We start from the raw sequence: 208836 nt of genomic DNA on the forward strand, positions 1-208836 counted from the left end.
TTAAAGTCAGATGTAAAAAAATAAGATTAAAAAATAGACATTTTGATCATCTTCACAATTCAGAAAAGATCGATTTGAAGTTTAACTCCGAAAATAATTATATATTGGAGTGATATTTAAGGCACAAGAAAAATACCCTACTTGATGATCATAATAAGAGCTAATAAGTATGAACAGAATAAAGAAAATATCTTACTCCTGTCTTTCTGTAATGCTAGTGTCGGCAATATTCACATCTACTAGCTTTGCAGAGAAACTCCCCAATTTACCTGTAACATTTAAAAGTGGGGCTGGGGCAATCAGTAAAAATGTTATTTATGTTGGTTTAGGTACAGCGGGAAAGTCATGGTATAAGCTTGATCTCAATGGTGCGATAAAACAATGGGAAAAAATAGCAGATTTTCCTGGAACACAAAGAGACCAGGCTATTGCTCTGGAATTAAATAATAATATTTATGTTTTCGGGGGTGCAGGAAAAGAAAATGAAAATAGCGCAACAATCAGTGCGCTTACAGATGTTTATCGTTATTTACCACAAGAAAACAAATGGGAAAAGGTAAATACACGAGCGCCTTATGGATTAGTGGGACATGCGGGCGTTAATATTAATAACGAGCAGGCTATTATTCTTGGCGGTGTTAATCAACAAATATTTGATGGTTATTTTGTTGATCTAGATCGTACTAAAGCGAATGAATCTGAGAATAAAAAAGTCATCAGTGATTATTTTAATAAACCGGCAGAAGGTTATTTTTTTAACAGAAATATAATGGAGTATAATGCTGAAAATAATCAATGGCGATTATTTGGTGTTATGCCATTTAATGGAACAGCAGGTTCTGCATTAGCTTCTGATGGTCATAAAATCACCTTAATCAATGGTGAAATAAAACCAGGATTACGTACTAGTGAAGTACAAACAGCTATTTTAAAAAACAATCAATTACAATGGAATTTTATTACCCAGAAATTACCTGATCCTGCGCCTAATCAGCAACAAGATGGTTTAGCGGGAGCATTTGCAGGTTACAGCATGCACACCTTACTTGTTGCTGGTGGTGCTAACTTTCCGGGTGCTCAGGCAAACTATGCACAGCAACATTATTTTGCTCATCAAGGGTTAGAAAAGACATGGCATAAAGAAATTTATGGCTTTGTTAATAATCAATGGAAAGTCATTGGTGAATTACCTCTCCCTCTTGGTTATGGTGTCACTATTTCACATGATAATTCACTTTATTTAATTGGAGGTGAAACAAATAAAGGTGAGGCTGTTAATTCGGTTATTACTTTAACCATGAAAGATAAACAATTAATTATTGAATAATCTTTTTCTCTACACATTAAAATAATTCATTAAGATCTCCCTGATTAAACCAGGGGATCTACCTATTTAGGTAAATATTATGGCAAATAAAAAGAAAAAAATTTTATTGGCATGCTGTACTTTATTAATGTCATCTCAATTATACGCGACTACATTAGACTTTCGTCATGAATATGCAGATTCTACGAGAATTAATAAAGATAGAATTGCATTTATTCACTCTTTTTCAAATGGTGTTGGTTTTTATATTGATGCTAGCGTTAAATCGGGTGGTGTTGACGGTGAAAAAGATAAATTATTTAGTGATGTTGTTAATAATGCCATTGAAATGGGATTAAGTTATAACTATAAGCTAAATAATAATATTACATTACAGCCTGGTCTTATTTTTGAAACCGTAACAGATACTTCTATATATAAACCTTATTTAAAAGCACAATATAACTTCGATAATGGTTTATATATTGCAGGACGTTATCGTTTTGATTATGCCCGTAAAACAAAACAAGGTGTTGATGATGAAAAAACAAATCGTTTGGATGGTTTTATAGGTTATAAATATAACAAATTTAAAGTGGAATATGATTACACTCAAATGTATAGCGATGCCATAAAATACGATAATAAAAAACGTAATTACGAACATAATGTTGCTTTTTCTTATCAAATCAATAGTGCTTTCACACCTTATATTGAAGTTGGCAACATGGCTGTAAGTCCTTTCAGTGATGATCGTCAGACACGGTATCGAGTTGGATTACAATTTCATTTCTAATTTAAGTAAAACAGAATAAAAAACAAGAAGAGTGATGGAAACATCACTCTATTTTTATTTTATCTATTTATCAATTAGTTGCGTTACGTTGGTTATTGTTTGATCTTCTTCACAAATTACTGTTTTTTTGATTGAGAAATTAAACTCCGTAAAATACTATAATTTGGAGTTACATTTCAAAAGAAGAGAACAGTGGGTTCAAAAATGGCGCTAATTGAAAAGATGACAAAGGATATTCAACAAAAAGGCGGATTAATTGTGTCTTGTCAGCCTGTTGATAATAGTCCAATGGATAAGCCTGAAATTGTCGCTGCAATGGCTCAAGCCGCAGTGAATGCGGGCGCAGTCGCAGTGCGTATTGAAGGAATTGATAATTTAAGAGCAACACGTCCTCTTATTGATGTGCCGATTATTGGCATCGTAAAGCGCGACTTAACTGATAGCCCTGTGAGGATCACGCCATGGCTTAGTGATATTGATGACTTAGCTAATGCGGGCGCCGATATTATTGCATTTGATGGCACTGATCGTGTTCGTCCTGTACCTGTACAAACATTATTAGCTCATATTCATCATTTGGGAAAATTAGCGATGGCAGATTGCGCCACCTTTAATGAAGGTATGTATTGCCAAGAGTTAGGTACAGAGTTTATTGGTTCAACGATGTCAGGTTATACCGGTGGTGAGATACCAAAATTGCCTGATTTACAGCTAGTCACCGCATTGGCTGAAAAAGGATGTCGAGTGATTGCCGAAGGGCGTTATAACACACCAATGATAGCCGCAAGAGGAATGCAAGCCGGTGCTTGGGCTGTCACAGTCGGTTCTGCATTAACGCGTCTTGAGCATGTCTGTGATTGGTTTATTCAGGCATTAAAGTGGCAACAGGAGTTAGATAAATGAATACATTAGCAATTGATATTGGAGGGACAAAAATCTCGGCAGCTCTAATTAGTCGAGATAATCAATTAACACAACATACTCAGATCACTACGCCAGCAAGTGCATCACCTACGCAACTTTATGAAGCTTTAGTTGCTATTACTACACCGCTAAAAGGTTATGCAGATAGTGTTGCTGTTGCATCAACAGGGATTATTTGTAATGGCATTTTGACTGCATTGAACCCAGATAACTTGGGTGGATTAAAAGATTTTCCTTTAAAAGAGACGCTTGTAGCGCTGACGGGATTACCGTGTTGGTTACTCAATGATGCTCAAGCTGCTACATGGGCTGAATATGATTATCGTCGAGAAACTATCTCTGATATGGCATTTATTACTGTATCAACAGGGGTTGGTGGTGGCGTAATTCAACAAGGACAACTCTTTACAGGAAAGCGAGGTATTGCTGGTCATTTAGGTCACACGCTTGCTGATCCACATGGACCTGTTTGTGGTTGTGGGCGTTATGGCTGTGTTGAAGCAATGGCTTCAGGTTGAGCCATTGCTACGCAAGCGACAGAAGAACTTGCAGGGAAAGATGCAAAAGCGATTTTCGCTGCCTTTCATCAGGGAAATTCACAAGCAAAATCAATTATTGAACGTTCAGCAAACACCATTGCAAATTTGGTAACAGATATTAAAGCAACGACGGATGCCGATTGTGTCGTTCTTGGGGGAAGTGTCGGGTTGGCAAAGGGATATATCGAACTCGTTCAAGCTGCCCAGACAAAACAACCACTTGCATTACAAGTGCCGATATTATCGGCTCACTATCATCATGATGCTGGGCTCTGGGGCGCTGTCCTTTGGGCTAGAGAGCAATAAAAAAACTGTCGTAAAACTTACCTTTTTACCCTACATATGGCAGGACTAAAAAATGCAATTACATGATTTTGGTTTCATTAACTATGCTGTGCTGTTTGGTTATTTAGCAGCAATGTTACTCGTGGGTGTTTATTTCTCTAAACGCCAAAAAACAGCGGATGATTATTTCCGTGGAGGTGGTCGAGTTCCTGGTTGGGCTGCGGGGGTTTCTGTTTTTGCAACCACCTTAAGTTCCATTACTTTTATGTCGATTCCGGCAAAAGCCTATACTTCTGACTGGACTTTTATTATCGGGCAATATTTGGCTATTGCTATTTTGCCATTAGTTTTTTATTTTTATATTCCTTTCTTTAGAAAGTTAAAGATAACCTCGGCTTATGAATATTTAGAAGCACGTTTTGATGTACGCAGTCGTTTATTTGCCAGCCTTTCATTTATGTTATTCCACATCGGTCGCGTGGCCATTATTACTTATTTAACTGTACTCGCTTTGCGTCCATTTATGGGCATCGACCCCGTTGTCTTAATCGTACTGATTAGTTTGCTCTGTATTATTTATACTTGGATGGGTGGCATTGAAGGGGTTATTTGGACTGACGTTATTCAAGGGTTATTACTTTCAGGTGGTGCAGTTCTTATTTTTATTATGATCTGCTTTAAAGTTGACGGTGGAATTAGCGAAATTTTCACTGCAACATCCCAAGCCGATAAATTCTTTCCTACGACGCAATTCCGTTGGAGTTGGACAGATAGCACTATTCCTGTTTTGATGATCGGATTTTTATTCGCTAATATTCAGCAATTTACAGCAAGTCAGGATGTTGTACAGCGTTATATTGTGACGGATTCTATTGAAGAAACGAAGCGTACTCTGATCACGAATGCCAAGTTGGTTGCGATTATTCCTATCTTCTTCTTTGCAATTGGATCTGCCTTGTTTGTGTATTACAAACAAAACCCTAATTTATTACCTGAAGGCTTTAATACTGGCGGTATTCTACCTCTGTTTATTGTGACGGAAATGCCGGTCGGGATTGCTGGATTAATTATTGCTGCTATTTTTGCTGCTGCTCAGTCTAGTATTTCGAGTAGTTTAAACAGTATCTCTAGTTGTTTTAACTCTGATATTTATACACGTTTAAGCAAATCTGAACGCCGTGCCGAACAAAAAATGAAAGTCGCAAGGTTAGTCATTATTGTTGCTGGTGTCTTTAGTAGTTTAGCTGCAATTTGGTTAGTTTTATCCGATGAATCTGAAATTTGGGATGCCTTTAATAGTCTGATTGGTTTAATGGGTGGCCCAATGACAGGTTTGTTTATGCTGGGTATTTTTGTTAAACGCGCGAATGCAGGTAGTGCGGTTGTCGGGATCATCGTCAGTATTATTGCCGTATTAGCAGCGCGCTATGGCAGTGATCTTAATTTCTTCTTCTACGGCGTGATTGGCGCAATGTCTGTTGTTATTGCAGGAACAATTACAGCACCGCTTTTCGCATCAGCAAAACAGGTTTCATTAGATGACAATGAAACATCAGGAAACTAATAGGGAATAATTTATGTTATTTGGGCATATATCAGATTTGGCTATGATGCCAGAAATGAATCCCGCGTTGCGTGACGCGATGGAAAAAGCATTAGCACTTGATCCCGCTTCACTTGCTCCGGGAAGCTATAAAATTGATGGTGAAACTCTGTTTATGAATGTGATGACGTTTGACACTCAGCCTCGTGAGCAAAAGCGAGCTGAATTGCATCAACGTTATATTGATATTCAAATATTGCTGAGTGGTGAAGAAATTATTGATTTTGGTATACAGGGCTCAGCACAAGATGTGACGCCTTATAATGAAACCGATGATTATCAGCTAACAGATACGATAATAGGCCAACAAACTTTAGCACTGACACCCAATATGTTTGCTGTTTTTATGCCTAATGAACCTCATAAACCGGGCATTTCGGCTGAAAAAGGTGCAAATACACTGAAGAAAGTTGTTGTTAAGTTAGATGTTACAGAATTAGTTGACTAACAATTACTGTTTTATTAAGCGCTTTATTTCCGATGTATCAGTAAGTTGTATTCTGATGACATTGAGGAATAAAGCGTTTTTATTATTACATTATTGTATGAGCAAGGCTTTTTTTAACCTGTTGGAATTGGTACTCTTGTTGGCAGAATTTTTCCTCCGTGTATCTTCTGCAACCAAGGATAATCTCCATGACAGAACAGGCAACGACCCGATTAAAGCCGGGTAAAATACTTGATACGTTAGGTGCAATGAAAAATAGTCTAACGCGAGTATCACAGCGTATTGCAGACTATATCCTGTTCCATCCTACAGAGGTTACTCAACTTTCTATTGCCCAACTTTCACAAGCGACAAAAGCGGGTGAAGCGACGGTTGTGCGTTTTTGTCGTACATTGGGTTATAAAGGGTTTCAAGATTTTAAAATGGATTTGGCCATTGAAATGGCAACGTCAGACAGTGAAGAGTCACCGATCCTTGATGCAGAAGTAACTCATCAAGACGATATCCATACTATAGGTTTAAAACTTCAAGCAACGATTAATAATGTACTATCAGAAACATTGAATCTGCTCGATATGAAGCAAGTTCAAGGTGCTGTAAATGCTTTATTATCCGCAAACTATATTTTTATTTGTGGTGTTGGTTCTTCAGGAATTACAGCAGAAGATCTAAAAAATAAACTGATGCGAATTGGTCATCGTGTTGATGCGGTTACAAATAATCACTTTATGTATATGCAAGCCTCATTACTAAAACCCGGCGATGTTGCTATTGGCATTAGTCACTCGGGTAACTCTCCTGAAACCGTTCATGCCCTTAAATTGGCGAAAGAAGCAGGGGCGAGTACGATAGCATTGACTCATAATCTAGGCTCACAAATTATGGCGTATGCTGATCACCATTTAATTAATGGTAATCGACAAGGAAAATTGCAAGGTGACTCTATTGGTACAAAAACCGCACAGCTCTTTGTGTTAGATCTTCTTTATACGCTATTAGTGCAAGCTCAGCCTGATATGGTTAAAGAGCAAAAACTACGAACACTGAATGCGTTAAAACAGACTCATTCTGCGTAAACTTATCTCTACATTGTGTGATTTTTAGTGAAAATTGGCTAAAGATCACACTTTCATTTTTCTCTTCCTTTAATGCTCATTTCGTTATTGCGTTCTGAAGTATTGCTCCCTAATATAGAGTTAAGCTCCATAATATTAATAGAAAAGAAATTAACCTCCAAAGGAAGTTATCATGAACAAACTCTCTGGACTGATTGCCGCACCTCATACTCCTTTTGCAACAGATGGTAGCGTTAATTATCCTGTCATTGATGAGATAGCAAAACACCTAATTGCAAGTGGTGTGACAGGTGCTTATGTATTAGGCACAACAGGTGAAGGTATTCATTGCTCTGTCGAAGAACGCAAGAAAGTCGCTGAACGTTGGGTTAATGCAAGTCAGGGTAAACTTGATCTTATTGTCCACACGGGAGCATTAAGTATTGCGGATACACTCGAACTTTCTCGTCATGCTGAAACATTAGATATCAAAGCAACATCCGTTATTGGCCCTTGTTTTTTTAAACCAGGCAATGTTGATGATCTCGTTGAATATTGTCGTTTAGCGGCTGCAAGTGCGCCATCTAAAGGTTTTTACTATTATCACTCCACCATGTCAGGCTTAAGTATTGATATGGAGAAATTCTTACAAGTAGCGGGTAAAGCAATTCCAAATTTATCTGGTATGAAATTTAATTCTCCTGATATGTATGAATTCCAGCGTTGTTTACGCGTAGATGGCGGAAAATATGATGTGCCATTTGGTGTTGATGAATTTATTCCTGCGGGATTAGCCTGTGGTGCATTAAGTGCAGTTGGTAGCACATATAACTATGCTGCACCATTATACCTTGAAATTATTGAAAAATTTAAAGCAGGTGATCATGAAGGTGTTACCGCTTGCATGGATAAAGTGATTGCGATTATTCGTGTTTTAGTTGAGTACGGCGGTGTTGCTGCAGGAAAAGTGGCAATGCAACTGCATGGTATTGATGTTGGTGACCCTCGTCGCCCATTACGTCCAATGACGGCAGAGCAAAAAGCTGATGCTTTAGCGAAGTTTAAAGCAGCTAATTTTCTGTAATCGATTTAACTTTGATTGATAATTTTATAGATAGACCCATATTTCAACATCTCCCCCTTTGATGTGACAGTGGCTTTTAGAATAAAGCCACTTTTTTATTATGTCTAAAACTTGATTTTAAATGCCACTCAAACCAAAGTACTAACTATTGTCTTATTTTTAATTAAGGTGTCTTGATGGCATACGAATTTCTGACACAAGCAACACTCAAAAAATTGGCAACAGGTGAAACTTGGCAACGACAAATTAATGATGAAAGTATTATTGATGTCAGCTTAAATGCGGGGCAATTAATGATTTGTCAGCCTCAAATTGAGGAAAGCTTTACTCTCTTTAGTCAGAAACTAATGGTTTATTGTGAACAGCTTGCACTTAAATTTCCATTTATTGAATTTACTCAGCCGCAAGAATTTCATTCCACATTATTAACGATTTGTAATCAACAAAATGAGCAGTTTAAACTACAACGGCCTGTATTATTATCGTGGTGTCATGAGATTGCAAAAATCTTTAATCAAATAAAAAGTATTGGAATTTTATTTAATGACGTTGTCCTAACATCCAATGGTAGTTTGATATTAACGGGTATTTCAGAGGAATTAACACGCTTTAGGCAACAGATTTATCAGCAGATCCCAATTGAAAGTGAACTTCATAAAGATATTATTCATATTACGCTTGGGCGATTACGTGATAGTACGTCATCAGCAGATATGAAGAAGCTTTATGATGAGCTAGAGCAAAACCGATCATCATTAATACATTATGCGATTAACACCCCTATCGTTATCCGACATCCAAAATTTGTGGTGAGTAAAGGTTCACTCTCATCTGAAGTTCAAATGGGGTTAACGATGGAATTTAATCAGTTATGGCCATTGGGGTGTTATTAATCATTTAATGTAAAGATCCAGACGGATATTAAGATGCTTTAATGCATTAAATAATCAATTCATCTTTTTACGACTAAAGTGATATTCTTAACTAGTATATAATCCAGCAATTCTTTTTATCCTGATTATGTACTTGAATGATGAATGTAAAATATCGTGCTGATGTAGATGGTTTAAGGGCAGTCGCTGTTATTCTGGTTATTCTTTTCCATTTGGATAATCGTTTAATTCCTTCAGGGTTTATTGGCGTCGATATTTTCTTTGTAATTTCTGGTTTTTTGATCTCATTGATAATTAAAACGTCATTATCACAAGGCAATTTTTCATTTCGTGATTTTTATAATCGTCGATTATGGCGATTACAGCCACTTTATCTTGTTATATTAATTTCAGTACTCGTGATATCAGGGGGTTTTTATCTCCCTAGCGATTATTTAGATGTTACAAATAGCGAGAAGTATGCCTCAGCTTTTCTTTCTAATAAATATTTTGCAAGAGCGACAACCAGCTATGCCGCGCAAGATGCGCTCTTCTTACCGTTATTGCATACTTGGTCTTTAGCGATAGAGTGGCAATGGTATCTTTTTTTACCTTTTGCACTTTATTTTCTGCATAAAATCAATGTAAAAGAAAGTATTAATCATTTTTATTTTGTAGTATTAGTCACTATTATTTCGTTTGTCTTGGTATTTTATTATCAAAAAGATCAACCCAAAAATTATTACTATTTTAGTACGCGGATCTTTGAGTTTATGCTGGGAGCTTGTGTTGCCTACTTCCCAACAAAGATAAAACCTACTCGAAGAATAAATGATGTTATTAGCTTAATTGCGTTTGGTGTTATTTTTTGGATTGCATTTCAAAATGATATTATCGCCGGTTATCCAAACCTTAATACGTTGTATGTTTGTCTTGGTGCTACATTAATCATTTATACTGGACAGCATGGAAGTATTATTAAAAAAATACTTTCATTAAAGCCGATCGTGATTGTTGGGTTATTATCTTACTCATTGTATTTATGGCATTGGCCACTGTTTTCTATCGCTCGTTATATTGGTGTATTTAATACAGAACTACAAAAAGGATTGCTGTTAGCATTAACTTTATTGCTCTCAATGACTTCTTATTTTCTTATTGAAAAACCATTTAGAAGAAAGCGTTTAGCTTTTAAATATTCCATCACACTTTTGTTGATTGTTCCTATTTTATTGGCTCTAGGGTTAAATGCGTTGAATGAAAAATATCAAGGTGTTGGCGCTAGACTTGGACAAAATTATGTTAATTTAGAAGCTAAACTGAATCAGTTTGATTACCCAAATAGAACTAAATGTATGAATTTTGAGGCCTCTGATCCCGATAAAATGTGCCATATTGGTGAAGTGGGAGGCCAGAAAAAAGCCTTTTTATTCGGTGATTCTCATGCAAATCACTACTGGGGCTTTATGGATATTTTAGGTAAAGATGCCAAGATAGATGTCTATGCGCAAGCAACTTCATCGTGTATTACACTTCCTAATATTTATCTTTATGACTGGTCTAATCATAAAAATACCGTTTATCAACGTTGTTATGATCAAACAGCGAAATATTATCAACTTATTAAGAATAACCACTTTGATTATGTAATATTTGGGCAGGTTTGGAATAATTACGCGTCAAATCATGTCATTAATAAGATAGGAGATGTAAGAACTGTTGATGAGTCTCGTAAACGCGTTGAGAAAGCGATGCGTGAAGCACTTGATATTATTATTGCTACGGGAGCTAAACCTGTTTTTATTAAAGCAGTCAATTCTATGCCAAGTGGTTTTATGACCTGCTTTTATGAAAATGCAAAATTAAGAAAAGACTTTGCAGATAATAACTGTAACCCCAAAAACTATAAAGGTGGGGGAAATACATGGATGGATCAGTTATTTGCTAAATTAAAAAAAGACTATCCAACCTTAATTATCATTGATCCCAAAGATGTACAATGCGACAAAAATGTCTGTCTAACCGACATAGAAGGTGTGCCAGTTTATCGTGATGTAGGACATATTACAGACTATGCTTCAACAATATTTGGCATTATGTATCTAGAACGTTTTGGTAACCCGTTAAAATATCAAGAGTAATAACTCGATTTCTGTTAAGACAAAGCCCGATAAAATCATTTATTTATCGGGCTTTGTCTTATGATCATGATAATAGGTTTAGAAAATTGAGATTAGGGATTTAAATTTTAAAACTATTACATTTTATCCTAGCGCCACTTTTATTTGTTGTGCAATTCGTTCAATAACAGGTACCACAACACTATTCCCAGCTTGTTTATATAGATTAGCATTGCTCATATCTTTGGGTAATTTATAGTCAGCAGGGTAACCCTGAAAATTAAAGCACTCCCTTGGTGTCAGTTTTCTGATGGTGTTTGCTTTCTTTTGAACGTTGAGTAAGGGGACGTTATGGCCACCAGTCCCCATATTGGCTGTTAATGTAGGACAAAGGTTATTTTTATTGGCTCTTACATATTTTCTACGCCATTGGTAGAGCGTTTCGGCATCAACCACATCTTCAACAAGTTGGTCAAAGAAAGGGGTTTTAGCGGTATAAAAATAGCGTGGTTCTATTGTACTTTCATCTTCTAATAAATCTGAGATACGTTTAGTTAATGGTGTTTTTTCTGGAAAAACAAAGCGTTTATGGGCTTGCTCATCTTTGAAACACACAATATAAATACGCTCTCGGTTTTGTGGAATATTGCCATACTCAGAGGCGTTTAATACTTGATGAGAAACGTGATAGCCGTATTTATGAAGTGAATCTAAAATCACTTTAAAGGTGTTACCTTTATCATGGGAAACTAAGTTTTTCACATTTTCAAGAAAGATAACGGGAGGTTGTTTTTCTGCAAAGATCCGTTCTAATTCAAAGAATAAATTACCGCGGCCTTTCTCATCATCAAAGCCTTGGCGGTAACCTGCCACTGAAAATGCTTGGCATGGGAAACCACCCAACATAATATCAAAATCAGGAATTTCGTCTGTTTTTACATCTCTGATGTCTCGATGGTCAATGATAAAGTCAAAATTTTCTTTTAAGGTCGTAACCGCAAATTTATCCAGTTCATTAGCATAAACTGTATCAAAACCTGCTTTTTCAAAGCCTATATCAATACCACCAACACCCGCAAAAAATGACGCACACTTCATAAATAACATCCCAACTCGCTAAACTCGAAGGGGTATTCTACAGAACTCTTCAGCAAAAAGCAGCAACTGAGTATTGATTTGATTGTAATTCATTTAGGTTCTTATTCATTAATTAATCTTATTAGTTTGATTGTAATCACATTAAGTTACTTATTATTTATGTAAAAATAAATATCAAATATATTAATGCAGGAATTAAATATGGCTTTTAATAAACTAATCGAGGATAATTTAAACCGAAATATTCCATTAAATGCACGTCGTAATTTTAATCCAAATAAAATTTGTGATATTGAAAATATAAAAAAAGCATTATCATTTTCTTATGAAATGGTGTTTGGTAATGGGCATCATCGAAATCATAGAACGGGAGGAGAATATTCTCGTAATAAAATGGAGGTTTTTTGCAATACGTTTCAAGGAAAACTATCAGAGATTTTTTTATATGATACGTTAAAAAACAACAATGAAAAATTAGAATGTAGTGATTTAGATTTTGGCGTTTATGGGAAAAATATTTGGGATGATACAGATCTCATTGTTAACAATAAGTCTATTAGTATTAAATCGGCAGCTTATTTTTCTCAATTATTATTATTAGAAGTAGAAGATTGGACTGATAATGCTGAATATATCCCTAACTTACGACTAGAAAATAAACAATGTTATTCCTATGATTACTTTGTATTAATAAGAGTTAAACCAAATATCAAGACTGTATTTAGAAATGAAAGGAAATTTTACTCTAAAAATATGAGCTATGATGAAGTCAGCTCGATTGTTCTGAGGCAAGAGTGGTTTGCTGATTTTGCTGGTGCAATATCTAAAGAAGAATTAAAATTTCTTATTAAAAATAAGTATATAATCGAGAAGGGTATGCTTCTTCAAGGAAAAACTCAGATGGATGCAACTAATTATTATGCTTTATCATATGATATGCATTCTTTACAAGATTTTATAGGAAAATTAGTGTTGAAATATTAGCTTAAATATTTATTAAAAATGACTTTTTTAAAACACGTTAAGGTTGGTTATGGCAAAAAATATAGATTTATGGTCTTCATTTCCTCAAGATAAAAGGGATGAATATATTAAATTTTTAGAGATTTTCGGTGCATTATCGGGTCTTTTTAAAGATACAGAAGCCGGAAGTAGTGCAGATAAACCTTATCTATATTATCGAAATCATGAACAACTTTTTGCCCGAGTTTTTGATGTAGAAGACTTAACACGCAAGGATTCTGCATTTGATGCAATCGCTAAGATGGGAAAAAGACGGATTGGTATTGGTTTAAAGACGTGGATACACTCAAGAGATAAAACTTTTCAAAAAGTTGCAGAGTTTAATAAAGTTGCACCGACAGAGATTAGGCCTTTAATTGATAAAGGTATTGCGCTTGATGTTGTTAAAAAAGTGGCTTTACTTCGAAACAAACGAATTGAGCTTGATCAACGTACCTATAACACAACACATACGATATATCATAATATTACTAGAGACAGTAATGTGATGAATATTGTTGAATGTAATTATGACTTAATTGATTTAGATTCAATTAAAATTATATCTGTTAATGATAATAAAGGTGTTTTTAATTTTAAGGATAAAAATAAAAAATATAAGTTTTATGTGAGTAAAAGTGTCTTATTGCAAGAGTTTGATGCTTCTAAAGAAGCAATTGTGACTAAAATTCCTATTACTCAATATAAAGATCCTTTTGATTTATTGTCATATATACATGTAGCTAATTCATCGGTAAGTAAATTAGCTCCTCTAAAAGAAAAAATAGAAGATCCGAAACAAACGATTTATCTACCTATTTATTCAGACTCTTCAATGAAAGTAGAAGAAAAATCAGGTTTTAATGCATGGAATGCTGCACCTAAAACAAAAGGCTCAAATAAACCTCGGCCAGATTTTGAGGCTTATATTCCTATTCCTATCTGGATACATCATATTTTTCCCCATTTTTTTGGGTTTAATGCTTTAGATAAAGAAGAAAGAAATGCAGCTAAAGGATTTGAGTTGCAATTACCAGATGATCGAATAATCACAGCTATTGTGACACAAGATAATGGAAAAGGATTACAAACGAATCCTCAATCTATTTTAGGAAAATGGATATTACATGATGTCTTTGGTTTAGAAGCCAGACAATTGCTGACATTGGATATGTTAAATGAGTTAGGTGTAGATTCAGTGAAAGTGACAAAAGTGAATGATACTAAATTTAAAATTGATCTTGCTGATACCTATGCATTTGAGCAATGGAAATTAGGGCTAAAAACACAAATTGAAAATTGTGATGATATTAAGCAAAAACCAAAATTTAGAGATGATTTAATTGAAGAATAATCAGTAATATATCTAAATGTGTAGAGATACTTTAACCTCAAAAGTGGGATATTCACTTTTGAGGTGTTTTTTATGAGTGACCAAAACTAGTGATCTAGCGAAACAGAATGAACATGTTCAAGCTGTTTTAATGAACAATAAAATTCAGGTAAAGTAATTTTTTGCCTCACTAATAATTTCAAATTCACTTCAACGCGCTCTTTTTTAATATCACGGATCGTCAAATTTTCAATCACGTCTTTATGGTTTTTCAAATACTCAATTAAAACGGGAACGCCACTTTCATGAGTAAATAACATACGGACTTTAATTTTACCTAGGCGTTGATTTTTCATCTGAAATAGCACCACTTGTGGACTGAGTTTAATTGCCATAAAAAAGAGAAACGTCACAATCATGGCATGCCAATAAAAACCTGAGCCACAAGCAATACCAACACCCGCAGAAGCCCATACTATTGCCGCCGTCGTTAAGCCTGAAATGGCATCATCTCGTCGATGCAATATAACGCCAGCACCGAGAAAGCCGACACCACTGATAATTTGTGCCGCTAATCTCATTGGATCACTACGAATGTTGTCGGAGATATTGGCGTAATGTTCTGCGGATTGAATAGAAACAATCGTTAATAAACAACTGGCAACGGCAATAATGACACAGGTTTTAAAACCGACAGGTTTTCCCTTTGATTCACGCTCTAAGCCAATAAGGCCACCCAAAATAAAGGCAGCCAGTAGTTTAGCAATACTTGATAGTGATAAAGGGCCAATGCTGTCAACAAACTGAATTAATGCGTCCATGGTTTGCTCCTAACGTTGGCTTATTCCTTTACTTTAAGACTATGGTGTTGCAATGCCTTCCTGGGCTTTTTTATTTTCATTATCTTTCTTTTTCGTTACATCATCTTTAAAGAAGAAGATAAAGAATATGGTTACAACGGCAGCGACGATTGCTGGATATATCCAGAATGTTGACCATTGTGGTAATGACGCATCGCCTGTTTCTGTTACGGTTGAATTAAAGATTTGACCGCAAATAGTGGAAGCAAATAATAAGCCGAAACCATTAGAGACAATAAAGCGTAGGCCTTGTGCTTGAGCACGAATTTCGGGTTTGGCTTTGCGGTCAACATAGATATCACCAGCAGTAAAGAAAAAGTCCCAACATAATCCCTGTAGCATTAATCCGATAACGATAAAATAGAACTCGGTATTTACCGCCGCATAAGAGAAGAATATGGAGCGGATGATCCAGCTAACAGCACCTAAAAGTAATGTAATTTTGAAGCCAAATTTCATTAAGAAGAATGACAATACAAACATAAACAGGACTTCACAGGCTATACCTATTTGCATGATAGAGGCCGCATTATTAAAACCTAATGCTTTAATAAAGACCGGAATATAAGCGGAATACGCTGTTTTTGGGATCATTAAAATAAAGATACTAAACATTAAGATAGCGAAATAGCGGTCTTTAAATAATGAAAGCGCATCTAAACATAAAATATCACGAGCAGAGAATGGTTTGCCTTTTGCTTTAGGAGGAGTGTTCGGTAAGGTAAAGCAGTAGAAACCAAGTAAAACACCCACTGCAGAAGCGATATACCAAGTCATCGTACTCCCAGAGAAGCCCATTTCACCTAATATAAATCCGATAGCCATAAAACCAAACGTACCGAATACACGAATAATAGGGAAATATTTCACGCCATTAATATGGGAGAAACTAATGCTATTTGAAAGCGCAGTTGTAGGGTAAAACAGTAATCCAATAATGAAAATTAAGAATAGTGTCATGCCACTGTTTTGTGCTTCAATAAATTGAGGAACACAAATAATGACTGCCGCATTAATTAAATGAAGGATACCCATGACTTTTTGTGAAGCAAAGAAACGGTCAGCCACCATACCTATAAATAATGGGGAGATAATGGTTGCGACGCCTAATAAAGCGTAGGCATTACCAATAATGCTTGCCATACCATAGCTACTTAATACCAGCCCCATGGTCATATTCCACGCACCTTGCATGAAATATTGCACAAACATCATAATCAGTAAGCGAGAGGTTATTTTCATCTCCATCATCGTTCTCCTCTTAATTTGTTTCTAACGTTAATCCGTCGTAGGCAACACGGATATTATGAGGAGCACAAACAGCTTCTAATTCGTGATGAAGCAATTTGCCACTGTGTGAAATATGTGAAACAGCAATTTGTGTATCTTGATGCAAACAACCTTGTTGTTGCAGTTTTTCTTGCGCGGCAAATACGGTTTCTAGGCTCATATGATTATCGGTACGATCTTTACCATTGAGTCCATAAGTACATTCAAAAACAACGATATCAAGAGGTTTATTTTCTAACCATTTCCATGTTAATTCAGGGAACCAACCAGAATCATGACCATAAAAAATCACTTTGCCATCTTTCTCAATATGATAAACATAACAAAGTTCCCATTTCGCATGATTAGCGAGTAATGGTGTAATTTTATAGCCATTTCTTTCGACAGTAACAAAAGGAATTAAGCAGTGAAAAGCAAAACGTTCTTTACTGTAGCCAGGTAGTACTTCAATGCAGCCATTAATTGCGCGATCGTTGCCGAAAATATGAAGAGGATGGTTAATTTCAAAACCATAACCTTCCATTCGGCTAAACAGATCGCCAACATTGAAATGATCAGGATGAGTGTGAGTGAATAGAAGGCTTTCAAAATTGGTAGCATCCATTCCATCACGCATTAATTGGTAACTAAATGTAGGTGATACGTCGATTAACATAATGTCATCGACAATGGCAGAAGAGTGAGTTCTGATATCTTTCCCACCAAGTTCTCTTGCTTTCAGGCAGTGTTCACAACGGCAGAAGGGATTGGGTATGCCTTCTGAGGCCGCCGTCCCTAAAAAATGAAGTTTCATAAAAATTCCCTTATCCTATTGTTTTATTAGGATTTTATTAATTATCTGGTGTTGGCTATCTGTAAGTTATAGATTTATTTGAACGTTCCAATAATAAAATGATGAAGATTATTTGCCAATAAATGAAGATCAGATCAGTGATCTTATTCAAATTAAATTTTTTATCTTATTGATTAATATATATATTAAAGAAAATTGATATTGATAATCATTTATTTTAGATAAGTTCTAGCAGATTGTTTTATAAGCTATTTAATGATGGAACGTTCAAATTAATTAGCAGTAGTCGTGATAAATAATTCAGGTATGCTAGTGAAAGCGGAAATTGAGATGGAAAAAGGTCAATGGCAACGATTAAAGATATTGCAAAATTAGCAGGCGTTTCTCATGGGACAGTTTCTAACGTATTGAATAAACGTGGAAATGTAAGCGTTGAGAAAATTGAAGCTGTATATCAAGCCGCCAAACAAATGGGTTATCAATTAAATACCCAGGCTCAACTGTTAAGAGCCAATAAAAGTCATAAAATAGCCATACTTTTACCGCAATTAGTTTCTGAAAAATATGCCGTTTTCTTTAATGCTTTAAGGCAGTCTATTGCTCAATTTTCTGAAGTGACTTATGATCTTTTTTTAACGGATGATCTTGAAACCACTGAGCTAGAGGCATTACAGAAAATTGCAGCGGGGGGTTATAAACAAGTGATCACCGTAAGTTGCCTCAATGATGCAAATATCTATTTTGACACGTTAAAATTATCCCCTTCACACGTTGCCTTTGTTTATCGTCAGCCACTTAATACTCAACGATTCTTCACACTCGATTTTGCTCAAGCCGCTGATGCTATTTGCCTGCAAGTCATGCATACAACTGGTCAATTAGTAGGTATTTTTATAGGGAGTAGTGATTATGTGAATAATCAGATTTTTGCTAATGAATTGCAAAGTCGACTTTTAGAGTATGCACCTAATAAAAAAAGTGTGGTGCTTTGTGCATCAGATGAAGAGAGCTATAAAATTGCGTTTGATTTCTTTTCTATGGAGCAAATTCCAGACATTTTTATTGCTCAAGATAGCGAAAAGGCGCGTTATTTAACACAAGCCAGTTATTTCGGTAGCCATGATGATTGCCCACCTATTTTTGCATTAAGCGACAATATCCCTCCTGTATTAAAAGGGTTATATTACTTTCCCATGAACTACGCTCAACTTGGGTTGGAAGTGATTGATGCACTAATGCAAGAAGAGGAAACGGAGATAATCGAGAGTAAAGTCACTTATGTGCGTAATCAAAGTGATCATCTTTATACGGCGACACCTACCATTATTGCTTCTGATAAACACGATTTAAGTCTTAATTTACTGATTTTACCTAGCCCTTCTACTAGTGCATTAAAAAAATTACTACCTCATTTTTATCGCCAAACAGGGATTAAAGTTAATTTAGCGATACATCCATACGATGAAGTTTATCAAATATTAAGTCAGTTACATTTACATCCATATTATGATTTATTGCGTATTGATATGGCTTGTTTTCCTTGGTTTGCGGAAAGAATATTACAGCCATTAGATAAAATTGGTAACGGATTAACAGACTTATTAAATAATTTTTCACTGCCTACTCAGCAGAAATTTAGTTTAGTGAATAATGTTGCTTATGCCATGCCTTTTGATGCCAGTGCGCAACTCCTATTTTATCGAAAAGACTTGTTTGAAGATCCTATTCTAAAAAGAATGTATTACGAAAAAACAGGTAATGAGTTAACCGTACCGACAACATTTGAAGAGTACGACAATGTGACTCAGTTTTTTACACAATTACATGAAGAAGGACAAATAAGTCGTCCAATGGGCGCTTCAACAACATTGGGCAGTGCAGGATTAATTGCAACAGAATATCTTTTACGTTATTACGCCAAAGAGGGGCGCTTAATAGGAAGTGATAATATTCCTCAATTAGCAATGCCTTTAGCGGGTGAAGTATTAAAAGAATACCTACAACAATTGTCGATTACTGAAAATATTTATAATAAATGGTGGAGTGAGTCGGTTAGACAATTTGAGCAAGGGCATCTTGCTATGCTTGTCTCTTATATGAATTTATTTAACGATGTGGCTCATAGTAATATTTTACCTAAAACTGGATTTGCGCCCGTACCAGGTGGTATTCCACAATTAGGGGGCGGTGTATTAGCCGTTTCTCGTTATAGTCAAAAGTCACAATATGCTGAGCAATTTTATCGTTGGCTTTATTCTCCAATGGTTATGGATCATCTCATTTTATTAGGTGGAAATAGTAATCATCAAAATTTCAGTCATAACCAAGAGATTAGCCATCGTTATCCATGGATGACATTGGCTTATCAAGAAATTAATAAGGGAATACGAGAGTCATCGATACCGAATGGTAAGTTATTTAATTTACGCCAAGCAGAAATTATTATCGGGCAAGGGATCACTAACGTTGTAAATAATATTATGACGATAGACGAGACCATTGAATATATTAATCAGCGTTTGTTGATTGATACGCAAGGAGAGCGGTAGATTTTACTGATGGTCATAAAAATAGCAGGGGATGATGAAATCCCCTGTATTAACTTATTATTCACCCGCTAATGCTCTTGGGAATAATAAATTATTTTCTAAACTAATATGATTCATTAAGTCGTCAATAAATTCATTTATACCATTATAAAGCACTCGCCATGTAGTACAGGCTTCCGGCGGAGGAGTAACATCTTTGGTAATAAATTTAATCACTTCAACAATTTCACCTGCATCATCATGTTCGTGTTCCATAACACTAATGGGGGCTCCGGCTTGGTTTCCTAAGCCATTTTTTATCATAGGAAAGAGAATGCGCTCTTCTTTCATCATATGGCTTGTCAATTCATCTAATAATAGCGTCAATTGGCGTGCTAATCCTTTAGGGACAGTCGGTTTTGCTTCATGAACTCGTTCTACTTTTTCTGCTTGTAGAATAAGTTCCGGTAATTGTGCTCTATGTTTGTCATGATAACGAACAATAATAAAATCAATAATTTCACTCAATGATGCTTGTCGCCAATCTTTTTCTAATGGTTGTTCTGAAAGGGCAATTAATTTATTTTCAATTTCATTAATATTAAGCCCTGCTTTTTCTGCAGATTTGCTTAATGTTCTTTTTCCACCACAACAAAAGTCGAGGTTATATTGACGGAATATGGCACTGGCGCCAGAAATAGATAGAGCCAGTTGGCCCAATGGTTGATCACGTAAATTCATATCAGCATCTCGTATGTTATTTAAATTAAGCGGACAGTGCTCTTAATAATGCAAAAGCTTCTTTTACTTGTTCTTCTGTAACGACAAAGGCGCGTAATACATTGTTATCATCAAAGCCTTTGGCGATAACACCTGATTGTGTTGTATTAATATTCCACGTTAAGTCATTACGCGCAGTCTCACCGGCAAGATGTAGAGGCATTAACGGTGTTTTCACCCGAATAATCATTGGCGGTAAATTCAGTGGAGTATTATTTTCACCTACGAGTGATTTGGCTAAATGCATCGCACTTAATTGGATGGGTTGTAAAAACGGTAGTAAATTACCGTTGATTTGTGCGCAATCACCTAAGGCATAAATATTGCTATTACTGCTTTGCAGATATTCATTCACAACAATCCCACGATCAGTATGCAAACCCGCAAGATGAGCGAGCTCTATATTCGGCGTGAGTCCTGTTGCGGCAATAACACAATCAACAGTTAATTGATGATGTTGATTAAATGTCGCTAAAATACCGTTATCAGTTTGTGTTAATGACTGTAATGGTGATTTCAGCATTAATCGCACACCAATTTTAGTGAGGCTAGATTGCAAACGACCACTAAGATCAGACGGGATCAAGGACGATAATAATTGCCCTGAAATATCTGCAAGGATCACCTCTTTACCTGCTCGACTAAAATCCATGGCTAATTCAGTGCCAATTAAACCCGCACCTAAAATTAATACACGTTTAGCTTGGCGAATTTGTGTTTCATAAGTTTGGTATTCTTGCTGACTATTAAGCGTAAACATTAACTCATGGCCTGAAATAGCAGGACAATAAGTTTTGGCTCCAGTGGCTAATACTAATTTATCGTAATACCATTGTTCACCTTGGGCACTCTGAATACGTTTTTCATCTGTATTAATATCAACGATTTGCGTATAAGGATAGATCGCAAGTTGATACTGTTGTGCAAACTCTTGGGCTGTTTGTTTGGTTAAATCATTTGCACACTGAGCTTGGCTAATAACATGGCTTAAATCCGGTTTGTTATATTCATCAATACTGTCTGATGCAATTAAAGTAATGGGAATATCTGCATTAAATTTGCGAATATTTTTAACTAATTGGCGTGCGGCAAACCCCGCACCAATAATAACAATCCCATTATTAAGAAGGCCTGTACTCATTTTGCCTCCTTCGCAAGTGTATCAAAGACATCTTTTCCTAATGAGCATTCAGGGCATAAGAAGCTATCAGGGACTTCACTCCACGGCGTATTAGGTTGAACGTTTTGCATTGGTTCACCTACTGCCGGATCATAAATCCATTGGCATACACTGCATTGCATACGTGGGCCTAAGTCGATTGCTTCAACATCTGCGATAGCTTCAGATTGTGATGAGGTGATACAATCAGGTTGAGTCGCAGGAAGTGGTGCCAAAGCCCATTGACGTGCAATTTCACGACCATATTCACGACAAATTTCTTGTGCTTGCATATCTGGACGCCATTTGGTTTTTAGTGCCAGTGCGGTTTCAAATCCAGCGTCCATTAAACGGGTTTGAATACGGTCAACCGCACCACCATTCCATCCATAACTCCCGAAAGCAGCGGCTTTTTTATTACGAAAACGTAAACCCGTCATCTCTTCAAGCATGGCGGCGATTTTTGGCATCATGACATTATTCATTGTTGATGAACCGACAAGCACACCTTTAGAACGAAACGCACTCGTGATAATGTCATTTTTATCACTTTTGGCGACGTTATAGCTTTTTACAAACACATTAGGGTCAATTTCATTGATACCTTGTGCAATGGCATCTGCCATCATACGGGTATTGTTAGACATGGTGTCATAGAAAATAGTGATACGATCTTCTTGATAATCTGCTGCCCATTTTAGATATAATTCAACAATTTGTGTTGGATTATCACGCCATACCACGCCGTGAGACGTGGCAATCATATCGACAGGTAAATTAAAGCCTAAAATTTCGTTAATTTTGGGTGTTACAAGCCGACTAAAAGGCGTCAGAATATTGGCGTAATAGCGTTGGCATTGCTCGAATAATTCTGTTTGGTCAACTTCATCGTTAAATAAACGTTCATCACAATAGTGCTGACCAAAAGCATCGTTACTAAATAAAATCGCATCACCAGTTAAATAGGTCATCATGCTGTCAGGCCAGTGTAGCATTGGTGTTTCAACAAAAATCAGTTGCTTGCCATTACCAATATCAAGGCTATCGCCTGTTTTAACAATATTAAAATTCCATTCAGGGTGATGATGATGCCCATTGATTGAATCAATGGCGTTTGCTGTGCAGTAAATTGGAGTATTAGGAATAAAAGACATCAGCTCAGTAAGTGCGCCAGCGTGATCTTCTTCTGCATGATTAATAATAATGTAATCAATCTCTTCCAGATTAATTTGAGCTCGTAAATTTTGTACAAATTCGCGACTAAATTTATGGTCAACTGTATCAATAAGGACATTCTTTTCTTCACATATTAGGTAGCTGTTATAGCTACTTCCTAATAATGTTTTATATTCAGTGCCATGAAAATCACGAACTTCCCAGTCACGTTGTCCAACCCAATTAACATTATTTTTAACATGAATAGCCATTTTGTATTGTTCCTTCTCATTAATCTTTTCATCGGGATATGTATAGATATAATCAAGAAGCGTGCCAGTTTTTATCTTATTGTTTTAAAAGATTTTTATTTTTATGGCTATTTGTGTATTGTCAATATGACTATCTTTACCATGTCAAAATGACCATAATAACAGTCATAATGACTATGAGGTGTTTTTATGGGCTTTTCCGTTGATGTGTTGGCTACAATTGCCATTGAATTACAAAAAGATGTGGGTCACCAAGATAGATTTCAGCGACTGGTGACCACACTTCGACAAGTGTTAAATTGTGATGCCGCAGCATTGCTTCGTTATGAACCTCATCAGTTTATCCCATTAGCCATAGATGGCCTTGTGCCTGATGTATTAGGGCGCCGTTTTTTACTTGAAGGGCATCCTCGTTTGGAAACTATCGCGCGAGCAGGGGATGTGGTGCGTTTTCCTGCGGACAGTGATTTACCCGATCCTTACGATGGCCTTATCCCAGATAGAGAGCATTTAAAAGTTCATGCTTGTGTGGGGTTACCATTATTTGCGGGGCAAGATTTAATTGGCACTTTAACGCTTGATGGTATGGATCCCCATCAGTTTGATACCTTTAGTGATGAAGAATTACGTTTAATTGCTGCATTAACCGCTGGTGCATTAAATAATGCGTTATTGATTGAGCAACTCGAAAATCAAAATATGTTATTTACACCAACTAATACGTTTAAGCCTACAGTAAAAACAGAAATTATTGGTTTATCGCCTTCGATGATGCAACTGAAAAAAGAGATAGAAATTGTTGCACCCGCAGATATGAATATTTTAGTGAGTGGCGAAACGGGAACGGGTAAAGAGCTGGTGGTCAAAGCCATTCATGAAATGTCTAATCGTGCAGATAATCCGTTAGTCTATTTAAATTGCGCGGCACTTCCTGAGAGTGTGGCAGAAAGTGAATTATTTGGTCATGTGAAGGGGGCCTTTACCGGCGCAATTAGCCATCGCAGTGGTAAATTTGAAATGGCTGATAACGGGACCTTGTTTCTTGATGAAATAGGGGAACTTTCATTATCACTTCAAGCCAAGTTACTGCGTGTTTTACAATATGGGGATATTCAACGGATTGGTGATGATCGTAATTTACGCGTTAATGTGCGTGTATTGGCAGCAACCAATCGTGATTTATGGGAAGAAGTGTTAGCAGGGAATTTCCGTGCTGACCTTTTCCATCGGTTAAGTATTTTTCCTCTGCATGTCCCGCCATTGCGAGAAAGGGGGGAAGATATTTTGTTATTAGTGGGTTATTTCTGCGAGCAATATCGTCAGCGTTTTAATCTGACTCAAGTGATTATTAGCCCTGAGTTACGCCTTTATTTGTTACACTATTCTTGGCCGGGTAATGTGCGTGAATTAGAGCATACTATTCACCGAGCAATTGTATTAGCGAGGGCTGGAAATAAAACTGATAGCCTTATTTTACAAGTTAACCATTTTGCTTTGGGAACTGAAAACTCGCTTCACCCTTCCCCTCAAACGTTACCTTCTGAAGACAAAAATTTAAAAGAAGCAACGGATGAGTTTCAGCGAGACTTAATTAAACAAGCATTGCTACGTAATAACCAAAATTGGGCGGCAACTGCGCGAGAATTATCACTTGATCCGGCTAACTTACGTCGTTTAACAAAGCGTTTAGGATTAAAGTCGTCATGATTTAAAAAGGAAAATACCCTAAACGAAAAAAGGTAATTTGGGTGCGTGATCCAAATTACCTTAAATAATTATGTTAGGATGATGAGCTGTTAATTAATTTCTATTTTCTGAATGCTTTCACCGTGATGGTTACCAGTTCTGTTAATGTGCTATAAAATTGGCTATACCCACTCATTTTTAATTTATTTAAATAGTGAGGTAGCCATGGGGTTAAATGAAGGGAAAGTAATTCATTAACTGCGTCTTCTCTTTTTTCCGATGCTAATACCGCCGCTTGAAATAACATTAAACCGATATGATCAACAGGCTCTGGAAAAGACGTGTTTATTTTTAAACGTTCCCGTTTTAAAAACTCACTGAGAGCAAGGGTAGAATCCCCTTGTAATAAGCCTTCAGGATCTAAATAAACCGACCCCCAAGGCGGTGCGGGTAAGGCATGAGGGCCAATAAAAAGATTTTGCCATTGGGTTTTTAGTTGCGCAGTATCGATAGAAACAGAATTAATTAGACGTTCACAAAGGTGATTTTCAATCTTACAAGGCCACTGTGCTACAAAATCCCCTGTTTTAAAAAAATTGAGTGCAATTTTATTGGTTTCATCATCTGGTGAGAATAAATAACAAATTCCCAATAAATTAAATGCAGCCGCGTAATAAGAAAGCCTGCTCATAATTTTTAATACTTCCTTAAAACAAACCCCAATAATGAGGTTTGTTTTTTTATTATTTAAACGATTTGCTCAATGATAATTAGTGAATTGAGTAGAAAACATAGCGCAACATAAAGTCAGCGATAATTGCGACAACACAGCCAAGTGCAAAAATAGACTCAGTTGATTTACCTTGATTTTTAGGAGCTAGAAATTTCACTAAACTATAGCCACAAGCTAATACTGCAATGGTGGCTAATATCCAACAGGTAGTACGTAACGAACCAATGGAGTAATACACTTGAATAGGCGATAACGGGAATGTCACCGATTTTTGGCTATAGAGTGTGCTAGTTAAATATTGCTCATAAAAAGGTTGATACAGTAATCGACCGATTAAGCTAAATGCCATTATTCCCCATAATTGCCATTTCCAGCGCATGGGTAAAGAGTCTTGTGGTATTTCAATACCTAACTTACTGCCTATACGTTGTAATACTTTGGTCAGCAAAAAGAAAAGAGCGGCGCCAAGCGTTAACATTGCCCCGAAGAACATGACGTAAGTGTTAGGATCCATCCAGGTTAAAATAGAGGTATGGCGATAAATCGACGCCATGCAATAGATATCAAATAACCCAATCAGAATACTGATACTTAATAGAAGCATTGAGAGTTTGCGAGTGCGCCAGAGCCATAAAAAGGTTAATCCTAGGCAACCGACAAAAATGGCCGTGACGGCAACTTCACGACTTAACCAAGCAGAAAACACATTTCTAATCGCATTCGGTGCATTTAACGGTACGCCTAAGTGAGTAATTGAAGCGATAGAGCCTAAACCAGCTAACCCACAAATAACAAATAAGGCTAACAGCATAAAGCGATAGTCGCTTTCTGCATTGAGATAATGAGAAAGGCGACGCGCAAAAAGCCCTGTTGTTAGCGCAAGACCAATGGTCGCATTCATCATAAATGTGAAGATTAACAATGACCATTCATTCATTTTCTTTCTCCCTTATTATTAATTCCGTCATTATTGGCACCCTGATGTGGGTTAATAACAAGGTTTGGATGCGTTATTTCAGGGGAAGGTAAACCCGTGACATAATCTAAATCACCATAACGTTCACGTAGTTCATCAATAGGACCAAATTGGATTGCACCTAAAGGACAAGTTGCAACACAAACCGGTTGTTCACCTTTTTGCTGTAAATCAATACAAAAGTCGCATTTCGACATCTGTTTGGTTTCTGGATCCATTTGTGGCGCGCCATAAGGGCAAGACCACGCACAAGCACCGCAACCGACACATTTGTCTGTATCTACCATGACAATGCCATCACCTTCACGCTTATGCATTGCTGTTGTTGGGCAGTTTTTAACGCAAATAGGGTCGTCACAGTGGTTACAAGAGATAGACAGCGTGTAAGCAAAGACATTATTGACTAGCGCGCCTTTAGGATTGCGAGTATAACCGCCTCCAGTGATTTCATAGACCCGACGAAATTTACGTCCAACATCAAGATTGTTTTTATCTTTACACGCAACCTGACACGCCTTACAACCTGAACAGCGAGCGTTGTCGATATAAAACCCTAACTGTTTGTTGCTCACAGCGGGATAAACGATAAATTGACTCATGCTTTTGCTACCTCGACCAATAATGTTTGGTGAGCATTGCCGTGTGCCATTGCGGTGCTACGGGATGATGTTAATACGTTGGCACATCCACCTTGATCTATGCCTTTTGCATCAGGTTGCCACCAAGCTCCTGCTTGCAAGGCCACGACACCAGGCATAATTCGTTGTGTTAATTTGACGGGAACCATCGTTACCCCACGATCGTTATACACTTTGACTTTTTCGCCCTCTTTAATGTTTCTATCTTGGGCATCTAATGGGTTAATCCAGAGTTCTTGACGCTGTACTTCTTGTAACCAAGGGTTGGCAAATTGTGTTGAGTTTGCGCGATTACGCCCTTTCCATGTGATCAGTTGTAATGGGAATTTATCCGTTAGCGCATCTTCAGGCCCTTCAATGGCAGGCACATAATGAGAGAGTGCCGGAATATCGACATTATTCATGTCATATAAGCGCTTAGAGAAAATCTCAATTTTGCCCGATGGCGTTGGGAATGGATTATTCTTGATATCTTGGATATTTTTCTCAAATGCCACATTTTGGGTATGTGGACGATGTTTTAAGAGATGACGGCGTTTAACCAATAGTTCTTTAAAGGTTGGAATACCGTCTTCAGGACGCTTAACACTTGCGTCATTGACTAAATATTCAATCCAATCGCGATCAGTCTCTTTGCCTTCGCTAAATTGTTTACCCACACCTAATTTATCGGCAACTTCACGTAACCAATCGTAGTCAGTACGACGTTCAAATTCAGGCTCGATGACTTTTTCAGAAAGAATAATGTAGTCGCCATAACTCCATGTACCACCGATATTCCAGCGTTCTAAGAAACTGGTTTCAGGTAGTAAAATATCGGCATATTTTGCACTAGGTGTCAGATACAGATCACTACAGACGATAAATTCTACTTTCGATTCATCTTCAAGTACTTTCGCAGCATGAAGAATATCGGTATTTTGGTTTGTCATGTAGTTACCCGCCATTGAGAAAATCATCTTGATTTCAGTATCAAGTTTCTCGGCGTTCAGTAACCCATTTTGTGGTGTGACTAAATTTTTGTCTTCACACGCTTGCACCCAGTTGGTGATATTAATTTTCGCTTTTACTGGGTTGGTTAATAGGCTTGGTCCTGCAATGGTTTTACGCAACTCAGAGTTTAAAGCCATACCATAGCCGGCAGCCCAACCACCACGAACACCCACATTACCGGTAATAGTTGCAAGTAATGTTGCACCGCGTGCCGTCCGTTCACCACAAATATGGCGCTGAGGCCCCCAACCTTGCATCAATGTAGCTGGTTTTGTGGATGCATATTCGCGAGCCAATTGTTTAATAGTATCTGCTGGTACTTTAGTGATGGTTTCAGCCCATTCAGGGGTTTTCTTAATGCCATCTTTTTTACCCATTAAATAGGCAACTAAAGATTCATTTTCATCCACACCTTCAGGCATTTGGTGCTCATCAAAGCCAACAGTATATTTATCAATAAAAGCTTGATCATGCAGATTTTCGCTTACGATGATATACATCATCGCATCCATCATGGCGTTATCTGTTGTGGGGAGTAACGGGATCCATTGATCAGCCAAAGAAGAGGCAGTATCAGAATAACGAGGATCAACGACAATAAATTTAGTGCCGTTTTTCTTCATTTTTTGGAAAAAATGGTTTGAATGACCAAAAATCGTTTCGTTAGGGTTATGGCCCCATAAAATCACAAGAGGGGTATTTTCTAACGTATCAAGTGTGCTACCACTGGCAGCTGTACCGTAAGTATAAGGAGTGACCGCAAGGGTATTTCCATTACTAACGGAGTGATAGTTTTCCAGAAAACCCCCAGTGATATTAAATAGGCGACGTAACATATTCGCACCAGAGAAAATACCACCAGTAACCCCCGTACTTAAGCTGATAAAGCGTGATGCGGGGCCATATTGCTGGTTCATACGCTGCATATTTTGCGCAATAAGAGTGGTCGCTTCTTCCCAAGTGATACGTTCAAATTTGCCTTCACCACGTTTGCCAACGCGTTTCATTGGGTATTTTAAACGGTCTGGATGATAGACAAATTTTCGATAACCGCGACCTCGAACGCAGGCACGCATAATAGGCATTTCTTCATCTAGATCAGCATCGGGACGTGTGCTAATACGGGTGACTTTGCCATCTTTTACATGGGCTCGAATATCACATTTACCGCCACAGTCAAAGCTACTGCAAGTTGAAACAACGCGTTCATCAGCTTCAGTTGTTATTGGTTTTACGGGTATAGCATTGTCTGTGGTCGTGGCAAAAGAGTGTGAAGCGAGGAACGGGAGGGTGACTAATGCTGAGCTCGCTTGAATAAAGTGACGGCGACTAACATCGTTAAGAATGCTCTTTGTATCACTATCGTGATCGGACTGATTGCTCATAATGAACTCTACCTTAAACATAATAGGCGGATGCCGATATACCCGATACTTGATATAAAGAATGTGCATGATTTTTCTAGGCTATGAATAAAGGGAATGTCTGGTATCCGCTGCATTATTATTGAATGCATAGATAATTGCAGCATGTTCGAAATAACATCTACGAGAGGGATAGTAGTTGATTAATCTTTTGCCAACATTCTAAAACCAGACAATGACATTTGAATTTCAGCCTATTTACGAAGGGTGTTAATAGCTCGTTTTTTGATTGTTAATAAGGTTTATTAAATAGATATCAAGAAGGTTGAAATTTCACATAAGATACTTTTGTTGTTTATTTAAATATATAACTATTTTAATTATATAGCTCATTATTTGCCAATGCGTGGAGTATGGGATAACTGCTATATTAAAAAGGACGAAGATAAAAAGAGAGTGATCCAAACAGTGAGAAATGTACCGTTAAAAAGCGTTGATTCACTTGATCGAGATGTTATTGCGCTGGGTACAGACTATTTACCCAATACGCTGTTAGAAACGCACCAACATCGCCGAGCCCAATTTTTATACCCGGCTACGGGATTAATTGAAGTGAGTACAGATGAGGGGGAATGGGTTATTCCACCATCTTGTGGTGTGTGGATCCCACCAGAAACTGGGCATGAAACTCGTATGTTAGAAGTGAGTACGCGAAGCTTATATATCGAGCCTTCTGCAGCCCCTCGTGATAGCAAACAATGTGAAGTTGTCAGTGTTTCCCCTCTTTTTCGTCAACTTTTACTTGAAGCTGTAGATGTGCCTGCAGAATATGATAAAAAAGGGCGAGATGGTCTTTTAATGCAGTTAATCTTATGTGAACTAGGGAAAGCAAAACCGTTACCGTTTTTTGCGCCTATTCCACAAGATAGTAAATTAGCTAAATTATGTCGTGATTTTATTCGTCATCCTAAAATTGATTCTTTACCGCAACAGTGGGCGGATAAATTACATAAAAGTGAACGTTCTTTTAGCCGTTTTTTCCGCCAACAAACAGGAATGTCATTTTCACAATGGCGACAACAAGTCTGTTTATTGAATTCATTAACACAAATCTTATCAGGACGCGGCATTACCGACATTGCCTTTGACTTAGGTTATAACAGTGCCGGCTCATTTTCGACAATGTTTAAAAAACAGATGGGGCAATCGCCTTCTCACTTTAGTATGGATGCGTTAGATATAGATCGGTTTTAGTCTTCGATGGTTAAGAAACGTGCCTTATAGGCACGTTTCTTTCTTTTGAAGATTAAGCTCCCTTTTTTCTTATAGAATTGTGCAAGTAATAGGGTAAGAAAATCAAACTTACCGCAGTAATAATTGCGGTGGTAACTAACACCACGAAAAAGGCATTTTCAAAAGCGATATTTGCTTGGGAAATGACAAGAAATGCGGTGTCATTAGGTAATTTTTCCGCCACAATTAGCGCTTCATCTAAACTGTCATAGACAGCATTATTGATAGCTAATGCGTCAGGTAGTACGAGTTTTAAGGTATAGACCGTACTCATTAAACTGCCCATAAACGTCACACCAATCACACTCCCAAGTTCGTAAGCGACATCTTCGATAGAAGCCGCCATGCCAGCTTGTTTATCGGCAACACTTAACATAATAGATGTCGATGCTGTCGTAAAAATAATACCTAAGCCAAAGCCAATGAAAAATAAGCTACCGATTAACACGATTGGAGAGGTTGTTTGATAGATAGCGATTAACCATATATTTCCGATTAAAGTGAGCAAGAATCCGCAAATAATCAGGCGGATTTCACCTAATCGTGTTAAAAAATAGCCCGCTAGAGGAGAGGCTAATACAGAGCCAACTGGAATAGGTAAGATCACTAATGCTGCATTTAAGGGGGTAAAACCAGCAACCAGTTGTAAGCGTTGACTAAGCAACAATTCAATCCCCACAATAATCACCATTGAAAGAACAGCCATTAAAATACCGATACTAAAAAAACGGTTTTTAAATAACCTAAAATCAATCATTGGGTGAGCTTGTTTACGCTGGCGCAAAGTAAATAAGGTGAGAAAAATGGCTGCAATGACGCCCGCAATAGCGACTTCATTCCACTGTGTATAAGGTTTGCCTAGCTCTTTTAAAGCATAAATGGCACTGATCAAACCGATTAAGATAAGCACTGAACTTAAATAATCGATTTTGTGGTTACCCTGTCCTGCGAACTTAGGAATAAGCCAAAGAGAGAATGGTAATACTAAAAGAACAATCGGGACATTAATTAAGAAGACTGAGCCCCACCAAAAATGTTCAAGTAACATCCCACCAATTAAAGGCCCCAAAGCCGCACCGCCTGAAGCAACTGCAGACCAAATGCCAATCGCAATAGCACGCTCTTGCGAGTCACTAAAGACTTGTCGCACTATCGATAGGGTGGCAGGCATACTCATTGCTGCTCCCACAGCCAAAAAGCCACGAGACGCAATTAAGGTTGTCGCAGTGGGAGAAAAAGCCGCACACAAAGAGGCGAACGCGAATAATGGTAACCCACAAATAAAGAGTGTTTTATGGCCTATTCTGTCTGTGAGCATTCCTGCTGCAGGTAATAATCCAGCAACAATTAATGGATAAGCATTCATTATCCAAAGCTTTTCTGAAGCACTTGCATTTAAATCATGGGTTAAACGAGGTAATGCGGTATAAAGCACCGTTACATCAACAACAATGAGAAACAGCATGCTAGATACCAAAAGTAATACTATCCAACGCTTATAATCTTTTATCATAGAGAATCTCGGTTATTTTTATGAGTATTATTTTTACTAGCGGGTATAATATAAATCCATACGAACGTATTGAAAAGAGGTTTTTTCATGGGACGCCAAAGAACGATTGATAGAGAAAAGCTACTCGAAGCCATTTTTGATATTGTCATGGAGCAAGGTGCTGCGGCTCTGACTATTGACACTGTGGCGAAAAAAATGGGAATTTCAAAAGGTGGTGTTCAATACTGTTTTAGTAGCAAAGAAGCGATGATTGACGCAATGTTTGAACACTGGGAAGGTAGTTACGAAGCTAAATTTAACGCGATCGTTGAAAACGATAATTCGCCTGAAAATCGGGTAACCGCACATATTCGTGCCATTCATACACATGATAAGGTCGCCTTTGCTAAAGGTGCCAGTTTGATGGCCGCTTTGCTACAAACGCCAGAATATTTACAAAGTACAAAAGAGTGGTATCAGCAACGATTAGCAGGTGTAGATACGAAAACAGAAGCAGGAAAACGTGCGCGATTGGCATTTTTAGCAGCAGAAGGCACTTTTTTGTTACGCTATTTTGGGTTGATGGATATTGATGATAATGAATGGCAATCTATCTTTGAAGATATTGATTCGGCGCTGATCTCAAAAGAAAAAAGACAATAAAAAAGCATGTTGTTAATAAGAAGAACAACATGCTTTTTATTGACGATAATCGGGATAAATAGAATTAGTAATACATAGCAATTAATTTATTATCGAGCTCTTTAACGTCAACGGGGGTGTCGAAAATATCTTCGATAATGTCCGCTTTCATTATCTCTTTTGGGGAGCCATGATAATACAATTGTCCATTACGCATGGCTAAAATATAGTCAGAATAAACAGAGGCAAAATTGATATCATGAATAACAATAATAATAGTTTTTCCTAATTCATCTGCGGCTTTTCGCAGAAGTTTCATCATGATCACCGCATGTTTCATATCAAGATTATTGAGTGGTTCATCAAGCATGACATATTCTGTGTCTTGGCATAGCACCATCGCCACATAGGTGCGTTGACGTTGCCCACCAGACAATTCATCGAGATAGCGATGACGAAATTCAGTTAAATTTAAAAAAGCTAATGACTCATCAATGACTTTTTTATCATCAAGCGTTAAACGGCCTTTGCTGTAAGGATAACGGCCGAATCCGACTAATTCTTCTACGGTTAAACGACTGACGAACTGGTTTTCTTGGCGCAGTATTGAAAGGTTTTTTGCAAGCACATCGCTATCTGTTGCTGCAACGTCCATACCGTTAACACTGACCATGCCACTTTCAGGAATTAATAAACGTCCAATAACAGAAAGCAGTGTGGATTTACCCGCACCATTAGGGCCAATGATCGAAGTAATACCGCCACGTTGAATTGTTGTTGTAATATTATCGAGAACGGTTATATCTTGATAATGCTTTGATATTTTGCTGATTTCAATCATATTAAAGTCTTCTTAACACCAAATAGATAAAGAACATTCCACCGACAAACTCAATTACAACAGAAAGTGTTCCTGTCATTTTTAAACCATATTCTAAAACCAGTTGCCCGCCGATTAAGGCGATAGTGCCCAGTAAAAAGGCAACAGGCATTAAGAAACGGTGTTGGCTACTGCCACTGATATGGTAAGCAAGGTTAGCCACAATTAAACCTAAAAAGGTTAATGGACCAACTAAGGCAGTTGAAACAGCCACTAAAACAGAAATCAGTAATAAAATATAAGTGGTTTGTTTGCGGTAATTTATACCAAGGTTAATGGCATTTGCTTGACCTAATGCCATGACATCAAAGCTGTAGCGCATACGCCAAAGTAAGATGCCAACAACCACAATAATCGCTAAAGCACAAAAGATAAGATCAGGGGTTGCACGGGTGAAAGTGGCAAACATGCGCCCTTGTAAAATGGAGAACTCATTGGGATCCATCAAACGTTGTAATAGAGTCGCTGAACTGCGAAATAACGTGCCTAAGATAATTCCAATCATCAGGACTAAATTAATGTTAAAACGCACAGAGCTGAATAACCAACGATAGAGTACAACCGAAAACAGTACCAGCAATGTTGATTCTAGGAAAAACTTTGATAGGTTCAACATCCACGATACAGGCATATCACCTTCAAAGAAGACAAACACGGTTTGTAGCAAAACAAACAGAGCCTCTAATCCCATCAGCGACGGTGTCAAGATACGGTTATTCGCGATAGTTTGGAACAATATGGTGGAAACACCGGCCGCGAACGCCACTACAATCATGGTGAGAACGATATAAGCACGATGAGTCAGAATATAAGAGATATTGCCATTTAGGTTTATTGTCATAAATAACACAATGGCTAATAACGAGGCACCAAGCAATAACCCAATACGTGCCATCGGAGATAGGCGCTTTTTCTTATCTTTAACAGCGCCAGTACATGTGCTAATTATAGATGAATTAACTTTTTGCATAACGTTGTTGCTTTAATAATAAGAAAAGGAAAATGACAGCCCCTACAGCCCCTAAAATAACGCTAGCTGGGATCTCAAATGGATAACGGATAAGGCGACCAATGATGTCACATAATAAAACGATAGCGCCGCCACTTAAGCAAACCCAAGGGATGGTTTTACGAATATTATCCCCCATCACTAAGCTCACCAGATTTGGCACAATCAAGCCGAGAAAAGGTAATGCACCTACAACAGAAACAACGACGCCACTAATTAGAGCGATAATCGATAATCCGATGATCATCACTTTACGGTAATTTAGGCCCACATTAATTGAAAACTCACGTCCCATACCAGCAACAGTAAAGCTATCAGCGACCCAACACGCCATTAATGCAAGTGCACCTACAAGCCATAACAACTCATAACGGCCTTGTAATACACTTGAAAAATCGCCACTTGTCCATGCATCTAAGGATTGCAATAAATCGAAATAAACGGCTAAGAAGATAGTCAATGCACCGATAACTGCGCTAAGCATAATTCCCACTAAAGGCACAATCAGTGTTGTTTTTAACGTGATCCTTTGCAGGAGTAACATAAATAACAACGTACCAAGAAGGGCGAAAACAGTAGCCACTACCATTTTGGTAAAGATGCCCGCCGCAGGAAAGAGCAACATGACGACTAACAACCCGAGGCTTGCAGATTGAGTTGTTCCTGCAAGAGAGGGCTCGACAAAGCGATTTTGAGTTAGCAGTTGCATAATTAAGCCTGCAACACTGATGGCACCACCGGCAAGTAATAATGACAGGGTTCTTGGCACACGGCTGATAAAGAAGATATCGCGCATATCAGGATCAGTAAAAAGCGAAGCAGGAGTGATATCTCCTGCGCCGATAAATAAACTGATCATTGAGAGGATAGCAACAAGTCCTATCCCCAATGATAAATGGAACGTTTTCATTCAGTTACTTTATTTTTTTTGATCCAAAGCCTGATTAATCGTATCCATTAAGCGAGAGTAGGTTTGGATCCCGCCAGAGATATAAATAGAGCTTGCATCAAGATAGATGATTTGGTCTTTATTCCAAGCATTCACTTTTCTTACCAATGCATTATCAAGGACTTGTTGAGCGGGTTGTGAATCTTCACGACCAATCGCTGCATCACGGTCAATAACAAACATCCAATCAGGGTTAAGTTTTAACAGTAATTCAGAGTTGACGATGTTGCCGTGTGAGCCTGGGCTATCAAATACATAAGCGGGCTCAAAACCTAATACATCGTAGATAAAGCCAAAGCGAGAACCAGGACCATACGCTGAGATTTTACCACCACTGACTAATACAACCATTGCTTTACCTGCATCGGGTGTTTTGGCTTTTACAGTATCAATTTTAGTATTGAAATCAGCCAGTAATTTTTTAGCTTGTTCTTCTTTGCCAAAAATCTGACCTAATGTTGTTGTGCGTTCAGCAAGGCTTTCGACAAAACGTTTCGGATCGATATCCATTGAAATCGCAGGCGCAATTTCACTTAATTTCGCATACGCATCACGAGCACGGCTACCACTTAAAATTAAATCAGGTGCGGTTGTGCTGAGTTTTTCATAGTTTGGCTCGAATAACGCACCTTCATTGATATAGTCGTTCGGATTGGTGTATTTTTCTAAAAATTTAGGTAAATGAACATTGGTTTGTGGAAGACCAACAATAGGAGCACCTAATGCATCAATAATATCGAGGGTTTCCATATTCATCACAACCACTTTTTGTGGGTGTGCAGGGATTTCAGTTGTCCCTTGAAAATGTTCAATCGTGAGAGTTTGCTTCTCTGCTGATTGTGCTGTTGATGTGTCTTGAGCATTATCGCAACCGGCGATAACAAGTGAAGAAAGCAGTAAAAACAGTGGGCTTAATGACTTTTTAAACATTTTCTTTCCCATATTGTTGCAACACGAAATAAGACGGATCTTTACAGCAGTGGCTTAAATGTCGATCCACAAAGAAGATGATAATACCACCAAAAGCATAAAGAGTAATGATACTAATTCACATTCTCATAATAATAAAGGATTAACTTGACTAAAATGGCGAAATTTTGCGAGAGATCATTAAAGGAAAATGAAGAACAAATTTTGTGACGTGAAAGAACGCTTAAGATTATTTGCTCAATTTGTGAAGAGTGTCAAAAGAGTAGGTCAAGGAGAGACAATTATTAACCTATAAGAAATATCGTTAACTAGTATCATTGCGTATACTTCATTCAAGCAGAAACAATCCATGTTTTAATCTTACTTCGGTTTCTGTACTGACACAGTAATGAATGCACAAGAGAAAGCCTGGTTATTCTCTAGGGTAAATCGTTGCCAACTCAAGAGGGTTTTATGCAAAAGAAATATATTTACTTATTTTGTTCTGCTGGCATGTCAACATCCCTTCTCGTGACCAAAATGCGAGCACAAGCAGAAAAATATGATGTGCCTGTGGTTATTGAAGCATTTCCTGAAACATTAGCGGCACAAAAAGGACAGGATGCTGATTTGATTTTGCTAGGTCCACAAATTGGTTGGATGTTACCTGATATCCAAAAATTATTGCCTCATAAACCGGTCGAAGTGATCGATTCTTTGCTATACGGAAAAGTAGATGGTTTAGGGGTGTTAAAAGCCGCTGTCGCCTCTATTAAAAAAGCATCTGCAACAACAAATTAGTTTTATTTTTTATTTTTTTATTATTTCTATTCCAGTCAAAGAGCGAATTTTTCAGCAAGCCGAGCAATTAGCGGCATTTTAAGGGTATTTTTCTATGAGTAAGGTCATTGGTTCACTTGAAAAGGTACTCCTTCCTTTTGCGGTTAAAATTGGAAAGCAACCTCACGTTAATGCTATCAAAAATGGTTTTATCCGTTTAATGCCATTAACCCTCGCAGGAGCAATGTTTGTACTTATCAATAACGTTTTTCTTAGTTTTGGTGATGGCTCCTTCTTTTATTCTCTAGGTATCCGCCTTGATGCATCAACAATAGAAACACTCAATGGTTTTAAAGCTATCGGGGGGAACGTCTATAACGGTACATTAGGTATCATGTCGTTGATGGCGCCATTTTTTATCGGAATGGCATTAGCAGAAGAGCGAAAAGTTGACCCGATTGCGGCTGGTTTACTCTCTATTGCTGCCTTTATGACGGTAACACCTTACAACGCAGCTGGTGCTTATGCCGTTGGTGCTAACTGGTTAGGTGGCGCAAATATTATTTCAGGTATCATTATTGGTCTTGTTGTGGCGGAAATGTTCACCTTTATTGTGCGCCGTAATTGGGTTATTCGTTTACCAGATAGTGTACCGGCTTCTGTTTCACGTTCTTTCTCGGCATTAATTCCAGGTTTTATTATTTTATCGATTATGGGGATTATTTCGTGGGGATTAGCGACGTATGAGACAAACTTCCACCAAATTATTTTAGATTCAATCTCAACACCATTAGCATCGATGGGTTCTGTTGTTGGTTGGGCTTATGTCATCTTTACTTCTCTATTGTGGTTCTTTGGTATTCATGGATCACTCGCACTTGCTGCACTCGATAGTGGTATTATGACGCCATGGGCACTAGAAAACGTCTCTATTTATACTGAATATGGCTCAGTAGAAGCCGCATTGGCTGCTGGTAAGACGTTCCATCTCTGGGCGAAACCAATGTTAGATTCCTTCATCTTCTTAGGGGGAACCGGGGCAACTCTGGGGCTTATTATTGCTATCTTTATCGCATCTCGTCGCGCAGATCATCGCCAAGTAGCAAAACTGGCATTGCCAGCAGGTTTATTCCAAATTAATGAACCGATTATTTTTGGTTTGCCTGTCATTATGAATCCCGTGATGTTTATTCCGTTTATTCTTATTCAGCCAATTCTTGCTGCAATTACCGTAACGGCTTATTACTTAGGGATCATCCCTCCGGTCACAAACATTGCACCGTGGACGATGCCAACGGGATTAGGCGCATTTTTTAACACTAACGGCAGTATTGCAGCACTATTATTAGCTCTATTTAACTTAGGTGTAGCAACACTGATTTATCTTCCTTTTGTCATCATTTCAAATAAAGCTCAAACTGAAATTGAGAAAGAAGAAAGTGAAGAAGATATTGCCAATGCGTTGAAATTTTAAGTGATAGAAAACACAAGTGCAGAGTTTTCTCTGCACTTGTCAGTATCAAAGAGGAAATATGATGTTAGATATTGAAAATACCGTTGATAGCAGTGCAACCGATGATGAATTTGAAGAGATCATCATGGGGCTTATTATTAATTCAGGTCAAGCTCGCAGTGTGGCTTATGGTGCATTAAAAAAAGCCAAAGAAGGTGATTTTGATGGCGCGAGAAAGTTAATGGAGCAATCTCGTGAAGCTTTAAATGAAGCTCATAAAATACAGACACGTTTAATTGGTGATGACCAAGGTGTGGGAAAAACGAAAGTCAGTTTAGTCTTAGTTCATGCTCAAGATCATTTAATGACGTCAATGTTAGCTAGAGAGTTAGTGACAGAGTTAATTGAGTTACATGAAAAGATAAAATAAGGTGAATACTGTGGTGGAGTCATTGAGAGCACAAAGCGAAATACGTATGGTCTATGAAGATCAGCTATTTAATGGCAAAAATTTTCATGTTTTTATTTATAATAAAACAGAAAGTGTCAGCGGACTGCATCAACATGATTATTACGAATTCACCATTGTTTTAACAGGGCGTTATTATCAAGAGATTAATGGTAAAAAGATTTTATTAGAGCGTGGTGATTTTGTTTTTATTCCCATAGGCTCTCATCATCAGAGTTTTTATGAGTTTGGTGCGACACGTATTTTAAATGTTGGGATCAGTAAAGCTTTTTTTGATAAACATTATCTCTCGTTATTACCTTCTTATTTTATTGCCTCACAAGTTTATGAATTAAAAAATGAGTTTCTTTCCTATATAGAATCCGTTATTGGCTCATTAAATTTCCGCCATACGGAATTTAATGAATTTATTGAAATTGTCACCTTTAATGTGGTGAATAGATTACGACACCATCGAGAAAATAGAACACAAGATGATATTCCTTTATGGCTAAGAGATACCGTAGGCGAGATGCATGACAAACAAAAATTTGGTGAGAATGCACTTGTTAATATGGTTATGTTATCTGGGAAATCACAAGAGTATTTAACCCGAGCAACTCGGCGTTATTACGATAAAACACCCATGCAAATCATTCATGATATTCGAATAAATTTTGCCAAAAAACAGTTAGAAATAACAAACTATTCGATAACTGATATAGCCTTTGATGCAGGTTACAGTAGCCCGAGTTTATTTATTAAGACATTTAAGAAAATAACATCGCTGACACCCAATAGTTATCGGAAAAACTTATGCAGTATTAAAGAGACAAATTAATTCATTATTAAGCGTAAGAAATTAATCAATAACAAAGATTGATTTTATTTGAAATAGAGAGAAAGAAGAAAATAAGTCTATTTTCTTCAAGGACTCTTTACGGCTTAATTTCGCCATTAATACACAAATAACAGCATTATTGTGCTGTATGGGAGTATTTTATGAGTCATAAATTAAAAATCGTTACCATTGGTGGTGGAAGCAGTTATACGCCTGAATTATTAGAAGGTTTTATTAAGCGTTACCATGAACTACCGATTACAGAATTATGGTTAGTGGATGTTGAAGAAGGTAAAGAGAAGCTTGATATTATTTTTGAACTTTGCCAACGTATGGTCAAAAAAGCGGGTATTCCTTTAACTATTTATAAAACACTTAATCGCCGTGAAGCATTAAAAGATGCAGATTTTGTGACAACACAATTGCGTGTTGGTCAATTAAAAGCAAGAGAGCTTGATGAGTCTATTCCTTTAAGCCATGGCTATTTAGGTCAAGAAACTAATGGTGCGGGTGGATTATTTAAAGGCTTACGTACTATCCCCGTTATTTTCGATATTATTAAAGATGTTGAAGAAATTTGCCCTAATGCGTGGATCATCAATTTTACGAATCCAGCAGGTATGGTAACTGAAGCAGTTTATCGTCATACCAACTTTAAGAAATTTATTGGCGTTTGTAATATCCCAATTGGCATGAAGATGTTTATTACAGATGTTCTGAAGTTAACAGATAAAGATGAACTCTCCATTGATTTATTTGGTTTAAATCACATGGTGTTTATTAAAGATGTCATTGTAAATGGTCAGTCTCGTTTTCCTGAATTATTAGATGGCGTCGCTTCAGGAACATTAACTGCAGGTTCAGTGAAGAATATTTTTGATTTACCGTTTAGTGAAGGGCTAATTCGTTCTCTTAATATGTTACCGTGCTCTTATTTACTGTATTACTTCAAGCAAAAAGAGATGTTAGCCATTGAAATGGGCGAATATTACAAAGGTGGTGCCCGTGCTAAAGTGGTACAAAAAGTCGAAAAACAATTGTTTGAATTGTATAAGGATCCCGATTTAAACATTAAGCCCAAAGAGTTGGAATTGCGCGGTGGGGCTTATTATTCTGATGCAGCCTGTGAAGTGATTAACGCTATTTATAATGATAAACAAGCTGAGCATTATGTGAATATTCCACATTATGGTCATATTGATAATATTCCCGCAGATTGGTCGATTGAAGTGACTGCAATTTTAGGTCGAGATGGCGCTAAACCTCATCCTCGATTAACACATTTTGATGAAAAAGTGATGGGATTAATTCATACCATTAAAGCCTTTGAAATTGCGGCCAGTAAAGCGGCTATTAGCGGTGAATTAAATGACGCTTTATTAGCCATGAATTTAACGCCATTAGTACTTTCCGACAGAGATGCAGAAGTGCTTACACGTGAGCTGTTATTAGCGCATAAAGCACATCTACCGCATTTTGCTAAAGTAATTGCTGAGTTAGAAAAAGCCTCTCATTAATTGTCGGCAGATAAATATAAGTGATAAGGAGACAGAATGGCTGGTTTATTAATTGTGAATGCGGATGATTTTGGGCTTAGTAAAGGTCAAAACTACGGTATTGTAGAGTGTTTTCGTCATGGTGTTGTTAGCTCAACAACGGCACTTGTCAATGCTGAGGGAATTGAACACGCTGCACAATTGCGTCATGAGTTGCCTGGCTTAGGTGTTGGGCTTCACTTTACTTTGACGATGGGGAAACCACTGTCTCCTTTACCTTCTTTAACGCGTGAAGGTGTACTCGGAAAATGGGTATGGCAAATGGCAGAAGAGGGTGATTTACCGCTTAATGAAATTCGTATTGAGCTTCAAGCTCAATATCAGCGTTTTATTGAGATTTTTGGTTGTGCACCCGACCATATTGATAGTCACCACCATGTGCATATGTTTAAGCAAATCTTTCCTATTGTGGCGGAGTTTGCTAAAGAAAAGTCATTGCCAATGCGAGTTGATAGGCCACTAGCATGTCAAGAAGGCATTGATACTCAAGGTGTGATCAGTAGTGATGGTTTTGATAGTCAATTTTATGGCGATGAAATCACTCAAGCTTTATTTTTAAAGGTACTTGATGAATCAAAAGCGCGTCATGAGCACTCTATTGAAGTGATGACACATCCTGCTTTTGTGGATAATCCATTGCGTGCAAGTGGCTATTGTTTCCAGCGCTTAATGGAACTTGAAGTATTAACAGATAGTGCATTAAAACGCGCTATTTTGGAAAGAGGTTATCGGCTAGGAACATATCAAGATTTATTAATGTAGTGGGTTTTAGACAATCGGTGTCTGTGTTTATTCCCTAGTGTGGGTCTTTTTGAATTATTTTGCCTCTATTTTTATAAAGTAGAGGCATTTTTGTTTTGAATAAAATCAAAACCGATAACCAATACTGGCGATAAGTGTCTTGCTTGGATGGTTTTTTCCTTCCATTTTGAAATGACTACCCTCATAGCCTAAAGTAAGTGTAATATTTTGTGGTGATGTTAACGTGATACCCGTTCCCCAACTTACTGATTTAGATGAATGGTCTTTATTTATATTTTCTGGTGTTTGATAACTCATACCACTTACCCCAATAACGCCGTATAGTTCAACAAAAGGTGTTAATGCATAGGCAGGACCCATTGCAAGTGAGATATAACGTAATCTTCCACTATGGGATAACGATCTGTGTGCTATTGTTCCTGAAAGTCGTAGAGAGGTTTTTTTATTCGTATTGGGATTAAACTGATATTTCATATTTATCCCATTAGCTGTGGGTAAATCTTTTATTTTGATATGAGCGTAGCCAATAGAAACTAGAGTGTTACTGTTTTTTGCATAAATTGATGTGGTGAAAAATAAAGAAAAAGGTAAGCAAGCTAATAATAAAATGTTTTTCATAATATAGTTTTTAATTATAAGTAAATAGAAAGCACATACTATAAAATAATATGTGCTTAAAATTATTTAGAAACGGTAACCGATATTCGCTACGAAACCATCTAAAATAATTTTGCTGTCGGTATCTTTAAATTTAAAACGGCTATTCTCATATCCAAGAGAAATAGAAACCATTTCTGCAGGATTCACGATTAAACCCGCTCCCCAACTAAATGCATTTTTCTTTAATTTTTTTACTTCTGAACTTTCAGATTTAAATTGAATTTGGCTCATACCCGCGGTGCCATAAACACTAATAAAATCATTGAGACGTAATGTAGGACCTGCCATTACAGAGTAATAACGAGCATTCACATCTTTAAAGAAAGTATTAATAGGCTTATTTAAATCATATTCATTTTGAGCATAAGTAGCTGTTGCTAAAATACCAAATTGGGAATTGATTTCTTGACGAATAGAAAAGACACCACCGTGCATTATATTCTGACCCGCCATTTTGACCTGTGCATAACCCGCTGAAAGTGTGGTTTTATCTAATTTAAAATCATTTTGCGCATAAACAGAAGAGGTAGCTAATAAGCCACTAATAAATAAAGTTGATAATAATTTTGTTTTCATTAGTTGTATCCCATAAATAAAAAACGGAGAACGTATTATGAAGCGGGGGAATTATAATAATGAGTTTGTTTTTAATGGAATAAAAAAGAGTACATGTATTTAAATAAGGTTATTTTATTAAAGTGCCTATTTAATTATTAATAACACTATTAAATAATTAATATAAATTAGTTCTAATTAGTAATAGAAATCAATAATAAAATGAAGAAGTAGATATAAAAGAGAAAGGCTCTCTATTATCTAGAGAGCCTTTGAGGCTTTATTTAAGTCCTAGGTCACTTTGTAGACTAATGACTTGATTTTGTAAGTTCTCTAATTCAAGCTGTTTTTCCATCACTGATTTTGATGGGTTGTTTTGTGCCGCCTTCATTTGCTTATCAATTTCATTGATCTGCTTTTGAATATCATTTTGCCCTTTGGTTTTTTGGCGAATTTGATTTAACAGATTATTCATTGATTGGCTTAATGCTCGCTGACTAGCTTGTTTACTTTTTAAATCTGCATTGGTCTGTTGTTTTTCTTTCTCAATGGCAGCAAGAACGGCTTTAAACTCGGTGTTTAATGCTTGTTCATTACCTAAAATTGCTTTTTTTTGTTCAATACGATTGTCATAAATCCCTGAATAATTACAGTTAAATTTAGTAATTATACTGACATCACCCGCTGTTGGATCACAATCAGCGGGATTGGTGACACAACCGCTTAATAGTAAGGTTATGCCAGCAAGGGAAAGAGGTAAAAATTTCATTATCATCCTTTTTAACGTTAACTCAGTTTTATTGCAGTACGTTGGGTATAAAGGCTATCAAGTTCTTCTTGTAACGAGGTTACTTGTTGTTTCATCCCATTGATTTGTTTATCTAGTTGTGCTGTTTTTAGGCCATCTTGACGGCTTTGTGTTGCAATATCACGCCATTCAGCTTCACGTTTTTTCATATCGGCTAAGCGAGAGCGTAGTGTGGCGATATTGGCATCAATACCTTTCAGTTGTTTCTCAGCAGCAACTTTATTGATACGTTGTTGCTTCATATCTTGCTCAATTTTTGCAATCGTTTTTTTATCGTCAGCAATAACCGCTTTCGCTGTATTAGAGGCGCTCTGTAAGCGCTGATTTTCATTTTGAATATCAGCAATCATTGAATTGAGCATCTCTTCTTTGGTTGCATAATTTTGACGTTTATTGTCTAAATAGGCATTGGCGCCAATACCGACACCACAACCAGCGACTGCCGCAATGAGCATACATGCGCCTTTATTGCTCGAATTTGAGACTAAACAGCCTAATGCACCGATAGCCGCCCCTCCTGCACAAGCTGTAATACCTGATTTACTGAAAAATTCCATATCGCTGTTATTTTTCAAACGGGGATCAGCCCCACTGTTACTTTGACATCCTGATAAAGCAAGTACGGCACTAATGCTAAGTACCGCCATAAGTCGTTTATTCATACCACACCTATCCCAAAGTCTCTGTTATTGTTTTTTGCACGCTTCAAGCCATTCTTTCCGTGAAACTTTACCGTTAGCCCAATATCCTTGGAGTCCCTGCATATATGTTGAAAGGTACGTATTTAAATTTGATTTACCTCTGGCTTCCATCAATTGGCGTACAACGTCAATTTGCGGTTTAACTAAAGAGGCGTCATATGTGGTCGCCATATCCACTAAGGTATCTGCGTAATAGCTTACAACGAAGTCGAGTGTTTTCTTATGTTCATTGACTTGCTCTTGACGTCGTTCACAAGTGGTATCTTTAGTGCCTGCAGGACAATTTTTTTCATGTAATGCGATTAATCGGTCATAGAATTCGCCATCATCTTTTAACTTTGTACATAAAAAAGCACCTAATTGCAGTGAGGTACGGATAGCTTGATCTCGTTGCTCATCACGCAGTTGTGCATTTGCTCGTAATGTATTTTTCAATTCAGCTAACTGTTTTTTCAGTGCTTCATCTTGTACTTGGGTTGAGAGCGTATTGAGGCTATTAATGGAATTATCGCTATTGGTTTTTGAGTTATTGTGAGTGGTTTTCTCATTGCCTAATTGTTGCCACTCTTTTTCTATCTCTTTGATTTTATCGCGCGATGTCAATGTCGGTGCAACAATGGCTAACCGAAAGCCTGTGTATTTATTTTTATTTACCTCGGTATTGGTGTAGTAAGGCTCTTCTTGACGCCATGAACTGCGTATATCACTTTCTGGGGTTAAATAACTACCACCACGTACAATAAATCCACCCGCTTGTCCGTGTAAGCGATCAAGCTTGTTTAATCGAAAAGGCTCAAACATCATTTCAGCGACATTACCTAACATGTCATGTAAGCCTAATGGATTGGGTGATAACAAACCGGTGAGTTGTAATGAGCCATTAGAGGATTGGCTACCTGCTGACCAAATATAGTTTTTGGTGCCTTCCGGCATAGGAAAACGAGTATCACGAAATTCGGATGCTGAAACTTTTAGGCCACCCCGCACCGCAAATTCCCATTCAGTTTCAGTCGGTAATCGTGCAAAGCCTTTTGCGCCATCTTCAACGGGTAATGCTTCTGGATGGTGGCTTCTTAGCCATTGATTATATTGATCGGCAAATTGCATCGCTTCGTACCAGCTAATATTCACTTTCGGTAAACGTAATTTATTCGAGGGAACAGGACACGCTTTACCATTAATGGTGCTTTGCATGGCGTTATATTGCAGATCAGTGACGGGATATTTCGCCATAAGGTAATATCGGCCTTTTTCTTTACCTTTGAGTGGGAAGCTACCCGCAATATGTTCAGCTCGTGATTGCTCTAAATAACCCCATTCATCGCCTTCTTGCCCTAAAGTAACACTGTAGTCTTGTAATGGTTGGCTTAATGGCACGGCCACTTGGCGAAAGACCATCGAACCTTCGCAAGGAAATGGCAATATCACATCATCAGGTAAGGCTTTTGGATTAACAAATTTATCATCCCATTGGGCTGATGTCGTAAAACTGCTAGATAACAGCGCGAATGATAAAGTTAAAAGCGATAAATTAAATTTCACGTAAGCTCTCCGCAGGTTCAATCGAAACGGCACGTAATGCGCCAATACTGGCCACAACTAAGGCCACCAGTAAGGCACTGCACATGGCAATCAATAAATCCCAAAACGTTAACTGACAAACAAAGGCTTGTTCAGGTAAGTGTGTGCCTAATAATGTAGTAAATAAGGTGCTACCAATACCATAAAGCCCAAGGGCTAAAATAAAAGCAACGCAGGTTAATAACAGTGCTTGCAACACAATATATAAAGAAACGGCAAATTGACGAAAACCCAATAGACGTAGTACCGCCATGTCTTTACGTTTGCGGTCAATATTGGCGAGGAATGCGCCAATTAATGAGGCAATACAACCTAATAGTGAGACCCAAGCAATCACGGAAAAAATAACGTTAAGGACATAGCTGATGGCTTTTACAGAGTCTATTTGGCTTTTTTGTGTTATTACATCAATGTGTTGTTGCCGAAACCAATCATCTAATGGTGCGATGGTATCTAAATTTTTGGCATAAAGGCGAGCTTTAGCAAACTGGGTTCTTGGTTTTGCCTCAACACCTTGTGTAATACCAAAAAGAGGGGCTTGATAACCATCACGGTAATCTTCCATTGCCACTAAAACATCAAGAGAAACAAAGGCCGCAGCTCTTGAAAATTTGCTATCACTGATAATGGCACCAACAGTAAAGGTACGTTTTGCACGTTCATTGATGCCATTAAGTTTGCGGCTGATAAATAATCGGATGCTATCACCGACATTAGCCTGTAATTTTTGTGCGGCATTAGCAGAGAGTACTAAGGTGTCTGCATTTTGGGGAATAATAACGCCCTCTAATAAAGGATCGTTTTCTGCTGTCGGGATAACTTCAGCGTTATCGATAAAACGTTGTCCATCAATCACAATATCCGCTTGGGTATTTAAGCTACGTGTTAATGGGATAACAAAACGTACCTCTTCTTTTTGCGCAATCTCATGAAACCAACTTTGTGGGTAATTGCCATTGCCTAGCATACGTATTTCAAGATTACGAGGATCGTTAAGTAGTTGGTTATGAAGTTGTGTCACAATGCCGTTTTTTAATCCAAACAGCAGTAACAGTGGTGCAATAACTGAGACTAAAGAGAACACAATACATAATGCGACTTTGCGATCGTAAATTAAGTCACGCCAAGCGAGTGAGCTGAGTAAGCCAAGGCGATTAGGATTGGCGTTATTGTTTGATAAAGACACTACCGCCTCCTTCTAATTGTGCGTGATAGTGGCTAAATTCAAAACGCTCAACTAAAGACCAATCGTGGCTAACAACCAATGCGGAGATCTCTAACTGTTTCACCATCTCAACAATCAGTGTATACAGTACTTGTGCATTATGGGGATCAAGGGCTGCTGTGGGTTCATCAGCGAGTAATAATGTGGGCTCATGAGCAATAGCGCGAATAAATGCCGCACGTTGACGTTCACCAATAGAGAGTTGGCGAGGTAGGCGATTAAGTAAAGGGCGTAATTGCAAATGATCAATTGCGTGAGCAAGCCAAGAAGAATGTGGTGTTAATCCCAGCATTTTGCGAGGTAATTGAATATTTTGCATCACGGTTAAAAAAGGAAGTAACCCCCCACTTTGAAGCATAAAGCCCAATTTCTCAGCACGTAATGATGCGAGTTGTGCTTGTTCATTATTTAATACTGCTTGTGTGAGCGTTAATTCATCATCAAGTTGAAAATGGGTTAATTCATCAGGGCGTAAGATGAGTCCGATCATTTCCAATAAGGTGCTTTTTCCACAGCCACTTAATCCAGTTAGCGCGCCAATTTCACCTTTTTTAAGGGCCAATGAAGGAAGCGCAACACGAAAACCCTGTTGCGCATCACCACGCGTAATTGCCATACCTTCAATCTGGATCATTAAGGCAAGTTTTCCAGTGGAACAGGATAAACGTGATCGCGAGGATCGCTTTGTGGTGCAAGAGATATCCAACGATCAACATCTTCGTTATAACGTTGATAATATTGTAATTTTGTATTTAAACGGCGGATAAATTTCTCTTGTTCAAGACCATCCCAGCTTTTCCATGTCTCTTCATCTAAGCCTAAGACTTCACTTAAATAAGGGAGGTTTTCGACATATTCACCCAGTAAGCCCATTTCACCTAATTTGGTTGCTGAGCCTTGTTTTATTTGATTGGGATCGTTGCCCATTGTTGCTGCAATCGAGCGCAAATCAGCAAACATATTGTCAGGTGAGATCAAGCCTTCGTTAGCGGCATTAACGATTTTTTTCATGACATCACTTAAATCGCTAAGCTCACTTTTGGTGAGTAATACTTGTACTTCTGTCGTTGGGATATTTTGCTGTAATAAATCACGGTCACTTATCCATGCTTTAAAAACAGGGGGGGCTTTTGTACCCTGTTTTTCACCTAAATACGCTAAACGCATGGCATAGCCTAGATCATGTGCATCACTTAGTAAGGTATCCGTTTCTTTATTTTGGCTATAAGCAGGATCGGCATTCAATGCACTGCCTACGGTGGCTTCACCACGATAAGCAGTTTGAATTTGTGTTGTTACCGCAGTGGCTAAACTATCTACCATACGACCAAAACTATTTACATCTCCTGAGTTAATAGGGTAGTAAAGCGATTTGTGTAAGAACGGATTAAGCGTTAGTGCTTCATATTGCGCTTGTGCCGAAGCATGATTTTTTGTCCCTGATGGAGTTTTTAAATGCAGGGTATAAAGTGCAACACCACGATAAGCGGCTTCTTGACGAATTTGTTCAGCATCGAGTTTAGTTGATGACAGAGGATCATCTCCTGTTAATGCTCCCGCATCCGTAATTAAAATAACGTAACGTGCACCAAAACGAGTCCAATCAACATCATCAAGGGCTTGCATTACACCTGCATAAGCATCTTCATCAAAACGACTACTGGAGACTTTTGCTTGGCGCAATTCTTTGACTTTATTCAGGAAATCAGGACCATCTTTTACGTCATTGGGGTTTACAAACATTTTGCTATCGTATTCCAATGCGGGGACGGCTTTGATATTCGAGCGAAATGCCACTAAACCAAATTTTACCTTATCCAATATATTGTCTTTTTCGACTTGAGCATAAACCTTCTGAATCGCTTCTTTGGTTCTATCAATGTAAGGATCCATTGATATTGTTGAGTCGATAACAAATACCACTGCAGCAGAAAAACCTTGCATCATATTGTCAGCATCTTTGCTGTCAGGCGTTGCCGGTTTTGTATTGTTTGGAGTTGCATTCGCATTCTGTGCGTCTTTGCTGTCTTTGGTTTGCGAAGAGACAGAAGCCACATTGAGTACTCGCACTTTATAGCCTGCATCAGTAAAGACTTCATCTGAGCCTAATACCGGTAGCAAATAGAAATTATTTTTCTGATCAATCATATAATCTGGCTCTTTCGCTAACACAGCCGGATTCACTTTCTGATTTTTGATATCTGCTAAAAAGGGTTTGTACTGTTTTTCAGGCGTTGGGCTTTCAAGTAAGCTTTCAACCGTTTGCTTATCTTTGAAAAACAGCATTGGGTTACGACCAGCAGGGTTAGTAAATGCGAGTGTTAGCTGCATTTTCCATTCTGATGTACAACTTGCATTCATCCAACCACTGATATGACCTAAGCTATCAGGGCCAACTTGTAACCACTCGTTGGCACCTTGTTTTTGGCGTTGATAAACATAAAAACGGCTAAATGCAGGTTGCTCTTTACCTTTTGCGCCAACAGTGTCAGCCACTTGGCAACCCGGATAAGTTAATACACGTTGATAGAGAGTCTTTTTACCCTCTTGTAGTAACGGCTTTTTCTCTTCAGCACTTGCTGGCGCTGTCAGAATTAAACCGCTGAGAATAAGAGTAAGCCAATGCGCCTTTTTCATGCGACTTTCCTATTTTTTCAAAGCTTCAAGACGCGCTTTTGCGTCACTGTTTTGTGAGTCGTGATTAAGAACCGCTTCGTACCAATAAATGGCCGTTTCTTTGTCTGCACTAAAGCAGCCTTGTGCTGATGCGGTTTCAGGATCGTATTCACGAGCGTAATTCAGTGCGATATCAACATCACCTGATTGTGCTTTATAAGCATATAAACGCTGAGCAACATCGCATTGATTGTTCTGTTTCGCTTGTTCAATGGTTGCAAGAATAGTTTTGCTATCCGGTTGGCTCTGTATGCAACTTTGTACAAAGGCCAATGCTGTACCCGATTTCATATTTTCAACACTGCACACACTTGGTGTTGTGCGTTCTGGTGTTGGTTGTGGGGCAGGTTCGCCAGCAGGATTACCTCTTAGTAAAAAGAACCATGTTAAGATACCCGCTAAAATTAAGATCAAGATAATGGCTAAAATTAAGCCAATTTTTGATTTTTTCGGCGCAGGTGGTGTTGGTCGTTGTGGCGGTTCATCTACCTTGATTTCAGGGATGATCGGCTCTACTTCTTCAGGCTCAGTTTTGAGTGGTTCTGGCTCTGGCTCCGGTGCTGTTTCTTCAATAATAGGAGCCGGCGGAATTGACTGATTATCTAATGTCGCCGTTGATTTTAATGCTTCACTTTGGCCTTGTGCTTGTGAGGCTAATACGCCATCACGAATACGTAATCGCCCGATATCTTGTGTTTCGTTATCGTCTTTTAACGTAAATTGATACGCCATCTGTAAGTTGCTAACGAGGGGGTCAACGAGCGTTTTATCAAGAACAATTTGATAACCATCATCAGCCTCTTCAAGTGAAAGCTGGTGGAAAAAGGCATTACCTACCCATTCCCCTTTATCATTTAAGAAGTAGCGATCTTGGTTACGCTGAATGCTTAAATAAACAGGGGAAGCGTCACCTTCCCAATTACGAATACTTAATACCGCAAAGCCGGGACGAGCAGGTTGTACGGGTTTTAATTCTGGATTAAACACGAATTATGACTCCACAACGGATGATTTCATGGTTTGAATGATTTGGCCTAACTGTGCGTTTTGTTCAGCACTAATTTCTCTTCCTGCAGAATGCCCTGCATTCTCAGTAATAATCGCTGATAAAGCGATAAGCCAATCAATTACAAATAAAAGGGTATAGTTAACAGGGTTGGTGGGTAAGCGGACTAAACGCTCATCATCACCCCATTGCACGCTAGTGTTATCTGGTCTTTCAAAGATCTTATGACCGACATTGATTTTGCTCTCTGGCTTCTCAACGCCGTTATCTTTGAAATTAAACCAAGTAATAAAATCACCCAGAACATTATAAACGCGAGATGATTGCTGTTCGGCTAAATCATCACGACGGGCAATGGCTTCTGTGCCTGCTAGGGTTTTCAACATACGTTGTTCAACACCAAGACGATTGATAGCAGTAATAAGTTCATCAACTAACAACACCATAATTTCTTGATCAATGCCTAAATAGGTTAATAACGTATTGTTATCAGGCAGACTACGCAGATGATTTATCCATAACGCCATGACTTTTTTAGGATAAGTCACTTCATTGCCGTGGCCTTTAGGTACTTCATCTTCTTCTGATACCAGAGAAATTGGCGTATCGCTAAAAAGATCAAATGTAGGTTGTTCCATTGCTGCAAAGGCAGAAATAGGGGCTTGCGTCGTTTTTTTGTTATCTGAAAGTGTTTCAATCACTTCTTTTTCCTGCATATACAGGTCGTAGAGTGATTTACGAGAAGGCAACAGGTAATCCAGTAATGCACCTTGTAAATAAGGGCGACTTTGCATAAAACGCAAAATAGTCGCGGCATTACGGCGTTTTACCTGTAACTCCTCTTCACCGCCAGATTGATACCATTTTTCAAGATGATGACCGATTAAATCACGTTGAATTTCTTGTAATTGCTCATTGATACGTTCAAGTTTTAGTGATTTTAAGGCAACCGTTTCCAGATAATCAGCAAGGCGTTGCATTCCACCATCGTTAAGCGACAACATGGCATCCCATGCTTGGTCTGGTTCACGGATATAACGTTGGACCGTATCATCTTCAGCAAAGGTTTTTTTCATCAGATGTAGCTGAGAAACACTGTCTTCATTTAGAAATGTCTCTTTGCCATTACTAATTTGAATAAATGGTGTGGGTACGCCAGGCTTACGTACTAAAAAGGTGTTATTAAATGCTTCACCATTGACCCAATCCGATGACATCCATTCGTATTGACCAAAGCGCTCTAACATGGCCATTTTTATCATGCCACCTTTACCCCATGATTGGCGTAATAGTGCTTCATTCATGGTTAATGAGTTGGTAATACGCATATCAAACATCGTCATCGCCCAAATCAAGCCAGAAGGACGTTTAGCACGAGTTTGTGCATCTTTACCTTGCGTGTTATTGATCCACTCTGTGAGTACTGCACCGACTTCTTTTACATCAGATTGCTTGTTTGATGCGGTACATACCACCAGCACATTCATCTCTTGGTTATCGGTATAACGCTCAAACAGGTAGGCGACTTTACCCCGGAGAATAAGCTGAGCGAGTGGATTTGCGCTATCATCATTGACCTGACGACGCACATCCGCCATGGTTTCAACACCTAAACGTCCGCGATAACCCGGAAAATCCAGTAGCTCAACCTGTTCAAACAGTGTTTTGCTTGGTGCATCTAATAACGGTACGACTAATTCAACGGTGAGTGCGGTCAGTTCCGCTAAAGAAAGGGTAACAGGGGCATCAATACGATCACCATGAACAGGGCAAATGCTGATCTGGCTATCATTGGTAGTATTGAGACGCTCTAACATATCTACGTTCATAATACTGTCGTTTTGTACTAACACACCGTCTTGTTCTTTGACTAAAGAAGAAAGCGGAGCCAAAACCAGTGGGGCATTACCCAAGGTCGCGAGAGTGGTACTAAAACGCTGATAAGCGGATGTCAGTTCTGCAATATCGCCCCATAACACAGAAAATAGCTTAGCGCGTTGCGCAATACTGAGATAAGGTGCTAACTCAATCGCTTTAGGCCAATAGGTTGTTGCTAATTTTTTCTGACTTTTTTCTGCGTGACGTTGCAGGTAATCCCATAATGATACGACATCGTCGTGCGTAATACCTGCGACAGCGGTAGCACTACGTTGTGAGCTTAATGAATTGATTAAACGAGAGATTTTCTCTTCATCTAATTCAAAATCAATTTTCTCCTGATTAAAGTCATAAAGGTAAGCGTTAGCAAGGATTTTAACAATTTCAATTTCGCTAAAAAGGTGTAGCTCTACAGGAAACGCTTGTGTACCTTTCGTCGCTTTGCGACTAAAGCGAGTCACTAAACCCGTGGCCTCTTTACCACCACCAGGAGGATTGATATGGTCAATAAAATCCAGGGTTTTACCCGACATACTGGTTCTTAAACGGCCTTCTTGCCCTGCGGCAAGGGCTGAAATCAGGTATGATTTTCCCGCCTGAGAGAGACCAAAAAAGCCAACCGACATTGGGCGCTGGGTCGCTAAACTGAGATTTTTTGCCATATTACGGCTACGACGCAGACGATAGATAAGGCTATCTGCTTCCGTATTTAAACGAGGCGCATTACCTCTTACTGTATTCACCCAATCAATAGCTTTGCCTGCGCCTTGATAAATGGCATCCCATTTAGCTGTTAACTGTTTTTCATCCATCATATTCATTTACCTAGTACACTCCCGCTATCCAGCCAATAGGATGTTTCGCCAATACCACTGTCTGCTAACGTATTGAGTTTGAAGCTTAAACCACTCTTATTAACGCCACCTTTACCATTAATGAGCTCCATTTCTTCAATTCGTAATTTTTCAGATTTATTGTCATTATTATGGCTAGAAGCGCCACGCTCTTCTCCTAGTTTGATATGCAATACGCTGTCTTCTTGGCTTAATTGTTGTGCCAACTTCGGATTTTTAATGCGTAATGTATAGAGTGGTGAGGCGGGCCAACGGGCATTATCTAATTGGCGAAAACCTAAACGTATCCCGCCTCTGACTTCAAAATAGGTATCTGGATCTGGCTCAAACTTATCCTGAATATCGCGGTAATAAACGTCATTATCAGAAATGGTGTTGTTATTATCTAACATCCCTAAATAACGTACCGTTGAGTAAGTTTTAAAGTTGCCTGTCGAGAAGTAGAAGTTGAGCAAACGTGCATTTTCAGCCATTAAACACAGCATGGCACCGACTGCTGCGGTTGATTTTGGATCGTCAATACGGCCTTTTTTGTTAAATGGATACCAACCCCCCGTTTTATAGCCATGTAATGGCAATATACGAGAAGGTGGTACAGGTTGTAAGACTTTTAACAGTGCTTGAATACCGGGTAAGCGTGAAGGGCGACCAGTGAGCAGTAAAACATCACAAGAATAATAATAAAGTACTTCACACAGCGCTTTTAAACTACGGGTGATGTTAATGCGCTCACCTGAAATAAATTCAGCGTGCAGTTGCGCAAAATTAATCTGTACGGGCACATTCAAGATGGAGAAGCTATCTCCGCCACCCAGCTCTTTATTGGCGGCATCGTCAATATAACGACGCACATGCTCTGTCGGTTGAACACTCAGTAATTCACCAAAGGTGCTGTTAATGCCTTCATGTGGAACTAATGGATCGTAGTTTTCGTATTGGCTTAAAATCTTTAACCCAATCGGATTAAAAATTTGTAGGGTAAGTTGTTGGCGCAATACTTGTTGCCCAGCATCTAAACCCTCACTACCAAAAAGAGAAGACATCAATGCATCGGCATCAGAAATGCCAGCGTCAGTTAATGCTGTACGTAATGCAGGCAAAACACAAATCTGGATAATATCGAGTAAAATATCATCACCCGCAATTTTGAATCCTTCGCGGAATAATTGCGTTGGAATAATTTTGACGTTGCTTCCTGTTCCCGTATCCAGTTTATAGCGTGTGATAACGAGATCCGTGGTGCCACCACCAATATCAATGGAGGCAATTTTTAGTGTGCTATCTCCCGTTAATGCGCGGTTATCTTCACGCACTTGGCTAGCAAAAAAGGCTTCAGTGCGTTCACCAAATTTAATTTGAGTCTCGTTATAAAGATAAACTAACTGACCACAAGTGGCTTCATCCCATTTCACATGAATGTTTGGCATCGGTATACGACATTGGGCATCTTTACCATCAAAATTCAGTTTTTCATCAGTCGGATCCCAATTCATTGCTTTCCAAATTAGCCCTAATGCGTTTTCCATGCATGTTTCAAAAATAGCACGCTCGGGTTTTGGCATTGCGGGGGGGATCGTTAAAATGATATTGCGTAATTGGCGAGGCGCACTTGCGTGACTCATTTTAAGACGCTGAGCTGGGCTGTTCATTTGCGTTAATGCCTGAGCTAACACTTCGGTTAACATCATGGTCATTAATGAACTGCGCGTGTAGTTTGGCGTAAAGACAGGCATGCGCAAGTCAGGCTCTAAACGGAATAACGGTTCGCCGTGATCGTTAAGCAGATAGGTCATAGGTACAGCAGTTGCCAATGGCTCTCTGTCTGTTTGACCAAAAGAGCGACTAAAGCGCCAACCTGGAGAATACGGCGAATCATCCCATAAATAACGTTTAGGGCTTGAAATACCTGTTGAGCCTTCGGTTCCTAAGCGTTGTGCTGCCATGCGGTTAGCTTCAGGGCCAACACGACCAATAGTGGGCCACATAAAGGCATTATTACGGCCACTACTGACGGAAAAGTCTTGTTTACCAAATTCCGCTTGCGCAAATTCAACACGGCTTTCAAAAGGCTCGTTGTAGATTTGATAAGGGTGGCTTAAATCCCGCAATGTCATTTCATAAAGTTGAGTTAACCCTTTATTATCATTGATGTGATCTTCAATTAAGATCCCACATGTGCGCGAGTTGCCGACATCAAGGATAAGGTCAACTTCAATGGCGGGTTCTTGTGGTTTGGTTTCGTTGATTTTGATTTCAGGTAAGTGGAGTTTCTCGCCTAATATATTGAGCAAATTGAGATAATGTGCTTGATGTTGAAACTCTTTAAGCGCTTCCTCAAGTTCATCGTGGTATATTTTAGTAACAGCCAGTGCTCTTTCACTAAAAACTTCCTTTAACCAGCCATCAATCCATGGTGTTTCAAGGAAATTCTCAACTTCATAGCCTAAATAGGCCAGCGCAAAAGCAACACCAGAGCGCACATCTTCTTCGTTTGGTGCCAGATAAGCCGTATTAGTGCGATTGGGTTCAATGCGGGTATCAAAAGCCACTACAATACGATGCGTATGTCCATCTTCATCAGGTTCTGGCAGTTGATGGAACATCATTCTCACCCAGTTATCAGGGCCTTGAGAAAATGAACGTGGTGGATTAAAGCGGAAAAACGGTACTGGCAACCAAGTGTCATTGAGTAAATTTAATGACTCATCAAGAGAGAAACTAAATTCTGCTTCTCTTGGGGTCTGAGGTTGGTTTTTGGGCGCTGGATAAAGATAGTTATCGTCTCGCTCATTGTAGATGAGTCGCATTAACGGGCCGTTTTCGCCTTTTTTAACAAATTCACCGTACTCTTTGCGCTGGGGTAGCGTAAAACCAAAATCCAGAAACTGAATATTGCTGTCACGGATAAGGGTAATTTTATCTTTATAATCGGTCAGTGGCGCTAACATGAATTAATTATTCTCCCGCTTCATTGATAATGGGAATGGCTGACTGTTTTCATATTTTCCTTGGCAATCAGCAATATTTTGGCTTCCTGGTTGGCAAATAATATTTGGCATCAAATAGTTTGAGCCATCACTACACAGAGCCTGACCTTGGTTATTAATATTTAATCCGCCTTGATTGACCGCTGCGTTAACTGGCGCTTTACAGGTCACGCCATCACTGCGTGTCATGACGACTTGTCCTTTGCCATTATCTAATTGATAGTTCAGGCTAAGTGGTTTACCTGTTTTTTGATCTTGAATACCTGCACCTGCTTTCCATTGGCCATTAAGGAATTGGGTTGAGCCATTGGCTAATGCATTTGCAGGAATAGTCAGTGGTGTTGTGTTATCAGCAGTGGCGGGTGGCGTGACATCCGGTGGTGTATTAGGATCAACTGGAGGGGTAGCGGTATTATTCTCATTTCCTGCATTTTGAGGAGTATCTGTTTTTGGTTGCTCATTTTGTGTTGCAGGATCAACTGGAGGTACACTCAGTTGTTGCGCATCGTCGGGCGTAGCTCCTTCAGGTAAAGCACCTTGATTATTATCTATTTGAGGATCAACCATCGGTAAACCAGTATTAGGATCAACGACTGCGCCGTTCCCATCAGTGCCATTAATTACATTTCCATTTGTATCTATGGTGCCTAAGGTTCCTGTATGAACTGTACCTGTTGGTACACCAACTGTATGACCATGAGTAACCACCGTGGGGACTTTTGGTTTTTCAAGCGTAGGTTCGGATAATTTAGGCGCTTCAATATCTGGTGTTTTAATATCGACTGTTGGTAATGAGGGCGTTGAGAAACAGCCTCTTAAGAAGAAAATAGCGAGTAGAAGTAATAATAAAGGTAACAGCCACCATAAAAAACGCCACCAAGGGCGTTTCGTGTCAGTAATAATAACTTTTTCTTGTACGGGCGGAACGGCTGTTGATGTCGGTGCGATTGGTGTAACAACGGGTTTTAAACAAGCGACAGGATCAACTCTCAGTTGTTGATTCGCATTCACAAATCCCCAAAAAGTCATAATAGGCTGGCCATCAACAATAAAAATATGGCTTTCGTCAGGAAATTGGATTGTTTTGCTGAGGAGTGCGCCAAAAAGCTGACTTTCTTTATTTCCAGTCCGTTGCTGTTCTTGTTCACTAAAAGCAATTAAATCGTCTTGATTTTTTTTCAGCACAGCATAAGCGGCAGTACGTTCTTCTTCAGAAGCCGCAGACCAAGGGATAACAGAGCCGTCAATCGGTGAATACCAATCGATACGTTCGCCAGTTTCATTTGGCTGAGGAATAGCAAGGCATTGAGAAATATGCGCCTTTCCTCTTAAACGTAGTGTTTCACGTAGCTGCAATGCAGAGATATAAACAGCCTGTCCATTTTCTCCCATCGGGAGATAATTTTCTAATTTACCACTTCGTAAGAATGCTTTATTCACGACGATCATTCCGCTAGGCAAGAGTATCTATGGGTAAGTTGGCTTATCCGTAAATAGGCTTTAAGACTAAAAATAAAGATATAAAATTTATATACATTTTATATTATCAGAAATTAGGTGTCTATCTAGCGGATTATTTTGGGTTAATTAACTGATTATTATTAAAGGCTTTTTTATTTTTCTTGAGTGAAAGAGAGAATATTGAGATAACAACCATGATAATAAAATAATGACATTACAGGTTGCGCTATATTTTCTTAAATATATGGATAAAATCACCGATATATTTGTTTTTACATTAAAAAATAATGAAATAGAAGGAAAAAAAGATAAAATATAAAAGAGCAAACTATCAGATAACATTAAATGATTGTGATAATAATCACAAAATAGAGTTATTTCGAATAATAAGAGAATAAAAAAAGGAAGCAAAATACTCAACTAAGGAATAGTCTTAAATGGATAGAATAGAATGCGGATAAGTTCCAATATAAAAATGAAATACACGTAATAAGAGATAAAACTCACCCTCAATGTTGAAACAAAGAGGATGAATTAAATATTAGAAACAGTAATCAATCATTATTTACAGTTTTTCGGAATATAATCTTCAATCGCTTTTCGAGTCATTAAACTGACTTCATTAGCATTGCGCGCAGTGAAGACTTTTCCACCTGTTGCATTCGCAACACAGTTACCTGCACCCGTACCTAAAATATCAACAACATTAATAATGGCACGAGGGTGAGCACGTTTTAAGGTTCTGGCTGCTGCACATGGATCTTCGTCACAAGATTCTAAACCATCAGAGAGTAATACAATAATCGTATCGCGATTATTACTCTTAATTAAGTTACTTGCACGTTTAATGGACTCTGCTAAAGGCGTACCGCTATCAGGTTCAATGTGTTTGATATAACTGAGTAATTTTGTTCTTTCATTACCACCATAAGTAGGACTTGATTTTACGACACCACAATCTGAGGCAACGACAGTGGTGATTTTCATATCTGATGGAATATTACTAATAATTTTTGTTGCTGCATTTCTGGCTACAGTAATACGTCTTGGTTCAGCATCATAGCCAGGAAAAAGTTGTCCTGTAGACGCGATATAATCTAAATCACTGTCCGTTAAATTCATACTAAGCGCCATTGAGCCAGAAGCATCAAAGATAATAATCACTTGTGGTGCCAATTCTGGCGGGCGATCGGCGGGACACATTTGCTTGATCTTACTGGCTAAGCGATTTTCACAGGTTGCATTAGCTGTTTTTTCTGTCACACCTGCTTTTTTTAATTCCTCTTGTACACATGCTTCTAGAGGTGTGAGCTTTTTCACCGGCACAGGTTTGGGTACCGGTTTTGGCTCGGGGGTAGGTACTGGCACAGGTTCAGGCGGTGGTGCTGGAATGGGTTCAGGTACGGGCTCTGGAATAGGCGTTGGCTCAGGTGTGGGTTCTGGTTTGGGGGGGATTACGACGGCAGGTTTTTCTTCCACAACTGGGGGAATCGCTTTGGGATCAAAGCACCCTTTTAGCCAAGATGCCAATAAAATTAAAAAAAGCAAAAACAAGAAGAGTAATAGCCAACGTAACCAGCGATTACGTGTTTTGGCTGGTACATCGGCAAGTGCTGCGCCGGCAGCTGCGGCACTTGCCCCTGCGGTAACTTGTGCAATTGGTGGGGGTAATGGGGTTGTTCTTGGCCACCATGTAATAACAGGTTGTCCATTGATGACATAAACACTTTCGCTATCAGGCAGTGTTGATGCGGTATCTAAAAGATGTCGCTCTTCATCTGTAATTCTGTTTTGCGAGGCTAATAACGCCGTTTGAGTTTTAATATCGTTAAGGCGTTCATCTAAAATACGTCTTATTTCTTGTTGTTCTTGGCCTTGTAAGGAGGCCAAGGCAATAGGGTTACCTGAAACAGCAGAATACCATTCAATGACATCATTCGATTTTTTTTCAGGTGTGGCAAACAGTACACGGTACTTAGCCGGAAAATGTTGTGTCAGCAATTGAAGTAATTGCTGTTGATGGGTTAAGGCAAAATCTGCGCGGGTAATATCAGTCGTTAATCGTGAAATTCGATTCATATTTTAGAGAGCCTTGATGACGGCAATATGGGTTTAAAAAATTAAAATATCAATATTACTGACTATAACGGTTTTATTAAAAAGGTGAAATTAAAGCGTTCACTTTTTTAATATAAGACAAAATAAATTTTTATGACGCTTTGACGTCAGCTTATTGCTAAATTCGCTCAATTTATTTCTCTATTTTAACAGGCAAAATAATCTATTTGCTTATTTATCTTTTCACCCGTTAGGATGACGTATTTGTGTTAAAGGCAAAGATCGCAAATCAGTCATTCGCACTATTGAGTACGGATGAATATTGATATAGCACATAGAGCATTGCAGGGTTACAAGGTATGTTACCCGCACTACAAAATAGCCATATCATTCGCTTTTAGGGGAATTTATTCCTCTTTTTACGTTGATCCAACAGCAGGTTTCTGATGATAAATAAAATAAATAATAACCCATTACTTAATGATGTAACGCGTTACTGGAATATAAGAGCAGAAAGTTATAGCGAGTCTAATCAACAGGAATTATTAAGTGAGAAACAACAGAAATGGCGCCATTTATTATTGGGACACGTTAAAAAGGGCGAAACCTTAAGAGTTCTTGATATTGGCACAGGGCCTGGTTTCTTTGCCATTTTATTAGCGTTATCAGGACATGATGTCACGGCAATTGACGCAACCGAAGGTATGTTACTTGAAGCTAGACAGAATGCACAAACACACCAGGCAAATATTCAGTTTATTCGTGGTGATGTGCATCAGCTACCTTTGGCTAGTGAGCAGTTTGATCTTGTTGTCAGTCGTAATGTCACTTGGAATTTAAAAGCACCACAAGTGGCTTATTCAGAATGGTTTCGTGTGTTAAAGCCGGGTGGCAGTTTAATCAATTTTGATGCTAACTGGTATTTACACCTTTTTGATGACGCTTACTGGCAAGGTTTTTTGGCAGATAGGGCGCGTTCTGCCGAAAAACAAGTTGAAGATCATTATGTGAATACAGATACAAAAGAGATGGAACGAATTGCGCGTCAACTTCCATTAAGCCAAATAAAACGCCCGCAGTGGGATATCAATACGTTGTTAGATGTTGGTTTTAGTCGATATATGATAGATACCCGTATTGGCGATTTTGTGTGGAACGAAGAAGAAAAAATTAATTATGGGTCAACGCCGATGTTTATGATCCACGCACAGAAAAACAACGCATAAATCATGAAAGGAGAATAACGTGAAACCTTTATTTTCAGTGTTCCCAACCCTGTTATTAACTCTGGCATGTGCATTTCCAGTCCTCGCAGATAAAAGCAATAACATACTGGATTATGCCAGTACAAAAGATATTCGTGATATAAATCCCCATCTCTATTCTGGCGAGATGGCAGCACAAAACATGGTATTTGAATCTCTTGTATTAAATACCGAAAAAGGTGTTGCTCCTTATTTAGCACAACGTTGGGATATTTCCCCTGACGGCAAAAGTTATACTTTTTATTTACGCCATGATGTGACTTTTAGCGATGGTGAGCCCTTTAATGCTAGTGCCGTAAAACTAAATATTGATGCCATACTAGATAACTACGAACGTCATGCATGGTTAGAGTTAGTTCGCCAAATTGATAGTGTTGAAATTGTTGATGAATTTACCGTTAAATTAAATTTAAAAAATCCTTACTATCCAACATTAACTGAATTGGGTTTAACACGACCATTCCGTTTTATTTCGCCAAATTCATTTATTAATGGTAAAACAAAAACCGGGGTTGCGAACTATATCGGTACGGGACCTTGGGTATTAACTGAACATAAAAAAGACCAATACGCAGAATTTAAAGCGAACCCGAATTATTGGGGAGAAAAGCCCTTATTAAATGGGGTCATGTGGCGAGTGATCCCAGATCGACAAACTATGTTGCTTTCTCTACAAAAGGGAGATATTCAGCTTATTTTTGGTGCTGATGGCGACATGTTAGATATGGATTCATTTGAGGCCCTTATGGCGTCAGATAAATTTAAAACGGAAATGAGTGCGCCAATTGCGTCTCGTGCTATTGTTCTCAATAGTAGTCGCGAAATGACATCGAGCCAAAAGGTACGTCAAGCGTTGCAATATGCGGTTGATAAAGAGGGGATTGCACAAGGTATTTTAGCGGGCAGTGAAAAAGTCGCGAATACCTTAATGGCTCGTAGTGTACCTTATTGTGACTTTACCTCTCCAACGTATCGTTACCAGCCAATAAAAGCGATTGAGCTATTAGAAGCAGAAGGTTGGGTATTGCCAAAAGGTAAAACAATCCGCGAAAAGGGAGGCCAAAAATTACAACTATTACTCTCTTACAACGTGAATAACGCAGTAGAAAAAGAAATTGCTGAACTCATTCAAGATGATTTTAAAAAGATTGGTGTTGGTTTGACTATTTTAGGTGAAGAAAAACAAGCCTATTTAGATAGACAAAAAAATGGTGATTTCGATTTGCAATATTCGCTCTCATGGGGAACACCTTACGATCCGGCTTCTTTTGTTTCATCATTTAGAATACCTGCTCACGCGGATTATCAAGGGCAAAAAGGATTGGCAAATAAAGCTCAATTGGATGCCATGATTGGTGAGTTATTAATTACACCTAATGAAGCGCGTCGTCAGGAATTATATAAAACCTTGTTTACGTCATTAGCCGATCAAGCGGTTTATATCCCATTAACCTATTCACGTACTAAGGCTATCCATCGCAGTGAATTAGAAAATGTTGGCTTTAATCCGTCTCAATATGAAATACCGTTTGAAAAAATGCACTTTAAGCCGTAATTAAAGTGTTAATAACATTCACTCAGATAGGTGTGGCAGTTTACATAAAGGTGCCACACTGATTAAACTTTATGCTACGTTATATAATCTGGCGAATATTGGCGATATTTCCGCTGACGCTGATGATTTCATTTATTGCTTTTATTCTGTTGGAATTAGCACCGTCTGATCCCGCGGAAGTGGCATTACGTGTCAATGAAATTGTTCCCACTCCCGAAGCCATTGAAGGAATGCGCCATGAATTAGGGTTAGATAAACCTTTTTTTACGCGTTATTTTTTATGGTTAATAGCTGGGTTTCAGCTTGATTTTGGGACTTCTTTTCTCACCAGAACGCCCGTTATTCAAGAAATGTTAAGAGCGTTGCCACCAACGCTTTGGTTGGCTTCTACGGCTTTATTCTTTACGATTATATTAGCACTGCCTTTAGCATTATGGTGTGTGGCTAAACCTCAAGGTTTTACAGATAAAAGCATTCGTTTTGTTGTCTTTATTCTAACGGCTATTCCTAATTATTGGTTGGGATTACTATTGATTTGGGGTGTTGCTGTTCATTTAGATTGGCTTCCTGTCAGTGGAATGTTATCGCCTCAATCTGTTATTTTGCCTGCATTGGCACTCTCTCTAGGGTATATCGGTACTTATTTACGGCTGTTAAGAGGGACGATGTTAAATCAATGGCATCAGCCTTATGTCTTTTATGCCAAAGCGCGTGGATTACCCGATAACCTTATTTTACGTCGCCATATTTTACGTAATTCACTCTATTCCAGTTTAACGGCGTTGGGCATGAGTATTCCAAAACTCATTGCCGGTACAGTCGTGATTGAGAATATTTTTGCATGGCCAGGCATTGGACGACTTTGTATTAGCGCTATATTTGGTCGTGATTATCCAATGATACAGGCCTATATTTTGCTGATGTCACTGTTATTTCTCTTTTTTAACTTTCTGATGGACGTTATTCAAATGATGGCCGATCCACGGTTAAGGAGATAATGATGTGGCAACTGTTTTGGCAACGACTTGCAAAAGACAAAAGTGCACAATGGTGTTTATTGGTGATCACGATTGTGGTTATTGCAGGAATATTCGCGCCTTGGTTAGCACCGCATGATCCCACTTTAACTTCAATACGTTTGAAATTTAAGCCTATGAGTTTTGATTATCCGTTAGGTACGGATAATTTAGGGCGCTGTATCTTCTCAAGGTTATTATTTGGTGTAAGGACTACGGTATTTTACGCCTTATTAGCCATGAGTGTGACATTAATCATTGGTTGGCTAATGGGCATGTTAGCTGGTTTTTTTCATGGCAAAACAGACACATTAATTATGCGATTATGTGATGTTGTTTTGTCATTTCCAGCAGAAATTATGATTTTAGCGCTAGTGGGAATAATGGGGCCGGGCATTGGTAATATTTTAATTGCCGTTATTTTAGTGAAATGGGCATGGTACGCCAGAATGATCAGAGGGGTTGTTCGTCAATATTCGCACCGTAATTATATTGCTTACGCTCGCGTGATTGGTGCACCTTCTCACCATATTTTACGACGCCACTTATTACCTGTGACTTTCGCTGAAACTATCGTCTTAGCATCCACCGATATTGGCAGTGTTATTTTAATGATTTCTGCGCTCTCTTTTTTAGGATTAGGAGTACAACCACCGACCCCCGAATGGGGAAATATGCTTAGTGAAGCAAAAAATGTCATGGTATTACACCCAGAGCAAATGCTACCTGCGGGGATTGCTATCACTCTTGTTGTCACCGCTTTTAACTTTTGGGGGGATTTTTTACGTGATGTGTTTGATCCCGATAATCGTCAGTCAGTAGGAGAAAAGCATGAACAACTTACTGACGCTTGAGCATGTTTCTATTTATCATAAAGAAAGTGGAAAGACACTGATTGAGGATATTTCTTTCTCAATACAGCAAGGGCGTACATTGGCTATTGTTGGTGAAAGTGGTAGTGGGAAAAGTGTGATCAGTAAAGCCATTATGGGATTACTACCAGAGTCATTGGCGATGTCTGGGCGTATTTTCTTTGAGGGACAGAAGATAAGTGATGAGATACATTTTCAACATCGAGCTTTATTGGGAACCTCTTTAGGTGTGATTGTCCAAAATGGTATGAGTGCGTTTGATCCTTTGATGAAAATAGGAAAGCAAATGAGCCAAACTTTAATCTACCATTTTTCCTATACTAAAAAACAAGCACTGGAAGAAACCCAGTTGGCACTATCTCATGTTTTTCCTACTCAATTTCAATCTATTATGCAGGCTTTTCCTCATCAACTAAGTGGTGGGCAGTTACAGCGTGTGATGATTGCGATTGCACTCGCCTTGTCACCTAAATTATTAATTGCAGATGAACCAACAACGGCGCTTGATGCGCCTCTTCGTCGAGATATTTTAAAGCTCTTGCAATATGTGGTGACAACACGTCATTCAACACTCATGTTTATTTCTCATGATTTAGGGCTAGTTAATGAAATTGCCGATGATATCGTCGTGATGCAAGAGGGGAGAATGGTTGAATATGGTGAGAAAATAAGCGTTTTAACCTCACCAACACAAGCATATACGCGTTATTTAATTAATGCTAGAAAACAGCTTTCATTACGTTTTGCGCAATTGATTAATAAAAAAACATTTTAATATCATCATTATAAAAGAGTTGTTATGTTATTAAACGTTGAGAATATTAGTAAATTTTATATTCAAAAAAATAACACCCTATTAGGTGAGAAAGTGAAGGTTATCGACACACTCTCTTTTAATATTAATGCGAGTGAAGCTTTTGGTTTAGTGGGAGAGAGTGGCAGTGGTAAAAGCACCTTGGCACGTTTAATTTGTGGATTAGAATTACCAGATTGTGGTGCTATTTATTTGAATAATAAATCGGTGACAAAACGACTCCATCGCCAAGGTATTATTAGCATTGTTTTCCAAGATTATACAACATCGGTTAATCCTACATTAACGGTTGGCGAAATTATTGCTGAGCCAGTAAAAATACACTATCCAAGTATTCATCGTCAGGCGTTAGAAAACCTTATTTTTTCTTTTTTAGATAAAGTGGGATTACCTAAAAATTGTTATCAACGTTATATTTATGAGCTGTCAGGAGGGCAGGCGCAACGTGTATGTTTATGTCGCGCATTAGCCTCTTACCCTAAATTGATTGTATTAGATGAGGCATTGAGCTCGTTAGATATTCCTACGCAAGTGCAGATATTAGATTTATTAAAACAATTAAAAGATGAATTCCAATTATCTTATCTTTTTATTAGTCATGATATTCAAACAGTCGCTTATTTTTGCGATAAAGTGATGTTTTTTTTACAAGGAAAAAAGATGGAATTATGTGAGATAAATAAATTAGGTAATGTTACACATGACTATTCTAAAAAACTTATTCAGTCTGTTATCTAATTCATAAACAGCAATACCTTTAAGCATTGCTGTTTGCTGAATTTAATCTATTTAGAGATTATTCATTAAGTGTTCTTGTACGGCTTTTGCATCATTTGAGGCATTAAAATCAATACCAAAATCCAGTGTACCTTCTTTAAGTTCAATACTGCGAGGCGTGGCTTTAGAGCAGGTAATGTTTTGTATTTTTTCTTTTACTGTCTCTTGTGCGACTTTTGAGCTTCCACAGGTATTTATTACACCTTTTAGCCCCTCGCTACAATAACTATCAATCCCTATTGTTTTTAAATCATCAGCAGTAAATGCAGACCAATCAAAAGCCACTTTTATATTGGTATCGCAGCTTTTATTTAAATCGACAACACGAGATTGAATATTCTCTTCAAATTTTTTATATAATTCTTTTTCTGCTAATGACACTGAAAAAGCAGAAGAGGAAATAAGCAGTAGAGAGAGACTGACAGCAATATTTTTCAACATCATCAAATGCTCCAAAAATGAATGTATAAATTTAAATTAACTTATTAAAAATAAAACAATGGGAAGTTATAACAATAGGAAGATGATTATTTTTAGTGTCTGATTCTTTTTTAAATAATATTTTTAATTATTAGTGAGATATCTTTTAATAAAATCATTTTATGATAATCCTATTAATATTCTAATAAGTATTTTCACTCAATCATTCATTAAATGTTCGTTATATTTATAACGAACATAATCGATTCAGTTCTACACTTCAATTACCAATAAAGTGGAATAAATAAATTACCATTAAAATTAATAACTTATATTATTGATGTAGATCTGCATCACAAACTAATCTTATTGTGATTGTTTTTTCATCATGCTCGAATTAACTTGCTAACTCGAAGTAGCAAAAATTAGCATAGCGTTAGCAAATTATGAGGGTTCGCATGGAACAACAATATTTTATTGGCGTTGATGTTGGCTCAGCCAGTGTCCGTGCAGCGGTATTTGATAGCAATGGAAAGCGTTTAGGCTTTTCGGTTCGCCCTATTGCTCAATTCCGTCCGAAAACGGATTTCGTTGAGCAATCGTCCACCGATATTTGGCAGCAGGTTTGCACGACCGTAAAAGAGTCGGTGACGTTATCTGCTATTGATCCTATCCATGTGAAATCTATTGGTTTTGATGCCACTTGTTCTTTGGTTGCAGTGGGTAAAGACGGCAAAGGACTTTCCGTTTCACCAAGTGGAAAGGCAGAGCAAGATATCATCATGTGGATGGATCACCGAGCTGTACAAGAAACGGTAACTATCAACCTGACTAATGATCCTTCGCTACGATATGTCGGTGGTGAAGTGAGTATTGAAATGGAATTGCCCAAAATTCTGTGGTTAAAAAATCATTACCCAGAGCGTTATCAAAACGTATGGCGATTCTTTGATTTAGCTGACTTTTTAGTGTGGAAAGCAACAACAGGGGATGTGGCAAGCACCTGCACATTAACCTGTAAATGGAACTATTTAGCACATCAGGGGCAATTTAGTGAAAGTTTGTTAGCCGATGTGGGGTTGGATGAATTATTAGAAAAAGTACCTCAAACCATTCTGGCATTAGGTGAACAAGCGGGTTGTTTAAATGAGTCTGTTGCCAATGCATTTGGCCTGCACAAGGGGGTGATTGTCGCTTCAGGCATTATTGACGCGCATGCGGGTGGTTTGGCATTAACGGCATCACAACCTGAAGGGAGTTTGGCGATTATCAGTGGTACGTCTAACTGTCATATGATTGTAAGCCAATATCCCATTATGGTACCCGGTGTTTGGGGGCCTTACTTTGGCGCGATGTTACCCGATTTATGGCTAAACGAAGGCGGTCAAAGTGCTGCTGGTGCGTTAGTTGAATGGTCTATCCGCCGTCATGAGTCATGGGCTGACTTAGAACAAGAAGCAAAAGAAAAAGGCGTTAATTACTATGTCTTATTGAACGAAGCGGTGGCTGAATTAGAAGAAATTGAACAATACCCAACCGCACAGTTCCATGTTTTAGCTGATCATCATGGTAATCGTTCTCCACGCGCCAATCCTGCAGCAAAAGGCATGGTGAGTGGATTAACGCTTGAAAGTGGCCGAGTTGCATTAGCGCGCTATTATCTGGCCACACTGCAATCTATTGCTTACGGTACACGTCATATTATCGATACGCTTGAAGATGCAGGACATCAAATTAATCGCATTGTGATGTGTGGTGGCGCGACGAAAAATCCATTGTGGCTACGCGAATACGCCAATGCGACAGGTCGTGAAATTCATTTAGCACAAGAAGAGGATGCGGTGAATTTAGGGGCTGCATTATTAGGTGCGGTTGCTTGCAAAGCCTTTGATGATTTCTCAAAAGCAGCCAGCGCGATGGTACGAGAAGGTGGCATTATCACACCCGATAGCGACACATTCGCCTTCCATCAAGCTAAATACCAAGTTTACTTGCAGATGTATCAAGATCAGCAGCGTTATAACGAAATGATGTCAGATTGCTGACCACCTGTTTTTCCGATTATGAACCGAGTTTACCTTACCAGGGATATCTTATGTTGAACTTAAATCTACCGAAATTACCGACAACCATCACAGCAGGTCAGAAAGAGATCCTGATGGTCACTAACGCAGACTTACGTGAGCCTGCGAACGTAACGTGCTGGCCTGTTCAGAAAAAATTTGAAGATAAACTGGCCGCAGCATTAGAAGCTCAAGGTTACAAAATGAAGCGTGCTCATGAAATTAATGAAGCACGTGGTCATGGTTTTATCAGTAGTCAGCGTGAAGGTTGCGATATGTTTGCCGCTATCGATCCTGATGCACCGGTTATCGTGTTATTAACCGCATGGCAATATTCACACCATATTGCCTCTTCGTTAGCACACCATCGCGGTCCTATTTTACTGCTGGCTAACTTTGATGGTACATGGCCGGGTTTGGTGGGGATGTTGTGTTTAGCAGGGACGATGACCAGTTTAGGTAAAAATTATTCACGTTTATGGTCAGAAGCATTTGATGATGAATTTTTTGTAGATGGTTTAGCGACTTGGTTAAAATATGGTTATGTAAATCATAAGCTTAACTATCTTACAGATATTGCGCCAACACACAGGGTAATGGCGACAGAAGCCGGCGAAGTGGGTCGTAAAGTCGGCGAATACATAATTAAAAATAAAGAAATAATAGGTTTGTTCGATACATTCTGTATGGGAATGATTAATGGGGTCTTCCCACAACAGGCCATGATCAATATTGGTATGCCAATTGAATCCCTTTCTCAATCTGCGTTACTGGTCGAAATGGCGAAAGTACCGACAGAATTAAGAGAGGCGTGCTTACAGTGGTACGAGGATAACGGGATGACGTTTATGTTTGGTCAAGATGACAAAACTGAACTTACTCGTGAACAAGTGATGGAGCAGTGCGCCATGATGATTGCAATGGCGCGTTTCGTAAAACGTTTTGGTTTAACTGCGGTAGGTGTGCAATATCAGCAGGGCTTAAAAGATTGTTGCCCAGCGTCTGACTTTGCAGAAGGAGCTATTGGTTCGACAGCACGTTTCCCACTGCCAGATGAAAACGGTGAAATTATCTGCCCTAACACGCCAATCCCTTGTATCAACGAAGTGGACATGGGGACGGCTATTCCTCAAACGATGTTATGGCGTTTATTAACATCATTAGGATTACCGGCAGAAACCACACTGCATGACATCCGTTGGGGGAGTGAGTACGAAGGAACATTCTACTGGGATATGGAAATTTCAGGTTCGGTTCCTTTTGAACACCTCAAAGGTGGCTTAAAAGGTGCAACAGGTTATCGTCAGCCTCCGATGTTCTTCCCTAAAGGGGGATCAACTATCGCCGGTCAAGGTAAAGCAGGGCGCTTGTTATGGGCTCGTGCACACTATGAAGGCACTGATGTGATTATGCATATCGGTACGGGTGTGGCGGTAGAATTACCTGAAGCAGAATTTGAACGTCGCCGTAGAGCAACCAACTACGAATGGCCATTATTAAACTGTACGTTAGATGGCGTAACGCGTGATGACCTTATGGCGGGACATCAAAGTAATCACATTACTGTGGCTTACATTGATGAAGATAAATTGGCGTTTGTGCTTAAAGCCTTTGTTGCTCAAGCATTGACTCAAGGTATTCAAGTGAAAGTGGCAGGCGATGCCATTAATCTACTGTAAGGAATTGATGATGAGCCAGCAAAAATACGTCGGTGTTTGGCCTGTTATGCTAACCCCTTTTGATGCCAAAGGGGAGATTGATTGGGCGTCGTTAGAGCGCCTTGTAGACTGGTATATCGATTCTGGTGTACATGGACTCTTCGCCGCCTGCCAATCAAGCGAAATGTTTTATTTAAGTGATGAGGAAACTCAAGCACTTACCCGCTTTATCGTTGAAAAAGCAGATGGAAGAGTACCTGTAGTGGCTTCGGGTCATACTGCAACCGCATTAAGTCAGCAAAAAGAACAATTGCAGGCAATGGCGGGTACAGGTGTCGATGGCGTCATTATGATCAGTAATCGCTTAGCGCTTATTGGTGATTCAGATGATAAAGCGCTGGAAACACTGCAAGTCTTAACCAATGTGGTACCAAAAGAGATTGATTTGGGCATTTATGAATGCCCTCATCCTTACAAACGCTTGTTATCTGAAGAGATTGTAGAGTGGTGTGCGCAAAGTAATCGCTTTACTTTTATTAAAGACACCTGCTGTTCTCTACCCATGATAGAGCGTCGTTTGGCATTATCAAAAGGAACTCGCTTGCACCTTGCAAACGCCAATAGCCAAACGCTATTAGCTTCATTCCAAGCAGGATGTCAGGCATATAGCGGTGTTATGGCTAACTTCCATCCAGAGCTTTATGTTTGGCTTTATGAAAATTGGAAGGATAAACCGGAGCAGGCTGCAGTATTAGCTGATTATTTATCAACAGCAGCGATGACCGAAACACTGGATTATCCAGCATGCGCTAAATATCATCAGCGCCTGATTGGTAATTTCAGCACTCTAGTCTGCCGTTCCCGTAACAGCAGTCAGTTTGAAAACTCATTTTTCCCTTCTGCCGTCAATAGCATGACTGCATTAGGTGAAAATATGAAGAAGTGGCTTTCGTTAGATTAATTTAGGACACAGGAGTAGGAATATGCCTTTCGTGATGAAGGAAACCCAGTTTGTGCTTGATAATGCGCATTCACTTTTTAATCACTGCCATGCTTCAACGATTGTGCGTGTGCCTAACTCTGAGCGTTTGTTAACCGCTTTTTTTGCTGGCGATAAAGAAGGTAGCGGTAATACCGCTATCTGGCTGGCGCTAAAAGAGGGCGATCATTGGCAACACGCTCAACCTGTTGTTAAAAATCCGGGTGTTGCGCACTGGAATCCAGTTTTACATGTTGACCCATCAACAGGTAATATCTGGCTGTTTTATAAAACGGGTCCCGATGTACATAGTTGGACGACCCAATACGTTATCTCGAAGGATGGCGGAAATAGCTGGAGTTTACCGAGTGAATTGGTTTCTGGTGATGTAGCACCTAGAGGTCCTGTGAAAAATAAAGTGTTAGTGATGTCGAATGGCGAGTGGTTGGCACCAGGTTCGGTTGAGGATGACCAATTCTGGGATGCGTTTGTCGATATATCGAGTGACAACGGCCAACACTGGTTGCGAGTGGATATTCCGATTGAACATCATAAAGGTGGGCAAACGGAACATGAAATCTGGCAAGGTTTAAAGGATGATGCCTTATGGGAGACTGATCTACAACGTGTTTTTCAATGGGATGGCGTGATACAACCAACACTATGGGAATCCCAGCCTGGGCATGTGCATGCCATGATGCGGAGTACGCGCGGTACTATTTATCGTAGCGACTCAACGGATTATGGACGCAATTGGTGTCCGGCTTATGCAACAATATTACCAAATAATAATAGCGGCATTGATGTCGTCTCCTTCGCAGATGGTCAGCTGGCATTGGTGTATAACCCGAATTCAGGTAACTGGAGCCGTCGTTATCCCATCTCTGTCAGTCTTTCATCCGATAATGGCAGTACTTGGTCTGAACCATTCGATTTACTCGATGGGGAAGGCGAATTTTCATATCCGGCTATTGTTGCTGAAAACAATACCCTACACGTGACCTTTACTTGGAATCGAAAAAACATTGTTTATCAGCAACTAATGGCTACTCAATAAAAATGTGGAGAAAGGGTTTTATGAAAAAGAGTCTACTCGCAGCGTTGGCGATTACGATGACACTGGGCATGGGGAATGCAGTTGCCCAACAGTTAACGTATCCTACAAAAAATATTGATGTCATTATCCCGAAAAATCCGGGTGGTGGTACTGATACTTCAGCGCGTACTATTACTGAATTTGCTAAAGATGTGATGCCGGCAGGCCGTATTTTCGTGCCAGTCAATAAACCCGCTGGTAATGGTTTAACAGGGCTAATTGAAGTTGCAAATGCACGTCCAGATGGTACGAAATTAGTGATGACTACCGTTGAATTAGCAATGTTCCCACATCAAGGTAAATCACCGGTTACTTATAAAGACTTTACGCCAATTGCAACAACAATTGCCGATCCTGTGGTATTAGTTGTTAATGCCGATTCACCTTATAAAACGTTACAAGAGTTTATTGATGGTGCTAAAGCAAACCCAGGTAAGTTAAAAGTGGGTAACTCAGGTATGGGCGCAATTTTCCATCTAGCAGGTGTGAATATCGAACGTACTACAGGTACTAAATTTAATCATATTCCTTATAACGAAGGGACAGGCCCTTCAATCGCAGCATTAGTGGGTAACCATATTGATGGCGTGTTGACCACACCAGGTGCGGTTAAATCTCAGGTTGATGCGGGTATTTTACGCGTTCTTGGTGTAATGGATGAGCGTCGTTTCCCATTATTCCCAGCAGTACCAACCTTTAAAGAAGCGCTGAAATTAGATACTAACGTGAAAATGCGTGCTTGGGCCGTTTTAGCAACAACAGCAGGCGTACCAGATAACGTGAAAAATGAGTTAGTGGGTGCATTCTCTGAAGTTGTTCAAAAACCAGAGTATCAAGAAGCACTGAAAAAACAAGGTATTATGCCTGTATTTATCACTGGTGATGATGCTTACCAAATGATGAAAGAAGACCACGAGATGTATGCTGAGTTAATTTCAGCAACCCTGAAAAAATAACTTTTCTATTATTATAAACCACCCTACCTGTTACGGCAGGTAGGGTCGGGGAGATCCCGACATGACAAAAATCAATACAATCATCGGTGCGATTTCAGTGGCTTTCGGGGCACTTATTATCTATCTCTCCCGTGATATGAGCATGTTTGATGATTATGGTGTACCAGGGGAACGTTTCTGGCCTTATGGTTTAGCCATCTTATTTATTTTACTGGGGATTTTTCAATGGATCAGTATTGTGGTTGATAAAATTAAACACGTACATAAGTCTGTTGATCTAAGTTCTACTGCAGTTAAACGCGCTTATGGTTTAGGCCTCTTTATGTTGGTCTATGCCACGGGTTTGCACTTTTTTGGTTTTATTGTTCCGTCACTGCTTCTTATCCCAGTCATTATGTGGCTGATGAATGAAAGAAAACCTATTGCATTGGTTGTTATTCCCGTTGTGATGGTTGCTGCCGTTTATGTCTTCTTTGACATTATCTTTAATTCACCTCTGCCAACTTCCGTCTTTTTTGAATAAGCGGTAAAGGAGCTTTGAGATGGAAATATTAGACGCTTTAATGGTCGTTTTCACTCTGGAAACGATAACGATGATCCTGTTAGGGGTGTTCGCGGGTATTATTATCGGCGCATTACCCGGTTTAACAGTGAATATGGGTATTGCATTGCTACTCCCATTAACCTACTCCTTCCAAGGAATGACAGGAATACTTCTGTTATTAGGAATGTATTGTGGTGCCGTGTATGGTGGCTCAATTACCGCGATCTTGATTAGTACGCCGGGTACTCCCGCTTCTGCTGCAACGGTATTAGACGGTTATCCAATGGCGAAAAAAGGAGAAGCAGGACGAGCACTGGGCTTATCCACAATGGGGTCTATGTTTGGGGGGATCTTTAGTACGATTGCCTTAATTGTGATAGCCCCTCAATTGGCAAAAGTGGCGACGGGTTTCTCTGCAGCTGAGTATTTTGCACTTGCAGTATTTGGCATAAGTATTATTACCAGTGTATCATCGCAATCGATTGTGAAAGGATTAATGGGTGGCGCAATAGGGCTTGTGATTGCAACCATTGGACTTGATCCGATGACATCAGGGCCTCGTTTTACTTTTGATACCGTTTATTTAATGGGGGGTGTTTCGTTTATTCCTATTTTGGTTGGTTTGTTCGCTTTCTCTCAAGGTTTGATTAGCTTTGAAGAAGAGTACCGTGAGCGCAAACAGAAGAAGAGTGAAAAAATTAATGCGCGTATTCACCGTGTATTACCAACATGGGCTGATTTTAAACGTGTGTTACCAACGTACTTCCGCTCATCAGCCATTGGTACAACGATTGGCGCAATTCCAGGAACGGGGGGAGATATATCATCATTTATCTCTTATAACGAAGCGAAACGTTGGTCTAAACACCCTGAAGAATTTGGTCACGGTTCACCTGAAGGTGTTTCAGCGCCAGAAGCGGGTGCAAACTCAGTAACAGGTGGAACCATGGTGCCTTTAATGACCTTAGGTATCCCAGGTGATGGCGCAACTGCCATTATTATGGGGGCATTTATGGTTCAAGGATTGGCATTAGGGCCTCAGCTTTTTACTGACAATCCTGTTGAAGTAAACAGCGTTTTTATTGGTTTAATGGTGGCGAATATTTTCCTCGGTATCTTAGGTTTCTTATGTATGAAGCTCTTTGTTCGAGTGATGGATGTGCCACGTCGTGTATTAGTGCCTATTATCTTTGTATTGTGTAGTGTTGGTGCTTATTCTGTAAACCATAGCATCATTGATGTATTTGTAATGATGGGTGCGGGATTGTTAGCTTATATTATGATAAAGCTCGACTTTTCCATGTCTCCGGTGGTTATCGGGATTATTTTAGGGCCGATGGCAGAATCAAACTTACGTCGTGCTTTAATGATGTCTCAGGGGGATTTATCCATTCTCTATACACGCCCAATTACTGCGACATTTTTAGGTATTGCAATATTGACGTTGATCCTGCCAATTATTGGACCTTCGTTAAAAACAATGTGGAAGAAATGCCGAGCTAAACCTGCTCAGTAAAGGTTAACTGGCCCTCATCATTAAGATGAGGGCAACAATATCAATGATGGAATATTAATGGCAAAAACAGTTGAACAGATTGCAAATGACCTGAATTTGTCTATTACCACAGTCAGATTGGTATTAAATGGCAAAGGTGATCAATACCGGATCAGTGCAAAAACGCAAAAGAAAATAGCGGATTATGTTGAGGTATTTGGTTATACCGTTAATCATGCAGCAAGAAGCTTAAAACTTAATAAAACAGATACTTATGGATTAGTTGTCCCTCGTCTCTCTAACCCATTTTTTGCTGCTCTAGCTGAAAAGCTGGAGATGCATTGTCACCAAATTGGTTGCCAACTCACCATTAGTTGTACTTATGGTGATATCAAAAATGAAAATAAACTTGTTAAATCAATGGATGAACGCAACGTTGATGGTATTTTTATTGTTTCATCCAGCCGAAAAAATCAGTTACACCATGTTAAACATCGTCAAAAACCTCTCGTTTTCTTAGATAGAGACTTTTCTGTGAGTGATGCTATTTGTGTGGCATCAGATAACTGCGACAGTGGAGCTCAACTGACAAGAGCGATGATAAAGCAAGATGCGCCAATCCATTTTTTTGCGGGAGATGCGCTACTGCCCACCATTGCAGCGCGTTTACGAGGTTATGTACAAGCAATAAAAGGGCATTATGGCGATGATAGTCGTGTAACGGTTTCTTATGCTGAACATAATACAACTAAAGATGGTGAACAGATGATGAAACAGTATTTAGAGCAACATCAGCAAATACCGTCTCATTTTATTGCCTCATCACTGCCTATTCTTGAAGGCCTATTAAGTGTTATTCGTCAACGTGAAGGCGTTATTCCGGCATATCTTCATATTGGTACATTCGATGACCATGTGATGTTAAGTTTTTTACCTAATAATGTGTGGTCAATGAAGCAAGATGAGGCTTTATTGGTCGAAAAAGCCTTTGAAATAATGTCTGCAAAGATAGCAGGCACCGCAGTTAAATCCCCTGCATTGATAAAAACACAGCTTATCGAGCGTCTAATTTCTACCCAGTGAGTCAATTAAATTGCTTATTCGCCTCACTTTGTGAGTAATATAGCAAGATTAATTGACTCATCACTGTATAAATAAAACACAATAGGAACATTAGTCTGTTCATTTTATTGTTATTCTTTTTTTTGCTTTTATAAATGCACGCTACTCTATTGATAGCGCCTTAACAAAAATAAGGGCTCTTGATTATCTGTAATCAGAGGCTCATAATTTAAGCGAATAGTTCCATTTTATTAATATAAAAGGATATTAAAGAAAGATGAACGATGATGTTGACCGATGTCCTGAGTGTGAAGTAAGGGCATATTATACGGATGATTTTGTTCGTGTTTACCAAGCCTATTCTAATACTATTGCTCAGAGCGCAGTCGCAAACGGAACATTTGTTTCGCCCCCTTTTAGTATGACCCGTATGACGTGGGTTAAACCCTCCTTTCTTTGGATGATGTACCGCTCTGGATGGGGACGTAAAGACGCTAATCAAGCTTCTATTCTTGCAGTTGATATTACGCATGAAGGCTTTCAAGAGATGCTGACACAAGGCGTTGTAAGTCATTTTGACCCAGATCGCTATGTCAGTGCTGAAGCGTGGAAAGAGGCTTCAGAAACGAGTAATATCCGCATTCAGTGGGATCCTGAACGCGATATTTACCTCAATCGACTCAGCTACCGTACTATCCAAATTGGTTTACGAAATCAAGCAGTTGAAAAACATTGTAAAGAGTGGATTGTAAATATTACGGATATTACTGATAAGGTACATAAAATAGATGCGTGTATTGCGAATGGTGATCTCGATACTGCATACAGCCTATTGCCAGTAGAAAAACCCTATCACTTTGGTGAGTAACTCATCAGAATGTCACCCCGCTTTATTGGCGGGGTATTGTGCCGATTTATGCCCTAACAAGCTCAGGGCGAACTCCTAGCGTATGGCAAATAGCATAGGTTAACTCTGAACGATTAAGCGTATAAAAGTGGAAATCTTTTACCCCTTCACGACTTAAGATCTTCACCATATCAATTGCAATCGAAGCACCTACCAGACTACGCGTTTCAGGATCATTATCTAATCCATCAAACATTTTATTCATCCATCCCGGAATTTTAACATTGGTTAAACCTGCAAAGCGCTTGAGCTGTTTAAAATTAGTCACCGGTAAAATTCCTGGCACAATTTCGACATCAATACCCGTTGAAACACAGCGGTCACGGAAACGCAAATAGCTTTCGACATCAAAGAAAAACTGAGTGATGGCGCGATCAGCTCCTGCATCTACTTTTCTTTTTAGATTAATTAAATCCGCTTGTGCACTTTTTGCTTCAGGGTGCACTTCAGGGTAAGCCGCTACAGAAATATCGAAATCACCCACACCTTTAAGTAAATGGACTAAATCCGTGGCATACATCTCGGGTTTTTGTGTGTTATCGGGTAAGTCTCCTCGTAAGGCGACAATATGGCGAATACCACTTTGCCAATAATCTTGTGCGATATGTTGTAGCTCTTCACGACTAGCATCAATACAGGTTAAGTGTGGTGCAGCTTCTAACCCTGTGCGTTCTTTGATCCCTTTAATAATGGAGTGCGTTCTGTCTCGTTCGCCAGAGTTTGCCCCATAAGTCACAGAAACAAAGCTGGGTTTTAAGGTATTTAAACGCGCAAGAGATTGCCAAAGGGTATTTTCCATCTCTTCAGTACGAGGGGGAAAAAATTCAAATGAAACTTGGATCTGGCCATCTAATTCAGCAAGATTTTGGTTTAATGCTTCATGTTGGCTTGCGTGATAAAAGCTCATACCTGTACCTCATCAATCTTTTACTGTGTTGTTATTCTTATTTAAGTATTACTACTCACTTACCCATCTAACCATTTAGACGTCTAGATGTAGATTCTCTTAATTAGGTTATTTAGTCAACAATTATTCACCTTGTTTTTGATGAGGATAATTCAATCGGAATGAGAGAAAGCTTCATGTTGCAATCTGCTTTATGATAAAAACAAGCACATTAAGAGGTAAGCCTTCTGATTTTTCTTCTACAATAAAGCTAATTAATGTATTGATGAGGAGCAATATGATCACTTGTAAACGTGTTTATGATGATAAAGACGGTGAGCATGAAGGTTATCGTGTATTAGTCGATAGGCTCTGGCCAAGAGGCGTGAAAAAGACAGATTTTCATTATGATGAATGGAATAAAGGTGTTGCGCCTTCGACTGAACTGCGAAAATGGTTTCATGGCGGTGGTGGAGATTTTGCTGAATTTACGCAACGTTATACGCAAGAATTAATAGCTACACCTGAGCATTGGCAATCGCTTATTGCAATAGCTAAAGAGCAACCATTGGTATTACTTTATTCAGGCAAAGATAAGCAACAAAATAATGCAACGGTATTAAAAGCTTTTTTAGAAAAACAACTTAAATAGTCATTAACGGGTTGTATATTGATTTTCTTGCTATGAAAAAAGTAAAAAAAAGTGGCGCGGTATTCGGCGCCACAAAAATTGCTAATAAAAACATCGAACAGAGTCAGAGAATAGTTATTACTACTCTTATGAATTTTGAGTATTTTCCACTAACCATTGGCTAATACGTTGTTTTTGTTCGTCATTCAACCACATGCCGAGTTTAGTACGACGCCAAATAGCATCATCTACTTCGATAACCCATTCATGTTTCACTAAATAACGTAATTCAGCTTCATACAGATTATGGCCAAAGTTTTCGCCCATTCCTGTTAAATCAGTAACGCCTTCAAGTAGAAATTCAGTGTTGCTACCATAAGTACGCGCAAAGCGTAGCGCTAAGGCTTCTGGTAACCATGGATGACGTTGGCGAATCAAACGTGAATAACCATCACGATCACAGCCTTCTAAATTACCACCGGGTAATTGACCATTTTTAGTCCACGCTTTGCCCATGTTAGGGAAATAAGTGATTAATTTATCAACAGCATGTTCACCTAATTTACGATAAGTCGTTAATTTACCACCAAATACAGATAACAGTGGTGTTTTACCATTGTCATCATGAACATCTAATGTATAGTCACGCGTAATAGCTTGTGGTGAATCTGACTCATCATCACATAATGGACGCACACCTGAATAATCCCAAACAATATCTTCTTTCGTCAGTTGTTTCTTAAAGTGATCATTGTAGACTTTCAGTAAATACTGAATTTCATTGTCATCAATCGCCACATCTTTCGGGTCTCCTTTATATTCCACATCGGTAGTACCAATGATAGAGAATTCATCCATCCACGGAATAACAAAGACAATACGGTTATCTTCGTTTTGTAAGATATATGCTTGTGGTTCGTTATGTGCACGAGGAATGACAATATGGCTACCTTTAATTAAACGGATACCATAAGGTGATTTTAGTTTTAAACCTTCATCAAATAAGGTTTTAACCCAAGGGCCAGCCGCGTTTACTAAGGCTTTGGCTTGATAGCGAGATGTTTCACCTGTACGTAAATCTTGAGCCTCTACCATCCATAAATCATTTTCACGCCAAGCGCGGGTGACTTTCGTGCGTGTGCGCACTTCACCACCACGACGGGCGATTTCTTGCGCATTTAATACCACTAAACGTGCATCATCAACCCAGCAGTCTGAATATTCAAAACCGCGCGTTAATTCTGGTTTTAAAACAGAGTTTGCGCCAAATTTAATGCCTTTACTGCTTGGTAAACTTACGCGCTTTCCGAGGTGATCATAAAGGAATAGACCAATGCGGATCATCCAAGCTGGGCGTAAGTGTGGTTGGTGTGGCAGGCGAAAACGCATAGGAAATGCGATATGTGGTGCTAAGCGCAATAACACTTCACGTTCTGCCAGTGCTTCACTCACTAAGCGGAATTCGTAGTGTTCTAAATAACGTAAACCACCATGGATCAGTTTAGAGCTCGCGGAAGATGTCGCACTTGCTAAGTCTTGAGCTTCCAGCATAAGTACTGAAAGGCCTCGGCCAGCTGCATCCGCCGCAATTCCAGCGCCGTTTATTCCGCCGCCGATGACAATCAAGTCTTGAGTTTTCATAACATCCTCCTACGAATGCGCGAAACAATTCTTTAATGTTCGTTTTCGCTCATAATTGTAATGAAGTTTGATGAAAATGCCAACTATATAACTGATAAAAAACATAACCGCGTGATATGGATAACAATTTATTATCATATCCACATAACTTGTGTGCTTATTGGAAATAAGCAACATTGTTAATGTATTAATAGAAAAGAGAGAGAATAGAAGGGGTTAATCGAGTTTGACCGTGAGTCGATAAAAAAAGTACCTGGATAGGTACTTTTCGAGGGCGTTTATTTAATTAACATAATTCGAGTTGAACGTTGTGCTGTTCAACAATTTTTTGGATCCCTGCTGGTGGCTCTTGATCGGTAAATAAGTAATCGATCAGATTCATATTGCCTAAGTTCACCATTGCATTACGCCCAAATTTAGAATGGTCAGTGACCAACATAACACAGCGTGAGTTTTCGATAATTGCGCGTTTAGTGCGAACTTCGTGGTAATCAAACTCAAGCAATGAGCCATCCATATCAATACCACTTATCCCTAAAATACCGTAATCAAGACGGAATTGAGAGATAAAATCAAGTGTTGCTTCACCGACAATCCCCCCATCTCGTGTGCGTACTTCACCACCCGCAAGGATCAAACGAAAATCTTCTTTACCCATAAGTAACGTTGCTACATTAAGGTTGTTAGTCACTATACGGAGGTTTTTATGATTAATAAGTGCATGCGCAACGGCTTCAGGCGTTGTGCCAATATCAATAAACAGTGTTGCGCCATCAGGAATTAAACTCGCCACGCGTTGTGCAATTCGTGATTTTTCATCAGACCACATAATTTTACGATCATGATAAGCGGTATTTACTGAGCTTGACGGTAATGCAGCACCACCGTGATGGCGTTGGATTTTGTTCTTTTCCGCTAATTCATTTAAATCACGTCGGATGGTCTGTGGGCTGACTTCAAAATGCTCCACCAACTCTTCAGTGCTGACATAGCCCTGCAGGCGTACCAGTTCAATGATGGCATCATGTCGTTGCGTTTGCTTCACAGGTGTCCCCTAATGTTAAAAATATCATGTTCATTTTATTATGATCTACGAGATAATTGATGTCGATTATCCCACAAAGCCATCAATAAGCCGATAAGGAAGCCTGCAAAATGTGCAGCATTTCCAATAGAGTCACCTAAAACGCCCATATAACCTGCAATAATCCACAAAATCGAAAAGACAATTAAGCCTGTTGGAGCACCGATACCTTTTTCGGGATGACGTATTCCCGTTAAGCCAACATAGCCAATTAATGCATAAACAACACCAGATAGCCCGCCAAAGTTGGAATCTGTAAACAAGGATTGTGCCCAATTACTAAAGAGCGCAGAAACGAGCATGATCACAAATAATTTACCCGTGCCCAATTGCTGTTCTGTTTGACTTGCGAGATACCACCACATAGCAAGATTAAAGGCGATATGCATTAGTGAAAAATGAATAAATGCCGGAGTAATATAGCGCCAGACTTCAAGGTTTAAGCTCTCTTCATAAGGCCATGCTAGATATAGCATGACATTATAGTCACCAACCACTTGTTGCCAGATAAAAACCAAGATACATAAAATAATGACCAGTACGGTTAATGGGCCTGATTGTTGCACCATATTTTTTATCGAAAAAGTAGGGCGATATTTTATACCCGTATTTTGTGGATTGCCTGTTTGCCAACTTGCGGCTTGATAGCGCGGGTGAAAAGGCTCACGTAGAAACGTGTTAAGTTCTTTTTCAACCATTTCCAACTGATGTTGGTCTTCTAACCAAAGTGAGATTTGCTGATTTTCATTTTTTGCATGAATTCGCACACCTTTTGTTGCCATATAATTGACAAATAAATCAGCAGCTTGAGGGTTGGAAAGCGTAATAATGTGGATCATTGACAAAACTCATCCGTCGTTATTGCAGAGATGTTATCGCTTGTGGAAACTCTCTTTGCCATGCTTCAAAACCACCATTAATGCTATAAACGGTTTCAAAGCCCATATTAACCAGATATTGAGCCGCACCTTGACTGCTATGACCGTGATAACACATCACCATAACAGGAACATCAAAGTCAGCATCTTGTAAAAATTGATTTAGCGTTTCATTGGTGAGATGAAATGCATTTGTCGCATGACCAGCACGATAACTTTGAGGATCTCTCACATCGACTAAAACGGCCGATTGAGATACCCAAAGTTGATAGGCTTGTTCAATACTTAGAAATTGAAACTTATCCATAATTGTCTTATTTATTATATTGTTAATTAATTTATTTGTTCTGAGCGAGAGAACGATACATTTATCATAGCGCCAAATGGGTAAAGATGACGTTACTCTTTGTAAATGATTATTTTAATACAAAAATCCCCCATGATATCCATGCAGGTGAGTATCATAGGGGATTTGATACTGAAGGATCAGTAGTAGGAGTGTTCACCACGTTGGTGTTCAGTTAAATCTTTCACACCTTTTAATTCATTAGGGAACAGGTTTAACAGTTCTTTCTCGATGCCATCTTTTAGGGTGACATCAATCATTGAACAACCGTTACAACCACCACCGAATTGTAAGATAGCATAGCCATCTTCAGTGATTTCCATCAGACTCACGCGACCCCCATGACCCGCTAATTGAGGGTTAATTTGTGATTGCAATACGTATTCAACGCGTTCAATTAACGGTGCATCAGCATCAACTTTACGCATTTTTGCGTTAGGGGCTTTTAGGGTTAATTGTGAGCCTAGTTGGTCAGTAACAAAGTCGATTTCAGCATCTTCTAAGAAAGGTGCACTGATATCATCAACATACGCAGACAGTTTCTCAAATTGAATTTCAGTATCGTTTGGTTCTACAGCATCCGGTGGGCAGTATGAAACACCACATTCAGCATTAGGTGTGCCTGGATTGATAACGAATACACGGATTTGGGTGTTGGGTTCTTGGTTAGCCAGTAGTTTGGCAAAATGCGCCTGTGCGGCATCAGTAATAGTAATCATATCGTCTTGCTCAATAGTTGACTGTTCTGGTTGGTTATCATACGCCCAATTGGCGGTTAACTACAAGGTTCGACAAATCGCCCATACCTCAACAGAGCGTGCTCCCGCACGAAATAACAAGGGTACGATAGAATTTAATGTCGCACCTGTAGTGATAACATCATCAATTAGTGCCAGATTTTTCCCTGATACCGACACTGTGTTATTTAATACAAATGCATGTTTTAAATTTTGTTGCCTTTGCTTGGCATTAAGATGCGTTTGCACCAGTGTAGCACGAGTTCTTATCAGGGTATCAGGTTGATAAGCACAATTTAGCCACTTAGCCAAAGGCTTAGCTATAGCTTCTACTTGCTCAAAGCCTCTAGACCAACGGCGATGGCGATGTGAAGGAACGCTAATAATGCTATCCGGTTTTTGCACTAGGTTTTCTCGCCGATGTGAAAGCCATCGCAATAAAAAAAGTCGTGCGAGACATAAGGCTATTTGAGGGCGAGGAGCGTATTTATAAAGGTGTAATAATTTATTTAGTGGAGGTTGATAATCTGTGACTGTCAACATCTGTTTCCATGGAGGGGGGGATTGTAAGCAACGCCCACATAAAATCATAGAATGAGAGGATGGATATAAACAGCAAGGACAACGATTTCGTTGTGTTGGTAGATGTCGAATGCAACTCGAACAAATACCTTTAGTATCATAATGTAAGGGTTGACGACATAACCAACAATATCCTGCTATTGTTATCCACATAATGAATATCCCTGTAAAAGAGAAGAGAGCATAACAATGAATAAATTGTATTGGCAGACAATCGGTGAAGGAAAAACAGATCTTGTGCTGCTGCACGGATGGGGGCTGAATGCACAGATCTGGCAATCATTAATACCGAGATTAACCTCGCATTTTACACTTCATCTCGTTGATTTACCGGGTTATGGTCGTAGCCAAGGTTTTCCTGCTCTTACATTAAAGGAGATGGCAGAAATTGTTTTTGCAAAAGCCCCTGATAATGCAATTTGGTTAGGATGGTCTTTAGGCGGATTAGTTGCTAGTCGTGTTGTTTTAGATAACCCCAACAATGTGCAAGCATTGATCACAGTGGCTTCTTCACCTTGCTTTGGTGCTCATGAGGATTGGCCGGGTATCAAACCTGAGGTTTTGAAAGGATTTGAACAGCAACTAAATGAGAATTTTCATCGCACAGTTGAGCGCTTTTTAGCGTTGCAAACATTGGGCACACAAAGTGCCCGTGAAGATATGAAAGCATTAAAATCAGTGGTATTAGAGCAACCACTCCCTTCTGTTGAGGTGCTTAATGGTGGATTAGAAATTCTGCGTACTGAGGATTTACGAGAAGAATTGAAAACGTTGAGTTGTCCTTTTATCCGTTTTTACGGTTATTTAGACGGTTTAGTTCCTCGAAAAGTGGCCGGATTATTAGATACTCTTTATCTACATTCACCTTCTGTTATTTTCCGTAATGCGGCTCATGCACCGTTTATTTCACATCCTGATGAATTTACTCAAGCGTTAATTGAGGCTTGTGAAATAGCATCATAGTTATCACCCAAAACTGCCCATACTTGAGGGCAGTTTTGAGAGTTTATAACTCTATATTTTCAATGTGGTTTTCGACACTATAAGATGTTTCACAAATCGGTGGATTTTTAATAGTGTCAAAAACAGGGCAAGTACGTTCAATAAAAGCGATAAATGCGGCGATCTCTTCTTCACTATTATCAGCTTGAATAAAAAAGTGCGTCGTAATTTTACTAAAGCCGATTTTGGCTTCTTTATTTTTTCCCGTAAAACCATCGGTATCTAATTCGCCTTTAACTTCAATGCGAATATCGTTGAGATTAATTTTATGCATACGCGCAAAGCTTTTGGCGACAATTCCCTTACAAGCACCTAATGTACCTAATAATGCTTCAACAGGATTCATTGCACTGTCTTTTCCACCTAATGACAAAGGTTCATCAAGTAAAAATTGAAACTGGCGTGATGCACATTGCATCTGTAATCCACCTTGTTTGCCGGTCGTAATAGTCGATGAAAATTCAGTTATTGGCATAATTTCATATTCTTATAGAGTGAAGTAACAATAGACGTCTTTACGTCTATATCTAAAGAATTATGCCGTGATAGTTAGGAAAGTAAATCATTAAATAGGAAGATGAAAATGATTCATCTTAAGCATTAGATAAAAACCCCTACATAAAGTAAGGGTTTTTATGATGGAATTTATCAATTTGTTAGGTTAATTGATAAAGTTTTGCCTGGCAGGCAGTGGCTTCAGGGCAATGTTTGCAACTGCCTGTAAAGCACTCTTCTACATCGACTTCTTGAAGCTTACCCATCAATGTGAGCCGTTCTAGCATTGCTTGTACCAAAGGTTCAGGCATATTGAGTTGATGGCTGATAAGACGGGCATCGGCTCGACCATTAAGGGCGATACAATCACGGACTTCTATCAAACTGGCCATCTTACTTTTCCTTTGCTACTTAGTGACAACTACCTTTTGAACAACATTGTTTAGCCAATGAAGGCTTATTGCTTAAGTTAATTGTTAGACGACTACGCGCATTACGCAACAAGATAAATAGAATTAAGTTAAAGATCACCACGGCAGCAATGGTTATGCCACTACTTTGCGGATGCTCACTAAAGGTTGCTACTTGATAGAACAGTGCTGCCAGTGAGTAAGCAATATTTAATCCCCAAAGAATAGAGAAGGTCATCCAGCCACGGCTTGTTTCACGAGCAATCGCACCCATTACTGAAACACAAGGTACATACAGTAAAACAAAGATTAAGTAGCTGTATGCGGCAATGCCGGAGCCAAATTTAGCACCCATGGTACCCATAGTGCCGGTATCCATTTCACCATCACCTTTACTTGCTTCAATTGGATTAGAAAGTGCAGCTAGGGTAAAGGTCTCTTTTAAGCTATCCCATGTTTCACCAAAGGCGTCACCAATTTCACCCCAGAGATCGAATTCTTCAGGATCAAAAGGCTCGTTCACAATGCTTTCTGCGGTATAAAGGGTATTTAATGTTCCCACAACCACTTCTTTTGCCATTGCCCCTGTGACTAAACCTACAGTGGCTTGCCAGTTATCATTATGAACACCAATAGGTTGCAATAATGGCGTGATCACTTTACTGACCGATGCTAATGCAGAGTCATTGATGTTATCTGCGGGTTTACCTGAAAAGGTAAAGCTATTTAATGCACCAATAAACATACTGGCAATAATAATGACTTTACCTGCACGTACCACGAAGCCTTTTAAACGTTGCCAAGTTTGTATCAATAATGTTTTTAGGTGTGGAACGTGATAAACCGGCAGTTCCATCACGAAAGGTGATGCTTCACCACGCATAATGGTGTGCTTTAGCAACAATCCGGTAAGAATAGCGACAACAATACCCAGAAGGTAAAGTGAGAAGACGACACTGGCACCATTTTTACCAAAGAAGGCGGCAGCAAATACTGCGAAAATGGCCAAACGTGCACCACAAGACATAAACGGTGCCATTAATACCGTGATCAATCGTTCTCTTGGGGCATCGAGGGTACGCGCACCCATAATAGACGGTACGTTACAACCAAAGCCAACAATTAGTGGTACGAATGATTTACCGGGTAGACCCAAAGCCTGCATCAATCTATCCATAACAAATGCGGCGCGAGCCATATAACCTGAATCTTCAAGGATGGATAAGAAGAGATACATCATCCCGATCTGTGGCACGAGTGGAAGAACGGTATTAATACCACCACCAACACCTTGCGCAAGGAAAATGGTTAACCATTCTGGGAAATTAAAGGTTGCGCCAATCCATTGGATACCATGGATAAAGATCGCTTCAGAACCACCTTCGAAAGCGGGTTGCAATGCACCACCAATGTTAATTGCCAAAACGAACATTAAATACATAACAAACAGGAAGATAGGCACACCTAACCAACGGTTTAATATCACTTTATCGATATTTTGTGTCAGAATATTCGGCTTAATGGACTCCATATTAATCACAGTATGACAGATGCGCTCAATATTTTGATAACGGGCATCCGCAATGACTAATTCTGGCTCATTATTATGTTCGTCTTGAATGCGTTGACGAATTGCTTTGATATCTTCTTTGGTAATTTGAGCGCGCTGATGGGTATAGATATCCCCTTCTAAACACTGTAATGACATCCAACGACGTTGTTGTAAATTGAATTCATCGTGATTAATTTTTTCAGCGAGTGCCTCAACTTCATTTAATAACCATAGAGGATAAGAAGTCAGTAATTCCTGTGGTTTTTTCTTTTCAGCAGGGAAAGCATCAATCGCGTCTTTGAGTTTATCCATGCCTGATGCTTTGGTTGAAACCATAGGAATAACCGGACAACCCAGTTGAGCAGATAGGGCTTTGATATCAATTTGCATATCTTGGTGTTGTGCAATATCAAGCATGTTTAATGCCACAATGCAGGGAATGCCTAACTCAAGTAGTTGCAATGTCAAATAAAGATTACGTTCGAGATTAGATGCATCAACAACATTAATCAGCATGTCTGCTTCATTACTTAAAATGAAATGACAGGCAATTTGTTCATCAAGTGATGTTTGTTCTGAAATAGTGGTTAATGAGTAAGTGCCGGGTAAGTCGACAAGTTCAATTTTATGATTTGCTGTTGTAAAACGACCAACTTTGCGTTCGACCGTCACACCCGCCCAGTTACCCACGCGCTGGCGAGAGCCTGTTAGCTGATTAAAAAGTGTTGTTTTACCAGCATTGGGGTTGCCGATAAGGCCTATAGTGAGAGGAGTCATAATAGTGATGCCAATAGTTGTCTTGCCTGGTTGAATGAGAGATAACGATTATTTTTCGCTATGAACCACTTCGCTAAGGTTAATAAGTGCGAGATCTTTTTTTCTCAAAATAAGGGACACTCGGTGTGTTTCTATTTGAATAGGATCACCCAGTGGCGCGATACGAATAACGTTAAACACAGCGCCAGGCAACATACCTAAAGATAACAACTTCTGTCTGTATGCAGGACTAATCTGAGGTGAGTAGCTCAAGATTTTATAACTGTGATTTGGGATCAGTGACATAAATCGTTCTTCCACGAATATTGATACAAAAAATAATGATACTGATAATTATTAACGTATATAAAAATTCACATAATAAGAGTCAGGTTAATTATAATAAATATTTTTAATGCTAATGAGAATTATAATTATCCTTATTGGGTATAATTTAGCCTACTCTAGGCTGTTCTGCACTTGATTTAAATCAACCAGAGAAAAGATATTGGGAGGAAATTAGGCTGTTTGATTCATCTGTTACTAGACAAAAACAAAATGTGAAGAGTTGAAATGTCAATGTAGCAACAAAATAACAATCAATTAATGATGTTAACGGGTTACAAGATGAACGTAGATTTCATAGGAAGTAGAAAAGCGAGTCTCTCGTTATTTTAAATGAGGTACTCGCATTAGAATGGCGAAATCGTTAGCTAATTAGTGCGTTTGCTGATGGCTAAAAAGTTGGTAAATATTGTTTGGGGTATAACTATTCTCTTCATAGGAAACCATCCAGTCAGTCATTAAGTCTGTATTAATGGGATAGATTTCACCTTCTTGCATCTCTTCAACATAAAATGGCACATTGAGTAGTTTGGCATAAATGGTATCTCCATCACGAGATTGTGGTACAAACCACATATGCTCTAGCTCTTTTTCTTCCCCTTCACCATAAGGAATACCGAACTTGATCATAAACTGCCAAGGGTTTTCGGTCTCTTCAGGTTTGTCTTTTCCTAATAACTTAGAGAGGAAACCACTTTTTTTCTCAACAGGCGGTTGATTGTAGTTATCAAACATAGAAACGAAGTATTCCCAGCGTCGCTTGGCTTTTTCAGACATCTCGTAGGTTTCTTCATTACTGCGCAGTAGCATCATCGCTTGTTGTTCTTCATAACCTCTAAAGAAGGTTTCTAAAACTGGGTTTTCTTCATTGGTTCTAAATAGCATGGAAGATGGATGTTGATGATATTCATCGCGATCGGCTAAATCACCCAAGAAAATACCATTTGGTGCCCCTTCGATGTCGTAACGCATCTCTTCTAAAGGTCTAAGACTATCAAGAGGCGTCGATTGATTGACATGGCGGATACCCTCTTCAAAAGGTAAGGCAACAAGGTATTCTAATCCTGAAGATGTTTGTCCACAAAGCATTGGCTCTGCAAATTCAATCTGGCGATGATTGATACTGTTATTGACAAAACAACGGAAAAGATCGGGAATGCCGTAGTAAGATTCCAGCATACTTGGGATCACTAAATCAACTTCAGTTAAGCCACAACGCGCTAATCCATGAGTATGGAACCAGAACATGGTGGGTGGATCGTTTTCTGTATCATAAACAGCATGAATAACATACAGACTTTCTACTTCGGGATAAAGATCGGGTGTTTCTAGTTGGAAGCGGATCCATTCTGGTGTTAAGGCTTTACCTGCTGCGGATTCATCTAATGCCAAAACCATTTCAGGCGCGATAATGTTTAGAAAATTCAGTTGATGGCGGTAACTTGCTAAAGGATGTAACGTCTCAGTAAAGAGTGTTTCTAATAATAAATCTTGGGTTGTGGCATTCGCGTGCGCTAAGCGTTGTGGTGTGAGTTCATCTGTTGAATACATTGGACGTATTTCATAATTTTCATCGCGAGGGTAAAGGCAGACAAAAAAATGTAATTCAGCATCACCATGTTGGCAACGATAAAAAAAACCATCATCAATATTTTCACTCAAATAATTGATTTCACCGTCAGTATAATCCGTTTGTTCTTCTAGGCGTTGTTCAATAAGCGCATAGTTTAGTGGCTGGGCAGGGAAAGCCACTATACGAGAGGGCACTTTTTCTCCTTGCCCGGCTGCGATATCTAAGTACTGCTGTCTGTTATCCATATTTTTTATCACTCGTATATAAAAGATAGAAAAATAGGATATCAGGGATAACAAAAGAGGAATAGATAGAGTTATCTGAGCTTGAGAGGGGTATTTAACCTATCGTTGATGATATGAGAGCATGAAAAGTAGAGAAGAGGTGTCTTGATAAAAAACAACAGATATCAATAAATTATTGATATCTGTTGGATATAAGGTAATTAAGGCGAATGATTAGCCTTTTGATTATTTACCTTTCAGTAATTGCATGATGTCTTCTGTTTTTTCTTCATCGTCATCATCTTCAAACTCAATACCCAGTTCAACCATTAATTCGTCAATACGATCAAGGGTTTTTTCAGTATAAGCCTGTTCTTCAGCGTTAAGTTTTTCACCGTTTTCAAGACGAGATAGTAATTCATCTAAACGTGCATCGTTTTCTAACAAGTCTAATTCTTGTTCTGGTGTTAAACGAACAGGTTCTACTTTGGCTGGCGCAGGTTTTTTCTTCGCAACTTTTGGTGCATCACCCACAATTAGAGGGATGGGTTTTTTGCTACCAATGCGTGGATCTTTCGGCGCTGTATTTTTAGCTTGCTGTTTATTTTCCGCTTCCTGCTGACGGTTACCGGCAGGATTGCCACGGTGTTTCTTTTGACGTTTACGTTCACGTCCTTCCGCGTTCAGCTCTTCACGTGATTTTTTACGTGTTTTAGCTGTGGCGGGCTTTCTTTTAATCATATTCATAATGGTAACTCGATAGTGATCTTCTTGGTTGCGCAATCTATCAGAAACAAATTTTCAATAAAAGCGCAAATTTAAGACAATTTAATTTTTGCTCACGTACAATGTGCGGTTCATTTCACTATACTTTACGGTATTGTGACTTTCTCTAATGATAAAACTAAATTAATCAACTTAACTTTCTATTTATTATGACATTATCATCTGCGCAATTGCGTAAACCAGTATATTGGTGGGTTATTGGCTATGCGACACTCTGGATCTTAGTCAGCTATCTCTTTGATCCTACGGTACCTTATGATGCCGTAGAAGCGGTCAATTGGGGAACCAATGGGGGCTGGGGCTCTCCTAAAAATCCTTGGTTTGTAGGTTTTATAATGTCACCTGCTATTTATGGCGGTGTCGATTTTAGCTTTTATTGGTATTTTATCCACTTTATTGTGATTGCCATTGGGTTATTGGGCGTTTGGAATTTAGCTTATAAATTGACACGCAACATTAATCTAGCATGGTTTGCTATGTTAGGGCTTAATTTATCTGGCATTATCAATTTTGATATTATCCCTTATAACGATAACTATATTCTAGTCGGTTGCTGGGCTTGGGCACTTTATTTTTTCCTTTGCGCAATTAATGACAATCAAAAATATTGGATTGGCTTTGCCATTGTTATGGGCATTGCCACTATGGGAAAATATTCATCACTAGCTTTTATGGGCTCTGTCTTTTTATTGAGTCTATTTGTACCTAAAGTGCGAGTGAGTTATCGGTCACCTTATTTTTATGTGGCTATTGCGATTTGGCTTGCTTTTGTTATCCCTAATTTTATTTGGTTATGGCAAACCGATTTTGCTGCATTTAAATGGGTCGATTCTCAAATAGAAAGCCGTTTTAATTTGCGTACGACTCGTGCAGCATTGACAGTTTTTTATCCCGTTATTTTGATGTGGGGAATATTGCGCCTTTATGGTGGTCGATTAAGTTGGTCTGCATCTCAAGATAGTCAATTGCTGAATTTTATTTTGTTATTTCCATTAGCGATTATTTTTACTTGGTTTAGCTTTCATGAAGGTGGTCGTATCACTGAGTGGTTACAGCCATTTGTGTCGATAGCGACGGCGCTTTTTGTGGGTTCAATCAGTGTCATGCCTAAGCGCTCATTGCGTGGTGTATTGTATGGTTTAGGTGTTTTTGGCATGTTAGTTGTTTCTGGCTATACCGTCGTACAAGCTGCTAATGTGCGTAATGCGGGTCAAAAGTTTATTGGTATCAAAACATTTGTGCAAGATGTTGAGCAAGCTTGGCATCAACATTATCACACGCCATTAGCGTATGTGGGAGGCGAATATATGCATGAATGGGTGACTTTTTATGGTAAAGATAGGCCTCTATCTTCGCAACCGTGGATATTAGAAGAGAATGTACAACCACCTAATATCTATAATCGTTATATCACGCTTCAACAATTAGAAGAAAAAGGCGTCGTATTGATCAGCGAAGTCGGCTATTACTGTGAAAAAGCCTCTTTTGATAAAGGATTAAAGTACTGGCCGAGTTTAAAGATAGCTGATACTCAAGAGATAATGTTTCGTGCTGAGCCAAATGCTATTGCAGAGCCCGTTTGTATTGCATTTGTGGCTCCAAACACTCATAAGGAAAAGTAGAAAATGCGTTATGCTGATATTCAGGTTGAAACCCCTAGATTGATTTTGCGTCCCTTTGAAATGGGTGATGCTGAAGATTGGTTTAATATTATGCGTTCACCTGAAGTCACACGTTACTGGAGCCACCTTCCTTGGCAATCACTTCAAGAAGCGCAACAAGATATCATTCAAGATATTACGCATATGGAAAGAAAAGAGTATCTGCGTTTAGCGGTGATAGACAAAGAGACAAATGCATTAATGGGGATGTGTGTTTTCTTTAATCATTATCCGAGTTCTCGACGAGGGGAGGTTGGGTATTGCCTTGATATGGCTTATCAAGGCAAAGGGATCATGAAGGAAGCCATGGTCGCATTTATTGATTATCTTCAAACACATTTAGCGGTTCGTCGTTTAGAAGCGGATATTCATCCTGATAATAAGGCATCAGCTGCTTTATTAGCGAAATTGGGTTTTGAACAAGAAGGGTATCTTAAACAGCGTTGGGTAGTAGGTGATGAAGTATCAGACTCTGCTATTTTTGGGTTATTATTGCCGTCAAAAGCGTAATTATTATGCTGTTAAACAGCACAAGTGACAGATAACACTTGTGCTTTTTTATTATTTTGACAGAAAAGAAGCTTGGTTTTGTAAACTTAAGGCCTGATTCACTGAGAAAATTTCCCCACGCACTTCTGGAATACCAAAAGATTTTAAACGGGTACGGTGTTTCTCTAGATAAGCGAGAGCCTCTTCTTTCGAAGTAAAAAGGTAAATACCACCTGCTTTTTGTGTCTCTTTATTTTCAGTCCAAATTTTCCATATAAAACCGGGCTCTTGGTTAATTGATGAAGATAATGTATCCATAGTTTGTGTCATTTCATCACCAAAAGGGCCCTGATAAGGGAAATCGACTTGTAGAAGAACGTGCATGATCACCTCTTTTCTTATAAAAAACGGCACTTATCTGTGCCGTTTTGTTCGTTATTATGATTACTCTGATTTATTGAATATTAAAATAAAGAATTTAAATCAATAACATGAGTATCAATCAGTAATATTTTTAAAATAAACAGCAGTGAAACAATCACAACACACAGGTTAATTTCTTTCCAGCGGAAAGTCCCTACTTTCATTACACAATAAGCAATGAAGCCAAGCGCGATACCTTCGGTGATTGAGAAACTAAATGGCATCATGACTGCAGTGATAAAGGCAGGCACGGATTCTGTTAAATCATCCCATTTCACGCGTGTAAGGCTTGAGGTCATTAATACACCCACATAAATTAATGCACCAGCCGTTGCGTAGCTTGGCACCATACCTGCAAGTGGTGATAAGAAAATAGCAAGTAAGAAAAGAATACCCACAACAACCGCAGTTAAACCGGTACGTCCACCGACTGAAACCCCTGAAGTACTTTCAATAAAGGCAGTAACAGAAGATGTTCCCATTGCAGAGCCTGCAACAGAACTTAAGCTATCGACGTATAACGCTTGTTTCATTCGTGGAAACTTGCCTTTCTCATCCGTTAAGCCTGCTTTATCTGTCACACCAATTAATGTGCCAGAAGAGTCAAATAAGTTAACCAACATAAAGGCAAAAATAACGCCAGAAAGACCAATATCTAACGCACCAACAATATCCACTTTACCGACTACAGTGGTGATAGACGGTGGCATAGCAAAGATACCTTGATATTGTACATCACCTAAAATAAGGCCAATAACGGTAGTGATAACAATAGAAATAAGGATGGCTGCATGAATATTACGTGCGGCAAGAATGGCAATAATAAAGAAGCCTAAAGCACCTAATAACACATTATGAGAAGCAAAATTACCGATAGTGACGATGGTATCGTTGTTAGGAATAATAATACCGGAATTTTTTAAGCCCATCATGGCGATAAAAAGACCGATACCGCTAGTAATCCCCACTCGAAGACTCAGTGGAATATGGGCGATTATCCAGTAACGAATACGAAAAAGGGTCAGTAAAAATAGACCTACAGCCCCCCAGAAAATCGCCCCCATAGCGACTTCCCATGAATACCCCATTGCGCCAACAACCACAAAGGCAAAGAAGGCGTTTAGGCCCATCGCGGGTGCAACGGCAATAGGTAAATTTGCTACTAATCCCATTAAAATACTGCCGAAAGCCGCAATTAAGCAGGTCGTCACGAAGACGGCTTTGATATCCATATTGGCAGCTGCAAGGATTTGAGGGTTAACGAAGATAATATAAACCATCGTTAAGAAAGTCGTGATACCCGCAATCAGTTCGGTGCGAGCGTTTGTGCCGTGTTCTTGTAGCTTAAACAGGCGTTGGAGCAAACCCTGTGAATCAGAATTTGGTGATGACATGCTCATAGACAAAAGATCCCAAAAAAAATGTTTTTCGCTTTATCCTACACAAATAAAACAATAACTGCACCTAAAAAAGTAATCGATTGCGTCAATGAGAAATAAAATATGGATAAGAGAGGAAAGGTTCAATGAAAAATGTATTGTCATTAAAATATAAGAATAAGTGTGAAACTTATTGTTAAAAAGGATCTCGTAGTTTTGATGTTTTATATTAAATATTTTAGAAATATATTCTAAAATAAACATCAATTGATAATAGGTTGTTTTAATTTTCGGACGAAAATAGGTATGTATTTTGATTAAAAAAATCTTTGTTTTTTAGACTTAAATGTTAAGGTATATTAATGATTATATGTGGTGTTTATTTTTATTTCTTTGAATAAAAGAAAAAAGGAGTAGGGGAAATGGATGTGGAGTAATGAGCAGAAGAAATAGAGTTAACTAAAGGATTATCACTGCATAATACTTTCGATGGTAAGCCAACTTATTGGGATCGAGATGAGTATAAATATGTAGAACTAAGGCGACAACTTAGTGAAAATGAAGAAATTTATGCATTATTAACCGCTGAGGAAGGAGCTTATTTTCTTTATGTTTTAACAGACCCAAATCCCTATAAACGATGGAAAAATACAATTTTTGGTTATACGGATTTTATGTCAAATTTTGCAGGTAATATCAATGATAGTTTAGTAGTTATTAAACTTATTGTAGAGTTAAAAAATATTGGTACTGTTGCAACTGAATATGTTGGCAAAGATGGTAATAGGTATATAAATCTTTCTGGAGAACCTTCTGTTAGAAAATATCTGAATGCAACACGTTATTTAATTAACGATAAAAAATATTAGCATTTGGTATCAGGTGTTCTTTTCATTATTTTTTCTATAGGAATGTATCTCTCTATAGAAAGTTATATTAATTATTTTTCTCTTGCTGAAAAAATTAGATTTTCATTTAAACATCGGATTTTTTTATTTATTATACCTACTATATTTTATTTTCTTTATTTATTGGTTTCTGTTGCTATAAAAAATAGACCAATGGAAGGAAGTCAAAATTTAATGGTTTTTTTTCATTGTTTTTATTTTGGGTGCATTTTTTAGCTTTTTCTTTTCTAACTATGTTGAAAGAGATCTACTTTCTCAAGGTTATTTTATCTATAAAAAAACAATTTTACAGAATCTAATCTTTATGTTAGATCGCTAAAAATGTGTCATTAATGTTATTACTCTGACAATTAGTTATGTATGTTATTTAATAGATAAATTACATTATCAAAGCTATGCTGTTAATAGCATAGCTTTTGATTTTATTTATAATACGTTATCTTTACTAATACTATAGGAGGAGGTGTTTGCAGATAAATGGCTCCATGCAATAGATTGATATTTCAATTGTATTCTTTCATAAGGCATCGATTCGTGATCATTTACTGAGTTAGGATACACACAGGAAATATCAATAATTGACGCTTCTGTTAACTTAATCTCATAGAACTTTTCAAGTTGACCATTTGCTGAAGTTCTAAAAAAAGTAAATTTAGCTTTTAATACTTCATTACTATCAATTGCTGCTACAAGTAATGGGGATGCTTTATCTATTGGTTTTACAATCTGAACAGGTTGAGGAGATGTATTCTGATTACGTGTTATTGAATGATTTAAACTAAGAACTTGAATTTCATCTTCGTGACCTTTTTGATAACGGTTACCGATGGAATCTTGCGTTGAGCAACCTGACGAAATTAAGCCGTGCTTAGATCCTTCTAAGGTTAAATAAATTAAATGAGACATCATCTATCCTTTAATTTTTAATCTAGTTTAAATATCTTTTATTGGGACTGAATAAAATACTAGTTTATTAATTTTTATTCAGTATATAGTGTAATAAAAAAAGAGTTAAACAAATAGGATAAATAAAATAAGATTTTATTTATATTAACTTTTCTTTATTTTAATTAAATTTAACGTGTGTTTAATTGGCTATTTTAATCAGGACATTATTATAATTTGTTTATTTTTATATTGTTATCCGAATATAATAAAAAGGCTAAATTACTTTAGCCTAGTTATATTATTAGCCTAAACTTTTTTCAGTAAAATATTTTTTTCTAAACGGCAACACCATCTGCCAAAAAGGGCGCTTTTCTTTTTGTGTTGAAAATAATTTAGCCACTCTATTGGCAATAATTTCTAATGAGAAACAGAGAATAAAATAAATAAATGCAACGAACAGAAAGACTTCCATTGGATAAACCATGCTACGGTTATTAACTTGTGTTGCTAAGAACGAAAGTTCACCTACACCCACCACATAAGCTAATGAAGTATCTTTAATTAAGGCTATCCATTGATTAATAAATGAAGGCACCATCATGCGTAATGCTTGCGGCAATACGATATGCCATAGCACTTGCCAGCGATTAAAGCCTAACGATAACCCTGCCTGCCATTGTCCTTTTCCAATCGCTAAAATACCTGCTTTAACGCCATGCGCAATATAAGACGATGTAATTAAAGTCAATGCACAAATTACGGTGGTGATTTCAGGTATTTCCATCCCCAATACAACGGGCAATAAAAAATAGACCCAAAATATCAACATAATGACAGGAATAGCGCGGAAAAAACCTAAAAAAGCTGCGAAAAGGTTAACCCAGATACCTCTGAGCATAGCCAAAGCAATGCCACCTAATGTACCCAAAATAATTGATGCAATACCTGCAATGATACTGATAAAGACGGTCAGTGTAGCACCTTCTAAAGGTCCATCAGGATAAGCACCAAAGAGTAAGTACTGCCAGTTATCAGCAATAACAGTAAAATCCATCTTAATATCCTTGTGCTAATTTACGTTGCTGATGCCATTGTCCCCAAGCTTCCATCAATGCGATTGCTGCAATATAGAGAACCGTTGCAACACCAAAGGCTTCAAAGGTACGTAGTGATTCTGTTTCGACTTGTCTTGATGCGTAAGAAAGCTCTGCAACACCAATAGCCATAGTCAGTGATGAGTTTTTTATCACATTCATGTATTGACCTAGCAAAGGGGGTAGAGCAATACGAAAGGCTTGAGGTAGGATCACATAACGCATAGATTGCCATTGTGTTAAACCTAATGCCAAAGAAGCATATTTTTGCCCTTGTTTAACGCCTTGAATACCGGCTCTTAGCTCTTCGGCAATAAATGGCGTTGAATAAAATGTCAGACCCACAATGCCCGCTAAAAATTCAAAAGAAGGCCAAGAAAGCGTTACACCTAAAAATGCAATCTCATGAGGCGTGTTTAGCCATATCATGGCGCTTAGTGGCAGAATTTCTCCGGATGCGAAATACCAAAAGAACAACTGCACTAACAGTGGAGTATTACGAAATAGCGATATATAAGCCGTGGCTAACCAGCGTAATGATGCAAAAGTGCTATCTCTTGCAGCACTAAGGGCAAAGCTCATTAATGTTGCAATGACAATAGTCCAAAAAGAGATAAGCAAGGTGATTAAAAAACCACTCCAAAGCCAACTTAAATAGTGTGGCTCAAGAAGGTAATGTGATAGAAATTGCTCAAACATATAATAGGCCTATTGTAGACACCAAACCCCGCAAAAGCGGGGTAGGTGTTTTAGTAAAGGAATAACTTTATTTTGATGAAAGAAGAAAGTTATTACGCTTTAAAGATTAAGATTGTGGTGTTTGCTCGGATAATGGCGCAAATTTAAAGTCCCCACGAGGTTGAGCTGATTTTGTTTCAGGGCCAAACCAACGATTGTAGACCTCGTCTGCTTTACCTTCTTTTTCCAATCTTAATAGGGTGTTATTGATTTCGTTAATTAAGCGCTCTTCACCTTTAGCTGCTGCAACTGCTTGGTATTCACGGGTGATACTAAATGATGACACCTCAAAATCTGCTTTTATGGCATCAGGAAGATTTGCTAATAAGCCGACTAATTTTGCATCATCTTGTGTGATGGCTTGTACATTACCGTTACGTAATGCAGCGAAAGCCAGTGGTGTATCGTCATAAGAGATAACTTTGGTGTCAGGATAGCGTTCACGTAATGTGATTTCTTGAACAGTACCTTTATCTGCACCAATACGCAGTGAGTGAATTTGTTCTGGGTTAGTTAAAACCCCTTTACGTGCAATAAATTTTTGTCCGGTTGCAAAGTAAGGAACAGAGAAGTCAACTTGCTTAGCGCGTTCATCGGTAATGGTGAAGTTAGCTGCGATTAAATCGACTTTCTTAGAGCTTAACAGTGGAATACGGTTTGCTGGGTTTGTTGGACGCAGTTCCAGTTTTACACCTAGATCTTTGGCTATTTCATTAGCGATATCCGCATCATAACCTGCGAGCTTTTTGGTTTGAGGATCAATAAACCCAAAAGGAGGATTGCTGTCAAAAATAGCGATACGTACTACACCTGCTTTTTTTATATCATCAAGTTTATCTGCTTTTGCAATACCAGAGAAAAGCACAGAGCCTGCAATTAATGCGGTTGCCAAAACACGTAGTTTCATTATTCACCCCAAAGAAAAGAATTATCATCGTTATATTGGGTATCACGCTATCAAGTTGATTTAAGTTCATAAAATAATAAAAATTGATATGAATATGCTTTTAAGGAATAAGATGAGGAAAAGTGTTGAGCTAGAGTAGGATCAAGTTATAAAAGAATAAAAAAACAGCGACATAAGCGTCGCTGTTTGTAAGAGATAAAAAATGAGAGAGACATTTATTTAGTGGTATTGCTGTCATCACTTTGTGTTAGCATTTTTTCTACTTGGTCGCCTCCTAAGTGGCGGAAATCATGACCTTTTACGTAATAGAAAATAAACTCACAAATGTTCTGACAACGGTCACCAATACGCTCAATAGAACGTGCACAAAATAGAGCTGTGAGTACACTAGGAATGGTACGAGGATCTTCCATCATATAAGTCATTAATTGACGAACAATACCTTCATACTCGTTATCAATTTTAGCGTCTTCACGATAGATACGTACTGCTTCATCTAAATCCATACGGGCAAAGGCATCTAAAACATCATGAAGCATTTGTATCGCATGTTGGCCTAAAGACTCTAAGCTTACTAACAGCGGTTGATGTTGATGTGAAAACTTTTCAAGTGCTGTTTTGCAGATTTTTTCAGCAACATCACCAATACGCTCTAGTTCAGCGATCGTTTTTGAAATCGCCATAATTAAACGTAAGTCACTTGCGGTTGGCTGACGTTTAGCAATAATTCGCATACACGCATCATCAATGGCTACTTCCATCATATTGACGTTATGGTCACCTTGAATGACTTCATTCGCTAATGCTTGGTCTTGATTATGCATTGCCATAACGGCTTTTTTTAGTTGCTCTTCAACAAGCCCCCCCATAACCATCAGCTCAGTGCGGATATGCTCTAACTCAGCATTAAATTGACCAGAAATATGCTTATTGTGATTTAAATTATCCATTAATTGCCTCGTTATCAGCCATAACGCCCAGTGATGTAATCTTCAGTTTGCTTTTTCGCAGGACGCGTAAATAACGTATCCGTATCGCTAAACTCAATTAATTCGCCTAAATACATAAATGCAGTGTAATCAGAACAACGTGCTGCTTGTTGCATGTTGTGCGTCACGATAACCACGGTATATTCTGATTTGAGCTCACTGATAAGCTCCTCAATACGACCCGTCGAAATTGGATCAAGCGCTGAACAAGGCTCATCAAGTAATAAAACCTCAGGGCGAATAGCGATACCGCGTGCTATACATAAACGCTGTTGTTGACCGCCAGAGAGACTATATCCACTCTGATGTAATTTATCTTTGGTTTCGTTCCATAATGCGGCTTTAGTCAAAGCCCACTGAACACGTTCATCCATATCAGCGCGAGACAATTTTTCGAATAAACGTACACCAAAAGCGATATTGTCATAAATTGACATCGGGAAAGGTGTTGGTTTTTGGAACACCATACCAACTTTGGCACGTAATAGCGCGATATCTTGCTTATCAGTCAAGATATTGTTGCCATCTAGCAAAATTTCGCCTTCTGCACGCTGTTCGCCGTAAAGCTCATACATTTTATTAAAAGTACGCAGTAAGGTGGATTTGCCACAACCAGAAGGCCCGATAAAGGCTGTCACCTTATTTTTGGCAATATCTAAAGAGATATTTTTCAGCGCATGAAATTTACCGTAATAGAAGTTCAAGTCGCGAACTTGGATTTTATTTCCTGCGTTATCATTAGCCATAATCATTCAACGTTCTCTCTTGCTTAACTTTCTGCGTTAACCGTGCTTGCGTTTAGCAAATAGCACGCGCGCGATAATATTGATAAATAGAACACAGAGGGTGATAAGTAATACGCCAGCCCAGGCAAGCTCTTGCCATTCTGCGAAAGGACTCATGGCGAACTTAAAGATAGTCACTGGTAAGTTAGCTATCGGTTCGTTTAAGTCTGTGCTCCAGAATTGATTTGATAGTGAAGTAAATAACAGTGGCGCAGTTTCGCCTGCGATACGTGCAATCGCTAATAATACACCTGTGATAATGCCTGATACTGAGGCTTTTAAGGTGATTTTAGAGATCATCTTCCACTTTGGTGTTCCTAATGCATAAGCGGCTTCGCGTAAGCTATCAGGTACTAACTTCAACATATTTTCAGTGGTGCGAATAACGATAGGAATTTGCAGTAACGCTAATGCGATAATTCCTGCCCATCCTGAAAAGTGCTGCATCTGTGCGACAACAATGGTGTAGACAAAGAGCCCGACAACAATTGATGGCGCTGACAGCAAGATATCGTTAATAAAACGAGTGGTTTCAGCAAGCCATGAACGACGACCATATTCAGCAAGATAAATCCCTGCAAGAATACCAAGTGGTGTTCCAATCACCGTTGCCCATAAAATCAATAATCCACTACCGACAATGGCGTTAGCTAATCCACCACCTTCCGTATTAGGTGGCGGAGTCATCTCTGTGAAAAGGGCTAATGACATACCATCAAAGCCTTTGGTGAAGGTGGAGAATAAAATCCACGTTAACCAGAAAAGACCAAATGCCATTGTAGAAATAGACAAGAACAGTGCGATACGGTTTTTTTGACGACGCCAAAGTTGGCGTTTATGACGTACTCGCAGTTCGTTCTCTGTTTGAACTTGTAATGAAGAAGAGGAGGGTTTAGACATATTAACGTGCTCCTTCATTCTTAGATAAACGTAATGTCATAAACTTAGAAATCGCAAGGACAATAAAGGTGATGACAAACAGGATAAGCCCTAATTCCATTAATGCCGCAGTATGTAATCCTGTTTCTGCTTCTGCAAATTCGTTGGCTAATGCAGACGTGATACTGTTACCTGGCATAAACAGCGATGCGGAATCTAATTGGTAGGTATTACCGATGATAAAGGTGACCGCCATCGTTTCACCTAGAGCGCGACCTAATCCCAACATAACACCACCAATGACGCCATTACGGGTATAAGGTAGAACGATATTCCAAATCACTTCCCATGTTGTACAGCCAATGCCATAAGCGGACTCTTTCATCATGACTGGTGTTTGTTCAAACACATCTCGCATAACAGAAGCGATATAAGGAATGATCATGATAGCGAGGATAACGCCTGCAGCTAAGATACCAATACCAAAAGCCGGGCCTGAGAATAGCTCACCCACAATAGGAATGGATGAAAGCACATTACCGACAGGCTCTTGGAAATAAGTTGCAAACAATGGAGCGAAGACAAACAGTCCCCACATACCATAAACAATACTTGGAATGGCAGCGAGTAGCTCGATAGCAATACCTAATGGGCGTTTTAACCAGTTAGGTGCTAACTCAGTGAGGAAAAGGGCGATACCAAAGCTGACAGGAACGGCAATAACCAGTGCGATGATTGACGTTACAACGGTGCCATAAATGGGCACTAACGCACCAAATTCCTGAGCAGGCGGATCCCACTCTTTCGTCCATAAGAACGAGAGACCAAATTGTTGAATACTTGGCCATGAGGCAAAAATCAGTGAAACAATGATACCTGTTAAAAGCAAAAGCGTAATCAACGCAGCTAGACGGACTAGTGCGCTGAAAATAACGTCCCCTCGTTTACTAGGGGCCTTTATTACCGTTGTGTGCTCGGCCATAAAGCCTCTTTTAATTTATTACCCCCTGTTTAGCAGGGGGTGAACGTTAACTTATCTCTTAATGGTTGCCGATTTTATTAGTAAATCGGTTTACCATTACTGTCTTTGATACTTGTTTTCCATGCAGCTCGAATTTGTTCTACAACTTCTGCGGGTAATACTGCGTAATCTAGGTTTTTCGCTTCCTGATTACCTTTGTCATAAGCCCAGTTGAAGAAATTCAGCACTTCTTTACCTTTTTCTGCATTTTGTTGTTTTTGATGCACTAAGATAAAGGTGGTTGAAGTAATTGGCCATGCATTTTCACCTTTCTGGTTAGTCAGGTCTTGTGCAAAGCTTTTGCTCCAATCAATTTTTCTTGCCGCAGCACTAAAGCTGTCAGACGTTGGTGCAATCACTTCACCATCAGCGGTTACTAATTTAGTATAAGCAAGATTATTTTGTTTGGCATAAGCATATTCAACATAACCAATTGAACCTGGTACACGCTGAACAAATGCAGCAATACCATCATTCCCTTTGCCACCTAAACCGGTAGGCCATTTAACCGTAGAACCTGCGCCTACCTGGTCTTTCCATGCGTTATTGACTTTGGATAAGTAGCTAGTGAAAACGAATGATGTACCTGAACCATCAGCGCGACGAATAACCGCGATATTCTGGTCTGGTAATTTTACGCCTGGATTGAGTTTTGTGATGGCAGGGTCGTTCCATTTTTGGATTTTGCCTAAATAGATATTACCAATAGTATCGCCATCTAAGGTCAGTTCACCTGATTTGATACCCGGAATATTGACAGCCATAACAACGCCACCAATCACGGTTGGGAACTGGAATAAACCGTCAGCTTGTAACTTAGCATCCGCTAATGGGGCATCAGAAGCACCAAAATCAACGGTATTTGCAATAATCTGTTTTACACCACCAGAGGATCCAATGCCTTGGTAGTTAATTTTGTTACCCGTTTCTTTCTGATAGGAATCTGCCCATTTAGCATAAACCGGGGCAGGGAACGTTGCGCCAGCACCAGTCAGCGAGGTCGTTGCCTGTGCAGAAAGAGCGGTCATTGAAAACGCAGCGGCAATGACACTAGTCAGGGTGGTACGCATCAGTTTCATAATCCCTCCTGTGGGATAGGTAGAATAATTTTCGACATCTATCAACTTCGGTTACGGTACGCACAGACAATAGGTCAGTAAGATGACAATTAAATGTCTTAATTGTGACAGTTTTATGACAAAGTAAAAAAATGATGAAATATTGACAGGAAGAAGAGAAAATAGAATGGAAACGATGGAATCAAAAGAGGCTTTAGATGAAGAGAAATTAATCGTCCTCGTCATCGCGCTCTTTTAACGGAAAATTAGCACGGATGAGTAAGCCACCTTTAACGCTATCATCAAGTTCAACATAACCGCCGTGGGCATCTATAATACGGCGAATAATGGATAATCCTAAACCCGCGCCCGTTGAGCTACGTGCTTGCTCACCTTGAACAAAAGGTTGGAAAAGACGTTGTCGGTCTTCTTGTGGAATACCTGGGCCATCATCTTCGACTTGAAACCATGCATATTCTTCATTTCTCCCACTTGAAACGCGTATCCAACCATTGCCATAGCGAGTGGCATTCACCATCATATTGGCAAGTGCTCGTTTCACAGCGATAGGGTTAGCCGTAATATTAATGGGGGTAGGATGAAGGTGAACTTCACTTATTTTGCCTGAATTTGCTTCAGCTGAAATGACTTCTTGTAGTAGATTATTCATATCGCACAGTTCCAAAGACATCTCTTTACCGGTGCGCATATAGTCTAGAAATTGGCCAATAATGGCATCACAATCTTCAATATCTTTATTGATAGAATCAGCAAGATAACTATCTTCAGGGCTCATCATTTCAGTAGCAAGGCGAATACGAGTGAGCGGTGTACGTAAGTCATGACTTACGCCAGCCATTACGAGTGTTCTATCATTATCTAATGAGCGTATGCCTGATGACATTTGATTAAATGCACGAATGATTGATCGCATTTCAGAGGAGCCAGATTCAGTGATAGGTGGCGGAATAACGCCTTTCCCGATACGACGTGCAGCATATTCGACTTCATTGAGTGGGCGATTTTGAAAACGGTTATAGAGCCAGAAAAAAGCGACAACGATGATAATAAAAATAATCGCTTGTCGATAAACAGGTAGTAAGAAGTTTTGCCCTAATTCAGTGAGTGGAACGCGGATCCAAAGAGAGGGGGAAATATGCGTGTTGATCCATAAAACAGGGTATTCTAGCGTGTTTTCAATCCAAATCTCTGTTTCTCCTCCCAGATATTCAGACATCTGCTCACTTAATTTGTCGTCGATTTTAGCCCAATAGAGCCCCTCCTCAAGCGCGGCCTCTTTATCAAAAAAAGAGATACCTAATTCGCTATAGATTTTATTGCGTAAAGCAGGAGAAATTTTAAGTGGAGTGCCATCGACTAAAATAAGTTCTTCAGGCATTAATGTGCGTATTTCATACGCTAAAACTTTATTAAATTGCTGAAGGCTTGGCCCTACAATAAGATGTTGCACAACGATATAACTGGCTATCAAGCTAAAAAAAAGTAGCGAGATAACCAGAAATAACGAGCGAGTCAGTTTATTGTGGGGTGAAAGCCTCAGCCTTCTCATTGAGCGCTGGTTCCATCAGGAACAAAGACGTAACCAAGCCCCCAAACTGTTTGAATATAACGAGGGTGTGTTGGATCCTCTTCAATCATGCGACGTAAACGAGAAATTTGCACGTCAATTGAACGTTCCATAGCACTGTATTCACGACCACGAGCGAGACTCATTAGTTTGTCACGAGAAAGAGGCTCTCGAGGATGAGAAACCAGCACTTTCAATACAGCAAATTCACCACTTGTTAGTGGCATGTGCTCTTCTTCGTGGAACATTTCACGTGTACCAAGATTTAGCTTGAATTTACCAAAAGAGATAATAGCATTATCTTGTGAAGGGGCGCCGGGTAATTCGTTCGCTTGACGGCGGAGTACAGCACGAATACGAGCCAGTAGCTCTCTTGGATTAAATGGTTTCGAGATGTAATCATCAGCACCAATTTCAAGTCCAACAATTCTATCAACCTCTTCCCCTTTGGCCGTAACCATAATAATAGGAATAGGGTTGTTTTGGCTTCTCAAGCGACGGCAGATAGATAAGCCATCTTCACCAGGAAGCATTAAATCGAGCACAATAAGGTGGATAGATTCGCGAGTGAGCAGACGATCCATTTGATCAGCGTTTGCAGCAGTACGGATTTGAAAACCCTGCTCTGTCAAATAGCGCTCGAGTAGTGAACGTAGACGTAAATCATCATCCACGATTAGCACTTTATAACTTTCTTGCATTTTTAAGCTCCCGAAGTGCAAATGCTTTTGTTAGCGAATTCTATCATCGTTAAGAATATTAAACCAAAACCAAAGAATAAATGTTAATAATTTACAGATAAAACTTGTTCTTTGGTGATAATAAAGGTTATAAATCTATTTATTTATCTTATTCCGAATAATATTTGATAGATAATACGCAGTAATTAACTTCACCACCTGGTGTTTGCACACTAATTTCATCATCGACTTGTTTACCGATAAGCGCTCGGGCAACAGGTGAATCAATAGAAATCCACTGTTTTGCTGGATCAAACTCATCGGGTCCCACAAGTCTGAAGGTTTTGACATTTCCGTCATCATCTTCAAGTGTGACCCAAGCACCAAAATAAACTTTTCCTTCTTGGCGAGGATCGGGATCAACAATTTTTAGCTCATCAAGACGTTTTGATAAAAAGCGAACACGTCTATCAATTTCACGTAATCGCTTCTTTCCATATATATATTCAGCATTTTCTGAACGGTCGCCTTGTGCTGCCGCTTCTGAAACTGATTGTGTGACACGAGGGCGCTCTTCTTTCCAAAGATATTTTAGCTCTTTGTCCAACGCATACCAGCCATCACGAGTAATATAATTACTTTTTGCCATTACAAATTAAAACTATCATCAACATTGAATTTCATAAAGATACTATAGCGTGAATGATAAATTAATCTGTTATTTTCCTCATAATTGTCGAGTGTAATCGGAAATTTGCCAAATTTTTTTAGTGTGGCGTGTGTATAATAGCCCTCTTTTAAATTATTCCTCTCGGTAGGTAAATATAGTATGAATGAATCATTAAGCCGAATTATTGCAGAAGAGCTCACGGTTAAGCCTCAGCAAGTCCTTTCGGCCATAACGTTACTGGATGAAGGGAATACGGTGCCATTTGTTGCCCGTTACCGTAAAGAGGTCACTGGTGGGTTAGATGATACGCAATTACGCCAATTAGAAACTCGCCTTAGTTATTTACGAGAACTCAATGATCGTCGCCAAACAATTTTAAAGTCAATTGAAGAGCAAGGAAAATTAACACCAGAGTTACGCTCTTCAATTAATGAAACGCAAAGTAAAACAGAGCTTGAAGATCTTTATCTTCCTTATAAGCCTAAACGTCGTACTCGTGGGCAAATTGCCATTGAAAATGGATTAGAGCCCTTAGCCGATTTATTGTGGAATGAACCACAACATAATCCAGAAGATGCTGCAACGGCTTATATCAACGCAGAAAAAGGCGTGAATGATACGAAAGCAGCTTTAGATGGTGCGCGTTATATTTTAATGGAGCGTTTTTCAGAAGATGCTGGCTTGTTGGCAAAAGTTCGTCAGTATTTATGGAAAAATGCACATCTTGTTTCAAAAGTCGTTGAAGGGAAAGAAGTCGAAGGGGCAAAATTTAGCGATTATTTTGACCATCATGAACCTATTGCGAATGTTCCTTCTCATCGTGCGTTAGCCATGTTTCGTGGCCGTAATGAAGGTATTTTACAATTATCGCTTAACCCTGATCCTCAATTTGAAGAAGCGCCCAAAGAAAGTTATGGTGAGCAACTGATCACGGAGCATTTAGGATTACGTTTAAATAACCAACCAGCAGATAACTGGCGTAAGGCAGTCGTAAGCTGGACTTGGCGCATTAAAGTTTTAATGCATATTGAAACCGAATTGATGAGCCAATTACGAGAAAAGGCAGAAGAAGAAGCCATTAATGTTTTCGCTCGTAACCTTAATGATTTATTGATGGCTGCACCAGCAGGTATGCGAGCAACTATGGGGCTTGATCCTGGTTTACGTACAGGTGTTAAAGTTGCTGTTGTAGATAGCACGGGTAAGTTAATTGCGACAGATACGATTTATCCTCATACAGGGCAAGCTGATAAAGCAGCGGCTAGTGTAGCTGCATTATGTATTAAGCATAATGTTGAGCTGGTGGCGATTGGTAATGGTACTGCTTCTCGTGAAACAGAGCGCTTTTTCGCTGAAACGGTAAAACGTTACCCAGAAGTCAAAGCACAAAAAGTAATTGTGAGCGAGGCAGGGGCATCCGTATATTCCGCTTCAGAGCTTGCAGCTAATGAATTCCCTGATTTAGATGTGTCTATTCGTGGTGCCGTATCTATCGCCCGTCGTCTGCAAGATCCGTTAGCTGAACTTGTAAAAATTGACCCTAAATCGATTGGTGTTGGCCAATATCAGCATGATGTTAGCCAAACATTATTAGCCAGAAAACTTGATACTGTTGTTGAAGATTGTGTGAATGGTGTTGGGGTGGATTTAAATACAGCATCAGTACCGTTATTAACGCGAGTTGCAGGACTTAGCCAATCTATAGCTCAAAATATTATCAATTGGCGTGATGAAAATGGTCGCTTTAATGATAGAAAGCAGCTACTCAAAGTGGCGCGTTTAGGGCCAAAAGCTTTTGAACAATGTGCTGGTTTCTTGCGTATTCGTGATGGTAAAAACCCTCTGGATGCATCGACGGTTCACCCTGAAGCGTATCCAGTCGTCGAAAATATCCTACAATCCACGCAACAAAAAATTGATGATTTAATGGGTAATAGCGCCTTAATCTCACAGGTTGATGCAAGAGCGTTTATTACAGAGCAATTTGGCTTACCGACAATTAATGACATCTTAAAAGAGTTAGCAAAACCAGGACGCGACCCACGTCCTGAGTTTAAAACAGCAACGTTTGCTGAAGGTGTCGAAACGATGAATGACTTAGTTAGTGGTATGATCCTTGAAGGTACTGTGACCAATGTGACTAATTTCGGTGCATTTGTTGATATCGGTGTACATCAAGATGGTTTAGTCCATATTTCCTCTTTAGCAGACCGATTTATTGAAGATCCACATACCGTGGTAAAAACGGGTGATATTGTTAAAGTTAAAGTACTTGAAGTTGATTTAGCCCGTAAACGTATTGCATTAACTATGCGTTTAGATGAAGTTGCTGGTGATAGTGAAAATAGACAATCATCACCAAGTCATAATCATCCTAAAAATAATAAAGGGCAAAAACCGACTCGTAATCACCGCCAATCAACAAATAGTGGCAATAATGCGGGAAATAGCGCAATGGGTGATGCGTTAGCTGCTGCGTTTGGAAAAAAACGCTAATGACACCTTTATGGTTACGGTGTTAATGAGTAAGAGGCTCTAGCGTTATTGAATGTGGTGTCATTAGATATTGTGGCATCACATTTTTTTATTTATCTTATTCTCGTTTATTTTCTAATAACCAAATGCTGATAAAGAATAACGTAGCCTAAATCTTCTCTCATTTGTTTTTTATTTTTAGTTGGTTTTGTTTTAATCTGACTTAAGGGATATTCAAAAAATAATAAATAAAGTATGCTCTATTTTATCTCTATATTTATTTATTATTATTTTTATCATCCATCTTCTATTCTCCCCATCGCTGATTACCTTTATATTATAAAATATGAGTTGATCGCCTTATGACCTTATTAACAATAAGGTTTTTAAGTGAACGTCTATGAGCTAAAACTGAAAAAACATTGTTTTTGTTTATATCAACTCTCTATTAATTAATAGAATGAATGTCTATAGGTTTATTTCACCTTTATTGGGTTATTAATATGAATTTAAATAAATTATCACTTGGCTTGATCTTGGTTTCTGCAACATTACTTGCAGGATGTGCTTCAGAATCTTCACGCTCTTTAGACGTCGCTAAAGTCGCAACCTATAACACCACTTACACAGGCGCTAAGAGCGCTATTTCGATTGGTAAGTTTGATAACCGTTCTAGCTATATGAATGGGATCTTCTCTGATGGCGTTGATAGATTAGGTAATCAATCAAAAACCATTTTAATGACTCATTTACAGCAAACCGGGCGTTTTAATGTATTAGACAGGGCCAATTTATCGGAATTAAAAGAAGAAGCAGGTATTAAAGGGCAAAGCCAACAACTGAAAGGTGCCACTTATGTGATCACAGGTGATGTGACTGAATTTGGCCGTAAAGAAGTGGGTGATCGCCAATTATTTGGCATTTTAGGTCGTGGTAAAACACAAGTTGCTTATGCAAAAGTGAATTTAAACGTTGTGAATGTGAATACATCAGAAGTCGTGTTTTCATCTCAAGGTGCCGGTGAATATGAACTTTCTAACCGTGAAATTATTGGTTTTGGTGGAACAGCAAGCTATGACTCAACACTTAACGGTAAAGTACTCGATTTAGCTATTCGAGAGGCCGTCAATAATTTAGTGGCAGGTATTGAAAGCAACGCTTGGCAACCTTCAAAGTAATGCTCATTTTATAAGGATATAACAATGTTAAAATCAGTCATGAGCCTTGCTTTTACGCTGTTATTAGCGGGGTGTGTGAATAGCCCTAAACCGCTTTATAACTGGGACAGCTATCAGCAAGTGGTTTATCAATACTATCAACAAAGTGAAAGTGACCCACAAGCACAGATTGATGCATTAAAGAAAAGTATCGAACTTTCTCGTGCTAAATCATTAGGTATTCCACCTGGATTACATGCGCACTTAGGCATGTTATATGGCGCAACAGGCGCTTTAGATTTAGCCATGGCTGAATTTAATGAGGAAAAATCACTTTATCCTGAATCAGCCGAATTTATGGATCGTCTGATGAAAAACAAAGGAATGCAAAAATGAGTCGTTTATTCACGTTAATCTGTTTTGCATTTGCGTTGGTATTAACGGGCTGTGCTCAACCTGTCAAAACAGATTACACCGCATTTAAACAAAGTAAGCCAAAAAGTATTTTAGTATTAGTGCCTCAAAACCACACGACAGAAGTGGGTGCAGAGCACAGCTTCTTATCTCAAGTGACATATCCTTTAGCAGAAGCGGGTTATTATGTTTTCCCGGTGGCCGTCGTTGAAGAAACCTTTAAGCATAATGGGTTATCCATGGCAGGAGATATCCATGCTGTAAGCCCGAAAAAATTGCGTGAGATCTTTGGTGCGGATGCTGTTTTATACTTAGATATCACTGAGTTTGGTACGTCATATCAAGTTATTTCTAGTGATACACGAGTAACTGTTAGCGCTAAACTTGTTGATCTCCGTAATGGTGACATGTTGTGGCGTCGTGCTGCAACAGCATCAAGTACTGAAACAGAGGGATCATCTGGCAGTTTAGTGGGAATGCTAGTTTCTGCTGTTGTGAATCAAATCGTCAATACAGTTTCCGATAAAAGCTATCAAATTGCAGGAATAACCAGTGTACGGTTACTTTCGGCAGGGAAAGCCGATGGTATTTTATATGGTCCTCGTTCTCCTAATTATGGTAAAGATGCAGAATAAATTAATGCTATAAATTAACAATAATAAAGAAAAAAGCTCTATTTTATATAATTATAATAAATAGAGCTTTTTATTTTTCCATTATCAAATAATAATTATTCTTATTAGTCATTAAAGAAGAACGGATATTTTTAATAAAAGGGATTAAATTAATAACAAAGAAAATAAAGAGACTATTTTATTGAAGAGAAGAACCATCCTTGGTTGCTAGTCCGTTTCCTTCCATGGTTAATAATCCATAATTTGGGTATATAAAAGAGACTGATTAAATAAGAGTACGGTCGTTAGAATAAGATAAGGTATGGGGATACTATCTTTCCTTGTAATATAGTGACCTTTATTCTTTAACTGACCCTTAAATTTAAATCAAAACACGACTGAGTTGGATATTAATCAATGTTTTGTTCTAGGGTATGTAATATTATAATTTAGGTAAAGATATAATTATTACTATTATTATAATCATCAAATTACGAGAGAATAAAAAAATAATAAAATTAATATAACGAGATATTTAATTAATTTAAATCGTATTTTGAGTAAAATATCGCTTTAAACTCTGTGTAAAAGTTGATAAGTGTTATTTTAGAATAATAAAAGTTAACTAACATATTGAATAAACGTAATTTATTCATGAATATCTTTCATGGGTAAGACTATTTTTGTTTAATGTGATTTATATCACACCTTGTATTCGAGCATAACGACCTATCAATAAGAAGAAGGGATTTATACGATACCCCTTTCGATCATATTCAGTTCTTGATTTATTGGTTACACTACTATTTCAGATATTCATAGTGTCTGTTTGCTGGTATGAGATATCAGCGGTTCACTTTTGGAAGGTAGAGGCATGTCAGAACAAACAATTATTTGGGATCTTGACCTGATCCATAAGTATAACTATTCAGGTCCTCGCTATACATCATACCCAACAGCATTGGAATTTAATCAGCAATATGGGGCTACCGATTTTATCAAAGCGACTCAACGTTACCCTGAGCGCCCTTTATCGCTTTATATTCATATTCCTTTCTGCCATAAGCTATGTTATTTCTGTGGTTGTAATAAAATGATTACGCGCCATAAACATAAAGCAGATGAGTATCTTGATGTTTTAGAAAAAGAAATTATTAATAGAGCACGTTATTTTAAAGACCGAAAAGTAACTCAAATGCATTGGGGGGGAGGAACACCTACTTTTCTGGATAAGCAACAAATTAGTCGGCTCGTTTTATTATTACGTCAGCATTTTGATTTTGTTGATAATGCAGAACTTTCTATTGAAATCGATCCGCGTGAAATTGAATTAGATGTTATCGATCATTTGCGTAATGAAGGCTTTAATCGCCTGAGTATGGGTGTACAAGATTTTAATAAAGAAGTGCAACAAAAGGTGAATCGTGAGCAAGATGAATCGTTCATTTTTGCATTAGTAGAACGTGCACGTGAAGTGGGTTTTCACTCTACCAGCATTGACTTAATTTATGGTTTGCCTAAACAAACCAAAGAGAGTTTTGCTTTTACACTCAAACGTGTCATTGAATTATCACCAGATAGATTAAGTGTATTCAATTATGCCCATTTACCTAATTTATTTGCAGCTCAACGTAAAATTAAAGATGAAGACCTTCCTTTAGCGGAAGAAAAATTAGAAATATTACAAGAGACAATTTCCACACTGACGACAAATGGCTATCAATTTATTGGAATGGATCATTTTGCGAAGCCCGATGATGAATTAGCCGTAGCTCAGCGTAAAGGTATTTTACATCGTAATTTCCAAGGTTATACCACTCACGAAGAGTGTGATTTATTAGGCCTGGGCGTTTCTGCAATTAGTATGTTAGGGGATAACTACGCGCAAAATGAGAAGGTATTAAAGGAGTATTATGCTCGTGTAAATAGTGAAGGGAATGCACTATGGCGAGGCTTATCACTGACTAATGATGATTGTATTCGTCGAGATGTAATTAAAACCTTAATTTGTAATTTTAATCTACATTTTTCTGATATTGAGAAAATGCACGGTATTGTCTTCCATGACTATTTTAAAGAAGATTTAGAATTACTTATCTCAATGAAGAATGATGGCTTAGTGGAAATCACAAAAGAGGATATTCAAGTGACACCAAGAGGTCGTCTACTTATTCGTAATATCTGTATGTGTTTCGATACCTATTTACGCAATCAAATGCGTCAACGTCAATTTTCTCGTGTTATTTAAATAAGATAGGGGTAGAGGATTAATATTCTTCTATCCCTAATTCTTTTAATTTACGGGTTAACGTATTTCTGCCCCAACCTAGTAATCGTGCTGCATCTTGTTTATGTCCTTGCGTATAGGCTAAGGCACTTAGCAAAAGAGTGCGTTCAAATTGAGGTAATGCATCAGTGAGGATGTTTTCTTTTCCTTCACTTAATGCTTCATCTGCCCATAATGAAAGGTGTTGTGACCAATGTTGAGATGATAGTCGGCTTACACTTTTCACTTTTTCATCGGGCTGGCGAATTTCTTGTGGTAAGTCTTGAGGCATAATTTCTTGGCTTGCCGTCATTACCGTTAACCAGCGACACACATTCTCTAATTGTCTGACGTTACCTGACCAGTTGTATTCCATCATTATTTGTAAACTTTGTTGATGGAGTACTTTTGCTTCCACACCAAGTTCTTTTGCTGTTTTTTGTAAAAAGTAACGTGCCAAACTTGGAATATCTTCCGTTCTATCGCGTAAAGGGGGTAATTGAATGCGTATTACATTGAGCCGATGATAGAGATCTTCACGAAAATCACCGGCTTGAACACGTTTTTCTAAGTCTTGGTGTGTCGCCGCGATAATGCGTACATCAACTTTAACGGGAGCATAACCACCTACACGGTAAAATTGTCCTTCAGCAAGTACGCGTAGTAATCGTGTTTGAATATCGAGAGGCATATCACCAATTTCATCAAGAAAAAGAGAACCGTCATTTGCTTGTTCAAATCGCCCTTGACGTACTTGAGAAGCTCCCGTAAAGGCCCCTTTTTCATGACCAAAAAGTTCGGACTCAATGAGATCTTTAGGAATAGCCGCCATATTGAGGGCGATAAAAGGCGCGGTAGCTCTTGGGCTATGACGATGTAAAGCGTGCGCGACTAGCTCTTTACCTGTTCCGGATTCACCATTAATAAGCACGCTGATTGAGGAGCGAGATAGTCGACCAATAATACGGTAAACCTCTTGCATTGCGGGAGCTTCACCAATCATATCTGAAACTGATTGTAGCGAGTTTTCATCGTTAGTTGGTTGTTTTTGCTCACGATAGTGAGTAATGGCACGATCAATTAATGCTAATGTTTCATCAATATCAAAGGGTTTAGGTAAATAATCAAAAGCCCCTTGTTGATAAGCATTAACAGCAGCATCTAAATCAGAATGCGCCGTCATGATAATAACGGGTAGAGTTGGACATTGTTCTTTAATTATTTTTAGAAGAGATAAACCATCAATATCAGGCATACGAATGTCTGATAACAATACATCAGGTATTTCGGTATTTAATGCATTAAGCACATCATTCGCATGTTCAAAAGTTTTGCATGACATACCTTCACGAGAAATAGCACGTTCAAGTACCCACCGAATAGAGCTGTCATCATCAACAACCCATACATTTCCTTTTTGCATTGGTTATCTCCTACTTAATTGGCAAATAAATAGAAAATTCAGTATTTCCGGGCCAACTGGTAAATTCAATTTTACCTGAATGTTGATCTACTAAATTACGAGCAATCGATAATCCCAATCCATTTCCACCTTCTCGGCCACTTACCATAGGATAAAAAAGCGTATCTTGTAGATGAGGAGGGATACCATCACCTGTATCAATCACATCAATACGAGCAACAAGGCGATGACGTTCACCATGAAGTGTGACCTGAAAAGCTGTACGGGTACGTAAAATAATCGTACCTCCTTTTTTTTCAACGGCTTGTAAGGCATTACGTGTAATATTGAGGAGGACTTGTTCTATTTGATCTGGGTAATGTGATAATTCAGGTAAACTGGGATCATAATCTTTGAGTAAAATGACATTCTCAGGGCATTCAAGTGAAATAAGTTGAGCTACACGCTCAACAACATGGTGAATACTCTGGTGTGTTTTCGTACCTGGATGTTGTGGGCCGAGTAACCTGTCCACAAGAACACGTAGGCGATCGGCTTGTTCAATAATGACTTGCGTATATTCCGTTAGTGCAGGATCAGGTAAGGATTTTGCCAGCAACTGAGCTGCCCCCCGTAATCCGCCTAACGGATTTTTAATTTCATGTGCCAGCCCCCTAACCAATTCCCTAGCAGCCATTTGTTGGGCTTGTTGTATCTGCTCTTGGCTTAACCGGCGTTGACTATCCATAGGCGCCAGTTCCAGCAAAATGTGTTGCTCGGAAATAGGTTGGGCACTGAGCGACATTGTGTGTGATTGGTTATTAACAACCAAGATCACTTCATTGTCGGTAAAGCTTTGCCCACTCGCTAACGTTTCACGCATTAAATCAGCATCAAAAGAATAATAGCTGAATAAGGCGGTAAAAGGTGTTTCAAATAATTTTCGACGGCTTTGTGCTAGAACTTGTAACGCAGAATGATTTGCATAACAAATAATAAACTCTTTGTTGATAACCAATACAGAGTGTATTAATGAGTCTAAAATTAATGTGTTATCAGGTAAGTCTGCCGTTTCCATATTGAATACCTCTTTGCACCATTTTAGTGCATCTTACCTTTATTGCATTAATGAACCAATGCGTAAGTGAATAGACGGACTCCTTAAATGGGAGAAAAGTGCCCATCCGAAGATGGGCAAAATAGCTTCACGGCAAAAAAAATCGTTTTACATCTCAGGGGTTAAGTTTTTCTCAGTAAAGATCATCTTAAGCACTGTAATACATTTCAAATTCAAGAGGATGCGGTGCCATACGTACACGTTGAACGTCAGTACGTAATAATTCTAAATAGGCATCAATAGCATCATCAGTAAATACATCACCGCGAGTTAAGAATTCGCGATCGGCATTTAATGCGTTTAATGCCTCTTCTAATGAACCCGCGACAGTTGGGATCTCTTTTGCTTCTTCTGGCGGTAAGTCATAAAGGTTTTTATCCATAGCATCACCGGGGTGAATTTTATTGATAATTCCATCAAGACCAGCCATTAACTGAGCAGCAAACGCAAGATAAGGGTTTGCTAAAGGATCTGGGAAACGCACTTCAATACGGCGCGCTTTCATACTAGCCACAACTGGAATACGAATGGACGCTGAACGGTTACGCGCAGAGTAAGCCAACATAACAGGGGCTTCAAAACCCGGAACTAAGCGCTTGTAGGAGTTAGTCGTTGGGTTGGTAAATGCATTTAGCGCACGAGCATGCTTGATAATACCGCCGATGTAATACAGCGCCATTTCAGATAATCCGCCGTATTTATCGCCGGCAAACAGGTTTACACCATTTTTAGACAGTGACATATGGCAGTGCATACCAGAGCCATTATCACCGACTAAGGGTTTAGGCATAAAGGTCGCTGTTTTACCAAATACATGAGCAACGTTTTGTACCACGTATTTATAAATTTGGGTTTCATCTGCTTTTTTGGTCATGGTATTGAAGCGAGTTGCGACTTCGTTTTGACCGGCTGTCGCCACTTCATGGTGATGTGCTTCAACCACTAAGCCCATTTCTTCCATAATATTACACATGGTAGAACGAATATCTTGTGATGAATCAACGGGTGGCAGTGGAAAATAGCCCCCTTTAACCATAGGGCGGTGACCTTTGTTGCCATCTTCATATTTGGTATTGGTGTTCCATGCAGCTTCAATATCATTGATAGCGTAAGAAGCGCCTGAAATATCGTTTTTGAAACGAATATCATCAAACAGGAAGAATTCTGGCTCTGGCCCAAATAATACGGTGTCTGCAATACCACTTGATTTTAAATAATCTTCAGCACGCTTTGAAATAGACCGTGGGTCACGGTCGTAACCTTTCATAGTGCCTGGCTCTAATACATCACAACGAATAATCAGTGTTGGATCTTGGAAAAAAGGGTCAAGCATTGCGGTTGTTGCATCTGGCATCAGTACCATGTCTGATTCGTTAATACCTTTCCAGCCACCAATAGAGGAACCATCGAACATTTTTCCTTCTTCAAAGAAATCGTCGTTAACCTGATGAGCCGGAATAGTAAGATGTTGTTCTTTACCGCGGGTATCAGTGAAACGTAAGTCAATATATCTAACTTTATGTTCTTCAATCATGGATAACACATGTTCAAGGGACATAGGAACTCTCCTGGCGAATGGTTTTATTGAGTGCAGTGGCCTTACACATTTTTCGGTGAATTTTTTGCTCACCTAAATTCTATTGCGAAAAGCATGCCAACTTATCTAAAAAGGGATATATACTGTATTGATGAAGTTTAGTGTAGAATATCTCCTGTGATTTTTTAATTATTGCACAAACTTGGTGCAAATTAAGCCTAATTAGTTGCACTATTTTGGTGCAATCGAACGGATGCTACTAAATTCTGAGGCGTGAAAAGGATCACAATTCAATTAATTGCATATTGTTAAGCAATCATTATTGTGATCTTGTTTAGTCTCTCGTCTAAAGCGTGTACAATACTGCGCTTATTTCTACAATGCCTGAGGCAAATTTTGTGATCGAAAACTTGCGTAATATCGCCATCATCGCCCACGTTGACCATGGTAAAACAACTATCGTCGATAAATTACTACAGCAATCTGGTACGTTCGGTGAACGTGAAACCGTAGCTGAGCGCGTGATGGACTCAAATGATCTCGAAAGAGAGCGCGGAATTACTATTCTTGCGAAAAATACAGCGATTAAATGGAATGACTATCGTATTAATATCGTAGATACCCCAGGACACGCCGACTTCGGTGGTGAGGTAGAACGCGTTATGTCTATGGTAGACAGCGTTCTATTGCTGGTTGACGCGATGGATGGCCCAATGCCACAAACGCGTTTTGTGACACAAAAAGCGTTTGCTAACAATTTAAAACCAATTGTTGTTATCAATAAAGTTGACCGCCCTGGTGCGCGTCCAGACTGGGTTGTTGATCAGGTATTTGACCTGTTCGTAAACTTAGGTGCAACTGACGAACAACTTGATTTCCCAATTATCTATGCATCTGCATTAAATGGTATTGCGGGAACAGATTACAATGACATGGCTGAAGATATGACCCCGTTATATGAAGCTATTGTCAAATATGTAGAGCCACCAAAAGTGGATCTGGAAGGTACATTCCAGATGCAAATTTCTCAGTTGGACTACAACAACTACCTAGGTGTTATCGGTATTGGTCGTATTAAGCGTGGTAAGGTTAAACCTAACCAACAAGTGACTATCATTGACAGCGAAGGTAATACCCGTAACGGCAAAGTCGGTAAAGTTTTAGGTCATTTAGGTTTAGAACGTATCGAAGTTGATGTTGCTGAAGCTGGCGATATCATCGCAATCACAGGTTTAGGTGAACTGAATATCTCTGATACGATTTGTGAAGTGGGTGCTGTTGAAGCGCTACCTGCATTAGCCGTTGATGAACCAACTGTTAGCATGTATTTCTGTGTTAATACTTCACCTTTCTGTGGACGTGAAGGTAAATTCGTGACTTCTCGTCAGATTTTAGATCGTCTGAAAAAAGAGTTAGTCCATAACGTTGCATTACGTGTAGAAGAAACTGAAGATCCAGATGCATTCCGTGTATCAGGTCGTGGTGAGCTTCACCTGTCAGTTCTGATTGAAAATATGCGTCGTGAAGGTTACGAATTAGGGGTATCTCGTCCTAAAGTTATCTTCCGTGATATCGACGGTCGTAAACAAGAGCCTTTCGAACAAGTCACTATCGACATTGAAGAACAACACCAAGGTGATGTGATGCAAGCGATGGGTGAACGTAAAGGTGAAATGCGTGATATGCAACCAGATGGTAAAGGACGTGTACGTTTAGACTACATTATTCCTAGCCGTGGTCTGATTGGTTTCCGTACTGAATTTATGACCATGACATCAGGTACTGGTTTACTGTATGCAACATTCAGTCATTATGACGATGTTCGTCCAGGCGAAATCGGTCGCCGTAATAACGGTGTGATGATCTCTAATGGCCAAGGTAAAGCTGTTGCTTACGCACTGTATAGTTTACAAGACCGCGGTAAATTATTTGTAACTCATGGTGCAGAAGTTTATGAAGGCCAAGTGATTGGTATTCATACTCGTTCTAATGACTTAACAGTAAACTGCTTAACGGGTAAAAAGCTGACTAACATGCGTGCTTCTGGTACGGATGAAGCAACAACGCTGACGCCACATATAAAGCAAACGTTAGAACAAGCATTAGAATTTATTGATGACGATGAGTTAGTTGAAGTCACTCCGCAGTCTATCCGTCTGCGTAAGCGTTATCTGTCAGAAAATGATCGTCGTCGTGCTTACCGTAGCAAAGACTAATTCGTTATTCTGATAACCTAATTCTTAGGGCGCGTCAGCGCCCTGAGTTTATACTCGTCATATTTTAAGTTACTGGAGTGTTGGCTACGTTCATCTAGCGAACAACATAGTTTATCGATGTTCCTCACCTATCTGTGATTTAAATTATTTAGAGTTTATATATAAGACGAATGCGGTGGGTAATTTGTCACCGCATAAGTTTTTCTCTTTTTCCTGCTTATCGTTTATCCCTCGGTTTATTTTTACAACTAAAGTACTGTTTAGCTTGTTACTGATGTTTTGAGAGTTTCTTTTACTTATTGGTATCTTTTTAACATATTGTATTTTTTTAATGTTTATTCGTGGGTTGCTGTATATTTTATGTTGATTGATGCACTGAAATTGACGGTGATTGTCCTTAAATTAGATAGCTAAAAACCTAACTTCTTTATCACTTGAAAATAAGTGGCTTACTTTATCTAATGCGAAAAAAAGATAATGACTAAGTGTACTAATCACTTCAAGTTTCCCTAAATCCATTTCATATTTAAATATTTCTACGCTTAGTACCATTTTTCCTACTCTATTATTCAGGTTTTTGGGATTGCTTAAAAATTAAGTGTGATTATTGTACTTTTTTAACGTTTAAGCCTGTTCAGTAAAGCGATTTATGATTAAAGTAAAATGAGTTTTCTATTATGGAGAGGATTTATGCTTTATATCTTTGATATGGGTAATGTGATTATTGATATCGATTTTAACCGAGTATTCGCAGTATGGAGTAAGCTTAGCGGTGTTCCACTTGCAAGCATAAAAAAGAACTTTACAGCAGGCGAAGTTTTTAAATTACATGAACGCGGTAATATTACAGATATCGAATTTGCTGAAGAAATTAACTCAGAACTTGGCATGAGCTTAAGCTTTGAGCAATTCGCTGAAGGATGGCAGGCTATTTTTATCGCAGTACGACCTGAAGTCATTGATATAATGAATAAATTAAGAGAGCAAGGGCATCGGGTTGTGGTGTTATCAAATACGAATCGCTTGCATCAAGATTACTGGCCTGAACACTATCCTGAAATTGCGGCTTCTGCTGACTTTCTCTATTTGTCGCAAGATCTTGGTATGAGAAAACCAGATCCTGAACTCTTTAAGTATGTTTTAGAATCTGAAGATGTTGAAGCACAAAATGCTGTTTTTTTTGATGATCTACAAATTAATGTTGATGCCGCTCTTTCGGTTGGCATGAATGCAGTACACGTAATTGATAAAAATACCATTATCGAGTATTTCAAAGATTACGATTTTACTCTCCCAGTAGAAGAATAATGCTATCGTAAGGATAACAATGAATTGAATTTGTTATCCTTTTTTATTGATTTATTTCGGAGAGAGTATGATCGCGTTAATTCAACGAGTAACACAAGCAAAAGTGGATATTGCTGGTGGAACAGTCGGCGCTATTAATCAAGGCTTATTAGTTCTATTAGGTGTAGAGAAAGACGATAACGAACAAAAAGCGAAAAGGTTATGTGAAAAAGTCTGTGGTTATCGCATATTCAGTGATGAAGACGACAAAATGAACCTGAATGTGAAACAAGCTGGGGGAAGTTTGCTCGTTGTTTCTCAATTTACACTTGCTGCAGAAACACAAAAAGGTATGCGCCCAGGATTTTCGAATGGTGCTTCTCCAGAATTAGCGAAAAATCTCTATCACTACTTTATTGAACAATGTCAGCAACAAGGTTTAGAAACACAAACAGGCCAATTTGCTGCTGATATGCAAATCACACTGACTAATGACGGACCTGTCACATTCTGGTTACAGGTGTAGTGTTAAATAGTCAGTGATGTTAAGAGGAGCTCAGATATGTACCATTTACGAACCCCAAAAACAGAGGCGGAATTCGATGCTTATTATGCTTTTCGCTGGGAAATGCTTCGTAAACCTCTACATCAACCTGAAGGCTCTGAAAAAGACGGTTATGATACCCTTGCTCATCATCAAATGGTTGTCGATGAAACCGGGCAACCTGTTGCAATTGGGCGACTTTATATTAATGCGGATAATGAAGGTGCTATCCGCTTTATGGCGGTACGTACAGATGCACAAGGTAAAGGCTTAGGAACTCTTGTTGCAATGGCATTAGAGTCATTGGCTCGTCAAGAAGGTATAAAACGGATAGTGTGTAGTGCAAGAGAAGAGTCTGTCAACTTTTTTGAGAAGTTAGGTTATGAAAACTGTGGTCTAGTTACAGGCCCACAAACCACACCCATTAAACACTTCTTTATGAAAAAAAGTATTGAGTCTTTAGATGATATTCTTCATCGACCAGACTGGTGTGCTGAATTACAAAAACAGTGGCACCAACATATCCCTTTAAGTGAAAAAATGGGATTACGTATTACTCAATACACGGGAACACGTTTTTATACCACTATTCCCGAAGCTGGAAATCAAAATCCTCATCACACTATTTTTGCAGGTAGTCAATTTTCACTTGCTACCTTAACAGGTTGGGGATTGATTTGGTTATTAATGCAAGAGCACAAATTACAAGGTGATATTGTGTTAGTGGATGCTCATATTCGCTATCGAAAACCTGTTTCTGGACGTCCTGCCGCTGTTGCTGATATGGAAAATTTGAGTGGAGATTTAGGACGATTAGCGAAAGGGAGTAAAGCGCGTATTAAACTAGACGTTGATATTTGTGGTGATGAAGGTGTAGGTGCTGTCTTTAGCGGGACTTATATTGTGTTACCTTCACAAAAAGAACAGTGCTAAATATCATGATATTAACTTATTGAAATAAATTTTTTAATAAGTTAATACTCCTTTTCTATTGTTTTTTTGACATTCAGGTAGAGAGATAAAAGACTGTGCTTTAATGCTTATTTTATAGAGTTTCTATCGCTATCCAATTGATGTATATTTCGCAGTTTACGGAGGGAAGCATGGACACCAATTTATCTACTCGTCTTAATAAATATATCAGTGAAAGCGGGATCTGCTCACGTCGAGAAGCTGACCGTTATATTGAGCAAGGACTTGTCCTTATTAATGGTAAACGAGCCGGTATTGGCTCACAAGTATTTGCTGGCGATGAAGTCAAAGTCAATGGTCGATTAATTGAAGCACAGGATAACTCTGAGCTTGTTTTAATCGCGCTGAATAAACCTGTGGGTATTGTGAGTACTACAGATGATGGCGAAAAAGATAATATTGTTGACTATGTTAACCACAGTACCCGAGTTTTTCCTATTGGGCGCTTAGATAAAGATTCTCAAGGGCTAATTTTATTGACTAACCATGGTGATTTAGTCAATAAAATCTTACGTGCAGGTAACTCTCATGAAAAAGAGTACCTTGTGACAGTAAATAAACCGATTACAGATGAATTTATTCATGGAATGGGTGCTGGCGTACCTATCATGGGGCAAAAAACGAAGAAATGTAAGGTGAAAAAAGAGGCGCCAATGGTGTTTCGTATTACCTTAGTTCAAGGTTTAAATCGCCAAATTCGTCGTATGTGCGAATATTTTGGTTATGAAGTCACTAAGCTTGAACGCGTTCGTATTATGAATGTGAGTTTATCAGGATTACCGGTTGGTGAATGGCGTGATCTGACCGATGACGAACTGATCACTTTATTTGAAGCGATTGAGAAATCAACGTCTGAAGCACCACCAAAAGCTAAGCAGAATAAACCGAAAAAACAAATCAGTAGTAATGCAAAAGCGCTGGGTATTTATATTCCTGAAACAAAAAACAAAGAATCAGAAAATAATGCACGTAAGCGCTTTGTTCAGCCAGGCCGAAAAAAGAAAAAGCGTTAATTTCATCTTTGTAGATGCGAGAAAAACAAAAAAACACCTGAAAGGGTGTTTTTTGTTTGCTCTATTTATGCATCGATAATACTAGTCTAAATTCAACTCATCTAATTTATTTTGACGACGTTCAAGCACAATCGCAGCAAGTTCGGCATTCATAACGCGTTCAATTAAAGTGTCATAGTCTTCTTTCGATAGGCAATAGAACAATGGAGTTTCGTGGTCATCACACACAAGCAGTGTGCTGTTATCTTCAAGTGCAGTTAAAGGAGATTGTTGAAACGTATTTAAAGATATTTTTTCAGGGGAAAAATCTTCGTCAGACATGAAAACTCCACAATAAAGAAAAGGGTAATGACGCATTGTAACGCTTTTTATTAAGGGAGCAATCCGTGCTCCTGCGAAAGATCAAGATTATAGGTGATTAATTATTTCGCCGTTTTGTATTACTGAGTTGAGTATTTGTTGCTCACCGTTACTTCCAGTTAATGTACCATTAAGTGTTGATACCACGGAGTTTGCACGTAAATCACCTTTCAATTTTAGTGTAAATTGACCTATTTCGTCAGAGTAGGTTGTTTTTAAACCTAATGTATATGGTGTTGATAATGGGACATTCAGTCCATTAGCAATCAGTGAGAATTGGCGTTGTTGGCTAGATTGCACTAAACCCGCTGAGCCTCGCACAATGCCATCACCAATAAAGGCCGAATATTGCTCAACAATTGCGTTATCCTGCTGAGTGACAATGTTTAAATCAGGGCGACGTAATTCAATACGATTTAATGTTCCACTATCTGCATTTAATCTTGCTGAGCCTTGCCATAATCCCCATTCACCTTCTTTTGCAATTATTAAATTTTGCAGTTTTCCTGTTAATCCTGTGAATTGGAAAGGAAATTCTGGTGTGATATCAATTAAAATTGATTGGTTTATGGATAACTGTTCGATAGTTATATTTTTAATATCATAGCTGTCGTCAATTGGTTTAGCTAGAAAAACGAGCCAATTTTCAGGAAGGGTATATAAAAGGCCTGAAAGCGTCGCTTCGTGAATAGAAATGGTTTTATTGTCTTTATTCCAATTACCAGCAAGTTTAATTAGGCCTTTTTCATAACGTAAACTAAGGTTATCGAGATTGAGCTGATTATTTTGTTGATTCAGTTTTGCGATAAGATCAGTGAAATGTTCATCTTGAAAAACAATGTCATTTGCGTTGAGTTCACCTGTTGTGAATGCAAGGTTTTTACCCCAGTTAAATTGAGAGAATTGCCCATCAAAGCCACTCACAGCCCATTGTTTTCCTTCTGCCGTAAAATCAACAATATTAAGTGCTCTTATGCTAATACGAGGATATTCAGAAATTGATTGCATTAAATCACTGAAGGTTTGAGACGATTGCCAGCGTAAGCCGTTCATATAGACGTCATCAAGTTTCCATTGATTATCTTGATACTGACCACTTAATGATAGTGAACCATTGAGTAAACGCGTTCCCAATTTTTCTATTTGAATATGATTGGGTTGATATTGACCAGAAATGATAAAGTTACTGAATTCATTATTATTTATCATGCCATTAGCAATAGAAAATTGGAAATGACCAGCGCCAATAAAATCTGTTGAGGTTGGTACCCAAGGCGTAATACCACCAGTGACTTTTTGGGCTTCAAAAGAAAAATTGGTTTGAGTACCGTTTAACGCCATATTTTTAAATTGCAGAATATCAGCACTTAACGGCATCGAAGTGGTTTTATTAGTAAATTCAATATTGCCATTTTCTAATGTGATTTTTTGAAGGTGAGAAGGCGCGGTAAAAAATTGCCAATCAAATCGAATTTGCGCTGATTTTGCAGATACGGTTGTTTTGTCTTGTTTAGGATTAACGAAAAGGTCATAAACAATAATTTGTTCTGGTTGCGCAAGGTCATGCTCAATGCCGGAGAAGCGAATATCATAGTCAGTATATTGTGTTAGCCATTCGCTTGTTTTTTGTGCGCCCCACTGAGTTTGGATGAAAGCATAAATTATAATAATAAATAAAATCACGATAAGTATCAGAGATACCAAACTTTTCATCAACCAGCGCATAACCCTTCTCCCGTAGTTTTATACTCCATCAAAACATTATACAGTTATGCCTGAAAACTGAGCGATGCTCAAGCTTTCATCTAATAAATCAAAGAGTCTTAACCTACTTATTAATGAGATAAGATATTTTGTTTATCAAATTCTGTGAGTTTGGAAATTTATCTAATTGGTTTCTTACTTCTTCTAATATATTTATCGTCGTTTGAAAATACTGTTTTTCTGTATTATTTAGATCCTTGTTTTTTAATTTATTATTGTAATTAATTAATTGGGAAATCAATTCATTAGGTTCTAGACTTCCTGAACGATAAATATCATAAAAATTAGGTGTGATGCGAATCTGGTTTTGTAAGTAATCAAATGAATATTGAAGAGCATCCGATTTGTCTTTGTTTTGGGGCTGGTTTAAGTGTGGATTCGCCAAAAAAGTATTTAGATCTTTTTGCATATGTTCTAGATTAAATTCAGCGACTGATTTATTACCTAAATATGCAAATTTATGGTTGGTGTTAAATAATGAAAGAATGGAATCTTTAAGATAAGTAAAAAACTGACCAAGCGTTTTTATATGGTAATTTGCAGTAGAAGGATGTGTTTTGAGAAATTGCAGAGCTTTATTGTTGACAATATTGAATGAGGTTGGCATCTCTTTTCCTTTTATCATCAGTTAAATCATAAGTATTAATTACTGCAACAGAAAGGAAAATGCTTGTATAAAAACACCCATCACTTTGAATTTGAAGATAAAGCGTTATTTCTTAATCGGAGAAATAACGCTTTATAGACTGATTTTCTAATTATTTTTCTGGTGGAAAAATCAGATTTAAAATAATGGCTGTTAAACCACCCGCGGCAATACCTGATGAGAGTAAAGTTTTTAACCAATCAGGTGCAAACTGTAATATTTGAGGTTGTTGTGAAACGCCTAATCCCACAGCAAGTGAAATCGCAAGGATCATAATTGCTCGGCGATTTAATGCTTCTTTAGAAACGATACGTACACCAGATGCGGCAATCGTACCGAACATGACTAATGTTGCCCCACCCAATACAGGCTCAGGAATTCGTTGCACAAATTCCGCAACGAATGGAAATAAGCCTAAAATAACAAGCATTGCTGCTACAACATAACCTACATAACGACTAGCAACGCCTGTTAATTGAATTACACCATTATTTTGACCAAAGCAAGAGTTTGGGAAGGTATTGAAAAATGCTGAAACCATGGAGTTAATTCCATTAGCTAATACACCCCCTTTGATGCGCTTCATATATAAGGGACCACTGACGGGCTGCTCTGAAACATCAGAAGTTGCCGTGATATCACCAATGGTTTCTAGCGAAGTGATCATAAACACCAGCATTAAAGGAATAAGTAAATTCCAATCAAATGATAGGCCATAATAAAATGGCTCAGGGATCGTGATCAGCGGTGTTTCTTGATGTTCTGCGGGTGTGGGTAACATATCTAAAGCCCAAGCAAGAACATAACCCACTGCCATTGCAATAACTAAAGAGGCAACGCGTAAATAAGGGTTTTTTTGTCGGTTTAGTAAAATAATGACGATAAGTACAGAGCCTGCTAACAATAAGTTCTGTGGTGAGCCAAAAGTATTATTTTCGATAGCAGCATAACCGCCACCTATAGACGTTAATCCGACTTGAATTAATGATAGACCAATAATCATCACGACTACACCTGAAACTAAAGGCGTAATGATACGTCTTGCTAGGTGAAGTACGCGTGAAAGGACGATTTCTGTTAATGAGGCGATCATTAAGGTTCCAAAAAGGGCTGCCATCATTGTTGGAATATCGGCACCGCCATTTTTAAGAGCTAAGCCCCCCATGATTAAAGGCGCAACAAAGTTAAAACTAGTTCCTTGGATCGATAATAATCCTGAACCAATTGGCCCCCACGCACGAATTTGTATTAAAGAGGCAATACCTGATGCAAATAAAGACATACTAATAATGCGTTGGGTATCGTGTGCCGGTAGTCCTAATGCTTGGCAAATTAAAATTGCGGGAGTAATAACTGCGACAAACATGGCTAAAAGGTGCTGACATGCGGCAAAAAGCGTTTGAGCTAATGGCGGTTTTTCTTCTAAAGCAAAAAGAAGCTCGCTATTTTTTTTAACTGAAACATCACTATCTTTAGGCAATTTTTGATTTTCTGAAGTAACCATGGTGTGAATTTCTTATTCGACAAAAACGGTATTTTAATGATCTGCGCCACAAAAGCAATCGTTTGCGTGAAAATGATGTTATCAAAATGCATAAGAGGCGCTCACATTTTTATATGTTTTAACTTGTGTTTGTCTCCGTTTTTTTTTCTAATCGGGGATACCTGCTTTTGGCGTTGTTTATGGATGAACTTAGCGTCGTAGTATTTTTATATAAAATTAACAAATAAGACGGGGTACATAAATGTATCATCTTGATGTTTATGGCACGCTGGTTGCGGCCACTTTGGTTCTCTTGATCGGACGTAAGTTAGTGAAATCTGTTCCTTTTTTAGAACGGTATACGATCCCAGAACCTGTTGCAGGTGGGCTACTTGTTGCAGTTCTTCTATTAGCATTCAAATCTTTTATGGATTGGGAAGTGAGTTTTGATCTGTCACTTAAAGATCCATTAATGCTAGCCTTCTTTGCAACAATCGGGTTAAACGCAAATCTCGCGAGCTTAAAGGCCGGAGGAAAAGCGCTTTTTATTTTCGTCTTTGTCGTTGTTGGGTTGTTGTTAGTACAAAATACCGTTGGTATCGCGCTAGCAAAAATGTTAGGTCTTGATCCATTAATGGGATTACTTGCAGGCTCGATTACATTATCGGGTGGTCATGGTACAGGAGCGGCTTGGGGTAAAACGTTTGTTGAAAACTATGGCTTCATGAGTGCATCTGAAGTAGCGATGGCGTGTGCAACCTTTGGTTTAGTTTTGGGAGGATTGATTGGTGGCCCTGTTGCGCGCTACTTAATCAAAAATATTCCAACGCCAGGATTAGGCGCTGACGACCATGAAATGCCAACAGCGTTTGAGAAACCCACTACAGGCAGAATGATCACGTCAATGGTCTTGTTAGAAACCATTGCGATGATCGCGATTTGTTTAATGGCGGGTACATTCCTTTCTCAATTATTAGAAGGTACTGCATTCTCATTACCGACCTTTGTGTGTGTCCTGTTTATCGGCGTTATTTTAAGTAATAGCCTGTCAATGCTTGGTTTCTATCGTGTTTTTGATAGAGCTGTGTCCGTTTTAGGTAACGTAAGTTTATCGTTATTCTTAGCGATGGCATTAATGAGCTTGAAATTATGGGAGCTTGCATCTCTGGCGATACCTATGTTGGTTATCCTTGGCGTTCAAGCGGGTGTCATGGCGCTATACGCTATTTTTGTGACATTCCGAGTAATGGGTAAAAATTACGATGCGGCGGTTTTAGCTGCGGGTCACTGTGGTTTTGGTTTAGGGGCAACACCAACGGCAATTGCCAATATGCAAGCCGTTACGGATCGTTTTGGGCCTTCTCATCTAGCGTTCTTAGTCGTACCAATGGTTGGTGCGTTCTTTATTGATATTGTGAATGCAATAGTGATCAAGCTGTATCTACTATTGCCATTCTTTACACCTATAGCAGGATAGTTTTACCGTTATCACTGAAGAAGTATCTCTGTATTAAATAGCACCCCATTGTTGGTTTTCAGCATTGGGGTGTTTTTTTATGGGATGTTCTATTTCAATATCACGCTGAATCGAGTTTAACGGCATGTTAAGGCGATGCAAAGAATGATCTTATGCTTGGCTATACTGTGTTTTAGTCGGTAACCAGCGTTCGATTAAGGCTTGTGAATGCTTAGGGTAATGTTCATGTAGGTAACGTGCAATACGTTGTACTTCAGGAATGAGTCCCTGATCGCGTAATAAATCAGCCACTTTAAATTGTACATTACCTGTTTGCTTAGTACCTAGAAGCTCACCAGGGCCACGAATTTCGAGATCTTTTTGTGCAATGACAAAGCCATCATTGCTGTCTCTTAATACCTGTAATCGTAAACGAGCGGTCTGCGTTAAGGGGGTTTTATAAAGTAAAACACAATGAGAGGCAATCGCACCACGGCCAACACGACCACGTAGTTGATGTAATTGCGCAAGACCTAATCTTTCAGGGTTATCAATAATCATCAAACTGGCGTTAGGTACATCGACACCAACTTCAATAACAGTTGTTGCAACGAGGAGGTGTAATTCATTTTCTTTAAATGCCGCCATTACAGCTTGTTTCTCTGTGGGCTTCATTCGCCCATGTACCAATCCTACTTTGATTTCAGGGAGTGCTATTGTTAGTTCATCATAGATAACTTGGGCTGCTTGCGCTTCAAGCACTTCAGAATCTTCAATTAGGGTGCATACCCAATAGGCTTGTCGATTCTCTTCTGTGCAAGCCAGTCTGATGCGTTCAATAATGTCATTACGGCGAGTATCAGGGATAGCGACAGTAGTAACAGGCGTACGCCCCGGCGGTAATTCGTCGATGATAGACGTATCCATATCGGCATAAGCGGTCATCGCTAAGGTACGTGGGATCGGGGTTGCTGTCATTACTAATTGGTGAGGATGAAAGCCTTGCTCTTCACCTTTTTTCCATAAAGCGAGACGTTGGTGTACTCCAAAACGGTGTTGTTCATCAATAATCACTAGGGCTAGAGAGTGAAATTTAACTTGTTCTTGGAAAATCGCATGTGTTCCAATAATGATCGATACTTCACCATTCGCAATGGCATTTTGCTGTGTTTCGCGGGCTTTCCCTTTCTGTTTTCCTGCTAGCCAACCTACTTGGATACCAAAAGGCTCAAACCATTTTCTAAAGGTTAATGCATGTTGCTCTGCTAACAATTCTGTTGGTGCCATTAAAGCCACTTGCTTACCATTAGCAATAGCACGTAACGCACTTAATGCGGCAACTAGCGTTTTACCTGAGCCTACATCTCCTTGGATCAATCGCATCATTGGATAGTCTTTTTCTAAATCTGTTTCTATCTCATTGACGACACGTTGTTGTGCATTAGTCGGGGTAAAGGGGAGAGAGGCGAGAAATTGCTGACGTAATGTTGATGTATATGGCATAAACAATGGCTCTGCACGATAAGATTGTGCACCAGCTCTTGCATTGAGCATACCTAGATTGTGAGCTAGCAATTCTTCAATAATTAGCCTTTTTTGCGCAGGATGCTGTCCTTTCTCAAGTTCAGCAAAAGCGATATCAGGAGGCGGATTATGTAAAGTACGTAATGCTGTGGCTAGCGGGGGTAAACCATGAATAAATTGCTCAGGTAATAATTCGTTAATAGCACAGGTATCAAGTAATTCTAATGCTTGCTCTATTAATTTACGTAATGATGTTTGGCGTAAGCCTTCTGTCGTTGAATAGATGGGAGTGAGAGTTTCTTGCAGTTTAACTTCAGCACCAGCCACTTTAATTTTATATTCAGGATGAATAATTTCAGGGCCTCTACTTCCACGTTTAACCTCGCCATAGGCCGTGACTTGTTTACCTTGAGCAAGGTTATTTTTCATCGCCGCCGTAAAGTTAAAAAATCGGAGCGTTAAAATTCCTGAGCCATCAGAAATTTGGCAGGTCATCATTTTTCGTCGGCCAAAACTGACCTCGGTTCTTAAGATTTCACCTGAAACAGTCGCAGGAATACCGGGAAGGAGATCACTAATGGCATATAAATGTGTTTGATCTTCATAACGCAAAGGAAGGTGGAGTAATAAATCCTCAATAGTCACAAGCCCTATTTTTGCCAGCTTGTCTGCCTGACTTGCACCTACGCCGTGAAGAGTGGTTAAGGGGATTGCATCAAGCAGTTTTCCTTTCATGGGATCAATACTCCGTCTTTTTTAATTTCCTAAGTTGTTTTTGTGTCATTTGCATTTCAGCCCACCATGAGTCAGGTGCTTCTATTTCACCACGATCATTAATGTATGGGCGAGGCAGGCCTTTTCGGCGAGAAACTTCAGCCAATACTGGGTATCCACCTTCAAATAGCAGAATTTGTTGTTGTTCTTTTGTCAGGGCGCTCTCTGTTCGATTATACATACCCGCGGCCTGGCGTTGTCGTTGTGCTTCATACAAAATTAAAGCACTGGCAACCGAAACATTCAGTGATTGCACCATACCCATCATAGGAACAATGATATCTTGATCGGCAAGTGCGATAGCATCTTGTGAGATACCTGTTTTTTCCTGTCCCATAATAATACAAGTTGGGCGAGTGTAATCAATCTCGCGGAAATCGACAGCTTTATCTGAGAGATGTGTCGCAAGAACTTGCATACCTTGAGTACGAAAGACATTCACGGCATCAGTGATTGAAGGGTGCGTTTCGACATTTACCCAACTGTTACTTCCTGCTGCGGGGGAGATGAGCATTCGCATTTTTTCTTCAGGCCAAATAGCATGAATTTTAGGAATACCCACGGCATCAGCTGTTCTTATGACTGCTGCCACATTATGGGATTTATGCACTTCTTCAAGGCAAACTGTCAGGTCGGGTTGCCGCATTGCCATCATTTGGCAGATGCGGGCATATCGAATTGAATTCATGATTAGTTTTTATTGCGACTAACACGCAGAACATCAGGCATGATGCGAAGTTTACGCATGATATTGGCTAATTGAATTCTGTCTTTCGCAGTTAAGCGAATAAAAGCACAATACACACGACCATCTTTTTCTTCTGTATTCATACTTTGAATACTTGAATTTGCATCATTGATTGCGGCGGTTAAGTTTGCTAATGCACCTTGATGGTTAATCATATCGACTTTGATTTCAGTAATGAAATCACTGTTGATCTCTTTATCCCATTCGACAGGCATGAATTTTTCAGGCTCTTTCTGATAACCACGAATATTACGACAAGATTCATGGTGAATAACCAAGCCTTTTCCTGGGCTAATATGTGCCACGATAGGATCACCTGGAATAGGACGACAACATTTAGCAAAGGAGATCAATACGCCATCGGCACCTTTAATTGGCAGTTTAGGTGTTTCATCATTAGTTGCATTTGTTTGTGCGTTATCATCTTGATTGTGGCTATCAATTAATAAATTACGCGCGACAACAACACTCATAGTGTTACCTAAACCAATCTCAGCCATTAAGTCATCAATGGAATGAAGCTTCATTCGCTTCAATTCACGCTCAATATTCTCGGCTGAAATATCAGTGAGCTTATGCTCACCTAGAGCATGATTCAATAAACGGCGGCCTAAATTAATGGAGTCTTCGCGTTTTAAATTTTTCAGTAGTTGGCGAATTTTAGAGCGGGCTCTTGAACTGACGACAAAGTTTAGCCAAGCCGCATTCGGTCTTGCACCTGGAGCCGTAATAATTTCAACGGTTTGTCCTGTGCGTAGCGATTGTGAAAGTGGATAAGGTTGTCTATCAACTCTTGCACCCACACACGCATGACCAATATCAGTGTGTACAGCATACGCAAAATCGACAGGCGTCGCCCCCGTTGGTAATTCAACAATGCGACCTTCTGGGGTGAAAACGTAGATTTCATCAGGAAAAAGGTCTGATTTTACGTTTTCGATAAATTCAAATGAGCTACCTGCGCTTTGTTGCAATTCAAGTAGACTTTGCATCCAGCGTTGAGCTCTTACTTGTGCGGTTGTACCCGGTTGTTCACCTTGCTCTTTATAAGCCCAATGTGCTGCAACCCCCATTTCAGCCATTTGATCCATATCTTCAGTGCGAATTTGCACTTCAACTGGCACACCATGTGGGCCAATAAGTGATGTATGAAGAGATTGATAGCCGTTAGCTTTAGGGATAGCAATATAGTCTTTAACTCGCCCCGGACGTGGTTTATAAAGACTGTGCATTTGACCTAATACGCGATAACAGGTATCGACTTCTTTCACGATAACGCGAAAGGCATAGATATCCATAATCGAGTGAAAACGTTGCTCTTTTAGCAACATTTTGCGATAGATAGAGTAGAGGTGTTTTTCGCGACCGTTAACTTTGCATTCGATATGTGCTTCTGTCAGGCGACCTTCAATTTCAGAGAGGATTTTATTAATCATCTCTTTTCGGTTACCTCGAGCAGCCTTAACGACTTCTTTTATCACTCGGTAACGATTAGGGTGTAGCGCCTCGAAACCCAGTTCTTCAAGCTCTGTCTTGATATGATGTATACCTAAACGATGTGCCAGAGGGCTATAGATTTCGAGTGTTTCGCGAGCAATACGGCGACGTTTATCTGGGCGCAATGAACCCAGAGTGCGCATATTGTGAGTTCGGTCTGCCAGTTTGATTAAAATGACGCGGATATCTTTTACCATCGCCATAATCATTTTACGAAAGTTTTCAGCCTGAGCCTCTTTTTTGTCTCTAAACTTTAATTTATCCAGTTTAGAAACACCTTCAACAAGATCGGCCACTGTACTACCAAAAAGAGTTTCGATATCTTGAAAGGTTGCAGGCGTATCTTCGATAACATCATGCAACAACGCCGCCATCAGCGTTTGGTGGTCTAATCGCATATCTGCGAGAATACACGCAACCGCAACAGGGTGAGTAATATAAGGCTCACCACTTGAACGAGTTTGTCCCTCGTGGGCATTTCGGGCGACGATAAAGGCTTTTTTAAGTTGTTCAACTTGCTCTGATGGCAAGTATTTTTGAACGATTTGATTCAGGCTTTCAAACAGGTACAAGGCAGACCTACCCCTATTTTATAAAACGATTAACGACGACCTTCCGCAATCGCTGAAACAGCTTGTAATTCTGCTGCTTCTTGCTCTTGCTGCTCTTGACGTTCACGAGCATCAAGAATTTTACCGTTAATCAGGCCTTCTTCAATTTCACGTAGCGCGACAACAGTCATTTTATCATTTTCTTCTGGAACTAAAGGATCTTTAGCGCCAACTTGTAACTGACGCGCACGACGTGCTGCGACCAGAACAAGGTCAAAACGGTTACCAATTTTTTCTACAGCGTCTTGAACGGTTACGCGTGCCATATTTGTGTTACTCCACCATTAACGAAATGACTGGGCATAATACTGAAAGTTAACTCAGTCTGCCAATAATTTGCTGATTAAATCACCATGTCGTAGCGTTTGACGATCAAGGCGTAATTTTTCGGAACGAATAATTGATTGTAAATCAGCAAGCGCAGTATTGAAATCATCATTAATCAGCAAATAATCATACTCATTAAAATGTTCCATTTCCGATACAGCTTGTGACATACGTTTTGTAATCACTTCTTCGCTATCTTGCCCACGTCCTCGAAGTCGGCGATAAAGCTCTTCTTTTGACGGTGGCAGAATAAAAATACTGCGAGCTTCAGGCATCGCTTTACGCACTTGTTGCGCACCTTGCCAATCAATATCTAAAAAGACATCAACGCCACTGGCTAAGATTTCTTTGATGACTTTGCCGGATGTACCGTAGTAGTTACCAAAAACACAAGCATGTTCGAGGAAATCCCCGCTATCTATCATGTTTTTGAATTCTTCTTCAGTAACAAAGAAGTAATGTTCACCATGGCTTTCTCCCGGTCGCATAGGGCGAGTCGTATGGGAGACGGAAACCTGCGTGTCATATAAAGGCTGTGTTTTTAACAGCGCTTGAATAAGACTTGATTTACCCGCACCGCTTGGAGCGGAAACAATATAAAGAGTTCCTTGGATCATGATGACTTTCTGAATTTGACTGGAGAATTAAGTATAAATACAAGTTTAGGGAGCAAATCCCCCATATAGTATACACATACAATGAATGACATACAGTGCCCATGTTTAATAGAGGGCTATTTTTTTCTTATTGTATTCTCTTTTTTAATTGGGAAAACAAGAGAAAAATTAAACTATGTCAATATTAACATATAATTAAGGGTGCAGTGATAGGAATTACCTTTTATCACAATAGCGAAAAGAGATTATATTTTGAGATACCCCACAGAATCAAAAATAACCGCTGTTGTTAAAACAGCGATTCGTTAATCTTGATTCTCGTAATTAAAGACAGGTAAGCCCAATTTATAACGAATAGCGAGAAGTCGAGCCGTCAATCCTGCAATAAGGGTAATGATGATAATGACGTCTCTTGGTAATGGTGTATAAAACAGTAATCCCATATAAAGCCATGCGGCGCCAAAAGCGATACCGGCATAAATTTCTTTTTGGAAAACCAGAGGAATGGTATTACAAAGCATATCCCTTAATACACCACCAAAAGCACCTGTAATCACCGCGGCAATCGCAGCAATAATTGGGCCATACTCCATATCGAGTGCAATTTGTGCGCCGATAATAGAGAAAACCATGAGACCAATGGCATCTAGGATAAGAAAGAGTCGCTGTAGATGTTTCATCATGGGAGCAACCCACATGGTGATAACAGCAGCACATGCAACAGTGACAATATATTCAGGATGCTTAACCCAACCTAGTGGGTAATGGCCGAGGAGAATATCTCTGACAGAGCCTCCACCAATGGCGGTTGCAGAGGCAATAATAATGACGCCAAAAACATCCATTTTACGACGACCAGCAGCAAGCGCACCGGTCATGGCTTCTGCAGTAATACCAATAATATAGAGAACACTAAGTAACATGATTTTTTAATTTTCTGACTATTTAGTGAGGATAGAGTAATTACCTTGCGAAAAAGTCTCGACTGAATTTTTTTAGTGCCAGGTAAAATTAATTAGTTTTTATAATGTGGAAATTTATTTCCCGATAAGGATAAATATGTCTTTTCAGGAACACCAGATTACATTCGATCGCCGTCATCATCAGTTAACTAATATAAATGTTTGGACGCCAGATAGCCAGTGGTTAGTCTATGATGTACGTCCCAATGGAGGATCTTTTACAGGTCTAACCATAGAAAAAATTCATGTGAAAACAAAACAGCAACAGATAATTTACACAGCCATGCAAGGGGCACACGTTGGTGTTGCTACTGTATGTCCAATAGAGCCTGTACGTTATGCCTTCATTCATGGCCCTGAAAACCCAGACGATGAATGGCATTATGATTTTCATCACCGTCGCGGTGTGATTGTGAATGAATCAGAGCAAAATCGTGCTTTTAATATCGATGCATGCTCTTTGACTCCCCCTTATCAAGCAGGGGCATTACGGGGTGGTACGCATGTTCATGTATTTAGCCCTGATGGTTCACGATTAAGCTTTACTTATAATGACCATATTATGCATGAACTGGGTTGCGAATATGATCAACGTAATGTCGCTGTCGCGGTACCATTAAAAGCAGTTAATGTTGCTAAAAAACACCCGCGTGAATATGACGGTGAATATTTTTGCACTGTGATAAGTCAAACTGTTGCTCATCCGAAAAAGGGAAGTGACGAAATTAATAAAGCTTATGAAGAGTGCTGGATTGGAACACAAGGCTACACTAAAGTTGATGGTTCACAACAGCGTTGGGCGATCGCTTTTATTGGCGATACGGTGAGTGAAGATGGCAAAAAAGTTTCTGATATTTTCTTAGTGGATTTACCGGATGATAATCATGCTTTCAGCATTGAAGGTGATAAACCACTGGCAGGAACCGACATAACAATGCCAGCTGTTGCTAAAGGTATTCACCAAGTCCGTCTAACAAACACAGCAAATAGAAAATATGCGGGTGTTTTAAATCAGCCTCGTCATTGGTTAAGAAGTTCACCTCAAGGTGATGCGATTGCTTTCTTAATGAAAGAGGGTAATGGTGTTGTACAGTTATATACCGTTTCGCCAAGTACGAAAGAAATAAAACAGATCACCTCGCAGGATTGGGATATTCAGTCAGCCTTTACATGGAATAGTAATGGACAATATCTCACTTTTATTTGCGATAACAGCGTGATGTTATGTAATGCAAAAACGGGTGAACTAACGCGATTAACAGAAAAAACAGCACAAGCACCAAGTAGTGATGCCGTTGTATTCTCTCCGGATGACCAATATATTGCATTTATGCGCGATGTTGATGGTTATCGCCAGATATTTACAGTCGAGACAGGGTTGTAAAGTGTCATAATATATTGAGAAGATATCTTCTCATTTAATAAAAAACCGGCATTGTGAAAGCAATGCCGGTTTGTGTTTTTTGAGGTTTACAACTTATTGTAAAACAGAAATATCTGCGACTTTTAAGAACAGTTCACGTAATTGGCTTAACATGGTTAAACGGTTGATACGAACCGCTTCGTCTTCATCCATTACCATAACTTTATCAAAAAAGTTATTGACCACATCACGTAATGAAGCCAGTTCAACTAATGCTTCTTGGTATTTGCGCTCGGCAAATAATGGTGCCAGTTTATCTTGTAATACAGAAAGATTAGCCGCTAATTGAACTTCTTCTGGTGCTTTTAAGACGGAAGCTAAAACAGTGTCATTCAGTTTTACGTTAGCAGATTTCGCTAAGATATTAGAAACCCGCTTATTTGCTTCTGCTAATGCGGAGGCTTCTTCTAATGTACGGAAATAAGTTACCGCTTTAACGCGAGCATTGAAGTCAGCTGGTTGTGTTGGGCGACGAGCTAATACAGCTTGAATAGTATCAATGCTGTAACCCAATTCTTGATACCAAGAACGGAAACGGCCTAACATAAATTCAACCACATCACTGACGACATTTTTGTTCGTCAGTTTATCACCGTAAAGGCGAACCGCTTCTTGCGTCAGCTCTTCAATATCCAACGGTAAATCTTGCTCAACGATAATGCGTAAGACACCCAGTGATGCACGACGTAAAGCAAACGGATCTTTATCCCCTTTTGGATGTTGACCGATGCCGAAAATACCTGCAAGGGTGTCCATCTTCTCTGCGATAGCGAGGGCGCTAGCAACAGGATTAGAAGGGAGTTCATCACCGGCAAAACGAGGCTGATATTGTTCTTTCAGTGCAACAGCAACGTCTTCGGCTTCACCATCATGACGTGCATAATGCATACCCATAACACCTTGGGTATCCGTGAACTCGAACACCATATTGGTCATTAAGTCACATTTTGACAGTAAACCCGCACGGGTTGCTTTATTAACATCAGCACCCATTTTATCTGCAATAAAGCCAGCTAATGCTTGAATACGGTCGGTTTTATCACGCAGTGTACCTAAGTCTTTTTGGAATAATACGGTTTCAAGACGTGGTAAGTTATCTTCTAAACGTTGTTTTCGGTCAGTTTTAAAGAAGAACTCTGCATCAGCTAAGCGAGGACGTACGACTTTTTCGTTACCACTAATGATCTGCTGTGGATCAGATGATTCAATGTTAGTGACGAAAATAAAGTTAGGTAATAATCCACCTTGTTTATCATAAACAGGGAAGTATTTTTGGTCACCTTTCATGGTGTAAACCAGTGCCTCAGCAGGAACGGCAAGGAATTTTTCCTCAAATTTTGCTGTTAACACAACTGGCCATTCAACCAATGAAGTGACTTCTTCCACTAAGCTATCGCTTAAATCTGCGATACCGCCCAGTTTTTCAGCGGCAAGACGAGCATCATGAAGAATAATGGATTTACGAGTTTCGTAATCAGCGATAACTTTTCCGCGCTCATAAAGAATTTCAGGATACTGATCTGCATTATCAATCGTAAATTCGGCTTCCCCCATAAAGCGGTGACCACGAATAACGCGATCGCTTTGGATACCTAAAATTTCACCATCAATAACAGTATCACCTAATAATAAGGTGACAGTATGAACAGGACGTACAAAGTGAGTATCTTTATCACCCCAGCGCATTAATTTTGGAATTGGTAATTTTGATAATGCAGTGCTTACCATGCCAATCAGCAATTGGTTAACTGCTTCACCTTTTACTTCTGCACGATAAAATAACCATTCGCCTTTATCTGTTGACAAGCGTTCTGCTTGGTCAACAGTAATGCCATTACCTCTTGCCCAACCTTCAGCTGCTTTGGTTGGTTTACCTTCAGCGTCAAAGGCTTGAGCAATTGCAGGACCACGTTTTTCAATGGTTCTATCTGCTTGTGATTTCGCCATATTAGCGACTTTAATGGCTAAACGGCGAGGTGCTGCAAACCAAGATACATCACCATGAGTGATATTGGCGTTGTCCAGCTCTGCAGTAAAATTAGCAGCAAAAGATTCAGCTAAAGAACGAAGCGCTTTCGGCGGTAATTCTTCCGTGCCGATTTCCACGAGGAAAGTCTCAGTTGTCATGATAGCCTCTTACTTTTTACACATAGGGAAACCAAGCGCTTCGCGAGAAGCATAATATGCTTCAGCAACTGCTTTGGTTAAAGTACGGATACGTAAAATATAACGTTGACGTTCTGTCACTGAAATCGCTTTACGTGCATCCAATAGATTAAAGGTGTGTCCTGCTTTTAAGATACGTTCATAGGCAGGTAAAGGCAGAGGTTTTTCTAACTCTAACAACTCGCGAGCTTCTTTTTCATATTGTTCAAAGCAAGAGAATAAGAAGTCGACATCAGCATATTCAAAGTTATAGGTTGATTGCTCAACTTCATTTTGATGATAGATATCGCCGTAAGTGGTTTTACCTAATGGGCCATCACACCAAACTAAATCATAGACGCTGTCTACGCCTTGAATATACATGGCAAGACGCTCTAAGCCGTAAGTAATTTCGCCCGTAACCGGTTTACACTCTAATCCACCCACTTGTTGGAAGTAGGTAAATTGCGTCACTTCCATGCCGTTGAGCCAAACTTCCCAGCCTAAGCCCCAAGCACCTAATGTTGGGTTTTCCCAGTTATCTTCCACAAAACGAATATCATGGATTGTTGGGTCTAAACCTAACTCTCTTAATGAGCCAAGATACAGTTCTTGAATGTTATCAGGTGATGGCTTAATGATAACTTGGAATTGGTAATAGTGCTGTAAACGGTTAGGGTTTTCACCGTAGCGTCCGTCAGTTGGGCGACGTGAAGGTTGTACATAAGCCGCCGCAATAGGTTCTGGCCCTAATGCTCGTAAACAAGTCATTGGGTGTGATGTACCTGCACCCACTTCCATATCTAATGGTTGGACAATGGTACAGCCCTGGCGAGCCCAGTAATCCTGTAGTGTCAGGATAAGACCTTGAAAGGTTTTGGTATCAAACTTTTGCATGTTATATCCGCATGGCGATACATAGAATAAAAAGAAAGGTTTCAGTATACCTTCTAGACGAAAGATATACAGCAAGGAATGCGGGCAATTTTCCCTCGATCAAAAAAATAATCCTCTAATTGACTTTATGACTATGCTCAAAGAAATAGATTGAATTTTTTTTCATCTATTTACATGTATATTTATACAGTATATAAGTGGTGCTATTGAAAGTTATTGATAACAAGGAATGAGAGAATGAGCAAACAGCGTTGCGACTGGGTAACCCATGATCCTGATTATTTAGCATATCATGACGATGAGTGGGGGAAACCTGAACGAGATAAATACAAGCTTTTTGAAATGATTTGCCTTGAAGGTCAACAAGCTGGGTTGTCTTGGTATACTGTACTCAAAAAAAGAGCAGGTTATCGCCACTGTTTTTTGGGCTTTTCACCTGAAAAAATTGCCAAAATGACTGAGAACGATGTTGACGCGCTATTACAAGATCCCGCGATTATTCGCCATCGAGGAAAAATTAACGCCATTATTAATAACGCGCGTATTTTTATGACAATGGAAGAACAAGGTGAAGATTTTAGTCAGTTTATTTGGCAATTTGTTGATAATAAACCAATTGTTAATCAGTGGGATGATATATCTCAAGTACCTGCATCCACTGAAATCTCAGATAAGATGGCAAAAACGTTAAAGAAAAAAGGTTTTAAATTTGTTGGTACAACCACTTGTTACGCTTTTATGCAAGCCGTAGGTATGGTAAATGACCATATTCTCTCTTGTTTTTGTCGTCAAGAAGAGAGTGAAAACACCAATAAAAAGTAAAATGTGGGTTGAGTTATCTTTAACTTAAGAAGTTATTGGTTTTATATTTCAATATTTAAATCTGTATTAATATTCCTATTTTATCATTTCTATTATAACTATTGATGCAGATTAAAGCTCGCGGTATGGTATTTCTTAACGAGAAAGCAACATAGAAGATACCTGCAAAGATGACTCAACTATCACAATTTGGGCAAAAGTTTGCTCAGCATTCAGGCATTGCTCGCTTGATGCAAGATTTAAATGAAGGGATCCGTACACCCGGTGCTGTGATGTTAGGGGGAGGAAATCCAGCTCATATTCCTGAAATGGATAACTATTTTCGCCAGTTACTTAAAGAGATGACAGAAAATGGCACGTTAAGTGATGCCGTTTGTAACTATGATGGCCCGCAAGGCAAAGATGCGACGTTACAAGCGTTGGCGGCATGTTTAAAAGAGAAACTGGGTTGGAATATATCAGCAAAAAATATTGCATTAACCAATGGTAGTCAAAGTGCTTTTTTCTATTTGTTCAATTTATTAGGTGGCACAACCAAAGAGGGGAAAAAACGTAAAATTCTTTTTCCAATTGCCCCTGAATATATTGGTTACGCAGATTCAGGATTAGAAGAAGATCTGTTTGTTGCAAATAAGCCAACTATAGAAATGTTACCTAATGGCCAATTCAAATACCATGTTGATTTCGCTCATCTTGAGATCAGAGATGATATTGCGGCTATTTGTGTTTCAAGGCCAACAAATCCAACGGGGAATGTTATTACTGATGACGAAGTGGAGAAGCTAGAGGCTTTATCCAAGCGACATAATATTCCTCTGATTATAGATAATGCTTATGGCGTTCCTTTTCCGGGTATTATTTTTACCCAAGCCACACCTCGTTGGAATGACAACACTATTCTTTGTATGAGCTTGTCTAAGTTAGGCTTACCTGGCACACGTTGTGGCATTATCATTGCTAATGAAGAGCTAATTTCGGCTATCACAAATGTGAATGGCATTATTAGTCTTGCACCTGGTGGCATTGGTCCTGCAATGGCATTAGAAATGCTAAAACGTGATGATTTAATGCGATTATCTCAAGAGGTAATTGGGCCTTTCTATCATCAGCGTGTACTGGAAACGATTGATATTATCCGTCGTTATCTACCTGAGGATCGTTGTCTCATTCATAAACCTGAAGGTGCTATCTTTTTGTGGCTTTGGTTTAAAGATTTGCCTGTTTCTTGTGAAGAGCTTTATCGTCGTTTGAAAAAACGTGGTGTGTTAATGGTGCCTGGGCATTACTTTTTCCCGGGGTTAGAGGATTCATGGGAGCATGCTCATCAATGTATGCGTATGAATTACGTGCCTGAGCCTGAATTGATAGAGAAAGGAATAAAAATTCTGGCTGAAGAAATCGAGAACATCTATCAGCCAGTGAATATCTAATAAAAATGCCCCTTCAGCGAGAAGAAGGGGCAAAGACAATAACGAGGACTTTTGAGCATAAGTTTGACGGAAAGAAATTGATTACTAAAACGTTAGCAATCCGTCTCAATCTAAATTTCTTAGCACGAGAACTATTAAAACAGACATTTATAAAATCTATGGCTTAAATAAGAGCCATTCATAGCCTTAATTATCCCTCTGCTAAGCAAAATGTGGATTTTAGTAACATATTTAGTTCAACTGATTAATATATTTATTATTTTTGCTACAAAGTCCAGATTATAAGTGCCATTAATTGTGGTGTTATTATGCGTAAAAACATCGCTAAAGGATAAACGGTGGCATAAGAAAGAGCCGCAGCCCCACTTGAGCTGTGAATTGAGTTTGCAAAGGCCAATGCAGGAGGATCAGTCATTGAGCCTGCTAACATACCACAAAGACTTAAATAATTAAGTTTAAAGAAGACTCTGGCGATGACACCTACAATCAATAACGGTAATAGCGTAATAAGAATACCATAGCCAATCCAACTCAGTCCTTGACCATAAATTAAGGTTTCGACAAATTCACCGCCAGAGTTTAGTCCTACCACAGCAAGAAACATGACAATGCCCAATTCTCTCAATGCTAAGTTTGCGCTTGGGGGCATAAACCAATAGAGCTTACCAAATGTCCCAATACGCCCTAAAATTAAGGCAACAACAAGCGGACCACCAGCTAATCCCAATTTAAGTGCCACAGGAATACCGGGAATAAAAATAGGAATAGAGCCAAGTAAAACCCCTAATCCAATACCAATAAAAACGGGTAGCATTTGAACTTGTTCTAATTTTTGGCGAGCATTACCTAACAAGACAGTAATCGCTTCAATAGATTCGGGGCGACCAACAACATTAAGAATATCCCCGAACTGTAACATACTGTTATGACTTGGTATAAGTTCGATACCTGCACGATTTAATCGAGTGACTACGACATCGTATTTTCTTTTAAGATCAAGATCTTTTAAACGCTTGCTTAATACTGAATCGTTAGTGACAACGATCCGCACAGATTGCAGTAAATTTGTTGACGTTGAAAGTGACGCATCGACCTCTTCCCCTAATATAAGACGTACTTTATTGAGATCTTCTTTTGAACCAACAATATGCAGTAAGTCCCCTAATTGAATAATTGTTGATGGCATAGGTACCATAATGTTGTCTCCTCGTTTTAAACGTGAGCAGACGAGGGCATCTTCATTGAGTAAAGGAATGTCTTGCATTAATAGGCCATCTAAATTGGGATTTTTAATAGCAATATTAATGGTATGTAGTGTATCTTTAGTACTATTTTGTTGATTACTAAAGGCTTTTGCTTCTTCATCAATATTGATTTTAAAGAAGACACGAAGAAGCCACATAACGAGTAAAATGCCACAAATCCCCATAGGGTAAGCCATTGCATAACCCATTCCCATTTGTCCTACAGAGGTCGGGTCAACTTGCAAATCTGTCAGTATTTGTTGCCCTGCGCCCAAAGAGGGGGTATTAGTGACCGCACCAGAAAAAATACCCAAAATAATAGGCAAAGGAACATCAAACAAACGATAAATAGAGGCTGTTATTATTGAGCCGAGAAGAATAATTAAAATCGCAAATGCGTTTAGTTTTAAGCCTGAAACGCGTAGTGAAGAGAAAAAGCCAGGACCGACTTGGATACCAATCGTGTAAACAAAAAGAATAAGCCCAAATTCTTGAATAAAATGAAGTGTTTGTGCGTTAAGCGAAAAATTATAGTGCTGAGCAAAATGACCAATAATAATCCCACCAAAAAGAACACCGCCTATCCCTAAACTGACTCGATAGATTTTGATATTGCCAATCCAAAGACCTAGAGCGCCTGCTAATGACAACATCACCATTGTTAGTGCAATATCACTCATAAAAAAGATCCTGTACCTAAAAAAATAGAAATGAGAAAATTTGAGCTAAAACGATAAACCTATTTTGGCAAAGAACAATGAAAGCCGCTGTGTCTTATCGCACAGATTTAACATATATAGAGATCAAAAAAATAAAAAAGACAAATATAGAGTTAAAGTATTTATTTAAATAATGAGGGTTGAATTTTAATATCAGAGAAACATAATAATTAATAATATTATTATGTTTATTCTAATTAGAAAAAATGAGTCTTTTTACTAAACTTATTTAGTGATTAGAAAATTAAGCTGTTTTATATTATCTTTCTCTTGTTCTATAAGAGAAAACAGGTTTAACTATATGATAAAAAGCGTTGACTACAGATCTCGTTTTATAGGTGCCCTATGACATTCAGAACGACAAGTAAAAATTTAACATTACTCGTATTATTGGTGACATTACTGACAGGGTGTTCAAGTGTAATGACTCATGCAGGCCCGAATAAAGAACTTTATTCGGGAACAAAAAATAATATGACAATGTTAAAAGACAACGAAACAGGATGGGCAATGAAACCATTGGTTATTCTTGATCTCCCTTTTAGTGCAGTATTAGATACTTTATTATTACCTTATGATTATTATACTCAAGATGATGATAAAAGTGATAATTCGCCTAAAGAACGAATAAAAAGATTGGAAAGCACCACTGCAAATAATAATCATGAAAACAAGAATTAATATCAAATTAATGACTAAATACTAAATAAGTAATTATATTTAGTCATTATTTGTTTACTTTATTATTTATTTAGTACGGTTTCTTCTTTAGGACCAAACATTTTATTTAAGCTATTGAGCTCTTGCATTTCCTTTTCACATATTGCTTTTTGTTCTGTCAGAGATGCTGCCATTATCCGTTTTTTGCTTTGCTCAAAATTTCCTTTAATCTCCGGCATATTGTGCTTCAGATCTTCTCTTTGAGAGATGTACTGAATAAATTTATCAGCCTCTTTAAAGTACACTCGACAAGCATGAGTCGTGGATGCTTGAGCTGGAAGTGCAGTCGACAATAAAAGTAATACAACACCCCACCAACATTGTTTCATTCTCTAAACTACCTACCTTATTTGACGTAAGGCAATTATATAAAAAGTACATTAATTAGACGATAATAATTGAGAATAAATTTGTTATTTTTTTTCATTTTGTCTCTATAGAGTAAAGAAAACCATAGTAAAGCGAAGAAAGGGAAATAGGCTTGTTACAATAACTTTAAAATACACATCGTTTTTATGATAAAAAGTTAAAAATCAATCGTTTTGGTTGAAAACCATACGAACAGTCAGGAGATACTAAAAAAGTATTGACGCAGTGGGTTTCTGGCAGTAAGATGCACCTCGTTTTCGGCGAGTAGCGCAGCCTGGTAGCGCAACTGGTTTGGGACCAGTGGGTCGGAGGTTCGAATCCTCTCTCGCCGACCATATTAAGAAACCCCGCTTTTAAAGCGGGGTTTTGTCGTTCTAGTCCCTAGAAATTAGGTTGATACATTTCGATGTATCAGATCTTCGCCTTTCTTTTTTCGCCATATTGGCATCCTCTTTGGCTTATTTTATATCGCGTCGGGTACTCCGTTTTTTTATTAAGCTCAAAAACAGAAATTCGTGGAAATATTTTCCATAATAAAGATAATTATTTGATGAATTGTGCTTTTGATTTGGCAACGATGATAAAGTCGTTCAGTTATTAGGCTTATTGGAGGAATACTTTTATTTATTCTTAATGAGAAGCCTAGATCATCAGCTCAATTCTCTTTTTATGGGCAATGGAACTTCTGATAATCCTCAAAAAATATGAATTTTCTACTATTAAAGGATCAAAACTATTAATAACACACTGAATTTAATGGTCCTGTTTAGTTTAGTGATTTGTTAAGTTCGGTATTTTGGTTGTTTTACTCTAATGATTTTATTTGTATCAAAGTCAGGCCCCTCTAATCGTACGGTGATTTTTCTTCTATAACAGAATAAAGCACCAAATTCTTTGTTTCATTTCAAAATATTCGTTCAATATTTAAGCGGTTAATCACAAATTACCGCTTTTTTTAAAACAGTCATTTCACTTAAGGATTTCTTAATACGTAGTTTTATTGACTAGATATTAGCCAGAGACTTATTTTTTTATTCTGAGTTTGTTCGATATTTGTTTCATTTGTGTTTATAACGGGTTCTTTTTACTGCGTAGACCCTTATTGACGTAAGGGGATACAGTTGGTTAATTGAACAATGACAAAATAAAAAGGTATTCCGTTTTTAAACAGGAAACCAAAACACAACAGAACAATGTCGGAGAGTAATGATGAAAAGCTCCAAAAAACAGACAGGAATTTTAACCGCCACAATCGGGCTACTTGCATTAGCTGTTTCTGCGGGAGTGCAGGCAAAAACATTAGTATATTGCTCCGAAGGTTCGCCTGAAGGATTTAACCCTCAGTTATTTACCTCGGGAACGACTTATGACGCAAGTTCAGTGCCTATTTATGACCGCTTAGTCGAATTTAAACTGGGTACAACGGAAATCATTCCAGGGCTCGCTGAAAGTTGGGATGTGAGTGATGATGGTAAGGTATATACCTTCCATTTACGTAAAGGTGTAAATTGGCACAGTAGTAAAACCTTTAAGCCAACTCGTGAATTTAATGCCGATGACGTAATGTATACTTTTATGCGTCAAATGGATCCAAAACATCCTTACCATAAAGTGTCAGGTGGCAGTTATGAATACTTTACTGGCATGGATATGAACAATATGATCGAGAAAATCGAGAAAGTTGATGATCATACCGTTCGTTTCGTTTTAACACGTTCAGAAGCGCCTTTTATTGCTGATATGGCGATGGACTTTGCATCTATATTATCTGCGGAATATGCCGATAATATGATGAAAGCAGGAACACCTGAAAAAGTCGACTTAGATCCTATCGGAACAGGTGCTTTCCAATTACTGCAATACCAAAAAGATTCTCGTATTCTTTATAAAGCCAATGACCAATATTGGGGTAAAAAACCAGATATTGATCGTTTAGTCTTCTCTATTACACCTGATGCTTCTGTGCGTTACGCTAAATTGCAAAAAGGTGAATGTCAGGCAATGCCTTATCCTAATCCTGCCGATATCGCGAAGATGAAACAAAATAGCGATATCAATCTGTTAGAACAGCCAGGCTTAAACGTAGGTTATATCTCATTTAATGTTGAGAAAAAGCCACTGGATAACCAAAAAGTTCGTCAAGCGTTAAGCATGGCAGTGAATAAAGACGCCATTATTGAGGCTGTTTATCAAGGAGCTGGTCAAAAAGCCAAAAACCTTATACCACCAACTATGTGGGGTTATAACGATGAGATCGTTGATTATGAATATAACCCTGAAAAAGCGAAAGCACTGTTAAAAGAAGCTGGTTTGGCAGATGGCTTTACCATCGATTTATGGGCAATGCCAGTACAACGCCCTTATAATCCAAATGCACGTCGTATGGCTGAAATGGTACAGGCGGATTGGGAAAAAATTGGTGTTAAAACCAAGATTGTGAGTTATGAGTGGGGTGAGTATCTCAAACGTGCTAAATCCGGTGAACATCAAGCTGTTATGATGGGATGGACAGGTGATAATGGGGATCCAGATAACTTTTTTGCTACACTCTTTAGCTGTGCGGCAAAAGAACAAGGGTCGAACTATTCAAAATGGTGTTACAAACCTTTTGAAGATCTGATCCAGCCAGCGCGGATCACCGCTGATCACGACAAACGAGTTGAACTCTATAAGCAAGCTCAAGTTGTTATGCATGATCAAGCCCCAGCATTGATCATTGCTCACTCAACTGTTTATGAACCAGTGAGTAAAAAAGTGGAGAACTATGTGGTTGATCCATTAGGCAAACATCACTTCGAGAATGTCTCTCTGAAATAACAGTAATACCTTACTTTAGTACGGTGTCTTTCTTTGAGAAAGGCACCGCTATTCCATAATAAAGAATACATTCAGTACACTGTGGGCGCAGGGGACTTTCCCCTGATTTATCAGCGCTGTCTTTTAGCTGATGTTTGAAAAGAGAATATAGGATATGCTGCAATTTATCCTTCAACGTTTGGGACTTGTGATCCCTACGTTTATCGGAATTACATTACTTACGTTTATTTTCGTGCATCTTATTCCGGGTGATCCGGTCATGATTATGGCGGGTGAGCGTGGATTATCTCCAGAGCGCCATGCTTATTTAATGGCAGAATTAGGGTTAGATAAACCTTTATGGCAACAATATCTCAATTACCTTAATGGAATTTTCCATGGTGATTTGGGCATTTCATTAAAAAGCCGTATCCCTGTTTGGGATGAATTTTTACCTCGTTTTAAAGCGACACTAGAACTTGGCGTTTGTGCCATGATTTTTGCAATTGCTGTCGGCATCCCTGTGGGGGTTCTAGCGGCGGTTAAACGCGGTTCTATTTTTGATCATACCGCTATTAGTGTGTCACTAGCAGGCTATTCCATGCCAATTTTCTGGTGGGGAATTATGCTTATTATGCTGGTGTCTGTGAAATTAGATTTAACGCCCGTATCAGGGCGACTTGCTGATAGTGTCTTTTTAGATGATAGCAATCCATTAACTGGCTTTATGCTCATTGATACTTTTATTTGGGGAGAAGAAGGCGATTTCATTGATGCAGTCCATCATATTATTTTACCTGCCATTGTATTAGGAACCATTCCTTTAGCGGTTATTGTGCGTATGACTCGCTCATCCATGCTTGAAGTATTAGGTGAAGATTATATTCGAACGGCAAGAGCAAAAGGTTTAAGTCGTGCTCGTGTCATTCTTATTCATGCATTGCGTAACGCGATGTTGCCTGTTGTTACTGTTATTGGATTACAAGTCGGTACGATGTTAGCTGGTGCTATTTTAACGGAGACTATTTTCTCATGGCCAGGTTTAGGTCGCTGGCTAATTGATGCCTTACAACGACGAGACTACCCCGTTGTTCAAGGTGGTGTGCTTTTAATTGCAACGATGATTATCTTTGTCAATCTGTTGGTTGATGTTCTTTATGGCATTGTGGATCCGCGTATTCGCCATAAAAAATAAGGAATGCATAATGACTGAAAATAAAGTTATACCGGTCATCAATGCACCGGCACCTATGACACCGTTCCAAGAGTTTAGGCACTATTTTAAACAAAATAAGGGCGCAGTTGTTGGGTTGATTTATATTGTAATTATGTTGCTGATTGCGTTATTTGCGGGCTTCCTTGCACCTCACGCACCGAATGAGCAATTTCGTGATTTCTTATTAGCACCTCCTGTTTGGCAAGAGGGAGGTAGTTGGCAATTTATTTTAGGAACCGATGATGTTGGCCGAGATATTCTTTCTCGCTTGATGTTTGGTGCTCGCCTTTCATTATTAGTTGGCTGTATCGTGGTGGTGCTATCACTGATCTTAGGGATTATTCTAGGATTGGCTGCTGGTTATTTTGGTGGACTTGTTGATATCGGCATTATGCGAGTGGTCGATATTATGCTGGCATTACCAAGTTTATTACTGGCATTAGTGCTAGTGGCCATCTTTGGACCTTCAATCGTCAATGCGTCTATTGCACTGACTTTTGTTGCTTTACCTCATTACGTTCGATTAACACGTGCCGCTGTTTTAATTGAAGTAAATCGTGACTATGTCATTGCTTCTCGCGTCGCAGGTGCGGGTTCAATGCGTCAAATGTTTATTAATATCTTACCTAACTGTCTTGCACCTTTAATTGTTCAAGCGTCTTTAGGCTTTTCTAATGCAATTTTAGATATGGCAGCATTGGGCTTTTTAGGTATGGGCGCTCAGCCACCAACTCCTGAGTGGGGAACTATGTTATCTGACGTGTTGCAGTTTACGCAAAGTGCATGGTGGGTTGTGACGTTCCCTGGTCTTGCTATTTTGTTTACTGTACTTGCCTTTAACTTAATGGGTGACGGTTTACGAGATGCGCTTGATCCGAAATTAAAGCAGTAACGGAGTAAAAAGATGGCACTATTAAATATTAATCAATTATCTGTTCACTTCGGTGATGAAGATACTCCGTTTAAAGCGGTAGACAGAATTAGCTATCAGGTTGAAGAAGGGCAAGTTGTTGGCATTGTTGGAGAGTCTGGTTCAGGTAAATCGGTGAGCTCACTGGCTATTATGGGGCTGATTGATTTTCCAGGTCGAGTGACGGCGCAAGAGCTTTATTTTGATGGACGAGATCTTATGAAAATTTCTGAATCAGAGCGTCGAAACCTTGTAGGTGCAGATGTTGCGATGATTTTCCAAGATCCGATGACCAGTTTAAACCCCTGTTTTACTGTCGGCTATCAAATCATGGAAGCATTAAAAGTCCATCAAGGTGGAAGCCGTAAAACTCGTAAGCAACGCGCTATTGACCTTTTAACGCTGGTGGGGATCCCAGATCCCGCTTCTCGTTTAGATGTATACCCGCATCAACTTTCTGGCGGTATGAGCCAGCGAGTGATGATTGCAATGGCGATTGCTTGTCGCCCTAAATTATTGATTGCAGATGAACCCACAACGGCACTGGATGTCACTATTCAGGCACAGATCATTGAGCTTCTACTTGATTTGCAAAAGCAAGAAAATATGGCACTGGTGCTTATTACGCATGATTTAGCGTTAGTCGCTGAAGCTGCTGACACCATTATTGTGATGTATGCGGGACAAGTGGTGGAATCAGGGAAAGCGTCTGAAATTTTCAAATCGCCTCGCCATCCTTACACGCAGGCATTATTAAGAGCACTTCCAGAGTTTGCGAATAATAAAGCGCGATTAGCATCACTGCCGGGTGTTGTGCCTGGTCGTTATGATAGGCCAACGGGATGCTTACTTAATCCCCGTTGTCCTTATGCTCATGATGAATGCTATAAAACTGAACCAGCCCTAAAAGAATTGGGGAACCACCGCGTGAAATGCCATACACCGTTAGATAATACAGGGAGACCTACTCATGGCTGAAGTTAATCCCAATGTCACGACGCCCTTATTAAAGGCGGTCAATTTAGCCAAATATTACAGTGTTAAAGGTGGACTGTTTTCAAAAGAGAAAACGGTGAAGGCGCTTGATGGTGTTTCATTTGAGTTAGAACGTGGTAAAACCTTGGCGGTTGTCGGTGAATCAGGATGTGGAAAATCGACGTTAGGTCGATTATTAACCATGATTGAAATCCCGACTTCGGGAGCGCTTTCTTATCGTGGGCAAGATCTGTTAATTAAAGATAAATCCGCAGAGAAATTACGTCGCCAAAAGATCCAAATTGTATTTCAAAATCCTTATGGATCATTAAATCCTCGTAAAAAAGTCGGACAAATTTTAGAAGAGCCTCTATTGATCAATACAACACTTAATGCTTCTGAGCGCAAAGAAAAAGTATTATCAATGATGGCAAAAGTAGGCTTAAAAACAGAGCATTATAGCCGATACCCTCACATGTTTTCTGGTGGTCAACGTCAGCGTATTGCTATTGCACGTGGTTTAATGCTTGAGCCCGACATTGTGGTGGCGGATGAACCGGTTTCAGCTCTCGATGTTTCCGTGCGTGCTCAAGTACTGAATTTAATGATGGATCTTCAACAGGATATGGGGCTTTCTTACGTCTTTATTTCCCATGATCTTTCCGTTGTTGAGCATATTGCGGATGAAGTGATTGTGATGTATTTAGGCCGTTGTGTAGAAAAAGGAACGAAGACACAAATTTTTGAAAATCCTCAACATCCTTATACACAAGCCTTACTATCAGCAACACCAAGATTAACACCTGAATTAAGACGTGAACGTATCAAACTCACAGGGGAATTGCCAAGTCCGTTAAATCCACCAATAGGGTGTGCTTTTGCCGCGCGTTGCCGTCGTGCGTTTGGTCCATGTAGTCAATTACAGCCCACTTTAAAAGATTATAATGGTCAACTTATTGCTTGCTTCGCTGTTGAGCAAGATAATATGGTGTTTTAAATAACAAAGAGAGTAACTAATTAAACGGCGCAATATATATATTATATTGCGCTTCTGTTTTATTAATAATATTTAACTAATTTTGATTGAATAATCTGATTATGATTTAATAAATATTAAATTTTATTTTTATATAAAATTTTAAAACACTATTGATATTAAAAATAAAAAACACTTCCTATTATAAAACGTCATCACTTTATTTTGTTTTGTAACATCTTAATAAGATTTTTATAGATTTAAATTTTAGAGAGTATCATATTTTTTAGTGAATTATATTATTCATCAATATAGAATATCAATATTATGACTTAAAAAGTGAAATTGAACTTCTATTTTCATTTTACTATTTTTATCTTACAACTATACTCAAATAATAATAATTATATATTTATCTACTTTCATTTTAATGGATAGGGCGTTTTTATCGCGCTATTTTCTTTATTGAGGGTGATACATAACCTAAAAAATACAGTATAATCACTCTGTTCAAGTATGTATATTGGAAATAGCAATGATGAAACCTCATCTTAAACATTCATTAACAATAAAACAGATGGCTGCAGTTGCGGGCGTTACGTTGGTGACTATTGCTATTTTTATCAGTATTCAACTTATTTATTTGATAGATCAACGTCGTGAAGATTATCAAAATCAGCTTTTTAATGCGGGTGTCAGTATCCAACAGCCACTCGCTGATGCATTGTTACGATCAGATTTAAATGATGCCAAAAAACAGATAATTGGGTTAAAAGCCACTGGTATTCTCGGTAAAGCGATTGTCATGCAACCTGAAAATATTCAAGTGATGAGCTTAGATTTTGCACCCAAAAAGGAAGTTTCTGATTTCTCAAGTTGGCTTTTTGGCATTCCTGTTGAAACCGTTGTGCCATTGCAACCATTAGGCATTACGTCAACGGATGATAAATCCTATACTGGCTATCTTATTTTACAAGCTGACACAAACCGCTTTTATCGTTTTGCCAGCAATACTGTCGCATTAATGTTAACAACATATCTGTTGATGGGGCTTATTCTGACAGTTGCTATTAGTTGGTGTATCAATCGTATTGTGGTGAAACCTTTACGCCAAATCGCCGTTACTCTTAATAAAGATAGCCAGGTTTCAGCTTTATCTTGCCCAGAATCACATCGTGATGATGAGATTGGTTTGCTGGTTAAAGGATATAATCATCAAAAATCTGATCGAAAATTGCCGAAGGTCTGAACCTTCTTACGCCATAATGAGTCTAATCACTATAGTGATTTCATTTCATGTTTCTGTGGTGACAAAGAATGATAATACAAAAAATAGACATTAAACATCTCACATGTCTTTTGGCGCTTATTGTTAAACCTCATAAGTGGTTTAATACCAAGGATTAATAAAACAGAGGTTCACATGCAGGGTGTAATGACACGAATTTTATTGGGAAGCGTTATGTTTGGCGCTGTTGTTTGTCAAGTTCAAGCTGAAGCTTTACAGCCTGATCCCGCTTGGCAAGAAGGGCGACTAGCAAATGGTTTTCAGTGGCAAATTTTACAAACACCGCAACGCCCTAATGATAGAATACAAATTCGCTTATTAGTGAATACTGGTTCTTTATCAGAGAAAAGCAGTGAAACGGGTTTTTCATCCTTGGTGTCTAAACTCAATGTATTGGAAAATACAGGCCTTACACCTGAAAAACGTGATAATTTATGGAAAAATGCATTAGATCCAGATTACCCGTTACCTCCAATGATCGTTTCATACGATTTTACGGTTTATAATTTAAGTCTACCAAATAACCAACCTGAACTATTAAAAGATGCTTTTGCATTACTAGCCGGTATTACTAAACCCGCACAATATACTGAAAATGCAGTTCGTAATGCGATTCAGTCACCACTTCCTGTTGCGACATTTCCGCTTAATATTGAAGATCCTATCTGGCGCTCACGCCTTGAAGGTTCTAACCTAAAAGGCCATAATCCAGGTAAACCTGTTAATCAATCTGTGAATACGAAAGAATTGTCGGATTATCAACAGCGTTGGTATACCCCTGATATGATGACGCTTTATATTGCAGGTAATGTTGATAATCGAGTATTAACCGAAAGTATTAATCAGGCATTTTCATCTCTATCTGGTAAGCGAGTCACTCCTGTCCCTGTGCCGATGCTTGCAGATATGAAGCCTGAAACGTTATATGTACAAGAATCAATGCGGGCTAAAGACCAAATTTCGTTAATTTGGGATTTAGATTGGTCGCCAGTAAAAGACTCTGATACGTTAAATAAATATTGGTTAAGCGACTTAGCTCGCGAAGTGATTTTTGTGCATTTAGGTCGTAGCCTTGAACAACGTAAAGAAAATGACAGCACACAAATTAACATTGATTGTCGAGTACAATATCAGCGCGCAAGTTGTTCTTTAAATATCGATACTGCGACAGCGAATATCCCAGCATTAGCATCATGGGTGGGGGAAGAACTGGGCCGTTTGCGTAATCAAGGGATTAGTGATGAGTTGTATCAAGAACTCCAACAAGAGAAGCAACTTCAACTAACACAGCTGTTTGCTCGTTATGCAAAAACCAGTACGGCTCTTTTAATTAATCAGCGTTTGTTATCACAACAAAGTAATATTATTGATATTCCTCCAGAACAATATCAACGTTTACGCCAAGCGTTTTTAGCGGGTTTAACCAAAGAGACATTAAATCAGGAGCTATCTAGAGTATTATCTGAAGATATTACTTTTGTATTAACACAAAGTGGTGAAACACCTACTGTAAATTTAGGTGAATTGCGTATTCAATTTGAAAAGCAAGTTCATCCAGAAACGGCGAATGCGCCGACTCCAGCTGTTACGCAAAATATAACTGTGGAACCGACAGCAAAGAAAGAGTGATAAAACAAGAATAGGCGAGTATTGAATATATATGAGTCATAAAATAAAAAGCCAAAAGTGTATTCATAACATTTTTGGCTTTTTATTGTTTATTATTAAAGACGTTTAAATGCTTCTTTAATAATAGCGATTAAATCTTCACGAGTATTTCTTTGAGTTGTAAATCCTGCAATAGCAATCTGTTTTTCAGGTAAATAATAAGCAACAGAGCCCCAGTAACCTAGGTGATAATAAAGTGTACCTAGGCTAGTTTCTTCAGCCATCAATCCTAAGCGGTAATTTGCAGCACCTGTATGTGAACCTTGCCATTTCATCTCTTTTAAAGTTGATGGATGTGAGTAAACCCTATCTTCAAAAAGATCAGCTGTAAATTTAGCTAACTCAAGTGTTGTCATCACTAATCCACCCCCTCCAAAAGTATCCATGGAGGCGTCAATATAAGTGCCTTCATGTTCACCTGTAAATTGTCTAGCGCGAGTTTTTAGGGGGATGGGGGAAGGTTCTAAATCCTCCCACCACGTTTGTGGTAAGTTTAAGTCTTGAAAATGCAATAATTCACGAACTGCTGTAGCCATGTTTTTTCTCATAAATTGAGAAAGAATATCGCCTAATAAGATGTAGCCAGTATCGGAATAAATAAAACGTTTACCCGCAGGAATAACAGGAAAACCTTGTTCAGCATAATGCGCTATCTGCTCTTCGCGCGTCCATTTATGAGACGGGTTATTAATAACTTTTACAAGGTAAGCGTCATTAGCGTGATCAAATAAACCACTACTGTGGCTTAATAAATGGCGTAATGTGATAGTGTTAAGATCATATCCAAGTTCTGATAATGTTCGTTGATAACGGGGATTTAGATATTTGGTGATATCATCATCAAGAGACAGCGCATCTTGTTCCCATAAGCGTAAAAAAGCCGCGGCAAGAAAGGTTTTTGTATTGCTTGCGATTCGAAAAGGAGTATCTACAGTTAATTTCTTCTGAGTACTTTCATCGGAGAATCCATGTGCCATACCAAAAGGGTATTGAACACCGGCGCCTGTAATATAGATAGCACTCGCTGAGGGTAAGGCATGAAAAGCATCAGTCATTGATTGAACCATAGTTACTTCCTTATCTATCAGGAAAATAATCAGTAAAAAGGGTGTACTTGGCACCCTTTATTTAAATATCACAGTTATTCTTTATTTATTTTTTGCCGTTGCCCGTAATTCTGTTACGGTTTTACCGCCTATTCCCCAATTATCTGTTTCTACTTCATCAATGACGACAACGGTAGTTGCTGGGTTTTTACCTAACACATCAACCAGAAGTTGTGTTGCGCCCGCAATGAGTTGCTCTTTTTGCTCTGCGGTTGCACCTTCGCGTGTAATTTTAATATTAACGTATGGCATTGTTTTTCCTTATGACGTTATTAATAGGTGGTTAATGTAGGGAATTAACCATGTTGTTTTATCATAAATTTAAGATGTTGATTGCGTTTCAGCCAACTGTTCTTTGCGCATATTTGGGCCATCGGTAGCGATCCATGCTGCACAAAAGAGGGTTAATCGGGCAAAAAAGTAGAAGAAAGCCATTAAGCCTATTACTGAACCGAATGCGGCACCTGAAGGTGAACTGGCAATTCTTGGTAACATCCATGTCATTACTGATTTCAAAATTTCAAAACCGATGGCGGCGATAAGCGTACCTTTGATCAGAGAGATTCGCTTAGGTTGATGGCGAGGTAAGATCCACAATATCCATAAGAATAGTAAATAATTTGCAGTAATGGAGATCGTCAAGCCAATGGTCGTCCATGCAGGCGTTAACCACTCAATACCATCTAACCCCAATGTATGAACAATCATTCTTTGAGCGGAGCCTGCTACTGAAGTCAGCGTAATAGTTACAATTAATGCGAAAAGTAAGCCAATAAGTGCTAAGAAATCACGGAAATAGCGGAAATAGATTTTTTCTTGCTCTTCTTTATTTCTTTCCCAAACGGGGCGTGATTGTGCCAAAATGGCCTGACGCAAGTTACCGACCCAATTAACACCAGAATAAAGAGCAATAGCTAAACCGGTTAAACCGACGGTTGTACGTTGACGAACAGCGGTATCAATACTTTGTTGAACGGTTGCTGCCAATGTTGGATCGTCGATACTATTTGCTACACCGGTAATTAATTTAGCGAGTAAATCAGGATTTGAGGCTAAAATAAAACCCGCACAGGCAAAGGAAAGCATTAATACAGGAATTAATGATAAAAATGAAAAATAAGTGATTGCCGCACCAAACTGGTTTCCCATCCTATCAGTGAAGCGTTCTGCTGCACGAATAAGGTGCGCAATAAAAGGAATACGGGTTACAAAATTACTGATTTTTATCCCAATACCGATGGCTTTTTTTCCTCCATCGAGCCCTTTTTCCAGCCCCTTTTTGAGTGGCTGAGTCAGTTGAGTTTTTTCATTTGCTGTTTTTTGTTGCTGCTCTTCTGACATATATCCTCTTTAATTAGATCAGTCCATTTTTAATAAATTAGTGACACTACTTTAGTTTCTACTCAAAAATAGCATAGCTTAATTTCTATTACATACCTTATGCTTATTATAATTAGCCTCTGATTTAGATGATGTAATTGCTTGTTCTGGTTTAAGTGTAGATGATGCACTATTAAAATGTGATAACCTTGGTTTAATAAGAAATGGCTACTCACTTATTGTTTTATTCTGTATTTCACAGATAAATAAGGAGTAGGCATTAATTTATGGTGATAATTATTTTGTCAGTAGATTTAATTCATCTTCAATAGCTTTTAATTCCGCTTTTTCTTCTGCCAGTTTTCTTTCTTGTTTGGCGATTTTATCCGGATCACCTTTAAGTTGTGCTTCTTTTAATTCGAGCTCACGCTCTTTAATGTCCAGTTGTTTTTCACGTAATTCAAGGCGCGTGTTTTCAACTACTTTTTCTGGTGTGCAATAGCGTTCAACATTTTGTAATGCTCGTTCTAAGCCTTGTATACGGTATTGATTACCATGTGCTTTTGCGTATTCCATCTGTTTTTGGATATTTTGTTTTTTTATCTCACAACCATTGGTTAATCTGTCTGCGTAAGCGTGACTTGTTAGTAAGCTTAAGGCTACGGCAGTAAAAAGTAATTTTTTCATCTTTCAATCCTATTTAAACTTAAGTGAAATATGGACTTATCATAGCGACTGAACACTGAGACACAACGTTTCTTTCGCTTTCAATGAAGAAGTTCGGCTTTTTCTGATACACTGAGCTTAATCAAGCTTTCAGAGTAAATTCACTACTAAGCTATACTTATTTCTAACGGAAGATAAAGAATGCTGAGCTATCGCCATAGTTTTCATGCTGGCAACCACGCCGATGTTTTAAAACATATTGTTCAAACACTCATCATTGAGTCTTTAAAAGATAAAGAAAAACCATTTCTTTATCTTGATACTCATGCTGGCGCTGGACGTTATCAATTAACCAATGCTCATGCGACTCGCACCGGCGAATATCTAGAAGGGATTGCTCGCTTATGGCAACAAGATGAGGTGCCGGAGCTTATTTTACCTTACCTTGAAGCAGTTGGAGAATTAAACTCAAATGGTGAACTACGTTATTACCCTGGTTCTCCTTTATTAGCTGGAAAACTCTTAAGAGAACAAGATTCTCTGGTGTTAACTGAATTACATCCAACGGATTTTCCTCTATTACGTACCGAGTTTTCTCGTGATCCACGCGTTCGTGTTTTTCGTGAAGATGGCTTTGGTCAATTGAAATCTAAATTACCACCAGCAAGTCGTCGTGGATTCGCATTAATTGATCCTCCTTATGAGCTTAAACAAGATTATTCCGCTGTAGTGAAAGGTGTTGTGGAAGGTCATAAACGCTTTGCAACGGGTACATATGCAATTTGGTATCCCGTGGTTCATCGCCAGCAAATTAAACGTATGCTAAAAGAGCTTGAAGCAACAGGCATTCGTAAAATCTTACAAATTGAGTTAGCAGTAAAACCCGATAGTGATCAATTAGGTATGACCGCATCAGGCATGATTGTGATTAATCCGCCTTGGAAGCTAGAGTCACAAATGAAATCAATATTACCTTGGTTACATAAAGCCTTAGTTCCTGAAGGTATTGGTCATACATTGGTTGAATGGGTTGTACCTGAATAAGTCTTTTTATTATTGTTTTTGCCTATCACTGTAAAAGCTAAAATCTGACGAGCGATGTGTTAAATTTAGTCATAATAGACTTTATGACGTGAAAGATTTAGCCTGTGAGTTACCTATTTTTCTACAGATAAATGGATCAGAGAAATGACGAGCAAACATTACGATTATATCGCCATTGGTGGCGGTAGTGGCGGTATTGCATCAATTAATAGAGCAGCAATGTATGGTCAGAAATGCGCATTAATTGAAGCGAAAGCATTAGGTGGCACTTGTGTTAACGTGGGTTGTGTACCTAAAAAAGTGATGTGGCATGCAGCACAAATTGCCGAAGCTATTCATCAATATGGCCCAGATTATGGTTTTGAAACGACGGTTAACCGTTTTGATTGGGATACCCTTATCAGCAGCCGTTCTGCTTATATTGACCGTATTCACCAATCTTATGACCGTGTCTTAGGTAATAATAAAGTTGATGTTATCCAAGGTTTTGCTCGTTTTGTTGATGCTCATACCATCGAAGTCAATGGTGAAAAAATCACGGCTGATAATATTCTGATTGCAACAGGAGGACGTCCTGTTCAGCCTGCTATTCCAGGTGCTGAATATGGTATTAATTCAGATGGCTTCTTTGAATTAAAGACGTTACCAAAACGCGTTGCAGTTGTTGGTGCGGGGTATATTGCCGTAGAACTGGCAGGTGTGCTAAATGCCTTAGGGAGCGAAACGCATCTATTTGTACGTAAACATGCTCCACTGCGTAATTTCGACCCATTAATCGTTGAAACATTATTAGAAGTAATGGAGAGTGAAGGGCCTAAGCTACATACACAGGCTATTCCTAAAGCGGTTATCAAAAATGCAGATGGCAGTTTAACGCTACAATTGGAAAATGGTACAGAACAAACTGTCGATACTTTAATTTGGGCAATTGGCCGTGAGCCTGCAACGGATAACCTCAATCTGGCAGCAACGGGTGTTGAATTAGACGAAAAAGGCTATATCAAAGTTGATAAATTCCAAAATACCAATATTAAAGGAATTTATGCGGTAGGCGATAACACCGGTGCGGTTGAATTAACCCCGGTTGCGGTTGCTGCAGGCCGTCGCCTATCAGAGCGTTTATTTAACAATAAACCGAATGAGCACCTAGATTATTCGAATATTCCTACGGTTGTCTTTAGCCATCCTGCGATTGGCACTGTTGGTTTAACTGAGCCTCAAGCGGTTGAGCAATACGGTGCTGATCAGGTCAAAGTCTACAAATCTTCATTTACTGCAATGTATAGCGCAGTGACACGTCATCGTCAGCCTTGTCGTATGAAACTTGTTTGTGTGGGGGCCGATGAAAAAATTGTTGGTATTCACGGTATTGGTTTTGGTATGGATGAAATGCTACAAGGTTTTGCGGTTGCACTGAAAATGGGTGCAACGAAAAAAGACTTTGATGATACGGTGGCCATTCATCCAACAGCTGCGGAAGAATTTGTTACGATGAGATAAGCCGTTAATACAGCTTACTTTTATTATTACATGAAAAGCTAGAGTTAACCCTCTGGCTTTTTTTATTGAAAAATTTGCACCTATCCTCGTTTCGTTTCCAACTCAAACACACTCTTTTCTATTTATTTTCAAAAAGCATATTCGTCTGTGTACTGACCAATAAACCAGTTATTAAGTAAAATTACTTACTTTGTGAAAAAGAAGGTCATTACATAGACAATATCAATTTTTTATTTTGTGTAATTGTGCGGTGTGTTTTGCTGGTTTTGTAAACAATTATTTACAAGACGACATGCGGATTTGTATCAAAATGTTAATAAAATAAACAATTATATTTTTCATCTGTAATCATATTATTTATTATAATATCCTTATTTATCATTAAGTAATATCAATTATATCAAAAAATAACTATCTCTAAGTGGCCGTTTTTTATGAAAAAAAACGATTAAAGTAACCATATTGTATTCATGGATATTATTGCTGAAGTAAATGATTAACAAATAATTATATTTATTAACAATATAATGAACTATGGTAATATTCAGTTTTAAAGCAATAAATGAATAACATTATAAATATAAATGGTAAATCCATTACTGAGGTAGAAGATGAAAATTTCAAGGAGAAAGCTGCTTTTAGGTGTTGGTGCTGCGGGTGTTTTAGCCGGTGGTGCCGCATTAGTTCCAATGGTTCGCCGTGATGGTAAATTCGTTGAAGCTAAATCTAGAGCATCGTTTGTCGAAGGTACAGAGGGTGCTCTGCCTAAAGAGTCTGATGCCGTGATTATTGGTGGCGGTATTCAAGGTATCATGACGGCTATCAACCTTGCAGAACGTGGTATGAGTGTTACCATTTTAGAAAAAGGCGAGATTGCGGGTGAGCAATCAGGCCGTGCATACAGCCAAATTATTAGTTATCAAACATCACCAGAAATTTTCCCATTACACCATTACGGGAAAATCTTATGGCGTGGAATGAACGAGAAAATTGGTGCTGATACCAGTTATCGTACACAAGGTCGTGTAGAAGCACTTGCTGATGAAAAAGCGTTTGATAAAGCACAAGCGTGGATCAAAACAGCAAAAGAATCTGCAGGATTTGACACACCATTGAATACTCGCATTATTAAAGGTGACGAGTTATCAAACCGCCTTGTTGGAGCCCAAACACCATGGACTGTTGCTGCTTTTGAAGAAGATTCAGGCTCTGTTGATCCAGAAACAGGCACACCAGCATTAGCGCGTTATGCTAAACAAATCGGCGTAAAAATCTATACCAACTGTGCAGTAAGAGGCATCGAAACAGCAGGTGGTAAAATTTCTGATGTTGTAACAGAAAAAGGTGCAATTAAAACATCTCACGTTGTGCTTGCTGGTGGTATTTGGTCACGTTTATTTATGGGTAACATGGGCATTGATATTCCAACGCTGAATGTTTACTTATCACAACAACGTGTATCAGGTGTGCCGGGCGCCCCTCGTGGTAACGTACATTTACCAAACGGAATTCACTTCCGTGAGCAAGCTGATGGTACTTATGCTGTCGCGCCACGTATTTTCACAAGTTCTATTGTGAAAGATAGCTTCTTGTTAGGGCCGAAGTTCATGCACCTATTAGGGGGTGGTGAATTGCCATTAGAATTCTCTATCGGTGAAGACTTATTTAATTCATTCAAGATGGCAACATCTTGGAAATTAGATGAAAAAACACCGTTCGAACAATATCGCATTGCAACGGCAACACAAAATACTGAGCACTTAGATGCGGTATTCCAAAGAATGAAAGCTGAGTTCCCAGTCTTTGAAAAATCACAAGTTGTTGAACGTTGGGGTGCAGTCGTTAGTCCAACATTTGACGAATTACCTATTATTTCTGAAGTCAAAGAGTACCCGGGTCTGGTTATTAATACCGCAACCGTATGGGGGATGACCGAAGGCCCTGCAGCAGGTGAATTAACTGCTGATATCGTTACAGGTAAGAAACCTGTTATTGATCCAACACCATTTAGTATGGATCGCTTTAAGAAGTAAATAACCCCTTGTTTTACTGTCAATTAAACATGTTAAGGAGTTTTCATGCGCTATAAAAGTTTACTTGTTGCCCTACCTTTTATTTTTGGTGTAGCAAGCGCGAACGCGGAGGGTGTTGTGCACCATAAATTAAACGGTATGCCTATTTCTGAATCTGTTGAAGTGAGCGCAGCTAATAACCTCGTATTTTTAAGTGGTAAAGTACCCGCTAAGAAGTCAGCAGATGCACCAGAAGGCGTATTAGCGTCTTATGGTAACACTGAAGAACAAACTATCAGTGTATTAGAACAAATCAAAACTCACTTAAATGAGCTTGGTTTAGAGATGAAAGACGTTGTGAAAATGCAAGTCTTCTTAGTGGGCGGTGAAGAAACTAAGGGCGAGATGGATTTTAAAGGATTTATGGACGGTTATTCTAAGTATTTTGATGCGTCGAAAACTGATCAATTGCCAGCTCGTTCGACTTTCCAAATCGCTAAACTGGCCAATCCAGCATGGCGTGTAGAAATTGAAGTTATCGCAGTTCGTCCTGCAAAATAAGAACGATAGCTTTAACTCAATGTTGAAGTAAAATATCATTCAATAAAACGCCAAAGAAGGGTAACTTTCTTTGGCGTTTTTTTATTGTATTTATAGATTAAAAGTTACATTTCATTTATAGCCTTTAAGCTATAAGAGTGTTGTGATGTGGAATATTGAGGCAACGTATATTTTCGATCCTTGGTTTGATACACAAAATCAGTCATTAAAAAATGACATGTAAGCAAATATGAAAGAGTTAAGAGTACAACATGCCGGAAAGCCAATAAGGGCATTTTTGCTTTCGATCCAACATGTAAAGCAATCGTGTTATGTGCTGGTGATAAAATAGGTATGAATGAAAAGAATTTCACAAATATATGATTAATCTTGCTGATACATTACTTCGCTTGCATTAATGGAAAACAAGATACTGAAAATTAAAAGGAAATGTTGAAAAACAGTCTGTGTTAAGACAAAACGTATTACTGGAGCAATTGTATGAGGCATTACATATTTATCAAACTGAGTTAGCTTATTTGATTGGGGGTAAAAGTCTACATTAGCCAAAATTAGACAACCAGATAATGTTCTTCGTCTTTCAACATGAAAGCGTTATACCTCTATATTCGGTGGTGAATTAAGTATTGATGTTATACAGACAATAGGAAAACGCGTGTTATTTCATTTTTAAACTCACGAACTTTAACTGCTTTCACCTTGAATAAATTTCACAGGGATCACAAAGACATTATCTGTTATTTCCTTATTTTCAATTAATGCACTAATCACTTCTACACTTTTTTCAGCTAATTGTTCAAAGGGTTGCTCAATACAGGTGAGTTGACGCAATGTTTGGTTTAACCAAGGGCTTCCATCATAAGCGACAATTTTTAGTTGTTCTGGAATGGCGATATTTCGTCTTGTTGCCTCGTTAAACAAGGCCATTGCTGGAATATCAGCAGCAAAAATAGCATCAATATTTGGATGCTGTGTCAGTATTTTTGTCGCAAAAGTATGGAAGTAATCTTTCTCTTCTTCTTTCCAATTTACTTTACAGGAAATTGGGGTAATACCTGCTTGAATAAGTGTTTCCTTAAAGGCTAAACAGCTTTGATAAGAGGGGGTTGAAGATAAATAACTTGAATTATCTTCGATATAGAGAATTTTTTGGCAACCTTTTTGAATAAGATGATCAGCCGCTAATTGCCCTCCTGTATGGTGATCAGAACAAACTAATGGAATATCACGAAGATGGCGGTCAAGTGTTACCACAGGCTTTTGAATATGATGATATTCTCTGTCATTCAATAGCAGATACTCTGCAATAATACCGTCAATCTGGCCACGTTTGAGCATATCAAAAAAGATACGTTCACGTACTTTGCTATTTTGTGTTGCACATAACATCATGCTATAGCCGTTCTCGGCGAGTTTATTTTCGATAAAACGGGTCACTGTCGCAAAATAAGGATACTCAAGGCTATTAATAATGACGCCAACAACAGCACTCTTTTGTTGATATAAATTTCTAAGCCAAGTATCTGGAATATAATCTAATTCTTCTACCGCTTTTTTTATTTTCTCTCGTGCAGATTGAGAAACATAGCCACTGTTATTTAGTGCTCTTGAAACAGTGCTTGCGGCGACGTTGGCTTTTTTTGCGACATCACGGATCCCGGCCATTGAATATGCTGTTGCTCCTTTCAATTAGTTGATTAACTAATATATCTTAATCTGATTAAGACAAACCCCTCTTTAATGAGGTAATTGTGTTTTTTTAGTATGAGCTATTTCACATTTTAGTATGTTAATTACCTTATCCACTATTTTAGTGCCTATAGTATCTTATATGAAACATGGAACAGTTCCATGTTTATTGATCGTCTCGGTGAGGTGAAAATGTCTAATACTTGGTGGAAAGAAGCGGTGGTCTATCAAATTTATCCCAAAAGTTATTACGATAGTCATGGTGATGGTATTGGAGATTTAGCGGGGATCACGGAAAAATTAGATTATATTCAATCGCTAGGTACAAATGTTATTTGGTTATGTCCTATCTTTAAATCGCCGATGAAAGACAATGGTTATGATATTGCTGATTATTCTGTTGTTGATCCTATTTTTGGTGACAATAAGGCGTTAGATAAACTAATCAGTGAAGCTAAAAAACGAGATATTAAAATTTTATTAGATTTAGTATTAAATCACTCTTCCGATGAACATCCTTGGTTTAAAGCGGCACTCGACGATCCTAATAGTCCCTATGCGGGTTATTATATTTTTAAACAGTGGGATAAACCGACGCCACCTAATAATTTACGTACTTATTTTGATTGCTCTGTGTGGAGTCGTGTAGGCAATACGGATCGATGGTACTTTAATTCGTTTGGTCCAGAGCAGCCAGATTTAAATTGGGAAAATCCACAATTACGTAAAGATATTATCGATATGATAAATGTCTGGATCAAAAAAGGGGTTGCTGGATTTCGTATTGATGCCATTGGCAATTTAAAAAAATCCCCTGAAGCATTATCTGAATATCAATTTGAACCCGATAAAGACGATGGTTCAGCGTCTTTAGTACCTTGGGTTTTAAATCAACCCGGCATTGATAAGTTTTTAACTGAGTTAACAGAAAATACTTTTAGACCTGCAAATAGCATGACTGTAGCTGAAATCGATGTGCCAGAAAAAGATTTACGTGCTTATGTGGGAGAGAATGGTTATTTTTCTATGGTATTTGATTTTAGTATTGCGGATTTAGATATTCGCAATGAAAAGCCATTTACAATTAACCCAATTACAGGTGAAAGATTAAAACCGGTCTTTATTAAAAGCCAATTAGATACTCAGCGAGTGGGTTGGGGAGCACCTTATTTAGAAAATCACGATCAACCTCGTTCATTAAATAAATTTCTCCCTAAAGGTGCGATTAATCCTATTAGTGCCAAAATGTTAGCAACATTTTTATTAACGCAAAGAGGCACACCTTTTATTTATCAAGGGCAAGAAATTGGCATGACAAATTGCCCGATGACATTGGAAGAGCATGACGATTTACATGTGTTTAAATTACATGAGTGGGGCAAAAAATTAGGTTATAGCGATAAGCAAATGATTGAATATTTTAATGAACGTAGCCGTGATAATTCAAGAACGCCTTTTCAATGGAATGGCAAAATCAATGGCGGTTTTAGTACTGGCAAACCATGGTTAAAAGTTAATCCTAATTATACGCAGATTAATGCAAAGCAACAGATGGAAGATAAGCACTCTCTTTTTGCTTATTACCAGCAATTAATTGCTTTAAGACGACATTCCGATATTAGTGACATTTTAATTTATGGTGGGTTTTTTCCATTAGATTCACCAGAAAATGTGATTGCTTTTAAGCGTACTTATGAAGGTAATTCAGTCAATATTTACTGTAATTTTAGTGGTGAGAAAAAAACGTTAACACTTAAAGTAAAACAGACTTACCTGCATAATAGCCCAATTGTCGAAGATGCAAAAGGAAACCTTATTCTTCAACCTTATCAGGCGATTATTTTTGCTTAATTCCCTCTATTTTATTGAAAATGAAGCGCCTTTATAGGGCGCTTTATTATTTGTGATTTTATTTCGTTCTCTTCAGCCAATCTACAATAAATTCTGCGATTGCCTCGGGTGCGTTGATATCTAGTAATGGAAAATCTACGCTTAAATCACAATCACTGGCAACGGCAATAACGTGCTCATCAAGTAAATCATTAAAGTTACGTTCATTGATATGGCGATAAAGTGCAATTTTAGGAATAGTTTCTCCTTTAAAGCCTTCGACTAAGATCAAATCTAATTGCCGAGTATCAAAGCGAGAAGCAAGGTAATACAAATCTAATTCTGATTGTTCAGGTGTTTCGGTCATTAAGGCCCAGCGTTGTTGGCTTGCCACTAATGTTTGGTCAGCTCCAGCTTTTCTAAGCTCATAGCTGTCTTTGCCAGGTTTATCTACATCCATATTATGGTGGGTGTGTTTGATCATCCCCACACGGATCCCTCTTTTGCGTAGTTGTGGGATCAGTTGTTTTAGTAACGTTGTTTTTCCGGTTCCGCTCCATGCGGTGATCCCTAAAAGAGGGAGATCAATCTGTGCCATATTATTAACTCCTATTTTTGTAATTTGTTGGCTTTTTCAATATCGTCAAGGGTATTTAAGTTAATAAAAGCACTGGCTTGATCAGCAAATAAAACGGGGTGTGCATTTATCTGCTTCATAAACAGCATTAATTTTCGATCACCTTGTGCTAAATAGGCTTCTAGCATAGGTATAATGCTACGATGCAATAGCGCTAATGTAGGATGTTCTCTTTCGCCATCATCAACATAAACAGCTAAAGACGCTCCTTTTTGTTCATAGAGAGTCTCTACCAAATTGAGTGGAAAATAAGGCACATCACAAGGTACAAAGGCAACCCAAGGCGTTGATGCTTGTTTTAATAGTGTCAGCATACCAGCCAAAGGACCCGAAAATCCCTCTATTTCATCAGTAATAACAGGATATGGGCTCTGGCGATATTGTTCTAAATTTCGATTCGCACTAATCAATAGACTATTGACTTGAGGTGCTAGTTTTTGGGCAATATGGAGGTATAACGGTTGTCCATGTAGAATTTGTAGCCCTTTATCTGCGCCACCCATTCGAGTTGCTTGGCCTCCAGCGAGTATGCCACCTGTAATATTCTTCTTTTTCATATTCAATATTTGTGAATAAATTGGCTAAAATTTACGAACGATTTTTATCAGGGAAAGACGATATACTAATAAAAAGTCTCGACTCAGTGAGATTTCATGTAAAGCAACAGCAATTTTTATCAAAAAAGCGTAATCTTTACGCATATTGACAGAGGTTTCCTTTTTCTATCAGATAATAATTGGTACTTTGTTGTTGTCATTAATAATAAGGATTTTTTGTATGAAATGTCACCGTCTTAATGAAGTTATGGAATTACTGCACCCAGTTTGGGAAGAGAATTCTGATTTAAACTTAATTCAATTATTGCAGAAACTGGCTGATGAAGCGGGTTTTAAAGGTCAATTATCTGATCTGACTGATGATATTTTGATTTACCATCTGAAAATGCGTGGCTCAGCACCGACAGATGTTATCCCAGGACTAAAAAAAGATTATGAAGAAGATTTTAAAACCGCTATTTTACGTGCCCGCGGTGTGATTAAAGATTAAATTCAGGATAGAAAATGGAAATGTCTGCCTCATTTAATTTTCAGGGACTTTCACCTGATAACATTTGGGATGCACTAGTTAAAATCGGTTTTTATCCTGAATCAGGGTTAACGGAATTAAATAGTTATGAAAATCGTGTTTTTCAATTTATAGATGAACATAGACAGCGTTATGTGGTGAAGTTCTATCGCCCTAAGCGTTGGTCATATGAACAAATAAAAGAAGAACATGAATTTGTTTTAGCATTAAAGGAGGCTCAAGTATCCGTTGCCGCTCCTTTAATCATTCATAATGAGACAGTTCATCTTTCTGATGATGGTTTTTATTTTGCACTATTTCCTAGTATTGGTGGAAGGGCATATGAAACGGATAACTTATTTCAACTAGAAGAAGTCGGACGCACATTAGGGCGCATTCATCAAATAGGCAGAAAAAAGAGTTATCAGTATCGTCCCACTCTTTCTATTAAAGAATATCTAATAGCCCCAAAATTAGAGTTTGAAAATAGTGAATTAATTCCGAATAGCCTCAAACCTCAGTTTATTAAGGTAATTGATAAACTTATTCATGAAGTGAATCCTCGAATAGAAGATTCTGCATGGCAAATATTACGACTGCATGGAGATTGCCATCCCGGTAATATATTGTGGCGTGATGAAGTTGTGATGGTTGATTTTGATGATTCCCGAATGGGGGTAGCAATACAAGACTTCTGGATGTTATTAAATGGTTCAAAGCAAGAGCAAATTATACAATTAGATACAATCCTTGAGTCTTATTATGAATATCAAGATTTTGATTTACGAGAATTGTCATTAATTGAACCGCTAAGAGCGATGAGAATGGTACATTATCTCGCGTGGGTATTAAAACGCTGGAATGATCCTGCTTTTCCAAGAGCTTTTATTTGGTTTCAAGAACAAGATTTTTGGTTTAAACAATTAGCCTTATTCAAGGGACAAGTGGAGCAATTAAATGAGCCTCCTTTACAACTTAGTCCAATGTATTAATTCTTAGGAGACGATGAAAAATGAAAAAGATTTGGTTGGCGTTAGCAAGCATGGTGTTAGCATTCAGCGTGTCTGCTGCAGATATTTCTGAAGGAAAACAATATACTAATCTTTCCAAACCTGTCACTGCAGCGCCTGACGTTGTGGAGTTTTTCTCTTTTTATTGCCCACATTGTTACCAGTTCTCTGAAGTCTATAAAGTCAATAGTACTGTTGAAAAGAATGCGCCAGAAAATACCAATATTGTCCGCTATCATGTTGACTTTTTAGGGCCTTTAGGTAAAGACTTAACACGTTCTTGGGCTGTAGCCATGGCATTAGGCGTTGAAGATCAAGTTTCTCCTGCTCTGTTTAAAGGCATTCAAGAAACTCAGTCTATTCGTTCTGTTGATGATATCCGTAATACTTTTATTAATGCAGGCGTTAAAGGTGAAGACTATGACGCGGCAATGAATAGCTTTGTTGTGAATTCTTTAGTGAGCCAACAACAAAATGCTGTTGCTGATTTCCAAATTAATGGTGTACCAGCTATGATCATTGGTGGTAAATACAAGATGAAGAATGATGGTATCAGCGCTAAATCACCAGAAGAATATGCGAAAACATATTCAGATATTGTGAATCAATTATTGCTGAAAAAATAATATAGACTAAATTCTTTCTTGTCTGGATTAAGTAAAAGTATATAGTTTTTATATGAAAAATGGCACTCACTAAATAGGAGTGCTATTTTTTTTGCTTTCATAAATTTGTCATAATATAACTATCCACATTAATAAAAAAAGTATTTATTAAATTATAATATCTTAACAAATTCGCTAAGTGATTGATTTTTTAATTATGTTAATAAATTGAAAAGAAAGGTAACTTATTAATATAGAGAGAATAAAAAAACTACTCACAGAGTTATCCACAGGTTATTATGGTGTTTGCTGAATAGTTGAAATTTTAATAAAAAAAAGGTGACACTAATATGAATATTAATATTTATGATGAATTAATGACACTATCCTAAACCATTTTTAAACAAACTCATAAATTTGATTTTTAGCTTTTATTTTTAATGAGGATTAGATTAACAGATGTCCTGTCTGATTAAAAAGTACGTTAACTCATATTAACGTAATCATTAATGCTTTTTCTTTTCTACTAAGTTCGGTTAGTAATAAATAATGGAGTCTTTAAACCAAATTTCCACATTTAAGAACAGGTAATATTCGTCTATTGGGCTGTGATGTGGCATTCTAGTCATATCAACGAACCTCAGAACAATGATGAACAGATTATGGTCCAGATAGCAGAAAACCCCTTTATCCTTGTAGATGGCTCCTCATATCTTTACCGCGCCTATCATGCATTTCCACCGCTAACCAATAGCCAAGGTGAGCCAACCGGTGCGATGTATGGTGTGTTGAACATGTTACGTAGCCTGATTATACAGTATAAACCAAGCCATGTTGCGGTTGTGTTTGACGCTAAAGGTAAAACATTCCGTGATGAGTTGTATGAGGAATATAAATCTAATCGTCCACCAATGCCGGATGATTTACGTGAACAAATAGCGCCTTTACATGAAATGGTGCAAGCAATGGGTTTACCTTTATTATCTATTTCAGGTGTGGAAGCGGATGACGTTATTGGAACACTGGCATTAAAAGCAGCCGCTGATGGGCGTGATGTCCTAATAAGCACTGGTGATAAAGATATGGCGCAGTTAGTGACACCAAAGATCACGCTGATTAACACCATGACTAACGTTATTTTAGGCCCCGATGAAGTGAAAGAAAAATATGGTGTGCCTCCTGAACTGATTATTGATTTTCTCGCATTAATGGGTGATTCATCAGATAACATCCCTGGTGTACCCGGTGTGGGTGAGAAAACGGCATTGGGCCTTTTACAAGGTTTGGGTAGTTTAGACGAAATTTATCAACAGCTTGATAATATCGCAACATTGAGTTTTCGTGGAGCTAAAACTCTTGGTGCTAAAATGGCTGAGCATGAGAAAGTGGCAAAGCTTTCTTATAAATTGGCAACCATTAAGACGGATGTTGAACTTGATAAAACGTTTGATGATTTAGTCGTTAATGAGCCAAATCTAGATCAATTATTAGAGATGTTTACACGTTACGAATTTAAACGTTGGATAAGTGATCTCCAAAATGGTGGCTGGTTAGCACAACGCAGTACACAAAAAGTGGCTGTGCCTTATACCTCAGAAGCGACTCAATCTAAAGAAGTCCCTGCATCAGCAAATTTTCCTGTCATCACACAAGAGAATTATGAAGCAATTGTAACTCCTGAAAGCTTAGCGCGTTGGGTTGAGCTTCTTAAAAAAGCCCCTGTATTTGCATTCGATACAGAAACTGACAGCTTAAATAATATTGATGCGCGTTTAATTGGGATGTCGTTTGCGATTGAACCCGGTAAAGCAGCTTATATCCCACTACGTCATGAGTATTTAGATGCACCAGACCAACTTCCTGTGGATGATGTTCTCGCGGTATTAAAACCCATTTTAGAAGATAAAAATATCTTGAAAATTGGACAGAATCTGAAGTTTGACCGCGGTATTATGGAAAATGAAGGCGTTGAATTAAATGGTATTCATTTTGATACGATGTTGGAATCTTACGTATTAAATAGTGTCAGTAATCGACATGATATGGATACGCTAGCAGACAAGCATTTAAACCATAAAACCACAACATTCGAAGAGATCGCGGGTAAAGGTAAAGGCCAGCTGACTTTCAACCAAATTGAGGTGGAACAAGCGACGTTATATGCGGCGGAAGATGCCGATATCACTTTATTACTCCATCAAGCGCTATATCCTCAAATAGAAGCCATTGAGCCTCTTAAACATGTTTACTGTGATATTGAGATACCATTAGTGCCTGTTCTTTCTAGAATGGAACGCAAAGGGGTATTAATTGATGCTCAAGTTTTAGCCACTCAATCTCAAGAAATCACGCAACGTCTAGCGGAAATTGAAAAGGAGACGTTTGCATTAGCTGGGCAAGAATTTAATCTTTCTTCACCTAAACAATTACAAGAAATCCTGTTTGATAAACTGCAATTACCTGTTATCAAGAAAACCCCGAAAGGGGCACCATCAACTAATGAAGAAGTATTAGAAGAGTTGGCGCATAGTCATGAATTACCGCGCTTGATTTTAGAACATCGCGGGCTTGCGAAACTCAAATCTACGTATACTGATAAATTGCCATTGATGGTGAATAGTAAAACGAAGCGTGTACACACTTCTTATCATCAAGCTGTAACAGCAACCGGTCGTTTATCATCACGTGATCCTAATCTTCAAAATATTCCAGTAAGAAATGAAGAAGGACGCCGTATTCGCCAAGCATTTATTGCGCGAGAAGGATTTAAAATTGTTGCAGCCGACTATTCACAGATTGAATTGCGGATCATGGCGCATTTATCGCAAGATAAAGGTTTGTTAGATGCTTTTGCTCAAGGTAAAGATATCCACCGTGCAACGGCGTCTGAAGTTTTTGGTATTCCTTTAGATGAGGTGACCTCGGAACAACGTCGTAGCGCGAAAGCAATCAACTTTGGATTAATTTACGGTATGAGTGCGTTCGGCTTGTCTCAACAAATTGGTGTTGAAAGAAGGGAAGCGCAACGTTATATGGATCTCTATTTTGAGCGTTATCCAGGTGTATTAGATTATATGGAGCGCACACGTAAACAAGCCTCTGAGCAAGGTTATGTTGAAACGTTAGATGGGCGCCGTCTCTACTTGCCAGAAATCAATTCAAAGAATGCTATCCGCCGTAAAGCTTCAGAGCGTGAGGCGATCAATGCGCCAATGCAAGGTACCGCTGCTGATATCATCAAAAAAGCGATGATTACAGTAGATAGCTGGATTTGTAATGAATGTCCTGATGATGTTCATATGATCATGCAAGTACACGATGAATTGGTGTTTGAAGTACGAGAGTCTTATTTAGAGAAAGCAAATGCCATGATCCACCAACTGATGGAAGGTAGTATGGAATTAGCTATTCCACTAAAAGTTGAAGTAGGGGTAGGTAATAACTGGGATGAAGCACATTAATTTTTAAATACTATGTTTCAATAGACAGGGCACAAAATTATGCCCTGTCTTGTTTATGCTTTCGTATCAGGAGCAAGCTCTGACTCTTCAAATTCAAGAAAATCTTCGTGCAAACCTTGGATTAGCCTGTCTGTTGTTGTGCCTTTGTCATTAAGCTCCATCAAAGACCAACCTACGTTGTCATTAACATCATAAAGATAGCCTTCATCAAGCATATTAATCACCTTGCTTATCATTGATTTACCATAGAAATGGAGCAGTTCTTTAAGCGCTTTCTCATCAAATTGAGATGCTACCTTTTGATATACTTCGGTGGCTTCATCAGAGTAAATATCCATTTCATTGATATTTCCTTCAACGTCACGATAGATTTTGGTGAGTCCTTTTAACACAAGGAAACGTGCAAATTGTGGAATATTTTCTTGTAATTCACTATTTGCCCATGATTTAGGGTTAGTTGCACCGGCTGTTTTGAGTTGTTCACATAAATCCATAAATCGACTGTTTTCCATTTTTACCTCAATTGATGTACTAATACGTTTTACATTTATTGTATAAGAGATGGCGAGAAAAACAGCGGGAATTTATTAGTATTAAGATAGGAAAAAGAAAAGCTCAGTGCTTTACCGAGCTTTTTTATGTCAAAACTTATCACAATATGAAAAAGAGATAAGTGAATAATTAAGCAACTTGTGAATCGATTAGTTTGCTTAATTTCTTTTGTTTTTTCTCAATGCGTTGACGTTTTAATGGAGACAAATGGTCAATAAAGAGTTTGCCATCAAGATGATCTAGTTCATGTTGAATACAGCCTGCAAACAGATCAGAGGCTTCAAATTCAATTTCATTACCCTTTTTATCTAATGCTTTTACCTTTAAGAAGCGGTAACGCTCTGTGGGGGCAAAAGAATCAGGAATAGATAGACATCCATCCATCATATCCATCACTTCATCTCCGGTGCTGACAATTTCAGGATTGATTAGGGCAATCGGTTGATCTCTATTGTCAGAAACATCAATAACAACAATGCGTTTAGATACATTAACCTGAGGTGCCGCTAAGCCAATACCTCGTTCTGCGTACATGGTTTCAATCATGTCATCGATTAATGTGCGTATTTCGTCATCTACTTTTTCCACTGGTACTGCGACTCTGCGCAGACGCTCATCAGGAAAACGCAGGAGCGTTAATACAGCCATGGATACCTCATTTTATCGCTAATTACATATGTACTACGGTCTCGCGGTAAGCGTATCACAAAATCATCAACGATAAACCGCACCTTTTGTGTGATTTGTTCTATTTTTAATCATATTCACATGGGTGATTAAAGTCTCATAATTATGTAATTAAACTACATTTATTTATGATTTGAATACATAAACACATGGCTGAATCGTGTCTGCATGTGAAAAAAAATTACAAAAGGGCTTTTATTAACCAATAAAATAGAGTACATTATCTCTCGTAGGGTACAGAGGTAAGATGTTCTATCTTTCAGACCTTTTACTTCACGTAATCGGATTTAGCTGAATATTAGCTGCCCCAGTCGACTTTATTTCGACTGGGGCATTTTTTTATCTAAAATTTACTGAAGTGATTTGTGCTAGAAGTGAAAGGGGAAAGGTGATTTTCCCCTCATTAATAAAAGATCAGTCAGTGTTGGTGGGCAAAGACGGTATTAAGCGTTATCGTCGTTTACAGGCGCTTTTTCTGTGCCTGAAAACCATTCATTAAGTGTGTTACGCAGTTTATCAATACCTATTTTTTTCAATGACGAAAAATATTCAATACGAATATCACCGACTTTATTCGCTAATGCTACACGTACACTCATTAATTGTTGTTTACGGGCACCAGATGCCAGTTTATCTGCTTTAGTCAGTAAAACGAGTGTCGGGAGTTCAGATTCAACAGCCCAGTCGATCATTTGCATATCGAGATCTTTTAATGGATGACGAATATCCATTAAAATAACAACACCTTTTAAGCACTCTCTTTTTTGTAAGTATTCACCTAAAGAACGTTGCCATTTACGCTTCATTTCTTCAGGAACTTGGGCATAACCATAGCCTGGTAAATCGACTAAGCGTAAACCTTCTTCAATTTGAAAGAGGTTGATTAATTGAGTACGGCCTGGGGTTTTACTGGTTCTTGCTAATCCATTTTGTTGGGTTAATGCATTTAAAGCACTGGATTTACCGGCATTAGAGCGACCCGCAAAGGCAATTTCAATCCCTGTATCTGGCGGTAAATGACGGATATCAGGAGCACTGATGATGAAATGTGCTTTTTGGTAATTAAATTGGGCCATTATGGTATAAACCTCTCTGAAATAATGCGGCTTCTCATGCATACTCATTTCAATTCTGCATGAGAATGAATATCTAAAATATTTATTCGCTCTATTTTGGCGCAATTTAATGACTTATAACAGCGTTTAAAAATTAAAATTTACTCTGTTATGACGTAATAAGACTTATTGAGCGTAAATAAAGGTAAATGATTGGCACTATTTACCTCAGCGAATTAGAATCGCTGCATATTAAGTAAGTTGTAGACTATTAAAGTAAAGGATCCCTGCATGTTAAAACGTTTTCTTGTCACCTTCGTTACCGCTTGCACTTTAACAACAGCGACTTTTGCAATGGCAACGGGAGAAACCTTCGTTAAATTAGTCACCTCTGAAGGCAATATTGAATTAGCACTGGATAATAAAAAAGCCCCAATAACAACGAAAAACTTTATTCAGTATGTCGAAGATGGATACTATAACGGCACAACTTTTCATCGTGTTATCCCAGGTTTTATGGTTCAAGGTGGTGGCTTCACAGCTGATTTACAACAAAAGCAAACTAGAGCGCCCATTAAAAATGAAGCTGATAATGGGTTACGAAATGTAAAAGGCTCTATTGCTATGGCACGCACATCAGATAAAGACAGTGCAACCAGCCAATTTTTCATTAATGTAGCTGATAATGCCTTTTTAGATCACGGTCAACGTGATTTTGGTTATGCCGTATTTGGTAAAGTGGTAAAGGGTATGGACGTGGTGGATAAAATTTCACAAGCTCAAACTCGTAATATTGGCCCTTACCAAAATGTACCAGTAAAAACAGTCACTATTTTATCTGCTGAAGTTGTAAAAGAATAAGCGCATTATTAGGATAGAATATTTACGTATTCTAATAAGATAAAATGCATATAAACCGGGATGAGCTTGTTCATTCCGGGATTTTTAGTATGAAAAAAATATTTTTTATTACCTCTTTTTTCGTGTGATCTACTGTAATAAGTATTAACTACGTTATTAATCACTCTATTTATTGTCGATTACCACCCTTTTTGTTATTGCGCAATAAATCAGCAGGTTTTCTTGCTTACTATTCATATTTTATACCTGTGCTATGATAATCGGCTTTGTTGTACCCAAGTCGGTTAAACAACGAGCTATTTTGGCAAAGACATACTCGCTTTAAAATAGTAATAAAATAAATAATGATAAGAAAATCAGTCGGATAGGCTAATATGCTGTTACTTATTGATAATTACGACTCGTTTACCTACAACCTCTATCAATATTTCTGTGAATTGGGTGCTGAGGTTGTTGTTAAGCGTAACGATGAGATTGGACTTAAAGAGATAGAAAAGATGATGCCAGCACATCTTGTTATCTCACCAGGGCCTTGTACTCCTGATGAAGCCGGGATCTCTCTTGAGGCTATACAGCGGTTTGCCGGTGAAATCCCTATTCTTGGCGTTTGTCTTGGACATCAAGCAATAGGGCAAGCTTTTGGTGCATCTGTTATCAGAGCACGAGAAGTTATGCATGGTAAAAATTCATTGATACACCATAACCAACAAGGGGTTTTTAAAGGACTTAATCGTCCTTTAAGTGTAACGCGCTATCACTCTTTAGTGATAGATGCTACGACGTTACCAGTGCCTTTTGAAGTAACGGCATGGAGCCAACATGATGGCAATGTTGATGAAATTATGGGTATTCGTCATCGTACACTTCCAATTGAAGGGGTTCAGTTTCACCCAGAAAGTATTTTAAGTGAACAAGGCCATGAGTTATTAAATAATTTTCTTAAATATTAATAAGATAGTATTTAAATAACAAAATAACGCCTTTTTATACAAAACCACATTTGATTTTTTATTCATATTTAGTGATTATATTTTCATATTAAAGACGAATAACGATCAGGTGGGGTAATGACAAAACAAAGTATCAACCGGGCAACTTACGATCAAGTAATGTTGCCAATTTATTCACCCGCAGAATTTATTCCTGTTAAAGGGGTGGGAAGTCGAGTTTGGGATCAGCAAGGAAAATCTTATATTGATTTTGCTGGTGGTATTGCCGTGTTGGCATTAGGACATGCTCATCCTGCTCTCAATCAAGCATTGAAAGAACAAAGTGAAAAACTTTGGCATGTGAGTAATATTTTCACGAATGAGCCTGCACTGCGTTTAGCACAAAAGCTCATTGATAACACATTTGCAGAACGTGTCTTTTTTGCTAATTCTGGCGCCGAAGCAAATGAGGCCGCATTTAAACTCGCTCGCCATTATGCAATCACCCGCCATCATCCTTATAAAACCAAAATTATTGCCTTTCACCATGCCTTCCATGGTCGAACCTTGTTTACAGTATCGGTTGGAGGACAACCTAAATACGCCGATGGTTTTGGCCCAAAACCTGCTGATATCGTACATATTCCTTTTAATGATTTAGATGCAGTGAAAGCCGTTATTGATGATCATACTTGTGCCGTTGTGTTAGAGCCAGTACAAGGTGAAGGTGGTGTAACAGCAGCAACCCCTGAATTTATGAGAGGGCTACGTGAGCTGTGCGATAAACATCAAGCATTACTTGTCCTTGATGAAGTACAAACAGGTATGGGGCGTACAGGTAAGCTTTTTGCTTATATGCATTATGATGTGACACCAGACATTATTACCACGGCAAAGGCACTCGGAAGTGGTTTTCCGCTCAGTGCGATGTTAACGACACAAGAGATAGCGTCAGTAATGGGGGTAGGAACTCATGGTACAACTTATGGGGGGAATCCATTAGCGTGTGCAGTGGGCAATGTCGCTTTTGATTTAATCAATACACCTGAGGTACTTAAGGGAGTAGAAAAGCGCTATCAGTGGATTGTAGACGAGCTCACAGCAATAAATCAAACCTACAACGTCTTTTCGCAAATCCGTGGGCAAGGATTATTGATTGGCGCACAACTCGCACCACAATATGAAGGCAAAGCAAAAATATTATTAGGGCTGGCTGCAAAGCAGGGATTAATGATGTTAAATGCAGGCGCTGATGTTATGCGTTTTACACCCTCATTAATTATTACCCAAGAAGAATTACAAGAGGGGATGGTCGCATTAAAAGCCGCCATTGCCGCGTTTGTAGAAGGGGTATAGTTATTAAAAAACCCCATCAGCAAGGATGGGGTTCATACCGTTCTTTTTATCAATAGCTCTTTTGTATAGAGCTATTGTTTGTTCGGGTGGGGAAAATTAGCGAGTTCCGTAAACGACGATAGTTTTACCGTGTGCTGAGATCAGGTTTTGATCTTCTAGCATTTTAAGAATACGGCCTACAGTTTCGCGTGAACAACCCACGATTTGACCAATTTCCTGACGTGTAATTTTAATTTGCATGCCATCAGGGTGTGTCATCGCATCAGGTTGTTTTGCTAAGTTTAATAAGGTTTGTGCAATACGGCCTGTTACATCAAGGAAAGCAAGGTTACCTACTTTTTCTGATGTGGTTTGTAATCTGTTCGCCATTTGAGCTGATAGGCGCATCAGAATGTCAGGGTTAACCTGAATTAATTGGCGGAATTTTTTATAGGAAATTTCTGCTACTTCACAGGCTGTTTTTGCTCTAACCCATGCACTACGTTCTTGATCTTCTTCAAATAATCCGAGTTCACCGATGAAATCCCCCTGATTTAGGTAGGAGAGGATCATTTCTTTTCCTTCTTCATCTTTAATAAGAACAGCCACGGAACCTTTAACAATATAATAAAGTGTTTCCGCTTTCTCACCTTGGTGGATCAGCGTGCTCTTGGATGGATATTTGTGAATATGGCAGTGTGACAAAAACCATTCAAGAGTCGGGTCTGTTTGCGGCTTGCCGAGAACCATTCGCGTTATCCTCTGTACGTTAAATGCAGCCTTTCAAAACGGATAGGCTCCCTTTTGAGACAGCGTGCTTAAAAATCCTATCTTGACCTATTAACTTCCTGAGAACACGGTAAGTTAATATGGAGTAGATTATAATAAATGAGAAAATAATGCATTGATCTTAACCACTATCATCAAGCAGATATTGTTTTTAACACAATTAGTGCATTAAGTCTCGTTTTACGCAGTCAGCATAATAAACCTATTTGCTAATTGCTAGTTGAATTATGAGAATGTACTCTTTTAGTTTCTGTCATGTTTAGGGGAAAATAAATGGAAGCACGCGTTAAGTGGGTTGAAGATTTATCTTTTGTTGGGGAATCTTCATCGGGTCATCAAATTATGATGGATGGAAACTCTGGTGATAAAGCACCAAGCCCAATGGAAATGGTCTTAATTGCTGCGGGTGGATGTAGTGCTATTGATGTCGTCAGTATTTTACGTAAAGGTCGTCATCAAGTGACTGATTGTGAAGTGAAATTAACTTCAGAGCGTCGAGAAGAAGCCCCTCGTTTATTCACTGATATCAATTTGCATTTTATCGTTTCAGGTAAAGAACTCACAGATAAAATTGTTGAACGAGCGGTTCAATTATCTGCAGAAAAATATTGTTCTGTTTCTTTAATGTTAGGAAAAGCAGCTAATATTACACATTCATTTGAAATAAAAGATGCTGAATAAATTTGATATTTTAAAATAAAGTTTAATTTAGAAATAATATCCCTTAATTAAGGGGATATTATTTTTATAGAAATAGATTTTATTTTGGTTAACTGATTTTTTCGCCATTTAATAATTTTTTGACTAATGGCGCCATAATTAATTCCATTGCTAATCCTAATTTCCCACCAGGCACGACAATCGTATTGATTGTTGACATAAATGAGCCATGCAACATCGCGAGTAAATAAGGAAAATCAATATCGGTTAAGCCTCGAAAACGAATAACAATAAAACTTTCATCGAGTGTTGGGATAGCTTTAGCTGAAAATGGGTTTGATGTATCGACAGTAGGCACTCGTTGGAAGTTGATGTGGGTACGCGAAAATTGTGGAATGATGTAGTTAATATAATCATCCATTGAGCGAACAACAGAATCTCGAACCGCTTCTTGTGAGTGTCCTCGTTCAGTAGTATCTCGGATAAGCTTTTGTATCCATTCAAGGTTCACAATAGGGACAACACCAACCAGTAAATCAACATGTTGTGCAACATTATGTTCGTTGGTGACAACACCTCCGTGTAACCCTTCATAAAAGAGAACATCGGTATTATCGGGTAATGGTTCCCAAGGAGTAAATGTTCCTGGTAATTGGTTGTAGGGGGTCGCTTCATCATAAGAGTGTAAATATTTACGTGATTGACCTTGTCCTGTTTCGCTATAGTGGCTGAATGTGGAACTCAGTAGGCTAAAATCATTTGCTTCAGGGCCAAAATAGCTAATATGTCGACCCTGCTCTTTGGCTTTTCTTATCGCCATATCCATTTCAGGGCGAGTATAACGATGAAAACTGTCTCCATCAATTAATGCGGCATTTGCACTAAGTTGTTGGAATATTTTACGAAAAGCTTGGCTTGTTGTGGTGGTTCCTGCACCACTTGAGCCCGTAACGGCGATGATAGGATGTTTGACTGACATAGGTTATCCTTTTGCAAAATAAGGTTAGCCCTTATTGATGGCGATATTACGCTCTGGGTAACTAATCAGAGCGAAATTGCGAGGCAGGCATAATATTGACGCTTTCATGAAGCTCAGACCAAACTAACACGGCCTCGCCAGATTTAAGTTGTTTTTTTACGTCGGCGACTTTTTGTTCAAGCGTCTTTTCTTGGATACCATAATCTGTGCCTTCTCGTAAAACGAAACTTTCAATAAGATTATCTAGTGTCTCTGTGGAAAGTTCGTTCCAAGGTATTATCATTGGGTTTTCTCCAAATAAGCGGATAACCAGTCAGGTATCCGACTCTCAAGCCACATCACTGGTTTCGAGAGTTTTCCGCTGACAAACCCCACATGCCCACCAAATTCGGTAAGTTGATACTCAATATTATTAGGTAGTGTTGTGATATCTGGAATTACATCCGCAGACATGAAAGGATCATCTTTAGCATGAATGATAAGCGTTGTTTTCTTTATTTTATTTAATAAAGGCAATGCACTGCATTGGCGATAATAATCTAACGCATCTTTAAATCCGTGAATTTTGGATGTAATAAGGTCGTCAAACTGACGCAGCTTTTTGATCGACTTTATCGTCAATAAGCTGATCGGTAATGATTCTGGGTAGCGGATCAGCTTGCGTGTCGCGTTACTTTTTAGCCCTTTTAATAGATACCATTGATAAAAACGGGAAAACCCATGTTCAATTTTGGTTGAACAAGGTTCTAGCATTAATGGTGCTGATACAATAACAGCAGCATCTACAACGGCACTCTCACCACTTTCAGCAAGGTAATAAGCAAGCATATTACCGCCAAGAGAGTAGCCGACGGCTGCTGTAGGTTGTTTACCAAACTCCTGTTTTAGCCAATTTAAAAAATAGCGAGCATCTTCGGTTTCACCTGAGTGATAGATGCGTTTTTGTCTATTGGGTTCACCACTGCATCCTCTAAAATGCATTACAACACTTAACCAGCCTCTCTCTTTGGCTGCTGATAACATGCCATGGACATAAGGACTGCTAAAGCTTCCTTCTAAACCATGAAAGATCACTAATCGTGGTTTATCAAGTGCCATTTTAGGATCTTCACTCCATGCCAAATCGACAAAATCATTATCAGGAAGGTTTAGCCGTTGCCAATAAGGCGTTAATAGTGGTGTTCTACGCACTATTCTTGGTAAAAGCGTTTGTAAATGTGGATTTTTAGCCCAACGCATTGGATTAAAGTATTGAGACATATTTTCCGTCTATCAAAATGAATTAACACTTGTTTGCTAAATAACATACTGCTATTTTCGGTGAAAATAAAACATCTGTCACATCTTTGAGCTCTCACCATGACCATTAGCCTTATTTTTTCTTTAACGGTTTTCCTGTTTATTGCCGCTATTACACCTGGTCCCAACAACTTATTGCTTACTTCATCAGGTGCTAATGTCGGTTTTAAAGGCTCATTAAGGCTTATGGCGGGTATTATGCTGGGTATGCAATGTGTTTTACTTAGCTCAGCATTTGGTGTTGCTGCATTACTGATTATTTATCCTGCATTACATATAGGATTAAAGATAGTCGGGAGTGCATACTTACTTTGGCTTGCTTGGAAAACAGCAACATCATCTTATCAGCGTTTAGATATTCCAGCAAAAACATCGCAAGCAGTCAGTGGGTTTCAAGGTGGATTATTACAATTTCTTAATCCAAAAGCGTGGATGATGGGATTAGGGGCCGTGGGGAGTTTTAGTTTATCGGGTGATGCTTATTTTGGCTCTGTTATTGCGATCAGCGTTATTATGGTTATTGTTAATTTTGTTGCGGGTATTGTTTGGATATTAGGTGGAACGCTAATTAGTCTGTTTTTACAAAGTAGGCGTTCTTGGTTTATTTTCAATATCTCAATGGGGCTATTAACCGCGCTCTGTGTACCGCTAATCTGGATAGGGTAAATCAATAAAATAGTTATAAATCAATAGGTAACCTAACTTTTTTTATTAAAATGAGTTTTTTTTAAGATTGGTTGGAACGATCTCTTTAGATATGTATCAAAAAAAGAGTATTCATCTATAAAAAGAGAGAGCTACGAACACCCATTGTTGTGTGTATTCATGTTAAAATAGTCACATTATATAAAATGGCGTTTGGTTATTTTCAATGGTTATATATAAATTTTAGTCTTTAAGTATGTTATTTTTTATTTCTCTTTATTTATCCCTTAGAATGGAGAAATAAATCATCTTCTAAAGGAATTATTTATTCCCTTTTACTGTTTGTAATTAAAGAGAATTTTATTGTACATCCGTTTTTAGTGTGTTTTCTAATTGTTATTAACTTAATGGAAGCATTTAAAAACGCAATATTATTGAAGATATAAATTGAATTTATATTCTCTTATTGACCAAAAAGAATAAATTATTATTAAAAGTTGGAAAAAAATAAATTAAGCATTATAGAATATAGCGGTTAATGAACAAAGACGGATAGAAAAGAGAATTATAGAACCATTATAAAAGTAAGTATTATAATAATAACAATATTAACTTTTATAACCTATTGTTTAGGTTCTATTTTTATTTGGTTTATTCTGAAAAATCTAAATAACTTTAGGCATCAAATTCTTTATCAAGAACAATCTCATATATCACGATATAGTACTCGAAGTGGATATTGTCATTATGCCAACATTAACGAAAATAGCCTGGATAAAGCCAGGTATGGCTACAAATCAGCGAAAAATAGCGGACTATATTTTAGATAATCCAGAAAAAATAGTCACTCTTTCATCACAACAGCTTGCTGAAATAATGGGGGTTAGCCAATCTGCTATTGTTAAATTTAGTCAAAAAATAGGATTTAAAGGCTTCCCTTCTTTGAAACTGGCTATCAGTGAAGAGCTGGGTCGAAAAAATGCAAATTCAGGGACAAACCCTAGCATATTGCATAATCAAATAGGCTCTGAAGATAGCTTAGTGGTTATTGCACAAAAGTTAGCTCAAGAGAAAAATAATTCAATTAGCGATACAACTCGTCAAATAAATTACCTTCATTTCGAAAAGGTGATCCAACTTATTGATGAGGCTCAACGAGTTCAAATTATCGGTATTGGTGGCTCTGGATTAGTCGCAAGAGATTTAAGTTATAAATTACAAAAAATAGGAATAACAACTCTGATTGAAACAGATCATCATGTTCAAATATCTGTTGCACAAATGTTAAGTCCAAAGGATTTACAGATAGTGATTTCTTATAGTGGCAAAAGAAAAGATATGCTAGTTGCAGCCTCGGTGGCTAAAAAACAAGGAGCTAAAATCATTGCGATTACAGGAGAAAAGCACTCTCCATTAGGAAGAATTTCTGATTATATATTAGAAACAATTGCGGATGAAGGTGAGTGGCGGAGTGCTTCAATTTCTTCGCGTACAGCACAAAATACAATCACAGATCTTATTTTTATGGCGTTATTGAAGAAACGTGATGAGTGTGCAAAGACATTAGTGCTAAGTTCACAAGCATTAATTAATAGCCTGGATAATTAAAAAATTTGAACTGATTCAAAAAATTAATATTTAAATTTAGGTATTTACACTTATTACTAAAGTTATTCTCCTAACGGCCGAAACGTTAGTTATTTAGGTCGTGTTTTTTTGTTGAGATATTCTAATTTCAATATCGAGGAGAGTAACTAATGCGTAACAATCAACCGGTGACACAGCGAGAATACCCGGTCTCTGAAAACGCAACACTGATGTCGACGACAGATCTTGATGGCAATATTATTTATGCCAACGAGGATTTCGTCGAGGCCAGTGGGTTTTCAGTCGAAGAGCTGGTGGGAAAACCCCATAATATTGTCCGACATCCTGATATCCCTTCAGAAGTCTTTAAGGATATGTGGAAAACCTTAAAACAAGGCGAGGTTTGGACTGGGATCGTTAAAAATAGACGTAAAAATGGCGATCACTATTGGGTAAGGGCCAATATCACCCCTATTATTCGTCAAGGTAAAATTCAAAGTTTTATGTCAGTAAGAACCTATGCAAAAAAAGAAGAAATAGCTCAAGCTTCAGCGCTTTATGATGCGTTTAATCAAGGTAAATATCCCTCTCACACCTTTTTAAAAGGTGCTTTTGTTTATAAAGGGTGGCAACGTTGGCGCTCATGGAATCAAACTATTTCATTAAAGAAACGCCTTCGCTTTTTTATTCTACTACCATTACCATTTATGCTATTAAGTGCATGGTTTGCTGGTTTATCTGGTTATGTCCTTTTGATGCATGTCGTTGTATTGCTGTTATTGCTAATAGCTAATGAACGCATTCTTTATTTTCAAATTGTAAAGCCAATAATTCGATTAAATGAACAGGCTAATCGTGTTGCGACAGGAGATGAACATAACGTTGCTTATCTTAATCGGATTGATGAAATTGGGATGACACAGCGCTCAGTTAATCAGTTAGGGCGAATGTTTCGTTGGTTAGTTAATGATGTAAGTCATCAAATTCATCAAGTCGATATTTCTTGTGATCAATTAGCTGCTGGTAATCGTGATTTATATGTAAGAACGGAACAAACAGCCAGTAATGTTGAAGCAACAGCATCGACGATGAATGAGCTTACTACGGCAGTAAGTAATAATAGTGAAACTGCGGGTCAGGCAAATAACCTTTCTAATATCACCTGTGATGCGGCGATAAAGGGAGGTAATGCCATGGATAATATCGCGAATACAATGAATGATATCGCAAAGAGTTCAGAGCGTATTAGTAATATTATTGGTGTTATCGACAGCATTGCTTTTCAAACCAATATTCTTGCATTGAATGCTTCAGTAGAAGCAGCCAGAGCGGGTGAACAAGGACGAGGTTTTTCGGTGGTGGCGACTGAAGTGAGGGAATTAGCACAGCGTAGTGCAGAAGCCGCCAAAGAGATTAAAAAATTGATTGGTGATTCAAGTAGCAATATCAAAGTGGGTTCAAAACAAGTCAATGAGACGGTCGGTACAATGGAGGATATTGTTGTACATGTCAAAAATGTGACAGATTTAATTGGTGAAATTAGCCTAGCGTCTTCAGAACAAAGTGCGGGTCTAAAAGAATTAGGTCGAGCAGTTGAAAAACTGGAATTGATTACGCATGAAAATGCCAACTATGTTTCTAAGGCTTCGATGATTTCAGGTGAAATGAAGGTACAAACGAATTACTTAGTCAGTGCAATTAATGTATTCCACTAATTTGTAATTATTAAGAAGTTAAAGACACCTACTAAAAATAGGTGTCTTTGTACCTAACCCACTGTTTTATCATCATATAATAAGTGAATTAAAAGCTTGTCCAATCATCGTCTTCATCATTTTTGATGGATGTTTCTTTTGTGGAATTTCTCTCTTTTATTTCATCCTTGACGGTGTTTTTTATTTTTTCCCCTTTTTTCTGTGATAACTTTTCAGAAGAGAACGGTATTTCAATGACGTTATGATGTGATTTTTTATCGTACTGCTTACTTTCCGTTGTTTTAAACTGCTCAACGATCTGTTCAAGATTACCCGCTTCTTCAGTCAATAAACTTGCTACAGAGGAGGATTGTTCAACCATAGCGGCATTTTGTTGGGTTGCTTTATCCATTTCTGTAACGGCCAGAGAGACTTGAGTAATACCACGAGTTTGTTCTTCAGATGCGGATAAAATTTCTGTCATTGAGTCTTCAACATGTTTGACAGAGGTCAGTATTTCACCCATAGACATGCTAACTTGCTCAACAAGATCATTACCATGGCGAACTCGGCTAATTGAAGCATCAATTAATTCTTTTATTTCCTTCGCAGCTTCTGCACTACGCTGTGCTAATTCCCTCACTTCAGTCGCCACCACCGAAAAACCTCGTCCTTGCTCACCCGCTCTAGCTGCTTCAACGGCCGCATTTAATGAGAGAATATTAGTTTGAAAAGCAATGCTATTAATAACGGTGGTAATTTCACCAATTTTTTGCGAACTTTCGGCAATATCCGTCATAGTTTTAACCATTCTATTCGTGACATCTCCCCCTTTACTGGCAATATTTGATGTTTGATTAATGAGATGTGAAACTTCACGAGCGCTTTCTGTATTGTTTCTCACTGTTGCTGTGAGTTGTTCCATACTAGATGCGGTTTCTTCTAATGCGCTTGCTTGCTCTTCAGTACGGCAAGAAAGATCGGTATTGCCTGCTGATAACTCTTGAACACCCGTGTAAATATGATGGCTTGTTCCTCGAATAGCATTTACAATTAATGAGAGTTCAGTGCGCATATACTGAATACCCGTAATTAATTGGTCAATTTCATTATTCCCTTTTGCTGTGATGTCTTTATTTTCTAATAAATTTCCTTGAGAAATTTCTGACATATAATCCACGATTTGATTGATACGTAAAACAATATTTCGACGTATCCAAAGTACAACAAGAACCGTAAAAAGAATAAAAATAAACATAAAAACAAACGCTAAAATTAATGTGCGTTCGTAATTACCTTGTGCGGCTTCTCTTGCGTGGGTCACCACGTTATCACTGAGATAATCTGTTGCTTCATAGAGGGATTGAGTGAATCGTTCATTGGTATTATGTGCATAAAGGGATTGAAAGCCGTAGTAATCATGAATTTCTAAACATGATGCAAGCTGATCGAGATCGTAAAGTACTCGGTTAAATAGTTTTTTCATTTTTTCTATTTTTTCGGGATCAAAATTGGCATTTTGAGCGGAAGAAAAATAGGCACTAATAATATGGGTAACTTCTTGTTTGCGTTGTGGATAGGTGGATAGAAAGTGGGTAATTTTATCTTCTGCAATGTCGGGCGTGAGATGAGCGTCAAACATAACATTAAGCATATCTTCACGTAATTTATTTAACTCAGCATAACCATAATCCATCGTTTTTATCTGTTCAAAGCCATTTGCTAATTGTGAGATCCGCTTATTTGTTAAACTCGCGTCACGGATACTCATTGCACCAGAGAAAAGTTGAATGGTGCAAAACAGTATTAAGATAAACATTAAGCCATTAGATATTTTTATTCGTTTCAGCATAGCCTTACCTATTTAATTGATTTGTAGGACACACAGCAAGGAGCGATAAACATTCATCAATTAAACTTATTCGGCTTAATATCTAAAAACTTTACCTTTTCTACTCTATTTAATGGTAAAGATGATTTATATTTCTTTTTTTAGTTTTAATTACCAGCTAATAGCTAAAATATTCTAATGATTTATATAAAAGACTATAGGTATATTATCTTACTAATTTTTTATGTTTATTTGCTAATATTAAGATTTAATAATGTCTTTGCTGAATAATAAAGCGATTGTAGCTGTGTTTTATTTTTAGTGTTCGTTTTATTTTATGATAAGTGAAATAGATACATCGTCTTGATGAATGCGTTTAATTTTCTTAAAAAATATGTTTTTTCGTATAAAAACGATCGTTTTTAATATGTCAATGTATCGTGGGTTAGACATACTCCCAGAAAAATGGCTGGGAGTATGGTAGGTAGAGGTTTTGTTATATGTAATGTAATAGACTATTTATTGCACCTAGCTTTCACTTTTTTGGGAACTTAAAAACTTTCCCAGTTATCATCGGTTTCATGATGATTCGTTTTTATTGTTGATGTTTTAATCACCTCTTTTTCTTGTGATTGAGCTGAAAAGGTGGGTAACTTAGTCAGTGCTGGTTTTTCGTTCTCTACTTTAAATGTATTTACGATAATATCTAACATACTGGCTTGTTCACTTAGTGTGGTAGACGCAGCGGTTGATTGTTCAACCATGGCTGCATTTTGTTGAGTTGCTTTATCCATTTCATTAACAGCAAGACTAATTTGTGCAATACCACGAGTTTGCTCTTCTGATGCAGATAAAATTTCTTTCATTGAACCTGAAACATGATTGACGGATGTGACAATTTCACCCATTGATAAACTGACTTGTTCAACCAGATCATTACCTTGTCTAACACGTAAGATTGTTGATTCGATAAGCTCTTTGATCTCTTTCGCTGCTTCGGCACTTCGCTGTGCTAAGTTGCGCACTTCACTTGCAACTACAGAAAATCCTCGGCCTTGTTCGCCCGCTCTTGCGGCTTCAACCGCTGCGTTGAGAGCTAAGATATTTGTTTGGAATGCAATATCATCAATAACAGCCGTGATTTCACCAATCTTTTGTGAGCGATCGGCAATATCTGTCATCGTCATGACCATCTTGTTACTATGTTCTCCACCTTGAACAGCGATATCAGCGGTACTCATCACCAGTTCTGTGACCTCACGAGCGCTATCGGTATTATTACGGATAGTTGCTGTCATCTGCTCCATACTGGATGCGGTTTCTTCTAATGCGCTGGCTTGCTCTTCTGTTCGGCTGGATAAGTCATTATTTCCTGCCGCAATCTCTTGTACACCGGTATAAATGGTGGCACTACTATTTCGAATAGCGCTCACCATCTCTTTTAATTGTGCTCGCATTTGTTGTAAGCCCAGCATAAGCTGGTCTATTTCAGTATTACCCGAAACATCACTATCTATACGACTGACTAAATCGCCTTTAGCGATAGTTTCCTGATAGGTGATCATTTGATTAATACGAGCAATGATGTATTTGCGGATCCAAATAAGAACTAATGTGGTGAAGATAAGGAAAATACCCATAAAGGTAGAGGCTATCCATAACATACTGTAGTAGTTCTTTTCCGCTTCAGCCACTGACGGATTGACCACGTCATCTGTAATAAAATCTGTGGCTTCATACAGTGAGTTGGTAAAATCAGTATTGGCTGGGCTTTTTAAGATCAATCGAACAGCATTGGTATTTCGCTCATTTAAATATTGTGCTAACAAATCAAGATCAGCGCGGCTTTTTTGATAAAGCTGTTTGATCTGCGCCATACGCTGTTGATCAAATCCTGTTTGAGCGGATAAATCAACATACTCATTCATCAGAGTATCAACTTGTGCTTTACGCGCTGGCATAGTTTGCATAAATGCAGTGATGTTTGCATCTTCAGCCTGAGGATTTGAAATATAGCTAAATGCTTGTGCAATAATATCAGTACGTAATGTATTCAACTCCGCATAAGTATTATCCATTGTGCGTAGTTGGTCGAAACTGTATGAAATTTTCTTGAGTTTATTCTGAGTCTGGTAGGCATCGTGAATACTTTGTACTCCAGAAATAATCTGAATAATACAAAACAGCGTCAGGACACACATTAAACCTTGAGAGATTTTAATTCGTTTTAACATAACCCTACCTATTAGCTTTATCTTTTCGTCGGTAAGTGGGAGGTCCACTTAGCAGAATGATTAATTCGGCTGGAATGTTAGAAACTTTAGTGTGAAAGAATTTATTTCCCTTACTTAATCTGAATAGTCAGAAAATAAATGTTAGCTTGTTATTTTTACTGGGGTATTACCAGATAGGGTAAGATTATATTTTGTGTAAATAGTGCTACTATAAAATGATATAAATACCGTAAGTGAAATGAATTGTATAAATTTTAAGAATGAATAATGAGATAAAGGTAAAGGAACTATTTTACTTAAAACAGTTCCTTTTTTAATGAATGATAGGTAATTACTGAGATCCAAATGTATTTGTCATCTCTTCCAATGTTTCTTGTAATTCCATCCATTCCATTTCAACTTCTTCAAGCGCTGACTTTGCGATACCTTGTCGGTTTAAACAATCAGAAAGCTCATTTTTACGGCTGACATCGTAAATACCACTGTCAGAAAGCGCCGTTTCCATAAGTGTCAACTCTTGGCTGAGTTTATCCATTTTACTTTCTAATATCGTCAGCTTTTTACGCAGAGGTTGGGTTTGTTGCCTAAACTCGGCTTCTTTGCGTTTTTGCTCTTTTTTGTCTTGCGCACTTAAATTTGTTGTCGCGATATTGTCTTTATCTTGTTGGTTTTTATTGGCTTGTGTTTCTTGGCGGTTTTGATCAACTAACCACTGCTGATAATCATCAAGATCGCCATCAAAAGGTTCAACTTGACCATCATGAACAAGATAGAGATCGTCGGTTGTTGATCGCAGTAAATGCCTATCATGCGATACCACAACAATCGCGCCTTCAAAGCTAATTAAAGCTTGAGTTAGCGCTTGGCGCATATCTAAATCGAGGTGGTTAGTTGGTTCATCCATTAACAGCAAATTAGGGCGTTGCCAGACTAAAAGGGATAACACTAAACGTGCTTTTTCACCCCCAGAAAATTGACCACAAGCATCGGTAACCTTATCACCATGGAAACCAAAGCCACCAAGATAGTCACGTAATTTCTGTTCAGTCTCTTTAGGCGCTAAACGAGTTAGGTGTTGTAGCGCTGATTCATCTGAGCGTAAAAACTCTAATTGATGCTGTGCAAAGTAACCTAGTTTAATGCCTTTTGAGAGAGCCATTTTTCCTTGTAGTGGTTCAAGCTCACCCGCAAGTAATTTAATTAGCGTCGATTTACCTGCACCATTTCGCCCTAATAACCCAATACGTGAGCCAGGGATTAAATTCAGTTTAATATCATTAAGAATAATTTTTTCACCATAACCAGCACTGACTTTTTCCATCGAGAGTAATGGATTAGGTAAGCTTTCAGGTTGACGGAAACTAAATTGGAATGGGTTATCGGTATGAGCTGGTGCAACGCGCTCCATTCGCTCAAGCATTTTCACTCGACTTTGTGCTTGTTTAGCCTTAGTGGCTTTTGCTTTAAACCTATCGATAAAACTTTGTAAGTGTGCAATTTTTGATTGCTGGTTTTCAAACAAGGCTTGTTGCTGAGCGAGTTTTGTTGCCCGTTGCATTTCAAATGAAGAGTAGTTACCTGAATATTCAAAGATTTTCTCTTGTTCAATATGCAATATTTTATCCACGATCGGATCAAGAAAATCACGGTCATGGGAAATTAAAATTAAGGTACCAGTATAGCTTTTCAGCCATTTCTCAAGCCAAATAACGGCATCTAAATCTAAGTGGTTGGTAGGCTCATCAAGTAATAGTAAATCAGAACGACAAATTAACGCTTGCGCCAAGTTTAAACGCATTCTCCAACCGCCTGAAAATGATTTTACAGGTTCATTAAGTTGCTGTTGGCTAAAACCCAAGCCATTAAGTAAGGTTGCAGCACGAGATTGTATTGTCCATGCATTAATGGCATCTAATTGCCCATGAATAAGCGCAATAGCGTGGCCGTCATTGATCTCGTTGGCTTTTTGTAATCGTTGTTCTAGTTGGCGATATTCTCTATCACCATCAATGACATAATCAATTGCTGGTATATCAAGTGCAGGTGTTTCTTGATTAACCCACGCCATTGCCCAAGTACTGGGAAAGGTCACATTTCCCGCTTCAGCTTGAAGCTCACCTTTTAATAAAGAGAGTAATGTGGTTTTACCACAACCATTTTTGCCGACTAGACCAATCTTTTGCCCTGGATTAATAGTTGCACTGGCATTATCCAGTAACACTCTGACACCACGGCGAATTTGCAAAGAAGAAAAAACAATCATAAATATCGTCTATTAGGAGTATGTAAATTAATATATAGAGTAAGTTGTTCGTAACAGTTGGTCACAATGCGTGCATGGTAACGGAAAAAATGGTTTCTGACACGTTTTGTAAGGAGGAATGATGTTAAACGCATCAAATGTATTACTGGTGTATGTCCATCCCGAGCCGCGCCAATCAATTGCTAATAAAGCGTTACTAAATGCGGTGAGGGATCTAGAGAATATAACTATCCATGACTTATATGCTACTTATCCTGATTTTTTTATTGATATACATCATGAGCAATCCTTGCTGTGTCAGCATAAAGTGATTGTTTTTCAATTTCCACTACAAACATATAGTTGCCCAGCATTATTAAAAGAGTGGCAAGATAGAGTACTAACACGTCCTTTTGCAAATCAAAGTGGAAGGTCACATTTAAAAGGGAAAGCATTTCGCTGTGTTGTGACCACAGGCGAACCTGAATATGCTTACCAACATAACGGAAAGAATCGCTACACACTCACTGAATTATTACGTCCTTTCGAATTAATGGCAGAAATGTGTGGTATGCGTTGGTTATCGCCTATGATTGTGTATTCAGCAAGGCAACAGTCTAAAACAACATTGACGCATATTGGAGAGGCTTATCGCCATTGGTTAGGTGCGCCACTTGAAGGGGAGCATGTCTGATGGAAGATAATTGGATGATTAAAGCGGTGCTCTTTTTCCTTTGTGCTGCGGTGGTCATGGTGCCTATTGCACAACGTCTTAAAATTGGGGCGGTATTAGGGTATTTGATAGCAGGTATTGTTATTGGACCTTGGGGGCTTGGGTTATTTAAAGATGTTGATGACATCTTACATTTTTCTGAATTAGGTGTGGTTTTCCTAATGTTCTTGATTGGATTGGAATTAAACCCAGCTAAGCTATGGGAATTAAGACGCGCTATATTTGGTGTGGGTTCCATGCAGGTAGTTTTCACCGCTTCTATTTTTTCAGGACTTATTCTCGTTTTAACCTCTTTTTCATGGCAAGCGGCGGTTATTGGTGGATTGGGTATTGCAATGTCTTCAACGGCTATGGCACTACAGCTTATGAATGAAAAAGGGATGAATCATAACGAGGGAGGGCAGTTAGGTTTTGCGGTGCTGTTATTTCAAGATATGGCTGTGATCCCTATTCTTGCTGTTATTCCATTACTTGCGGGGGAAACAGCTAGTAGTGATTGGTATCGCATTGGATTAAAAATTGCTTCTTTTGCGGCATTGTTGATTTGTGGGCGTTATTTATTACGACCTCTGTTTCGTTTAGTGGTGAAATCGGGTGTAAGAGAAGTCTTTACAGCCGCAGCACTATTAGTCGTGCTGGGAGCCGCCATTTTTATGGAAACTCTCGGTTTTTCAATGGCAATGGGAACCTTCATTGCTGGCGTGTTATTAGCAGATTCAGAGTATAGGCATGAATTAGAAATCTCTATTGAACCGTTTAAAGGGTTATTATTAGGGCTATTTTTTATTTCTGTCGGCATGTCTTTAGATATTGGTATTTTATGGCGCTATTTACCTGAGGTTTTACTGGGTGTGCTTATTCTCGTGATAACTAAGGGACTAATACTTTATGGCATTGCATGGCTAGCTGGATTGCGCTTTTCTACACGTTTACAGTTTTCATCAGTATTAAGTCAAGGTGGTGAATTTGCCTTCGTTGTTTTTTCAACATCAATGGCGATGGGGGTATTAGATAGTCAGCAAATGGCATTATTGCTGGTGGTTGTCACGCTTTCTATGATGACTACACCACTTGTGATGCAAATGACAGACGCTGTGTTATCTCGCCGTTATAATGAGGCCAAAACAGACGAACAGCCTTTTGTTGAAAATAATCATCCAGAAGTCATTCTTGTTGGTTTTGGTCGAATGGGGCAAGTTGTAGGACGCTTGTTGATGGCCAACAAGATTAACATCACCGTACTAGAGCATGATGTGGGAAGTTTAAGTACCATGCGTAAATACGGTTATAAAGTTTATTATGGTGATGCAACGGATCTTAATTTATTACGAGCGGCAGGTGCGGAATACGCAAAAACGATTGTTATCACGAGTAATGAATCTGAAGCAACGATGGAAATTGTTCACCTCTGTCAGCGTCACTTTCCTAATTTGCATATTATTGCAAGAGCAAGAGGGCGTGTTGAGGCTCATGAATTGCTTAAAGCGGGTGTAACAGATTTTAGTCGAGAAACATTTTCTAGTGCTTTAGAGTTAGGCCGTAAGACATTAATTGAATTGGGTATGCATCCTCATCAAGCTTATCGAGCGCAACAGCATTTTCGCCGTTTGGATATGCAATTACTCAGAAAGCTGGTGGATGAATCACCAGAAGAGGTTTCCAACGTATCTCGCGTAAAAGAAGCAAGGCGAGAGCTTGAAGAACTCTTTAATGAAGAAATTCGCCAAGAGCATCATCAACCTGATATTTGGGATGAATCTTTAACAGAGGACATTCCTCAAATAAGTAAAGAAAAAAGATCTATTGATAAACAGGAGAACTGACCCCATGTCTGCAACCCGTAAACGCTTTATCGCAGGAGCTGTGTGCCCACACTGTCAAGCTCAAGACACACTCAAAATGTGGCGCGAAGATAAAGTTGATATTGTCGAATGTGCTCAATGTGGCCATCAGCAACGACAAACAGAGGGTGAAGTTAATTCACTTGTTCGTGAAAATGAACAGGTCATTGGGATCTTTACACCACAATAATTGTAGGTTTTTTTGATATAACCCGATACAGAAGATTTATTTTTCGTTACAATCGGGAAAATTTTGCCCACGGGTATGTAGGAGATGTCATGAAAGTAGCAAACGACTTGGTAGTTAGTCTGGCTTATCAAGTAAGATCAGAAGACGGTGTTTTAGTTGATGAGTCCACGGTGAGCGCACCGTTAGACTATCTGCATGGCCGTGGTTCTTTAATCAGTGGTTTAGAAAATGCATTAACAGGTCGCGAAGTCGGTGAGAAATTCGACGTAGAAGTGGCTTCTGATGATGCTTATGGCCAATACGATGAAAACTTAGTTCAACGCGTTCCAAAAGATGTTTTTGTTGGTGTTGATGAGTTAGAAGTTGGCATGCGTTTTCTTGCGGATACCGATCAAGGTCCTGTACCAGTAGAAATTACAGGTATTGAAGGTGACGAAGTTATCGTTGATGGTAACCACATGTTAGCAGGCCAAAACCTGAAGTTTCATGTTGAAATCGTTGCTATTCGTGAAGCGACAGAAGAAGAATTAGCACACGGCCACGTGCACGGTGAAGAAGAAGAGCACGAATGTTGTGGTGGCCACGGTCACGGTGAAGACGGTGGATGTTGTGGCGGTGGTCATGGTCATGGCCATTCTCACGGTGAAGAAGGTGGATGCTGCGGTGGCGAAGGTCATGGCAACGGTGGTCACGGCCACGGTCATGGCGGTTGCGGTTGCCAACACTAATCTGTCTAAAGAAAGATCAAAAGGAGCGTTTAAACGCTCCTTTTTGTTTTTTTGATTACGTTAAAAGGAAAGTCATCACTTAATAGTGTGGGGGAGGTGTTTCATCCTCGGGTCTTGCAATTATTGAGGATTGAGATGTTTTTAAGCGCTCAGTGACAATCTTTAATGCTTCTTTAAAGCGACTAATTTCAATTTGTTGCTGTGTAACCACCTGATTTAACTCTTCAATAGTCGCATCTTGGAAAGCAACTTTGCTTTCTAATTGAATGAGCAATAGTTCTACTTCCTTAATATCCATTGTGTTTTTCCTCCTTTGAAATGTCGAATTACGACGAATGTGACTAACGAACTCGTGAAATTTAATCTTATTTACTGATATATACACAGGAAGACATAAATCTGGTTTGAGATAAAAGACTATTTTGTTAATGTGATAACACTCTGTGCTGACAAAAATCCTAACATTAACTGTTATGAGTGTCGGCAAATTTTTTTAATTCATATAAAATTGCTACCCGCGGATGAGATCTATACCGCAACGACAGCAAGATGTGATGCAAAACGTTTTAGTGAAGATCTATGATGATCATTTTTAAAACGTAGCGACTCACTAACATATACTGGAGAATGGGATGAAATCTTTATTAAAAACGACGTTGCTGGCAACCAGTTTAGCTTTCGCATTCAGCGCACCTCAAGCATTTGCTGAAGAAGCAGCTAAAGTGCCAACATTAAATAGTGCATTTAAAACTCAAAATGAGCAAAATGCCTATGCGTTAGGCGCGTCGATGGGTCGCTATATGGAAGCTGCATTACAAGAGCAAAAAAATATTGGTATTACTTTAGATTCTAAACAACTGTTGGCAGGGGTTCAGGATGCATTTAACAGTAAATCCAAATTATCAGATGCTGAGATTGAATTAACCTTAGCGGCGTTTGAAGATCAAGTCCGTACTGCTGCAACCGCGAAAATGGAAAAAGAAGCCACAGAAAACAAAGCCGCGGGTGATAAATTCCGTACAGAATTTGCAGCTGAAAAAGGTGTCGTAAAAACAAAATCAGGTCTATTGTATTTAGTTGAAAATCCAGGTAAAGGTAAAACCCCAACAGATGCTGATCGTGTGACTGTACACTACAAAGGTATGCTGATTGATGGTAAACAATTTGATAGTTCTTATGATCGTAATGAGCCACTGACAATTAGCCTAAAGAGTGTTATTCCTGGCTGGACTGAAGGCATGAAATACATCAAAGAAGGTGGCAAAATCAAGTTAGTTATTCCACCAGAATTAGGCTATGGCCAACGCGCAACAAGTGGTATTCCAGCTAACTCAACCTTAGTCTTTGAAGTTGAATTACTGAGTGTTGAAAGCGATAAGTAATTCACTTATCACTCAATATCACTAAAAAATGCTGGCATAAATGCCAGCATTTTTATTTCTAATGTATCGTACATCATTTATTAACGTATAGCGTTAGTCTACAGTCTCTTCGATAATAATAGCTTTGGGTTTTTTAAAAACAAACAGCAAGCCAATAATGATTGCCCCCATCCCTATTAAAGTGAGTAAAGACATCTTATTACCCAAGAAGATGTAATCCATGAATGCCGTCACTCCCGGTACTAAATAAAATAAGCTCGTGACATTAACTAAATTACCTGTTGTGAGTAAACGATATAACAGTAGCTGAGCAACAACAGAAATGATAATAGCTAGCCAAAGAACAGGAATGATAAAGCCAATATCGAATGAGGCATCAAAAGGTTTAAATGGCACAAATAACAAGCACAATACGAGACTAACAACATATTGCAGTGGCAAGGCGTCCATGGGAGCTAATTGCAGTTTTTTTTGTGAAATTGCACCAACACTCATGCAAAGTAGGGCAATTAATGCATAAATCATCCCTGTTAATGAAAGGGCTGTATTAAATACACTTTGTGCAACTACCAACACTAGCCCTGCTAATGCGATTAGAAGTCCTAACAATCGAGTTGCGGTAAAATTACGTTCAATTATCCATAATGTAATAATCGGTTGTACACCCATTATTGTGGCCAGCATTCCGGGTGTTATGCTATTAGCAAGCGCCAAAAGATAACAAATAGAATAACCGCCGATAATTAACAAACCTACCCATGCTGTTTTTAATCGACTTCCTTTCGGAGGCAAAAAACGATGACGCTGAATACACAAAAAAGAAAGAAATGCTAACGCGATAATAAAACGCCAAGTTAAAATAGCAAATGAGCTACCATTATCTAAACCCCAACGCGAAAAAATAGCCCCGCTACTCCATAATAAAACGAATAATGTCGTTGGACCGAATTTCGCCCAATATTGACGTAAATACATGACGATATACCTGTAAAATGAGCAGTAAGATGGCTTGACTATTTTTAGTAATAGTTGGCAATTGAGAAAACATTAACAAATAAACGTAAATAACACTTCAATTATAGTATGTTGGTTCATACGCAATTAAGTCGAACTAATAAATTAAGCAATGTCAGTTGCAACAACAACCGTTGTATTGACGACAACCACTTTGACAGACGGAAGTGGTGAAGAGGGAATTTTAATAGGCATAGAAGCAACAGACATTAACCCTACTGTTGATGAAAGTTGCTGAGATTGGCATATCATCAGTATATTCAAGGGATTAATTACACGCTAAAATAATAATTTGGAATATAGGTAATCTCTTCAAGAGTGTCAATCTTTATCCCTCCTATCTTTAAAGGTGAAATTTTTAAAAATAAAGAGGGCGTTGATACGAAAAGATTAAAAAAACGAAAAAAGCTGTGACCTATGACAAAGCTCTTATTCTAAGACACTTGACGTAGATCGTCTGACGATCTAACGTCAGAATTGTGCCTAATTCAGTTTTTATATTTAAATTTTTTAATATTAAATTGATCCGCAGTGACGAACCGTTATAAAAAATAGAACCTCAAGTCATTATCATAATTAAAGCCTTTAAGGATTATATAATCAAATGTCTAGCCCGTTATTTAATGGTGACAGCAGCGAGTTTGAAAAACTAGATAGCCGACCTTTTACTCAAACTGATCACGAAATATTGAAGTCCTATGAGGCTGCCGTAGAAGGTTTAGCTATACTCATTGGCAACCATTGTGAAATCGTATTGCACTCTCTGGAAGATTTGAAATGTTCAGCGGTTAAAATCGCGAATGGAGAACATACTGGTCGTAAGATTGGTTCTCCAATTACCGATTTGGCATTACAAATGTTACATGATATTACAGATGAAGATTCAAGTTTTTCAAAGGCTTATTTTACTAGAGCGAAAAGTGGTGCATTGATGAAATCGATCACGATTGCGATTCGTAATCGCGAACGTCGTGTTATCGGTTTATTGTGTATTAATATGAACCTTGATGTTCCATTCTCTGAAATAATCAAAACCTTTATTCCTGAAGAAACACATGAAGTTGCTTCTGATGTTAACTTTGCCTCATCTGTTGATGATCTCGTGGCCCAAACATTAGAGTTCACCATTGAGGAAGTGAATAATGATCGTGAAGTTGCCAATAACGCAAAAAATAAACAAGTTGTGTTAAGCCTTTATGAAAAAGGTATTTTTGATATTAAAGACGCCATTAACCAAGTTGCTGATCGACTGAATATCTCAAAACATACGGTCTATCTCTATATTCGCCAGTTTAAAAATGGAGAATAGAGCCACATTATGAGTTCCTTGACATATTGTTTAGTGGTAACAGGGCCTCATTATGGAACTGAACAAGCTTCAAGTGCCTATTTATTTGCAAATGCCCTTCTTGAGAAAGGGCATCAAATTGCGCAAATTTTCTTCTATCGGGAAGGGGTGGTAAATGCCAACAGATTGGTGTTACCAGCAAATGATGAATTTGATCTTCCCAAAGCGTGGATAACATTGGCGAAAAGACACCAAATTCCTTTACATGTTTGTGTTGCTGCTGCATTACGTCGAGGGATCATTGATGAACAACAAGCCAAAGAGCAAGGAATTGATAATCATAATATGGCAACGGAATTTGAACTTAGTGGCCTAGGTTCACTTGCTCAAGCGATGTTGACGTGTTCACGTGTGGTGCAATTTTAATGAAAAAAATGAATTCAATTGCCTTTCTTTTTACACAAGCACCTCACGGTAATAGTGCTGGACGGGAAGGTTTGGATGCTTTACTCGCAACCTCTGCATTAACGGAAGAGATAGGTGTTTTTTTTATATCAGATGGCGTGTTCCAATTAGTTGAAAATCAACAGCCTGAAGGTGTGTTATCTCGCCATCACGCTGCAACTTTTAAAGTGCTTCCCTTGTATGATGTAACAAACGTCTATATATCACATCAAGATATGACTCATCGTGGATTGTCCTCTCAAACTGCTTTTGTGCTGGATGCACAGGTGATATCTCATCAAGATATTGCTCAAAAATTGAGTGAATATGGGGTGGTATTGCGCTTTTAATACAGAAGTTAGGCAGGAAGGTTGAACGGTTATGTTGTATACTTACTCCGTCTCTATTTACCAAAGTGATTTAGAGGCTTTTTTATCTTTATTAACAAAACAAGATGACGTGTTGTTAATTCAAGATGGTGTACTGGCAGTTCTTGAAGAGAATCCCTTATTAAAATATTGTCTTCAACAGCAAATTTCAGTTTACGCATTAATTGATGATGTTTTAGCGAGAGGCTTAAAAGATCAAGTATCTCATCATATTAAACTCATTAGTTATGGTGATTTTGTCGATTTAACGGTAAAACACCCTCAACAAATTCATTGGGGAGCGTAGAATTGCTGTATAATTCTTGACACATGAGCCTGTCAGCAATAAAATTCTGCGTCCTCATGTTTTGTCTTGTTGACAAGACAGAGTTCAAATCCGTGTTTACGAAGCAAAAACCAGGAGCTTTTTTTAAATGGCAACTATTAATCAGCTGGTACGCAAATCTCGTAGCTCGAAAGTTGTTAAAAGCAACGTTCCAGCTCTGGAAGCTTGCCCGCAAAAACGTGGCGTATGTACTCGTGTATATACTACCACTCCAAAAAAACCAAACTCAGCACTGCGTAAAGTATGCCGTGTGCGTTTGACTAACGGTTTCGAAGTTTCTTCCTACATCGGTGGTGAAGGCCACAACTTGCAGGAGCACTCCGTAATCTTAATCCGTGGTGGTCGTGTTAAAGACTTACCAGGTGTGCGTTACCACACTGTTCGCGGCGCGCTGGACTGTTCTGGTGTTAAAGACCGTAAACAAGCTCGTTCTAAGTACGGTGTGAAGAAGCCAAAGGCTTAATGGTTCTCCGTTAAGTAAGGCCAAACATTTTTTCACAAATAATGTCAAAATAAACTCATTGAGTTTTGGACAACCCTGAATTTTAAACGGAGTATTTCCATGCCACGTCGTCGTGTAATTGGTCAACGTAAAATTCTGCCAGATCCTAAGTTCGGATCAGAACTGCTGGCTAAATTTGTAAACATTCTGATGGTAGACGGTAAAAAATCTACTGCGGAATCAATTGTATATAATGCGCTTGAGACCCTGGCTCAGCGTTCAGGCAAAACTGAACTGGAAGCGTTCGAAATCGCATTAGATAACGTACGTCCTACTGTGGAAGTTAAATCCCGCCGTGTTGGTGGTTCAACTTACCAAGTTCCAGTTGAAGTACGCCCAGTTCGTCGTAATGCATTAGCAATGCGTTGGATTGTTGAAGCTGCTCGTAAACGCGGTGATAAATCCATGGCTCTTCGCCTGGCAAATGAATTATCTGATGCGGCTGAAAACAAAGGCGCTGCTGTTAAGAAACGTGAAGACGTTCACCGTATGGCAGATGCAAACAAGGCGTTCGCACACTACCGTTGGTAATCCACGAAGTAGTTGTAGCAACTCTTTTCAGGACAGCTATGCTGTCCTTTACCTGAATTGAACGCCCACGAGAGAGGAAAAAATGGCTCGTCAAACCCCCATAGCACGCTACCGTAATATCGGTATCAGTGCGCACATCGATGCCGGTAAAACCACTACAAGTGAACGTATTCTGTTTTATACCGGTGTAAACCATAAAATTGGTGAAACTCACGAAGGTTCAGCAACAATGGACTGGATGGAGCAGGAGCAGGAGCGTGGTATTACTATCACATCCGCAGCAACTACTGCATTCTGGTCTGGTATGGCTAAACAGTTCGAGCCTCACCGTGTAAACATCATCGACACCCCAGGACACGTTGACTTCACAATCGAAGTAGAACGTTCTATGCGTGTTCTTGATGGCGCGGTTATGGTTTACTGTGCAGTTGGTGGTGTTCAGCCTCAGTCAGAAACAGTATGGCGCCAGGCTAACAAATATCATGTACCACGTATCGCGTTCGTTAATAAAATGGACCGTATGGGTGCAAACTTCCTGCGTGTTGTTGAACAAATCAAAACACGTCTGGCAGCAAACCCAGTTCCACTGCAAATCCCAGTTGGTGCTGAAGAAAATTTCACCGGTGTTGTTGATTTAATCAAAATGAAAGCAATCCGTTGGAATGAAGAAGACCAAGGTGTTACCTTCGAATACGAAGACATTCCTGCAAATCTGCAAGATTTAGCTGAAGAATGGCACAATAACCTGGTTGAATCTGCAGCTGAAGCATCAGAAGAACTGATGGACAAATATCTGGGCGGTGAAGAACTGTCAGAAGCAGAAATCAAAGCTGCTCTGCGTAAACGCGTTCTAGATAACGAAATTATCCTGGTTACCTGTGGTTCTGCCTTTAAGAACAAAGGTGTTCAGGCAATGCTGGATGCGGTAATTGAATACCTGCCAGCACCAACAGATGTACCTGCTATCAACGGTATGTTACCAGACGGTAAAGATACTCCAGCAGAACGTCACTCAAGCGACGAAGAGCCATTCTCATCTCTGGCATTCAAAATCGCAACTGACCCATTTGTTGGTAACTTAACATTCTTCCGTGTGTACTCTGGTGTTGTAAACTCAGGTGACACTGTTCTGAACCCGGTTAAAGACAAAAAAGAACGTTTTGGCCGTATTGTTCAGATGCATGCTAACAAGCGTGAAGAAATTAAAGAAGTTCGTGCGGGCGACATCGCTGCTGCTATCGGTCTGAAAGACGTAACTACAGGTGATACTTTATGTGCAATTGATGCACCAATCATCTTAGAACGTATGGAATTCCCAGAGCCAGTAATCTCTGTTGCTATCGAACCTAAGACTAAAGCTGACCAAGAAAAAATGGGTATCGCTCTGAACCGTCTGGCTCAAGAAGATCCATCTTTCCGCGTATCAAGCGACGAAGAAACTGGTCAAACTATCATTGCTGGTATGGGTGAACTGCACTTAGACGTGTTAGTTGACCGTATGCGTCGTGAATTTAAAGTTGAAGCGAACGTAGGTAAACCACAGGTTGCTTACCGTGAAACTATTCGTGATACAGTAACTGATATCGAAGGTAAGCACGCGAAACAATCTGGTGGTCGTGGTCAGTACGGTCATGTTGTTATCGATCTGTCTCCATTACCAGCAGGTGGTGAAGAGAACTACGTATTTATCAACGATATCGTTGGTGGTGTAATTCCTAAAGAATTCATCCCAGCTGTTGATAAAGGTATTCAAGAACAGCTGAAATCTGGTCCATTAGCAGGTTACCCTGTTGTGGATATTCAGGCTCGTTTACATTACGGTTCTTACCATGATGTTGACTCCTCAGAAATCGCGTTTAAAATTGCCGCATCAATGGCATTTAAAGACGGCTTCATGAAAGCTAAGCCAATTCTGCTTGAGCCAGTCATGAAAGTTGAGATTGAAACGCCAGAAGATTACATGGGCGACGTTATCGGTGACTTAAACCGTCGTCGTGGTATGGTTGAAGGTATGGACGATCTGCCTACCGGTAAGATCATCCGTGCTCAAGTACCACTGGCTGAAATGTTCGGTTATGCAACTGACCTGCGTTCACAAACTCAGGGTCGTGCTTCATACTCTATGGAGTTCTTGAAGTACAACGAAGCGCCTAGCAACGTCGCTCAGGCTATTATCGAAGCTCGTAAAGCGAAATAAGATCCTTTCGAGTTCAATTTAGTTTACGCTCCCTCTAATAAGAGGGAGCGATATTAAGGAATATAGTCGTGTCTAAAGAAAAATTTGAACGTTCAAAACCGCACGTTAACGTTGGTACTATCGGCCACGTTGACCACGGTAAAACAACTCTGACTGCTGCAATCACTACAGTTTTAGCTAAAACTTACGGTGGTGCTGCTCGTGCATTCGATCAAATCGATAACGCACCAGAAGAAAAAGCTCGTGGTATCACCATCTCTACTTCACACGTAGAATACGACACTCCAACTCGTCACTACGCACACGTAGACTGCCCAGGTCACGCCGACTATGTTAAAAACATGATCACTGGTGCTGCGCAAATGGACGGAGCGATCCTGGTAGTTGCTGCGACTGATGGCCCAATGCCACAAACTCGTGAGCACATCCTGTTAGGTCGTCAGGTTGGTGTTCCTTACATCATCGTATTCCTGAACAAATGTGACATGGTAGATGATGAAGAGTTACTGGAATTAGTTGAAATGGAAGTTCGTGAACTTCTGTCTCAGTACGATTTCCCAGGTGACGACACTCCAGTAATCCGTGGTTCAGCGCTGAAAGCACTGGAAGGCGAAGCAGAGTGGGAAGCAAAAATTGTTGAATTAGCAGAAGCACTGGATTCATACATCCCAGAACCAGAGCGTGCAATTGACAAACCATTCCTGTTACCAATCGAAGACGTATTCTCAATCTCAGGCCGTGGTACAGTAGTAACTGGTCGTGTTGAGCGTGGTGTAATCAAAGTTGGTGAAGAAGTTGAAATCGTTGGTATCAAACCAACAGTTAAAACAACTTGTACTGGCGTTGAAATGTTCCGTAAATTACTTGACGAAGGTCGTGCAGGTGAGAACGTTGGTGTTCTGCTGCGTGGTACTAAACGTGAAGAAATCGAACGTGGACAAGTACTGGCTAAACCAGGTTCAATCAAGCCACACACTAAATTCGAATCAGAAGTATATATTCTGAGCAAAGATGAAGGTGGTCGTCATACTCCATTCTTCAAAGGCTACCGTCCACAGTTCTACTTCCGTACAACTGACGTAACTGGTACTATCGAATTACCAGAAGGCGTAGAAATGGTAATGCCAGGTGACAACATCAACATGATCGTTGAACTGATTCACCCAATCGCGATGGACGACGGTTTACGTTTCGCTATCCGTGAAGGTGGCCGTACAGTAGGTGCGGGCGTTGTTGCTAAAGTATTAGGTTAATTACTCGCGTAATTCTCCTAGAGAAGGGCATCA

General features: G+C 38.6%; 187 protein-coding genes, 1 tRNA gene and 2 pseudogenes. 96 read left to right on the top strand and 94 right to left on the bottom strand.

Annotated elements, in window-relative coordinates; all coding sequences use genetic code 11:
* Positions 1-169: 169 nt before the first annotated feature.
* The 10 genes and pseudogenes from GWJ05_RS10095 to GWJ05_RS10140 all read left to right on the top strand — a co-directional run bounded on the left by GWJ05_RS10095 (position 170) and on the right by GWJ05_RS10140 (position 11053).
* Positions 170-1327: an N-acetylneuraminate epimerase gene (locus tag GWJ05_RS10095; RefSeq protein WP_161681396.1), complete on the top strand. Its 1158-nt coding sequence runs from the start codon at positions 170-172 to the stop codon at positions 1325-1327.
* 79 nt (positions 1328-1406) lie between these two features.
* Positions 1407-2102, top strand: a complete 696-nt coding sequence (locus tag GWJ05_RS10100) for an oligogalacturonate-specific porin KdgM family protein (protein WP_036933629.1) — start codon at positions 1407-1409, stop codon at positions 2100-2102.
* A gap of 204 nt (positions 2103-2306) precedes the next feature.
* Entirely contained in the window at positions 2307-3005 is a 699-nt protein-coding gene (locus tag GWJ05_RS10105; protein WP_036938722.1) for an N-acetylmannosamine-6-phosphate 2-epimerase, read from the top strand.
* A pseudogene (gene nanK, locus GWJ05_RS10110) lies at positions 3002-3871 on the top strand (N-acetylmannosamine kinase). Before GWJ05_RS10105 ends, nanK begins: the two are co-directional and overlap by 4 nt.
* 52 nt (positions 3872-3923) lie before the next feature.
* Positions 3924-5414, top strand: a complete 1491-nt coding sequence (locus GWJ05_RS10115) for a sodium:solute symporter (protein WP_036933635.1) — start codon at positions 3924-3926, stop codon at positions 5412-5414.
* A gap of 13 nt (positions 5415-5427) precedes the next feature.
* Positions 5428-5901 (top strand): N-acetylneuraminate anomerase, encoded by a 474-nt coding sequence (nanQ, locus tag GWJ05_RS10120; protein ID WP_036933636.1) that lies wholly within the window; start codon positions 5428-5430, stop codon positions 5899-5901.
* Positions 5902-6089: 188 nt separating this feature from the next.
* Complete coding sequence (locus GWJ05_RS10125) at positions 6090-6977, top strand: MurR/RpiR family transcriptional regulator (protein ID WP_036933638.1); 888 nt, start codon at positions 6090-6092, stop codon at positions 6975-6977.
* A 172-nt stretch (positions 6978-7149) separates the two neighbouring features.
* Positions 7150-8040, top strand: a complete 891-nt coding sequence (locus GWJ05_RS10130) for a dihydrodipicolinate synthase family protein (RefSeq protein WP_036933640.1) — start codon at positions 7150-7152, stop codon at positions 8038-8040.
* A gap of 176 nt (positions 8041-8216) precedes the next feature.
* Positions 8217-8933 (top strand): hypothetical protein, encoded by a 717-nt coding sequence (locus GWJ05_RS10135; protein WP_036933642.1) that lies wholly within the window; start codon positions 8217-8219, stop codon positions 8931-8933.
* A 137-nt stretch (positions 8934-9070) separates the two neighbouring features.
* A complete protein-coding gene (locus tag GWJ05_RS10140; RefSeq protein WP_224215407.1) occupies positions 9071-11053 on the top strand; it encodes an acyltransferase family protein in 1983 nt (660 codons plus the stop codon).
* 123 nt (positions 11054-11176) lie between these two features.
* Here the strand turns inward: GWJ05_RS10140 and GWJ05_RS10145 are convergent, their stop codons facing one another.
* Positions 11177-12130 carry a DNA cytosine methyltransferase gene (locus tag GWJ05_RS10145; RefSeq protein WP_036933644.1) on the bottom strand — a complete coding sequence of 318 codons (954 nt, stop codon included), beginning with the start codon at positions 12128-12130 and terminating at the stop codon, positions 11177-11179.
* Positions 12131-12331: 201 nt separating this feature from the next.
* On the opposite strand from GWJ05_RS10145, the gene GWJ05_RS10150 reads away from it, so the two are divergent.
* Together GWJ05_RS10150 and GWJ05_RS10155 are read left to right on the top strand one after the other, a co-directional pair.
* The gene (locus GWJ05_RS10150) at positions 12332-13114 is read left to right on the top strand and encodes a hypothetical protein (RefSeq protein ID WP_036933646.1); all 783 of its coding nucleotides are present in this window, start codon (positions 12332-12334) and stop codon (positions 13112-13114) included.
* Positions 13115-13163: 49 nt separating this feature from the next.
* Positions 13164-14486 carry a hypothetical protein gene (locus tag GWJ05_RS10155; RefSeq protein ID WP_036933648.1) on the top strand — a complete coding sequence of 441 codons (1323 nt, stop codon included), beginning with the start codon at positions 13164-13166 and terminating at the stop codon, positions 14484-14486.
* Between the two features lie 86 nt (positions 14487-14572).
* Here the strand turns inward: GWJ05_RS10155 and GWJ05_RS10160 are convergent, their stop codons facing one another.
* Genes GWJ05_RS10160 through GWJ05_RS10170 form a run of 3 tightly spaced genes read right to left on the bottom strand, consistent with a single transcriptional unit; the run spans position 14573 to position 17408 of the window.
* Entirely contained in the window at positions 14573-15286 is a 714-nt protein-coding gene (locus tag GWJ05_RS10160) for an MgtC/SapB family protein (RefSeq protein WP_036933651.1), read from the bottom strand.
* A gap of 39 nt (positions 15287-15325) precedes the next feature.
* Positions 15326-16573 (bottom strand): MFS transporter, encoded by a 1248-nt coding sequence (locus tag GWJ05_RS10165; protein WP_036933654.1) that lies wholly within the window; start codon positions 16571-16573, stop codon positions 15326-15328.
* Positions 16574-16586: 13 nt separating this feature from the next.
* Entirely contained in the window at positions 16587-17408 is an 822-nt protein-coding gene (locus GWJ05_RS10170; RefSeq protein WP_036933657.1) for an MBL fold metallo-hydrolase, read from the bottom strand.
* Between the two features lie 344 nt (positions 17409-17752).
* Between GWJ05_RS10170 and GWJ05_RS10175 the strand changes: the two genes are divergently transcribed.
* A complete protein-coding gene (locus tag GWJ05_RS10175) occupies positions 17753-19957 on the top strand; it encodes an extracellular solute-binding protein (RefSeq protein WP_115370588.1) in 2205 nt (734 codons plus the stop codon).
* A 57-nt stretch (positions 19958-20014) separates the two neighbouring features.
* Here GWJ05_RS10175 and ytfE read toward each other — a convergent pair whose 3' ends face one another.
* Genes ytfE through norV form a run of 3 tightly spaced genes read right to left on the bottom strand, consistent with a single transcriptional unit; the run spans position 20015 to position 23302 of the window.
* Positions 20015-20677, bottom strand: a complete 663-nt coding sequence (gene ytfE / locus GWJ05_RS10180) for an iron-sulfur cluster repair protein YtfE (RefSeq protein WP_036933661.1) — start codon at positions 20675-20677, stop codon at positions 20015-20017.
* Between the two features lie 25 nt (positions 20678-20702).
* Positions 20703-21857, bottom strand: coding sequence for an NADH:flavorubredoxin reductase NorW (gene norW / locus GWJ05_RS10185; protein ID WP_036933663.1), 1155 nt, complete (start codon positions 21855-21857; stop codon positions 20703-20705).
* Positions 21854-23302 (bottom strand): anaerobic nitric oxide reductase flavorubredoxin, encoded by a 1449-nt coding sequence (gene norV, locus GWJ05_RS10190; protein ID WP_036933664.1) that lies wholly within the window; start codon positions 23300-23302, stop codon positions 21854-21856. The genes norW and norV overlap by 4 nt, the downstream gene beginning before the upstream one ends.
* A 189-nt stretch (positions 23303-23491) precedes the next feature.
* Between norV and norR the strand changes: the two genes are divergently transcribed.
* A complete protein-coding gene (gene norR, locus GWJ05_RS10195; RefSeq protein WP_036933665.1) occupies positions 23492-25009 on the top strand; it encodes a nitric oxide reductase transcriptional regulator NorR in 1518 nt (505 codons plus the stop codon).
* A 100-nt stretch (positions 25010-25109) separates the two neighbouring features.
* Here the strand turns inward: norR and dmsD are convergent, their stop codons facing one another.
* The 4 genes from dmsD to GWJ05_RS10215 all read right to left on the bottom strand — a co-directional run bounded on the left by dmsD (position 25110) and on the right by GWJ05_RS10215 (position 29713).
* Positions 25110-25679 carry a Tat proofreading chaperone DmsD gene (gene dmsD, locus GWJ05_RS10200; protein WP_161681397.1) on the bottom strand — a complete coding sequence of 190 codons (570 nt, stop codon included), beginning with the start codon at positions 25677-25679 and terminating at the stop codon, positions 25110-25112.
* A gap of 79 nt (positions 25680-25758) precedes the next feature.
* Positions 25759-26658 carry a dimethyl sulfoxide reductase anchor subunit family protein gene (locus GWJ05_RS10205; RefSeq protein WP_036933668.1) on the bottom strand — a complete coding sequence of 300 codons (900 nt, stop codon included), beginning with the start codon at positions 26656-26658 and terminating at the stop codon, positions 25759-25761.
* The gene (locus tag GWJ05_RS10210) at positions 26655-27296 is read right to left on the bottom strand and encodes a DMSO/selenate family reductase complex B subunit (RefSeq protein WP_036933670.1); all 642 of its coding nucleotides are present in this window, start codon (positions 27294-27296) and stop codon (positions 26655-26657) included. Before GWJ05_RS10210 ends, GWJ05_RS10205 begins: the two co-directional genes overlap by 4 nt.
* Positions 27293-29713, bottom strand: a complete 2421-nt coding sequence (locus tag GWJ05_RS10215) for a DMSO/selenate family reductase complex A subunit (RefSeq protein ID WP_103005169.1) — start codon at positions 29711-29713, stop codon at positions 27293-27295. The genes GWJ05_RS10210 and GWJ05_RS10215 overlap by 4 nt, the downstream gene beginning before the upstream one ends.
* Positions 29714-30160: 447 nt before the next feature.
* Here GWJ05_RS10215 and GWJ05_RS10220 point away from each other — a divergent pair, with 447 nt between their 5' ends.
* Positions 30161-30946, top strand: a complete 786-nt coding sequence (locus GWJ05_RS10220) for an AraC family transcriptional regulator (protein ID WP_036938726.1) — start codon at positions 30161-30163, stop codon at positions 30944-30946.
* Between the two features lie 52 nt (positions 30947-30998).
* On the opposite strand, the gene GWJ05_RS10225 is transcribed toward GWJ05_RS10220, so the two are convergent.
* Positions 30999-32498, bottom strand: a complete 1500-nt coding sequence (locus GWJ05_RS10225) for an MFS transporter (RefSeq protein WP_161681398.1) — start codon at positions 32496-32498, stop codon at positions 30999-31001.
* Between the two features lie 87 nt (positions 32499-32585).
* On the opposite strand from GWJ05_RS10225, the gene GWJ05_RS10230 reads away from it, so the two are divergent.
* Positions 32586-33140 carry a TetR/AcrR family transcriptional regulator gene (locus GWJ05_RS10230; RefSeq protein ID WP_036933676.1) on the top strand — a complete coding sequence of 185 codons (555 nt, stop codon included), beginning with the start codon at positions 32586-32588 and terminating at the stop codon, positions 33138-33140.
* 64 nt (positions 33141-33204) lie between these two features.
* On the opposite strand, the gene GWJ05_RS10235 is transcribed toward GWJ05_RS10230, so the two are convergent.
* From GWJ05_RS10235 to GWJ05_RS10250, 4 genes are read right to left on the bottom strand one after another with little or no spacing between them, the layout of a single operon-like run.
* Positions 33205-33960: an iron ABC transporter ATP-binding protein gene (locus tag GWJ05_RS10235; RefSeq protein WP_036933678.1), complete on the bottom strand. Its 756-nt coding sequence runs from the start codon at positions 33958-33960 to the stop codon at positions 33205-33207.
* Between the two features lies 1 nt (position 33961).
* On the bottom strand, positions 33962-34969 hold the full coding sequence (locus tag GWJ05_RS10240; RefSeq protein ID WP_036933680.1) for an iron chelate uptake ABC transporter family permease subunit: 1008 nt from the start codon (positions 34967-34969) through the stop codon (positions 33962-33964).
* Positions 34956-35918 carry an ABC transporter permease gene (locus GWJ05_RS10245; RefSeq protein WP_036933682.1) on the bottom strand — a complete coding sequence of 321 codons (963 nt, stop codon included), beginning with the start codon at positions 35916-35918 and terminating at the stop codon, positions 34956-34958. Before GWJ05_RS10245 ends, GWJ05_RS10240 begins: the two co-directional genes overlap by 14 nt.
* A 9-nt stretch (positions 35919-35927) precedes the next feature.
* The gene (locus GWJ05_RS10250; protein WP_036933685.1) at positions 35928-36887 is read right to left on the bottom strand and encodes a siderophore ABC transporter substrate-binding protein; all 960 of its coding nucleotides are present in this window, start codon (positions 36885-36887) and stop codon (positions 35928-35930) included.
* 453 nt (positions 36888-37340) lie between these two features.
* Between GWJ05_RS10250 and GWJ05_RS10255 the strand changes: the two genes are divergently transcribed.
* The 6 genes from GWJ05_RS10255 (at position 37341) to chbG (ending at position 42706) form a co-directional block, all read left to right on the top strand.
* The gene (locus tag GWJ05_RS10255) at positions 37341-37667 is read left to right on the top strand and encodes a PTS sugar transporter subunit IIB (protein ID WP_036933688.1); all 327 of its coding nucleotides are present in this window, start codon (positions 37341-37343) and stop codon (positions 37665-37667) included.
* Positions 37668-37761: 94 nt separating this feature from the next.
* Complete coding sequence (chbC, locus tag GWJ05_RS10260) at positions 37762-39120, top strand: PTS N,N'-diacetylchitobiose transporter subunit IIC (RefSeq protein WP_036933690.1); 1359 nt, start codon at positions 37762-37764, stop codon at positions 39118-39120.
* Between the two features lie 61 nt (positions 39121-39181).
* Complete coding sequence (gene chbA / locus GWJ05_RS10265; protein WP_036933692.1) at positions 39182-39529, top strand: PTS N,N'-diacetylchitobiose transporter subunit IIA; 348 nt, start codon at positions 39182-39184, stop codon at positions 39527-39529.
* A gap of 10 nt (positions 39530-39539) precedes the next feature.
* Positions 39540-40388, top strand: coding sequence for a transcriptional regulator ChbR (chbR, locus tag GWJ05_RS10270; protein ID WP_036933694.1), 849 nt, complete (start codon positions 39540-39542; stop codon positions 40386-40388).
* A 161-nt stretch (positions 40389-40549) separates the two neighbouring features.
* The gene (locus tag GWJ05_RS10275) at positions 40550-41905 is read left to right on the top strand and encodes a 6-phospho-beta-glucosidase (protein WP_036933696.1); all 1356 of its coding nucleotides are present in this window, start codon (positions 40550-40552) and stop codon (positions 41903-41905) included.
* A 36-nt stretch (positions 41906-41941) separates the two neighbouring features.
* Complete coding sequence (gene chbG / locus GWJ05_RS10280; protein ID WP_036933698.1) at positions 41942-42706, top strand: chitin disaccharide deacetylase; 765 nt, start codon at positions 41942-41944, stop codon at positions 42704-42706.
* A 105-nt stretch (positions 42707-42811) separates the two neighbouring features.
* Here the strand turns inward: chbG and GWJ05_RS10285 are convergent, their stop codons facing one another.
* The 13 genes from GWJ05_RS10285 to GWJ05_RS10345 form a co-directional block, all read right to left on the bottom strand.
* Complete coding sequence (locus tag GWJ05_RS10285) at positions 42812-43324, bottom strand: outer membrane beta-barrel protein (RefSeq protein ID WP_036933700.1); 513 nt, start codon at positions 43322-43324, stop codon at positions 42812-42814.
* A 66-nt stretch (positions 43325-43390) separates the two neighbouring features.
* Positions 43391-43942, bottom strand: coding sequence for an Ail/Lom family outer membrane beta-barrel protein (locus GWJ05_RS10290; protein WP_036933701.1), 552 nt, complete (start codon positions 43940-43942; stop codon positions 43391-43393).
* A gap of 259 nt (positions 43943-44201) precedes the next feature.
* Positions 44202-44690, bottom strand: a complete 489-nt coding sequence (locus GWJ05_RS10295) for a hypothetical protein (protein WP_087803732.1) — start codon at positions 44688-44690, stop codon at positions 44202-44204.
* Between the two features lie 17 nt (positions 44691-44707).
* Entirely contained in the window at positions 44708-45391 is a 684-nt protein-coding gene (locus tag GWJ05_RS10300; protein WP_052038419.1) for a hypothetical protein, read from the bottom strand.
* A 24-nt stretch (positions 45392-45415) separates the two neighbouring features.
* On the bottom strand, positions 45416-46972 hold the full coding sequence (locus GWJ05_RS10305) for an SUMF1/EgtB/PvdO family nonheme iron enzyme (protein ID WP_036933705.1): 1557 nt from the start codon (positions 46970-46972) through the stop codon (positions 45416-45418).
* Positions 46962-48197: an ABC transporter permease gene (locus GWJ05_RS18745; protein ID WP_036933707.1), complete on the bottom strand. Its 1236-nt coding sequence runs from the start codon at positions 48195-48197 to the stop codon at positions 46962-46964. Before GWJ05_RS18745 ends, GWJ05_RS10305 begins: the two co-directional genes overlap by 11 nt.
* Positions 48178-48870: an ABC transporter ATP-binding protein gene (locus tag GWJ05_RS10315; protein ID WP_036933709.1), complete on the bottom strand. Its 693-nt coding sequence runs from the start codon at positions 48868-48870 to the stop codon at positions 48178-48180. Before GWJ05_RS10315 ends, GWJ05_RS18745 begins: the two co-directional genes overlap by 20 nt.
* Positions 48870-50873, bottom strand: coding sequence for a vWA domain-containing protein (locus tag GWJ05_RS10320; RefSeq protein WP_161681399.1), 2004 nt, complete (start codon positions 50871-50873; stop codon positions 48870-48872). Before GWJ05_RS10320 ends, GWJ05_RS10315 begins: the two co-directional genes overlap by 1 nt.
* Positions 50874-50882: 9 nt before the next feature.
* Positions 50883-51899: a hypothetical protein gene (locus GWJ05_RS10325; protein ID WP_036933713.1), complete on the bottom strand. Its 1017-nt coding sequence runs from the start codon at positions 51897-51899 to the stop codon at positions 50883-50885.
* 3 nt (positions 51900-51902) lie between these two features.
* A complete protein-coding gene (locus tag GWJ05_RS10330) occupies positions 51903-54611 on the bottom strand; it encodes a putative virulence factor (RefSeq protein WP_231135582.1) in 2709 nt (902 codons plus the stop codon).
* A gap of 2 nt (positions 54612-54613) precedes the next feature.
* Entirely contained in the window at positions 54614-57598 is a 2985-nt protein-coding gene (locus tag GWJ05_RS10335) for a virulence factor SrfB (protein ID WP_036933718.1), read from the bottom strand.
* 3 nt (positions 57599-57601) lie between these two features.
* Entirely contained in the window at positions 57602-59077 is a 1476-nt protein-coding gene (locus GWJ05_RS10340) for an SrfA family protein (protein WP_103005163.1), read from the bottom strand.
* A 582-nt stretch (positions 59078-59659) separates the two neighbouring features.
* Entirely contained in the window at positions 59660-61177 is a 1518-nt protein-coding gene (locus GWJ05_RS10345) for a vWA domain-containing protein (protein WP_161681400.1), read from the bottom strand.
* Between the two features lie 425 nt (positions 61178-61602).
* Here GWJ05_RS10345 and GWJ05_RS10350 point away from each other — a divergent pair, with 425 nt between their 5' ends.
* From GWJ05_RS10350 to GWJ05_RS10375, 6 genes are all read left to right on the top strand, one after another.
* Complete coding sequence (locus GWJ05_RS10350; protein WP_036933726.1) at positions 61603-62382, top strand: class I SAM-dependent methyltransferase; 780 nt, start codon at positions 61603-61605, stop codon at positions 62380-62382.
* Between the two features lie 19 nt (positions 62383-62401).
* Entirely contained in the window at positions 62402-63976 is a 1575-nt protein-coding gene (gene nikA / locus GWJ05_RS10355) for a nickel ABC transporter substrate-binding protein (RefSeq protein ID WP_087803722.1), read from the top strand.
* 71 nt (positions 63977-64047) lie between these two features.
* The gene (gene opp1B, locus GWJ05_RS10360; protein WP_161681401.1) at positions 64048-64974 is read left to right on the top strand and encodes a nickel/cobalt ABC transporter permease; all 927 of its coding nucleotides are present in this window, start codon (positions 64048-64050) and stop codon (positions 64972-64974) included.
* 2 nt (positions 64975-64976) lie between these two features.
* On the top strand, positions 64977-65846 hold the full coding sequence (opp1C, locus tag GWJ05_RS10365; RefSeq protein WP_036933732.1) for a nickel/cobalt ABC transporter permease: 870 nt from the start codon (positions 64977-64979) through the stop codon (positions 65844-65846).
* On the top strand, positions 65824-66639 hold the full coding sequence (locus tag GWJ05_RS10370; RefSeq protein WP_087803720.1) for an ABC transporter ATP-binding protein: 816 nt from the start codon (positions 65824-65826) through the stop codon (positions 66637-66639). The genes opp1C and GWJ05_RS10370 overlap by 23 nt, the downstream gene beginning before the upstream one ends.
* A 24-nt stretch (positions 66640-66663) precedes the next feature.
* Positions 66664-67416, top strand: a complete 753-nt coding sequence (locus tag GWJ05_RS10375; RefSeq protein WP_036933736.1) for an ABC transporter ATP-binding protein — start codon at positions 66664-66666, stop codon at positions 67414-67416.
* 51 nt (positions 67417-67467) lie between these two features.
* Here GWJ05_RS10375 and GWJ05_RS10380 read toward each other — a convergent pair whose 3' ends face one another.
* Positions 67468-67899 (bottom strand): hypothetical protein, encoded by a 432-nt coding sequence (locus GWJ05_RS10380; RefSeq protein WP_224215405.1) that lies wholly within the window; start codon positions 67897-67899, stop codon positions 67468-67470.
* A gap of 434 nt (positions 67900-68333) precedes the next feature.
* On the opposite strand from GWJ05_RS10380, the gene GWJ05_RS10385 reads away from it, so the two are divergent.
* The 9 genes from GWJ05_RS10385 to GWJ05_RS10425 all read left to right on the top strand — a co-directional run bounded on the left by GWJ05_RS10385 (position 68334) and on the right by GWJ05_RS10425 (position 78596).
* A complete protein-coding gene (locus tag GWJ05_RS10385) occupies positions 68334-69920 on the top strand; it encodes an FGGY-family carbohydrate kinase (RefSeq protein WP_036933738.1) in 1587 nt (528 codons plus the stop codon).
* 50 nt (positions 69921-69970) lie between these two features.
* On the top strand, positions 69971-71617 hold the full coding sequence (locus GWJ05_RS10390; RefSeq protein WP_087803718.1) for a signal transduction protein: 1647 nt from the start codon (positions 69971-69973) through the stop codon (positions 71615-71617).
* A 10-nt stretch (positions 71618-71627) separates the two neighbouring features.
* Positions 71628-72557 carry a dihydrodipicolinate synthase family protein gene (locus GWJ05_RS10395; RefSeq protein WP_036933742.1) on the top strand — a complete coding sequence of 310 codons (930 nt, stop codon included), beginning with the start codon at positions 71628-71630 and terminating at the stop codon, positions 72555-72557.
* A 22-nt stretch (positions 72558-72579) separates the two neighbouring features.
* On the top strand, positions 72580-73632 hold the full coding sequence (locus tag GWJ05_RS10400) for a sialidase family protein (protein ID WP_087803716.1): 1053 nt from the start codon (positions 72580-72582) through the stop codon (positions 73630-73632).
* Positions 73633-73652: 20 nt separating this feature from the next.
* Positions 73653-74627 carry a tripartite tricarboxylate transporter substrate binding protein gene (locus GWJ05_RS10405; RefSeq protein WP_224215404.1) on the top strand — a complete coding sequence of 325 codons (975 nt, stop codon included), beginning with the start codon at positions 73653-73655 and terminating at the stop codon, positions 74625-74627.
* 61 nt (positions 74628-74688) lie between these two features.
* Positions 74689-75150: a tripartite tricarboxylate transporter TctB family protein gene (locus tag GWJ05_RS10410; protein ID WP_036933749.1), complete on the top strand. Its 462-nt coding sequence runs from the start codon at positions 74689-74691 to the stop codon at positions 75148-75150.
* A gap of 19 nt (positions 75151-75169) precedes the next feature.
* Positions 75170-76687 (top strand): tripartite tricarboxylate transporter permease, encoded by a 1518-nt coding sequence (locus GWJ05_RS10415; RefSeq protein WP_036933752.1) that lies wholly within the window; start codon positions 75170-75172, stop codon positions 76685-76687.
* Positions 76688-76744: 57 nt separating this feature from the next.
* Positions 76745-77749 (top strand): LacI family DNA-binding transcriptional regulator, encoded by a 1005-nt coding sequence (locus GWJ05_RS10420; protein WP_036933755.1) that lies wholly within the window; start codon positions 76745-76747, stop codon positions 77747-77749.
* Between the two features lie 256 nt (positions 77750-78005).
* Positions 78006-78596: a DUF4291 domain-containing protein gene (locus GWJ05_RS10425; protein ID WP_161681402.1), complete on the top strand. Its 591-nt coding sequence runs from the start codon at positions 78006-78008 to the stop codon at positions 78594-78596.
* Between the two features lie 46 nt (positions 78597-78642).
* On the opposite strand, the gene metF is transcribed toward GWJ05_RS10425, so the two are convergent.
* Positions 78643-79542: a methylenetetrahydrofolate reductase gene (gene metF, locus GWJ05_RS10430; protein WP_036933759.1), complete on the bottom strand. Its 900-nt coding sequence runs from the start codon at positions 79540-79542 to the stop codon at positions 78643-78645.
* A 277-nt stretch (positions 79543-79819) separates the two neighbouring features.
* On the opposite strand from metF, the gene GWJ05_RS10435 reads away from it, so the two are divergent.
* Complete coding sequence (locus tag GWJ05_RS10435) at positions 79820-80173, top strand: DUF488 domain-containing protein (RefSeq protein ID WP_036933761.1); 354 nt, start codon at positions 79820-79822, stop codon at positions 80171-80173.
* Between the two features lie 126 nt (positions 80174-80299).
* On the opposite strand, the gene glpD is transcribed toward GWJ05_RS10435, so the two are convergent.
* The 6 genes from glpD to gntX all read right to left on the bottom strand — a co-directional run bounded on the left by glpD (position 80300) and on the right by gntX (position 85573).
* Positions 80300-81793 carry a glycerol-3-phosphate dehydrogenase gene (glpD, locus tag GWJ05_RS10440; RefSeq protein WP_161681403.1) on the bottom strand — a complete coding sequence of 498 codons (1494 nt, stop codon included), beginning with the start codon at positions 81791-81793 and terminating at the stop codon, positions 80300-80302.
* A 286-nt stretch (positions 81794-82079) separates the two neighbouring features.
* Positions 82080-82838, bottom strand: a complete 759-nt coding sequence (locus GWJ05_RS10445; protein WP_006534541.1) for a DeoR/GlpR family transcriptional regulator — start codon at positions 82836-82838, stop codon at positions 82080-82082.
* A gap of 38 nt (positions 82839-82876) precedes the next feature.
* The gene (gene glpG / locus GWJ05_RS10450; RefSeq protein WP_087803711.1) at positions 82877-83716 is read right to left on the bottom strand and encodes a rhomboid family intramembrane serine protease GlpG; all 840 of its coding nucleotides are present in this window, start codon (positions 83714-83716) and stop codon (positions 82877-82879) included.
* Positions 83717-83735: 19 nt separating this feature from the next.
* Complete coding sequence (glpE, locus tag GWJ05_RS10455) at positions 83736-84062, bottom strand: thiosulfate sulfurtransferase GlpE (protein WP_036933768.1); 327 nt, start codon at positions 84060-84062, stop codon at positions 83736-83738.
* 179 nt (positions 84063-84241) lie between these two features.
* Positions 84242-84820, bottom strand: coding sequence for a Fe-S biogenesis protein NfuA (nfuA, locus tag GWJ05_RS10460; protein ID WP_036933770.1), 579 nt, complete (start codon positions 84818-84820; stop codon positions 84242-84244).
* Between the two features lie 60 nt (positions 84821-84880).
* Positions 84881-85573 (bottom strand): DNA utilization protein GntX, encoded by a 693-nt coding sequence (gene gntX / locus GWJ05_RS10465; RefSeq protein ID WP_087803709.1) that lies wholly within the window; start codon positions 85571-85573, stop codon positions 84881-84883.
* A gap of 36 nt (positions 85574-85609) precedes the next feature.
* Between gntX and bioH the strand changes: the two genes are divergently transcribed.
* Entirely contained in the window at positions 85610-86383 is a 774-nt protein-coding gene (bioH, locus tag GWJ05_RS10470; protein ID WP_036933772.1) for a pimeloyl-ACP methyl ester esterase BioH, read from the top strand.
* A 43-nt stretch (positions 86384-86426) separates the two neighbouring features.
* On the opposite strand, the gene GWJ05_RS10475 is transcribed toward bioH, so the two are convergent.
* From GWJ05_RS10475 to yihI, 6 genes are all read right to left on the bottom strand, one after another.
* Positions 86427-86897 carry an OsmC family protein gene (locus GWJ05_RS10475; protein WP_036933773.1) on the bottom strand — a complete coding sequence of 157 codons (471 nt, stop codon included), beginning with the start codon at positions 86895-86897 and terminating at the stop codon, positions 86427-86429.
* 181 nt (positions 86898-87078) lie between these two features.
* Positions 87079-87309: a FeoC-like transcriptional regulator gene (locus tag GWJ05_RS10480; RefSeq protein ID WP_036933774.1), complete on the bottom strand. Its 231-nt coding sequence runs from the start codon at positions 87307-87309 to the stop codon at positions 87079-87081.
* 19 nt (positions 87310-87328) lie between these two features.
* The gene (feoB, locus tag GWJ05_RS10485; protein WP_036933775.1) at positions 87329-89656 is read right to left on the bottom strand and encodes a Fe(2+) transporter permease subunit FeoB; all 2328 of its coding nucleotides are present in this window, start codon (positions 89654-89656) and stop codon (positions 87329-87331) included.
* 48 nt (positions 89657-89704) lie between these two features.
* Positions 89705-89941 (bottom strand): ferrous iron transporter A, encoded by a 237-nt coding sequence (gene feoA / locus GWJ05_RS10490; protein ID WP_036933776.1) that lies wholly within the window; start codon positions 89939-89941, stop codon positions 89705-89707.
* Between the two features lie 411 nt (positions 89942-90352).
* Positions 90353-91798, bottom strand: coding sequence for a DUF4026 domain-containing protein (locus GWJ05_RS10495; RefSeq protein WP_036933777.1), 1446 nt, complete (start codon positions 91796-91798; stop codon positions 90353-90355).
* 225 nt (positions 91799-92023) lie between these two features.
* Entirely contained in the window at positions 92024-92524 is a 501-nt protein-coding gene (yihI, locus tag GWJ05_RS10500; protein ID WP_036933778.1) for a Der GTPase-activating protein YihI, read from the bottom strand.
* A 188-nt stretch (positions 92525-92712) separates the two neighbouring features.
* Here yihI and GWJ05_RS10505 point away from each other — a divergent pair, with 188 nt between their 5' ends.
* Both GWJ05_RS10505 and GWJ05_RS10510 read left to right on the top strand, forming a co-directional pair.
* On the top strand, positions 92713-94185 hold the full coding sequence (locus GWJ05_RS10505; RefSeq protein WP_036933779.1) for a glycosyltransferase family 39 protein: 1473 nt from the start codon (positions 92713-92715) through the stop codon (positions 94183-94185).
* 3 nt (positions 94186-94188) lie between these two features.
* The gene (locus GWJ05_RS10510; RefSeq protein ID WP_036933780.1) at positions 94189-94734 is read left to right on the top strand and encodes a GNAT family N-acetyltransferase; all 546 of its coding nucleotides are present in this window, start codon (positions 94189-94191) and stop codon (positions 94732-94734) included.
* A 51-nt stretch (positions 94735-94785) separates the two neighbouring features.
* Here GWJ05_RS10510 and GWJ05_RS10515 read toward each other — a convergent pair whose 3' ends face one another.
* Together GWJ05_RS10515 and GWJ05_RS10520 are read right to left on the bottom strand one after the other, a co-directional pair.
* Positions 94786-95097 (bottom strand): monooxygenase, encoded by a 312-nt coding sequence (locus GWJ05_RS10515; RefSeq protein WP_036933781.1) that lies wholly within the window; start codon positions 95095-95097, stop codon positions 94786-94788.
* Between the two features lie 80 nt (positions 95098-95177).
* A complete protein-coding gene (locus tag GWJ05_RS10520) occupies positions 95178-96530 on the bottom strand; it encodes an NCS2 family permease (protein ID WP_144242567.1) in 1353 nt (450 codons plus the stop codon).
* A 659-nt stretch (positions 96531-97189) separates the two neighbouring features.
* On the opposite strand from GWJ05_RS10520, the gene GWJ05_RS10525 reads away from it, so the two are divergent.
* A complete protein-coding gene (locus GWJ05_RS10525) occupies positions 97190-97384 on the top strand; it encodes a hypothetical protein (RefSeq protein ID WP_052038421.1) in 195 nt (64 codons plus the stop codon).
* Positions 97385-97849: 465 nt separating this feature from the next.
* Here GWJ05_RS10525 and GWJ05_RS10540 read toward each other — a convergent pair whose 3' ends face one another.
* The 12 genes from GWJ05_RS10540 to greB form a co-directional block, all read right to left on the bottom strand.
* Positions 97850-98329 carry an Hcp family type VI secretion system effector gene (locus GWJ05_RS10540; RefSeq protein ID WP_036933783.1) on the bottom strand — a complete coding sequence of 160 codons (480 nt, stop codon included), beginning with the start codon at positions 98327-98329 and terminating at the stop codon, positions 97850-97852.
* 283 nt (positions 98330-98612) lie between these two features.
* Entirely contained in the window at positions 98613-99365 is a 753-nt protein-coding gene (locus GWJ05_RS10545; RefSeq protein WP_036933785.1) for an amino acid ABC transporter permease, read from the bottom strand.
* A 1-nt stretch (position 99366) separates the two neighbouring features.
* A complete protein-coding gene (locus GWJ05_RS10550) occupies positions 99367-100104 on the bottom strand; it encodes an amino acid ABC transporter permease (RefSeq protein WP_087803707.1) in 738 nt (245 codons plus the stop codon).
* Between the two features lie 106 nt (positions 100105-100210).
* Positions 100211-101050, bottom strand: a complete 840-nt coding sequence (locus GWJ05_RS10555; RefSeq protein WP_115370600.1) for an ABC transporter substrate-binding protein — start codon at positions 101048-101050, stop codon at positions 100211-100213.
* Between the two features lie 215 nt (positions 101051-101265).
* Positions 101266-102000, bottom strand: a complete 735-nt coding sequence (gene phoU / locus GWJ05_RS10560) for a phosphate signaling complex protein PhoU (RefSeq protein ID WP_036933791.1) — start codon at positions 101998-102000, stop codon at positions 101266-101268.
* Positions 102001-102014: 14 nt separating this feature from the next.
* The gene (gene pstB, locus GWJ05_RS10565) at positions 102015-102791 is read right to left on the bottom strand and encodes a phosphate ABC transporter ATP-binding protein PstB (RefSeq protein ID WP_006534565.1); all 777 of its coding nucleotides are present in this window, start codon (positions 102789-102791) and stop codon (positions 102015-102017) included.
* Positions 102792-102821: 30 nt separating this feature from the next.
* A complete protein-coding gene (pstA, locus tag GWJ05_RS10570) occupies positions 102822-103724 on the bottom strand; it encodes a phosphate ABC transporter permease PstA (protein WP_036933793.1) in 903 nt (300 codons plus the stop codon).
* 1 nt (position 103725) lies between these two features.
* Positions 103726-104685 carry a phosphate ABC transporter permease PstC gene (pstC, locus tag GWJ05_RS10575; protein ID WP_036933795.1) on the bottom strand — a complete coding sequence of 320 codons (960 nt, stop codon included), beginning with the start codon at positions 104683-104685 and terminating at the stop codon, positions 103726-103728.
* A gap of 77 nt (positions 104686-104762) precedes the next feature.
* Complete coding sequence (pstS, locus tag GWJ05_RS10580) at positions 104763-105803, bottom strand: phosphate ABC transporter substrate-binding protein PstS (RefSeq protein ID WP_036933797.1); 1041 nt, start codon at positions 105801-105803, stop codon at positions 104763-104765.
* 208 nt (positions 105804-106011) lie between these two features.
* On the bottom strand, positions 106012-107352 hold the full coding sequence (gene envZ / locus GWJ05_RS10585) for a two-component system sensor histidine kinase EnvZ (protein ID WP_087803705.1): 1341 nt from the start codon (positions 107350-107352) through the stop codon (positions 106012-106014).
* Positions 107349-108071: an osmolarity response regulator transcription factor OmpR gene (gene ompR, locus GWJ05_RS10590; RefSeq protein ID WP_036933800.1), complete on the bottom strand. Its 723-nt coding sequence runs from the start codon at positions 108069-108071 to the stop codon at positions 107349-107351. Before ompR ends, envZ begins: the two co-directional genes overlap by 4 nt.
* A 148-nt stretch (positions 108072-108219) precedes the next feature.
* A complete protein-coding gene (gene greB, locus GWJ05_RS10595) occupies positions 108220-108699 on the bottom strand; it encodes a transcription elongation factor GreB (protein ID WP_036933803.1) in 480 nt (159 codons plus the stop codon).
* Between the two features lie 180 nt (positions 108700-108879).
* Here greB and GWJ05_RS10600 point away from each other — a divergent pair, with 180 nt between their 5' ends.
* From GWJ05_RS10600 to hemN, 5 genes are all read left to right on the top strand, one after another.
* A complete protein-coding gene (locus GWJ05_RS10600) occupies positions 108880-111216 on the top strand; it encodes a Tex family protein (protein ID WP_036933804.1) in 2337 nt (778 codons plus the stop codon).
* Between the two features lie 482 nt (positions 111217-111698).
* Positions 111699-112373: a CsgG/HfaB family protein gene (locus GWJ05_RS10605; protein ID WP_087803755.1), complete on the top strand. Its 675-nt coding sequence runs from the start codon at positions 111699-111701 to the stop codon at positions 112371-112373.
* A 24-nt stretch (positions 112374-112397) separates the two neighbouring features.
* Complete coding sequence (locus GWJ05_RS10610) at positions 112398-112748, top strand: DUF4810 domain-containing protein (RefSeq protein ID WP_036933806.1); 351 nt, start codon at positions 112398-112400, stop codon at positions 112746-112748.
* Positions 112745-113401: a DUF799 domain-containing protein gene (locus GWJ05_RS10615; RefSeq protein ID WP_036933809.1), complete on the top strand. Its 657-nt coding sequence runs from the start codon at positions 112745-112747 to the stop codon at positions 113399-113401. The genes GWJ05_RS10610 and GWJ05_RS10615 overlap by 4 nt, the downstream gene beginning before the upstream one ends.
* An 853-nt stretch (positions 113402-114254) precedes the next feature.
* On the top strand, positions 114255-115628 hold the full coding sequence (gene hemN, locus GWJ05_RS10620; protein ID WP_036933810.1) for an oxygen-independent coproporphyrinogen III oxidase: 1374 nt from the start codon (positions 114255-114257) through the stop codon (positions 115626-115628).
* Positions 115629-115647: 19 nt separating this feature from the next.
* Here hemN and glnG read toward each other — a convergent pair whose 3' ends face one another.
* The 3 genes from glnG to glnA all read right to left on the bottom strand — a co-directional run bounded on the left by glnG (position 115648) and on the right by glnA (position 119723).
* The gene (gene glnG / locus GWJ05_RS10625) at positions 115648-117069 is read right to left on the bottom strand and encodes a nitrogen regulation protein NR(I) (RefSeq protein ID WP_161681404.1); all 1422 of its coding nucleotides are present in this window, start codon (positions 117067-117069) and stop codon (positions 115648-115650) included.
* Between the two features lie 10 nt (positions 117070-117079).
* On the bottom strand, positions 117080-118126 hold the full coding sequence (gene glnL, locus GWJ05_RS10630) for a nitrogen regulation protein NR(II) (protein WP_036933814.1): 1047 nt from the start codon (positions 118124-118126) through the stop codon (positions 117080-117082).
* Positions 118127-118313: 187 nt separating this feature from the next.
* A complete protein-coding gene (gene glnA / locus GWJ05_RS10635; protein WP_036933816.1) occupies positions 118314-119723 on the bottom strand; it encodes a glutamate--ammonia ligase in 1410 nt (469 codons plus the stop codon).
* A gap of 359 nt (positions 119724-120082) precedes the next feature.
* On the opposite strand from glnA, the gene typA reads away from it, so the two are divergent.
* The 5 genes from typA to rluF all read left to right on the top strand — a co-directional run bounded on the left by typA (position 120083) and on the right by rluF (position 125734).
* Positions 120083-121918: a ribosome-dependent GTPase TypA gene (typA, locus tag GWJ05_RS10640; protein WP_036933818.1), complete on the top strand. Its 1836-nt coding sequence runs from the start codon at positions 120083-120085 to the stop codon at positions 121916-121918.
* Between the two features lie 690 nt (positions 121919-122608).
* Complete coding sequence (gene yihX, locus GWJ05_RS10645) at positions 122609-123226, top strand: glucose-1-phosphatase (protein ID WP_036933819.1); 618 nt, start codon at positions 122609-122611, stop codon at positions 123224-123226.
* A gap of 67 nt (positions 123227-123293) precedes the next feature.
* Positions 123294-123731 (top strand): D-aminoacyl-tRNA deacylase, encoded by a 438-nt coding sequence (dtd, locus tag GWJ05_RS10650; protein WP_036933821.1) that lies wholly within the window; start codon positions 123294-123296, stop codon positions 123729-123731.
* Between the two features lie 36 nt (positions 123732-123767).
* Positions 123768-124682, top strand: coding sequence for a fatty acid biosynthesis protein FabY (gene fabY, locus GWJ05_RS10655; RefSeq protein ID WP_036933823.1), 915 nt, complete (start codon positions 123768-123770; stop codon positions 124680-124682).
* 170 nt (positions 124683-124852) lie between these two features.
* A complete protein-coding gene (gene rluF, locus GWJ05_RS10660) occupies positions 124853-125734 on the top strand; it encodes a 23S rRNA pseudouridine(2604) synthase RluF (protein ID WP_036933825.1) in 882 nt (293 codons plus the stop codon).
* Positions 125735-125815: 81 nt separating this feature from the next.
* Here rluF and GWJ05_RS10665 read toward each other — a convergent pair whose 3' ends face one another.
* The 4 genes from GWJ05_RS10665 to GWJ05_RS10680 all read right to left on the bottom strand — a co-directional run bounded on the left by GWJ05_RS10665 (position 125816) and on the right by GWJ05_RS10680 (position 130008).
* The gene (locus GWJ05_RS10665; protein ID WP_036933827.1) at positions 125816-126055 is read right to left on the bottom strand and encodes a hypothetical protein; all 240 of its coding nucleotides are present in this window, start codon (positions 126053-126055) and stop codon (positions 125816-125818) included.
* A gap of 87 nt (positions 126056-126142) precedes the next feature.
* Positions 126143-127819 carry an AsmA family protein gene (locus tag GWJ05_RS10670; RefSeq protein WP_036933829.1) on the bottom strand — a complete coding sequence of 559 codons (1677 nt, stop codon included), beginning with the start codon at positions 127817-127819 and terminating at the stop codon, positions 126143-126145.
* Positions 127820-127922: 103 nt separating this feature from the next.
* Positions 127923-128483 carry a hypothetical protein gene (locus tag GWJ05_RS10675; protein WP_123822447.1) on the bottom strand — a complete coding sequence of 187 codons (561 nt, stop codon included), beginning with the start codon at positions 128481-128483 and terminating at the stop codon, positions 127923-127925.
* A 133-nt stretch (positions 128484-128616) separates the two neighbouring features.
* On the bottom strand, positions 128617-130008 hold the full coding sequence (locus GWJ05_RS10680) for a uracil-xanthine permease family protein (protein WP_036933834.1): 1392 nt from the start codon (positions 130006-130008) through the stop codon (positions 128617-128619).
* Between the two features lie 241 nt (positions 130009-130249).
* On the opposite strand from GWJ05_RS10680, the gene gltS reads away from it, so the two are divergent.
* Complete coding sequence (gene gltS, locus GWJ05_RS10685) at positions 130250-131464, top strand: sodium/glutamate symporter (RefSeq protein ID WP_036933836.1); 1215 nt, start codon at positions 130250-130252, stop codon at positions 131462-131464.
* 150 nt (positions 131465-131614) lie between these two features.
* Here gltS and recG read toward each other — a convergent pair whose 3' ends face one another.
* From recG to GWJ05_RS10715, 6 genes are all read right to left on the bottom strand, one after another.
* Entirely contained in the window at positions 131615-133702 is a 2088-nt protein-coding gene (gene recG, locus GWJ05_RS10690) for an ATP-dependent DNA helicase RecG (protein ID WP_036933838.1), read from the bottom strand.
* A 4-nt stretch (positions 133703-133706) separates the two neighbouring features.
* The gene (gene trmH, locus GWJ05_RS10695; protein WP_036933840.1) at positions 133707-134429 is read right to left on the bottom strand and encodes a tRNA (guanosine(18)-2'-O)-methyltransferase TrmH; all 723 of its coding nucleotides are present in this window, start codon (positions 134427-134429) and stop codon (positions 133707-133709) included.
* Between the two features lie 2 nt (positions 134430-134431).
* Entirely contained in the window at positions 134432-136558 is a 2127-nt protein-coding gene (gene spoT / locus GWJ05_RS10700; protein ID WP_036933842.1) for a bifunctional GTP diphosphokinase/guanosine-3',5'-bis pyrophosphate 3'-pyrophosphohydrolase, read from the bottom strand.
* A 29-nt stretch (positions 136559-136587) separates the two neighbouring features.
* Positions 136588-136863 carry a DNA-directed RNA polymerase subunit omega gene (rpoZ, locus tag GWJ05_RS10705; protein WP_006534607.1) on the bottom strand — a complete coding sequence of 92 codons (276 nt, stop codon included), beginning with the start codon at positions 136861-136863 and terminating at the stop codon, positions 136588-136590.
* Positions 136864-136917: 54 nt separating this feature from the next.
* Positions 136918-137541 carry a guanylate kinase gene (gene gmk / locus GWJ05_RS10710; protein WP_036933844.1) on the bottom strand — a complete coding sequence of 208 codons (624 nt, stop codon included), beginning with the start codon at positions 137539-137541 and terminating at the stop codon, positions 136918-136920.
* Between the two features lie 305 nt (positions 137542-137846).
* Positions 137847-138464 (bottom strand): trimeric intracellular cation channel family protein, encoded by a 618-nt coding sequence (locus tag GWJ05_RS10715; protein ID WP_006534609.1) that lies wholly within the window; start codon positions 138462-138464, stop codon positions 137847-137849.
* Between the two features lie 136 nt (positions 138465-138600).
* On the opposite strand from GWJ05_RS10715, the gene GWJ05_RS10720 reads away from it, so the two are divergent.
* Positions 138601-139887, top strand: a complete 1287-nt coding sequence (locus GWJ05_RS10720; protein WP_161681405.1) for a DUF3748 domain-containing protein — start codon at positions 138601-138603, stop codon at positions 139885-139887.
* 93 nt (positions 139888-139980) lie between these two features.
* On the opposite strand, the gene glyS is transcribed toward GWJ05_RS10720, so the two are convergent.
* Positions 139981-142053, bottom strand: coding sequence for a glycine--tRNA ligase subunit beta (glyS, locus tag GWJ05_RS10725; RefSeq protein WP_087803699.1), 2073 nt, complete (start codon positions 142051-142053; stop codon positions 139981-139983).
* A gap of 9 nt (positions 142054-142062) precedes the next feature.
* Complete coding sequence (gene glyQ, locus GWJ05_RS10730; protein WP_004246832.1) at positions 142063-142968, bottom strand: glycine--tRNA ligase subunit alpha; 906 nt, start codon at positions 142966-142968, stop codon at positions 142063-142065.
* Positions 142969-143205: 237 nt separating this feature from the next.
* Here glyQ and GWJ05_RS10735 point away from each other — a divergent pair, with 237 nt between their 5' ends.
* Both GWJ05_RS10735 and GWJ05_RS10740 read left to right on the top strand, forming a co-directional pair.
* Entirely contained in the window at positions 143206-143790 is a 585-nt protein-coding gene (locus GWJ05_RS10735) for a DNA-3-methyladenine glycosylase I (protein WP_036933849.1), read from the top strand.
* Positions 143791-143960: 170 nt separating this feature from the next.
* Positions 143961-145220: a valine--pyruvate transaminase gene (locus GWJ05_RS10740; RefSeq protein ID WP_036933851.1), complete on the top strand. Its 1260-nt coding sequence runs from the start codon at positions 143961-143963 to the stop codon at positions 145218-145220.
* Between the two features lie 265 nt (positions 145221-145485).
* On the opposite strand, the gene GWJ05_RS10745 is transcribed toward GWJ05_RS10740, so the two are convergent.
* Positions 145486-147144 (bottom strand): putative transporter, encoded by a 1659-nt coding sequence (locus GWJ05_RS10745; RefSeq protein WP_036933853.1) that lies wholly within the window; start codon positions 147142-147144, stop codon positions 145486-145488.
* Between the two features lie 384 nt (positions 147145-147528).
* On the opposite strand from GWJ05_RS10745, the gene GWJ05_RS10750 reads away from it, so the two are divergent.
* Positions 147529-147864: a YceK/YidQ family lipoprotein gene (locus GWJ05_RS10750; RefSeq protein ID WP_036933854.1), complete on the top strand. Its 336-nt coding sequence runs from the start codon at positions 147529-147531 to the stop codon at positions 147862-147864.
* 62 nt (positions 147865-147926) lie between these two features.
* Here GWJ05_RS10750 and GWJ05_RS10755 read toward each other — a convergent pair whose 3' ends face one another.
* Positions 147927-148232, bottom strand: coding sequence for a DUF5339 family protein (locus tag GWJ05_RS10755; protein ID WP_036933856.1), 306 nt, complete (start codon positions 148230-148232; stop codon positions 147927-147929).
* Between the two features lie 298 nt (positions 148233-148530).
* Here GWJ05_RS10755 and GWJ05_RS10760 point away from each other — a divergent pair.
* The 8 genes from GWJ05_RS10760 to GWJ05_RS10795 all read left to right on the top strand — a co-directional run bounded on the left by GWJ05_RS10760 (position 148531) and on the right by GWJ05_RS10795 (position 158062).
* A tRNA-Pro gene (locus GWJ05_RS10760) sits at positions 148531-148607 on the top strand.
* 874 nt (positions 148608-149481) lie between these two features.
* The gene (gene dppA / locus GWJ05_RS10765; protein ID WP_036933859.1) at positions 149482-151089 is read left to right on the top strand and encodes a dipeptide ABC transporter periplasmic-binding protein DppA; all 1608 of its coding nucleotides are present in this window, start codon (positions 149482-149484) and stop codon (positions 151087-151089) included.
* A gap of 154 nt (positions 151090-151243) precedes the next feature.
* Complete coding sequence (dppB, locus tag GWJ05_RS10770; protein ID WP_036933861.1) at positions 151244-152263, top strand: dipeptide ABC transporter permease DppB; 1020 nt, start codon at positions 151244-151246, stop codon at positions 152261-152263.
* Positions 152264-152273: 10 nt separating this feature from the next.
* On the top strand, positions 152274-153176 hold the full coding sequence (gene dppC / locus GWJ05_RS10775) for a dipeptide ABC transporter permease DppC (RefSeq protein WP_036933864.1): 903 nt from the start codon (positions 152274-152276) through the stop codon (positions 153174-153176).
* 12 nt (positions 153177-153188) lie between these two features.
* Positions 153189-154172, top strand: a complete 984-nt coding sequence (dppD, locus tag GWJ05_RS10780) for a dipeptide ABC transporter ATP-binding protein (protein ID WP_036933866.1) — start codon at positions 153189-153191, stop codon at positions 154170-154172.
* Complete coding sequence (gene dppF / locus GWJ05_RS10785; protein ID WP_036933868.1) at positions 154165-155166, top strand: dipeptide ABC transporter ATP-binding subunit DppF; 1002 nt, start codon at positions 154165-154167, stop codon at positions 155164-155166. Before dppD ends, dppF begins: the two co-directional genes overlap by 8 nt.
* 517 nt (positions 155167-155683) lie before the next feature.
* Entirely contained in the window at positions 155684-156394 is a 711-nt protein-coding gene (locus GWJ05_RS10790; protein ID WP_036938745.1) for a HAMP domain-containing protein, read from the top strand.
* A gap of 174 nt (positions 156395-156568) precedes the next feature.
* Positions 156569-158062 (top strand): insulinase family protein, encoded by a 1494-nt coding sequence (locus GWJ05_RS10795; RefSeq protein ID WP_036933871.1) that lies wholly within the window; start codon positions 156569-156571, stop codon positions 158060-158062.
* 95 nt (positions 158063-158157) lie between these two features.
* On the opposite strand, the gene GWJ05_RS10800 is transcribed toward GWJ05_RS10795, so the two are convergent.
* The 4 genes from GWJ05_RS10800 to GWJ05_RS10815 form a co-directional block, all read right to left on the bottom strand.
* The gene (locus GWJ05_RS10800; RefSeq protein WP_052038422.1) at positions 158158-159168 is read right to left on the bottom strand and encodes a serine hydrolase domain-containing protein; all 1011 of its coding nucleotides are present in this window, start codon (positions 159166-159168) and stop codon (positions 158158-158160) included.
* An 81-nt stretch (positions 159169-159249) separates the two neighbouring features.
* Positions 159250-159459: a 2-hydroxymuconate tautomerase family protein gene (locus tag GWJ05_RS10805; protein ID WP_036933873.1), complete on the bottom strand. Its 210-nt coding sequence runs from the start codon at positions 159457-159459 to the stop codon at positions 159250-159252.
* A gap of 69 nt (positions 159460-159528) precedes the next feature.
* Positions 159529-160548 (bottom strand): inner membrane protein YhjD, encoded by a 1020-nt coding sequence (gene yhjD, locus GWJ05_RS10810; protein ID WP_036933876.1) that lies wholly within the window; start codon positions 160546-160548, stop codon positions 159529-159531.
* A 276-nt stretch (positions 160549-160824) separates the two neighbouring features.
* A complete protein-coding gene (locus GWJ05_RS10815) occupies positions 160825-161214 on the bottom strand; it encodes a DUF1090 domain-containing protein (protein WP_115370604.1) in 390 nt (129 codons plus the stop codon).
* Positions 161215-161394: 180 nt separating this feature from the next.
* Between GWJ05_RS10815 and GWJ05_RS10820 the strand changes: the two genes are divergently transcribed.
* From GWJ05_RS10820 to GWJ05_RS18585, 5 genes and pseudogenes are all read left to right on the top strand, one after another.
* Positions 161395-162237 (top strand): 23S rRNA (adenine(2030)-N(6))-methyltransferase RlmJ, encoded by an 843-nt coding sequence (locus tag GWJ05_RS10820; RefSeq protein ID WP_087803693.1) that lies wholly within the window; start codon positions 161395-161397, stop codon positions 162235-162237.
* Positions 162238-162381: 144 nt separating this feature from the next.
* Positions 162382-163737 (top strand): glutathione-disulfide reductase, encoded by a 1356-nt coding sequence (gene gorA / locus GWJ05_RS10825; protein ID WP_036933883.1) that lies wholly within the window; start codon positions 162382-162384, stop codon positions 163735-163737.
* Between the two features lie 611 nt (positions 163738-164348).
* Positions 164349-165770 carry an NAD(P)/FAD-dependent oxidoreductase gene (locus GWJ05_RS10830; RefSeq protein WP_036933886.1) on the top strand — a complete coding sequence of 474 codons (1422 nt, stop codon included), beginning with the start codon at positions 164349-164351 and terminating at the stop codon, positions 165768-165770.
* A 45-nt stretch (positions 165771-165815) separates the two neighbouring features.
* Positions 165816-166310 carry a RidA family protein gene (locus GWJ05_RS10835; protein WP_036933888.1) on the top strand — a complete coding sequence of 165 codons (495 nt, stop codon included), beginning with the start codon at positions 165816-165818 and terminating at the stop codon, positions 166308-166310.
* A gap of 145 nt (positions 166311-166455) precedes the next feature.
* Positions 166456-166708 (top strand): annotated as a pseudogene (locus tag GWJ05_RS18585) (type II toxin-antitoxin system RelE/ParE family toxin).
* Positions 166709-166994: 286 nt separating this feature from the next.
* On the opposite strand, the gene GWJ05_RS10840 reads toward GWJ05_RS18585, so the two are convergent.
* Positions 166995-167975, bottom strand: a complete 981-nt coding sequence (locus GWJ05_RS10840) for a LacI family DNA-binding transcriptional regulator (RefSeq protein WP_087803689.1) — start codon at positions 167973-167975, stop codon at positions 166995-166997.
* Positions 167976-168161: 186 nt separating this feature from the next.
* Here GWJ05_RS10840 and GWJ05_RS10845 point away from each other — a divergent pair, with 186 nt between their 5' ends.
* A complete protein-coding gene (locus tag GWJ05_RS10845; RefSeq protein ID WP_224215403.1) occupies positions 168162-169850 on the top strand; it encodes an alpha-glucosidase in 1689 nt (562 codons plus the stop codon).
* Positions 169851-169908: 58 nt separating this feature from the next.
* Here the strand turns inward: GWJ05_RS10845 and mobB are convergent, their stop codons facing one another.
* Together mobB and mobA are read right to left on the bottom strand one after the other, a co-directional pair.
* Positions 169909-170427: a molybdopterin-guanine dinucleotide biosynthesis protein MobB gene (gene mobB / locus GWJ05_RS10850; RefSeq protein WP_036933892.1), complete on the bottom strand. Its 519-nt coding sequence runs from the start codon at positions 170425-170427 to the stop codon at positions 169909-169911.
* An 11-nt stretch (positions 170428-170438) separates the two neighbouring features.
* A complete protein-coding gene (gene mobA, locus GWJ05_RS10855; protein WP_036933894.1) occupies positions 170439-171023 on the bottom strand; it encodes a molybdenum cofactor guanylyltransferase MobA in 585 nt (194 codons plus the stop codon).
* A gap of 220 nt (positions 171024-171243) precedes the next feature.
* Between mobA and GWJ05_RS10860 the strand changes: the two genes are divergently transcribed.
* The 4 genes from GWJ05_RS10860 to polA all read left to right on the top strand — a co-directional run bounded on the left by GWJ05_RS10860 (position 171244) and on the right by polA (position 176607).
* Positions 171244-171513, top strand: a complete 270-nt coding sequence (locus GWJ05_RS10860) for a YihD family protein (protein WP_023583277.1) — start codon at positions 171244-171246, stop codon at positions 171511-171513.
* Positions 171514-171527: 14 nt separating this feature from the next.
* The gene (locus GWJ05_RS10865; protein ID WP_036933898.1) at positions 171528-172523 is read left to right on the top strand and encodes a serine/threonine protein kinase; all 996 of its coding nucleotides are present in this window, start codon (positions 171528-171530) and stop codon (positions 172521-172523) included.
* Positions 172524-172543: 20 nt separating this feature from the next.
* Entirely contained in the window at positions 172544-173167 is a 624-nt protein-coding gene (gene dsbA / locus GWJ05_RS10870; RefSeq protein ID WP_036933899.1) for a thiol:disulfide interchange protein DsbA, read from the top strand.
* Between the two features lie 641 nt (positions 173168-173808).
* The gene (gene polA / locus GWJ05_RS10875) at positions 173809-176607 is read left to right on the top strand and encodes a DNA polymerase I (protein ID WP_087803753.1); all 2799 of its coding nucleotides are present in this window, start codon (positions 173809-173811) and stop codon (positions 176605-176607) included.
* Positions 176608-176660: 53 nt separating this feature from the next.
* Here polA and GWJ05_RS10880 read toward each other — a convergent pair whose 3' ends face one another.
* Positions 176661-177119 (bottom strand): hypothetical protein, encoded by a 459-nt coding sequence (locus tag GWJ05_RS10880; protein ID WP_036933902.1) that lies wholly within the window; start codon positions 177117-177119, stop codon positions 176661-176663.
* Positions 177120-177288: 169 nt separating this feature from the next.
* A complete protein-coding gene (gene def / locus GWJ05_RS10885; RefSeq protein ID WP_036933906.1) occupies positions 177289-177807 on the bottom strand; it encodes a peptide deformylase in 519 nt (172 codons plus the stop codon).
* Between the two features lie 286 nt (positions 177808-178093).
* Here def and GWJ05_RS18805 point away from each other — a divergent pair, with 286 nt between their 5' ends.
* Entirely contained in the window at positions 178094-178141 is a 48-nt protein-coding gene (locus tag GWJ05_RS18805) for a hypothetical protein (RefSeq protein ID WP_438361642.1), read from the top strand.
* A 148-nt stretch (positions 178142-178289) separates the two neighbouring features.
* On the opposite strand, the gene yihA is transcribed toward GWJ05_RS18805, so the two are convergent.
* Positions 178290-178922, bottom strand: a complete 633-nt coding sequence (gene yihA, locus GWJ05_RS10890) for a ribosome biogenesis GTP-binding protein YihA/YsxC (protein ID WP_103005153.1) — start codon at positions 178920-178922, stop codon at positions 178290-178292.
* 270 nt (positions 178923-179192) lie between these two features.
* On the opposite strand from yihA, the gene ppiA reads away from it, so the two are divergent.
* The 3 genes from ppiA (at position 179193) to argD (ending at position 182047) form a co-directional block, all read left to right on the top strand.
* Complete coding sequence (gene ppiA, locus GWJ05_RS10895) at positions 179193-179762, top strand: peptidylprolyl isomerase A (protein ID WP_036933911.1); 570 nt, start codon at positions 179193-179195, stop codon at positions 179760-179762.
* 374 nt (positions 179763-180136) lie between these two features.
* Positions 180137-180712: an aminodeoxychorismate synthase component II gene (locus GWJ05_RS10900; protein ID WP_036933913.1), complete on the top strand. Its 576-nt coding sequence runs from the start codon at positions 180137-180139 to the stop codon at positions 180710-180712.
* A gap of 117 nt (positions 180713-180829) precedes the next feature.
* Positions 180830-182047 (top strand): bifunctional acetylornithine/succinyldiaminopimelate transaminase, encoded by a 1218-nt coding sequence (argD, locus tag GWJ05_RS10905; RefSeq protein WP_036933915.1) that lies wholly within the window; start codon positions 180830-180832, stop codon positions 182045-182047.
* Positions 182048-182143: 96 nt separating this feature from the next.
* Here the strand turns inward: argD and crp are convergent, their stop codons facing one another.
* On the bottom strand, positions 182144-182776 hold the full coding sequence (crp, locus tag GWJ05_RS10910) for a cAMP-activated global transcriptional regulator CRP (RefSeq protein ID WP_004246872.1): 633 nt from the start codon (positions 182774-182776) through the stop codon (positions 182144-182146).
* Positions 182777-183088: 312 nt separating this feature from the next.
* Here crp and GWJ05_RS10915 point away from each other — a divergent pair, with 312 nt between their 5' ends.
* The gene (locus tag GWJ05_RS10915) at positions 183089-183496 is read left to right on the top strand and encodes an OsmC family protein (protein ID WP_036933917.1); all 408 of its coding nucleotides are present in this window, start codon (positions 183089-183091) and stop codon (positions 183494-183496) included.
* 88 nt (positions 183497-183584) lie between these two features.
* On the opposite strand, the gene GWJ05_RS10920 is transcribed toward GWJ05_RS10915, so the two are convergent.
* From GWJ05_RS10920 to GWJ05_RS10930, 3 genes are all read right to left on the bottom strand, one after another.
* Positions 183585-184454: a phosphoribulokinase gene (locus GWJ05_RS10920; RefSeq protein ID WP_036933919.1), complete on the bottom strand. Its 870-nt coding sequence runs from the start codon at positions 184452-184454 to the stop codon at positions 183585-183587.
* 61 nt (positions 184455-184515) lie between these two features.
* Complete coding sequence (locus GWJ05_RS10925; RefSeq protein ID WP_036933921.1) at positions 184516-184737, bottom strand: YheU family protein; 222 nt, start codon at positions 184735-184737, stop codon at positions 184516-184518.
* Positions 184734-185714, bottom strand: a complete 981-nt coding sequence (locus GWJ05_RS10930; RefSeq protein WP_036933923.1) for a hydrolase — start codon at positions 185712-185714, stop codon at positions 184734-184736. Before GWJ05_RS10930 ends, GWJ05_RS10925 begins: the two co-directional genes overlap by 4 nt.
* 99 nt (positions 185715-185813) lie before the next feature.
* On the opposite strand from GWJ05_RS10930, the gene GWJ05_RS10935 reads away from it, so the two are divergent.
* The 3 genes from GWJ05_RS10935 to GWJ05_RS10945 all read left to right on the top strand — a co-directional run bounded on the left by GWJ05_RS10935 (position 185814) and on the right by GWJ05_RS10945 (position 189700).
* A complete protein-coding gene (locus GWJ05_RS10935) occupies positions 185814-186419 on the top strand; it encodes a LysE family translocator (protein ID WP_036933925.1) in 606 nt (201 codons plus the stop codon).
* A gap of 726 nt (positions 186420-187145) precedes the next feature.
* Entirely contained in the window at positions 187146-188006 is an 861-nt protein-coding gene (locus GWJ05_RS10940; protein WP_036933927.1) for an SIS domain-containing protein, read from the top strand.
* Between the two features lie 149 nt (positions 188007-188155).
* Entirely contained in the window at positions 188156-189700 is a 1545-nt protein-coding gene (locus GWJ05_RS10945) for a methyl-accepting chemotaxis protein (RefSeq protein ID WP_036933929.1), read from the top strand.
* A gap of 88 nt (positions 189701-189788) precedes the next feature.
* Here GWJ05_RS10945 and GWJ05_RS10950 read toward each other — a convergent pair whose 3' ends face one another.
* The 3 genes from GWJ05_RS10950 to GWJ05_RS10960 all read right to left on the bottom strand — a co-directional run bounded on the left by GWJ05_RS10950 (position 189789) and on the right by GWJ05_RS10960 (position 196007).
* Positions 189789-191531: a methyl-accepting chemotaxis protein gene (locus tag GWJ05_RS10950; RefSeq protein ID WP_036933931.1), complete on the bottom strand. Its 1743-nt coding sequence runs from the start codon at positions 191529-191531 to the stop codon at positions 189789-189791.
* 530 nt (positions 191532-192061) lie between these two features.
* Positions 192062-193744, bottom strand: coding sequence for a methyl-accepting chemotaxis protein (locus GWJ05_RS10955; protein ID WP_036933932.1), 1683 nt, complete (start codon positions 193742-193744; stop codon positions 192062-192064).
* 331 nt (positions 193745-194075) lie between these two features.
* On the bottom strand, positions 194076-196007 hold the full coding sequence (locus tag GWJ05_RS10960; protein WP_161681406.1) for an ABC transporter ATP-binding protein: 1932 nt from the start codon (positions 196005-196007) through the stop codon (positions 194076-194078).
* 121 nt (positions 196008-196128) lie between these two features.
* On the opposite strand from GWJ05_RS10960, the gene kefG reads away from it, so the two are divergent.
* The 4 genes from kefG to slyD all read left to right on the top strand — a co-directional run bounded on the left by kefG (position 196129) and on the right by slyD (position 199478).
* Positions 196129-196680: a glutathione-regulated potassium-efflux system ancillary protein KefG gene (kefG, locus tag GWJ05_RS10965; RefSeq protein ID WP_161681407.1), complete on the top strand. Its 552-nt coding sequence runs from the start codon at positions 196129-196131 to the stop codon at positions 196678-196680.
* Complete coding sequence (gene kefB, locus GWJ05_RS10970; RefSeq protein WP_036933936.1) at positions 196680-198542, top strand: glutathione-regulated potassium-efflux system protein KefB; 1863 nt, start codon at positions 196680-196682, stop codon at positions 198540-198542. The genes kefG and kefB overlap by 1 nt, the downstream gene beginning before the upstream one ends.
* A 4-nt stretch (positions 198543-198546) precedes the next feature.
* On the top strand, positions 198547-198750 hold the full coding sequence (locus tag GWJ05_RS10975; protein WP_036933937.1) for a YheV family putative zinc ribbon protein: 204 nt from the start codon (positions 198547-198549) through the stop codon (positions 198748-198750).
* Positions 198751-198839: 89 nt separating this feature from the next.
* A complete protein-coding gene (slyD, locus tag GWJ05_RS10980; RefSeq protein ID WP_036933938.1) occupies positions 198840-199478 on the top strand; it encodes a peptidylprolyl isomerase in 639 nt (212 codons plus the stop codon).
* Between the two features lie 79 nt (positions 199479-199557).
* Here slyD and GWJ05_RS10985 read toward each other — a convergent pair whose 3' ends face one another.
* Positions 199558-199776, bottom strand: a complete 219-nt coding sequence (locus GWJ05_RS10985) for a SlyX family protein (protein WP_036933939.1) — start codon at positions 199774-199776, stop codon at positions 199558-199560.
* 334 nt (positions 199777-200110) lie between these two features.
* On the opposite strand from GWJ05_RS10985, the gene fkpA reads away from it, so the two are divergent.
* The gene (fkpA, locus tag GWJ05_RS10990) at positions 200111-200860 is read left to right on the top strand and encodes an FKBP-type peptidyl-prolyl cis-trans isomerase (protein WP_036938758.1); all 750 of its coding nucleotides are present in this window, start codon (positions 200111-200113) and stop codon (positions 200858-200860) included.
* 93 nt (positions 200861-200953) lie between these two features.
* Here the strand turns inward: fkpA and GWJ05_RS10995 are convergent, their stop codons facing one another.
* Positions 200954-201835, bottom strand: a complete 882-nt coding sequence (locus GWJ05_RS10995; protein ID WP_087803679.1) for a DMT family transporter — start codon at positions 201833-201835, stop codon at positions 200954-200956.
* A 144-nt stretch (positions 201836-201979) separates the two neighbouring features.
* Positions 201980-202126, bottom strand: coding sequence for a hypothetical protein (locus GWJ05_RS11000; protein WP_158482370.1), 147 nt, complete (start codon positions 202124-202126; stop codon positions 201980-201982).
* A gap of 352 nt (positions 202127-202478) precedes the next feature.
* Here GWJ05_RS11000 and GWJ05_RS11005 point away from each other — a divergent pair, with 352 nt between their 5' ends.
* The 8 genes from GWJ05_RS11005 to tuf all read left to right on the top strand — a co-directional run bounded on the left by GWJ05_RS11005 (position 202479) and on the right by tuf (position 208803).
* Positions 202479-203183, top strand: coding sequence for a helix-turn-helix transcriptional regulator (locus tag GWJ05_RS11005; RefSeq protein WP_036933941.1), 705 nt, complete (start codon positions 202479-202481; stop codon positions 203181-203183).
* Between the two features lie 9 nt (positions 203184-203192).
* Positions 203193-203588: a sulfurtransferase complex subunit TusD gene (tusD, locus tag GWJ05_RS11010; protein ID WP_036933943.1), complete on the top strand. Its 396-nt coding sequence runs from the start codon at positions 203193-203195 to the stop codon at positions 203586-203588.
* Complete coding sequence (tusC, locus tag GWJ05_RS11015) at positions 203588-203956, top strand: sulfurtransferase complex subunit TusC (RefSeq protein ID WP_082239435.1); 369 nt, start codon at positions 203588-203590, stop codon at positions 203954-203956. The genes tusD and tusC overlap by 1 nt, the downstream gene beginning before the upstream one ends.
* Positions 203957-203987: 31 nt before the next feature.
* The gene (tusB, locus tag GWJ05_RS11020) at positions 203988-204281 is read left to right on the top strand and encodes a sulfurtransferase complex subunit TusB (RefSeq protein WP_036933944.1); all 294 of its coding nucleotides are present in this window, start codon (positions 203988-203990) and stop codon (positions 204279-204281) included.
* 127 nt (positions 204282-204408) lie between these two features.
* Positions 204409-204783: a 30S ribosomal protein S12 gene (gene rpsL, locus GWJ05_RS11025; protein ID WP_004236497.1), complete on the top strand. Its 375-nt coding sequence runs from the start codon at positions 204409-204411 to the stop codon at positions 204781-204783.
* Between the two features lie 99 nt (positions 204784-204882).
* Entirely contained in the window at positions 204883-205353 is a 471-nt protein-coding gene (gene rpsG, locus GWJ05_RS11030; RefSeq protein ID WP_004246897.1) for a 30S ribosomal protein S7, read from the top strand.
* An 82-nt stretch (positions 205354-205435) separates the two neighbouring features.
* A complete protein-coding gene (gene fusA, locus GWJ05_RS11035) occupies positions 205436-207550 on the top strand; it encodes an elongation factor G (protein WP_036933945.1) in 2115 nt (704 codons plus the stop codon).
* Between the two features lie 68 nt (positions 207551-207618).
* On the top strand, positions 207619-208803 hold the full coding sequence (gene tuf, locus GWJ05_RS11040) for an elongation factor Tu (protein WP_036933947.1): 1185 nt from the start codon (positions 207619-207621) through the stop codon (positions 208801-208803).
* The last annotated feature ends 33 nt before the right edge of the window (positions 208804-208836 follow it).

Origin of the sequence: Proteus sp. G2626, assembly GCF_009915985.1 — a bacterium.
GTDB lineage: Bacteria > Pseudomonadota > Gammaproteobacteria > Enterobacterales > Enterobacteriaceae > Proteus > Proteus vulgaris.

Excerpts from the sequence above, each read along its gene's own strand:
- GWJ05_RS10095 (WP_161681396.1), top strand. The coding sequence starts at position 170 with ATGAACAGAATAAAGAAAATATCTTACTCCTGTCTTTCTGTAATGCTA.
- GWJ05_RS10100 (WP_036933629.1), top strand. The coding sequence starts at position 1,407 with ATGGCAAATAAAAAGAAAAAAATTTTATTGGCATGCTGTACTTTATTA.
- GWJ05_RS10105 (WP_036938722.1), top strand. The coding sequence starts at position 2,307 with ATGGCGCTAATTGAAAAGATGACAAAGGATATTCAACAAAAAGGCGGA.
- GWJ05_RS10115 (WP_036933635.1), top strand. The coding sequence starts at position 3,924 with ATGCAATTACATGATTTTGGTTTCATTAACTATGCTGTGCTGTTTGGT.
- nanQ (WP_036933636.1), top strand. The coding sequence starts at position 5,428 with ATGTTATTTGGGCATATATCAGATTTGGCTATGATGCCAGAAATGAAT.
- GWJ05_RS10125 (WP_036933638.1), top strand. The coding sequence starts at position 6,090 with ATGACAGAACAGGCAACGACCCGATTAAAGCCGGGTAAAATACTTGAT.
- GWJ05_RS10130 (WP_036933640.1), top strand. The coding sequence starts at position 7,150 with ATGAACAAACTCTCTGGACTGATTGCCGCACCTCATACTCCTTTTGCA.
- GWJ05_RS10135 (WP_036933642.1), top strand. The coding sequence starts at position 8,217 with ATGGCATACGAATTTCTGACACAAGCAACACTCAAAAAATTGGCAACA.
- GWJ05_RS10140 (WP_224215407.1), top strand. The coding sequence starts at position 9,071 with ATGATGAATGTAAAATATCGTGCTGATGTAGATGGTTTAAGGGCAGTC.
- GWJ05_RS10145 (WP_036933644.1), bottom strand. The coding sequence starts at position 12,130 with ATGAAGTGTGCGTCATTTTTTGCGGGTGTTGGTGGTATTGATATAGGC.
- GWJ05_RS10150 (WP_036933646.1), top strand. The coding sequence starts at position 12,332 with ATGGCTTTTAATAAACTAATCGAGGATAATTTAAACCGAAATATTCCA.
- GWJ05_RS10155 (WP_036933648.1), top strand. The coding sequence starts at position 13,164 with ATGGCAAAAAATATAGATTTATGGTCTTCATTTCCTCAAGATAAAAGG.
- GWJ05_RS10160 (WP_036933651.1), bottom strand. The coding sequence starts at position 15,286 with ATGGACGCATTAATTCAGTTTGTTGACAGCATTGGCCCTTTATCACTA.
- GWJ05_RS10165 (WP_036933654.1), bottom strand. The coding sequence starts at position 16,573 with ATGGAGATGAAAATAACCTCTCGCTTACTGATTATGATGTTTGTGCAA.
- GWJ05_RS10170 (WP_036933657.1), bottom strand. The coding sequence starts at position 17,408 with ATGAAACTTCATTTTTTAGGGACGGCGGCCTCAGAAGGCATACCCAAT.
- GWJ05_RS10175 (WP_115370588.1), top strand. The coding sequence starts at position 17,753 with ATGGCAACGATTAAAGATATTGCAAAATTAGCAGGCGTTTCTCATGGG.
- ytfE (WP_036933661.1), bottom strand. The coding sequence starts at position 20,677 with ATGAATTTACGTGATCAACCATTGGGCCAACTGGCTCTATCTATTTCT.
- norW (WP_036933663.1), bottom strand. The coding sequence starts at position 21,857 with ATGAGTACAGGCCTTCTTAATAATGGGATTGTTATTATTGGTGCGGGG.
- norV (WP_036933664.1), bottom strand. The coding sequence starts at position 23,302 with ATGGCTATTCATGTTAAAAATAATGTTAATTGGGTTGGACAACGTGAC.
- norR (WP_036933665.1), top strand. The coding sequence starts at position 23,492 with ATGGGCTTTTCCGTTGATGTGTTGGCTACAATTGCCATTGAATTACAA.
- dmsD (WP_161681397.1), bottom strand. The coding sequence starts at position 25,679 with ATGAGCAGGCTTTCTTATTACGCGGCTGCATTTAATTTATTGGGAATT.
- GWJ05_RS10205 (WP_036933668.1), bottom strand. The coding sequence starts at position 26,658 with ATGAATGAATGGTCATTGTTAATCTTCACATTTATGATGAATGCGACC.
- GWJ05_RS10210 (WP_036933670.1), bottom strand. The coding sequence starts at position 27,296 with ATGAGTCAATTTATCGTTTATCCCGCTGTGAGCAACAAACAGTTAGGG.
- GWJ05_RS10215 (WP_103005169.1), bottom strand. The coding sequence starts at position 29,713 with ATGAGCAATCAGTCCGATCACGATAGTGATACAAAGAGCATTCTTAAC.
- GWJ05_RS10225 (WP_161681398.1), bottom strand. The coding sequence starts at position 32,498 with ATGATAAAAGATTATAAGCGTTGGATAGTATTACTTTTGGTATCTAGC.
- GWJ05_RS10230 (WP_036933676.1), top strand. The coding sequence starts at position 32,586 with ATGGGACGCCAAAGAACGATTGATAGAGAAAAGCTACTCGAAGCCATT.
- GWJ05_RS10235 (WP_036933678.1), bottom strand. The coding sequence starts at position 33,960 with ATGATTGAAATCAGCAAAATATCAAAGCATTATCAAGATATAACCGTT.
- GWJ05_RS10240 (WP_036933680.1), bottom strand. The coding sequence starts at position 34,969 with ATGCAAAAAGTTAATTCATCTATAATTAGCACATGTACTGGCGCTGTT.
- GWJ05_RS10245 (WP_036933682.1), bottom strand. The coding sequence starts at position 35,918 with ATGAAAACGTTCCATTTATCATTGGGGATAGGACTTGTTGCTATCCTC.
- GWJ05_RS10250 (WP_036933685.1), bottom strand. The coding sequence starts at position 36,887 with ATGTTTAAAAAGTCATTAAGCCCACTGTTTTTACTGCTTTCTTCACTT.
- GWJ05_RS10255 (WP_036933688.1), top strand. The coding sequence starts at position 37,341 with ATGCAAAAGAAATATATTTACTTATTTTGTTCTGCTGGCATGTCAACA.
- chbC (WP_036933690.1), top strand. The coding sequence starts at position 37,762 with ATGAGTAAGGTCATTGGTTCACTTGAAAAGGTACTCCTTCCTTTTGCG.
- chbA (WP_036933692.1), top strand. The coding sequence starts at position 39,182 with ATGTTAGATATTGAAAATACCGTTGATAGCAGTGCAACCGATGATGAA.
- GWJ05_RS10275 (WP_036933696.1), top strand. The coding sequence starts at position 40,550 with ATGAGTCATAAATTAAAAATCGTTACCATTGGTGGTGGAAGCAGTTAT.
- chbG (WP_036933698.1), top strand. The coding sequence starts at position 41,942 with ATGGCTGGTTTATTAATTGTGAATGCGGATGATTTTGGGCTTAGTAAA.
- GWJ05_RS10285 (WP_036933700.1), bottom strand. The coding sequence starts at position 43,324 with ATGAAAAACATTTTATTATTAGCTTGCTTACCTTTTTCTTTATTTTTC.
- GWJ05_RS10290 (WP_036933701.1), bottom strand. The coding sequence starts at position 43,942 with ATGAAAACAAAATTATTATCAACTTTATTTATTAGTGGCTTATTAGCT.
- GWJ05_RS10295 (WP_087803732.1), bottom strand. The coding sequence starts at position 44,690 with ATGAAATTTTTACCTCTTTCCCTTGCTGGCATAACCTTACTATTAAGC.
- GWJ05_RS10300 (WP_052038419.1), bottom strand. The coding sequence starts at position 45,391 with ATGAATAAACGACTTATGGCGGTACTTAGCATTAGTGCCGTACTTGCT.
- GWJ05_RS10315 (WP_036933709.1), bottom strand. The coding sequence starts at position 48,870 with ATGATCCAGATTGAAGGTATGGCAATTACGCGTGGTGATGCGCAACAG.
- GWJ05_RS10320 (WP_161681399.1), bottom strand. The coding sequence starts at position 50,873 with ATGAAAAAGGCGCATTGGCTTACTCTTATTCTCAGCGGTTTAATTCTG.
- GWJ05_RS10330 (WP_231135582.1), bottom strand. The coding sequence starts at position 54,611 with ATGATGGATGAAAAACAGTTAACAGCTAAATGGGATGCCATTTATCAA.
- GWJ05_RS10335 (WP_036933718.1), bottom strand. The coding sequence starts at position 57,598 with ATGTTAGCGCCACTGACCGATTATAAAGATAAAATTACCCTTATCCGT.
- GWJ05_RS10345 (WP_161681400.1), bottom strand. The coding sequence starts at position 61,177 with ATGAATCGAATTTCACGATTAACGACTGATATTACCCGCGCAGATTTT.
- GWJ05_RS10350 (WP_036933726.1), top strand. The coding sequence starts at position 61,603 with ATGATAAATAAAATAAATAATAACCCATTACTTAATGATGTAACGCGT.
- opp1B (WP_161681401.1), top strand. The coding sequence starts at position 64,048 with ATGCTACGTTATATAATCTGGCGAATATTGGCGATATTTCCGCTGACG.
- opp1C (WP_036933732.1), top strand. The coding sequence starts at position 64,977 with ATGTGGCAACTGTTTTGGCAACGACTTGCAAAAGACAAAAGTGCACAA.
- GWJ05_RS10370 (WP_087803720.1), top strand. The coding sequence starts at position 65,824 with ATGAACAACTTACTGACGCTTGAGCATGTTTCTATTTATCATAAAGAA.
- GWJ05_RS10375 (WP_036933736.1), top strand. The coding sequence starts at position 66,664 with ATGTTATTAAACGTTGAGAATATTAGTAAATTTTATATTCAAAAAAAT.
- GWJ05_RS10380 (WP_224215405.1), bottom strand. The coding sequence starts at position 67,899 with ATGATGTTGAAAAATATTGCTGTCAGTCTCTCTCTACTGCTTATTTCC.
- GWJ05_RS10385 (WP_036933738.1), top strand. The coding sequence starts at position 68,334 with ATGGAACAACAATATTTTATTGGCGTTGATGTTGGCTCAGCCAGTGTC.
- GWJ05_RS10390 (WP_087803718.1), top strand. The coding sequence starts at position 69,971 with ATGTTGAACTTAAATCTACCGAAATTACCGACAACCATCACAGCAGGT.
- GWJ05_RS10395 (WP_036933742.1), top strand. The coding sequence starts at position 71,628 with ATGAGCCAGCAAAAATACGTCGGTGTTTGGCCTGTTATGCTAACCCCT.
- GWJ05_RS10400 (WP_087803716.1), top strand. The coding sequence starts at position 72,580 with ATGCCTTTCGTGATGAAGGAAACCCAGTTTGTGCTTGATAATGCGCAT.
- GWJ05_RS10405 (WP_224215404.1), top strand. The coding sequence starts at position 73,653 with ATGAAAAAGAGTCTACTCGCAGCGTTGGCGATTACGATGACACTGGGC.
- GWJ05_RS10410 (WP_036933749.1), top strand. The coding sequence starts at position 74,689 with ATGACAAAAATCAATACAATCATCGGTGCGATTTCAGTGGCTTTCGGG.
- GWJ05_RS10415 (WP_036933752.1), top strand. The coding sequence starts at position 75,170 with ATGGAAATATTAGACGCTTTAATGGTCGTTTTCACTCTGGAAACGATA.
- GWJ05_RS10420 (WP_036933755.1), top strand. The coding sequence starts at position 76,745 with ATGGCAAAAACAGTTGAACAGATTGCAAATGACCTGAATTTGTCTATT.
- GWJ05_RS10425 (WP_161681402.1), top strand. The coding sequence starts at position 78,006 with ATGAACGATGATGTTGACCGATGTCCTGAGTGTGAAGTAAGGGCATAT.
- metF (WP_036933759.1), bottom strand. The coding sequence starts at position 79,542 with ATGAGCTTTTATCACGCAAGCCAACATGAAGCATTAAACCAAAATCTT.
- GWJ05_RS10435 (WP_036933761.1), top strand. The coding sequence starts at position 79,820 with ATGATCACTTGTAAACGTGTTTATGATGATAAAGACGGTGAGCATGAA.
- glpD (WP_161681403.1), bottom strand. The coding sequence starts at position 81,793 with ATGAAAACTCAAGACTTGATTGTCATCGGCGGCGGAATAAACGGCGCT.
- glpG (WP_087803711.1), bottom strand. The coding sequence starts at position 83,716 with ATGATCCACATTATTACGCTTTCCAACCCTCAAGCTGCTGATTTATTT.
- glpE (WP_036933768.1), bottom strand. The coding sequence starts at position 84,062 with ATGGATAAGTTTCAATTTCTAAGTATTGAACAAGCCTATCAACTTTGG.
- nfuA (WP_036933770.1), bottom strand. The coding sequence starts at position 84,820 with ATGATTACTATTACTGATGCCGCACAGGCGCATTTTGCCAAACTACTG.
- gntX (WP_087803709.1), bottom strand. The coding sequence starts at position 85,573 with ATGTGGATAACAATAGCAGGATATTGTTGGTTATGTCGTCAACCCTTA.
- bioH (WP_036933772.1), top strand. The coding sequence starts at position 85,610 with ATGAATAAATTGTATTGGCAGACAATCGGTGAAGGAAAAACAGATCTT.
- GWJ05_RS10475 (WP_036933773.1), bottom strand. The coding sequence starts at position 86,897 with ATGCCAATAACTGAATTTTCATCGACTATTACGACCGGCAAACAAGGT.
- GWJ05_RS10480 (WP_036933774.1), bottom strand. The coding sequence starts at position 87,309 with ATGGCCAGTTTGATAGAAGTCCGTGATTGTATCGCCCTTAATGGTCGA.
- feoB (WP_036933775.1), bottom strand. The coding sequence starts at position 89,656 with ATGACTCCTCTCACTATAGGCCTTATCGGCAACCCCAATGCTGGTAAA.
- feoA (WP_036933776.1), bottom strand. The coding sequence starts at position 89,941 with ATGTCACTGATCCCAAATCACAGTTATAAAATCTTGAGCTACTCACCT.
- GWJ05_RS10495 (WP_036933777.1), bottom strand. The coding sequence starts at position 91,798 with ATGGATAACAGACAGCAGTACTTAGATATCGCAGCCGGGCAAGGAGAA.
- yihI (WP_036933778.1), bottom strand. The coding sequence starts at position 92,524 with ATGAATATGATTAAAAGAAAGCCCGCCACAGCTAAAACACGTAAAAAA.
- GWJ05_RS10505 (WP_036933779.1), top strand. The coding sequence starts at position 92,713 with ATGACATTATCATCTGCGCAATTGCGTAAACCAGTATATTGGTGGGTT.
- GWJ05_RS10510 (WP_036933780.1), top strand. The coding sequence starts at position 94,189 with ATGCGTTATGCTGATATTCAGGTTGAAACCCCTAGATTGATTTTGCGT.
- GWJ05_RS10515 (WP_036933781.1), bottom strand. The coding sequence starts at position 95,097 with ATGCACGTTCTTCTACAAGTCGATTTCCCTTATCAGGGCCCTTTTGGT.
- GWJ05_RS10520 (WP_144242567.1), bottom strand. The coding sequence starts at position 96,530 with ATGTCATCACCAAATTCTGATTCACAGGGTTTGCTCCAACGCCTGTTT.
- GWJ05_RS10525 (WP_052038421.1), top strand. The coding sequence starts at position 97,190 with ATGTCAAATTTTGCAGGTAATATCAATGATAGTTTAGTAGTTATTAAA.
- GWJ05_RS10540 (WP_036933783.1), bottom strand. The coding sequence starts at position 98,329 with ATGTCTCATTTAATTTATTTAACCTTAGAAGGATCTAAGCACGGCTTA.
- GWJ05_RS10545 (WP_036933785.1), bottom strand. The coding sequence starts at position 99,365 with ATGGATTTTACTGTTATTGCTGATAACTGGCAGTACTTACTCTTTGGT.
- GWJ05_RS10550 (WP_087803707.1), bottom strand. The coding sequence starts at position 100,104 with ATGTTTGAGCAATTTCTATCACATTACCTTCTTGAGCCACACTATTTA.
- GWJ05_RS10555 (WP_115370600.1), bottom strand. The coding sequence starts at position 101,050 with ATGAAACTACGTGTTTTGGCAACCGCATTAATTGCAGGCTCTGTGCTT.
- phoU (WP_036933791.1), bottom strand. The coding sequence starts at position 102,000 with ATGGATAATTTAAATCACAATAAGCATATTTCTGGTCAATTTAATGCT.
- pstB (WP_006534565.1), bottom strand. The coding sequence starts at position 102,791 with ATGATTATGGCTAATGATAACGCAGGAAATAAAATCCAAGTTCGCGAC.
- pstA (WP_036933793.1), bottom strand. The coding sequence starts at position 103,724 with ATGTCTAAACCCTCCTCTTCTTCATTACAAGTTCAAACAGAGAACGAA.
- pstC (WP_036933795.1), bottom strand. The coding sequence starts at position 104,685 with ATGGCCGAGCACACAACGGTAATAAAGGCCCCTAGTAAACGAGGGGAC.
- pstS (WP_036933797.1), bottom strand. The coding sequence starts at position 105,803 with ATGAAACTGATGCGTACCACCCTGACTAGTGTCATTGCCGCTGCGTTT.
- envZ (WP_087803705.1), bottom strand. The coding sequence starts at position 107,352 with ATGAGAAGGCTGAGGCTTTCACCCCACAATAAACTGACTCGCTCGTTA.
- ompR (WP_036933800.1), bottom strand. The coding sequence starts at position 108,071 with ATGCAAGAAAGTTATAAAGTGCTAATCGTGGATGATGATTTACGTCTA.
- greB (WP_036933803.1), bottom strand. The coding sequence starts at position 108,699 with ATGGCAAAAAGTAATTATATTACTCGTGATGGCTGGTATGCGTTGGAC.
- GWJ05_RS10600 (WP_036933804.1), top strand. The coding sequence starts at position 108,880 with ATGAATGAATCATTAAGCCGAATTATTGCAGAAGAGCTCACGGTTAAG.
- GWJ05_RS10605 (WP_087803755.1), top strand. The coding sequence starts at position 111,699 with ATGAATTTAAATAAATTATCACTTGGCTTGATCTTGGTTTCTGCAACA.
- GWJ05_RS10610 (WP_036933806.1), top strand. The coding sequence starts at position 112,398 with ATGTTAAAATCAGTCATGAGCCTTGCTTTTACGCTGTTATTAGCGGGG.
- GWJ05_RS10615 (WP_036933809.1), top strand. The coding sequence starts at position 112,745 with ATGAGTCGTTTATTCACGTTAATCTGTTTTGCATTTGCGTTGGTATTA.
- hemN (WP_036933810.1), top strand. The coding sequence starts at position 114,255 with ATGTCAGAACAAACAATTATTTGGGATCTTGACCTGATCCATAAGTAT.
- glnG (WP_161681404.1), bottom strand. The coding sequence starts at position 117,069 with ATGCAAAAAGGAAATGTATGGGTTGTTGATGATGACAGCTCTATTCGG.
- glnL (WP_036933814.1), bottom strand. The coding sequence starts at position 118,126 with ATGGAAACGGCAGACTTACCTGATAACACATTAATTTTAGACTCATTA.
- glnA (WP_036933816.1), bottom strand. The coding sequence starts at position 119,723 with ATGTCCCTTGAACATGTGTTATCCATGATTGAAGAACATAAAGTTAGA.
- typA (WP_036933818.1), top strand. The coding sequence starts at position 120,083 with ATGCCTGAGGCAAATTTTGTGATCGAAAACTTGCGTAATATCGCCATC.
- yihX (WP_036933819.1), top strand. The coding sequence starts at position 122,609 with ATGCTTTATATCTTTGATATGGGTAATGTGATTATTGATATCGATTTT.
- dtd (WP_036933821.1), top strand. The coding sequence starts at position 123,294 with ATGATCGCGTTAATTCAACGAGTAACACAAGCAAAAGTGGATATTGCT.
- fabY (WP_036933823.1), top strand. The coding sequence starts at position 123,768 with ATGTACCATTTACGAACCCCAAAAACAGAGGCGGAATTCGATGCTTAT.
- rluF (WP_036933825.1), top strand. The coding sequence starts at position 124,853 with ATGGACACCAATTTATCTACTCGTCTTAATAAATATATCAGTGAAAGC.
- GWJ05_RS10665 (WP_036933827.1), bottom strand. The coding sequence starts at position 126,055 with ATGTCTGACGAAGATTTTTCCCCTGAAAAAATATCTTTAAATACGTTT.
- GWJ05_RS10670 (WP_036933829.1), bottom strand. The coding sequence starts at position 127,819 with ATGCGCTGGTTGATGAAAAGTTTGGTATCTCTGATACTTATCGTGATT.
- GWJ05_RS10675 (WP_123822447.1), bottom strand. The coding sequence starts at position 128,483 with ATGATAAAAGGAAAAGAGATGCCAACCTCATTCAATATTGTCAACAAT.
- GWJ05_RS10680 (WP_036933834.1), bottom strand. The coding sequence starts at position 130,008 with ATGGTTACTTCAGAAAATCAAAAATTGCCTAAAGATAGTGATGTTTCA.
- gltS (WP_036933836.1), top strand. The coding sequence starts at position 130,250 with ATGTATCATCTTGATGTTTATGGCACGCTGGTTGCGGCCACTTTGGTT.
- recG (WP_036933838.1), bottom strand. The coding sequence starts at position 133,702 with ATGAAAGGAAAACTGCTTGATGCAATCCCCTTAACCACTCTTCACGGC.
- trmH (WP_036933840.1), bottom strand. The coding sequence starts at position 134,429 with ATGAATTCAATTCGATATGCCCGCATCTGCCAAATGATGGCAATGCGG.
- rpoZ (WP_006534607.1), bottom strand. The coding sequence starts at position 136,863 with ATGGCACGCGTAACCGTTCAAGACGCTGTAGAAAAAATTGGTAACCGT.
- gmk (WP_036933844.1), bottom strand. The coding sequence starts at position 137,541 with ATGATCCAAGGAACTCTTTATATTGTTTCCGCTCCAAGCGGTGCGGGT.
- GWJ05_RS10715 (WP_006534609.1), bottom strand. The coding sequence starts at position 138,464 with ATGTTACTTAGTGTTCTCTATATTATTGGTATTACTGCAGAAGCCATG.
- GWJ05_RS10720 (WP_161681405.1), top strand. The coding sequence starts at position 138,601 with ATGTCTTTTCAGGAACACCAGATTACATTCGATCGCCGTCATCATCAG.
- glyS (WP_087803699.1), bottom strand. The coding sequence starts at position 142,053 with ATGACAACTGAGACTTTCCTCGTGGAAATCGGCACGGAAGAATTACCG.
- glyQ (WP_004246832.1), bottom strand. The coding sequence starts at position 142,968 with ATGCAAAAGTTTGATACCAAAACCTTTCAAGGTCTTATCCTGACACTA.
- GWJ05_RS10735 (WP_036933849.1), top strand. The coding sequence starts at position 143,206 with ATGAGCAAACAGCGTTGCGACTGGGTAACCCATGATCCTGATTATTTA.
- GWJ05_RS10740 (WP_036933851.1), top strand. The coding sequence starts at position 143,961 with ATGACTCAACTATCACAATTTGGGCAAAAGTTTGCTCAGCATTCAGGC.
- GWJ05_RS10745 (WP_036933853.1), bottom strand. The coding sequence starts at position 147,144 with ATGAGTGATATTGCACTAACAATGGTGATGTTGTCATTAGCAGGCGCT.
- GWJ05_RS10750 (WP_036933854.1), top strand. The coding sequence starts at position 147,529 with ATGACATTCAGAACGACAAGTAAAAATTTAACATTACTCGTATTATTG.
- GWJ05_RS10755 (WP_036933856.1), bottom strand. The coding sequence starts at position 148,232 with ATGAAACAATGTTGGTGGGGTGTTGTATTACTTTTATTGTCGACTGCA.
- dppA (WP_036933859.1), top strand. The coding sequence starts at position 149,482 with ATGAAAAGCTCCAAAAAACAGACAGGAATTTTAACCGCCACAATCGGG.
- dppB (WP_036933861.1), top strand. The coding sequence starts at position 151,244 with ATGCTGCAATTTATCCTTCAACGTTTGGGACTTGTGATCCCTACGTTT.
- dppC (WP_036933864.1), top strand. The coding sequence starts at position 152,274 with ATGACTGAAAATAAAGTTATACCGGTCATCAATGCACCGGCACCTATG.
- dppD (WP_036933866.1), top strand. The coding sequence starts at position 153,189 with ATGGCACTATTAAATATTAATCAATTATCTGTTCACTTCGGTGATGAA.
- dppF (WP_036933868.1), top strand. The coding sequence starts at position 154,165 with ATGGCTGAAGTTAATCCCAATGTCACGACGCCCTTATTAAAGGCGGTC.
- GWJ05_RS10790 (WP_036938745.1), top strand. The coding sequence starts at position 155,684 with ATGAAACCTCATCTTAAACATTCATTAACAATAAAACAGATGGCTGCA.
- GWJ05_RS10795 (WP_036933871.1), top strand. The coding sequence starts at position 156,569 with ATGCAGGGTGTAATGACACGAATTTTATTGGGAAGCGTTATGTTTGGC.
- GWJ05_RS10800 (WP_052038422.1), bottom strand. The coding sequence starts at position 159,168 with ATGGTTCAATCAATGACTGATGCTTTTCATGCCTTACCCTCAGCGAGT.
- GWJ05_RS10805 (WP_036933873.1), bottom strand. The coding sequence starts at position 159,459 with ATGCCATACGTTAATATTAAAATTACACGCGAAGGTGCAACCGCAGAG.
- yhjD (WP_036933876.1), bottom strand. The coding sequence starts at position 160,548 with ATGTCAGAAGAGCAGCAACAAAAAACAGCAAATGAAAAAACTCAACTG.
- GWJ05_RS10815 (WP_115370604.1), bottom strand. The coding sequence starts at position 161,214 with ATGAAAAAATTACTTTTTACTGCCGTAGCCTTAAGCTTACTAACAAGT.
- GWJ05_RS10820 (WP_087803693.1), top strand. The coding sequence starts at position 161,395 with ATGCTGAGCTATCGCCATAGTTTTCATGCTGGCAACCACGCCGATGTT.
- gorA (WP_036933883.1), top strand. The coding sequence starts at position 162,382 with ATGACGAGCAAACATTACGATTATATCGCCATTGGTGGCGGTAGTGGC.
- GWJ05_RS10830 (WP_036933886.1), top strand. The coding sequence starts at position 164,349 with ATGAAAATTTCAAGGAGAAAGCTGCTTTTAGGTGTTGGTGCTGCGGGT.
- GWJ05_RS10835 (WP_036933888.1), top strand. The coding sequence starts at position 165,816 with ATGCGCTATAAAAGTTTACTTGTTGCCCTACCTTTTATTTTTGGTGTA.
- GWJ05_RS10840 (WP_087803689.1), bottom strand. The coding sequence starts at position 167,975 with ATGGCCGGGATCCGTGATGTCGCAAAAAAAGCCAACGTCGCCGCAAGC.
- GWJ05_RS10845 (WP_224215403.1), top strand. The coding sequence starts at position 168,162 with ATGTTTATTGATCGTCTCGGTGAGGTGAAAATGTCTAATACTTGGTGG.
- mobB (WP_036933892.1), bottom strand. The coding sequence starts at position 170,427 with ATGGCACAGATTGATCTCCCTCTTTTAGGGATCACCGCATGGAGCGGA.
- mobA (WP_036933894.1), bottom strand. The coding sequence starts at position 171,023 with ATGAAAAAGAAGAATATTACAGGTGGCATACTCGCTGGAGGCCAAGCA.
- GWJ05_RS10860 (WP_023583277.1), top strand. The coding sequence starts at position 171,244 with ATGAAATGTCACCGTCTTAATGAAGTTATGGAATTACTGCACCCAGTT.
- GWJ05_RS10865 (WP_036933898.1), top strand. The coding sequence starts at position 171,528 with ATGGAAATGTCTGCCTCATTTAATTTTCAGGGACTTTCACCTGATAAC.
- dsbA (WP_036933899.1), top strand. The coding sequence starts at position 172,544 with ATGAAAAAGATTTGGTTGGCGTTAGCAAGCATGGTGTTAGCATTCAGC.
- polA (WP_087803753.1), top strand. The coding sequence starts at position 173,809 with ATGGTCCAGATAGCAGAAAACCCCTTTATCCTTGTAGATGGCTCCTCA.
- GWJ05_RS10880 (WP_036933902.1), bottom strand. The coding sequence starts at position 177,119 with ATGGAAAACAGTCGATTTATGGATTTATGTGAACAACTCAAAACAGCC.
- def (WP_036933906.1), bottom strand. The coding sequence starts at position 177,807 with ATGGCTGTATTAACGCTCCTGCGTTTTCCTGATGAGCGTCTGCGCAGA.
- yihA (WP_103005153.1), bottom strand. The coding sequence starts at position 178,922 with ATGGCCCAATTTAATTACCAAAAAGCACATTTCATCATCAGTGCTCCT.
- ppiA (WP_036933911.1), top strand. The coding sequence starts at position 179,193 with ATGTTAAAACGTTTTCTTGTCACCTTCGTTACCGCTTGCACTTTAACA.
- GWJ05_RS10900 (WP_036933913.1), top strand. The coding sequence starts at position 180,137 with ATGCTGTTACTTATTGATAATTACGACTCGTTTACCTACAACCTCTAT.
- argD (WP_036933915.1), top strand. The coding sequence starts at position 180,830 with ATGACAAAACAAAGTATCAACCGGGCAACTTACGATCAAGTAATGTTG.
- crp (WP_004246872.1), bottom strand. The coding sequence starts at position 182,776 with ATGGTTCTCGGCAAGCCGCAAACAGACCCGACTCTTGAATGGTTTTTG.
- GWJ05_RS10915 (WP_036933917.1), top strand. The coding sequence starts at position 183,089 with ATGGAAGCACGCGTTAAGTGGGTTGAAGATTTATCTTTTGTTGGGGAA.
- GWJ05_RS10920 (WP_036933919.1), bottom strand. The coding sequence starts at position 184,454 with ATGTCAGTCAAACATCCTATCATCGCCGTTACGGGCTCAAGTGGTGCA.
- GWJ05_RS10925 (WP_036933921.1), bottom strand. The coding sequence starts at position 184,737 with ATGATAATACCTTGGAACGAACTTTCCACAGAGACACTAGATAATCTT.
- GWJ05_RS10930 (WP_036933923.1), bottom strand. The coding sequence starts at position 185,714 with ATGTCTCAATACTTTAATCCAATGCGTTGGGCTAAAAATCCACATTTA.
- GWJ05_RS10935 (WP_036933925.1), top strand. The coding sequence starts at position 185,814 with ATGACCATTAGCCTTATTTTTTCTTTAACGGTTTTCCTGTTTATTGCC.
- GWJ05_RS10940 (WP_036933927.1), top strand. The coding sequence starts at position 187,146 with ATGCCAACATTAACGAAAATAGCCTGGATAAAGCCAGGTATGGCTACA.
- GWJ05_RS10945 (WP_036933929.1), top strand. The coding sequence starts at position 188,156 with ATGCGTAACAATCAACCGGTGACACAGCGAGAATACCCGGTCTCTGAA.
- GWJ05_RS10950 (WP_036933931.1), bottom strand. The coding sequence starts at position 191,531 with ATGCTGAAACGAATAAAAATATCTAATGGCTTAATGTTTATCTTAATA.
- GWJ05_RS10955 (WP_036933932.1), bottom strand. The coding sequence starts at position 193,744 with ATGTTAAAACGAATTAAAATCTCTCAAGGTTTAATGTGTGTCCTGACG.
- GWJ05_RS10960 (WP_161681406.1), bottom strand. The coding sequence starts at position 196,007 with ATGATTGTTTTTTCTTCTTTGCAAATTCGCCGTGGTGTCAGAGTGTTA.
- kefG (WP_161681407.1), top strand. The coding sequence starts at position 196,129 with ATGTTAAACGCATCAAATGTATTACTGGTGTATGTCCATCCCGAGCCG.
- kefB (WP_036933936.1), top strand. The coding sequence starts at position 196,680 with ATGGAAGATAATTGGATGATTAAAGCGGTGCTCTTTTTCCTTTGTGCT.
- GWJ05_RS10975 (WP_036933937.1), top strand. The coding sequence starts at position 198,547 with ATGTCTGCAACCCGTAAACGCTTTATCGCAGGAGCTGTGTGCCCACAC.
- slyD (WP_036933938.1), top strand. The coding sequence starts at position 198,840 with ATGAAAGTAGCAAACGACTTGGTAGTTAGTCTGGCTTATCAAGTAAGA.
- GWJ05_RS10985 (WP_036933939.1), bottom strand. The coding sequence starts at position 199,776 with ATGGATATTAAGGAAGTAGAACTATTGCTCATTCAATTAGAAAGCAAA.
- fkpA (WP_036938758.1), top strand. The coding sequence starts at position 200,111 with ATGAAATCTTTATTAAAAACGACGTTGCTGGCAACCAGTTTAGCTTTC.
- GWJ05_RS10995 (WP_087803679.1), bottom strand. The coding sequence starts at position 201,835 with ATGTATTTACGTCAATATTGGGCGAAATTCGGTCCAACGACATTATTC.
- GWJ05_RS11000 (WP_158482370.1), bottom strand. The coding sequence starts at position 202,126 with ATGATATGCCAATCTCAGCAACTTTCATCAACAGTAGGGTTAATGTCT.
- GWJ05_RS11005 (WP_036933941.1), top strand. The coding sequence starts at position 202,479 with ATGTCTAGCCCGTTATTTAATGGTGACAGCAGCGAGTTTGAAAAACTA.
- tusD (WP_036933943.1), top strand. The coding sequence starts at position 203,193 with ATGAGTTCCTTGACATATTGTTTAGTGGTAACAGGGCCTCATTATGGA.
- tusC (WP_082239435.1), top strand. The coding sequence starts at position 203,588 with ATGAAAAAAATGAATTCAATTGCCTTTCTTTTTACACAAGCACCTCAC.
- tusB (WP_036933944.1), top strand. The coding sequence starts at position 203,988 with ATGTTGTATACTTACTCCGTCTCTATTTACCAAAGTGATTTAGAGGCT.
- rpsL (WP_004236497.1), top strand. The coding sequence starts at position 204,409 with ATGGCAACTATTAATCAGCTGGTACGCAAATCTCGTAGCTCGAAAGTT.
- rpsG (WP_004246897.1), top strand. The coding sequence starts at position 204,883 with ATGCCACGTCGTCGTGTAATTGGTCAACGTAAAATTCTGCCAGATCCT.
- fusA (WP_036933945.1), top strand. The coding sequence starts at position 205,436 with ATGGCTCGTCAAACCCCCATAGCACGCTACCGTAATATCGGTATCAGT.